The sequence below is a fragment of the Streptomyces sp. FIT100 genome, from assembly GCF_024584805.1.
Lineage (GTDB): Bacteria > Actinomycetota > Actinomycetes > Streptomycetales > Streptomycetaceae > Streptomyces.
Map to the genome: position 1 here is coordinate 6,208,034 of NZ_CP075715.1, position 230,686 is coordinate 6,438,719.

The following is a 230,686-nucleotide window of genomic DNA, read 5'->3' on the forward strand; positions in this document are numbered from 1 at the left end:
TCAAGGTCGACGCCGAGTCCGACGCCGAGTCCGACGCCGAGTCCGACGTCGGGACCGTCCGAGCCGTCGAGGCCCTCCACGTCGTCGACGCCGTGCGTGCCTTCGGCGTCGATCGTCTCCACCGCCTTCACGGCCTTCACCGCCTCCACCGGGGCGACCACGCGGGCGGCGGAACCCAGCTCGGCGCACGCCTCCGCGCGCTCCTCCGCGGAGCGGGCGGTGAGCAGGACCTCCGCACCGCCCTCGACGAGGCGCTTGGCGATGGCCAGGCCGATCCCGGTCGCCTGGCCGACGACCGCGGCCCTTCTGCCCGCGTACCTGGTCATGTGCCGCCCCCTTCTGGAGTCCTGCCTTGCCGCAGGCACGACTGTGCGCTCCGGCGCTTCGGAGAAGCTTCGGAGCCGCTGACGGTCGGCTGACGGCCCTCCGGCGCCCGCCCCGGGGCGGCGGGGCGGGGCCCGGGTGCGCAGGGCCAGGACATGTACGGTGGCCGGTATGCGGTTTGGGGTGCTCGGGCCACTCGTGGTGTGGGACGACGAGGGAGAGACGGTCAAGGTCCCCGAGGCCAAGGTCCGGGCGCTGCTCGCCGATCTGCTCGCGCACGACGGGGGTCCGGTCTCCGCGGACCGTCTCATCGACGACCTGTGGGGCGGCGAGCCGCCGGGCAAGCCGGCGGGCGCCCTCCAGGCCAAGGTCTCCCAGTTGCGCCGGGTACTCGGCCGCGACCGCGTGGTGCGCCAGGCGCCGGGCTACCGGCTGCGGCTCGACGGGGCCGCCGACGAGGTGGACGCCGACCGGTTCCGCGCCCTTGTCGCCGAGGCCCGCCCCGTACGGGACCCGCGGGCACGGGCGGCACTGCTCACCCAGGCCCTCGACTTGTGGCGGGGGCCCGCTTACGCGGACTTCGCGGACGAGGAGTTCGTACGGGGCGCTGCGCAGCGCCTCGCGGAGCAGCGGCTGTCCGTCGTGGAGGAGCAGGCCGACGCCCGCCTGGAGGCCGGGGACCATGTCCTCCTCGCCGGAGAACTGGCCGACCTCGTGGTCCGGCATCCGCTGAGGGAACGCCTGCGCGCCGCCCAGATGCGCGCGCTCTACCTGGCGGGCCGCCAGAGCGAGGCCCTCGCGTCGTACGAGGACCTCCGCGCGCGGCTCGCCGACGAGCTGGGCGTCGACCCCAGCCCCGCCCTCAGCGCCCTCCACCGGTCGGTCCTCCGCCAGGACCCGGGCCTCTGCCCCACCGGGGTCCCCCCGACGCCGCCGGAGTCGGCCTCGGCGCCGCCCGGGCAGACCTCCGTGATGGCGGGGCAGGACTCGACGGCGGGGCAGACCTCCGCGACGACGATGCAGCCCGCTACGGCGACGGTGCAGTCCGCCACGGCGACGGGCCAGGGCCCTGCTGCGGCCGGGGCCGGGGCCGGCTCTGCGTCCCCCGGGCCGGGACTCCGCGGCACCGAGGGCGCAGAACCGGCGGTGCCGCCGGCGGCCGGAGCCCACGCGAACCTTCCCGTGGCGCTCACGCCGCTCATCGGGCGCGATCAGGCGCTCGGGCGGCTTTCGGGGCTCCTGGGTGCCGCGCGGCTGGTGACGCTCACCGGGCCCGGCGGGGTCGGGAAGACCCGGCTGGCGGTGGCGGCGGCCGGTGTGGAGGCGGCCGGGGCGCCGGGCGGGGAGTTGTCGGACGGGGTGTGGCTCGTGGAGTTCGCCGGCGTGCGCGCCGGCAGCGCCGCAGACCTCGCACAGGTCGTCGCCGCCACCCTCGGCATCCGGGACGATGCCCCGTCCGCACTGCCGGGTGCCGGTGCCGGTGCCGGCGCCGGAGGGCCGTCCCCCGCCCACCGGCTCGCCGCCGCACTGCGGGACCGCCGCATCCTGCTCGTCCTGGACAACTGCGAGCACGTCGTCGACGCCGCCGCCGAGCTCGCTGAGCTGATGCTGCGCACCGCCCCCGGCCTGCGCGTGCTGACCACCAGCCAGGAGCCGCTCGGGCTGGCCGGCGAGGCCGTGTTCCTCGTCGAGCCGCTCCGGACCGCCGATGCCGTGCGGCTGTTCACCGAGCGCGCCGCCGCCTCCGCTCCCGGCTTCCCCCGGGACCTGGAGGCGTTCGCCCCGGCCGACCGCGAGGCCGTCGCCGAGATCTGCCGTCGCCTCGACGGCATCCCGCTCGCCCTCGAACTCGCCGCCACCCGCGTACGCGCCCTGGGCGTACGGGAGCTCGCGGTCCGACTCGGCGACCGGTTCCGGGTCCTGACCGCCCGACAGCGGGGCGCGCCCGCCCGCCAGCAGACCCTGCGGGCCATGATCGACTGGAGCTGGGAGCTGCTCAGCGCGCCCGAACGCATCGTCCTGCGCCGCCTGGCGGCGCACAGCGACGGCTGCGACCTGGACGCCGCGGAAGCGACCTGCGCGGGTGACGGCGTCGCCCGTGAGGAGGTGCTCGATCTGGTGACGCGGCTCGTCGACCGGTCCCTCGTGGTCGTCGTGGACGGGCCCACCGGGCCCCGCTACCGGCTCCTGGAGTCCGTCGCGGTGTACGCGACCGAGCGGCTGCACGAGATGGCGGACGTCACCGCCGTACGCGACCGCCATCTGCGCCACTACCTCGCGCTCGCCGAGCGCGCCGAGCCCCGGCTGCGCGGCGCCGACCAGCGGTCCTGGCTGGCCTGCCTGGACGCCGAGGCCGGCAATCTGCGCACGGCGCTCGACGAGGCGGTGCGCCGCGCCGCCCCGGGGCAGGCCGACGAGGCGGTACGGCTGGCCACCGCCCTGTCCTGGTGGTGGTTGCTGCGCGGGCGCCTGACCGAGGCCCGCCGCAGCCTGTCGGCCGTCCTCGTCGCCGCCAAGGACACTGCACCCGAACTCGCCCTGCTGCATGCCGCGTTCGCGCTGCTCACCGGTGACCACGCCGAGACGGACGCCACCGTCACCGTCACCGCGACCGTCACCGCGACCGTCACCGCGACCGTGGCCGCCGAAGCCGTCCCCGACCCCGTGCGCCGCGCCCGCGCCCTGTGGCTGTGCGCGTACGGCCTGTTCAGCGCGGGCGAGGCCGCCGCCGGTGAAGAGCTGAACACCCACGCCCTCGCCGTCTTCACCGCTGCCGGTGACCAGTGGGGCACCGCCGCCGCACTCGGCCTGCGGGCCACGCTCGCGCTGGTCCACGGCGACCTCGCCGGGCTCGGCAGGGACGGGCTGCGCAGCGCCGCGCTCTTCCGCGAGCTGGGCGACCGCTGGGGCGAGCTGCAGACCGTCTCGCCGCTCGCCGCGCTCGCCGAGATCAAGGGCGACTACGCCGACGCGGCGCGCCGTCAGCGCGAAGGTCTGGAAATAGCACGGGAGTTGGGCCTGGAGGCCGAGGTGTCGGCGCGGCTGTCCGGGCTCGGCCGACTGGCGCTACTGGCCCGCGACTGGGAGGGCGGCCGTGATCTGCACGAGCAGGCGCGCCGCATCGCCGTCGAACAGGGCTACAAATACGGCGAGATCCACTCGGAGATGGGCCTCGCGCTCGGGGCGCGCCGCTCCGGCGACCTCGATGCCGCGGAGGCCCACCTGCTGCATATCCGCGACGGCCATGCCGACGTGTCCTCGGAGGCCGGCGACCATCTGCTCCTCGCCGAACTCGGCTTCATCGCCGAACTGCGCGGCGACGCGGACCGGTCCGTCGCCCATCACCTGCGCGGCCTTGACGTCGCCCGTTCCCTCGGCGAGCCGCGCGCGCTCGCCCTGTCCCTGGAGGGCCTCGCGGGCGCGGCGGCCCTGCACCGTCACGGCGACAGTCACGGCCAAGGGCCCGGCCAAGGTCACGGCCAAGGACCCGGGCACGAGTCGGCCGCCGTGTGCGCGGCCCTGCTGCTCGGTGCGGCGGACGCGGCGCGCCGCGGTGTGGGCGCCCCGCTGCCGCCCGCCGAGCGCGGCGACGTCGACCGCATCACGGAGGCGGTGCGGGCCGCCCTGGGCGGGGGGCCCGCCTTCACGGAGGCGTTCGAGCGCGGCGCCCGACTGACTCCGGAGGAAGCGGTGCGGCAGGCCCGTACGGCGCTCGACCGGCCGACGGACGGGGCGGCTTGAGAGCACCCGGCTGATCCGGACGCGGCATCAGCGGCCCTGGGCCGAGGGACAGAGTTCGACCTCCTCCTCGGCCCACGGGATGATCGTCCGCACCACCGCGAGCGTGCGCTCCAGAAGGTCGGCACGGTTGTTGAGCACCCAGGAGATGTGCTGCGCACCGAAGAAGGCCGAGACCAGGACGGTGGCGAGCGTGGCGGGGGAGGGGATGTCGCCAGGGCCGCCCGCCTCGGCTCTCCGCGCCAGCCACGAGGTGATCAGGTTGGTGTACGCCTCGTACGGGAGCGGGAGTTGGGCGCCGATCAGCTGCCGTTCGAGCTGGAGCCGCGCTCCGGCCTGAAGGACCGTCTCGTCGCGGAACGCCACGGCAGTCCGGATCAGGAGTTCGGCGACGGAGCTGACCGGCGGGAGCCCCAACTCCTCCACGGAGTCGGCGATGACGGCGATCCGGCGGTAGAACAGGTCGGTCACCGCGACGGCGAGGGCGTCCTTGTTCTCGTAGTGGAAGTAGACCGCACCCTTGGTCATTCCGGCCGACTGGGCCACGTCCAGGATGGTGACGGCGGGATAGCCCTTGGCGGCGAACGCCTGGGCGGCGGCGGTGAGTACGCGCTCCCGTGTCCGAACCGCTCGCTCCTGCTTGAGTTCCTTGGTGCTCACCTGGAGCGGAGTGCCGAAGGTCTCACCGGACGTTGCCATGATCATCTACTTCCGCTCTTTTGAAGAAACCTGCTCGAAGGTATATTCGCCGTCGAGGGTCGGGCCTCGCACTGGCCGGCCCCGATCTCGAGGGGGAGAAGCCATGCAGCACCGCCGATCGCGGCGAGAAACTCCTGGTGATCTGGTGCGACAGGATCCGGAGCTCGCCTTCCAGCGCACGGTCTCCCGCAGGCTCGTGCACCGGGCCGCGGTGGCCGAAGTCTTCGTCACGGACGCCGTGGTGCTCGGGGAGGACCACTTCCTGGTCGGCAGTCAGTGGCCCCGGGACCATGCGCTCTACCATCCCGACGCCCATCGCAGAAGCGACCCGCTGCTGTTCGCCGAGACGATCAGGCAGGCCCTCGTCTATCTGGCCCACTGGCACTACGGAGTCCCGCTCACCCACCGCTTCGTGGGCTACGACACGGACTTCGAGATCACCGATCCTGGCGCTCTGCACGTGGGCGGCCGGCCGATGCCCGTGGAGCTCGAAGCGCGGTGGCGCTGGACCGACCACCGGCCGCCCCGCCGCTACGGCGCCCGGCTCGAGGTGCAGCTCTCGGTCGCCGGCCGCATCTGCGGCCGCGGCAGCCTGCGGGTCGTGGCGGTCGACGAGCGCAGCTATCGGATTCTGCGCCGTCGCGGCGACGCGACCGGACCGGCCGCCGCCGCGCCCGCCGGGCCGCCCCAGCGGCTGGAGCCGGGGCCGGTCGGCCGGCTGCGCGCCAAGGACAGTGTGCTGGCGCCCGGTTCGTCGCCGGACGAGTGGCAGCTGCGGGCCGATCCGGACCATGCGATCCTCTTCGACCACCCCACCGACCACCTGCCGCTGATGGTGCTGCTCGAGGGGTTCCGCCAGCTGGGGCACCTGCTGACCCACGACGCGGCGGCCCCGCAGGCCGGCCCTGCGTACGTGCTCGTGGCGGCGGCCGTCGACTGCCTCGCCTGGGGTGAACTCGACGTGCCCACCCGGCTCGTCGTGCGCGATGACGTCACCGCGCCGGGAACGCCGGCAGCGCCGGGAGCGCTGGGGGGACCGGGCGCACCGGGTGGGCCCGGAGCACCGGCCGACCGCCGGCTGCGCTTCGACGCGATCCAGGCGGACACGCTGATCGCGACCTGCGGCTCCGTGTGGGCCCCGGTGCAGCCGGAGGCGGCAGACGAACAGCCTTGCGGCCCGCAGGAAAAGAAGTCCGGCCTGGAGGAACGGCACTCCGGTGTGCCGGTGCCCTGCGCGTAGGTCCCCGGGATCCTTCGGGCGGGGACTTCCGTCGCTGCCGCCGGGTGAGGGAACGTAACAACCCATGCCCTGCCTCTCCTTGTGACGGGCATGGTCGGCGAGCCGAACCGATTACAAACCGTCGAGAACGAATCGTACTGGAGGATGGCCGGAATACGAAGGCTTGATTGCGAAGTGGTTTCCCCGGGCGAGTGTCTCCCCGGACGACCCGACCACGACCCGACCACGAGCCGTGTTCCTGGCCAACTCTGCGTCCACGAAGGGGAATCATGTCCGAGACCGCTGTCCGGCGCGCTGACACCGATCCGCGCGGACGACCGGCCGCCGGGCTGAGCCCGCAAGCGACGCGGCGGGCGGCCGATGCGGCCCTCCAGGACGCGCGTGATGCCCGGCGGCACCGGCGGATCACCGGCGGAACGGTCACCGCTCTGGAAGCCGCGGGCTTCGCGCGCCACTTCGTCCCGCGGCGCTGGGGCGGCAGCGAGGGCACCTTCGGCGAGGTGTTCCGGGCAGCCGTCACGGTGGGGGAGGGCTGCGCATCGGCGGCGTGGTGTGCCGTGCTGTGGGCGGCACACGGCCGGTTCGCGGCGATGCTGCCCGAGCAGGGGCAGAAGGAGATCTGGGGCGTGGGCCCCGATGCCCGGATCGCGGCAGCCATCGTCCCCCCGTCGGGCAGCGCCGCCAGGGTGGCCGGAGGGTGGCTGCTCCACGGCGAATGGTCCCTCGCCAGTGGGATCGACCACGCGGACTGGGTGCTGCTGGCCGCACCGGAGACCGACACTCCGGGCCGCCCGGCGCGTGTCTTCGCCGTCCCCAAGAGCGCCGTGGAGGTCCACGACACCTGGAACAGCACGGGTTTGCGCGCCACCGGCAGCAACACGGTGAGCCTGGCGGCGACCGTCGTGCCCGACGGCCGCAGCGCTCCGCTGGCCGCGCTGCTCAGGGGCGACGGCCTCGAAGGTGTCGCGCGCTGCCACGCGGCGCCCGCCCATCTCGCGGGCGGCCTGATGTTCTGCGCGCCCGCGCTCGGCGCCGCCCGCCGGTCCCTGGCCACCTGGAACGAGTGGGCTCGGACGCCTGCCCCCGACGGGGCCCGGCCCCTGGACCGCCCCTCGGTACAGGAGCGGATGGCCCGCTCGGCCGCCGAGATCGAGGCGGTCGAGCTGATGCTGTGCGAGGCCGCGAGGAGAGCGGACACCGAGCCGGTCACCGCCGAGGCCGTCGCCCGCAACCAGCGGGATGCCGCCGTCGCCGCCGAATGGCTGGCCGCGGCGGTCGACAGGCTCTTCCGCACCGGTGGGGCGCATCTCCGCGACGCCGACGGCGACCTGCACCGGTACTGGGCCGACGTGCTGACCGTCGCGTCCCACGGTGCGCTGCGCCTGGAGCCGGCCGCCGAAGCGTACGCACGATCCCTCGGCGGCAGCGGTGCGGACGATGCCTGACCGCCGCCGTACGGCTTCTGCGCCGCCAGTCGCCACGCCGCCGGCGCTCCGTGGCGGACGGCCCTCCCGCCCCCGCACCACACCTGCCGGACCATGAGGAGACCACCCGTGCCCCGCCCCTCCCGCTTGGCGTTCAGCGATGTGGACGAGACGCTGATCAGCGGCAAGAGCCTGTTCGACTTCCTGGACTTCTACTTCTCCGGGCGCCACGGAGCCGAGGGCGCCCGGCACGCGGCCGAGGCGCGGCGGCGTATCGCCGCGCTGATGGCCGGGGGTTCCCCGCGCGAGGCGGGCAACCGGCTGTACTACGAGGCGTGGCAGGGCGAGCCGCTCGCCACCGTCACCGACTGGGGTGCCAGGTGGTTCGCCCATCGGAGCGCCACGCCGGGCTTCTATGTGCCCGCCACCTTCGCCGCCCTGCGCGCGCACCAGGAGGACGGGGACCATGTCGTCCTGGTCTCGGGCTCCTTCGCCGCCGTACTCGATCCGATCGCCGCGGACATCGGCGCCCGCCATGTGCTGTGCACCCGTCCGGAAGCCAGGGACGGCGTGCTCACCGGAGCCGTGGCCGGGGAGCCGTGCATCGGCGAGGGGAAGCGAAGAGCGGTGCGGGACCTGGCCCGGCACTACCCCCACATCGACCTGGCCGACTGCCACGGTTACGGGGATCACCACTCCGACCTGCCGATGCTCACCGAGGTCGGCCACCCCGTCGTGGTCGGCGACGGCCGGGATCTCCTGGCGGAACTCCCCGGCGCCCGCGTCCTGCCCGTCGGCGGGTCGCCCGCACATGCCACGGCGCACGGCGACAGCACCTCAGGCCGCGGTGCCGGGTGAGAACAACTGCCATGCCTGACAGACCTGTTCGGTGACGTCGCCGAGCGGGTTCGACGGCGCGGTGTAGTACATGCCGAAGATCAACGACAGGATCAGCGAGCTGATCGCCTCAGGGCTGTGCGCGGTGGTCAGCTCCTCGCGCTCCTGTGCGTCACCGACGAGCCGCGTCAGGGCCTCCGACAGATCGTCCACGACTGCGGGGGCCTTCCCCCGCGTACACGCCTCCTCGTACGCGAGCCGGAGGCCGGCGCGGAACCGGAGGTCCGTGTGCAGCCGGTCTGCGAAACCGACCGTGACACGACGCAGGTTCGTCAGGGGCGGGTCGCCCTCGCCGATCTGCTGCAGCAGCTCGTGCCACACCTGGTCGAACGCGGAGGTGAACGCGGCGGCGAGGGCGTCCTTGGACGGGAAGTGGGCGTACAACGCCCCCTTGGTCATGCCGACATGGGCGGCGATGCGCTGAAGGTTGGCCCCCGCGTAGCCGTGTCGCGAGAACTCGTCGGCCGACGCGTCTAAGAACCGTTCATGAGTCCTCGCAGCTCTCTCTTGTTTCGCCATGGTGCCCCTCCGGCGTCGCTCGATCACTCAAGATAACAGTCACTGGAGAATCTTTTACCTGGACTGATCTCTTACAGGGCGTGGGAGGGAGGGCGCAACCACGCGATCCGGCCTGGCCGCAGGGCGGGGTCGGCCCGTGGGCGGGGCGGACCCGGAGGTCCGCCCCGCGCGGTCAGGCGCCGGGGCGGGAGAGCCGGTCGCGGACCCGGCGGGCCGCCGCGGTCATGTGGCCGAGGGCCGGGCGGACTTCGGGCCAAGTGCGGGTCTTCAGGCCGCAGTCGGGGTTGATCCACAGCCGTTCGGCCGGGACGGACCGCAGGGCGCGCTCGATGAGGGAGGCGGTCTCGGCCTCGTCGGGGACGCGCGGCGAGTGGATGTCGTACACGCCGGGGCCGGCCTCGCGCGGATAGCCGGCCGCGGCGAGTTCCGCGGCGATCCCCATGTGGGAACGGGCGGCCTCCAGGCTGATCACGTCGGCGTCGAGATCGTCGATGGCCTGGAGGACGTCACCGAACTCCGCGTAGCACATGTGGGTGTGGACCTGGGTGTCCGGGCGCACACCGCTCGTGGTGAGGCGGAACGCCTCCGTGGCCCACGCCAGATACGCCGCGTGGTCGGTGGCGCGCAGCGGCAGTGTCTCGCGCAGGGCGGGCTCGTCGACCTGGATCACCGAACTGCCCGCCGCTTCGAGGTCGTTCACCTCGTCGCGCAGCGCCAGGGCGACCTGGCGGGCGGTCTCGCCGAGCGGTTGGTCGTCGCGGACGAAGGACCAGGCGAGCATGGTGACGGGGCCGGTGAGCATGGCCTTGACCGGCCGGTCGGTGAGCGACTGGGCGTACGCCGTCCAGCGCACGGTCATCGGTTCGGGGCGTGAGATGTCACCGGCGAGGACCGGCGGGCGGACATAGCGGGTGCCGTAGGACTGGACCCAGCCGTGCTGTGTCGCCAGGTAGCCGGTGAGCTGTTCGGCGAAGTACTGCACCATGTCGTTGCGTTCGGGCTCGCCGTGCACGAGCACGTCGAGACCGGCCTTCTCCTGGAAGGCGACGACCTCGCGGATCTCTGCCTCGATGCGCCGCTCGTACGCGTCGGCGCCGACCGTTCCGGCGCGCAGACCGGCGCGGGCCGCGCGCAGCTCCGGGGTCTGGGGGAAGGAGCCGATCGTGGTCGTCGGCAGCAACGGCAGCCGCAGGTGCGCGCGCTGGGCGGCGGCCCGCTCCCGATACGGCTGCGAGCGGCGGGCGTCGGCCTCGGTGACCGCGGCCGCCCGGGCCCGTACCGACGGGTCGTGGGTGAGCGCGGATCCGGCCCGGGAGGCGAGACCGGCGCGGTTGGCGGCGAGTTCCGCCGCGATGGTGTCGGTGCCCTGCGCCAGTGCGCGGGCCAGGGTGACGACCTCGGCGGTCTTCTGGCGGGCGAAGGTGAGCCAGCGGGCGACCTGCGGGTCGATGTCCCGTTCGGCGGCGGCGTCCAGCGGGACGTGGAGCAGCGAGCAGGACGAGGACACATCGACACGGTCGGCGAGTCCGAGCAGGGTGCCCAGTGTGGACAGGGACTTCTCGTAGTCGTTGAGCCACACGTTGCGCCCGCTGACGACGCCGGCGACCAGCCGCTTGCCGGGCAGTCCGCCGACGGCGGCGAGGTCGTCGAGGTTGGCCGCGGCGGGCCCGGTGAAGTCGAGGGCGAGACCGTCGACCGGTGCCTTCGCGAGCACGGGAAGGGCCTCTCCCAGCCGGTCGAAGTAGGAGGCGACGAGCAGCCTGGGCCGGTCGCCCGTGCCGCCCAGCTCGCGGTAGGCGCGGGCCGCGGCGTTCAGTTCGGCCGGTGTGCGGTCCTGCACCAGGGCGGGCTCGTCGAGCTGCACCCACTCGGCGCCGGCGGCCCGTAGATCGGCGAGGACCGAGGCGTACACCGGCAGGAGCCGGTCGAGGAGGGTGAGCGGGTCGAAGCCCGGGTCGGCCGCGGGGGCGGGCTTGGCGAGCAGGAGGTAGGTGACGGGTCCGACGAGCACCGGGCGGGGGGCGAGGCCGAGCGCGAGGGCCTCCCGCACCTCGTCGAGCTGCTTGCCCGGGTCGGCGGTGAAGACGGTGTCGGGGCCGACTTCGGGGACCAGGTAGTGGTAGTTGGTGTCGAACCACTTGGTCATCTCCAGCGGCGCCGCGTCCTGGGTGCCGCGGGCCATCGCGAAGTAGCCGTCGAGCGCGTCCGCTTCGACGGCGGCCCGGTGCCGGGCCGGGATCGCGCCGACCATCACGCTGGTGTCGAGGACGTGGTCGTAGTACGAGAAGTCGCCGGTCGGCACCTCGTGGATGCCGGCGTCGGCCAACTGCCGCCAGGTGGACCGGCGGAGCTCCGCTGCGGTCTCCCGGAGGGCACCGGCCGTGACGCGGCCCTTCCAGTAGCCCTCGACGGCCTTCTTCAGTTCCCGGTTCGGGCCCTGGCGGGGGTAGCCGTGCACGGTGGCCCGTGCCGCGGCGGCGGCGGACTCGGTGGTCACGCCGGACGTGGTGGTCACAAGACTCTCCTTCGCGAGCATGTCTCCTGCGACCCCGGGACGGGTCGGGACGCGAAGGCGCGGCCGGGGCGGGGCATGCGCAGTCCTTGCGCGCAGCCCGCCCGCCGTGGTCGCCGACCCGCCCTCGAGGTCACCGGGATCTCCGCACACGATCGGCCGTGCGCGGGCAGTGGCAGGTCTTCGGACTCGCGGGCTCGTCCACCAGGGGCAGACACCTACTGGCCGTCGCTTCCCGGACCCTTCGGTCCAGTGCGTATGACGGCGGTCGTTCCCGCTCACCGCTGCGGGGCAGTCCCGGATTCCCACCGGGTTCCCTCTTGCGACGCGCCTGCCTGGCGGACAGGGCGAACCAGCTGCAACGGCCAGCTTAGAGGGCGGCGCGGACACAAGGACACACCCGGCGGACACAAGGACACACCTGTGCGCACGCACGGACGCACCTGGCGTACGCACCCTGCGCACGCACGGACGACACACCCGCCACCTGCCGGACGCTGCCGGCGGTGCGTCGGCCTGGCTCTTCGCCGGGGCCCACACGGTCGAGCCCGGTGTCCACTCGGGTGACGGGGGGACAGAGCCCTACGCCGGTGCGGCCAGCCGGTCGAGGCGGTCGCGGTGGGCCGGCCCCAGGGCGAGACCCTCCGCGGCGAGGTTCTCCTCCAGATGGTCCGTTCGGGCCGTGCCCGGGATCGGGAGGATGACCGGCGAGCGGCCGAGGAGCCAGGCGAGCGCGACCTGCGTGGGAGTGGCGCCGAGTTCGGCCGCCACGGCGGCGATCTCGGCCTGCGCCCCCGACTCTCCCCAGGTGACGGGGCGCCAGGGCAGGAACGCGATTCCCGCCGCCTCACAGGCCGCGAGCACGGGCTCGTGCTCGCGGTCGAGGAGGTTGTAGCGGTTCTGCACGCTCGCGACGTCGACGAACCCCCGTGCCTGGTCGAGTTCGGCCACGGTGACCTCGGAGAGTCCGATGCGGCCGATCTTGCCCTCGGCCCGGAGCTCCCCCAGCGTGCCGAGCTGATCGGCGAGCGGTGTCTCCGGATCGACACGGTGCAACTGGAGCAGCTCGATCCGCTGGACGCGCAGTCGGCGCAGCGCCTGATCGACCTGGTCGCGCAGGACTGCCGGCCGGCCGTCGACCTTCCACTCGCCCGCGGGCCCCGATCGCGCGACGCCGACCTTGGTGGTGATGAGCAGCCCCTCCGGGTAGGGATGCAGGGCCTCGGCAAGGAGTTCCTCGTTGGCGCCCGCGCCGTACAGGTGCGCGGTGTCGATCAGTGTGACGCCCAGTTCGACGGCTCGCCGGGCGACGCCGAGGGCCGCCTCGCGTGCGGGGCCGGGCTCGGTCGGCAGGCGCATCGCCCCGAACCCGAGCCTACGTACGCGCAGGTCCTTCCCGATGTGGAACGTGGTCGACGTCATGCGCTGTGTTCGCCCCCCTCGGTCAACAGGTCACGCTAACAGCACACTTGACGACGTCGGCCATATCTGCCGCCTCGTAGGCGCGCTAACGGCTGCCGTACGGCAGCAGGGCCATCTCCCGGGCGTTCTTGATCGCCGCGGCGAGCTGCCGCTGCTGCCGGGCCGTGACGTGGGTGACCCGGCGGCTGCGGATCTTGCCGCGGTCGGAGATGAACTTCCGCAGCAGATCGGTGTCCTTGTAGTCGACGTAGGTGATGCCCGCCGCGTCCAGCGGGTTGGGGCGGGCCTTCTGCGGCTTGCGGGAATCGGGACGGCGGGGCACGGGAACTCCTTGGCGGTGTCGGGGGTCAGAAGGGGTGTCAGGGGTGTCAGAGGTGTCGGGAATGTCGGGAGCGTCGGCGGTGTCGAGGCGCGTGGCGCCGGTGCCGGCGTACGGACGGGGGTTCAGGAGACGGGGTCGAGGAGGGAGTCGAAGGCGGCCGGGAGCCGTTGCCACGCCTCGCGCCCCGAGGCGTACTCCGCATCGGTCAGCAGGCACGAGTCGAGGAGCTGCGCCAGGCCGTCCCGGTCGAGTCCCGGCGAGGTGAAGACGAGGTGCTGGCAGCAGTCGCCGTGATCCGGATGCCAGTCGAGCGCCGCGGCGGCCCTGCGCATGGCCGGGACCATCTCCCAGGCGGCGTCGGGCAGTGAGGCGAGCCAGGGGCCGGCGTTCTCCACGCAGAGCGCGCCGCCCGCGGCGTCCCAGGCGAGAAGGGTGTCGGGGCGGTCGGCGAGCCAGAACCGGCCGCGGCTGCGCGCCGCGGCACAGGTCAGGTCCTCCAGCGCCTCGTACAGTCGCTCGGGGTGGAACGGCCGCCGCCGGTGCCATACGAGCGTGGCGACGCCGGCCTCGTCCGCCTCCTGGGGGAGGAGCGCGCACGACGGGTGCTGTGCGGCGGCCGCGGTCTCGACGTCGAAACCGGCGAAGGCCAGCCGCGCCAGCTCCGCCGCCCCCGTACCGACCTGGCGGGCGGTGGGATGGAGCTGCGCGAGCAGGGCCCGGTCCGCGTCGTCGGCGTCCGCGCTGTCGACGAGCGCGAGCACGGGCGCGTACTCCAACTGCCGGGCCCATGTGTCGCCGACCGTGCGCTGGTCGGTGGCCGCGGCGGCGAGCCCGGCATCGGCGAGGTCGTCCCCGTTGCCGAGGCAGGGCAGGACGAGGGCCGGATCGACCGCGGTGATCACATTGGTCAGCTCCAGCGCGTCCCCGCCGTGGGCGACGACGACCTCGGCCATCGCCTTGGGCTCCACGGAGTCCCACAGCTCGACGACGGCCAGGCGCGTGAGCCCGCTCGCCGCCAGCCGGGCGAGCTCGGGAACGAGGTCCTCCCGCAGCGCGCAGCAGGCGCAGTCGTTGACCAACGGCGTCTCGCCGGACGACATCTCACCCGCGGCGTCGCGCAGGGTGCGGCGCACCGTGCCGTCGGCGGCCGTCGACAGGTCGTGATGCAGGGCGATGCTGCCCGGCACGGTGCGCAGGAGCTGTTCGACGGCCTCCTTGCGGGCGTCGGAGTGGAGACCGGCGACGATGACGACGGGCAGTCCGGTCCGCTCGTGCCGCATCAGCGTGCTCCGCCGGAGCCGTAGCGGCGCTCGAACCGCTCGACGCGTCCGGCGGTGTCGAGGACGCGGGCCGTGCCGGTGTAGAAGGGGTGGCTCGCGTCGGAGATCTCGACGTCGACGACCGGGTAGGTGTTGCCGTCCTCCCATTCGACGGTCTTGTCGCTGGTGAGCGTGGAGCGGGTGAGGAAGGCGTGGTCGGCGGCCCTGTCGCGGAAGACGACGGGTCCGTACGCGGGGTGGATTCCGGGCTTCATAGGTGTCCTATCTATTGATGTGGGTCTGAACTGGTCATTCGTAAGATCGGTGAGGCCCAGGGGTCCGGGGTATGGCTGTCATGGGTGAGCCGCTGGATGGCTTGAAGGACATGGCCGCCTCGGGCCTCGCGACGACTCGACCGCCAATTGGGAGACGCGATTCGATCGCTGCATAGGACAACGTCGGCGAGGTCGTCTGCTGGGTTGACGTAACGACGAGCTGGCGGAGGTGACCGTGCCCGAGATCTGGGCCGGAGTGGACATCGGCAAGACGCACCACCATGCGATGGTGATCAACACGGACGGCGAACGGCTGCTGTCCCGCCGCGTCGAGAATGACGAGTCCGAACTGCTGGAGCTGATCGGGGATGTCCTTCGGGGCTCGGTGGTCGGTTGCCGTGGCCTGTTCGGGCCGGTCCAGGCCGGATGGGTCGGTTCGGGCCGGACGGGTCGGTCCAGGCGGTGGGGACGGTGCGGCCGGGGTCAGCGCTCTTCGCGGAAGTCGACGTGTCGGCCGGCGACGGGGTCGTACTTGCGCAGGGTCATCCGGTCGGGGTCGTTACGCCGGTTCTTGCGGGTGACGTACGTGTAGCCGGTGCCCGCGGTGGAGCGGAGCTTGATGACGGGGCGGAGTTCGTTGCGTGCCATGCGGCTAGTATACGGTAATGGAAATCATTTCCAAAAAGGGTTCCGTCCCAGGATCCGCCCCAGACGAGAGGCAGGGAACACCTTGTCCGCCCACTGTCAGCTGACCGGCGCCCGGCCGGGCTTCGGCAACTCCATCTCCCACTCGCACCGGCGCACCTCCCGCCGCTTCGACCCGAACATCCAGCGCAAGCGGTACTGGCTGCCGAGCGAGGGCCGGTACGTCCGGCTGACGCTCAGTGCGAAGGCGATCAAGACCGTCGACGCGATCGGCGTCGACGCTGCCGTGGCGCGCATCCGGGCCCGAGGGGTGAAGGTCTGATGGCGAAGAAGAGCAAGATCGCGCAGAACGAGAAGCGCAAGGCCACCGTCGAGCGGTACGCGGCCCGGCGGGCCGAGCTCAAGGAGATCCTGCGCAAGCCGACCGCCACCGAGGTGGAGCGGCTCGCGGCCCAGCGGGAACTGCGGCGCCAGCCGCGGGACGCCAGCGCGACCCGGGTGCGCAACCGCGACAGTGTGGACGGCCGCCCGCGGGGCCACCTGCGCAGGTTCGGGCTCTCCCGGGTGCGCGTACGACAGCAGGCGCACGCCGGGTTCCTGCCGGGGGTGACCAAGTCGTCCTGGTGACACCGGTGTCCGGCGTCCCGCCGGTCCGTACCGCGCGGTCCGTACCGCCCGGGGTGCACCGTCCGGCGGGTGCGGGCCGGTGCCTCGGGCCGGTGCGATGGACGCCGCCCGCGGCTGGTACGACTCCCCGGCCTACCGGGAGATCCTGCCGCTGCGGACCCGCCACATCGCGGGCGACCTGCTGCTGATCGACGGCGTCCCGGAGGGGTACGAGGCAGCCGCGACGGCGGCGCACCTGCGGGCTGCCCAGGCCGAGCAGGAGGCGTGAGCGCCGTCGGTGGACCCGGCCCCGTCCTGGTCTGCCGGGGCGGGCACCGGGTAGGTCCCCGGGGCGATGCCGGTGTCGTCGTCGGCGAGCGCCCGGCTCAGGGCCTTCGCCGCGGGTCCGAGTAACGGCCGGCCGCGCCGCTCCTGGTCACCGGGCTGTTCGCCGAGGCGCGGGACGCGCGCAGGGGTGTCGCCCTCGCCGAAGACCGTCTGCGGCCGGGTCCTGCGCGGCCCGGCCAGACCGGCGCGGCGGTCCGGGAGCAACGGCGTGGCGTCGTACGCCGCCCCCTCCCGCGCGCCGTGAGGAGCCGCCCATGCCCGGCCGCCCCTGCCCGGCCGCCCCTGCCCTACGGCCCGGGGCCGGGTGTACGCCAGGTGTGAGCCGGGTGTGCCGTCAGTGCCCGATTCCCTTGCGGACCCGCTCGGCCGCCTTCTCCGCCATCTCCTGCGCCTTGCCGCGCAGCTGATCGTTCTTGCCCGCCCGCTGCATATGCCGGTCGCCCATGGTCTTGCCGATGGTCTCCTTCAGCATGCCTTTGACCTGCTTCGCCTTGGCGTTGCCCTTCATCGGGATCTCCGTCCTCTCGGGTCCGGTGGCCTCTCGGGCCCGGTGGGGCACGCCGCCCCTGTTCACCTGCCCGTGTTCACCCTGCGCCCGGGTGCGGGGCGGCGCAAACGGGCGGTCGTGACCCGGTTGCGACGCGGTCGCGGGCGTATCGGCGCAGTTCTAAAGTTGTGTATGTCACAACAAATCGGCTGGAAATTCACCCGCCCGGGCGCTCTGGGAGGGCCCATGACCCGAATCTCGGTGACGGTGGACGGCACGCGCTACGAGGACGACGTGGAACCACGTCTGCTGCTCGTCCATTACCTGCGGGACAGCCTGGGGCTGACCGGCACGCCCATCGGCTGCGACACCGGCAACTGCGGCGCGTGCACGGTCGAACTCGACGGGCAGAGCGTGAAGAGCTGTTCGGTGCTCGCCGTGCAGGCGGACGGGAGCGAGGTCACCACCGTCCAGGGACTCGGCGCCGCGGACGGCACGCTCGATCCGCTGCAGACCGCGTTCCACGAGTACCACGCGCTCCAGTGCGGCTACTGCACCCCCGGAATGATCATGGCGGCGCGGGACCTGCTCAAGGAGAACCCGCATCCGACGCCCGACGAGGTCCGGCACGCCCTGGAGGGCAACCTCTGCCGGTGCACGGGCTACCAGAACATCGTCCGCGCCGTCCTCGCCGCGGCCGTCGGCGCCGCCCGCCCCGAGACCCGGCCGTCCGCGGGTGAGGAGCCCGCGACGGCGGCCCCGCCGGCGGCCGAGCGGCAGAAGGCCGGGCAGGCAGCAGCCGGCGGGCCCGGGGCCGGGCAGCCCGCAGTCGAGGAGGCCCCGGCATGACCGACCAGCTCGCCGCCCCCGGCCGCGAAGCCCGCGAGAAGGAAGTCGGCCGCCCGCGGCTCCGCAAGGAGGACGCCCGCCTCATCACCGGGCAGACCACCTGGACCGACAACATCACCGTGCCCGGAATGCTGCACCTGGCCATCCTCCGCAGCCCCATGGCCCACGCCCGCATCGACCGCGTCGACGTCGCCCCCGCCCTGGAGCGGCCCGGCGTCGTCGCCGCGTTCAGCGGTCGCGACCTCGCCGACGGCCTCGGCTCGCTGCCCTGCGCCTGGCCGGTGACCGAGGACATCGTGCTCCCCGACCACCCGCCGATCGCGGTCGACGAGGTCCGCTACGCCGGTGATCCGGTCGCCGTCGTCGCCGCCCGCGACCGGTACGCCGCCGCCGACGCCCTGGAGGCCGTCGAGGTCGACTACACCCCGCTGGAGCCCGTCCTCGACCTGGAGGCCGCGCTCGCCGCCGACGCCCCCCTCGTCCATACCGACAAGGGCACCAACCGCTGCTACGTCTGGCCGCTCGCCACCGGCGAGGACTGGGAATCGGTGCGCGCCCGCGCCGATGTCGTCGTCAAGCGCCGCTTCACCCACCAGCGGCTGATCCCCAACGCCCTGGAGCCACGGGCCGTCGTCGTCACGCCGACCGCCTCCTCCGGTGACTACACCCTGCACTCGGCCACTCAGATCCCGCACATCGTCCGCGTGATGATGGCCGTCGTCACCGGCATCCCCGAGAGCAAGCTCCGCGTCATCGCCCCCGACGTCGGCGGCGGTTTCGGCTCCAAGCTCCAGGTGTGCGGCGAGGAGGCGATGGCCCTCGCCGTCGCCCGCAAGCTCGGCCGGCCGGTGAAATGGACCGAGTCCCGCTCCGAGGGCTATCTCGCCACCCACCACGGCCGGGGCCAGGTCCAGGACGTCGAGATCGCGGCGACCCGCGAGGGCCGGCTGCTCGGCCTGAAGGTCGATCTGCTGGCCGACATGGGCGCGTACCTGATGATCGTCACCCCGGGCGTGCCGCTGCTGGGCGCGTTCATGTACCCGGCGATCTACAAGATGGACGCGTACTCCTTCACCTGCACCGGCGTCTTCACCACCAGGACCCCCACCGACGCCTACCGAGGCGCGGGCCGCCCCGAGGCGACGTACGCGATCGAGCGGATGATGGACGAGCTCGCCGTCGAGCTGGAGATGGACCCGCTGGAGCTGCGCCGGCTCAACTGGATCGGCCACGACGAGTTCCCGTACACGACGATCGCCGGACTGACCTACGACAGCGGCAACTACGAGGCCGCGACCGAATCGGCGCTGACGCTCTTCGGCTACGAGGCGCTGCGCGGCGAGCAGCGGCTGCGGGCGGGCCGCGGCGACCCGGTACGGCTCGGCATCGGCATCTCGACGTACACGGAGATGTGCGGGCTCGCGCCGAGCCGGATCCTGCGGGACCTGCGCTACGCGGCCGGCGGCTGGGAGGCGGCCGCCATCCGGATGCTGCCGACCGGCAAGGTCGAGGTGATCACCGGGACCAGCCCGCACGGGCAGGGCCATGTGACCTGCTGGAGCCAGATCGCCGCCGACGTGCTCGGGGTGCCCTTCGAGGACGTCGAAGTACGCCACGGAGACACGCTCACCGCACCGCAGGGCATGGACACCTACGGCTCGCGCTCGCTCGTCGTCGGCGGCGCGGCCGTGCACGAGGCGGCGCGGAAGGTCGTCGCGAAGGCGCGGAAGGTCGCCGCGCACCTGCTGGAGGCGAGCGAGGACGACCTGGAGTTCACGGACGGGGTCTTCTCGGTGAGGGGCTCACCCGAGGCGAAGCACACGATCCAGGAGGTCGCCTTCGAGACGTTCGTGTCGCACGACCTGCCCGACGGCATGGAACCCACCATCAACGCCGAGCACATCGTCGACCCCGACAACTTCTCCTATCCGCACGGCACCCACCTGTGCGCCGTCGAGGTCGACACCGAGACCGGGCAGACCCGCATCCGCTCGTACGTCTGCGTCGACGACGTCGGCCGGGTCGTCAACCCGCTGATCGTCGAGGGGCAGGTGCACGGCGGAGTGGCCCAGGGCATCGCCCAGGCGCTCTACGAGGAGGCCGTCTACGACGCCGACGGCAACCTCGTCTCCGGCACGATGGCCGACTACCTGGTGCCGTCCGCCGCCGATCTGCCCGACATCACGACCGACCGCACCGAGACCCCGGCGACCTCCAACCCGCTCGGCGTCAAGGGCGTCGGCGAGGCCGGGACGATCGCCGCGACCCCGGCCGTGGTGAACGCCGTCATGGACGCGCTGCGGCCGCTCGGCGTCACGGACATCGAGATGCCCTGCACACCCGAGCGCGTCTGGCAGGCCGTGAGACAGGCACGCACACCCGTTGAGGTTGAGGAGGAGGCGGCATGATCCCCGCGGCCTTCGACTACGCACGGCCCGAGACCGTGGACGACGCCGTACGGGCGCTCGCCGACGCCGGCGAGGAAGGCAAGGTCCTCGCCGGCGGGCAGAGCCTGCTGCTCATGCTGCGGCTGCGGCTCGCGTTCCCCGGACTGCTCGTGGACATCGGGCGCATCCCCGAACTGCGCGGAGTGCGCGAAGAGGACGGCACCCTCGTCATCGGAGCCATGACCACGCACCACGACGTGATCGCCGATCCGCTCGTACGGCGCCACGCCGGGCTGCTCGCCCAGGCGACGGCGACGGTCGCGGACCCCGCGATCCGGCACCGGGGCACCCTCGGCGGCTCCCTCGCCCACGCCGACCCCGGGGGCGACCTGCCCGCCGTCGTCCTCGCCCTCGACGGCGAGCTCGTCGCCGAGGGCCCCCAGGGGCGACGCACCATCCCCGCCCAGGACTTCTTCAGCGACTACCTCCAGACGGCCCTCAGCCCCGACGAACTGCTCGTGGAGGTCCGGGTGCCCAAGACGGACGGCTGGGGCTTCCACTACGAGAAGCTCCAACGGGTCGCGCAGGCGTGGGCCATCGTCGGCGTCGCCGCGCTCGTGCGCGGCGACGACGGACGGATCGCCGAGGCCCGGATCGGCCTGACCAACATGGGCGCGACACCCCTGCGGGCCACGGCCGCCGAGACCGCGCTCGCCGGCGCGGACGGGCCGGACGCGATCGCCCGCGCGACGGATGCCGCGGCCGAGGGCACCCACCCCGCGGCCGACCTGTCGGCCTCGCCCGAATACCGCGAGCACCTGGCGCGGGTGCTCACCCGGCGGGCGGTGCTCGCCGCGGCCGGGATGGAGTGACGGAGCCCCGTGGCATGGCCGGGACTGAGGCGTTCCGGGGGCCGGACGAGGTGCGCGGGCGGCTGGAGGACGTCGGATACCTCGTCGACGAAGGGCTGGCCATCGCGTGCTTTCTCGCGCTGAAGCTGCACCGGCCCGTCTTCTGCGAGGGCGACGCGGGCGTCGGCAAGACCTCCCTCGCGGGCGCGCTCGCGCAGGTGCTGGACGCACCGCTCATCCGGCTCCAGTGCCACGAGGGCATCGACGCCTCACAGGCCCTGTACGACTGGGACTTCCCGCGCCAGCTGCTCCATCTGCGGGCAGCCGAGGCCGCCGGGATCACCGACGCGGGCCGGCTGGAGGGCGAGCTGTACGACGAGCGGTTCCTGATCGAACGGCCGCTGCTCCAGGCGCTGCGGACCCAGCCTTCGGTGCTGCTCGTCGACGAAGTCGACAGGGCCGACGACGAGTTCGAGGCGTTCCTGCTGGAGCTGCTGTCCGAGTACACCGTCACCGTGCCCGAACTCGGCACCCTGCGAGCGGAGTCCCCACCGGTCGTCGTTCTCACCTCGAACCGCACCCGGGAGGTGCACGACGCGCTCAAACGGCGCTGCCTCTACCACTGGTTCGACCATCCCTCCTTCGCGCGGGAGCTCGCGATCGTGCGCCGGCGGCTGCCCGGTGTGACCGCGCGCCTCGCCGAACAGGTGACGGCGCTCGTCCAGGCCCTGCGCGCCGAGGAACTGCTCAAGCCCCCGGGGGTCGCCGAGACGATCGACTGGGCGGAGGCCCTCGACGCGCTCGGCGCCACCGAACTCGACGCCGAGCTGGCGGTGGCGACGCTGGGCTCGGTCCTGAAGTACCGGGAGGACACCGAACGGGCCCGCTCCCTCGACCTGTCGGCGGTCCTCGCCATGCGGGGGGTGTGAGCGCGATGACCCCTGTGGACGCGCCCGCCGTGCTGGTGGGGTTCGCGCGTGCGCTGCGCGCGGCAGGTCTGGACGCCGGGCCGGACCGGGTGCACACCTTCCTGCGGGCGCTCGACGCGCTCGGGCCGGGGCCGTGCACGGGTCTGTCGCCCACAGATGTGTCGTCCACGGGGGTGTCGTGTGCCGGTGTGTCGCGTACCGGCGTGTACTGGTCGGGACGGCTCACGCTGTGCGGCGGCCAGGACGACCTGGAACGCTACGACCGGGTGTTCACCGCGTACTTCGACGGCGGCGCGGCCGAAGCGGTGCCGCGCGCCGGTGCGCGGCGGACCGCGCCCCGGCTCGTCCTCCGCGCCACGGAACGCCCCCAGGGGCCCGGGGCCGCTCCGGACGAGGACGGGCGCACGGGGTCGGCAGCCGCGCTCGCCAGCTCCGCCGAAGTCCTCCGCCACCGGGACGTCTCCGAACTGACCGGCGCCGACCGCGAGGAACTGCGCCGCCTGCTCGCCGCGTTCGCGCTGCGCGGCGAACCCCGCCGCACCCCCCGGCTCCGCCCGGCCCGCCACGGCGCCGTCGACCCGCGCCGCACCGTCCGCGAATGGCTCCGCCGCGGCGGAGAGCCGGACCGGCTGCGCCGCCGCGCCCGCGCCGAACGCCCGCGGCGCGTCGTGCTGCTGCTGGACGTCAGCGGCTCGATGGCCCCGTACGCCGACGCCCTCCTCCGCTTCGCGCACGCCGCCGCCCACGGTCCGTCGCGCGGTCTGTCGCGCGGTCGGTCGGTCCGCTGCTCCACCGGCACTTCGGCTGGTCCTTCCCGCGGCCCTTCCCGCGGCTCTTTCCGCGACCCTTCCCGCGGTCCCTCGCGTACCGAGGTCTTCACGATCGGCACCAGGCTCACGCGCGTCACCGACGCGCTCTCCCACCGAGACCCGGACACGGCCATGGCGGCCGTCTCCGACGCGGTGCCCGACTGGCGCGGCGGCACCCGCCTCGGCGAGACGCTCCGTGCCTTCCTCGACCGCTGGGGCCGTCGCGGCCTGGCCCGCGGCGCGGTCGTCGTCATCCTCTCCGACGGCTGGGAACGCGACGACCCGGACCGGCTCGCCACCCAGATGCGCCGACTCCACCGCCTCGCCCACCGCGTCGTCTGGGCCAACCCCCGCAAGGCCCGACCCGGCTACGCCCCTCTCGCCGCCGGCATGGCAGCCGCCCTCCCGAGCGTCGACGCCTTCGTCGAGGGCCACAGCCTGGCGGCGCTGGAACGCCTCGCGGCGGTGGTGAGAGGGGTGGACGATGGTTGAGCCGGACGGGATCCTCCAGCCCGCCCGGAGACCGAGGACACGGCGAAGCCCGTACGGGGCCCGGGGCGAAGGCTCCGACGAGACCCGCCCCAGGCGCCGCCCCGCGCCACCGCCCCGCGCCACCGCCTCGTACGCGCACCAGAGCAGGAGCCGACCATGCGTGACATCCTCCCGGCGCTGAACCGCTGGTACACCGCCGGCCGGCCCTTCGGCCTCGCCACCGTCGTCGCCGTCAGCCGCAGCGCCCCCCGCGGCCCCGGCGCCGCCATGGCCGTCGGGCCGGACGACGAGGTCGTCGGCAGTGTGTCCGGCGGGTGCGTGGAGGGCGCCGTCTACGAGCTCGCCCAGGAGGTCGTCGAGGACGGCGAGGCACGGCTCCAGACCTTCGGCTACAGCGACGAGGACGCGTTCGCCGTCGGCCTCACCTGCGGCGGCGCGATCACCCTGCTCGTCCGCCGCGTCGCTCAGGACACCGACCCCGGCTTCGGCGCGGTCGCCGACACGGTCGCCGCGCACCGCCCCGTGACGGTGGCGACCGTGACGGAGGGCCCCGCCCCGCTCGGCGCCTCGCTGGCCGTCTGGCCGGAGACCGTCGCGGGCACGCTCGGCACGCCCGGCCTCGACGCGGCCGTGACCGCCGACGCCCGCGGCGAACTCGCCCAGGGCGCGACCGGGCTGCGGCACTACGGCCCGCAGGGGCAGCGACGCGAGGACGCCGTCACGGTCTTCCTCCAGTCGTTCGCACCGCCGCCCAGGATGCTCGTCTTCGGCGCGATCGACTACGCCGCCGCCGTCGCCCGGATCGGCGCCTTCCTCGGCTACCGGGTGACCGTCTGCGACGCCCGCCCGGTCTTCGCGACGCCCAAACGCTTCCCCGAGGGCGTGGAAGTCGTCGTCGAATGGCCGCACCGCTATCTCCAGGCCACCGAGACCGACCCCCGCACGGTGATCTGCGTCCTGACCCACGACCCGAAGTTCGACGTACCGCTGCTGGAGGAGGCGCTGCGCCGCCCGGCCGCGTACATCGGAGCGATGGGCAGCCGCCGTACCCACGACGACCGCACCAAGCGGCTGCGGGATGCCGGACTCGGCGACGCCGATCTGGCCCGGCTGCGCTCGCCCGTCGGCCTGGACCTCGGCGCCCGCACACCGGAGGAGGTCGCCGTCTCCGTCGCCGCCGAGATCGTCGCCCTGCGCTGGGGCGGCAGCGGCGCGCCGCTGACCGCGATGGACGGCGCGATCCACCCTGCCTGAGCCCCTCCACCCGACCTGCTGAAGGGAGGCGCCGACCATGGAGCTGAACCACTCGTTCACCGTTCCCGTCCCGGTCGACGACGCCTGGCGGGCGCTGCTCGACATCGAGCGCGTGGCGCCCTGCATGCCCGGCGCGACCGTGGAAGCTTTCGACGGCGAGACCATCACCGGTTCGGTGAAGGTCAAGGTCGGCCCGATCGCACTCACCTACCGCGGCACCGCGGTCTTCGCCGAGCAGGACGAGGCCGGGCACCGCATGGTGCTGACGGCCGGCGGCAAGGAGGCCCGCGGCCAGGGCACCGCGCGGGCCACCGTCACCGGCACCCTCACCGCAGCGCAGGACGGCGGCGGCACGGACGTGTCCGTGCGGACCGATCTCGCCGTCACCGGCCGGCCGGCCCAGTTCGGAAGGGGCGTGCTGGCGGACGTCGGTGACAAGCTCGTGGGGCAGTTCGCCGACTGCTTGTCCCGGAAGCTGTCCACGCCCACACCTACGCCCACGCCCACACCCACAGCCGAGTCCACGGCGGCGCTCAAGCCGACGGGCGCCGTGACGGGCACGGCCGGGGGTGCGGACGGCGCACCGTCCGCGGAACAGCCCGCCCGGGAGGCCGAGCCGATCGACCTCGTACGCACCGCCGGCCTCCCCGTCGCCGAACGCGCCGCCACGGCGGCACTGGTGGCAGGGGCCGCCGTGGCCGTGGCCGTCCTCCTGCGCAGGCGATGCCGGAGAGCCGGGAACTGAGCGTCCGAACGCCGTCTCCGAACGCCGTCTCCGAACGCCGTCTCCGAACGCCGTCTCCGTATGGCGCCTCCGTATGGCGCCTCCGTGTGTCGGTGTTGGGCCGAATGGGTGAGGACCGTCAGGATGGTCCCATGAGCAGGTATGAGAGGTACGACGTCACCGACGAGCAGTGGGAGGGCCTCGCCCAGGTCGTTCCGCTGCGCGGGCGCAACGAGTGGCCGTCGCGGGTCGACCACCGCACGATCCCCCGGGGTTACGAGGACCGGGGTTACGGGGACCGGGGCTACGAGGACGCTCCCGACCCGGCCGATCAGCGCCGCATGGTCGTCCTGCGGGTGCAGGTCTTCGCCGACGCGCGCGAGGTCGCCGAGTACCTCATGGCGCAGATCCCGGTGCTGCTGGACCTGACCGGTGCGGACACCGAAGTGGCCAAGCGCATCCTGGACTTCAGCAGCGGCGTGGTGTTCGGACTCGGCAGCGGCATGCACCGGGTCGAACGGAACGTCTTCCTGCTGGCACCCGTCGGTACGGAAGTCGAGGGCGCGGCCGCCGCGGCCGTACCGCATGGATGAGGGACCTCTTCATCCCTCGTTCGTAGGAAGGCCGTTCGGGCGGAACGGTTCGGCGCCGTGAGCGCTGCGTAACGTCCCCCGTATGGATTCGACCGTCCCCCACCTTGTGTCCCCCTGCCCCGCCGGCGCTCGCCCCGCCGTCACCCAACTGCGGCTCTCCGCCTTCGCGTCGCACCGGAGAGGTACGTACTCGCTGGGGCCCGTGACCCTGTTCGCCGGGCCGAGCGGCAGCGGCAAGTCGAGCGCACTGCGCGCGTACGAGGCGCTCGCGCGGCTGGCCGGCGGCGCGGAACTCGGCGAGGTGTTCCCGGACCCGGCGGGCTGTGTGCCCGAGCACGCGGAGCGGGACGCCGAGGGGCGGAGGGGGTTCCGGATCGGCTGCACGGTCGAGGGCCCCGCCGGTTCCGTACGGCTCGATCTCGCCGTCCAGGCCGAGCCCGAACTCCGCATCGTCGGCGAACGTTTGACGTGTGACGGACGCATTCTGCTGAGCACGGCACTGCGCGACCCCCGGAGCCCCCGGGTACAGGCGGCCTGGCACACCGGCGGTGCGGCCCCGGTCACCCGCGCCCCGCTGCCCGACGACCGGCTCGGCACGGCGCTGCTCCCGCTGCGCGTCGCCGGGAAGACCGATGGGCAGCGGCAGGTCCTGGCCGCCGCCGAACAGGTGGTCGTGGCACTGCGGTCGGTGTTCCCCTGCGACCCTCAGCCCCAGTCGATGCGCACGCCCGTGCCACCGGGGGAGGGGCGCCTCGGGCGCGGCTGCGGCAACCTCGCGGCCGTGCTGCACCGCACGCGCAGCGAGTGCGTCCGGCGGCACGCCCGGCTGACCGCCGCGGCCCGGGCCGGCTGCGCGGGACCGGTCTCGGAGCTGGGGGTCGAGGAGCTCGCCGACGGGACGTTACGCGCGGTCCTGGGCCGGGCCGCAGACGGCCGCGCCACCCCGCTCGGGAGGCTCGGCGACGGCGAACTGCGCTATCTGGCGCTCGCCCTGGTGCTGCTCACGGGGCCCGGTGTGCTCGCGGTGGACCAGGCGGCGGAGGTGCCGGGGGCGCTGCAGTCCCTCACGGTCCTCGCCGACGGTTTCGACCGCTGCCTGGACCGGGACCAGGCGGCGGGGCTGGCCTCGCTGGCCGCGTCGGTCTGCGCCGACGGGCATCTGCGGCTGGTCGGTGCGGTCAGCGGCGACGGCGCATTCGCGCGTGGGGCGGAGGGGGTGACGGTGGTAGACCTGGTGGCGTGACAGAACTGGATGTGAAGGCGTTGCAGCGCAGACTGGCCGAGTTCGCGGCCGCCCGGAACTGGGAGCAGTACCACACGCCGAAGAACCTCGCCGTGGCGCTGACGGTCGAGGCGGCCGAACTGGTCGAGATCTTCCAGTGGCTGACGCCGGAGGAGTCCGCCCGGGTGATGGACGATCCGCGCAAGGCCCACCGCGTGGCGGACGAGGTCGCGGACGTCCTCGCCTATCTGCTGCAGTTCTGCGAGGTGCTGGGGGTCGACGCACTGGCCGCGCTCTCCGACAAGATCGACCGGAATGAACTGCGCTTTCCGGCGCCCGAACGCCTGTCTGACGACTCGTCAGGAACGGATCGTCACTCTGTGGAGTGACCGATCTTTCCCCAGTCGGACGCCTGTCCACAGATTTCCGAATTCCCCTGGCTATTCGTCTGCGGTGCCTTCACTCTGGGTAGTGACTGAGTGAGCAGAAAGTCGTACGAACGGGGGCGGCGTTCATGGATGCGGAACGGCTCATCGCGGCCGGCCGGCGCGCACTGGCGGAGAGTCAGGACGCGCTCGATGTGGTGGCGGAGGCATGGCAGGCACAGGCCCTCGCCCAGGCGATCGGAAGTCAACTGGCCCTGTGCGGCCCGCAGGAGCTGCGGGGCGAGGCGCGGGGCCTCAGCGAGGCGGGCGGGCGCGCCGGGTCCGGGCCTGCGGACTCCCAGCTGCTCGGCATCGGCGGCCTGCGGGCCGCCCGGCTCGCTGAAGTCACGGACCCGCGGCGGGCCTTGACCCTGTTGAGCACGCTGCTCGGCGAGGTCGGCATAGCCCTCGTCGGGGTCGCCTGCGCCACCGACGAAGAGGGGCTGTACTGGCAGTGCATCGAGGCGATCGATGCCGCGGACGAGTCCAACGACCGGGTCCGCGCGATGCTGCGAAGACTCTCCTTACGCGAGCGGGAGCGTGAGCGCGACCGTGATCGGGACCGTGAGCGCGAGCGGGCGCGAGGGCCGTCACCGGGGTGAGGGGGATGGTGCCGTGGGTGCGGCGGGGCGCGTTCCCGAGGGCGAGGGGAGGGCACCGGCGCGGCGTCGGTAGGGCACCGGCAGTGCGCCATGCGTCGACGGTAGGGCACCGGCAGTGTGCCGTGCGCCGACGGTGGGGCACCGGCCCGCGCACCGGCAGGGCGCGGCGAGGTCGATGCGCGCGCCACGGTGCAGGATGGATGTATGGATCTGCGAATCTTCACCGAGCCCCAGCAAGGGGCCTCCTACGACACCCTGCTGACCATCGCCAAGGCCACCGAGGACCTCGGTTTCGACGCGTTCTTCCGCTCGGACCATTATCTGCGCATGGGGTCGGCCGACGGTCTGCCCGGACCGACCGACGCCTGGATCACCCTCGCCGGGCTGGCCCGTGAGACCAAGCGGATCAGGCTCGGCACCCTTATGACCGCCGGCACCTTCCGGCTCCCCGGCGTGCTGGCCATCCAGGTCGCCCAGGTCGACCAGATGTCGGGCGGCCGCGTCGAGCTCGGGCTCGGCGCCGGCTGGTTCGAGGAGGAGCACAAGGCGTACGGCATCCCGTTCCCGAAGGAGAAGTTCGCCCGGCTGGAGGAGCAGCTCGCCATCGTCACCGGGCTGTGGGCCACGGAGACCGGCAAGACGTTCAGCTATGAAGGCCGCCACTACCAGCTCCAGGACTCGCCCGCGCTGCCCAAGCCCGCCCAGGGCAAGGTCCCGGTGCTCATCGGCGGCCACGGCGCGACCCGCACCCCGCGGCTGGCCGCCCGTTTCGCGGACGAGTTCAACATCCCCTTCGCCTCGGTGGAGGACAGCGAGCGGCAGTTCGGCCGGGTCCGTGCCGCCGCGCAGGAGGCCGGCCGCAAGGCCGACGACCTCGTGTACTCGAATGCCCTCGTCGTCTGCGTCGGCAAGGACGACGGAGAGGTCGCACGCCGTGCCGCCGCCATCGGCCGCGAGGCCGACGAGCTGAGGGCCAACGGCCTCGCGGGCTCGCCCGCCGAGGTCGTCGACAAGCTCGGCCGGTATGCCGAGACCGGTTCCTCCCGTGCCTATCTGCAGATCCTCGACCTCCACGACCTCGACCACCTGGAGCTCATCTCCTCCCAGGTCCAGTCCCAGCTGGGCTGACCCACCCGTCCGAGCCCGTTCCGGAGTCACCCGTGCAGCCCGTCCGCAGCCTTGCCGCCGCTCTCGCCGAGGGAGCGCTCGTCCTCGACGGCGGGCTCTCCAACCAGTTGGAGGCACAGGGCTGCGACCTCTCCGACGACCTCTGGTCGGCGCGGCTGCTCGCCGACGGTCCCGAGCAGATCGAGGCCGCCCACACGGCCTATCTGCGGGCGGGCGCACGGGTGCTCATCACCTCCAGCTACCAGGCGACCTTCGAGGGCTTCGCCCGCCGGGGGGTGGGCCGTGCCGGGGCGGAGGCCCTGCTGGCCCGCAGCGTGGAGCTGGCCCGCGCCGCCGCCCGGAAGGCCGGGGCGGAGGTGTGGGTCGCGGCCTCGGTGGGACCGTACGGGGCGATGCTGGCGGACGGCAGCGAGTACCGCGGCCGGTACGGGCTCACGGTGCGCGAGCTGGAGGACTTCCACCGCCCCCGGATCGAGGCACTGGCGGCCGCGGGCTCCGATGTCCTCGCCCTGGAGACGGTGCCGGACACCGACGAGGCACGGGCGCTGCTCGCCGCCGTGCGCCACGTCGGCCTGCCGGTCTGGCTCTCGTACACCATCGAGGGGGAGCGCACCCGGGCCGGCCAGGACCTTGCGGCGGCCTTCGCACTCACCGCGGGCAACGACCAGGTGATCGCCGTCGGCGTCAACTGCTGCGATCCGGCCGACGCGGACCGCGCCGTCGCGCTCGCCGCACGGGAGACGGGCAAGCCCGTTGTCGTTTACCCCAACAGCGGGGAGCACTGGGACGCCGGCGCCCGCGCCTGGCGCGGCGGCACCACCTTCGCCCCCGCCCGGGCCAGGGCATGGCACACGGCCGGGGCGCGTCTCATCGGCGGCTGTTGCCGTGTGGGTCCGGACCGTATCGCGGCGCTGGCGGAGGCCCTCGCCGGGATCCGGGGACCGTGACGGGCTCGTACGGCCTGCCCTCCGCCCACCGGCGAAAATGCCTGGTCAGGAGGGGCCGATGAGGACAATACTCGGACGTGTGTTCCTGACGATCAGTACGACCGGCACCCCCGAGCGTCCCGCCACCGACCTGGGCTTTCTGCTGCACAAGCATCCCGGCAGGGCGCAGGCGTTCTCGACCTCCCACGGCACGGCGCACGTCCTCTACCCCGAGGCGAGCGCCGAGCGCTGCACCGCGGCGCTGCTGCTCGAGGTGGATCCCGTGGCGCTCGTGCGGCGCGGCAAGGGCAAGGGCCGGGGCGGCGCGCCCGATTCCGCCCTCGCGCAGTACGTCAACGACCGGCCGTACGCGGCGTCGTCACTGCTCTCCGTCGCGATGAGCACCGTCTTCAAGAGCGCCCTGCGCGGGGTGTGCACGGCCATGCCGGAGCGGGCGCAGAGTCCGCTGCCGCTGCGGATCGAGGTTCCCACGCTGCCCGCGCGCGGCGGGGCCGAGCTTGTGCGCAAGCTGTTCGGACCGCTCGGCTGGGCGTCGGTCGAGGCGGAGCCGGTCGCGCTGGACGTGCAGTTCCCGGAGTGGGGCGACTCGCGGTACGTGCGGCTCGTGCTGGAAGGCGAGCTGCGGCTGGCCGACGCGCTGCGCCAGCTGTACGTCCTGCTTCCCGTCCTCGACGACGCGAAGCACTACTGGGTCGCGCCCGACGAGGTCGACAAGCTGCTGCGGGCGGGCGACGGCTGGCTCGCCGAGCACCCCGAGCAGAAGCTGATCACCAGCCGCTATCTCTCGCGCCGCTGGGGGCTGACCCGGCAGGCGATGGAGCGGCTGGAGCTGGCGCGGCTCGCCGAGAGCGACGACCTCGACGTCGAGGACGTCGACAACGCCGTGGACGAGACCACCGACACCGAGGAGCGCCCGGTTCCGCTCGCCGAGCAGCGCCGCACCGCCATCCTGGAGGCGCTCCGCGCGGCCGGCGCGGCCACCGTGCTCGACCTCGGCTGCGGACAGGGCCAGCTGGTCCAGGCGCTCCTGAAGGACGTCCGGTTCACCGGCATCGTCGGCGTGGACGTGTCCGTGCGGGCGCTCGCCATCGCCGCCCGCCGGCTCAGGCTGGACCGCATGGGCGAGCGCCAGGCCGACCGGGTCACCCTGCTCCAGGGCTCGCTCACCTACACCGACAAGCGGCTCACGGGCTATGACGCGGCCGTCCTCAGCGAGGTCATCGAGCATCTCGACCTGCCGAGGCTGCCCGCCCTGGAGTACGCCGTCTTCGGCGCCGCCCGCCCGCGCACGGTGATCGTGACGACGCCGAACGTGGAGTACAACGTCCGCTGGGAGACCCTGCCCGCAGGGCATGTACGCCACGGTGACCACCGCTTCGAGTGGACCCGGGCGGAGTTCCGGGACTGGGCGGAGCAGGTCGCCGCCCGGCACGGCTACGGCGTCGCGTACGCCGGTGTCGGCGACGACGACCCCGAGGTGGGCCCGCCGACCCAGATGGCCGTGTTCACCCGGACGGAACCGAAGGACCGGAACGAGGCGAAGGCCGCATGACCACCAGCACCAGCACCAGCACCAGCACCAGCACCAGCACCAGCACCAGCACCAGCACCCGCACCCTGCCCGTCCCCGACCTCTCCCTCGTCGTCCTCGTCGGCGCCACCGGCTCCGGCAAGTCGACCTTCGCCCGCCGCCACTTCAGGCCCACCGAGGTCGTCTCGTCGGACTTCTGCCGCGGCCTGGTCGCCGACGACGAGAACGACCAGAGCGCGAGCAGCGACGCCTTCGACGTGCTGCACTACATCGTCGGCAAGCGTCTCGCCGCCGGCCGGCTCACCGTCGTCGACGCCACCAACGTCCAGCAGGAGAGCCGTCGTCAGCTCGTCCGGCTGGCCCGTGAGCACGACGTCCTGCCCGTCGCCATCGTCCTCGACATGCCCGAGGAGCTGTGCGCCGAGCGCAACGCCACCCGCCCCGACCGGGCCGGCATGCCCCGCCATGTCATCGCGCGCCACCGCCGCGAGCTCCGCCGCTCGCTGCGCGGACTGGAGCGCGAGGGCTTCCGCAAGGTCCACGTCCTGCGCGGCGCCGAGGAGGCCGACGCCGCCGAGGTCGTCCTGGAGAAGCGCTACAACGACCTGCGGCATGTCACCGGACCGTTCGACATCATCGGTGACGTCCATGGCTGCCGCTCCGAGCTGGAGACCCTGCTCACCAAACTCGGCTATGCGGACGGGGCGCACCCCGAGGGCCGCGTCGCCGTGTTCGTCGGCGACCTCGTCGACCGCGGACCCGACAGCCCCGGTGTGCTGCGCCGGGTGATGGCCATGGTCGCCTCCGGCAACGCGCTGTGCGTGCCGGGAAACCACGAGAACAAGTTGGGCCGCTGGCTGGCGGGCCGCAAGGTCCAGCACACCCACGGACTCGCCGAGACCATCGGGCAGTTGGAGCGCGAGGACGCCGCCGACCCGGACTTCCGCGGGCGGGTAGGGGAGTTCATCGACGGCCTCGTCAGCCACTACGTGCTCGACGAGGGCAGGCTGGTCGTCTGCCACGCGGGACTCCCCGAGAAGTACCACGGTCGCACCTCCGGCCGGGTGCGCTCGCACGCGCTGTACGGCGACACCACCGGCGAGACCGACGAGTTCGGGCTGCCCGTGCGCTACCCCTGGGCCGAGGACTACCGCGGCCGCGCTGCAGTGGTGTACGGCCATACACCCGTACCTTCGGCCTCCTGGCTCAACAACACCATCTGCCTCGACACCGGTGCGGTCTTCGGCGGCAAGCTGACCGCCCTGCGCTGGCCCGAGCGTGAACTCGTGGAGGTGCAGGCCGAGAAGGTGTGGTACGAGCCCACCAGGCCGCTCGCCACCGAGGCGCCCGGCGGACACCAGGGCCGCCCCCTCGACCTCGCCGATGTCCACGGCCGCCGCGTCGTGGAGACCCGCCACATGGGACGCATCGCCGTGCGCGAGGAGAACGCGGCCGCCGCGCTGGAGGTGATGAGCCGCTTCGCCGTCGACCCGCGTCTGCTCGCCTATCTGCCCCCGACGATGGCGCCGACCGCGACCTCGCAGGAGGACGGCTATCTGGAGCATCCGTCCGAGGCGTTCGTCCAGTACAGGGCCGACGGGGTCGCCCAGGTCGTGTGCGAGGAGAAGCACATGGGCTCCCGGGCCGTCGCGCTCGTCTGCCGCGACGCGGACGTGGCGCGGGAGCGCTTCGGTGCGGAGGGAGCCACCGGCTCGATCCACACCCGCACCGGCCGTCCCTTCTTCGACGACCCGTCCCTCACCGAGGAGATCCTCGGACGGCTGCGCGAGGCCGTCACCGGGGCCGGGCTGTGGGACGAACTCGCCGCGTCCGACAGCCCCTCCGGTACCGGCGACTGGCTGCTGCTCGACGGTGAGCTGATGCCCTGGTCGCTCAAGGCGTCCGGACTGCTGCGCAACCAGTACGCCGCCGTCGGCGCCGCGTCCCGCGCGGTCTTCCCCGGCGCCACGGCCGCACTGGAGGCGGCCGCCGCCCGCGGGATCGACGTGGGCGGTCTGCTGGAGCGGCAGCGCGAACGGGCCGCGGACGCCGCCGCGTTCACGGACGCCTACCGGCGGTACTGCTGGACGACCGACGGCCTGGAGGGCGTGCGCTTCGCGCCCTTCCAGATCCTCGCCGCGCAGGACCGCTCCCTCGCCGCCGTGCCGCACGACGAGCAACTGGCCTGGCTGGACCGGCTGGTGGAGGCCGACCCCTCCGGTGGGCCGGGGGTGCTCCAGCGCACCCGGCGCCTCGTCGTCGACACCGGCGACGAGGAGTCGGTGCGCGCCGGGGTCGACTGGTGGCTGGAGATGACGGAGGCGGGTGGTGAGGGCATGGTCGTCAAGCCGCTCCGCGCGCTCGTCCGCGACGCCAAGGGCCGGCTCGTCCAGCCCGGCGTCAAGGTCCGCGGCCGCGAGTACCTGCGCATCATCTACGGCCCCGAGTACACCCGCCCGGACAACCTGACCCGGCTGCGCAGCCGATTCCTCGGCCACAAGCGCTCGTTGGCGCTGCGCGAGTACGCACTCGGCCTGGAGGCGCTGGACCGGCTGGCCGACGGGGAGCCGCTGTGGCGGGTCCACGAGGCGGTCTTCGCTGTGCTCGCGCTGGAGTCGGAGCCGGTCGACCCCCGGCTGTGAGGCCCCCGGGCCGCCATCGGGCCGCCCCCGGGCCGCCATGCGCGGGCCCCGAAGCCGCCGCGGATTACTGCACTCGGGGGAATGAGCGCGCGGGTTCAGGCCCCGCGCTCGTTCTTCCGGACAAGTGGAGAGTGTCCACGAGCTCAGGGAGGACGGGAGCACCATGAAGATGATCGCGCGCGGGAGCCTCGGTGTGCTGATGACGTGTGTGGCCGGGGCGGTGGGAGCGGTGGGGGCGCCGGCCGCCGCGGCAGGCGAGCATGTGCCCGTCGCCCTGCCGCCGCTGGAAGGGCTGGAGCACGCCGTTCCGGTCGAGGTGCCCGCCCTGAGCACGGGGCTGCCGGTCCCGGTGCCCGGCGCACCCGCAGCGCCCCGGTACGAGGAGGGGCGGCTGCTGCCCGCCGGGATGCCGGCGCCTCTGCCGGTCAGCGGCGAGCTGGCGCCGACGCACGCCGCACTCCCGCTGCCGCATCCGCTGAGCGACCGGGAGGCGGGCACGGCCCACGTCACGACCCCCGTCTCGGAGCTGGTCGCGGCGACCCCGGGCGGGGACCTGGCACTGCCCCTGACGGCGCCCCGCGCGGACGGATTCGGGCTGCCCGACCTGGCCATGCCCGAGGCGGCACTGATCTCCCCGGAGCTGCGGGGCACCCCGGGAGCGACGCTCGGCCTGCACTGAGCAGGGCTGCCCCCACTGAGCCGGGCCGCCCCCACCGAGCCCGGCTTCGGAGGGGGCCACGACGGACGGAGGCCACGGCGCGTGGGCCGGGCTCCGGACGGGGTCCCACGTCAGGTCCACCGCCCCACCAGTCCTGCCGTTCGCCGCGTGAACGGACGTCCGGCCGGTGAGGATGGGGGACATGGGATTCCATGTCGACTCGGAGACCGGGCTGCTGCGCCGGGTCATACTGCACCGCCCCGATCTGGAGCTGAAGCGGCTCACCCCCTCCAACAAGGACGCGCTGCTCTTCGACGACCTCCTGTGGGTCAGGCGCGCCCGCCAGGAGCACGACGGCTTCGCCGACGTCCTGCGCGACCGCGGCATCGTGGTGCACCTCTTCGGCGATCTGCTGCGCGAGTCACTGGAGCTCCCGGCGGCCCAGAAGCTGGTGCTCGACCGGGTCTTCGACGAGAAGGAGTACGGCCCGCTCGCCACCGACCATCTGCGCGCCGCCTTCGACGCGATGGACACGGCCGAGCTGACGGAGGCGCTCGTCGGCGGGATGACCAAGCGGGAGTTCCTCGCCGGTCACTCCGAGCCCGCCTCCGTCCGCTTCCACGTCATGGAGCTGGACGACTTCCTGCTCGGCCCGCTGCCCAACCACATCTTCACGCGCGACACCTCCGCCTGGATCTACGACGGCGTCTCCATCAACGCCATGCGCTGGCCCGCCCGCCGGCGCGAGACCGTGCACTTCGAGGCGATCTACAAGCACCATCCGCTCTTCACGGGCCCGGAGGCCGGCGCCTTCCACTACTGGTCGGAAGGCCAGGCCGACTACCCCTCCACCATCGAGGGCGGCGACGTCCTGGTCATCGGCAACGGCGCGGTGCTGATCGGGATGAGCGAGCGCACCACCCCGCAGGCCGTGGAGATGCTCGCGCGGGGGATGTTCGAGGCGGGCTCGGCCCGCACCATCGTGGCCCTGGACATGCCCAAGCGCCGGGCGTTCATGCACCTGGACACGGTGATGACGATGGTGGATCACGACACCTTCACCCAGTACGCGGGCCTCGGCATGCTGCGCTCCTACACGATCGAACCGGCGGAGGGGGAGCGCGGTGTCGCCCTGCGCGTGACCGACCACCCGCCGGAGCAGATGCACAGCGCGATCGCCGCCGCGCTCGGGATGAAGGACATCAGGGTGCTCACGGCGAAGCAGGACGTGCACGCGGCCGAGCGCGAGCAGTGGGACGACGGCTGCAACGTCCTCGCCGTGGAGCCGGGCGTGGTCGTGGCCTACGAACGCAATGTCACGACCAACACCCATCTGCGCAAGCAGGGCATCGAGGTGATCGAGATCCCGGGCAGCGAGCTGGGCAGGGGCCGTGGTGGGCCGCGCTGTATGAGCTGTCCCATCGAGCGGGATGCCGTCACTGCGGCGGGACGGTGAAGGGACGGGGGAGCCATCGGACCTGAGGCGCTCGTACGGCCGCCCGAGCGTTCACCCGGCGTCTGTATATCAATACGAAGTCTCGTATAGACTTCCAAGGTCCGCGTCCGCGACCCAGGAGCAGCCACCATGGCGACACAACTCGAAGGCCGCCACTTCCTCAAGGAACTCGACTTCACGACCGAGGAGTTCCGAGGGCTGATCGCGCTGGCCGCCGAGCTCAAGGCCGCCAAGCGGGCCGGCGCGGAGATCCAGCGGCTGCGCGGCAAGAACATCGCGCTGATCTTCGAGAAGACCTCGACCCGTACGCGCTGTGCCTTCGAGGTCGCCGCAGCCGACCAGGGCGCCTCGACGACCTACCTCGACCCCACCGGCTCCCAGATGGGGCACAAGGAGTCGATCAAGGACACGGCCCGAGTGCTCGGCCGGATGTTCGACGGCATCGAGTACCGCGGCAACAGCCAGCAGACCGTCGAGGAGCTCGCCGCACACGCCGGGGTCCCCGTCTTCAACGGGCTCACCGACGACTGGCACCCCACCCAGATGCTGGCCGACGCCCTCACGATGACCGAGTACTGCGCCAAGCCGCTGACCGGTACCGCCCTCGCCTACCTCGGCGACGCCCGGTTCAACATGGGCAACTCCTACCTGGTCACCGGCGCGCTGCTCGGCATGGACGTACGGATCGTCGCGCCCAGGGCGTACTGGCCCGCGGACCCGGTCGTCGCCGCCGCCCGCGAGGCGGCCGCGGCGAGCGGGGCGCGGATCACCCTGACCGAGGACGTCGCCGAAGGGGTCGCGGGCGCGGACTTCGTCGCCACCGACGTCTGGGTCTCGATGGGTGAACCCAAAGAAGTCTGGGACGAGCGCATCAAGGCCCTCGTTCCGTACGCGGTGACCATGGAGGTGCTGCGCGCCACCGGCAACCCGGGCGTGAAGTTCCTGCACTGCCTGCCCGCCTTCCACGACCTGGGCACCAGGGTCGGCCGGGAGATGTACGAGCGCCACGGCCTCACCGAGCTGGAGGTCACGGACGAGGTCTTCGAGTCCGCGCACTCGGTCGTCTTCGACCAGGCCGAGAACCGGATGCACACGATCAAGGCGGTGCTGGTGGCGACCATGGGCGGGGGCCTCCTGCCGTCCGCGCCAGGTGAATAGCCGTACGGCAATCCGGGATTCATACGCCTTTGCGCTCGGCATCCCTCCGCACCGGCGGTCCGGGCCCTCGGTTCACTGTCACGGCCGGTCCTGAGGCGTCCGCTGCGCTGGCACACCCCCATCCGGAGCCGCAATCGGAGCCGCATTCGGAGCCGGGGAGGGACCCGGAGCGGGAGCGGCAGCTCCAGGGAGCGTGAACCAGACCGCCTTGCCGTGCTCGGTGGGGCGGTGGCCGCAGGCCGAGCTCAGCGCCCGGATGAGGAGCAGCCCGCGCCCGTGCTCCTGCCAGGGTTCGGGGGCGGGGCCCGGCTGCGGTGCGGACAGATTGCCCGGCGGTGCCGGGTCGTGATCGTGCACCTCGACCTGGCAGCCGGTCTCCAGCACCTCCACGACCAGGTGGATCGGTGCGTCGCCCGCGGTGTGCTCGACCGCGTTGGCGACGAGCTCCGCGGTGAGGAGTTCCGCCGTGTCGCAGTCGGCCACGGCGTCGAGGTCCGCGAGGGCGGTGCGTATCAGGGCACGCGCGAGCGGTACGGCGGCCGACGTGTGCGGCAGCGCCAGTCGCCAGGAGGCGGGTTTCGCGGTCGCCTCGGCGGCGGTGGCGGGGGCTTCACGCAAGGCAGGGGTCCGTTCGGTGCGCTCAGTACCTCTGGTACTGGTTTCAACCATACGGGCCGTATGTGGGCGATCGAGAGCCTCCCCGGCGTCCGGCCCAGGACCTGTGCCCCAGCTGATACGGGACCTTTGCCGGACCGCGACCGAGTGACGGGTCGTCGGGTGACCGATGCCGGTATCGCGTGCTCGTGACGACAGTCACGCACAGGTGATAGCTTCGAAGGGCAGGCAACAGCCCGAGGGAGGCCGTGCCCATGAGCCCCTTTCCCAGCTCCGCAGCGCGCACAGGCGAGTGGCGCCATCTGCGCCTGACCACGGACGACGGCGTCGCCACGGTCACGCTCGACCGTCCCGCCAAGCTGAACGCGCTCACCTTCGGTGCCTACGCCGACCTGCGCGACCTCCTCGCCGAGCTCTCCCGCGAGCGCTCCGTGCGCGCACTGGTACTCGGCGGCGAGGGCCGCGGCTTCTGCTCGGGCGGCGACGTCGACGAGATCATCGGCGCGACGCTCGCCATGGACACCGCCGAGCTCCTCGACTTCAACCGGATGACCGGGCAGGTCGTGCGGGCCCTGCGGGAATGCCCCTTCCCGGTCGTCGCCGCGGTGCACGGCGTCGCGGCGGGCGCGGGCGCGGTCCTCGCGCTCGCCGCGGACTTCCGGGTCGCGGACCCGAGTGCCCGCTTCTCCTTCCTCTTCACCAAGGTCGGACTCTCCGGCGGCGACATGGGCGCGGCGTATCTGCTGCCGCGGGTGGTCGGTCTCGGCCACGCGACCCGCCTGCTCATGCTCGGCGAGCCCGTCCGCGCCGTCGAGGCCGAGCGGATCGGCCTGATCAGCGAGCTCACCGCGGACGGCGAAGCGGACAAGGCCGCCGCCGCCCTCGCCCGCCGCCTCGCCGACGGCCCCTCCCTCGCCCTCGCCCAGACCAAGGCCCTGCTCACGGCCGAGCTCGACATGCCGCTCGCCGCGGCGGTCGAGATGGACGCGGCGACCCAGGCACTGCTGATGAACGGCGAGGACTACGCGGAGTTCCACGCCGCCTTCACCGAGAAGCGTGCGCCGAACTGGCGGGGGCGGTGACGATGCCCGCGGTGACGATGCCCGCTTCCGCGGGGGCTGCGCCCCCGAACCCCCGCTCCTCGATCGCCGCGGAGGCCGGAGAGCCGGCCTGTCCGGCGAACGAGGACACGGCCGGAGGCCGTACGAGCGCCGGGGCGGAGCCCCCGTCCGGGAAGGAGCGGGGTCGGGCCGCATCCGATGTGCGGCCCCACCGCGTGGAGCCCGCCCCGGACGCCCTGCGTCGCGACGCGAGCCGACCGGCGCTCCGCGTCGCCGTCATCGGCGGCGGGCCCGGCGGGCTGTACGCCGCCGCACTGCTGAAGCGGCTCGACCCCCGCCGTGAGGTCACCGTGTGGGAGCGGAACGCTCCGGAGGACACCTTCGGCTTCGGCGTCGTGCTCTCCGACGAGACCCTCGGCGGCATCGAGCACGCCGACCCGGCGGTCCACCGCGCCCTCCAGGAGGAGTTCGTCCGCTGGGACGACATCGACATCGTCCACCGCGGCCGCACCCTCACCTCCGGCGGCCACGGCTTCGCCGCGCTCGGCCGCCGCAGACTCCTGGAGATCCTCCACGAGCGCTGCGCGTCCCTCGGCGTACGGCTCCGGTTCCGCACCGAGGCCCCGCCCGCCGCCGAACTCGCCGGCTCGTACGACCTCGTCGTCGCCGCCGACGGCGTGCACAGCCTCACCCGCGCCGCCCACGCCGACGTCTTCGCGCCCCGCATCACCACCCACCGCTGCCGCTACATCTGGCTCGCCGCCGACTTCGCCTTCGACGCCTTCCGCTTCGAGATCGCCGAGACCGAGCACGGTGTGATGCAGCTCCACGGCTACCCCTTCGCGCCCGGCGCCAGCACCGTCATCGTCGAGATGCGCGAAGAGGTCTGGCGCGCCGCCGGCCTGGACGAGTGCGACGAGCAGCAGTCCGCCGAACGCTGCGCCAAGATCTTCGCCGACGCCCTCGACGGCCGCCCCCTCCGCGGCAACGCCTCCGCCTGGACCGCCTTCCGCACCGTCGTCAACGCCCGCTGGTCCCACGGCAACACCGTCCTCCTCGGCGATGCCGCGCACACCGCGCACTTCTCCATCGGCTCCGGCACCAAGCTCGCCGTCGAGGACGCGCTCGCCCTCGCCGCCTGCGTCGAGGAGCAGCCCGTCCTCGCCGACGCGCTCACGGCGTACGAGGCCGAGCGCCGGCCCGTCGTCGAGTCCACCCAGCGCGCGGCGGCCGCCAGCCTGCGCTGGTTCGAGGAGCTCGGCACGTATCTCGACCAGCCGCCACGGCAGTTCGCGTTCAACCTGCTCACCCGCAGCCGCCGCGTCACCCACGACAACCTGCGGCTGCGCGACCTCGGCTTCACCGAATCCGTCGAGGAGGACTTCGGCTGCCCGCCCGGCACCCCGCCGATGTTCACCCCCTTCCGGCTGCGCGGACTGACCCTGCGCAACCGCGTCGTCGTCTCACCCATGGACATGTACGTCGCCGAGGACGGCACGCCCGGCGACTTCCACCTCGTCCACCTCGGCGCCAGGGCCCTCGGCGGCGCCGGACTCGTCATGACCGAGATGGTCTGCGTCAGCGCCGAGGGCCGCATCACCCCCGGCTGCACCGGCCTCTGGACCGACGAGCAGGCCGACGCCTGGAGCCGTGTCACGGACTTCGTCCACCGCCGGGCACCCGGCACCGCCATCGGCGTCCAGCTCGGCCACTCCGGCCGCAAGGGTTCCACCCGGCTGATGTGGGACGGCATCGACCAGCCCCTGCCGGACGGCAACTGGCCGCTCGTCGCCGCCTCCCCGCTCCCGTACCGGCAGGGCGTCAACCAGGTGCCGCACCAGCTCGACCGGGCCGGACTCGACCGGATCCGCGACCAGTTCACCTCGGCCGCCGCCCGCGCCGCCCGCAGCGGCTTCGACCTGCTCGAACTCCACTGCGCCCACGGCTACCTGCTCTCCGGCTTCCTCTCGCCGCTCACCAACCACCGCACCGACGGATACGGAGGCTCGCTCGCCGCCCGGCTGCGCTATCCGCTCGAAGTCTTCGACGCCGTCCGGGAGGTCTGGCCCGACGACCGGCCGATGACCGTCCGCATCTCCGCCACCGACTGGGCACCGGGCGGCACCACCGGGCAGGACGCCGTGGAGATCGCCCGCGCCTTCGCCGCCCACGGCGCCGACGCCATCGACGTCTCCACCGGCCAGGTCGTTCCCGAGGAGCGCCCCGAGTACGGCCGCTCCTACCAGACCCCGTATGCCGACCGGATCCGCAACACCCTCCGCGTCCCCGTCATCGCCGTCGGCGCGATCTCCTCCTGGGACGACGTCAACTCCCTGCTCCTCGCCGGACGCGCGGACCTCTGCGCCCTGGCCCGCCCCCACCTCTACGACCCCCACTGGACCCTGCACGCCGCCGCCGAACAGGACTACACGGGCCCGGCCGCGCCCTGGCCCCCGCCCTACCGCGCAGGCAGCCGCACTCCCCCGACGGGCCGTACGGACGCGCCCAGACCGCGCCTCACGCTGCCGTCCGCGTGAACTCCGCCCCCGCGTCCCGCAGTCGCGCGTGCAGCCCCGTGAAGACCGCCGCCGCGCGGGCGCCCGGCCAGCCGTCGGGGAGCAGTTCCTCCGGGAGGCCCGGGTCCGCGTAGGGGAGGCGGCGCCAGGAGTCGAGCGCCAGGAGGTAGTCCCGGTAGGCGGCCTCGGGCGGGGTGTCGGTGCGGGCTTCCCAGGAGCGCAGGACGGGGCCGTGCACGTCCAGGAACTCCTCGTGCTGCTTGGCGATCCCCGCCAGGTCCCACCAGCGGGCGGCCGCCTCCGCGGTCGGGGCGAAGCCCAGGTGCTCGCCGCGGAACAGATCGACGTACGGATCGAGCTGCAGCCGGCGCAGCGTGTGCCGCGTCTCCTCGTGGAAACGGGCGGGCGCGATCCACACGCCGGGCGCCGCCGTGCCGAAGCCCAGCCGGCCCAGCCGGGAGCGCAGCAGATGGCGCTTGTGGCGTTCGGCCTCCGGCACCGAGAAGACCGCGAGGACCCAGCCGTCCGCCAGCTTCGCCGGGTGTTGCCCGTAGATCCGCCGGTCGCCGTCGTCGAGCAGCTGGCGGGCGTCGGCGGAGAGCGAGTAGCCGGCCGCGCCCTGCTCCGTACGCTCGGGCACGAGCAGCCCGCGCCGCTTGAGTCGTGAGACCGACGAGCGTACCGACGGCGCGTCCACGCCCACCGCCGCCAGCAGCCGGATCAGCTCCGCCACCGCGAGGGGCCCCGCGGTCTCGCGTCCGTACGCGCCGTACAGGGTGACGATCAGGGAACGGGGGGTGTGCTGCTCGGCCACGTGATCACTCTAGGCCGTGTCCGTCACGGAGCGCCGTCCGCCCGCGGGGCGTGGCCGTGCCCGAAGGGCCGCGGGGAGTGCGTGCCGGGCGTCGCGTGCCGGGCGTCGTGTGCCGGACACCCTCTACGCGCTTCCGTCCGGGTCCCTCAGCCGGAAGCGCTGCAGCTTGCCCGTGGCCGTACGGGGCAGTGCGTCGAGGAAGACCACCGAGCGGGGCGTCTTGTACGGCACCAGGCGGGTCTTCACGAAGTCGCGCAGCGCCGCGGCCGTCGTCTCGTCGCGGGCCACGCCGTCGCGGAGCACGACGTACGCCGCCACGATCCGGCCGCGCAGCTCGTCCGGGCGCCCGACCACCGCCGCCTCCACCACGTCCGGGTGGCCGAGCAGGGCGTCCTCGACCTCGGGCCCGGCGATGTTGTAGCCGGCCGAGATGATCATGTCGTCGGCGCGGGCCGCATAGCGGAACCACCCGTCCGGTTCGCGGACGTAGGTGTCGCCCGTGATGTTCCAGCCGTCGCGGACGTAGTCGCGCTGGCGCGGGTCCGCCAGATAGCGGCAGCCCACCGGGCCGCGCACCGCCAGCAGCCCCGGCTCGCCGTCCGGCACCGGCAGCCCGCTCGCGGCGTCTACGACCCGTGCCTCCCAGCCGGGCACCGGCACTCCGGTGGTGCCGGGCCGGATGTCCCCGTCCGCCGCCGAGATGAAGATGTGCAGCAGCTCCGTCGCGCCGATGCCGTTGATGATGCGCAGCCCGGTCCGCTCGTGCCAGGCGCGCCAGGTCGCGGCCGGCAGGTTCTCCCCGGCCGACACACAGCGGCGCAGCGAGGACACGTCGTGGCCGGCGAGGTCGTCGAGCATCAGGCGGTACGCGGTCGGCGCCGTGAAGAGGACCGACACCCGGTGTTTCGCGACCGCTCGCAGCAGCTGCCCGGGCCCCGCCTGCTCCAGCAGCAGCGCCGACGCACCCGCCCGCAGCGGGAACAGCACCAGACCGCCGAGGCCGAAGGTGAAGCCGAGCGGCGGGCTGCCCGCGAAGACGTCGTCCGGCTCCGGCCGCAGGACCCGCGCGGAGAAGGTGTCGGCCACGGCCAGCACATCGCGGTGGAAGTGCATGCACCCCTTCGGCCGCCCCGTCGTCCCGCTCGTGAACGCGATCAGCGCGACATCGTCCGCCGCCGTCTCCACCGCCCGGTACGAGGCCGGCCGCCCGGCCGCCAGACGGAGCAGGTCGTCGGGCGCGTCGCCGCCGTACGCGGTGATCCGCAGCCCCGGCACCTCGGCCTTCGCCAGGTCGTCGACCGAACGGATGTCGCAGAGGGCGTGCGTCACGCGCGCCATCTCGCACATGACGGCGAGCTCCTGGGCCCGCTGCTGCGCGAGCACGGTCACGGCGACCGCTCCGGCCTTCATCACCGCGAGCCAGCAGGCGGCCAGCCACGGTGTGGTCGGTCCGCGCAGCAGCACCCGGTTGCCGGGCACCACGCCCAGCTCGCCCGTCAGCACATGGGCGATCCGGTCCACATGGCCGCGCAGCTCGCCATAGGTCCAGACGGCGCCGGTGGTGCCGTCGCGGAACGCGGTCCGCTCGGCTCCGTACCGCTCGATCGTCGCGTCGAGCAGCTCCGCCCCGCAGTTCAGCCGCTCCGGATAGCGCAGCTCGGGCAGGTCGAGGAGCAGCCGCGGCCATTGCTCCGCGGGCGGCAGATGATCGCGCGGAAAGGTGTCTCGGTGGGCCGAGGGTGTCAGCTCCATGTTCGCCCCCAAGGGGGTGTCCGGCGGATCCTGCTGGGCACGCGACGCCCTGCGGCTCCGTCTCCTGCGTTGTCGTCGGTCACCGACGCTCCGCGTCGATTCCCTCCTCCGCCTTGGATCCGAAGCCGCATGACGCCGCTCGCTGATCCAGCCTGATCCACCGGACACCCCCTTGTCGTGGTGGGGTCGCGCCAAGAGCGTATCGTGATGGTGACGACAGTCAACAGTTCGCGATACGGTCCGTCCGGAGCGCGACCCGGACCGGCGGCCGCAGGAAGTGGGGGCTCGGATGCCCGTATTCTCACTCGATCCGGCACAGACCGCCTGGTGCGCCGAGCTGCGCACGCTGGCGGCCGAGCGGCTCCGCCCTCTCGCCGAGAAGGGCGAACCGGGCCGGGTCAACCGTCCGCTCGTCGCCGCGCTCGGCGAACTCGGCCTGCTGAAGCGGCTCTTCGCCGAGGAGGCCGGCGCCCTCGACCTGTGCCTGCTGCGCGAGTCCCTCGCGTACGGCTGCACGGAGGCGGAGACCGCGCTCGCGCTCCAGGGCCTCGGCACGTACCCCGTCGTCCAGGCCGGCACCCGCGCGCAGCGCGAGCGCTGGCTCCCCGAGGTGATCGCGGGCCGAGCCGTCGCCGCCTTCGCCCTCAGCGAGCCGGACGCCGGATCCGACGCGGCGGCGCTCGCCCTCACCGCCGTACCGGACCGGGACGGCTGGCGGCTCAGCGGCGAGAAGCGCTGGATCTCCAACGCCCCCGAGGCCGACTTCCTCACCGTCTTCGCCCGGACGGGTGAGGCGCCCGGCTCCCGGGGCGTCACCGCCTTCGTCGTCCCCGCCGACCGCCCCGGGCTCGGCGGCAGCGCGCTGGAGATGCTCTCCCCGCACCCGATCGGGGCCCTCGCCTTCGACGGCGTACCCGTCACACGTGACGACGTCGTCGGCGAACCGGGCGGCGGCTTCCGGGTCGCCATGAACACCCTCAACCTCTTCCGCCCCAGCGTCGGCGCCTTCGCCGTCGGCATGGCCCAGGCCGCCCTCGACGCGACGCTCGACCACACCGCGACGCGCCTCGCGTTCGGCGGACCGCTCAAGGACCTCCAGGCCGTCTCCCACCGGACCGCCGAAATGGCGACCCGGACCGAGGCGGCGCGACTGCTCGTGTACGCGGCGGCCTGCGCATACGACGCGGGGGCCGAGGACGTCCCGAAACGCTCGGCGATGGCGAAGCTGTACGCGACCGAGACCGCCCAGTACGTGGTCGACGCGGCGGTGCAGCTGCACGGGGCCCGCGCCCTCCAGCGCGGCCATCTGCTGGAGCACCTCTACCGGGAGGTCCGCGCGCCGCGCATCTACGAGGGCGCGAGCGAGGTGCAGCGCGGGATCATCGCCAAGGAGCTGTACGCCCGGGCCGGCCGGGACCGACCGTGAGGGGACGCGCATGAGCCCGGAACCCATGGACCCGCAACCCATGGACCCGCAACCTACGGGCCCGGAGCCTATGGACCCAAGACCGATGGGCCGGGAACCTGTGGGCCCGGAACCCATGGGCTTGGAACGCATCAACCCGCCGGGACTCTCCCCGGCCACCGGCTTCTCGCATGCCGTCGCCGCGACCGGCTCCCGGCTGGTCTTCCTCGCCGGGCAGACCGCGCTCGACGCCGACGGCAAGGTCACGGGGGAGGGGATCGTCGAGCAGTTCGAGACGGCGCTCGCCAACCTCCTCGCCGCCCTCGCGGCGGCCGGCGGCAGCCCGCACGACCTGGCACGCGTCACCGTCTACGCCACCGACGTCGCCGACTACCGCACCCACGCCAAGGAACTCGGGCGCGTCTGGCACCGGCTCGCCGGCCGCGACTACCCGGCCATGGCGGTCATCGGGGCCGTACGCCTCTGGGACGAACAGGCGCTCGTGGAACTGGACGGGATCGCCGTACTGCCGTAGCGCGCCGAGGCTCACGCCGTCGTGAGCCGGAACCACACCCACTTGCCACGGTCGCCGACGCCGGAGACACCCCAGGACCCGGCGAGCGTCTCCAGGAGGTCGAGACCGCGCCCGGTCTCCATCTCGGCCACGGGCCGGTCACCCGAGCGGGCACCGCCGCCCATCCCCGGCTCCCCGTCGAAGACGGCGCCGATGATGACGCCCGCGGTGGCGTCGCAGGCGACGGCGATCTCGATGGACGCGCCCCGCGCGTGGCGCACGGCGTTCGACACCATCTCGGAGAGCAGCAGCGCCGCGGTGTCGGCGGCCGCGCAGTCCACGGGGGCGACCTCGCGCAGCAGCCGACGCGCCTGCGCGGCCGCGCGGGGGTGGCGGGGCAGGACGGCCAGGGCGCCGCCGCCGGTCAGCGGCGTACTCCAGCGGGTCACGGCCGGGACGGCGGACACCTCGGCCTCAGGGCCGCCTGCGGCGGGCCGGCGCTGAAGGGGCAGGGAGTGTGCCGTGGCGCAGGTCTCCGGGATGCCGTACGTCATGTCCTCATGCACCTGTCGTCCAGCGGCGCCGCCTCGCACCTGCGCCGCAGCGTCGGCATGTTCAGGCCCCGGAAGATCGCGATCATCCGCAGGACGAAGACGACACCGGCGGCCGTCGCCGTCGCCACGCCGTCGCCGACGCCCGCGTGGTCCAGGAGCAGGTAGGCAACGGCACCGGCGAACGCGGCGGTCGCGTACACCTCTTCGCGCAACAGCAGCGGCGGGAACTGCCCGCACAGCACGTCGCGCACGACCTCGCCCGTGACACCCGTCAGCACCGCCAGGATGATCACCGCGAGCGGGGTGACGTGCGCGTCGACGGCGGCCCGTGCCCCGATGACGGTCACGACCGAGAGGCCGAGCGCGTCGACGATCATCAGCGTCCGGTGCGGCAGCTCCCACCTGTGCAGATACGCCATCGTCGAGACGGCGACGGTGCCGATGACCGCGAGGAGCACCCAGTCGTGCGTCCAGTACAGCGGGTGCCGGTCGAGGATCAGGTCGCGCAGCGTGCCGCCGGAGACGGAGCAGGCGAAGGCGAGGACGAGCCCGCCGAAGGGGTCCATACGGGCACGGTGCGCGGCCAGCACACCGCTGGCGGCGAAGGCGGAGATACCCACGAGGTAGAGCACGTGCAGCATGGGACGGTTCTCGTTCCGGGGGGAGGACGGACACGGTGGCCGGCGACTGGGCGGACGGGCGACTGGGCGGACTGGCGGACTGGCGGGCGGACGGGGCGGACGCCGTCGACGCCGTGACGCAAAGGTGCGACGCGGCACGTCCTTCGGGGGGTAGGCAGCACCGCGCCGCAATTCCAGTCTCGGTTCGGCGCCGGGCCCGATGACGTACCGATCGTCCACACCAGGAGCGACGAAAGTTATGTCCAGCCATAAAGTGGCCGCAAGACGCACAAAGCGCACCAAAGGTGGTGACGGTCCGGTGACGGAGCGAACGGGCTGGTCCGCACGCCGTCAGGACGCGCTGCTCACCGCTGCCGTCGTGGCCATCGGCGTCGCCGACACCTGGAGCAAGCCGTCGAACGGGCTGCTCACCGGTCAGCCGATCGCTCTCGTCGCCGCGGCATCGGGCGCCGTGGGCCTCGCGCTGTGGTGGCGACGGCGGCACCCGGGCGTGGTGGCCGCCGTCGTCATGGTGGGGTACGTGATCGCCTTCACTCCGGTGGCCCTGGCCGTGGCGATGTACACGGTGGGGGAGTGCTTCCGGAACATCCGCGCCCTCGTCCCTTTCGGCGTTGCGGGGTGCGCGGCCGGAATCCTCGCGCTGCTGGCCGGTCCGCCCAGCGACTGGGAGCTGCGGGACCTGGTGTTCGTCCTCTCGCTGATCCTCGGACCCCTCGTTCTGGGCTTCGCGGTCGGGATCCGCCGGGATCTGGCCGCCGAGTCGCAGACCACCATCGAGGCCCTGGAGCGCGAACGGCATCTGCTCGTCGAGCGGGCGAAGACGGGCGAGCGCTCCCGGATCGCCCGTGAACTCCACGACGTCGTCGCCCACCGGTGCGGCAACATCGTGCTCACCGCGGGCGCGCTGAAGGTCAGCCCGCACGCACAGGACCCGGCGGTCGGCAGGGCCGCCGAGCTGATCAGGGAGGAAGGGCACCAGGCGCTGGAGGAGCTCCGCGAGGTGCTCGGCGTCCTCACCCCCGGCCGCAAGGGCGACACGGACGGCACGGACGACACGGACCAGGGCACGGCGCCGCACCCCGACGTCTCCCAGCTGGACACGCTCGTCGAACGCGCAGGACAGCACGGCCGCCCGGTCGAGCTGCGGATCAGCGGCCACCCGGAGACGCTGCCCGCCCCCGTGCAGCGCGCGATCCACCGCATCGTCCAGGAGGGCCTCACCAACGCCGCCAAGCACGCCCCCGGCGCGCAGGTGGCGGTCCTGGTCGAATGCCGACTCGACGGCGTCGAGGTGCAGGTCACCAACGGCCCGCCGACCGGCTCCCACGGCGTGGAACCGCCACCGAGCGGCGGCAACGGCCTGATCGGCCTCGCGGAACGCGTCAGCCTGCTCGACGGCACCTTCTCCGCAGGCCCGTACGACGGCGGCTACCGCATCGACGCCTTCATCCCGCACCGCCGGCCGACCACGGACACGGACACGGACACGGACACGGACACGGACACGGGCGAGTGACCCCCCGGCGCTCCGACCCCGTCAGCGCTCCAGCCCCGCCCGGTACGCCAGCCGCGCCGCCTGCACCCTGTTGTCCGCGCCGATCTTGGCGAGGAGTCGGCTGACCTGGCCCTTGACGGTGCCCTCGCTGATGTGGAGGGCGGCACCGATGCCCGCGTTCGACAGCCCTCTGGCGATCAGCCGGAGCACCTCCCGGTCGCGCTCGGTGAGCGATTCCAGCACCCGCTTCTCCGCGTCGGTCAACTGCGTGGCCTGCCCGGCCAGCGTGTCCAGCACCCGGCCGGTCACCACCGGGTCGAGCGCCCCCTTGCCCTCGGCCACCTGACGCACCGCGCGCAGCAGTTCCTCCGGCGGCGTGTCCTTCAGCAGAAACCCGCTGACGCCCGCCCGCGCGGCCTCGTCGACGTACTCGTCCGAGCTGAACGTCGTCAGGATCAGCACCCGCGGCGGCCGCGGCAGCGCCCTCATCTCCCGCGTCGCGGCCAGCCCGTCCATGCCCGGCATCCGGATGTCGACCAGCGCGACGTCCGGACTGAACTGCCGCGCCGCATCCACGGCACTCCGTCCGTCCCATGCCTCGGCGACGACATGCAGACCCTCGCCGGCCTCGACGATCTCACTCAGTCCCCGGCGCACGATCTCGCTGTCGTCGGCGATCAGCACGTGGATCACGAGTCCACTATGCGTTCCCCGCCACCGGGCGGCGAGTCCTGCCGTTCGGTCCGTTCGGTCACTCCGCGATGTACGTGCGGTAGACCCAGCGGTAGACCGGCATGGTCTCACCGTGCAAGGTCCGGTATTCGTGTGCGAACTCAAAGTGCTCGTAGGCGTTGTAGCGCGGGATCTTGACCGGCTCTCCGCACCCCCCGGATGGCAGCGGCCAGACCTGGGGAAGATCGTCAGGCCCTCCCTGGAGGAGCACGAGATGCGACGGGTTCATGGTTCTTGCCTCCAGCGGCCTGGGATGCCTGGGAGTGGGAGCGGAAGTGAAAGGGGCGTTGCCGGGCCGCGACCCGCGGTCCGGCAACGGGCTCCACGTCCCCGCGCCGGCTCACAGCCGGGCGCGGTCCTCAAGGGCAAGGCCCATGTGGTCGGCGAGGCCCGTGGCCAGTGCCGCGAGCGTCGGGTGCTGGTAGACGAAGTTGGTGCTGATCTTGATCCCGAAGCCGGTTTCGAGGCGTGTGCGCAGTTCCAGCGACAGCAGTGAGTCGAACCCGAGGGATTTCAGGGGTGTTTGCGGATCGAGGCCGGTGTTCTCGCCGAGCCGGAGTACCGCACGTATGTGACCGGCTATGCAGGTCTCGAGGGCGGTGCGTCGGGCGAGTCCCGCCGGGAGGGCGGCCAGGTCGCGGCGGATGTCGCGGACCGCGTCCGGTTCGGCGGTCGTGGGCCGGTCGACGGTGAGGAGGCTGAACACCGGCAGGTGCCGGACCACGGGGAGGATCCAGGTCTCCGGTCGCCCGGGGATGACGCCGGATCGGGTTCGGCCGTGTACGAGCAGGGCGTTCAGCGCCCGGAGCCCCTTCTGCGTGGGGATCGTCTGATAGCCGCGGTCGGCGAAGCCGACGGCGGCTCCCGTTTCCCCCCATGCGCCCCAGTCGACGGAGAGCGTCGGCATGCCGCGGTCGGTACGCCAGGCGGCGAACCCATCGAGCCAGGCGTTCGCGGCCGCGTAGGCCCCCTGGCCCGGGTTGCCCAGCAGCGAAGCCATGGACGAGAACACGACGAACCAGTCGGGTGCCTGACCGGCAGTGGCTTCATGCAGCCTCCACGCACCCGTGGCCTTGGGGCGCCAGACCTTGGAGAGCTGACCGTCCGAAATATTGGTGATCGCGGCGTCGTCGAGCACCATGGCGGCATGCACGAGCCCTCGCAGCCGCAGGTCATCCTGGGTGGCGACGGCCACGAGGCGTTCAGCGGTGCCCGGCTCCGCGATGTCGCCGAGGACGACGGTGACCCGTGTGCCACCGGCACGCATGTCCTCAAGGACCCGCAAGGTGGACGGCGAACCGGGTGAGCGGCCGTTGAGGACGACGTGGCCCGCGCCGTGTCCCGCGAGCCAGCGGGCCGTTTCCAGCCCTACACCGCGCAACCCGCCGGTGACGATGTAGGCACCGCCCCGGCGGACGGCCGACGGCTCCTCGCCGATACGCACGGTGGCGTCGCCCCGGTCCGGGACCGTCAGCACGAGCTTGCCGATGTGGCCCGCGCCGGCCATGAGCCGGAACGCCTCCGTGGCCTCGTCCAAGGGAAAGGTCCGATGGGGCAGGGGCGCGAGCCGGCCCGAGGCGACGTCGGCGAGCACCTCGTGCAGCACGGCGGTGAACACTTCGGGCCTGTCGTGCTGGAGCTGGATGAGGTCGACGGTACTGAGGGTGATGTTGTTCCGGAACGGGGCCAGCCCGATGGACGCGTCGGCAAGGATGTCGCGCACACCGAGTTCGACGAACCGGCCGAAGGGCCGCAGGGTCTCCAGTCCGGCCCGAATCGCCGGCCCCGACAGTGAGTTGAGCACGACATCGACGCCTTCGCCCCCCGTGGCGGCGCGCGTCTGCTCGGTGAAGGTCAACGACCGGGAGTCCATCACGTGCTCGATCCCCATGCCGTGCAGATAGGCGCGCTTGTCCGCCGAACCGGCCGTGGCGAGCACCTGGGCTCCCAGCATCCGGGCGACCGCGACGGCGGCCAGTCCCGTACCGCCGGTCGCCGAGTGGATCAGGACCCGTTCGCCGGCGGTGAGGCCGGCCACATGGCACAGGGCGTACCAGGCGGTGACGTAAGCCGCGGGCAGGGCCGCCGCGGCGACCGGCCCGACCCCGGCCGGCAGGGGCGCGACGGCATGGCCGGGCACGGTCGTGAACGAGCCGAAGGCGCCGCCTCGCAGGTCGACCGCGAGCACCGGGTCGCCGACGCCGACACCCCGCACATCCGGCCCCACCGCGGCGACCGTTCCCGCACACTCGAACCCGATGCGGTCCCTCACCTCCGCGTCGCCGCCGAGCAGGCCCATGGCCGTGAGCACGTCCCGGAAGTTCATCGCCGAGGCGGCGACCCGTACCTCGACCTCCCCGGCGCGAGGAGCCCGCCTGGCGCCGGCGGTCAGCTCCAGGCTCCCCAGATCGCCGAAGCGGCCGACGCGCAGGCGGAAGCCGTCCGTGCCGTAGCGGGCGGTGCGTGTGGTGGCGGCGCCGCGCTCGGCGTCGGTGAGCGGCGCGTACTCCAGCCGGGCGACATGGCGGCGGCCGCCGCGCAGGGCGGTCTCGTCCTCGGGGCCCGTGTCCAGCAGTTCGGCCGCCACCTCGTGCAGTGCCGTGTCGGCCGGGTCTGCGTCGAGCAGAGTGGCGCGCAGCTCCGGGTGCTCGTAGGCGAGGACGCGCACCACTCCCCGCAGGGCGCTCTGAGCCGGGTCGGCCGCCTCACCGGGCCGCACCCGCTGGGCACCGCGGGTGACGACGAAGAGGCGCGGGGGCTCCGGGAAGACGGCGAGTACCGCCTGCACGGTGCCGAGGAGCTGCCGGGCGCACCGCAGCCCGTCCTCGGCTGGTTCGGGGTCTTCGGCGGGGAGGCAGAGCACCGCCACCGCGTCGGCGTTCGCCGGGGGGTCGGCCCAGCACTCGGCGAGCCTGTCCCTGAACGCTCCCAGCGAATCGTCGCCCGCAGGGATGTCGAGGACATCGGCGTGTGCCCCCGCCGTTTCCAGCAGCCCGGCCAGCTCCCCGGCGGAGCCGTCGCCCTCCCCGATGACGAGCCAGTTCCCCGGTGGGGGCGCCTTCGTGGCTTCCGGCGGGGGTGCGGGGTGCCACCGGGGTTCGAGGAACCAGCCGTCTACTTCTCCGGTACCGGCGCCCGGCGCGCCGTGCCGTACCAGCTCCAAGCCGTCGATGGCGAGGACCGGCACGCCCGCCTCGTTCAGCAGGCGGACGTCTCCGGTGACACCGCCGGCCCGCTCCCGCGTGATACGGCCGTGGCAGTAGACGGCCGTCGAGGGGTCGCCGAGGACGCATACGTCCTCGGCCCCGACCGGCAGGACGAGGCCGCTGCCCGGATCCCGGAGGAGACCCGCCACCAGAGCCTGGGCGCAGCAGTCGATGAGGACCGGATGGATGCACAGCTCGTGCGGCGCGGAGGCCGCCGCTTCGGGCAGAGTGACGCGGGCCCAGCTGCTCGTGCCGTCGCGCGAGACCCGGAGACTGGTCAGGCCGGTGAAGGCCGGGCCGTGTTCGATTCCTCGGGCTCGCATGGCCGCATAAAGCGTGGCCGGGTCGAGGACGACCGGGTGCTGCGCCGGCAGTGCCGTCAGCTTCTGAACCGGCGGCGGTGGTCCCGGTACGGAGTGGTGCAGCTCGGCGGTTGCCAGGCGCACCCAGCTTCCTTCGTCACCACGGGTGTGGATCTCGCAGCTTGCGCGGTCCGCCGCGGTCACGGTGACGGTGGTGACCAGATCGGTGTGCTCGGTCAGCCGCAGCAGTTCCACGAAGCGAAGGCCGGTCACCCGGATGTCCTGCGGGGGTGCGCCGAACACCTCGCAGCCCGCGGTCAGGGCGATGGCGCAGTGGCCGGCGCCCGGGAACACCGGCTCGCCGTGCACGCGGTGGTCGGCCAGCCACGGAATCCCCTCGGTGCCGGCGTCCGCCCGCCAGCAGTGGCCCGCCCGGTCCCCGGGGATCTCGGTATGGGTGCCGGGCAGGCCGGTCGCCGTCGGCCGGGGCGCGGCCGCGACCGGGGTGGCCGGGTTCGCCCAGTGGCGCTGCCGGTCGAAGGTGAGGCCCGGTACGTCGCAGAGCTCGCCGCCCGCGTGGAGCGCCGACCAGTCGACGGGGACACCGGCGCAGTGCAGGGCGGCGAGCTGGGTGCGGAAGGTGGCCAGTTCTTCGTCGTCACGGCGCAACGTGGGCAGGACGACCGGGTTTTCGATGACGCCCGGGAGGCTGTCGGTGACAGAGCGGGTGATGACCGGGTGCGGGGAGACTTCGACGTACACCTGGTGCCGGTCGGCGGCAGCGGCGGCGATCGCGGAGGCGAACCGGACGGTGCGGCGTAAGTTGGCGCACCAGTAGTCGGCACCGAAGGCGGGCGTCTCGCGCGGGTCGTCGAGAACGGTCGAATAGAACGGGACGCGGGGCCGCTGCGGTTCGAGCACCCGCAGGGCTTCCCGTAAGTCGGGAAGCAGCGGATCCACCTGGGGAGAGTGCGAGGCGACGTCCACGGCGACCAGATGCGCGGGTACGGCCCGGGCGTCCCAGGAGGCGACCAGCCGCTCCACCTCTTCGGCCCCGCCGGCGACGACCGTGGATCCGGGCGCGGCCAGCACGGCCACCGAGACCGATCCGCGTACCCCTGCTTCGTCGAGATCCCGCTCCACCGCGGCGCGGCTCAGGTTCACCGTCGCCATCGCACCGGTACCCGCGATCCGTGTCAGCAGCGAGGAGCGGCGGCAGATGACCTTGACGCCGTCGGCGAGGGTCAGCGCTCCGGACACCACCGCTGCCGCCACCTCGCCCATGGAGTGGCCGACGACGGCGGCCGGTTCGATTCCGTACGCTCGCCAGAGGGCGGCGAGCGCGGTCTGCACGGCGAACAGCAGCGGCTGCACCCGCGAGCAGGCGGTGACCGGCTCTTCACGGGAGAGCGTGTCGAGCACGGAGAAGCCGGCCTCGGCCGCGATCAACGCGTCGGCTTCGGCCAGCGCCCTGGCGAAGACCGGTTCCCGCTCCAGCAGAGCGCGACCCATGCCCGGCCACTGCGAGCCCTGTCCGGAGAACACCCACACCGGACGTCGGGAGACCCCGGCGGCCACAGCACCCGACACCACGCCGGGTTGGGCCTGTCCGGACGCGAACGACCGCAGGGCGCCGATCAGATCGGCGCGTGAGGTGGCCACCGCACCGAGGCGGCCACGCCCGGCCGCGCGCCTCAGGGCGAGCGTGTGGGCGACGTCGCGCAGCGGGACGTTCGCCCCGTCCTGCTCGAGCCAGTCGGCGAGCCGCTCGGCCGCCTCCGGCAGAGCCCTGGTGGATCCGGCCGGTACGAGGAAGACCTCCGGCGCCGGCTCGGACGCCGATGCGGATGCGGATGCCGATGCCGATGCCGACTCCGATTTCGATGCCGACTCCGGCAGCCGGTGCGGGCGGCGCGAGCGTCCGGACGCGCCGACCGGTGCCTGTTCGAGTACGACGTGGGCGTTGGTGCCGGAGTACCCGAAGGACGAGACCGCGGCGAGCCGGGAGCGGGAGTCCGTCGGCCACTCCGTCAGTTCGGTAGGCACGAAGAAGCGCGTGCCTGCCGCGGCGATGGCCGGATTCCACTGCCTGAAGTGGAGATTGGGCGGAACGAGTCCGCGCTGGAGGCACAGCACCGCCTTGATCAGGCCCGCGACGCCGGAGGCGGGTTCGAGGTGCCCCACATTGGTCTTCACCGACCCGAGCGCGCACCGCCCGCGGCCCACGCCGTAGACCCGGGCCAGGCTGGAGAACTCGATCGGGTCGCCGACCGGTGTGCCCGTCCCGTGCGTCTCGATCAGGCCCACGTCCCGGGGATCGGTGCCGGCACGTTCCAGGGTGCGGCGGAACAGCGCCTCCTGGGCGTCCGCAGAGGGCGCGGCAAGCCCGTCGGAAGTGCCGTCCTGGTTCACGGCCGAGCCACGTACCACCGCCAGCACCCGGTCACCGTCCCGCCGGGCGTCGGCCAGGCGTTTGAGGACGACGACACCGCAACCCTCGCCGCGTACGAAGCCGTCGGCGGCGGCGTCGAAGGTGTGGCAGCGGCCGGTCGGCGAGAGCATGCCCATCCGCGCGAAGGATCTCATCGTCCTCGATCCGAGAATGAGGGTCACGCCTCCGGCCAGGGCGAGGCGGCACTCACCGGCAGCCAGCGCCCGGCAGGCCAGGTGCAGGGCCACGAGCGAGGACGAGCAGGCGGTGTCCAGCGCGACGGAGGGACCGTGCAGTCCCAGCAGGTAGGAGATCCGGCCCGCCGCGACACAGTGGCCGTTGGTCAGGAGCGAGCCCTCGAGTTCCAGGGGCTGCCCGGCGAGCCCTTCGTAGAAGTCGTTGTAGCTGATGCCCACGTAGACGCCGGTCGAGCTCCCGGCGAGCTGGTCCGGTGGCATTCCGGCGTGCTCCAGTGCCTCGTGGCCCACCTCCAGGAGCAGGCGGTGCTGCGGGTCGAGCACGTCGGCCTCGCGGCCGGAGACTCCGAAGTACCCGGCGTCGAAGCCGGCCAGGTCACGCAGATAGCCGCCCGGCCGGGGCATCTGCCCTCCGGGGCCGGGGCTGCCCTGTATGCCGGCCGGCTCTGCGTGAAGGGCCCTCCCGGCGGGCGGGACGCCGACGGCATCCCGCCCGCCGGCGAGCAGCCGCCACAGCGCCGCCGGTGAATCGGCGTCGCCGGGGAGCCGGCAGCCTAATCCGACGACCGCGATGCGCTCGTTGCCTCCGTTGAGACGGTGCTCCTGGTGGGACATGAGAAACCTCCCCCTCCCGTCCAAGCGGACGGGTCCGGATCTGATGGTCTGTTGGTGGAGTGTGCTGCTGCCGGTGCACGGCTCGGTCGTCAGCGCGACCGGGAGACGTCCGGGCTTCCGAGCAGGAGAGCGCTCTTCACGCCGCCGATCTGGTACGTGAAGTTCAGGGCGAGGTGGAAATCGAGGGGACGCGTGCGCACGCCGGGTACGGGATCGAACACCAGGCCCTCTGCCGGCTCCTCGCAATTGGCCGTGGGGCAGACCTCGCCGTGTTCCATCATGAGAAGGGTCAACGCCGCGCCGAGGCAGCCGGCCGGGGCGCCGTTGTGGCCCCAGCAGCCTTCCTGCGACGTCATGAGCAGATCCGCCGCGGCCGCCCCGTACAGCTGCCTGACCGCATTCACCTCGAAAGCGGTGACGACGGCGTCGCCGTCACTGCCGCCGTGAATGTACGGGATCTGCTCAACGGACCACTTCTCGCCCAGGCAGTCGCGGACAGCTGCGACGAGACCAGCTCCGCTCTCGTCGCTCGACAGCGGATTGGCGAGCCCGTCCCGCGTCGTGGCCTGGGCGAGGATCTGGCCGTACGCGTGCGCTCCTCGGCGATCGGCGTGCTCGCGGCTTTCCACGATGAGCGTCACCGAACCCTCGCCGTAGTTCACACAGTCCGCACGCCGGTCGTAGGGGCGCATCAGGCGGTCGAACGACGGCAGGAGGGCAGGCTTGCCGGCCGAGCGCACGGACGCGTCGGCCTCCTGGGCGACACGCAACAGACGCTGGGCGTTGCGGACCAGAGCGACGTCGAAGACATCGACGCCGGTCACCACCGCCATGTCCACCACACCGTCGGCGATCAGGTGACGAGCGTGCCCGAGCTGGACGGCTGAGGAGGCACAGCCGCAGGACACGGTGTAGCACGGCCCCGTGGAGCGGGTCACCGCTCCCTGCACCAGGGCGACGTCGGAAGGGGAGACGGCCAGTTCGGTGCCGATGAACAGATCCATGGCCGCCAGGGGACCGATCGTCGCGGGGTCCGCCCGCATGACCGCCTGATAGCTGGTCACCTGGGCGTCCACGCCGCCCCGTCCGGCCAGGACCGCCGCGGTGGCCAGATCCCCCGCGTTCAGGTCCAGTCCGGCGTCCGCGCACGCCTCGGCGAGCGAGACCAGGCCGAATCGATGTGCGGAGGTGAAGTGCCGGGCGAAGACTCCGGGTAACTCGGGCAGACGCTCCTCGAACATGCCGTCCGAAAGGTGGACCGGACCGTGGTAGACCCCGTCACGCAGGAGACACGAGCGTCCGTGCGCGGCGATGTCCCATACGTCCCCCGCGGTGAAGACGGGGCGGTTCTCACCGGGCAGACAGAACCCCATCCCTGTGACCACGGCATCTCGCGCACTCGAGCCCGTGTGCTTTTCCGCTGCTGAAGTCCGACCGCTCACGTGACACCTCCGTGTGGGGGACGGCATGGCGCATCACCACACCGCTGCGAGGCTGAGTCGGGCCCGTCACCAGAACGGTCGGGCCCACGGGCGAGCGGCCGACCATCAGCGAGGGCCTGCTCGGGATAAATTCGGATCGATCTTGTCTGTGCGCCGGTGTCGGCCTGTCTGCCGACGACCCTGCGCCCCACGAACTGCAGAGACCAGTGCGGCCAGTAAGGGCCATCCTCACGTTAAGTCCTGACCGACAGTCACTACCAGCCCGGATGCACGGCGCTCGAAGCATTGGCCAGTGGCAAATGTGCGCCCATATTCCACCGGCGTATTCCAAACGCTCCATATCGCCGCGTCGGCAGTCGCAACATGACGCGTGCGATCTTCCGCGCCCGGCGGACGAGGTTCTCGCACCGTCCGGGCCCCTGCGCCTGCTCTTCGAGCGTGGCGGTCAACTACCTCTGCCGGATCCGTGCGATGGGGCGTTGAAGAGGAACCGCGTTCACCTCAGAACTCATCGTCAGCGAACTCGTCGGCAAGGCCGTCCGCTACGGCACCCCGCGGCCAGGCCGGACAGAGGCGGCCGTCGGCGCGGTGGTTCAGCGGCGGCGGCGGACCAGGGGCCGGACCGAGCCGCGGACCTTGATGTGCGTACCCAGCACGGCGCGCTGCGCGTTGCGGAACTCCGGCTCGTCACGGTGCAGGGCCAGCTGGATCGCTGTCCTGCCGATCTCCTCCAGCGGTACGTGCACGGTCGTCAGGGCCGGCACCGTGTCCAGTGCGACGGGGATGTCGTCGAAGCCCACGAGGGAGATGTCGTCCGGTACGGACAGCTCCCGCTCGCGCATGGCGGCGAGCGCGCCCGACGCGGCGAGGTCGTCGGATGCGAAGACGGCGGTGAAGTCCGGGCGGCCGGCGGTGAGGATGTCGCCCATCGCCTCGTAGCCGAAGTGGCGGGTGGAGGAGCCGTGCCTGACCAGGTCCGCGTCGGGGGTGATGCCGTACGCCTCCAGGGCGCGCCGGTACCCGCGCAGACGCGGAGTCGTCGTCGTGCTGCCGGCGCCGCCGCCGAGGAAGAGGATCCGCTCGTGGCCGGCCGACAGCAGATGGCTGGTGATCGCGAAGGCACCGTCCTCGCCGTCGTACTCGACCACCGTCACCGGCGCGTCCTTGGTGGGGGCGGGTCTTCCGCACAGGACGAGGCGTGAGCCCTCCGCGTCGAGGGAGTTGGCGAGTGCCGTGATCCGCTTGCGGTAGTCCGGGGACTCGTGGACGCCGCCGACGAGCACGATGGCCTCCGGGCTCTGCTGGCGGAGTGTGGCGATGGTCGCGAGCTCCCCGTCCAGGTCCCCCGACTGGGGGGTGCTGACGATGCACACACGCTTCTCGGCGGTCACCTGCTCGGTGAGCCCTCGGGCGATGCGGTTGTAGAACGGCGTCGTGATGTCCGTGAGCAGCACGGCCACCAGCCCGGACGAGCTGCCCACGAGCGAGCGTGCCTGGGCGTTGACCACGTAGTCGAGCTCTTCGGCCGCCCTGCGCACCCGGTCCCGGGTCTCCGGCGAGACCCGGTAGGCGCCGGTCAGTACGCGTGAGACCGTGGCGGCGGAGACGCCCGCCCGCGCCGCCACGTCGTGCAGTGTCACCCGCCGCCTCAACGGCCGCTCCTCCCGTTCGCGTCCCGGATCACGCGCCGCCACGTCCCACCCCACGCCCGCCCCTCCACCCGGTCGGGCAGGAGGATTCTAGACCTGCCGTGAGCAAGCGTTTTCGTCCCGTTCAGCACGTGATCCCCTTCGGTTCCGCCTACTTGTTCAGCACGGCGGTCCGTGTGGCACCGCCGGCCGTGCCCGTGTCGATCCGCAGTCTGATCTGGCCGGACAGGGACAGCACGGTCACCCCGGGCCCCGGAGTGGCGGAGACGTAGCCGGAGCGCGCGATGGTCACATCGACGGTGCTGTGGGCGCGGGTCGGGTCGGAGACGCCCACGGTCAGCGTTCCGCCCTGCTCGCGCATGACGACCGAGGCTGCGTTCTTGTCGACCGTGATGGGGCCGGCGCTGCCCGCGGCGAAGAAGTTCGCCATCGTGATGCCGAGGCCGGAATGGCTCACCGCCTGCACGTCGGCGGTGTTGGCCAGCACGCTCACGGTGGGCGCCGACGCCCGCGCCGCCGTCTGGGCGGCGGTGAAGCCCGGCAGCAGGACATAGGCGTAGCCGGCGCCCGCCGGATTGGTCCCGTGGTCGCGCTGCAACAGCACGTACTGGCGGGTGTCGGGAGTCGTGGGCCCGCTCGCGTTGACCGCGCTCCAGCTCCCGGTGAGATTGCTGCGGTATGCCCCGATCGTCATGCCGCCGGGGAAGACATAGCCTGCCACGCCGTCGATGTGCGCCCATTGCGCCGCGCTGAACGACCCGGACCAGCCCCCGGTGTTGGGCTGGACGGTGCCGTCGACGGTCAGCGCGGCCGTCGTCCTGCGGTTCTCGATGATCGTGTTGATGTACCGGCTGTCCGTGGAGGTGATCCCCGCACCGAGAGCCGCCACGCAGTCGTCGAAGCAGAACCATGACTTGCGCGCGTTGAGCGTGACCCTCAGTCCGTCCAGGTTGAGCCCGACCGCGCCGTACGCCCCCTGGACGACGGCCCCACCGGCCCAGGCGGCGGCCGAGCGGTCGGAGGCCCCCTCGCTGTCGGCGAAGTCCTTCAGATCGACCGTGGTGCCGGGCAGCTTCTTGGCGAAGACGGTGTTCCAGAAGGCGTCGTTGTACTGGGCGGGATCGTTGTCGAGGTAGAGCTGGGCCATGCCCTCGGCGGTGTGCCAGCCGTGCTTGTTCTCGCCGTTGATGGACTCGTAGTACGCGGTGCGCTTCGAGCACATGGAGATTGAGTACGACCAGCTCGGGCGGTGGTGCACGACCCGGTCCATCTCGGGGAACTGCCGGTGCCCGACGGCCTGCGCCGCCTCGGGGACACCGCTGTCGTCCAGTACGGACTTGGCGCGGCGGATCGAGGCGACGTCCCCCTTGGCCGTGATCGGCCAGGCCGTGTTCCGTCCCAGCCAGCGTTTTGCGATGCCGCGCAGTTCCGCCGCCCGGGCGGGGTCCGTGCCCGCGGTCGCCGTGGCGAGGTCGAGGAGGACGAGCGCGGCCGCGTTGCCGTCGGCGGCGTCGGGTTCGTCGGCGCGGGAGATCGCCCGGCCGCGTACGGAGTCGAACATCAGCCCGTTGCGGACGAACGGGGTGATCGCCGTCGTCGCGGAGTCGTAGACGTTCCGCACGCCCGGATCGGTCACCGTCCAGGGCGAGCCGGCGAGCAGGTTCAGCAGCGTCCCGATGCCGGCGAAGTGGACGATGCCGTAAGTGCCGTTGTAGGCCCTGCCGTTGTGGAAGACGTACGACCCGCTCGGGTACAGGCCGTCTCCCGAGGTCGCGTACGGGAACAGGGTGGTCAGCGCCGTGGCCGCCTCGCCGATCTTCGCGGAGTTGCCCTGGAGCGCGCCGCGGACGGTGTAGATGCGGCACATGTCGGCCAGATTGGCGCCGGTGGCGACGCCGCCGAGGGTGACGTCCGGGTCGAAGTGGTCGATCGAGGCGCAGTACGCGGAGATCTGGGCGGACGACAGCGACGGGTACACCAGGGTCGCCGCGTCGGCCAGATGGGACGGTGCGCCGATGTTCCAGTCCCAGCCGTTGCCGAAGACCGCCTGTCCGGGCCTGTAGATGCCGTTGGCCAGGAAGGAGAGGCCGTCGGCGATCTGGGTGGCGAGGACCGTGTCCCCGCTCTGGGACGTGCCGGGGGTGGCCTGGGCCAGGGCCATGGTCCTGAGCCGTCCGAAGCTGGCGGTCACGTTCGCGGACGGGTGGGACGGTCCCAGGGGCAGGTCGGGCCACAGCTCGGTGCGGCCCGTGTTCGTCTGCAGTGTCGAGCGGTGGCCCTGGGCCCTTGTACCGAGGCTGCCGAGCGCGGTGGCGTAGGCGGGGTCGGCAGGGTTTATCGCCCCGCCGGTCAGCCGCTCGGCCCAGCGGGTGCGCAGATCGGCGTAGGCGTCGGCCGCGTACGCCTGCTGGGCGGGGAGGAGTACGGCGCTCGCGCCGGCTCCGGCGAGGGCCATGAAGGCGCGGCGGGACATGTGGTGCTTCATGGTTGCTCCTTGTGGTGGACGGCGTTGTCCTCGGGAGGGCGAACGTGAAGCGATCGAGGGCTACTTGACCGCGCCGGTCGTCAGACCGGACTTCCAGTACTTCTGCAGCGAGAGGAAGAGGGCGACGACGGGGATCAGGGAGACCACCGAGCCGACCATGATCATCGGATAGAGCTCGGGATGGGCCGCGGCTTCCATGAACCAGCCGTAGATACCGAGGCTGAGCGGGTAGAGCTCGTGGTCGGACAGCATCAGCAGCGGGGTGTAGAAGTCGTTCCAGATGCCGTTGAACGACAGCAGCAGGAGCGTCATGAAGGGGGAACGCATCGTCGGCAGGGCGATACGCAGGAAGATCGCGAACTCGCCGGCTCCGTCCATCCGCGCCGCTTCGACGATCTCGTCCGGCACATGGCTGCTGCTGAACACCCGCGACATGTACAGCCCGAAGGGGAGGAAACCGAACATCGACGGAAGCAGCATCCCCCAGTACGTGTTGGTCGCCCCGATCTCCGAGCCCAGCAGATAGATGGGCATGGCGAGGACCGTCATCGGGACCATGGTGGCCATCAGCACGACGCCGAAGAATTTGCCCTTGGCGGGGAAGGTGAACTTGTCGAAGGCGTAGCCGCCCAGGAGGCAGACGAACGCGCAGATCATGCCGCCGCCCAGAGCGTAGACCAGGCTGTTGAGCATCCATCGCACGATGATCCCGTCGCCGTACGCGAAGGTGTACTCGATGTTCTCCCACAGCCGGAACGTGCCGAATTCGAAGCCTCCGGTACGGACCATGTCCTGGCGGTCCTTGGTTGCCGCGAACAGCAGCCAGGTGACCGGCAGAAATGTGTAGACGATCCCGAGCGCCAGGATCCCGTTGACCACCAGCCTGTTGAGGGCCAGGGGCACCGGGCGGGGCCGGCCGTGCGGCGGGACGGGCCCGGCCGGTGGCGAGGCGGGCGCGGTGGCAGGGGCGGTGACGGTGGCGCTCACGCCGTCCTCCTCTTCGTCAGGCGGTGCCCGGCGTAGCAGGCGAGACCGATGGCGGCGGCGAACACGAGCGAGGTGGCGGCGGCGTAGCCGTAGTCCTTGAGATTGAAGGCCCGGTTGTAGATGAACAGGACCGGGGTCCACTCGAAGGTGACCGTCCGGGTCTGCTGCCTCAGCAGCAGAGGGCCGGCGAACATCTGGAACGAGGCGATCACGTTGAAGACCGCGACCATGCCGATCGCGCCCCGGATCAGCGGCACCTTGACCGACAGGGCGGTGCGGACCGCTCCGGCCCCGTCGATGGTGGCGGCCTCGATCAGCTCGCGGGGGATCGCCTGGAGCGCGGCGAAGAAGATCACCGTGGCGTAGCCGGCGCCGAGCCACACGGTGATGTTGGCGATGGCGGCCACGACCGCGTAGTCGTTGCCGAGGCTCCAGGGCAGGCCAAGCCTGTCGAAGGCGTCGACGACCGGGCTGATCCCGGGTGTGTAGAGGTAGACCCAGATGATGGTGGCGATGACCCCGGGGATCACGTGCGGCGCGTACAGCGCGAGCTGGAAGAACTGCTTGGCCCGCGCGTAGACGGAGTCGAGCAGCAGGGCCATGAGCACGCCCGCGCCGATCATCACGGGCACGTAGATCAGGCAGTAGAGCAGGGGGATGCGGAAGCTCTTCCAGAACGCCGTGTCGACCAGTGCCTTCTGGAGGTTGTCCAGCCCCACGAACACGTTCGTGGTGCCGCCGAAGCCGAGTCCCGAGCTCTCCTCGTGGAAGAGGCTCAGCCAGGCCGTGTAGGCGAGCGGCGCGATCAGGCACAGCAGGAACATCACGTAGAAGGGGGCGAGGAACAGCGCGGCGGGGCGGTGTTGTCGCTGGGTCACACCGGCTCGGGAGCGGGGCACGGAGGGCACCTCCTGTCTTGGTCGATGCGTGGACTCGATGCGTGGACTCGATGCGCGGAGCGTGTGGAGCCCCGGGTGGCCGGTCCGATACGGAAGCCGGTCACCCGGGGAGACATGGGTGCTACTGCGCGACCTTCAGGCCGCGGTTCTTCAGGTCCGCCACCGTCGCGGTCTCGGCCGGCGCGAAGATCTCGCTGAGCCTGATGTCACCGGCCTTGACCTTGCCCATCGCGTCCGCGAGCCGGGTGTCGGTGGTGGCGGTGGGGGAGTACGCCCAGTCGGACGGCATGGTCTTGAGCGCCTCGCGTGCCACGGCGTGGATGTCCTGGCCACCGAAGTAGGCCGGATCGAAGGTGCTGGACGCGGCCTCGGCCAGCTCCGGGTTGGCGGGCAGCGTGCTGCTCGTGCCCTCGGCGAGGCGGGCCTTGACCGCCTCGGGCGTGGTGGTCGCCCAGGTGATGAACTCCACTGCGGCGTCGACGTTCTTGGCGCCCTCGGGTACGACGAACGAGGTGCCGCCGAACATGGCCGAGGCGGGTGTTCTGTCCCAGGTGGGCAGCGGCGCCACGGCCCACTTGCCGGACTGGTCGGGCTGACCGGTCTTCATGTAGCCGCCGGCCCAGATGCCGGAGACCTCGGTGAGGATCCTGCCGTCGACCTTCTGCTTGGTCAGGGCCTCGCCCTCGCTCGCGTCCAGGAGCTTCCTGTCGGCCAGGTCGTCCCAGTAGTCGGCGACCTTGTGGGAGATCTCGTTGTCGATGTCGACCTTCCACGTGCCGCCGTCGGCGGAGAACCACGTGGCGCCGGCCTGCCAGCACATTGCGGTGATCAGGTTGGCGTCGAGGTTCGCGGGGGCGAGACTGAGACTCTTGTCCGCCTTCTTGACCTTCTCGGCGGCGGCCTTGAAGTCGTCCCAGGTCTTCGGGACCTCGATGCCGTACTTCTCGAAGAGGTCCTTTCGGTAGAACATCACCATCACGCCGGCGTCGTTCGGCACGCCCCAGACCTTGTCGCCGAGCGTGACCAGCTGCCGGACGGATTCGGGGAACTTCGCCTTCACGGTCTCGCCCACCTGGGCACTGATGTCCTCCAACTCACCCTGTGCGGCGTGCTTGGGCAGCTGGTTGTACTGGAGGACGGCGATGTCGGGGGCGTTGCCCGCCTTCACGGCGTTGGGGATCTTGGTGTCGTTGTCGGGCACCTCCTCCAACTTCACCTGGATGTCCTTGTGCGACTTGTTGAAGGCTTCGACGATCTCGCGCGAGCCCTTGGTGCCGGCCCACAGGGTGAGGTGGGTGACCGCCGGCTTGTCCCCCGACGCGTCCTTCCCGGACGAGTCGGAACCGCCGCACGCCGTGGCGAGCAGGGAGAGCGAGGCGACGACCGCCGCACAGGCGGTTCTCCGAAGTGACGTGCGCATGGTGATGGCTCCTTGGTGAGTGGTGATGCCGATCCGGGGGATGTCAGGAGTCGTGGAGGACGAGTTCGACGACCGGGACGGCCACATCCGGTCGCTGGACGGGAAGTTCGAGAGTGAGCGTGCTACCGGCGCCGTCCGCCGGGGGCTCGTCGCGGCGCACCTCGGAGTGGTCGGCGAGGAACCGCGCGTACCGCACCTTGCCCGCGAGTCCGGGCAGCCGGACGTGCTTCATCGGCCAGGTGAAGAGGTGCAGGTAGAGGCGGTCGCCGCGCTGGGTGTAACGGCAGCCGTCCGGTGCCTCGTACGTGCTGGGCCCCGCGTCGTGGATCGCGGAGGAGTGCAGCCGCATCCACGCGCCGATCTCACGCAGGGTGCGCGCCGCCCGCTGATCGATCTCGCCGCGGGCGTTGGGGCCCACGTTGAGCAGCAGGTTGCCGTCCTTGGAGACGGCGTCGACGAGCATCCGGACCAGCAGCTCGGCCGGCTTGTCGTCGAGGTTGTCCCGGTCGTAGCCCCAGCTGCCGTTCAGGGTGTGGCATGCCTCCCACACGACGGGGTGCCCGTCGACCAGGACCGGACCGGCCGGCTGGTACTGCTCGGCGGTGGTGAAGTCCGCGCTGCCCGGCAGGTCGAGGCGGTCGTTGAGCAGGATGTCCGGCTGGAGGGAGCGAACGGTCTCCACGAGCCGCTCCGACCGCCACGCCGCCCGGCCCTTGCCGTCGGATATCGGCTGCTCGTAGATGTCGTGATCGGGGTAGGAGAAGTCGAACCACATGATGTCGATGCCGCCGTACCGCGTGAGCAGCTCCCGCACCTGGCCGTTCAGGTGGTCGGCGTACCGGCCCATGTCCCGGCCGGTGTCGGCGGACCTGGCCGCCGTGTCGTCGCGCTGCGGATGGTGGGAGTCGACGGTGAAGTCGGGGTGGTGCCAGTCGATGAGGGAGTGGTAGAGGCCGATGCCGAGCCCGGCCGTGCGGAACGCCTCGATGAACGGCCCGACCGCGTCCTTGCCGTGCGGGGTTCTGGTCACCTTGTAGTCGGTGAGGTCGCTGTCCCAGAGGCAGAAGCCCTCGTGGTGCTTGGTGGTGAGCACCGCGTACCGCATGCCCGCCTGCGTGGCGAGCTCCGCCCAGGCGCCCGGGTCGTACAGGTCGGCGTCGAAGTGGTCGAAGTAGGGCTGGTACTGCTGGTCGGTGAGGCGCTCGCGGTACTTGACCCACTCGTGGCGCGCGGCCGCCGAGTAGAGGCCCCAGTGGACGAAGAGGCCGAAGCGCCAGGACTGGAAGCGCCGCACCGATGCGGCGGGGGCACGTGGAGGCATGACCGGCTCCTTGCCGAGGGCCGCCATCAGGCGATCGAGGGAAGGTCGTCGACGGCGATCTCGCCGAGCAGTGGCTCGCCCAGCACGAAGCGGCCCACCTCGGCGACGGCGAACTCGCCCAGCAGCCTGAGCTCGCTGCCGAGCGCCCCGGCGATGTGCGGCGTGACGAAGACATTGGGCAGCGCGAAGAGGGAGTGGTCCGCGGGGAGCGGCTCGGGGTCGGTGACGTCCAGGACGGCGTCGATGCGCCCGGAGCGGCCCGGGTGCCCTGCGCAGTGGCGGCCCAGGGCCTCGGTGTCGACCAGGCCGCCGCGTGCGGTGTTGATCAGGACCGCCCCGTCGCGCATCAGGCCGAGCCGCCGGTCGTCGATCATGTGCCGGGTCTCGGGGAGCAGCGGGGCGTGCAGGGTGACGATGTCGGCGCGGGGCAGCAGGTCGTCGAGATCGGTGAGCTCGGCTCCCAGGGCCCGTGCGCCGGCCGGGTCCAGGTGCGGGTCGGCGACCAGCAGCCGGAAGCCGTGCGGCCGCAGCAGTTCCAGGACGAGCCGGCCGATCCTGGATGCGCCCACGACGCCGACGGTGCGTTCCGTGTTGCCGGTGTCGGAGCTGGTGGGGTAGGCCCGGAAGCCGTCGTCCGGGTAGCTGGCGGCCAGGGCGAAGGCGCGCTTCCCGGCGAGCAGTACGGCGGCCAGGGTGTACTGCGCGACCGGCAGGGCGTTGGCGTTGGCGGCGGAGGAGACCCGCAGAGTGCGCCCCCAGCGGTCCTCCGGGATCCCGAGCCCCTTCACGCTGCCCGCGGCGTGGATGACCGCCCGCAGCCGCGGCGCCATGGCGAGGGTCTTCTCGTCGAGCGGAGGACAGCCCCAGCTGGAGACGAGCACCTCCGCGCGGGCGAGAGCCGTCGCGGCGCGCGGATCGCTGAAGTCGTCGACGGCGCGCGTCGGGTCGAGCCGGAGGAGTGAGCCCAGCCGGGAACGGAGGTCCGCGGGCAGCACCTCCTCGACGAGATCGGGGTGCATCGCCAGGAGTCCTTGAGGGCGCCTCGGGGTCGGAGAAGACACGGCAGCATCCTTGCAACGGTCTGGAAAAGGTTTGCGCGCCGGAAAACTAAGAGCATCAGTGAGATCTGGTCAAGACCTCAGACGTGTCTCGCCGTTGACCAGATCCCGGCGGCTTCAACCTTGCGGTCCAGGCGGTTAAACGTTTGCGCAGATCAGGACTTGTGCAGTCATGCTGACGCCCAGCCGGGCCGGTTGTCGGCCCAGCGGGCCCAGCCGGACCAGCCGGACCCGCTCCAGGGCTCAGCCGCTCAGGCGTTCAGCCGCTCAGCCGTTCAGTCGGACCGCGGTGGAGGCCCGGACATGGAGCGCGGGTGAGAGCAGCACTTCCTGCGGGACGGCGGACACCTGATCCGCCGGCTCGCCGCGCAGCCGCCGTACGAGCAGGGTCACGGCGGTACGTCCGAGTGCGAGCCGCGGTGGTTCCACCGCCGTCAGAGGGATCTCGGCCAGCGCCGCGAGCTCGTCGTCGTAGTCCACGACGGCGAGCAGGTCCGGGACGAAGAGCCCACGGGCGCGGGCCCGTTGCACCAGAAGGGCCGTCTCTTCGTCGGGATGGGCGACAGCGGCGGTGGAGCCGGAGTCGACGACGGCGTCGAGAAACGCCTCCACGCCCTCCGTGCTGCCCGGCTGGTGGTCGACCACGCGGGGTGCGTCACAGGCGAGGCCGAAGAGGCCGGTCACGTTGTCGAAGCCCTGGCGGATCCCGTCACTTGTCGCGCTCCCCGTCGTCAGCAGGGCGATCCGCCGGTGGCCCAGCGCAACCAGATGGCGCAGCGCCTGGACCGTCCCCCGCACGTGGTCGGTCGCCACGAAGTCAAGGTGGTCCAGGGGGACGGCCGGATGAGGCCGGCGCTCCACGACGACGGCCGGGACGGGGAGCTCGCCCATCCAGTCCAGCGCCCTGCCGACGCGGGCGAAGGGATGACTGGGGGTCAGGAGCAGGCCGTCGACTCCACTGTCGAGCAGCCGCTCGACATGGGCGCGGTCGGCCTCCAGGTCGTAGCCGGACACGGCGACGACGAGTCGCGCGTCCAGGGACTCCGCCGCCGTACGCGCGCCGTGGATCACCTGGCGGAAGTAGTACGTGGCCGTCGGCACGACCATGCCCAGCGTCAGTGGCCCGGTGTCGTGGCAGCGGTCGGCGGCCGACTGCGGTCTCAGGGGTCTCAGGGCGGCGGCCCTGGGGCGGGGGAGCGCGGCGCCGCCGTGAGTGCGGGAGAGCATCCCCCGCTCGGCCAGGGCCGCGAGATCCCTGCGGATCGTCATCGGTGTGACGCCCAGCTCCTCGGCGAGGTCCCGGGCGCGCACCGAGCCGCGGCGGCGGAGTTCACGCAGGATGGCCTCCTGGCGCAGGTTCAGCTGCACGGGCCCTCCCGTTCGCGGTCCGGTGGGTTGGCGGGGAATTGCGCGTCGCCGCGCGTCGCCGCGCGTCGCCGCGCGTCGCCGCGCGAGGCCGGGCGACGTGTTCGGAACCCACCCCCCGGGATGATGTTCACTTCTGTTCGTTTGTGGGTCAACTCGTTGACCGCGGCTTGCGCTCGCCCGGAGCATCTGGAACCGCCGGGCACCACGCCGCGAGCGAACTACCCCGCCAACGGACGGAGTCCACCATGTCCACTTCCTGGGCGCGCCGCAGCTTCCTGCGCGCAACGGGCGGCACGGCGACGGCCGTCGCCCTCTCGGCCGGCGCATCGGGAAGCCTGCTGCCCGGAACCGCGCACGCCGCGGGCGGAGCAGCCGCCGTGGCGGCGGCGGACGAATTCGACACGCTGCGCGCGAAGTGGCTGGGCATCCTGCTGGGCTCCGGGATCGACGCGGCCGTCGAGCCGTTCGCGTCCAAGCTGGCCGCCCTCGGAACCACGGCGTCCGGCTTCCGCTCCACCATGGCCGCGACCGCCGGCTCGCTCTGGCCGGACCTGCCCTTCGCCCACGGGAACAACATCTCCAGCAACTACAACCGCCTGGGGACCATGGCCCAGGCGTACCTCCAGCCGGGCACCGGACTCACAGGCGACACAGCGCTGGCCGCCGACATCGTCGCAGGCGCCGAGCACATGCACACGGAGATCTACAACCCGTCGAAGGCGATGTTCGGCAACAGCTGGCAGTTCACCATCGGCACCCCCCTCAGCCTGGCCGACCTCTGCGCGCTCATGTACGACGTGCTGACGCCGGACCAGATCGCGAAGTACGCCGCCGCCATCGACCACTTCATGCCGGCGTCGGACATCCCCAAGTACGCGACCGGGGCCAACCTCACCGACCAGTGCCGTGCCCTCGCCGTTCGTGCCATCACGGAGAAGAACGCCGAACTGATCGGACTGGCAAGGGACTTCCTCAGCCCGCTCTTCCCGCTGGTCACCACCGGCGACGGCCTCTACGCCGACGGCTCGTTCATCCAGCACCTGTGGGTGCCCTACACCGGCTCCTACGGCGGCGTGATGATCAGCGGCCTGGCCCGGCTGCTCGGCCTCCTCGGCGGATCCAGCTGGGCGATCACCGACCCCGGCGTACGCAACATCCTCGACGGCATCGACCACGCCTTCGCCCCGGTCATCTACAACGGCCTGGTGCTGGACGCCGTCAACGGCCGCGCCGTCAGCCGCCGGTCAACGGCCGGCTACCAGGGGCGCGCCCACGGGATCATGAACTCCGTCCTCGTCATCGCCGAGGGCGCCCCCGCCGACGACGCCGCCCGCTGGCGCGGCATGGTCAAGGGCTGGCTCCAGCGGGACGCCGCCCACCCGTTCACCGACCACCCCGGCCTCGACGTCACCACGCTCGCCCGGTTCAAGAAGCTGTACGAGGACGACTCCGTCAAGGCACTGCCCGAGCCCGCCGGGCACCGGCTCCTCGCCTCCATGGACCGGGCCGTGCACCGCCGCGGGCGCTGGGCCGCCGCCCTGTCCCTGTACTCCAGCCGCATCCAGCCCTACGAATGCCTCAACGGCGAGCATCTGCACGGCTGGCACACCGGCTCCGGCATGCTCCAGTGGTACGCGGACGACGGCCGGAACGAACAGTACGCGGAGGCGTTCTGGCCCACGGTCGACCCGTACCGGCTGCCCGGCACCACCGTCACGAGGAAGCCGCTCGCCGACGGCGTCGGCGGCGGCTGGGGCACCGGCCGCTCGGACAAGGCGTGGGTGGGCGGCACGACCGACGGCGAGTTCGCCGCCGTCGGGCAGCACCTCAAGGGCGTGGACTCCACCCTCGTCGCCAAGAAGTCCTGGTTCTTCCTCGACGACTCGATCGTCTGCCTCGGCGCGGACATCACCGCCACCGACGGACATCCCGCGGAGACCGTCGTCGACAACCGCAACCTCGGCACCACCGGCACCAACGCCCTGACCGTGGACGGCCGTCGGCAGCCGGGCGACCAGGGCTGGAGCGGGACCTTCGACGACGCCCACTGGGCCCATATCGAGGGCCACGGCGGCTACCTCTTCCCCGGCGGAGCCCGTGTCACCGCCCTGCGCGAGGAGCGGACCGCCGCCTGGAAGGACATCAACACCGGCCAGCCCGACACCCCCCACACCCACCGCTACCTGACCCTGCTCGCCGGCCACGGCACCGACCCGACCGAGGCGGCGTACGCGTACGTCATGCTCCCCACCGCCCGTGCCACCGAGACCGCCCGGCGCGCCAGGGACGGACAGTGGCTGCGGATCCTCGCCAACGACGGCGACCAGCAGGGCATCCACGTACAGGAACCGCGGCTGACCGCGGTCAACTTCTGGAACCCCGGCACCCTCGGCGGGATCACCGCCGACGCCCCGGCCGCCGTCCTCGTCCGCGAGCACCGTGACCGCACGGCGACGATCTGCGTGTCAGACCCGACCCAGCTCGGCACCACCCTGGAGCTCGTCTGGGACCGCCCCGTCCGCAGGGTGCTCACCAAGCCCCCCACCGTGACCGGCGCCACCACCGGCCGCAGGCTCAGGGTCACTTTCGACGGGCTGGCGGCCACCGCGGGCAGTCCCCAGAAGCTCACCGTCCTGCTGGGCTGAGAGCGGAGGATCCCGGACCATGACCGACACCACCTGGTTCACCGAGGCCCGCCTCGGACTCTTCGTCCACTGGGGCCTGTACGCGCTGCCCGCCCGCCGGGGCGACAACACCGGCACCTCGGAATGGGTCCAGCGCCACGAGCACACCCACCCCGACGTGTACGCCCGCTACGCCCGCTGGTTCGACCCGGACCGCTACGACCCGGCGGCCTGGGCCGAGGAGGCGTGGCAGGCCGGCATGCGCTACGCCGTGCTCACCACCAAGCACCACGACGGCTTCTGCCTCTGGGACAGCGCGTTGACCGACTTCAAGGCCACGAACACCCCGGCCGGGCGCGACCTGGTGCGCCAGTTCACCGACGCCTTCCGGGCGCGCGGCTTCCGCATCGGCTTCTACCACTCGCTGCTCGACTGGCACCACCCCGACTTCCCCGTGGACGGCAAGCACCCCCTGGACGCGGACGCGTTGGCCCGGACGGACCCGCGCGACATCGCCGCGTACGCGGAGTACCTGCACGGCCAGGTCCGCGAACTCCTCACCGGCTACGGCCGTATCGACGTGATGTGGTTCGACTTCTCCTACGCGCACGAGCCGGGGGTGTGGGGCGGCAAGGGCAGTGACGACTGGCGCTCCTCGGAACTGCTCGCCCTCGTGAAGGGGCTGCAGCCGGTTGTTCACAAGGACTGAGAATTCAACGCGTTCACGTTGCACTGACGGCAAAGGGCTGGCAACTTCACTGCGTAGATGGTGCACTGGTCATGGTCGTTCCACTGCGACTACCAGTGATTTTGACTTCGTAGTACGGGGTTGCGGGAAACTCATCGGACCGCGTGCGGCCGGGGTAGGGGCGACGAGGCTGGGTGGGCTGACTTGCTTGGAGAAGTTATGCCTTTCATGTCTGCAAAAGCCCTGAGGTGTGTATATCCAAGCGCGATCAGCCCATTCACGCAGCAAGTTGAGGACCAGACACGCGATTGGTGTCTGACTTACGGCCTCATTGCTGCAGGCGAGACCGAAGACAGGTTCATGAATTGGCGTATGGGACATTTGGCGGGCCGCTCGTACTGGTATGCGAGCCGCAACGGATTGCTCCTGAACGCCTGCTGGATGGCCTGGTACTTCATCTTTGATGACCAGTTGGACTCGCCGCCATATGCGACGGACCCGGCTCGTGTGGCCGAAATTTGTAGGCGCCTGAGAGGGATTAGTGAGTCTGAGCGGCCTGGCCAGTCAACTACCCCGGCCGAAAATGCCCTTGCCGACCTCGTCGGCCAGAGCTGCTCAGGAATGTCGCCCATGTGGATACTTAGATTCCGTAGGCACATTGGTGAATACCTGCTGGGGAACGTGCGCGAAGTGCAGAACCGCAAGGATGTTCAGGTCCCTTCCCTCGATCGACTTTGGGAAACGCGCCGCGCCAGCGGGGCGATGGAAATCTGCATCGACATGATTGAGAAGACGCAGCACTTTGAGTTCAGCCCCTCGGAATGGGAACTCTCGCGTCTGCGTGAGGCGCGACACCTTACAAGCGATATTGTGCACTTCACTAATGACCTCTACTCGCTTGAGCGAGAAATTTCGCGGCGAGACGTTAATAACCTGGTCCTGAGCATCTCCCGTGAACGGAATTGCGGGATCAAGGAATCTTGCAGAATCGCAGTCATAATGGTGCGGGATATGATCCAGAGGCTTCAATCGTGCGAGGTGGAGCTCATGCAATCGACGCATGGTGAAGCGGCGCGAGGCAGGATGGAAAGATTCTTTCTCGGCCTCAACAGCTGGGTGCGAGGAAATGTTGATTGGGCTCAGGAAACTCTGCGATATGACGGTGAACACCAGTACATTTCTGAAGATGATCCATGGGGTAACCGTAACAATATAGTCGGGCCCAAGTGAACTCGGACGATATCCTGCCGGTGTCGGGGTGCTGCGGAGAGGGGTTTTCGTGAGAGGGAATTACAGTAGCGCACCTACTGAGATGCCCGTCCCGCAAACTGCCCAAGTGGTCTGCACTATCGCGGCAGGCATTGTTATCGCGGTTTCACTATTCTTTGCAATCAGAGATTGGCGGAAGACTCGCTCGCTGTTCTACTTGGCGCTACTGGCGGGCGCCGCCATCTGTACAACGATGGAACCGATCTGGGACGTTCTAGGTCACCTATGGTACGCCAATAGGGGAGGCCAGTGGGTTGGGATCCCAGGTGAAGGGCGATCTGTTCCATTGTGGCCCTACGGGGCGTACGTGGGCTACTTTGGGTCTCTGGCCTTTGTGGCCTTCCGAAATCTCCAAAAGGGAGTAACGAAGAAAACGATTTGGGCTGGCATCGCGGTCGGATTGGTTGCGGACTTTGCTTTTGAGGTGCCAATTTTGGCAACTGATTTCTATGTGTATTATGGAGAGCAGGGTCCCACAATTGGAGGGTTGCCGATATATTGGGCATTCCTCAACTCTGCCGGCGCTCTACTTCTGGCATTCCTTCTCCTGAGATTTCATTCATTTTTTGCAGGGCGCAGAGCTCTGCTCCTGCTCCTGCTGCCAGCGATGGCCCAGGGCGTCACGAATATCACTGCTGGCTGGCCCATGTTCTTTGTTCTTACCACTGGGCCTTCGCCGGCAGTTGCCTGGGGTGCCTCCATTGCATCCTGCATTCTTTCGCTGGCGCTCATACAGAAGTTGGCTAGTGCGTTAACGGCGCCATTGCCAATTTCCGACGTAGCGGCGTTCGCACACAGGACGCGATGCTGAACGCGGACGAGATCTGCCAGAGGTCCGCCGTGCATCTACGCAACGGCGTCCGTCTCATCCTCGACGCCGAACCCGACCTGGAAGTCGTCGCCGAAGCTGTCACCCGGGCACTCCAGGACCCCGCCATCGACCCGGTCCACTGCGCCGCGAACGTCGGCGCCCCGCTTGGCGTCGCCACCAACCTCGCCCTCGACCCCTGGTACTTCCGCTGGCTCGCCCGCACCGGCACGCCGCGCGCCGTCTACTACAGCTCCTCTGCCGCCTATCCCGTCGCCCTCCAACGCCGTGGTCCGATCCACCGGCTGCCCGAGACCGAAGTCGACCCGGCCCGGCCCGGGCAGCTCGATGCGACGTACGGGCTGGCCAAGCTGACCGGCGAACTCCTCGTCCCCTATGCCGAGGCCGAGGGCACCCGTGTGACGGTGCTGCGGCCAGCGGAGCGAGCGCGTCCGCGGCGAGGGCGTCGGCATCGCCGCGCAGCAGCGCGTGCTTCCCGGCCGAGACGGCAACCGTCCGCGGCCGCTCGGGCCGGTCCACCCAGCAGTGGCCGAGTCCGGTGGTGAGGACATGCTCGGCCAGTGCCCCGGGCCCCGGTGCTCCGGCGGGGAACCACCGGGCGAGCGAAGGCAGTTGGCGCGGTGCAAACGGGATCATGGGCGTCCGTCGCGGTCAGTGTGGGGAGGCTCGCCGGTCCTGGCCGGGCCGCCCCTCGGGTGATCAGCGCTGCCCGGCCTTGCGGCCGTGGGTCGCTTTCTTCTTGCGCGCGCTTCGACAAGCGCGGGGCAGGTCGTTCAGGCGGATTGGCCGACGAGGACGTCGGCGAGTTTGGTGAGGCGCTTGACGGTGCGTTCTTCGGTGGAGCCCGGCGCCGGTTCGACACGCTGGTCGCGGTCGTAATAGGCGCCGTTGACGATCTCGACCGAGGGGTCGCACAGCCGCACGATGTTGGCGGCGCCCGCGGCCGGCGTGGCGCCTTCGTGGGCGTAGAGGGGGAGCAGGTCGGTCGCGCAGATGCCGGGGTGGACGGAGACGGCCGTCACGCGCGGGTCGGCGGCGAAGACGGTCAGTGCCAGCTGTGACTGGGCGTAGGCAGCCAGGCGGGAGTAGCGGCGGGCCCGGTTGGGGTCGCTCCACTGGATGGAGCCGGTGCGGTGCAGGGAGGACGACACGTTGATGACACGGCCACCGGGGTCGCTGGTCAGGGCCTGCTCCAGGAGGTTGGTGAGCAGGTAGTGGGCGAGGAAGTTGACCTGGAAGGCGAGTTCGTTGCCGTCGGCGGTGACGGTGTGGCGCTCGGGCGCGGCGACGGCGGCGTTGTTGACGAGGACGTCCAGGTGCGGGTGCTCGGCGACCACCCGGGCCGCCATCGTTTCGACCTCTTCGAGGCGGGAGAAGTCCGCGGCGAAGGCACATACCCGCTCGGCGGGGATGCCGACCGTAGCGACGAGGCCGTCTGCCGCGGCCTGGGCCTCCTCGGCCGTCCGGCCGTGGACGAGGACGGTGGCGCCGCTCTGGGCGAGCAGCTTGGCGGTCTCGTAGCCGATGCCTGAGGTGGCTCCGGTGACGAGCGCGATACAGGAGGACAGGGGGGACAGGGGGGACAGGGGGGACAGGGAGGAGTCGGACATGATTCATCCATGAGGGTGTAGGTACGAAGAAGGGGCGCCGGACCAGGTCACGGCGCCCCGAGGACTACGGAAAACGCGTCAGCGCGAGTCGAGGCTCAGCGGGTCTTCAGGCGGGCGTTTCCGGGCAGCGGGGCACGCGACGGGGCGCCGGATTCGGCGGCCGGTCGAGAAGGAGCCACTCGCTGTTCACAACGCCCATCGAACCCGGACCGGATCGCCCGTCCAAGCTCTGGAGCCTTTCCCTGACGCCCTTCTGACGCCCTCTGACGCCCTTCTGACGGCCGTGCGGATCAGCCTCCCAGCCCTGGAATCGTCGAGATCACGAGGTCGATGAGCTTGATGCCGACGAAGGGCAGGACCAGGCCGCCCAGTCCGTACACCGCGAGATTGCGCCGCAGCAGGTCGTGGGCCGAGGCCGGGGTGTAGCGCACACCGCGCAGCGCCAGCGGAATCAGCGCCACGATGATCAGGGCGTTGAAGATGATGGCCGAAGTGATCGCCGAGGTCGGGCTGTGCAGGCCCATGACGTTGAGTGCCTCCAGCCCCGGGTAGGCGCCGGTGAACATCGCGGGGATGATCGCGAAGTACTTCGCCACGTCGTTCGTGATGGAGAAGGTGGTCAGCGCGCCTCGGGTGATGAGGAGCTGCTTGCCGATCTCGACGATCTCGATGAGCTTGGTCGGGTTGGAGTCGAGGTCCACCATGTTCCCGGCCTCCTTGGCGGCCGAGGTGCCGGTGTTCATCGCCACGCCGACATCCGCCTGGGCCAGCGCCGGGGCGTCGTTCGTACCGTCGCCCGTCATCGCGACGAGCTTGCCGCCGGCCTGCTCCCGCTTGATCAGGGCGAGTTTGTCCTCGGGTGTGGCCTCCGCGAGGAAGTCGTCGACGCCCGCCTCGATTGCGATGGCCCTGGCGGTCAGCGTGTTGTCGCCGGTGATCATCACCGTACGGATGCCCATGCGGCGCAACTGGGCGAAGCGCTCGTGGATGCCGTCCTTGACGACGTCCTTGAGGTGGATGATCCCGAGGACCCGGGGGCCGTCCCAGTCGTGCACGGCCACGAGCAGCGGCGTACCGCCTTCGGCGGAGATGCCGTCGGACCAGTCGCGGGCCTCGCCCGGTACGGCCCCGCCGTACCGCTCCACCCATGCGATCACCTGCGCGGCCGCGCCCTTGCGGATGTGGCAGGCGGCCCCGTTGCTCCAGCGCAGATCGATACCGCTCATCCGGGTCTGTGCGCTGAACTCCACGAACCGGGCGTTCGCCAGTTCCCCTTCGGCGGGAGCGCGCAGCCCGTACCCCTCCTTCGCGAGGACGACCACGGAGCGGCCCTCCGGTGTTTCGTCGGCGAGCGACGACAGCTGCGCGGCGTCCGCGAGCGTCAGCTCGTCGACCCCGGGCAGCGGTACGAAACCGGCTGCCTCGCGGTTGCCGAGGGTGATGGTGCCGGTCTTGTCGAGCAGCAGGGTGTCGATGTCGCCGGCGGCCTCGACGGCACGGCCCGACATGGCCAGCACATTGCGCTGGACGAGGCGGTCCATGCCCGCGATGCCGATCGCCGACAGCAGCGCGCCGATCGTCGTCGGGATCAGCGTGACGAGCAGCGCGACGAGTACGGTCGTGGACTGCGCGGCGCCCGCGTGACCGGCCATCGGCTGGAGCGTGACGACCACCAGCAGGAAGACGGCGGTGAGGGCGGCGAGGAGGATGCTGAGGGCGATCTCGTTGGGGGTCTTCCGGCGGGACGCTCCTTCGACGAGGGCGATCATCCGGTCCAGGAACGAGTGCCCGGGACGCGAGGTGACGCGTACGACGATCCGGTCGGACAGCACCGTCGTGCCGCCCGTCACCCCGGACCTGTCGCCGCCGGACTCCCTGATGACCGGGGCCGATTCACCGGTGACGGCGGATTCGTCGACGGCCGCGATGCCGTCGACGACGTCGCCGTCGACGGGGATCAGCTCGCCCGCCTCGACCAGGACGAAGTCGAAGAGGTTCAGATCGGTGGCGGCGACGGCCTCGGTCTCGGCCCGGTCCAGGTCGGTGCCGTACCGCCAGTGACGCAGCCGCAGCGCGACCGTGTCCGTACGCGCCCGGCGCAGCGACTCGGCCTGCGCCTTCCCTCGGCCCTCCGCGACCGCCTCCGCCAGATTCGCGAAGACCACCGTCAGCCACAGCCAGACGCTGACCACCCAGGTGAAGACCGACGGGTTGAGCAGCGCGGAAAGTGTCGTGAGCAGCGATCCGACGGCCACGACGAGCAGCACCGGATTCCTGACCAGGGCCCGTGGGTGCAGCTTGCGCAATGCCTCGGGGAACGACTTCAGCAGTTGTACGGGATCGAAGAGCCCGCCGTGGCCCGAACGCCTTCGGCTCGGGCGGCGACCGGGCGCCGGGCGGGCCGGGTCGGCCGGGGCGGCCAGGTCGGGAGTCCTCGGGATCGTGGGCGCCTGCCGGGGCGCATCGGGCAGCATCGCGGAGACCTTCTGGTGAGCCCGGCCGCTCGGGTGGCGGCGGTGGTGGGGGGAGTGCAGACAGGGGACCGCAGAGCCTTGGAGCCTTGCCGGTGCCGGGACGTCCCGGCACCGGCAAGGGGTACGTGGGTCGGGCAGCGGTGCTTGCGACGCGAGGGCACGGCGGCGCGAAGGGAACGGGCCACGCGTGCCCTCGCGGCCCGGGACGGTCATGCCACTGACGTCCACGGCCCTGAGCGGCCTTACGAAATGTAGCCGTGCTCCCGACGCCGCAGCGCCGCAAACCGACGTAATTGACGGACTTCTGACAGCGGTGCCGCACTCATCGTCAAGGCCCCGTCAAAGCGCCCTGAAGCAACGTCAGAGAAACATCAAGAGCCGTCCCTGGCAGCGGTTTCCAGCCACAGACTGATCGGCGCGAGGGGACGAACGACCCTCCCTGGCGTGACGCTGGAGGGCGCGTGACCATCACCGCCGCACATACGCACACCCCGGAAGCGGGGGCCCGGAACGGTGCAGTCGCGATACAGCCGGTCGTTCGACCCGAGGGCCCTCCCGGCCCACGGCCACGAGGGCGGCCGGGGCCGGGAAGGGCCCCTCGTGCCGGTCTCTGCGACACCCTGACGGCTCTCCGCAGCCGGGGCCCCAGGGCTTCTGATCGCGACGATGACCGCGCCCGTCGGGGTGTGTCACCGACCTGGCGAACCCATGCGGTCACAGCGCTACGCGTCGGTGAGCCGCGCGTCCTCCAGGTCCAGTGAGCGCTGGAGTCGTCTGCGCGTGGTGTCGCTGATGCGGTGCTCGTCATACAGGCGCTGTAGCTCGGCGGCCTCGACCAGGAGCAGATCGCGGCGCAGCTGGCGGTACACGTGGTCGGCCGACTCGGTGGGGTCCGCGTCACTGAGCCGGTCACGGGCGTGAGCGCGCCGCGCCTGGAGGGCGCGCCGCATCCGGTCCAGCACCACATCCGGTACGGCTTCGAGCTCGACGAGCTCGTCCACGCGTCGCAGTCCCGCTTCGGCCAGGCTGCACCGGGCCTCGGCTTCCTCCCGTTCGGTGTGGGCGGGTTCGAGGGCGATGCCGGAGCGGCGTACCAGTGGCGCGAGGGTGAAGCCCTGCGCGATCAGCGTGACGACCACGACCGATGTGGCGAGTACCAGCACCAGCGGACGCTCGTCGAGCACCGCGCCGTTGCCGGTGGCGACCGGGATGGACAGCGCGGCCGCCAGCGGGACGACACCGCGGGTCCCAGCCCAGGTCAGCACCACCGGCACCCGCCAGGAGGGCAACCGCCGGGAAGAGAGGCGCCCGTTGCCCTCGCGCTGGACGACGGCCGAGAGGGGAAACACCCACAGCATGCGTACGGCGACGAGGGTCGAGGCCACGGCCAGCGCATGCAGCGGCCACATCCCGTACCCCTCGGGCAGCTCGTCGATGAGCCCCGGCAGAGCGAGGCCGATCAGGCTGAAGACGACACTCTCGAGCAGGAACACCACAGTGCCGTAGACGGCATGCAGCTGAAGGCGTATCCGGGCGTTGGTGAGCCGGTTCCCGCGCCCGCCCAGGACGACACCGGCGACGACCACGGAGGTGACGCCCGAGGTGTGCGCCGACTCGGCCAGTACGTAGGCGGCGTACGGGGTCACCAGCGCGATCACCGTCTCCAGGACGGGGTCCTCGGTACGCCGCCGGATCGCTCCCACCGCCAGTGCCAGGGCCCCGCCGATGAACGTGCCGCCACCGGCCAGCACCGCGAACTTGCCGCCCGTCGAACCCCAGGACACGGCCGACGCGGTCACGGCCACGCCCACCGCGATCCGGAACAACACCAGTGACGTGGCGTCGTTGAACAGGCTCTCGGCCTGCACCAGGACCTGGACCCGCGGTGGCAGCGCGAGCCGGCGCCCGAGCGCGGTCACGGCCACGGGGTCGGTACTCGCCAGCACGGTGCCGAGGACGAGGGCCATCTGCCAGGACAGCGGTGTGAGCGCGGCGGCCACCGCGCCGACCGCCGCCGCCGACGCCAGCACCAAGCCCACCGCGAGGACGCCGACCGGCTTCCACACCGCCCGCAGCTCTCTCCACGACAATTCCTCGGCGCTCGCGTACAGCAGCGGTGGGAGGACGAGGAGACCGATGGCCTCCGGGCTGATCCGGATCTCCGGAACGCCCGGTACCAGGGCGACGGCGAGGCCGACGACGACCAGCAGCGAGGGGGCGGGTATGCGCCAGCGGCGGGCCCCTGCCGCCACTGCGGTGGCCAGAACCACAAGGAAAAGGACCGTGCCGACGCTTCGCATGCCGCCCCCCGGTTCACGAGTGAGGGCCGGACGACCCACCACGCCGACCAGACTTCCCGGCACGCCGTCGTCAGCCTATCCGTATGGGGCTCGTCAAGACAGCGTCAGCATCCGGGGAATCGGCGCCAGGGTGCCGTCAAGGTGGCTGTGCGCACGGCCCGCCAGGGGTTTTCGTGGTGCCACGAAGGCCAGCCAAGGGTGCGTTCGGGAAAGGGGAGTTGATCGCTGATGAGTGTGGAGAACGTGGTCGGACTCATCGTCGCCGTCTGTCTGCTCGGCTGTCTCGTGGCCGCCCTCATCAACCCGGAGAAGTTCTGAAGCTCGACGAACCGCCGGGCGGCGCATCGCGGCCGCCGACCCGCCCGGGACGGCTCAAGGTCTTCCTCGGTGCCGCCCCCGGCGTCGGCAAGACCTACCGGATGCTCGACGAGGGCAGGCGCAGGGCCGCGCGGGGCACCGACGTGGTGGCGGGATACGTGGAGTGTCACGGCCGTCCGCTGACCGAGGCGAAGCTCGACGGCCTGGAGGCCGTGGAGCGGGCCCGGATCGAGTACCGCGGCCGAACGTACCCCGAGCTCGACCTGGACGCCGTGCTCCGGCGGCGTCCCGAGGTGGCGCTCGTCGACGAACTCGCCCACTCGAACGTACCGGGCTGCCGCAACGCCAAACGCTGGCAGGACGTGGAGGAACTGCTCGCCGCAGGCATCGACGTGGTCACCGCCGTCAACGTCCAGCACCTGGAGTCCTTCAAGGACGTCGTCGAGAAGATCACGAGGGTCCCGCAGCACGAGACCGTCCCCGACGACGTCGTACGCCGCGCACACCAGATCGAGCTCGTGGACATGCCCCCCGAAGCCCTGCGGCGGCGGATGGCCCACGGCAACATCTACCCGCCCGAGAAGGTCGACGCCGCGCTCGCCAACTACTTCCGGGCGGGCAACCTCACCGCGTTGCGCGAACTCGCGCTCCTGTGGGTGGCCGACCGGGTCGACGAGGCGCTCCAGAAGTACCGTTCGGAGCACGGGATAGGCGGCGTCTGGGAAACCCGCGAACGCGTCGCCGTGGCACTGACCGGCGGTCCGGAGGGCGAGACGCTGATCCGCCGGGCCGCCCGGATCGCCGCGCGGTCCGCACGGGGCGAACTGCTCGCCGTGCATGTGGCGCGCAGCGACGGTCTGGCAGGGGGCAGCTCGGCCGCGGCCCTCGGCCGCCAGCGACGGCTCGTCGAGAGCCTGGGCGGCAGCTACCACTCGGTCATCGGCGACGACGTACCCACAGCGCTCGTGGAGTTCGCCCGCGCCGAGAACGCCACCCAGCTCGTCCTCGGCACCAGTCGGCGCGGCCGGCTGGAACGCTTCCTCACCGGTCGCGGCATCGGCGACACGACCGTCGCACTCTCCGACGACATCGACGTCCACATGGTCACGCACGAGCGGGCGGGCCGCGGCCGGCTGCTGCCCTCCCGGCGCCGCACCCTGCCGGCCTCCCGGCTCGTGGCGGGACCGGTGGCGGGCCTGCTCCTGCCCGTGCTGCTCACCCTGCTGCTGGACCGCGCCCGGGGCACCCTCAACCTGACCAGCGAGGCACTGCTGTTCCTGGTGACGGTCGTGGGCGTCGCATGCATCGGGGGAGTCGCCTCCGCGCTGGTCGCCGCGGTGACCGCATCCCTGATGCTCAACTACTGGTTCATCCCGCCCGCCGGGGCATTCACCTTCAGCGACCCGGACAACATGCTGGCGCTGGGGGTGTTCGTCCTCGTCGCGGGCGTCGTGGCCGGCGTCGTGGACCGCTCCCTGCGGCTGTCGAGACGCGCCGCACGCGCCACCGCGGAGGCCGAGACGCTGTCGTCGCTCGCCGGCTCCGTCGTCCGCGGCGACCACACGGTGGATGCGCTCCTGACCCGTACCCGGGAGACCTTCGCCGTCGACTCCGCGGAGCTCGTCGAGCAACCGGTGGACGACCCGGCCGCCACCCAGGTCACCGTGGGCGACGGCCTCCACCTCGTCCTGCGGGGACGTACGCTCCCCGCTTCCGAGCGCCGCGTGCTGGCGGCCTTCGCCGCCCACGTCACCGCCGCCGCCGAACGGGCCCGGCTCGCCGAGGCCGCCGCCGAGGTCGAGCCGGTCCGGGCGGCCGACCGGATGCGGACCGCGCTGCTCGCGGCGGTCAGCCACGACCTGCGCACCCCGCTCGCCGCCGGCTGGGCGGCCGTCGGCTCCCTGCGCAGCCCCGACGTGGACTTCACGACCGCCGAACGCGACGAACTGCTCGCCACCGCCGACGAGTCCATGGCACGGCTGAGCCGTCTGATCGACAACCTGCTGGACATGAGCAGGCTCCAGGCAGGCGCCCTGACCCTGGATCTGCGGGCCACCCCACTGGAGGAGGTCCTGCCCGCAGCCCTGGAATCGGTGCCCTCGCACGTGCCGCGGCCCGTGATCCGGGACCTGGAGGAGGTACCACCCGTGCTCGCGGACCCGCCGTTGCTGGAGCGGGTGATCGCGAACCTGGTGAGCAACGCCGTCCGGTACTCGCCCCCCGACCAGCCGGTGCTGATCACCGCGAGTGCGCTGGCCGGCCGGGTCGAACTGCGCGTCGTGGACCGCGGCCCCGGCCTTCCACCCACCGACCGGGACCGGATCTTCGAGCCGTTCCAGCGCTTCGGCGACACCGACAACACCACCGGCATCGGCCTCGGCCTCGCGCTGGCGCGCGGCCTGACCGAGGCCATGGCCGGAACACTCGCCCCGGAGGACACACCGGGAGGCGGCCTGACCATGGTCCTGTCCCTGCCCTTCGCCGAGACCGTCGGCGCGCACCTGCCGAGCGGCCGTGACACGCAGAGCGGAGAAGGCGTGTGATGGGCTGGTCGGACGCACTACCGGCCAGGCTGCGGGCCGCCGTGAGCACCGGGCGGAGAGTTCCGTGACCACGCCGGGCGACCCACGAGTCATGACCACGGACGAGTTCACGGCGGACCGCGTGGCGAAGAAGGTGCAGCGTCGCGACGGCACCGATGTTCGCCTCACACCGGCCCCATGGCATCTGCTGGAACTGCTGATCCGCAACCCCGGACGCCTCATCAGCCGGCGCCGGCCGTTGGAGGAAGTGCGGGGCCACTTCGCCGGCAACCGGACCGACTACCTGCGCGTCTGTATGGTGCAGCTGCGCCGTAATCCGGAGGCGGAACCGCCACGCCCCCGCCATCTCATCACCGAGCCGGGTATGGGCTACCGATTCGGGGAATGACGTACCGTCTCGGCGCACGAGACCGGCTCTCGGTGTTCTCCTGCCCACTCGAGCACCCGCTCGACGTACAGAATCGAAACCATGGGACGCGGCAAACTACGCATCTACCTCGGAGCAGCACCGGGCGTTGGCAAGACCTATGCCATGCTCTCCGAGGCTCATCGTCGGATCGAGCGGGGCACCGACTGTGCCGTGGCGTTCGTAGAGCACCACGAGCGCCCGCGCACCGAGGTGATGCTGCACGGTCTGGAGCAGGTCCCTTGTCGCGAGATGTCCTATCGGGACACGGTCTTCGCCGAGATGGACGTCGACGCCGTCCTGGCGCGCAGCCCGAAGGTCGCGCTGGTCGACGAGTTGGCGCACACGAACGTGCCCGGTTCACGCAACGCCAAGCGGTGGCAGGACGTCGAGGAGCTGCTGGCCGCAGGCATCGACGTCATCTCGACGGTCAACATCCAGCATCTCGAATCGCTCGGCGACATCGTCGAGTCGATAACGGGCGTACGGCAGCGGGAGACCGTTCCGGACGAGGTGATCCGCCGAGCCGACCAGATCGAGCTGGTCGACATGTCGCCCCAGGCGCTCCGGCGTCGTATGGCCCACGGCAACATCTACAAGGCGGACAAGGTCGACGCGGCCCTGTCGAACTACTTCCGTCCCGGCAACCTGACGGCGTTGCGCGAGCTGGCGCTGCTGTGGGTCGCCGACCGTGTCGACGCGTACCTCCAGGAGTATCGGACGGAGCATCAGGTCTCGAAGATCTGGGGTTCCCGCGAGCGCATCGTCGTCGGCCTCACCGGCGGTCCCGAGGGCCGTACCCTGATCCGCCGCGCGGCCCGGCTCGCCGAGAAGGGCGCGGGCGGTGAGGTGCTGGCCGTCTACATCTCGCGAAGCGACGGCCTCACCGCTGCCTCGCCCAAGGAACTCGCGGTCCAGCGCACGCTTGTCGAGGACGTCGGCGGCACCTTCCACCAAGTGATCGGTGACGACATCCCGCAGGCCCTGCTGGAGTTCGCGCGTGGTGTGAACGCCACCCAGATCATTCTCGGGGCGAGCCGGCGCAAGCCCTGGCAGTACATCTTCGGTCCAGGTGTCAGCGCCACCGTCGCCATCGAGTCCGGGCCGGACCTCGACGTGCACATCGTCACGCACGAGGAGGTCGCCAAGGGCCGAGGGCTGCCTGTCCCCCACGGCGCCCGCCTCGGGCGCTCCCGGATCATCTGGGGCTGGATCGCCGCAGTCCTTGGACCGGCACTGCTGACGCTGCTGCTCACGAACGTCGACGCTGACCTCGGCATCGCCAACGACATGCTGCTGTTCCTGGCGCTGACGGTGGCTGCGGCTCTCCTCGGCGGTCTGGTTCCGGCGCTCGCCTCCGCGGCCTTCGGTTCGCTGCTGCTGAACTACTACTTCACCCCGCCGCTGCACCAGTTCGCGGTCGCGGAACCGAAGAACATCGTCGCGATCGTCATTTTCGTCTCGGTCGCGGTCTCCGTCGCCTCTGTGGTCGACCAGGCCGCCCGCCGCACCCATCAGGCCGCCCGGCTGCGCGCCGAGTCGGAGATCCTGTCGTTCCTCGCGGGGAACGTGCTGCGTGGTGAGACGAGCCTGGAGGCTCTACTGGAGCGGGTGCGCGAGACGTTCGCGATGGAATCGGTGGCCGTGCTGGAGCGTGTGAGCGACGTCGATCCGTGGACGTGCGCGGCCAGCGTGGGGCCGGTCCCGGCGGAGCGTCCGGAGGACGCGGACGTCGACATGCCGGTCGGCGATCACCTCGCACTCGCCCTCTCGGGAAGGGTGCTGCCGGCGGAGGACCGGAGGGTGCTCGGCGCGTTCGCCGCGCAGGCCGCAGTGGTCCTGGACCGGCAGCGGCTCCTCGGCGAGGCCGAGGAGGCTCGCAAGCTCGCCGAGGGGAACCGGATTCGTACGGCGCTGCTGGCCGCCGTGAGCCATGATCTGCGCACACCACTGGCGGGCATCAAGGCGGCGGTCACGTCGCTGCGTTCGGACGACGTCGAATGGTCCGAGGAGGACCAGGCCGAACTCCTCGAAGGTATCGAGGAGGGCGCGGACCGACTCGACCAGCTCGTGGGCAACCTCCTCGACATGTCCCGGCTGGAGACCGGCACCGTCGTCCCCCTCATCCGCGTCACCGACCTCGACGAGGTCGTGCCGATGGCCCTTGTCGGCATCCCGGAGGCCGGCGTCAGCCTGGACATCCCCGAGATACTGCCGATGGTCGCCGTCGACCGCGGCTTGCTGGAACGGTCGGTCGCCAACGTTGTGGAGAACGCGGTCAAGTACAGCCCCGGCGGGGAGACCGTTCTGGTTTCGGCGAGTGCGCTCGGCGACCGCGTGGAGGTACGTGTCGTGGATCGCGGGCCGGGTGTCCCCGACGAGGCGAAGGAACGGATTTTCGAGCCCTTCCAGCGGTACGGGGACGCCCCGCGCGGCGCCGGGGTGGGACTTGGTCTCGCTGTCGCACGCGGCTTTGCCGAGGCGATGGGCGGCTCGCTCGCGGCCGAGGACACACCGGGCGGCGGACTGACGATGATCCTGACGTTGCCGACCGCCGCCGGCCCGGCGCTGCCCCGACCGGTGGCGCCGTCCCATGGCGCCGAGGACGAGGAGCTCAGTCGTCGAGTCCGGAGGCCCTGAAGACCGCTTGCGCCGTCTCGGCGTCGATCCGACCGGCCAGCCGGTGCAGTTCGGGGCAGCCGCGCCGCAGCGAACCGGCCGCCTCCGAGCGGCGGACACCCTCGGACAGCTCGTACCAGAGGCGGGGACTCGAGAGCAGAACCCGCGGCTCGACCGCGACCGCACCTCCGTCCGCGTCCTTGAGCACCAGACGCTGGGCCACACCGTCGGACCAGGCCACGTAGACCAGCCGGTCCGTCCGTACGCGCCGGGCGCGCAGCAGCCCGCGGGTCTCCAGCCAGCCCTGGCCGGCCGTCACCCGGGGCGGCAGAAGGACCAGGAAAAGCAGCGCCGCGAGGCCCGCCCACAGGAAGGCGCGCGTCCCGCTGAGTGTGCCGTTGCCCGAGTCGACGACGAGCAGCAGGCCGAACAGGAGCGCCGCGCAGGCGAGCGCGTGCCGACGGTCACCGGCCCACCGGGTGTCGTGCGCCACCGCGGAACCGGGAGCGGGCGAGTGGTGCCCTGACGGGCACGATGCGAGAGGCCGATCCATACGACGACGCTAAGTCCGCAGCATGCCGGGGAGAGCGATCCTGACGCACCGCTGGCGCCGCCCGACGCGGTATTGACGCACCCCTGATACAACGGGCGTCGCGCCTGGGACCGCGCGCCGTGTCCAAGCCAAACGAACCTGATCGGGACCGCGCCGAGGAGCGCCACAGGCTCACTGTCGCCACCTGCAACGGGGCGGCATAGGCGCCACGTTTGGACAACGGTCCGGGCGCGGTCGGGCTGATGGTGTGTGGCATGCGGCCGGCGACTCCGCCGATCTCGTCGCCGCGATCGGCCGCACGCCGCAGGCTGACTGGCAGCTGGACGGCCGCTTGCATACGGGCATGTCCCGCGGGCTCCGGACGGGCCCGCGGGACATGCCCGCGTTTCTCAGTGGGTCAGTTGCGGACGCCTCGCTTGAAGGCGGCCTTCGCCCAGACGTAGCCGAGCAGGGTGAGCCCCGCGCACCAGGCCAGCGAGATCCACGCGCTGTTGCCGATCTCGGTGCCCATCAGAAGGCCGCGGAGGGTCTCGTTGATCGGGGTGAAGGGCTGGTGGTCGGCGAACCAGCGCATCCAGGACGGCATGGTGTCGGTGGGGACGATGGCGCTGCCGAGGAAGGGGAGGAAGGTGATCGGCATGGGCATGTTGGAGGCGGATTCGACGGTCTTGGCGACCAGGCCCATGCCGGCGGAGAGCCAGGTCAGAGCGAGGGCGAGGAAGCCGAGCAGACCGGCGGCGGCCAGCCACTCCAGGGCGGTGGCGTCGGGGCGGAACCCGATGGCGATGGCGACGGCGGCGACCACGACCGTGCCGAAGGCGGTCAGGACGAGGTTGCTGAGGACATGGCCGGTGAGGAAGGAGGCGCGGGAGATGGCCATGGTGCGGAAGCGGTTGACGATGCCTTCCGTCTTGTCCATGCAGATGCCGAGCGCGGCGCCGATGGAGCCGGTGGCGACGGTCATCAGGATGATCCCCGGGGCGATGTAGTCGATGTAGTCGCCCTTGAGCTGGGGACCCTGGATTCCCGCTCCCAGTGCGCCGCCGAATGCGTAGTTGAAGAGGAGGAGGAAGATGACCGGCATCATGACGATGACCACGGCCACGGACGGGTAGCGCACGGCGCGCTTCATGTTCCGGCGGAACATGGTGACGGAGTCACGGGCGGCGTAGGTGATGGCGCTCATCGGGAGATCTCCTGCTGCTTGTCGGTGCCGGTCAGGGTGAGGAAGACGTCGTCGAGGTCCGGGGTGTGCTGGGAGAGGGCTTCGGGGGTGAGGCCGGCGTTGTCGAGGATGTCCAGGACGGCGCGGAGGGTGGGGACGGTGCCGTCCGAGGGGATCTGGAGGGTGAGTTCCTCGTCGTCGCGGCCGGTGGCGGCGAAGTGGGTGGCCGCCAGCTCCAGGGTGGCCGCGTCGGCGAACTTCAGGGAGATGTGGCCGCCGGGGATAAGGCGCTTGAGCTCCTCGGAGGTGCCTTCGGCGATCAGCTTTCCGCCGTCGAGCACGGCGATACGGTCGGCCAGCTGGTCGGCCTCCTCCAGGTACTGGGTGGTGAGGAAGATCGTCACACCGTCGTCGGCGACCAGGGAGCGGATGATGTCCCACATGGTGCGGCGGGAGCGAGGGTCCAGGCCGGTGGTGGGCTCGTCGAGGAAGATGATGCGCGGGTCGCCGACCAGGGTCATGGCGAGGTCGAGCTTGCGGCGCATGCCACCGGAGTAGGTGGTGACCGGCTGCTTCGCGGCCTCGGTGAGGTCGAAGCGGGTGAGGAGTTCGGCGGCGCGGCGCCGCCCCTCGCGCTTGGACAGGTGGTGCAGGTCGGCCATGAGCATCAGGTTCTCCTCGGCGTTGAGGAGGTTGTCGACGGCGGCGAACTGGCCCGTGACACCGATGATCTTCCGTACGGCGTCGGGCTCGCGGTCCAGGTCGCACCCGGCCAACTGGGCGGTCCCGGCATCGGCGGCGATCAGTGTCGAGAGGATCTCGACAGTGGTGGTCTTGCCGGCGCCGTTGGGGCCGAGCAGGGCGAAGACGCTGCCGGCCGGGATGTCCAGGTCGATGCCGCGCAGGACCTGCTTCTCGCCGTAGGACTTGGTGAGGTTGGTGGCGCGGATGGAGGCGGGGGCCAGGGCAGTGCCGGTGTTGCGCTTGAGTTGTGTTGTGGGCATGACAGAGAGCTCCTTGATGGAGTGGAAGGCGAAGGAGAAGGTGCGGAGAGTGCTGGCGTGGGGCGCAGGCCGCCCCGGACGGTCAGGGCTTGGCGCGGCGGATGTCGATGTTGCCGTACCGGGTGCGGGCGCGGACCTTGACGGTGTCCTCCGCCTGCTCCGGGGTCTCGGACGCGGTGAGCGTGTTGCGCACCTGGCCGGAGCCTGAACTGACGTCGAGCCAGGCGGCCGTGCCCTCACGGATGCCGACCTCGATGGCGCCGTAGGAGGTCTCCAGCTGGACGGCGCCGCGGGCCACTTCGCCCACGCGCAAGGTGCCGTGGGCGGTCGTGGCGGTGACCGAGTCCTCCGCGCGCCGGATCTCGATGTCACCGTTGGCGCCGCTCACCCGCAGCTCGCCGGTCACGGCGCCGACGGTCGTGGTGCCGTGCGAATTTTTCAGGACGGCGGGCCCGTCGACGAGGCCGACACGCAGGCTGCCGGAACTGGTGGTGATCTCGGCCATGCCCTCGACCCGGTCCACGGTGATCGATCCGTGCGACGCGGTCAGCTTCAGCGGGCCCGTCGCATCGAAGCGGACGTCGCCGGACGAGGTCTTCACGCTGACCTCGCCGAGCCGGCCCTCGCCGAGCACCTGGGCCCAGGCGCCGGTCACGTCGATCCGCGAGCCCGTGGGCAGTTCGACCGTCAGGTCGACGGTGCCGGTACGGCCGAGGCCGAAGAGATTGCCCTTGGGCGTCCGGACGGTCAGTACGCCGCCCGCGTACGTGGCCTCGGTCTGGTCGGCGGCCCGCACGTCCAGGTCCTTCTTCGGGTCGCGGGGCTGAACCTCGACGACGGTGTCGAGGCGGTCGCCCGCGGTGAACTGGATGGAACCGGCCTCCACGTGCGCGGTGACCGAGATCGGTTCGGGAGTGTCGAAAGAAGGCATGGCTGTCCCGTCCTCTTGAGTCCTTGGGGCGTCCCCGCTGATGGGACGTGGTGTGGGTGGTGACGTGGTACGGGCGGGGGGCGCGGCTAGCGCACCCAGCCCGTGAAGCTCTGTCCGATGGTCTGGGTCTTCTCCGTGGTGCGCGGCGGGGTGCCGCCGCCGACCGCGGCCGACACGGCCCGCACCAGCCACGCGTTGACCGAGAGACCCTCGCGGCTTGCGGCCTCCTCGGCGCGCGCCTTGAGGTGGGCCGGCAGACGCAGGTTGATACGGGCCGAGGTGCCGTCGTCGCCCTCCGGAACGGGGGGCGGGGCGAGCGGGGCGGCCGCCTCGACGAGCGGCGGGGCGTGGTGTTCCGGAGCCGGTGGCAGGGTGACCACGAACTCGGGGTCGGCCCCGCGCAGCCGTACGTCCACCGAGCCGGGAGCCAGCTCGCGCGTCACTTCGCTCATCGCCGCCGAGAGCGCGGTGAGGAGGGTGAGACGGGTGGCCGAGTCCAGGGGAGCGGTGAGCCTCTCGGCCAGCTCACGGGCCTCGTCACCGCCGGCTTCGGCGGCCACCGCGAGTTCGCGGCGGAGGCGGTCGACGTACGGGGTGAGTTCCATGGCGCCATCATGGCACATGATTGGCGCCATGGGTAGTCCAGGTTGTATGCGGCGAGCTGGTTGGTGGGTCGAGTGGGAGTGAATGGCGCCTGGTTCGGCAGTGATGACACCATGAATGTGCAGGTCACGAGCGATTGAGTGGGTGAACTGTGCCGTGGTTGAAAACTTTGGGACCGTGGCGCGCCAGGCGGCGCCAAGGTGGCGTCACGTGGCGTCGATGGCGCCACGCATGCTGTGCATGCCGTGCATCGATGTTGGCCATCGCCCTTCCGCGATGGGGTCCAGCCGGACGCAGGCCAGGTCCTCACGTCAGCGCGGCGCACAGCGCCCAGCGTCACACGGCGAGCAACTCCGGCATACCACTGGACGTACGAGGGGATCCACGTCTGTCTGCGATGCGAACGGGCGGGCCGGGTATGTCAGTCGACGTCTCCGCTGGTGGTGCCCATCCTGAGGGCGTTGATCCAGTTAGCCGAGTCGACGTTTGCGATCTCGCTGCCGTAGGTGCCCCATCGGGGCTTGTTGCCGCCGGGAGTGGACAGCGTCTGAGCTCCGGTCTTGTTCACGATCTGCTGTCCGTCCAGGCACGGTGCAGGCCACGACCGACGGGGAGATCGCCGAGGCGAAGGCTGCGAGTGCGCAGCGCTGCCCGAGTGCGAGGGAGGGCCGGCACCGGTGGGACGAGCGGCAGCGGCGTCAGGCTGCCGAGTCCGAACGGCTCGCGGAGGAGCGTCAGCAGCAGAAGGTGCGGGACCTTTCCGCGTGGGCGGCCGCAGCGCTCGCGGACCCCAAGGTGGTCCTCCTCGACTCCCATATCCGGGCTGTCGCCTGTCTCAACAGCACTTCCCCTCGCGGACGCGCTCCAGAGACTCACTCGATTGGGTGTGTACGGCTCAGGAGGGCAAGCCCCAGGAGGAGGGAGCAGAGCCTGGCTGATATCTGACGCCCATCGTGAGGAACTCCCTTAGGCTGCGTGCCCTTTAGGACCTCGCACGGGAGATCACCTATGTCGGGCAATGGATCAGGACAGCCTCCAACCCCAGGGAACTCGCACGGCTGGACTCCGCCATCAACCCCGAGTCAACAAGTTCCTGCAGCGCAGAGCCCCGCTCCGCAGGCTGCCGCCCCCTCGTCCACCCCGACTCCCTCGACCTCCGGTAGCTCCCCCCATCAGCCATCTGAGCAGCCGCAGGTACCGAAGGACCGGTGGACCAAGCCCCTAGGCATCACCACAGCAGTGATTGCGGTGATCGGTGCCGTCCTGGCTGGTCTCGCTTATTACGACAGTCACCGCACGACTGACATTGCTCTGGAAGACAAGAACGAAGAGGACAAGCTAGAGGCCGGAATCCCCCTTCTCGCCTCTCCTGGAGCGTCATGGTTCGGCGCTAATTGGCGCGCAAGCGAAAAGGTGTACTCAACCATCGGCGGCAAGCGGTTCCCTGGAAACGGCCCAGAGATCTGGGAATGGCTGGATGCGAACGTAGTCGACATGGGGAGGACAGGCACCTCCATCACCGTCGAGAGTCGGCACAAGACGACGGTCCTGATCCACGGGGCCGAAGTGACGGACGTGAAGTGCAGGAAACCGCTGACGGGTACTGTCGTCTCGCCGCCTGCCATTGGTGATGGAGGCGAAGAGGTACTGCCTGTGATGATGGGATTCAGCCTGGATGCGCCAAGGCCTGTGGCCCGCAGCTTCGACGACAGCGGAAGCCTCGGCGATCCCTTCAAGGGGCAAATTGCGCTCGACAAGGGAGACGCACGAGAGTTTGTCTTCACTTTTGAGAGCGCGCGAAAGTCGTGCACCTTCCGTGCCGGCCTCATTGTGAGCTCGCAAGGCAAGAAGCGATCCATTCCAATCCCTGCAACATGGAAGGACGGCAACAAGCCGGACAGTTACGTCTTTGAGGTCACAGCGCCGGCCGGTCGGTACTCGAAGGCGTATGTCACGGACGGATCCAGTGATACAGAGTGGCAGTTCCAAGAGGTTGACCCTCACAAACTTGTTGCCGACGGTCTGAGGCTGATCGAAACAAATGGGCAGTAATGGGACTGCACTGGGGTGCCTCGTCTGGCCGTAGCGTGTGCCTGAGCCTGCTCCACCGACTTGTCCGGTCACCGCGGCCCCGACAGCAGCTGTGTGGCCACTCCTGTTTTCAGTCAAGAATCGGATCACTCACGAGACGGTGCGAAAGTGGCGGGCAGGGTGGTGATGGTGATGCCTTGCCGGGTCAGCTCCGCCCTCAGCCACTCAATGTCGTGGGTGAGCGCCTGGACGAGCTGGGCGAGTGTGTCAATGGCCTGTCGGAGATCGGTGATCTCCTCGTGCCGGGCACGACGGGCCTCTCGGAGTTTCCCCCTGGAGCTCGCGGATGCGTTCGCGCAGGGTCGACGGGACGGCAGGGCCGCCAGAGCGCTCGTCGACGCGCTGCCGGAAGACGTTCAACGCCTCGTTGGCCCGGTAGGCAGTCGCCCGTGAAACACCTGCCTCGCGGTCGAGGGACGCGACCGTGCGGCTGCCGTCACTAGTTCCCTGCTGGAACGCGAGTCGGGTACTCGCGCACCTCCCGAGTGAGCCGAGGGACACGGCCCTATGAAGCTCCGGCAACCCCAAGAACGGCTCTGTCCGTTCGGTGAAGGTGCCCATTCGGTCTCGCGGCGCTGAAGCAAGCGCGTCAACTGTGACGGCCAGCGGCGGGCCCGAAGTCAGGCATGCCGAGGTGGACCGCCGTGCCGTTTGGTGAGGCGTTCATCGCGGCCGGCTCTCCGTTCGCTGAGGCGATGCTGACCTCCAGGCCCGCGATAAGGACTTGTTCTCTGGCCACCGGCGGTGACACCCCGGACCGATCGGGGCAAGCGGCCGCACGCGGTGGTCGAATTTCCTGCCCGGCCGGGGGCGAGACCTTCGCGTACTGCGGTGGTCGTTTCCGTGGTGGCCGAGGTGGTGCCCGTGTAGCGTTGTTGCCAGCTGTCGTGGTTCCGAAGTCCCTTCCGCCCGTGAGCACCTGCACGGGCGGTTCTGCTGTTCAGCGTCGCTGAGGACCCGGCGATCACCTCCGGTCCCCGCACGGTGCGGGGACCGAACCTTGAGTCCTTTGGAGGACGTGCATGGCCACCGGAACCGTGAAGTGGTTCAACTCGGAGAAGGGCTTCGGCTTCATCCAGCAGGACGGCGGAGGCCCCGACGTCTTCGCCCACTACTCCAACATCGCCAGCAGCGGCTTCCGTGAGCTGCAGGAAGGCCAGAAGGTGACCTTCGACGTCACCCAGGGCCAGAAGGGCCCCCAGGCGGAGAACATCACCCCCGCCTGAGCCGGACGCCCGTCTGCCTGTCCCCACTCAAACGGGCACGGGCAGACGGGCGCACGGCGCACTGCCTCACCCGTTGATGCCCCGGCCGCCATGTACCTCGGCCGCAGCCCTCGCCGCGGGCGTCGCGCGCTCTGCGGCAGGCAGAGGCATCGGTACTGTGCCGGTTCGATCCCGAGGTGTGGAGCTCCTGCCCGGTCCTCCGCATTCACCGGGAAGCGCGGTTCTGGTCGAGCCAGTAGGCGATGCTGTAGGGGAGCGTTTTCCAGGCCGCCGTCGAGGACCGCCGCCTTGGACGCAATCCATGTCGGTCCAGCACGGTCGGCCCTCCGGCCGCCACCCCCGGCAGGGTCGAGGCATGGCCGCCCGAACGAGTGCTGGCGGTACGGGAGGTACTGCCCGAGCGCTACCGGCTCCTCCTTGTGATCGGCGCGGGCCTTGGGCTCCGGCAAGGGGAGGCGCTCGGACTCGCCCTGGAAGACATCGACTTCGCGAAGGAAGTTGTCCACGTTCGGCGGCAGGTCAAAATGGTGCGGGCGAAGCTGTGTTTCGCGCTCCCCAAGCGCCGCAAGGTCCGCGACGTGCCACTGCCGTCCAGCGTGGCCCGGGCCATCCGGCAGCACACGGAGCAGTTCACGCCGGTGCCGGTCACGCTGCCCTGGGACGACCCGACTCCTGCCGAGACACCGGTGGAAGCCAAGCACCGGCGTCCGAGGACCTACAACCTCCTGGTGACGGGACGCGAACGGAAGGCCATCAACCGGAACTACTTCAACTCCTACGTGTGGAAGCCCGCTTTGGCCACGGCGGGCGTGATCGCACCGCTGGAGGAGGGCGATACTGACGGTGCCCGTGTGTGGGAACCGTCCCGGGAACACGGCTTCCACGCCCTGCGCCACTTCTACGCCTCCGAGGAACTGGAGGCTGGCGAATCGATCGTCTCCCTGGCACGCTGGCTGGGGCACTCCGACCCCGGGTTCACGCTGAGGAAGTACTCCCACTTCCTGCCCCGCGCCGGCGCACGAGGCAGCGCCGCCATCGACGCGATCTTCGCGTAGCTGAGACCGGTCGGCAGAGCCTGTGGAGCGTGGCTCGTAACCCGCCGTAGGCCCAAAGTCCCAGAGAAGTCCCAGAGATGCCGCCGCACCCCATCCTGACCCGCTAAACAGCAGGTCAGACGGGGTGCGGTGGCATTCGCGCATCAAATGTCGCGGAAGATCTCGATCTGCGCGCCCACCGAGTTCAGCCGCTCCGCCAGGTCCTCGTAGCCGCGGTTGATGACGTACACGTTGCGCAGCACCGACGTGCCCTCGGCCGCCATCATCGCCAGCAGGACGACCACGGCGGGCCGCAGCGCGGGCGGGCACATCATCTCGGCGGCGCGCCAGCGGGTGGGGCCCTCGACGAGGACGCGGTGCGGGTCGAGGAGCTGGAGGCGGCCGCCGAGGCGGTTGAGGTCGGTCAGGTAGATCGCGCGGTTGTCGTAGACCCAGTCGTGGATGAGGGTCTGGCCCTGGGCGACGGCCGCGATCGCCGCGAAGAAGGGGACGTTGTCGATGTTGAGGCCGGGGAACGGCATCGGGTGGATCTTGTCGATCGGCGCCTCCAGCTTGGAGGGGCGCACGGTCAGGTCGATCAGCCGGGTCCGTCCGTTGTCCGCCGGGTACTCGGCCGAGCGGTCGTGGTCCAGGCCCATCTCCTCCAGGACCGCCAGCTCGATCTCCAGGAACTCGATCGGCACCCGGCGGATGGTCAGCTGGGACTCGGTGACGACGGCCGCAGCGAGCAGGCTCATCGCCTCGACCGGGTCCTCGGAGGGGGCGTAGTCGACGTCCACGTCGATGGTGGCCACGCCGTGCACGGTCAGGGTGGTGGTGCCGATGCCCTCGACGCGTACGCCCAGCGCCTCCAGGAAGAAGCACAGGTCCTGGACCATGTAGTTGGAGGAGGCGTTGCGGATGACGGTGGTGCCGTCGTGGCGTGCGGCGGCGAGCAGCGCGTTCTCGGTCACCGTGTCGCCGCGCTCGGTGAGCACGATCGGGCGCTTGGGCGTGGTGGAGCGCTCGACGACCGCGTGGTAGAGCCCCTCGGTGGCGGTGATGTCGAGGCCGAAGCGGCGCAGGGCGATCATGTGCGGCTCGACCGTCCGCGTCCCGAGGTCGCAGCCGCCGGCGTAGGGGATCCGGAAGCGGTCCATCCGGTGCAGCAGCGGGCCGAGGAACATGATGATCGAGCGGGTGCGGCGCGCCGCGTCCGCGTCGATGGCGTCCATGTCGAGCGTGGCGGGCGGGACGATCTCCAGGTCGATGCCGTCGTTGATCCAGCGGGTACGGACGCCGATGGAGTTGAGGACCTCAAGGAGCCGGTAGACCTCTTCGATACGGGCGACCCGGCGCAGGACCGTGCGGCCCTTGTTGAGGAGGGATCCGCAGAGCAGAGCGACACAGGCGTTCTTGCTCGTCTTGACGTCGATGGAGCCGGAGAGTCGGCGTCCGCCGACCACGCGCAGATGCATCGGGCCGGCATAGCCGAGCGACACGATCTCGCTGTCCAGCGCCTCGCCGATGCGGGCGATCATCTCAAGGCTGATGTTCTGATTCCCGCGCTCGATCCGGTTGACGGCGCTCTGACTGGTGCTGAGTGCCTCGGCCAGCTGCGTCTGTGTCCAGCCGCGATGCTGACGGGCGTCACGGATGAGCTTGCCGATGCGTACGAGGTAGTCGTCTGCCATAGCGGCAGGCTATCTCAGATATGAGATGAGGAGTCCACTGGGGTGAACCATCCGGGTGATACCTCTGTGTTGATGGTCCATCATTAGGCCAACTAGGGCAAACCGGACAGTGGTGGCGCGGGGGGGGGGGGCTTGTGCGGGGAGGGGCGTCCGGGCATGACCGAACGGCGGTCATGTACTAGAGTTATCTCGACATCGAGATATCTGCTAGAAGGCGAACCGCACCGCCTTCCGCCGCACCCTCCACTAAGGGTGACCTAACTAAGCCTTACCTTAGCGGATCCCGGGAAAGGCGCGGGCGGCAGGATGCGGTCAGTACGCGCACATTGATGAAGGAGACTGTCGTGTCGGCGAACAGCTTCGACGCCCGCGCCACGCTGCGCGTGGGCGACGAGTCGTACGAGATCTTCCGGCTGGACAAGGTCGAGGGCGCCGCGCGCCTCCCTTACAGCCTCAAGGTCCTGCTGGAGAACCTGCTCCGCACCGAGGACGGCGCGAACATCACCGCCGACCACATCCGGGCCCTCGGCGGCTGGGACTCCCAGGCGCAGCCCAACCAGGAGATCCAGTTCACGCCGGCCCGCGTGATCATGCAGGACTTCACCGGCGTGCCCTGTGTCGTGGACCTCGCCACGATGCGCGAGGCCGTCAAGGAGCTCGGCGGCGACCCGGCCAAGATCAACCCGCTGGCCCCCGCCGAGCTGGTCATCGACCACTCCGTCATCGCGGACAAGTTCGGCACCCCGGACTCCTTCGCGCAGAACGTGGAGCTGGAGTACGGCCGCAACAAGGAGCGCTACCAGTTCCTGCGCTGGGGCCAGACCGCCTTCGACGAGTTCAAGGTCGTCCCGCCCGGCACCGGCATCGTCCACCAGGTGAACATCGAGCACCTGGCGCGCACGGTCATGGTCCGGGGCGGCCAGGCGTACCCGGACACCCTCGTCGGCACCGACTCGCACACCACCATGGTCAACGGCCTGGGCGTGCTCGGCTGGGGCGTCGGCGGCATCGAGGCCGAGGCCGCGATGCTCGGCCAGCCGGTCTCGATGCTCATCCCGCGCGTCGTCGGCTTCAAGCTCACCGGTGAGCTGCAGCCCGGCACCACCGCCACCGACCTGGTGCTCACGATCACCGAGATGCTGCGCAAGCACGGCGTCGTCGGCAAGTTCGTCGAGTTCTACGGCGAGGGCGTCGCCGCCACCTCGCTCGCCAACCGCGCCACCATCGGCAACATGTCGCCGGAGTTCGGCTCCACCGCCGCGATCTTCCCGATCGACGACGAGACCCTGAACTACCTCAAGCTCACCGGCCGCAGCGGGCAGCAGGTCGCGCTCGTCGAGGCGTACGCCAAGGAGCAGGGCCTCTGGCTCGACCCGGCCGCCGAGCCCGACTTCTCCGAGAAGCTGGAGCTCGACCTCTCCACGGTCGTCCCCTCCATCGCCGGCCCGAAGCGCCCGCAGGACCGCATCGTGCTCGCCAACGCCGCCCAGCAGTTCACCCAGGACGTGCGCAACTACGTCGAGGACGACGACGAGGCGGGCAAGGAGTCCTTCCCGGCCTCCGACGCCCCGGCCGCGTCCAACGGCGTGCCGACCCGCCCGACCACCGTCACGGCCCCCGACGGCACGTCGTACGAGATCGACCACGGCGCCGTCACCGTCGCCGCGATCACCTCCTGCACCAACACCTCGAACCCGTACGTCATGGTCGCCGCGGCGCTGGTGGCCAAGAAGGCCGTCGAGAAGGGCCTGACCCGCAAGCCGTGGGTCAAGACCACCCTCGCCCCGGGCTCCAAGGTCGTCACCGACTACTTCGACAAGGCGGGCCTGACCCCCTACCTCGACAAGGTCGGCTTCAACCTCGTCGGCTACGGCTGCACCACCTGCATCGGCAACTCCGGCCCGCTGCCGGAGGAGGTCTCCAAGGCCGTCAACGAGCACGACCTGGCCGTGACCTCGGTGCTCTCCGGCAACCGCAACTTCGAGGGCCGGATCAACCCCGACGTCAAGATGAACTACCTGGCGTCCCCGCCGCTGGTCGTCGCGTACGCCCTCGCGGGCTCCATGAAGGTGGACATCACCCGCGAGGCGCTCGGCACCGACCAGGACGGCAAGCCGGTCTTCCTGAAGGACATCTGGCCCTCCGAGGCCGAGGTCAACGACGTCGTCGCCAACGCCATCGGCGAGGACATGTTCAACAAGTCCTACCAGGACGTCTTCGCGGGCGACGCCCAGTGGCAGGCGCTGCCGATCCCGACCGGCAACACCTTCGAGTGGGACCCGCAGTCGACCTACGTCCGCAAGCCCCCGTACTTCGAGGGCATGACGATGGAGACCACCCCGGTCACCGACATCGCCGGTGCCCGGGTGCTGGCCAAGCTGGGCGACTCGGTCACCACCGACCACATCTCCCCGGCCGGTGCGATCAAGGCCGACACCCCGGCCGGCAAGTACCTCACCGAGCACGGTGTGGAGCGCCGCGACTTCAACTCCTACGGCTCGCGCCGAGGCAACCACGAGGTCATGATCCGCGGCACGTTCGCCAACATCCGCCTGCGCAACCAGATCGCGCCGGGCACCGAGGGCGGCTTCACCCGCGACTTCACGCAGGCGGACGCACCGGTCTCGTTCATCTACGACGCCTCGCGCAACTACATCGAGCAGGGCATCCCGCTGGTCGTCCTGGCCGGCAAGGAGTACGGCTCCGGCTCGTCCCGCGACTGGGCCGCCAAGGGCACCGCGCTGCTCGGCGTCAAGGCCGTCATCGCCGAGTCGTACGAGCGCATCCACCGCTCGAACCTCATCGGCATGGGCGTCCTGCCGCTCCAGTTCCCCGAGGGCGCCTCGGCCGAGTCCCTCGGTCTGACCGGCGAGGAGACCTTCTCCATCGCCGGCGTCACCGAGCTGAACGAGGGCACCACGCCGCGCACGGTCAAGGTCACCACCGACGGCGGTGTGGAGTTCGACGCGGTCGTCCGTATCGACACCCCCGGCGAGGCGGACTACTACCGCAACGGCGGCATCATGCAGTACGTGCTGCGGAGCCTGATCCGCAAGTAAGCACGCACCGGCACGCACCATCGATGGCCGCGTCCCCTCGGGGGCGCGGCCATCGCGCGTCCGGCGATGCTCAGCCGCAGCGCGCCTGCGACGGACGCGTCATCGGCGCGTAACGGCATCCGGATCGCCCCGACCACGCCGTGCCCCAGCCCGTGCCCCAGCCCGCGCCGCAGCACGCGCCGTGCCCCAGCCCGCGCGTGCCCCAGCCCGCGCCGTGCTCCGCAGCCCGCGCCGCTCGCGGTCAGACGGCCTCCGGCTCGGCAGCCGGTCGGGCGGTCTGCGCGCTGGTGGCCCGGCTCTCGGCCCCCGGCCGGGTGCCCGACGCAGCGGTCTCCGGCTCCCCGCGGTGGAGATGGCGCTCCAGGAAGCGCGTCATCGCCTCCCAGGTCTCGCGCTGCGCAAGGGCGTTGGCCTGCGGCGTGCCGCCCCCGACCAGGGCGCGGGTGCCCTCGGTCGTGGTCGGGATCAACGGCGGGCGCAGGAAGTGGCCGGCGCCCGGATGGATCAGGAGTACGTCGTCCACGGGCAGCGTCCGGCGCCGGCCGACGAGCGCGCGGGCCATGGCCCCGGCCGGCCACACGGCGTCCGCACCGCCCGCCACGGCCATCAGCGGTGCCTCGATCCGCTCCACCGGGATGAGCGCGTTCCGCACGGCGCCGGCGTCCCTCAGCCCGGCGGCGTACGCGGACCTCAGCCGCAGCGCCGCGGAACGGGTGTGGCCGCCGGGCAGCCGCCGCAGCAGGGCGCGCCCCGCCACCTGAGGCAGCAGCAGGCCGCCCCGTACCGGCACACAGGGCAGCGCGGCGCCGCCGTACGTCCACGCCGAGGTCTTCGGCGGCAGGCCGCCCGAGTCGAGCGCCTGCCACACGACATGCGTCGGCGAGAGAGCCACCACCGCCCGGACCGGGACCCGCGCGTGGGCGAGCGCCGCCAGTGCCCCGCCCGTCCCCGCCGAGTACGCGACGACGCCGACGCGCCGCTCCTGCGCCAGCGCGCCGACGACCCGTACGAAAGGCTCCAGCGGGACGTCCTTCAGCGTCCGGGGCTGCCCGTCGCCGCCCGCGTATCCGAGCACCACCGTGGTGAAGCCGCAGCGGGACGCCAACAGCGCGGCGGCCGGGGTGACCGCCTCGACACCGGTCGAGCCGGGCACCAGCACCACCACCGGCCGGGACCCGGAACGCAGCGCGGGCGGCGCGAACTCGACGACCCGCAGGCCCTCCTCGTACGTCTCCGTCCGCGCGATCCGCCGGGCCCTCCAGCGGCGCAGCACCGTCCGCCGCACCTGGCGGGCCGGATCGGCGGCGCAGCGCACGGTCCACGTCAGCTGGGAGTCCGGGGCCGAGAAGGCGACCGGCGGCCGGTCGCGCCGCACGCACGTCATCGACCACCACGGCCCCGACGGATCCACACCCGTGTACGAGCCCGCGAGCGGTGCGCATGTCGCGGTGCCGGCGACGCCGTCGGCGTCCGCACGATAGCGGTTGACGGACCGCCAGGCCGTCCCGGCGGCGTCGGTCACATCGATCCGCACCGTCACCTGCTCATGCGGCCCGAGCCCCTGGACGACGAGCTCCGGGACCTCGTCGACGAGCGCCTCGCCGGGCTTGATGATCAGCTCCACGCTTCGGAACGTATGCCGGGCGGCCTGGGCGGGCGACCGGGCGCTCGCGTTCGGGTGAGCCGCGGCCGGGCGCGCGTACGCCCTGCGCCGATGGCGTGCCGCCGGCCGACCCGGCCGATCCGGCGCATGCCCGCGGGGCCCCCGCCACCGTCTGCCTGGCCGTATCAGCTCCCACCCCGGAGGCGCGCTCTCTGCATCGACGCAAGCCGCCGCACCACGCCGATGCACAGCGCTCCTGCGGCGACATACAGCGCGGCCCCGGTCATCTCTGCCGACCCCGGGCCCTGGGAGGGGGAGGGATAGGCGACAAGCTGGGCCGCCACGAAGAGCAGCCACCACGACGTCAGCAGCCCACTGGTGCGCCGCGGGCGGTCGGGTGGAGAGCTGGCGGCCCAGATGTCATTGATGATCCGCTTGGGCAGGAAGAAGCAGACGATCGGAATCAGCCACGCGCCGGTGGTCCAGCCGCGTTTCATCCGGTGTCCGCCGGGCGCCAGCGCCTCCGCGTTGACCCGCATCTGCCAGAGCCAGCGCAGGAAGACGATTCCGGTCAGCAGGAAGGCGAGCAGCCTCAGGCCGGTGAGGTTGCCGACCCACATCCCACTCTCGAACGCGGCGTACGAGCCCTCGGTTGCGAGATGCAGGCGCACCTGAGCGACGAGCAACGCGGCGTTCGCCAGTACGCAGATCCCGAGCGCGGCCACGACCACGGTGGTCAGCGCCTTCGGTACGAAGAGCGGCTCGTGCCGGGTCGACGGCAGGGGCGAGGACCGGGCAAGGACGTCATCGTGGCTCACAGGGCCGAAAACTACTGCTGAGCTCGGCATTCAGTCCAGCTTGTGTTGCGGCGTCAGATCGGACCGCCGCCGAACCCGATCTCGTTTCCGTCCGGGTCGTGGTACGTCACCTTGCGCACGCCGTTCGCGTAGGTCTCGCGATTCGAGGGCGTGAGGCCCCGGTCGGTGATCCCGGCGACACGTGTGTCGAGGTCGTCGACGAAGACGGTGTGCAGGGCGTGGCCGCCGTGCCCGGGCCGGTGCTCGATGTACAGGTAGCGATGCTCCGCGAGCTGCCACACGGCCTCCCTGTCGTTCGGGGAGAACGCCGGGGGAGAACCGAGCAGTCGTTCGTACCAGGCCAGCGCCGCTGCGTAGTCGTTGACGGGGATGCCTGCGAAGAGGTCGACGGCCATGAGGCCATGGTAGGTCCGGCGACGACGGCGACGGGCCCTCGCGGCGACAGCCTGAAGCGGCCCACGACACCGGCATGACACCGGCACGACACCGGCACAAGCGCCCCCCCGCACGCCGAGGGCCGCACCCCCCCCCGCCGGGGAATGCGGCCCTCGGTTCGTCCGGTGCGGCGCTACGCGATCAGTTCGATCTCCGCGAGTGCCGTCTGCGCACCTCCGACCGGGACCAGCCGGTACTTCTCGTACGCGCCCGGCCGCGCGACCGTGAAGACGCGGGTCTGCTTGTCCCAGGCGAACGACTCACCCGAGCGCTTGTCCACGGCGGTCCAGGTCGCACCGTCCCGTGAACCCTGGAGGATCCAGCCCGCGGGGGCCTTGTCCTTCGTCGAGGACGTCAGCGTGTACTGGACCGCGCGGGTGCCCGGCGCGACGGGCAGTTCGACGGCCGCCGCCAGCGCCGCCTCCGTGCCGGAGGTGTTGTCGAAGAGCTCGCCGGCGCCGCTGATCACGTCCTGGCGGGGCGCCGGCACCTTGTCGTCCTCGGTGACGGAGACCGGCGCCGCGTCCTTGCCGGTGCCCCACGACGACGGCTCGGAGCCCATGGCGAACTCCAGCGTGCCGCCGCGGGCGAGGAGCGAGTGCGGCAGTGCGGTGGAGTTCCAGGACTTGCCGTTGACCTTCAGGCCCTGGACGTAGATGTTGCGCGTGCTGTTCTTCGGCGCCTTGACCACCAGCGTGCGGCCGTTCTCCAGATGCACCGTCGCCTTGGTGAAGAGCGGCGAACCGACCGCGTACTCCCCGCTTCCCATCACCAGCGGGTAGAAGCCGAGCGCCGAGAAGAGGAACCAGGCGGACTGCTCGCCGTTGTCCTCGTCGCCGTGGTAGCCCTGCCCGATCTCACTGCCCGTGTAGAGGCGGGAGAGCACTTCGCGCACCTTCTCCTGCGTCTTCCAGGGCTGCGAGGCCGCGTTGTACATGTATGTCACATGGTGGGCGACCTGGTTGGAGTGGCCGTACATGCCCATCCGGACGTCCCGGGCCTCGGTCATCTCGTGGATGACGCTGCCGTACGAGCCGACGAACTCGGGAGACGCCGTCTCCGGAGTGGAGAAGTAGGTGTCCAGCTTCTCGCCCAGGTCCGCCCGGCCGCCGTACAGGTTCGCCAGACCCCGGCTGTCCTGGGGCGCGGTGAAGGCGTAGCCCCAGCCGTTGGTCTCGGTGTAGTCGTACCCCCAGATCCTGGGGTCGTACTGGTCCGAGGGGACCCGCCAGTCGCCCTTCAGGTCCCGGCCCTGGAAGAAGCCGGCCTTGGAGTCGAAGAGCTTGACGTAGCCCTGCGCCCGGTTGAGGAAGTACGCCGACTCCTCCTTGTAGCGGTCCTTCTTCGTCTTGGCGTGGAGGGCGTCGGCCATCTTCGACAGGCCGTAGTCGTTGAGGTAGCCCTCCAGCGACCAGGACAGGCCCTCGTGGGTCTCCGTCGAGGCGTAGCCGAGGAACGGCGAGGTCTCCATGCCCTTGCGGCCCACGCCCTTGCTCGGCGGCGCGACGGTCGCGTTCTTGAGCGCCGCCTCGTAGGCGGCCTCGGCGTCGAAGCCCCGTACGCCCTTGACGTAGGCGTCGGCGAAGGCGACGTCGGACGAGGTGCCGGTCATCAGGTCGGCGTAGCCGGGCGACGACCAGCGGGAGATCCAGCCGCCGTCCTTGTACTGCTGGACGAAGCCGTCGACGAGCTCGCCCGCCTTCTTCGGGGTGAGGAAGGAGTACGCCGGCCAGGTCGTCCGATAGGTGTCCCAGAAGCCGTTGTTGACGTACACCCTGCCGTCGACGATCTTCGCGCCGGTGTGGGTGGGGGTGTCGGGGCCGGTCTGCGGGGAGAACGGGCTCGCGTACCTGTCCTTGCCGTCGACCTTCTCGAAGCCCGAGTTCGGGTAGAGGTACAGCCGGTAGAGCGAGGAGTAGAGGGTCACCAGCTGGTCGTGGGTGGCGCCCTCGACCTCGACCCGGCCGAGGACGTCGTCCCACGCGTCCTGCGCCCGGTCCCGCACCGTGCCGAAGCGCGCCGACTCCGGGATCTCGTCGGCCAGGTTCTTCTTCGCCTGGTCGACGCTGATCAGCGACGTCGCTATGCGCAGCGTGACGGCGCGGTCCGCACCCGCGTCGAAGCGCAGATGGCCCTTGACGCCCTCGGCGGCGGAGTCGGTGACGGGCGCGTCGAAGACGCCGTACACGAACAGGCGTGTGGCGCCCGTGGACAGCCCGCTCTTGACGTCGGAGTAGCCGGTGAAGGAGCTGGTGCCCGGGTCGAGGGTGAGCCCGGCCTGGTCGGTGACGTTGTCGAAGACCACCGAGGCGTTCTCGCCCGGATACGTGAACCGCATGATCGCGGCGTGGTCCGCCGGGGCGATTTCCGTCTTCAGCCCGTTCTCGAAGGTCACCCCGTAGTAGTGCGGGCGCGCCGTCTCGTTCTCGTGGCGGAAGGGCAGCGCCCGGGCGGTCCGCGCCGTGTCGGGTGTGCCCTCGGCGGCCGACGGCATCAGCTGGAAGGTCTGCCGGTCGCCCATCCAGGGGCTCGGCTCATGGCTGGCGCTGAACGCCTGCACGGTCGGCAGATTGTCCGCGTTGTTGGCGCGCGCGTACTCGTAGAGCCAGCTCAGGGAGCCCGCGTTGGTGACCGGCGTCCAGAAGTTGAAGCCGTGTGGGACGGCGGTCGCGGGGAAGGTGTTGCCGCGCGAGAACGAGCCGCTGGAGTTGGTGCCGCGCACGGTCGACGCGTAGTCGGACAGATGCGCGAGGCGCTTCTCCGGGGCCTTCGGGGCGATCCGGACGTCGTCGATCCAGCCCTGGAACTTGGCCGGGCCCTTGGGGGAGTCGTACGCCACGAGGATCCGGTCCACCGTCTTCCCGGCCGCGACCGAGCCGATCCGGGAGGCGACCTGGTTCCACTGGTTGACGTAGAGCCGCTTGGCGGCGCCCTGGCCCTGAGGCGTCAACAGGCCGCCGTGCGAGTCCTCCGCCCGGAGGTCGCTCAGATAGGTTCCGTCGGTGAACGCGAGGTCGACGGCCACGTTCGTGGCCGGGTAGTTCAGGTCCGTCTCGGGCAGCGAGGGGAAGACCCGGTACGAGAGCTCCGTGTCGGCCCGCACCGCCGTGTCGACGTCGAAGACCTTGTTGTACGAGTAGGCGCGGCCGTCCGGTTTGTGGGTGCCCGCGTACTTCAGGGCGCGGGTACCGGTGAAGCCGGCGTTGGACTTCGCGGTGGGGGAGCCGGCAGGTCCCCGGTCGACCTGGCTGCGCATGTCGTCCGGCGGCGGGGCACCGGTGTCGCCGTCGGAGAACTGCACATCGGCCAGCTGGGTGGCGTCACCGGCACCGTTGTTGGCGGTGATCTCCAGCCGGTAGTGGGCGTACGCGGCGGCGTTCGCGGCGTCGATGCCGTACGTCTTCGTCTGGAAGCGCTTGTCGAAGGTCTCGCCCGCGCGGGTGTCGAGGGTCTTCCAGTCCGTGCCGTCGGAGGAGCCCTCGAGCGTCCAGTCCCTGGGGTCGCGGATGTCGAAGTCGTTCGCCGACGTCAGGGCGTAGGTGACGACCTTGACCGGGGCGTCCATGTCGAATTCGAGCCAGGCCGTCTTCTCGAACGCCAGCCACTTCGTGGACGGCTGGAGGTCGACCAGGTTCTCCTTGACCTCACCCGCCCCCGCGTACTCGGAACTGGCGCGCAGTTCGATCACCTTGTCGGTGACATTTCCTGGTATTCCGGTGGCAAAACCACCGTCGACGCCGGATGATCGCTTTTCTCCGTCAAGGCCCGTTTCGACGGTGTTGCGCCAATCGGGCTGGACTTCGTCCGCTTCGAACGAGGTGGAGAACACCGATGCCGGGGCCGCGGGTTGGGCGGGATGCGCGACGGCGGCCGATTGTCCCGTCACCACCAACAGGGAAGCGGCCGCCACCAGGGCGGCCGTGCGGGTGTATCTGTTCCGAGGGTTGGGTCTGGGCTGCATGCCGAGCCTTTCCTCCCGCCGAAGCGATCAGGGACAACGTTGTCAGGTCAGAGGCAGGCTCCAGTAGGGATCCAAGCGGCTCATGGTGTCAAGGGTGTTGACGGGGTGGCAGGGGCGGATTCAGTCGTTTCGATCAGTTTTCATCCAGGAGAATCCGCCCGGACGTGATCTCATGCCCCGGAGGTCTCAACTCGGGAAAGACTGACACCTAAACTTGCTTTCGATCTTGCCCCCTTGGCCGCAAGTGGACTATACCTATCGCGTCCGACGGCGTACGGAGCGCTGGACGACCTCGGGGGCGGAAATCGGTCCGTGCGGCCGACGTCATCCCGGGTGAGCCACCCAGAAAGATTCAGTACCAACTGATCGCGGTAATCGGCACCTTCGCCGAAGGCGAGCGAAGACGGGGACCCGGTTCCGCCCGAGTCCTGTGGAGAGTGAGGACTTGAGTATGGAATCCACCCTCGACGTAGGCCGTCGCGATCTGATCAAGCGGAGCACGACTGTCGCTCTGGCCGCGGCCCCGGTGACCGCTTTTCCGAATTCGTGTGCATCGAGTGGCGGCGGTGAAGGGGCGCCGGCGCTGTCTCGTCGATCGCGGCGGGATGCGTCGCTCAGCTGATCGCCATCGGTGTCGCTGAGCGGCTCCGAAGCGACGGCGAAACGCCCCGATGGACATCTCCGCCAACATTCGAGGCGAAGACTCACACAAGGACGCGCTCAAAGAGAAGTGCGGCAAGCGCATGGCCAACCTGGCCTGACAGCCTGACAGCCTGACAGCCAGACACGCAGCAAACCCATGAAGATCCAAACGATCGGTAAGGATGCAGAGATGACCTCTCGTACCGGCTCTCTTGATAGGCGGACGCTCCTGCGCGGGGCGATCGCAACGGCAGCCATGGGTTCGCTTGCGGTTGCGTGTGGCTCTCCCTCTGGCAACGGTGGTGGCGGCGGCCCGAAGGGCAAGACGAGCTCCACCAACCCGTTCGGCGTCGCCGAAGGCTCCAAGGTCGAAGCGGCCATCTTCGACGGCGGCTACGGCGTCGACTATGTCGAATACGCCAACAAGGTCATGGGGAAGCAGGTCAAGGGTGTCACGGTCGCGGTCAAGCCGGTCGTCGACATCGCCCCGGAGCTCCAGCCCCGGTTCGTCGGCGGCAACCCGCCGGACCTCATCGACAACTCCGGTGAGGACCAGATCGGCTTCCTCGGCATCCTCAACCAGCTCGAGCCACTGGATGACGTCCTCGAGGCCAACAACTACGAAGGCACGAAGATCGCCGACACGATCTACGCCGGCGTGAGGGAGCCTGGGACGTTCAACGGCAAGTTCGTCGCGCTCAACTACGTGATGACGGTGTACGGCGTCTGGTACTCGAAGACGCTGTTCGAGGCGAACGGCTGGACCGCGCCGAAGACCTGGGCCGAAGCGTACGAGCTGGGCAAGAAGGCGAAGGCGAAGGGCAAGTACCTCTTCGTCCACGGCAAGGAGGCCGCGACCTACTACCAGACGCTGGCGATCGAGTCGGCGATCAAGGAGGGTGGCGACGAGGTTCGGCTCGCTCTCGAGAAGCTGGAGGCGGACTCCTGGTCGCACCCGGCCGTCCAGGGCGTCCTCACGATCATGGAGAAGATGGTCAAGGAGGGCATGTTCGTCCCCGGCGGCTCCGGCACCCAGTTCCAGAAGGCGCAGGCTGCCTGGAGCAACGACCAGAAGGCGCTCCTCTACCCGACCGGTGGCTGGATCGAGAACGAGATGAAGGACGCCACCAAGGCCGACTTCCAGATGACCGGCATCCCGTCCATGACGCTCACCGGCAGCTCGAAACTTCCCTACGAGGCGGTTCACGCTGCCGCGGGCGAGCCTTTCATCGTTCCCAAGCAGGGCAAGAACGCGGCCGGCGGCAAAGAGGTGCTGCGGGCGATGCTGTCCAAGGAGGCGGCTGCCAACTTCTCCAAGACGAAGCTGGCCCCGACGATCATCAAGGGCACCGTGCCCGCCGACGGCTACGGATCGTCGGCGCTGGTCTCGCAGTCGCAGATGCTCGAGGCCGCGGGCGAGAACATCTTCACCTGGAACTTCGTCGGCGCCTACGGGATGAACACCGACCAGCTGGTGCCGTGGAACTCGTTCCTTGCCGGTGACCTTGACGCCAAGGGCCTGACCTCGGCTCTGCAGAAGATCTCCGACAAGGTCAGGGAAGACGACTCCATCGAAAAGCTCGAGGTCAGCTAGCACCGCTATGAGTGACACGATCACCAAACCCGAAGCCGCGAGCCGCCGGCCGACGCCGGCCGCTCGCGGCGGGCGGCCCCGACGCCGCAAGCTCACCTTCGACCGGGTGACGTTCTTCCTCGCGTTCCTCGGTATCCCGTTGGCCGTCTTCGTGACCTTCGTCCTGATCCCGTTCGTCCAGGCGATCTACTGGGCGATGACCGACTGGCGCGGCTTCAGCCCGGACTACAACTTCGTCGGGCTGGACAACTTCACCAAGATGTTCCAGGACGACATCTTCCTGAAGGCGCTGCGCAATGTCGCATTGCTGGCGGCCGTCGTGCCGTTGGTGACGTTGACCCTCGCCCTCGGGGTCGCGGTGGCCATCACCCTGGGCGGGCCCAGCAAGGGCCCCGTCCGGGGGATCCGGGGCGCTTCGTTCTATCGAATCATCTCGTTCTTCCCCTACGTCGTGCCGGCGATCATCGTCGGCCTGATCTGGGCGCAGATGTTCGACCCGAACGCCGGCCTGGTCAACGGCTTCCTCACCAAGGTCGGGTTGGACCAGTTCGAGGCGTTCGCCTGGCTGGGCGAAAGCGCGACCGCGATGCCGTCCCTGATGTTCGTCTTCGTCTGGGGGCTCGTCGGCTTCTACGCGGTGCTCTTCATCGCCGCGATCAAGGGAGTTCCCGCCGAACTGTACGAGGCGGCCAGGATCGACGGGGCCGGTCGGTTCCGGACAACGATCTCGATCACCCTGCCGGCGATCCGTGACAGTGTGCAGACGGCGTACATCTACCTGGGCATCGCCGCGCTGGACGCGTTCGTCTTCGTACAGGCGCTGCTGCCGAACGGTGGGCCGGACAACTCGACCCTCACGATCAGCCAGCGGCTGTTCAATGTCGCCTTCCGGCAGCAGCAGTTCGGATACGCCACCGCGATGGGGGTCGTCCTCGCCGTTGTCACCCTGGTGTTCGCGGCGCTGGTCTTCACCGTCAGTCGCCTGACCGGCGGTGGCGAGGACAAAGAGAATGCGCGTGGGTTCAAGGCTCGGCGTGCTGGAGCCAAGGGAGGTGCTCAGTGAGCGCCGTAGCCGCCGACCGGAGGCTGGTGAGGGCCTCCGCAAGCAGCGACCGGAGGTTTGCGACGATCTCGCACGCCTTGCTGACTGTGTGGGCCGTGATCGTGATCGTGCCCATGCTGTGGGTGCTGATGTCGTCGTTCAAGTCGACCGGTGAAATCCTGTCGTCGCCGTTCTCGCTTCCGGATCACTGGAGGGTCGAGAACTACGCGAACGCGTGGACCGACGCGAACATCGGGAAGTACTTCCTGAATTCGGTGATCGTCGTTGTCTGTGCGCTGTTCCTGGTGATGTTGTTGGGCGCGATGTGCGCCTACATCCTCGCCCGGTTCGAGTTCCCCGGACGTCGGCTGATCTACTACGTGATGCTGGCCGGGTTGACCTTCCCCGTCTTCCTGGCGATCGTGCCGCTGTTCTTCCAGCTGCAGAACCTCGGGTTGCTGAACACGCGTCTGGGACTGATCCTCACCTACGTCGCGTTCGCGCTGCCGTTCACGATGTTCTTCCTCTATGCGTTCTTCCGGTCACTGCCGCATGACGTCTACGAGGCCGCGTTGATCGACGGTGCGGGTGACTGGCGGGCGTTCTTCCAGGTGATGTTGCCGATGGCGCGTCCGGGCATGGCCGCGGTGGCGATCTTCAACTTCCTGGGGTTGTGGAACCAGTTCCTGCTGCCCGTGGCGCTCAACACCGACCAGGACAAGTGGGTCCTGACCCAGGGGATGGCCGCCTACGCGTCCTCGCAGGTCTACGACATCGACTATGGCGCGCTGTTCGCGGCGATCGTGGTCACGGTCGTGCCGGTACTGATCGTGTACGTCGTGTTCCAACGCCGGATCGCCGGTTCGGTGTCGCAGGGCACCTTCCGCTGACCCTGCCGTCTGACTACCTGCCGAGGTCAACAATTGTTGACCTCGGCAGGTAGTCTCGCTTCATGGTGCGTGCGGGGGCCGCACCTCGGCGAATACCGCCGTCGCGTCGTCATGTGCCTTGCCCCGAGCGAAGGCCGCGCTCTCCGGATCCCTCGTCTCCGCCGCCCTCGCCTGGTGGATCAAGGCGGGTCTTCACAGTCGAGCGATGCGAACTCCTGGCGCTGCTGTGACCTGTGTCGATGAAGGCGGCGATCCCGGGCCACTACCGGTCGGCTGTGGTCGCGAGCTGCCGGACCTCGGGGGATGCCGGAGTCCGTGCACCAGGTGAGGAACTTCCAGCGGGCCTGTTCCGATGCGGTGGCGGTCTGCTCCCGTGCGGGCCAGGGCCAGGGCCAACGGGTTGCGCAGGTTCTCCTTGTCGATCCACGCGGTCAGCAGGGTCCGGCCGATCGTCCCCTCGCCCAGCAGGGCGTTCCACATGCGTGCGAACTGGTCGTCGGTGCGGCCCTCGACCTGGCCGAGCAGGCCGCGCCGGTGCCGATGGCGTCGACGAAGCCGGTCTGCCACCGCTCGCGCGTCAGCAGCCACGTGCCGGCGGCGCCGATGCCTTCGTCCTGTGCATACACGGCGGTACGCGGCAGGCGCCGCGTCGACCGGGCACGATCATCCCTGGCCGGGCCAACTTCGTGAGCACAGCGTGGACGAACCGCACAGTGCGAAACTCGAGACACCGAGTAGACATCACGTAAGCGAGGCGAAAATCGGGACGTATTGGTCACAGTCTCATCAAGGTCTTGACGCCGGTAACCGTGTCCACCGAGCCTAGACTTCACTAATTGTAGACAGTTCGGGGACACATCGCCGTGCCCCGGAAGACGGGCGCGGCCGTCGCGCCGTCCCGTCGAGGTGGGAGTGTGTGAGTCGATGGAGACTCCGGGGTCGCAGACATCTCTGCATCGGGCCAATCTCGAGCGGGTCGTACGTGCTGTGCGCATGGCCGGTTCGCTCACCCAGGCCGAGATCGCGAGGTCCACCGGGCTGTCCGCCGCCACCGTCTCCAATATCGTTCGCGAACTGAAGGACGGCGGGACCGTCGATGTCACGCCCACCTCGGCCGGTGGCCGCCGGGCCCGCAGCGTCTCGCTCAGCGGGGACGCCGGGATCGTCGTCGGCGTCGACTTCGGCCACACCCATCTGCGGGTCGCGATCGGCAACCTCGCCCACCAGGTGCTCGCCGAGGAGTCCGAGCCGCTCGACGTGGACGCGTCGGCGGCCGAGGGCTTCGGCCGGGCGGAGCAGCTGGTCAAGCGGCTGATCGAGACGACCGGGATCGGCCAGGACAAGGTGATCGGCGTCGGGCTCGGCGTACCGGGCCCGATCGATCTGGAGTCCGGCACGCTGGGCTCCACGGCGATCCTGCCGGGCTGGAGCGGGATCAACCCCGCCGACGAGCTCTCCCGCCGGCTCGGCGTGCCCGTGTACGTGGACAACGACGCCAACCTGGGCGCGCTGGGCGAGCTGGTCTGGGGGAGCGGGCGCGGGGTCCGGGACCTCGCGTACATCAAGGTCGCCGGCGGTGTCGGCGCCGGTCTGGTGATCCAGGGCCAGATCTACCGGGGCCCGGGCGGCACGGCCGGTGAGATCGGACACATCACGCTGGACGAGTCGGGGCCCGTCTGCCGCTGCGGAAACCGCGGCTGCCTGGAGACCTTCGCGGCCGCCCCGTACGTGCTGCCGCTGCTGAGGCCGAGCCACGGCCCGGATCTGACCATGGAGCGCGTCGTGCAGCTGGCGCGCGAGGGCGACCCGGGCTGCCGCCGGGTGGTCGCCGACGTCGGACGCCACATCGGCAGCGGTGTGGCCAACCTGTGCAATCTGCTCAATCCCAGCCGGGTGGTGCTGGGCGGAAATCTGGCCGAGGCGGGAGAATTGGTCCTCGCGCCGATCCGCGACTCGGTCTCCCGGTATGCGATTCCCAGCGCGGCACGCCAGCTCTCCGTCCTTCCGGGGGCGCTGGGCGGACGGGCCGAAGTGCTGGGCGCGCTGGCCCTCGTACTCAGCGAAATGGGCGATTCGACACTTCTGGACAGCTCGGTCCCGGCCGGGGCGCCTGCCTTCACTTAGATAACGAATGGCACCGTTGTCATCTCGTTAAGGATTTACTCCTTGACGCTGGCGTTGCGGCCGAGTTGACTTCCAGCCACCTCGGCCGCAACGACGCGGCCTCGTCAGGGAGGTTTCTGAATGAACACGCAGATGCGTCGTGCCGCCGTGGCCGTGGCCGCCACCGCGATGGCTGTGTCGCTCGCCGCCTGTGGCAGCGCCAAGGAGTCCGGCGAGAACGGGTCCGAGAGCGGCGCCGCCAAGGGCGACGACATCACCATCGGTCTCCTTCTTCCCGAGAACCAGACCGCGCGTTACGAGAAGTTCGACAAGCCGCTCATCGAGAAGAAGATCAGCGAGCTCACGAACGGCAAGGCCAAGGTCGTCTACGCCAACGCCAAGCAGGACGCGACCCTGCAGACGCAGCAGGTCGACACCATGATCACCAACAAGGTCGACGCGCTGATCGTGGACGCGGTCGACTCCAAGGCGATCGCGGGCGGCGTGAAGAAGGCCAAGGAGGCGGGCATCCCCGTCGTCGCCTTCGACCGCCTCGCCGAGGGCCCGATCGACGCCTACACCTCCTTCGACAACGAAGAGGTCGGCCGCGTCCAGGGCAAGTCGCTCCTGGAGGCCCTGGGCGCCAAGGCCAAGGACGGCCAGGTCGTGATGATGAACGGCTCGGTCACCGACCCGAACGCCAAGCTCTTCAAGAGCGGTGCCCACTCCGAGCTCGACGGCAAGGTGAACGTCGGCAAGGAGTACGACACCAAGGAGTGGAAGCCGGAGAACGCCAACGCCAACATGGAGGCGGCGATCTCGGCCCTGGGCAAGGACAAGATCATCGGCGTCTACTCCGCCAACGACGGCATGGCGGGCGGCATCATCACCGCCCTGAAGGCCGCCGGCTTCGCCAAGCTCCCGCCGGTCACCGGCCAGGACGCCGAGCTCGCGGGTGTGCAGCGGATCATCGCCGGTGAGCAGTACTCCAGCGTCTACAAGCCGTACGCGCCGGAGGCCGCCGCCGCCGCCGAGATGGCCGTCGCGCTCGCCAAGGGCGAGAAGCTCGGCTCCATCGAGACGTCCCGCGTCGACAGCCCGACCACCAAGGGCATCCCGTCCGTGCTCGTCCCGGTCGTCGCGCTGACCAAGGACAACATCCAGGACACCGTCATCAAGGACGGCGTCTACACGGCCGCCGAGATCTGCACCCCGAAGTACAAGGCCGCCTGCGACGCGCTCGGCCTGAAGTAGGCCCCGCGTCCCGCGAGGGACGGCGCCTCCCCTGAAGCCTGTCCGGTGCCCCCGCCCCATCCAGCCCCCGCTATCGGGGCGGGGCGCCGGACAGAAACGCTTCTCCCCTTTTTGTTCCACTTGTTCTTATGCTGTATCCCCGCCGGTCAGGCGGCGAAGGAGATGGTTCACGTGTCCGCTACGCCCGTGCTGGCGTTGCGCGGGGTCTCCAAGCGGTTCGGTGCCGTTCAGGCGCTCACCGACGTAGAGCTCGAGATCCACGCCGGTGAGGTGGTCGCCCTCGTCGGCGACAACGGCGCCGGAAAGTCCACGCTGGTCAAGACGATCGCCGGCGTGCACCCCATCGATGAAGGCGTCATCGAGTGGGAAGGCAAGGCCGTATCGATCAGCAGGCCGCACGACGCCCAGAACCTGGGCATCGCGACGGTCTACCAGGACCTCGCACTGTGCGACAACATCGACGTCGTCGGCAACCTCTACCTCGGTCGTGAGCTCCGCAAGCGCGGGATACTCGACGAGGTCGAGATGGAGCGCCGCTCCCGCGAGCTCCTGAGCACGCTGTCGATCCGCATCCCCAGCGTCCGTATCCCGATCGCCTCGCTCTCCGGCGGGCAGCGGCAGACCGTGGCCATCGCCCGTTCGATGCTCGGCGAGCCCAAGCTCGTCATCCTCGACGAGCCCACCGCCGCCCTCGGCGTCGAGCAGACCGCACAGGTGCTCGACCTCGTGGAGCGGCTGCGCGAGCGCGGCCACGCGGTCATCCTCATCAGCCACAACATGGCCGATGTGAAGGCCGTCGCCGACAAGGTGGCGGTGCTCCGGCTCGGCCGGAACAACGGCGTCTTCGACGTCAAGTCCACCTCTCAGGAAGAGATCATCTCCGCCATCACCGGCGCCACCGACAACGCGGTGACCCGGCGCGCGGCGCGCACCTCGGAGGCGCAGAAGTGAGCACCGAAAAGACCTCCGCCCCCGTGGGCGCGCACGAGGTGGTGAACCCGGAGGCCGCCCATGACGCGGTCACCGCGGTCGACCCCCGGCTGCTGGTGCGCGAGCAGGGCCTCGCCGGCTACGTGTCGGAGTTCAAGCGCAAGATGCACGCCGGTGACCTCGGCTCGATGCCGGTCGTCGTCGGCCTGATCCTGATCTGCGTGATCTTCCAGAGCCTGAACTCGAACTTCCTCTCCGCGGAGAACCTCAGCAACATCGCCGTCACGATGGTCGGCACCGGCATGATGGCCGTCGGCATCATCTTCGTGCTGCTGCTCGGCGAGATCGATCTGTCGGTCGGCGCGGTGAGCGGTGTCTCCGGCGCGATCGTCGCCGTGCTGAGCGTCACCCAAGGCATGAACGAGTGGCTCGCCCTCCTCGCCGCAGTCGCGGGTGGTGCGCTGATCGGTACCGTCCACGGCTTCTTCTTCGCCAGGATCGGTGCGCCGGCCTTCGCCGTCACCCTCGCGGGACTGCTCTTCTGGCAGGGCTTCATGCTCCAGCTCCTCGGTGACCAGGGCACCATCAACCTGGACAGCGAGGGCGTGGTCGCGAAGCTGACCACGTACTTCTTCGCGGACGTGGCGGCCGCCTACGGCCTCGCCGCGATCGCGGTGGCTGCCTTCTTCCTGTCGGCGTTCTTCGACAGCCGTCGCCGTGAGGCCGCTGGAATCCCGTCGCGGCCGCTCGCGGACATCCTGCTCCGTACGGCCCTGCTCGCCGTCGTCGCCTTCGGCGCCGCATACATGTTCAACCAGTACAAGGGCCTGCCGCTCGCGCTGGTGCTGTTCCTGGCGGTCCTGGTGATCACGGACTTCGTACTGCGGCGCACCGCGTACGGCCGGAAGATCTTCGCTCTCGGCGGCAGCGTCGAGGCCGCTCGGCGCGCCGGTATCAATGTCACCGCGGTCCGGATCTCGGTCTTCGCCATCGCCGGCACCTTCGCCGCCATCGGCGGTCTCTTCTGGGCCTCGAAGATCGCGGCGGCCAACCAGAGTGCCGGTGCAGGTGAGCTCCTGATGAACGTCATCGCGGCGGCCGTCATCGGCGGCACCAGCCTCTTCGGCGGCCGGGGCCGCACCTGGAACGCGCTGCTCGGCGTCATGGTGATCGTCTCGATCCAGTACGGACTCGCGCTGGAGGGCATCGCCACGCCGATCCAGTTCATGATCACGGGTGGTGTGCTCCTCGCCACCGTCGTGATCGACTCCGTCACCCGCAAGACGCAGAAGACCGCGGGCCGCGCCTGACCTCCCGCAGCTTCCCGCACGCAGTGCCCGGCGCCGGAACCGGCGCCGGGCACTGCTGTGTCCGACCGGCGGCCCGTCGTCGAAAGGCGTGACACTCAAGGCACCGCCCGATGACCGGCGCCGCGGGCGGAAGATTAGACTCGTCCAATCGATCGGCAAGCTCGACCAGCTCACACGCAAGGAGGCACGGGTGGCACTGCTTACCCGTATCAAGGGACCGCGCGATCTGGACCGGCTCAGCCCGGAGCAGCTCGACCAGCTGGCCGCAGAGATCCGGACCTTCCTGGTGGACGCCGTATCCAAGACCGGCGGGCACCTCGGCCCCAATCTCGGCGTGGTCGAGATGACCATCGCCCTCCACCGCGTCTTCGACTCGCCCAACGACAAGGTGCTCTTCGACACCGGGCACCAGAGCTACGTCCACAAGCTGCTCACCGGCCGCCAGGACTTCTCGAAGCTGCGTGCCAAGGGCGGCCTGTCCGGCTACCCCTCGCGCGCCGAGTCCGAGCACGACGTCATCGAGAACTCCCACGCCTCCACGGTCCTCGGCTGGGCGGACGGCCTCGCCAAGGCCAACCAGGTGCTGAAGAAGGACGACCACGTCGTCGCCGTCATCGGTGACGGGGCCCTCACCGGCGGCATGGCCTGGGAGGCGCTCAACAACATCGCCGACGCCAAGGACCGCCCGCTCGTCATCGTCGTCAACGACAACGAGCGCTCGTACGGCCCGACCATCGGCGGCCTCGCCAACCACCTCGCCACCCTGCGCACCACGGACGGCTACGAGCGCTTCCTCGCCCGCGGCAAGGACATCCTGGGGCGCACCCCCGTCGTCGGGAAGCCGCTCTACGAGACGCTGCACGGAGCGAAGAAGGGCCTGAAGGACTTCATCGCCCCGCAGGGCATGTTCGAGGACCTCGGCCTGAAGTACGTCGGCCCCATCGACGGCCATGACCTCGCCGCGCTGGAGTCCGCGCTCACCCGCGCGAAACGGTTCGGCGGTCCGGTGATCGTGCACTGCCTCACCGAGAAGGGCCGCGGCTACCAGCACGCCGAGCAGGACGAGGCCGACCGCTTCCACGGCATCGGCCCGATCCACCCCGACACCGGCCTGCCCATCAAGACCGCCGCGGCCAGCTGGACCTCCGTCTTCGCCGACGAGATGGTCAAGCTCGGCAAGGAGCGCGAGGACATCGTCGCGATCACCGCGGCCATGCTCCACCCCGTGGGCCTCAAGAAGTTCGCCGACGCCTTCCCCGACCGCGTCTACGACGTCGGTATCGCCGAGCAGCACGCCGCCACCTCCGCGGCCGGCCTCGCCACCGGTGGGCTCCACCCCGTCTTCGCCGTCTACGCGACCTTCCTCAACCGCGCCTTCGACCAGGTCCTGATGGACGTGGCCCTGCACAAGTGCGGTGTCACCTTCGTCCTCGACCGGGCCGGAGTCACCGGCGACGACGGCGCCTCCCACAACGGCATGTGGGACATGTCGATCCTCCAGGTCGTCCCGACGCTGCGGCTGGCCGCCCCGCGCGACGCCGAGCAGCTGCGCGCCCAGCTCCGCGAGGCCGTCGAGGTCAAGGACGCCCCGACCGTCGTGCGCTACTCCAAGGGCGTCGTCGGCCCCGCCGTCCCGGCCGTCCGCCGCGTCGGCGGCATGGACGTCCTGCGCGAGCCGGGCACCGCCGAGCCCGATGTGCTGCTGGTCTCCGTCGGCGCGCTTGCGCCCATGTGCCTGGAGATCGCCGGCCTCCTCGACAAGCAGGGCATCTCGACCACCGTCGTCGACCCCCGCTGGGTCAAGCCGGTCGACGAGCAGCTCGCGCCCCTCGCCGAGCAGCACCGCGTCGTCGTCACCGTCGAGGACAACAGCCGCGCCGGCGGCGTCGGCTCGGCCGTCTCGCAGGCGCTGCGCGACGCCGGTGTGGACGTACCGATGCGTGACTTCGGCATCCCGCCGCGCTTCCTCGACCACGCCTCCCGCAAGGAGGTCATGGCCGAGATCGGGCTGACCGCCCCGGACATCGCCCGCCAGGTCACCGGCCTGGTCTCCACCCTGGACGGACGGCTCGACGACGACCCGGCCGCGGCCCCGGAGCCCGCACGCGACTGACGAACCGATTCATCCGGCGTACGCATTGGGCCGGTCGGAGCACCCTGGGCGGCTCCGGCCGGTCCTTTCGTGTGAAAGGCATCCGGTGGACGGGCGGCTTCCCGTACCCATCTCGATCATGGGCTCATGGCCATGGGTACGGAGGTACACCGGTGAGCACAGATCAGCAGCCCCGCCACGACCCCGGGGTGTTCCGCACCAAGACGGTGGAGCAGTCGATCCGCGACACCGAGGAGCCCGAGCACGCGCTGAAGAAGTCCCTGTCCGCCTGGGACCTCACCGTCTTCGGCGTCGGCGTCATCATCGGCACGGGCATCTTCGTGCTCACCGGCATCGTGGCCAAGGAGAACGCCGGACCCGCGACCGCCCTGGCCTTCGTCGCCTCCGGCATCGTCTGCGCCCTCGCGGCGCTGTGCTACGCCGAGTTCGCCTCCACCGTGCCGGTGGCCGGTTCGGCGTACACCTTCGCGTACGCCTCGATCGGCGAGCTGCCCGCCTGGATCATCGGCTGGGACCTGGTCCTCGAATTCGCCCTCGGCACCGCCGTGGTGGCGGTCGGCTGGTCCGGGTACGTGCGCAGCCTCATGGGCAACGTCGGCTGGGACATGCCCCCCGCGCTGGCCGGGCCCGACGTACCGGGCGGCACCTTCGACCTGCTGGCCTTCCTGCTGGTCCTGCTGCTGACCGTCATCCTGGTCGTCGGGGTGAAGCTGTCGGCCAGGATCACCGCGGTCGTGGTCGCCATCAAGGTCACCGTCGTGCTGATGGTCATCATCGCGGGCCTGTTCTTCATCAAGGGCGCCAACTACCAGCCGTTCATCCCGAAGGCCCAGCCGCAGCCGACCGGTGCCGGCCTCGACTCCCCGCTGGTCCAGGTCCTCTTCGGCTACGCGCCCACCAACTTCGGTGTCATGGGCGTCTTCACCGCGGCCTCCATCGTCTTCTTCGCCTTCATCGGCTTCGACGTCGTGGCCACCGCCGCCGAGGAGACCAGGAACCCGCAGCGGGACATGCCGCGCGGCATCCTCGGCTCCCTGCTCGTCTGCACGCTGCTCTACGTGGCCGTGTCGCTCGTCGTCACCGGCATGCAGCACTACACGCAGATGTCGGCCAGCGCCCCGCTCGCCGACGCCTTCAAATCCGTCGGCCAGCCCTTCTTCGCCGGTGCCATCAGCTTCGGCGCGGCCGTCGGCCTCACCACCGTCTGCATGATCCTGCTGCTCGGCCAGACCCGGGTGTTCTTCGCGATGAGCCGTGACGGACTGCTGCCGCGCTTCTTCTCCGTCACCCACCCGAAGTTCCGCACCCCGTACCGGCCGACGATCCTGCTGGGCGTGATCATCGCCATCGTCGCCGGCTTCACCAGCCTCGAAGAGCTCGCGGCACTGGTGAACATCGGCACGCTCTTCGCCTTCGTCATCGTGGCGCTCGGCGTCATCGTGCTGCGCCGCACCCGGCCCGACCTGCACCGCGCCTTCCGCACCCCCTGGGTGCCGGTGATCCCCATCGTGTCCATCGCGGCCTCGTTCTGGCTGATGCTCAACCTCCCGGCCGAGACCTGGCTGCGGTTCGCCATCTGGATGGCCATCGGCATCGTCGTCTACTTCCTCTACGGCTACTGGCGCAGCCGCCTCGGCAAGCTGGGCGCGGACGCCAAGTACTGAACACACCGGAGTGCCTGACTCCATCCGGCCCTGTATGTCCTGCTTCAGTGGGACATACGGGGCCTCTACTGTGTGCGCATGCTCACCGCGCCGCTGCCGTCGCCACGGTACGCAGCCGCCGCCGTGCCCCTCGGCGGCCGGTCACCCGGCGGATACTGGCGGCGGCTCGTCCCCGTCCTCGCCGTCCTCGCGGCCATCACCCGGATCCCTTCCTTCCGGCACCCGCTGTGGAACCCCGACGAGGGCCATCTCGCCGTCCAGGCACGGATACTCGCCAGTGGGGGAGCGCTGTACGACACGGTCGTCGACCGCAAGCCGCCGCTGCTGCCCTGGCTGTACGAGGCCAGCTTCGCCCTCTTCGGCGACGACTCGCTGCGCCCGCTCAAGCTGCTCGCCGTCCTCGCCCAGCTGCTCACCGCCGTGCTGCTGGCCGCGACCGCACGCGACCGCTGGGGCGACCGGGCCGGACGCACCACGGGTGTGCTCTATCTGCTCGTCTCGGTCGGGCTCAACCCCGAGGACGCCCAGGCCGCCACCTTCGAGATCTTCATGCTGCCGTTCACGGCCGCGGCCGTGTGGTGCGCGGGCAGGGGCCGGTGGACCGGGGCCGGGCTTGCCGTCGCCGGGGCGTTCCTGATGAAGCAGACCGGCGGGGCCGTGCTCGCCCCCGTGCTGTGGCTGCTCTGGCGCAGCGCACCGCGCCCGTCGCCGTACCGGGCCCATCTGCTGCGGATCGCCCTCGCGTTCACGCTGCCCGTGCTCGGCGCCGCCCTGCTCACCGACCCGTCGGGGTTCCTGTTCTGGACGGTGACCGGCTCCGGCGCGTACGCCGCGTTCACCGGCTCCGAACTCCACGTCCTCTTCCGCGCCCTGGCGAACACCGCGCTGCTGTGCGCCGCCTGCGCCGGCCTGATCGCCCCCGTCGTCCGGGTGCTGCGGGTGGCCAGGACCGGCGCGGCCGACCTCTGGCTGTGGCTCGCCGCCTCCGTCGCCGCCGTGCTCCTCGGTTTCCACTTCTTCGGCCACTACTACCTCCAGCTCCTGCCGCCCCTCACGCTCCTGGCGGCCGCCGCCCTCCAGGTCCTGCCGCGCGACCGGCTCGCCTCGGCGCTGCTGACCTCCGCCGGGGCCTGCGGGCTGTTCCTGCTCTGGGGGATGCTCGCGCCGCGACCCGAGCTCGCCCATGCGCAGCGGATCGCCGCGGAGGTGCGCCACCGCACAGGCCCGCAGGAGCGGGTGCTGATGTGGGGCATGCACCCCGAGACGTACTGGCTCGCCGACCGCACGCCCGCCAGCCGTTATCTCACTGCCGGACTGCTCACCAACTACAGCGGCGGGCGCGACGGCCCCCACGTCGGCGAGAAGTTCGGGATGGCGGGCGCCTGGCCGGTCTTCCTCACCGAGTTGCGGGACCGCCCGCCGGTACTGATCGTCGACGACTCGCGCGGCAAGCCGTACGCCCCCGAGGAGCTGCCCACCCTGCGCCGTCTCCTCGCCGGACGGTACGAACCGCTGCCGGACCCCGTCGACGGCGCGGTCCTCTACGTCCGCTCGCCGGGCGGCTCGGGGGACCCGGAGGGACCGGGCCGCTCGGATGACCTGGCGGACCTGGCGGACCTGGCGGACCTGGCGGACCTGGCGGACCTGGCGGACCTGGCGGACCCGGCGGACCTGGGGGACCCGGGGGCCTCGGGGGGCTGACGCACCGCCCTCGGACCCATGCACTGCGCGCCCAGCGCCTCGACCCGCTCGCGCAGCCCCCGGTCCGCGGTCACCACGACCCGGGTGCGGTCAGGGGCGGCCCCGACCAGCTCGACGATGCGGTCGTCACCGCTGCCGGGCGCGGCCTCGACCCGTACCTCCGGCACGGACTCCACGCCCCGGGCCCGCCCCTCCACGACGAGCACCACCTCGGCGGGCCCGGGATGCCCGGGAATGCCCTCCCGGGCGACCGGGACGAGCCCGTCGCGCAGCCGCACGGTGGCGCCGAAGCGGTCCCGCCACCATCCGTCGGGGACCGAGCCGACCACGTTCGCGGCATCGACGATCAAGAGAATCCGCATGTCAGGAGGGTTGCACAGACCAGCGTGCGACCGCACTGATCGAAGTGTCCGACGAGTGTTATCGTCACGTCAATCAAGCGCTTGCACGGCGCTCAGGGAAGGTGGCTAGGGGCAATGGCACTGAGGCTGGTGCGGAGGGCGAAGCAGCGAACGGACAGGGCCCGGCGGCCCGGGAAGCAGCCCCGCCGCGCTCCCGACGCGACCCCCTCGCTCCCGGCCGACCCCGCCCTGCCGCCCACCACCGGCTGGCTGCTGCGCGGCAAGGACGGCCGGCTCACCGCCTACGCGCCGGGCGACCAGGGCATCCTGCGCTGGACCGAGACCCGGCCCGGCGGGCCCGAGTGGGACGGTCCGACGTTCTTCCCGGTGCCCGATCTGCTGCCGCATTTCGCCCTGGCGCAGGGTGCGGACGGCTATGTGCACCTCGCCGGGACCCTGCGCCGGCGCAACGCGAACGGTGAGAGCGTCACGGAGATGACGACGACCATGCAGTACCAGTCCGGCCGCCCCATGCGGCAGTGGCACAGCATGGGCACCCCCTATCCGACGGACCGGGAGCGGGCCGGGCGAATAGGGTTCCCCTCCTCCCTCATCGACCCCCGGGGCGCCCTGCACGTCTTCATCCGCAACGCCGAAGGCGGGGTGACCCACCGCCCGCAGTCGCTGAACGGCCGCTGGGGTTCCTGGGCCGATCTCAAGGGCGGCGATGTGCGGGGCGTGCCGGCCGTGGCGACGACCGACGCCGGCCTCACCGAGGTCGTCGCGGTGACGGAGACCAGCGTCCTGCGCTGGGTCCATGATGCGCTGGGAGCACCGTTCGAACGGGCCGACGACATCGTGGTGGCGGTCGTGCCGGGTTCGGTGAGCTCCGAGCGCACCGGCCGCGGACGACTGACCCACTTCTGGCGCGAGGCCGCCACCGGCACCGTCCAGGCGTGGCGCGAGGGCATGGACGAGCCGGCCGCACTGGGCGGCACCGGTGGCTGGGGACCGCTCGCGCTGCTCCGCACACCGGTCGACGGGCAGGACTGCACGATCATGGCGCAGAGGGGCCCGGACGGGCGTCCTGCGCTGGCCGCGTACCCGACGGAGAACGAGTCGGCGGGGGCCGAGTGGACGTCCTCGGGGGAGCCCTGCGTCGGCGTTCCCGCCCTGGCGGTCGACGGCAGCGGACGGGTGGTGCTGACCGCTCTCGGGGCCGACGGCACGCTGCGGGTGACGCGTCAGAAGGCCGAGTCGGGCCTGGCGATGGAGCCCTGGACCACGGTCTGAACCCCCGGCGCCCCGGACGGGGCGCCGGGACAAGAACGCGGGGACGGTGGGCCGGGACACAGGCGAGGGCCGTACGGGAAATCCCGTACGGCCCTCGCGCCGTTCACCGGCCGGTTACGCGGGAACGCTCGCGACGCCCTGCGCCAGGAACCTCTTGCCGTTCACGCGCTCGCTGACACCCTCGCGGTCCAGGTACGGCGTGATGCCGCCCAGGTGGAAGGGCCAGCCGGCGCCCGTGATCAGGCAGAGGTCGATGTCCTGCGCCTCGGCCACGACGCCCTCTTCCAGCATCAGGCCGATCTCCTGCGCGACCGCGTCCAGGACGCGCGCCCGGACCTGCTCCTCCGTCAGGACGCTGTCGCCCTGCTTCAGCAGCGCGGCGACCTCCGGGTCGAGCTCCGGCTTGCCGCTGTCGTAGACGTAGAAGCCGCGCTTGCCGGCCTCGACGACCGCCTTCAGGTTCGGGGAGACCGTGAAGCGGTCGGGGAAGGCGCGGTTCAGCGTCTCGGAGACGTGCAGACCGATGGCCGGGCCGACCAGTTCCAGCAGGACCAGCGGCGACATCGGCAGACCGAGCGGCTCGATCGCCTTCTCGGCGGTGGCGACCGGGGTGCCCTCGTCGATGACGTTCTGGATCTCGCCCATGAAGCGGGTCAGGATGCGGTTGACGACGAACGCCGGGGCGTCCTTCGTCAGCACCGCGGTCTTCTTCAGCTTCTTCGCCACACCGAAGGCGGTGGCCAGCGAGGCGTCGTCCGTCCGCTCGCCGCGGACGATCTCCAGGAGCGGCAGCACCGCGACCGGGTTGAAGAAGTGGAAGCCGACGACCCGCTCCGGGTGCCGGAGCTTGGAGGCCATCTCGGAGACCGACAGCGAGGAGGTGTTGGTGGCGAGGACGGCGTGCGCCGGGGCGACAGCCTCGATCTCCGCGAACACCTTCTGCTTGACGGACATCTCCTCGAAGACGGCCTCGATGATGAAGTCCGCGTCCGCGAAGCCCTCGGCCTTGTCGAGCACACCGGTGACCAGGGCCTTGAGGCGATTGGCCTTGTCCTGGTCGATCCGACCCTTGCCGAGCAGCTTCTCGATCTCGGCGTGGACGTAGCCCACACCCTTGTCGACGCGCTCCTGGTCGATGTCGGTGAGGACGACCGGCACCTCCAGGCGGCGCAGGAAGAGCAGCGCGAGCTGGGAGGCCATCAGACCGGCGCCGACGACGCCGACCTTGGTGACCGGGCGGGCCAGGTTCTTGTCCGGCGCGCCGGCCGGGCGCTTGCCGCGCTTCTGCACCAGGTTGAAGGCGTAGATGCCGGAGCGCAGTTCGCCGCCCATGATCAGGTCGGCGAGGGCGGTGTCCTCCGCGTCGAAGCCCTTCTGGAGGTCGCCGTCCTTGGACGCCTCGATGATGTCGAGGGCGCGGTACGCGGCCGGGGCCGCGCCGTGCACCTTGGAGTCGGCGATGAACCGGCCGCGGGCGACGGCCTGGTCCCAGCCCTCACCACGGTCGACCTCGGCGCGCTCGACGGCCGTCTCGCCCTTGAGGACGGACGCCGTCCAGATCAGCGACTGCTCCAGGAAGTCGGCGCCTTCGAAGATCGCGTCGGCGATGCCGAGCTCGAAGACCTGGCCGCCCTTGAGCTGCTTGTTCTGGTTCAGCGAGTTCTCGATGATGACCGAGACCGCGCGGTCCGCGCCGATCAGGTTCGGCAGGATCGTGCAGCCGCCCCAGCCCGGGACCAGGCCGAGGAAGACCTCGGGCAGCGAGAAAGCCGGGATGGCCTTGGAGACGGTCCGGTAGGTGCAGTGCAGACCGACCTCGACACCGCCGCCCATCGCCGCGCCGTTGTAGTACGCGAACGTCGGGACGGCCAGGCCGGACAGCCGCTTGAAGACGTCGTGGCCGCCCTTGCCGATGGCGAGCGCGTCCTCGTGGCGCCCCAGCAGCTCGACGCCCTTCAGGTCGGCGCCGACGGCGAAGATGAACGGCTTGCCGGTGATGCCGACGCCGACGACGGCGCCCTCGGACGCCTCCTTCTCCACCTGGTCGATGGCGGTGTCGAGGTTCGCCAGGGACTGCGGTCCGAAGGTGGTCGGCTTGGTGTGGTCCAGGCCGTTGTCCAGCGTGATCAGCGCGAACCGGCCCGCACCGGCGGGCAGTTCGAAGTGGCGCACATGGGCGCTGGTGACGACCTCGTCCGGGAACAGCTCGGCCGCGCCCTTCAGGAGCTCAGCGGTGGTGCTCACTTGTTGCCTCCGGCGTCCTTGTGGTGCGGGTTCTCCCAGATCACGGTGGCGCCCATGCCGAAGCCGACGCACATCGTGGTGAGGCCGTAACGGACCTCCGGCTGCTCCTCGAACTGGCGGGCCAGCTGCGTCATCAGACGGACGCCGGAGGAGGCGAGCGGGTGGCCGAAGGCGATGGCGCCGCCGTACTGGTTGACGCGGGCGTCGTCGTCGGCGATGCCGTAGTGGTCGAGGAAGGCCAGGACCTGGACGGCGAAGGCCTCGTTGACCTCGAACAGGCCGATGTCCTCGATGGACAGCCCCGCCTGGGCGAGTGCCTTCTCGGTCGCCGGGATCGGGCCGTAGCCCATGACCTCCGGCTCGACTCCGACGAAGGAGTACGAGACGAGGCGCATCTTCACCGGCAGGTTGTTCGCGCGGGCGAACTCCTCGGAGGCGATGATCGAGGCGGTGGCACCGTCGTTCAGGCCCGCGGCGTTGCCGGCGGTGACGCGGCCGTGGACACGGAACGGCGTCTTCAGACCGGCGAGGTTCTCCAGGGTCGTTCCCGGGCGCATCGGCTCGTCGGCGGTGACCAGGCCCCAGCCGGTCTCGCCGGCCTCCGGGGAGGTGCGGCGCACCGAGATCGGCACCAGGTCCTGCTGGATCCTGCCGTTGGCGTACGCCTTGGCGGCCTTCTCCTGCGAGCGCACGGCGTACTCGTCCGCGCGCTGCTTGGTGATGTGCGGGTAGCGGTCGTGCAGGTTCTCCGCGGTCATGCCCATGAAGAGGGCCGACTCGTCGACGAGCTTCTCCGACACGAAGCGCGGGTTCGGGTCGACGCCCTCGCCCATCGGGTGGCGGCCCATGTGCTCGACACCGCCGGCGATGGCGACGTCGTACGCACCGAAGGCCACGCTGCCCGCGACCGTGGTCACGGCGGTCAGCGCGCCGGCGCACATGCGGTCGATCGAGTACCCGGGCACGGACTGCGGCAGTCCCGCGAGGATGCCGGCGGTGCGGCCGATGGTCAGACCCTGGTCACCGATCTGCGTGGTCGCGGCGATGGCGACCTCGTCGATCTTCTTGGGGTCGAGGTCCGGGTTGCGGCGCAGCAGCTCCCGGATCGCCTTCACGACGAGGTCGTCGGCGCGGGTCTCGTGGTAGATGCCCTTCGGGCCCGCCTTGCCGAACGGGGTGCGGACGCCGTCGACGAAGACGACGTCCCTGACGGTACGAGGCACGATGGCTCTCCTCCAGGGTGCGGGATGGCACTGCTGCGGCGCGCATGCCTGAGCGTGCGCTTGCTTCCCTCATGCTACTTGTGGGTAACCATGCTGCCCAGCCCCCGGGGCGGGAGCGGCGAAGGTCACACGGGGCCGCCCGCGCCGACGGGGAGCCGCCGCTCCCCGTACGCCGGAGGGACTCCCTCGGGAGCCCCTCCGGCGATTCGGAAGCGGGTGTCAGGCCGTTGCGGTGAGAGCCCGGGTCAGTGCGGGCGTCACCTGCTCGATCTGCCACGGGCGGGCACCGTGCGCCGCCAGCGCCGCGCCCACCGCCTCCGGCGTCGCCTCCGCCGGTGGCTCCCAGCACAGGCGCCGCACGGTGTCCGGCGTGATCAGGTTCTCCTGCGGCAGGTTCAGCTGCTCCGCCAGCGTGGACACGGCCGCCCGCGCCGCCGAGAGCCGCGCCGCGGCCTCCGGGTCCTTGTCCGCCCAGGAGCGCGGGGGCGGAGGGCCCGCCACCGGCTGTCCGGGCTGCGGAAGCTCGGCGTCGGGGAGCGTCCGCGCCCGGTCCACCGCTGCCTGCCACTGCTCCAGCTGCCGCCGGCCCATGCGGTGCCCGAACCCGGGCAGCGCGGTCAGCGCGTGCACGCTCACGGGCAGCGCAAGGGCCGCCTCGACGATCGCCGCGTCACTGAGCACCTTGCCCGGCGACACGTCCCGCCGCTGGGCGACCTTGTCCCGCGCGGTCCACAGCTCCCGTACGACCGCCATCTGGCGCCGCCTGCGGACCTTGTGCATGCCCGACGTGCGCCGCCAGGGGTCCTTGCGCGGCGGCGGGGGCGGCGCGGACGCGATCGCGTCGAACTCCTGCTGCGCCCACTCCAGCTTCCCCTGGCGGTCCAGCTCCTTCTCCAGCGCGTCCCGGAGGTCGACGAGCAGCTCGACGTCCAGCGCCGCGTACCGCAGCCAGGGCTCCGGCAGCGGGCGGGTCGACCAGTCCACCGCGGAGTGGCCCTTCTCCAGCGCGTAGCCGAGGACGGACTCGACCATCGCGCCGAGCCCCACGCGCGGGAAGCCGGCAAGGCGGCCGGCCAGCTCGGTGTCGAAGAGGAGCGTGGGCACCATGCCTATTTCGCGCAGGCAGGGGAGGTCCTGCGTCGCGGCGTGCAGGATCCATTCCGCGCCGGCGAGCGCCTCGCCGAGCCCGGAGAGGTCGGGGCAGCCGACGGGGTCGATGAGCGCGGTGCCCGCGCCTGCGCGGCGCAGCTGGACGAGGTACGCGCGCTGGCCGTACCGGTAGCCGGAGGCGCGCTCGGCGTCCACGGCGACGGGGCCGCTGCCGGCCGCGAAGGCGGCGACGACGGATTCGAGGGCCTCGGGTGTGGAGATCACCGGGGGAATGCCCTCACGCGGCTCCAGCAGGGGGATCGGCGCCGGTTCGACGTCGTCCGGGGGGCCGCCCCCGGTGGTTCGCAGGTCTGGTTCTGCTGCGGTCTCTTGGGCGTCGGTCACCTGTCAAGGGTATCTGTGAACGGCAAGCGCCCGTCGACGGAACGTTCCGTCGACGGGCGTCGGCCCGGTGTAAAGCGGTCAGTGGATGATGCCGGTACGCAGCGCGACGGCGACCATCCCGGCCCGGTCGCCGGTGCCGAGCTTGCGGGCGATGCGGGCGAGGTGGCTCTTCACCGTCAGCGCGGACAGGCCCATCGAGACGCCGATCGCCTTGTTCGACTGGCCCTCGGCGACCAGCCGGAGCACCTCGACCTCGCGGCCGGACAGCTCGCGGTAGCCGCCCGGGTGGCTCGGGGCACCCGGGGGGCGGCGGTGCAGCCGGGCCGCGGCGGAGCCGATGGGGGCGGCGCCGGGGCGGGTCGGGTGGCCGAGGTTCGTACGCGTACCGGTGACGACATAGCCCTTGACCCCGCCCGCCAGCGCGTTGCGGACCGCGCCGATGTCGTCGGCGGCGGAGAGGGCGAGGCCGTTGGGCCAGCCCGCGGCGCGCGTCTCGGACAGCAGGGTCAGCCCGGAACCGTCGGGCAGGTGGACGTCGGCCACGCAGATGTCGCGCGGGTTGCCGACGCGGGGGCGGGCCTCCGCGATGGACGACGCCTCGATGACGTCACGTACTCCCAGGGCCCACAGGTGGCGGGTGACGGTGGAACGGACGCGCGGGTCGGCCACGACGACCATGGCCGTCGGTTTGTTCGGGCGGTAGGCGACCAGGCTTGCGGGCTGCTCGAGGAGAACGGACACCAGGCCTCCTGGAAAGGTGCGGGACGGGGCCGGCTCGGGGATGAAGCCGGGGCGAACCGTGCTTGAAGGGTCACCACCTCTTCGGCAGCAAACCCGCCCGCCTTTAGAGAAAGATCACGATTTGGTGAGTAACAATTCCGGCAATTCGGACGCGTGATCGATCATCTGATGAGTGCGTTCCAGGGGGAGCACATCGCCACCGCACCCGCACCGCACCCGCACCGCATCCGCCACCGCAGCGCGACCGCGCCCCGGGTGCACCCCGGGGCGCGGTCGCGGCGCGCGGTCGGCGCGAGCCGGGGCCCGTTCCGGACGACACATCTATCGCGGCTGCGGGCCCCTGCGCTGGGGGAGGGAGACGACCCCCGCGGCCGTCGGCGCCGAGGCGTCCGGCTGCTGCGGGCCTGCCGGGGGCAGGCCCGCGATCTGGCAGAGCAGGTCGCACCAGGCCGTGAGGTGCGCGGCCGTGTCCGGGACACCGTCGCGGCCCTCCCGCGGGGTCCACGAGGCGCGGATCTCGATCTGGGTCGCCGGGCGACGGTTCGCGAGTCCTCCGAAGTAGTGAGACCCCGCCCGGGTGACGGTCCCGCTCGCCTCCCCGTACGACAGCCCCCGCGCCTCCAGCGCGCCCGTCAGCCAGGACCAGCAGACCTCGGGCAGCAGCGGGTCGGCCGCCATCTCCGGCTCCAACTCAGCCCGTACCAGCGTCACCAGCCGGAAGGTGCCCTTCCATGCGTCGTGGCCCGACGGGTCGTGCAGCAGGACGAGCCGGCCGTCCGCGAGATCGTCGTCGTCCTCGACGACCGCCGCCTCCAGCGCGTACGCATGCGGTGCGAGGCGCTGTGGCGGCCGGGTCGGATCCACCTCGATCTCCGGACGCAGCCGCGCCGCCCCCAGTGCCTCGACCGCGAGCCTGAACGCACGCGGGACGGAGTTCCGCTCCGCGCGGTCCGTGTCCCCGGCGCCGCCGGAATGATCGGAAGGATCGGAAAACTGTCCCTGAGCCGCAGCCATGCGGGGAAGAGTAAGCGGAACGCGCGCTGCGCGCAGGGAGGGACACCCTGCCCCGGCCGAGCTCCTTGCGCGCACATGCGAAGATTCTGGGCGTGAGCGCCAACGACAGCCCCTCGGGCCAGCAGACTGAGACCCCGGCGACTTCCGCCGCCTACGACTCCGCCTTCCTGAAGGCGTGCAGGCGCGAGCCCGTACCGCACACGCCCGTCTGGTTCATGCGCCAGGCCGGCCGGTCGCTCCCCGAGTACCTGAAGGTGCGCGAAGGCATCCCGATGCTGGAGTCGTGCATGCGGCCGGAACTGGTCACCGAGATCACGCTGCAGCCCGTACGGCGCCACAACGTCGACGCCGCGATCTACTTCAGCGACATCGTCGTCCCGCTCAAGGCCATCGGCATCGACCTCGACATCAAGCCGGGCGTCGGCCCCGTCGTCGCCGAGCCGATCCGCCGCCGCGAGGACCTCGACCGGCTGCGCCCGCTGACCCCCGACGACGTCGCCTACGTCACCGAGGCGATCGGCATGCTCACCGGCGAGCTCGGCGCCACCCCGCTCATCGGCTTCGCCGGCGCCCCCTTCACCCTCGCCAGCTATCTCGTCGAGGGCGGCCCGTCCCGCAACCACGAGCACACCAAGGCCCTCATGTACGGCGACCCGCAGCTCTGGGCCGACCTGCTGGACCGGCTGGCGGACATCACGGCCGCCTTCCTGAAGGTGCAGATCGAGGCCGGTGCCTCCGCCGTCCAGCTCTTCGACTCCTGGGTGGGCGCCCTCGCCCCCGCCGACTACCGGCGCTCGGTCATGCCCGCGTCCGAGAAGGTCTTCCGCGCGGTCGAGGAGTACGGCGTCCCGCGCATCCACTTCGGCGTCGGCACGGGCGAACTGCTCGGCGCGATGGGCGAGGCCGGAGCCGATGTCGTCGGCGTCGACTGGCGCGTCCCCCTCGACGAGGCCGCCCGCCGGGTCGGCCCCGGCAAGGCGCTCCAGGGCAACCTGGACCCGGCGGTCCTCTTCTCGACCCCCGAGGCGGTCGAGGCGAAGACCCGCGAGGTCCTCGACGCCGCCGCCGGCCTGGAGGGCCATGTGTTCAACCTGGGCCACGGCGTCCTGCCGACGACCGACCCGGACGCACTGACGCGGCTCGTGGAGTACGTCCACACGCGCACCGCGCGCTGAACCGCACACGGAGCCGGGGCGGTCAGCGCTCTGCCGCCCTGACCGCCGACGCCGCCTTTCTCGCCGCCACCAGTACCGGGTCCCACACCGGCGAGAACGGCGGGGCGTAACCGAGGTCCAGGGCGGTCATCTGCTCGACCGTCATCCCGGCCGTGAGCGCGACCGCCGCGATGTCCACGCGCTTCCCTGCGCCCTCGCGGCCGACGATCTGGACGCCGAGGAGCCGGCCCGTGCGGCGCTCGGCGAGCATCTTGACCGTCATCGGGGCCGCGCCCGGGTAGTAGCCCGCGCGGCTGGTCGAGCCGACCGTCACCGCGACGAAGCGGAGCCCCACCTCGCGGGCGTCCTTCTCGCGCAGCCCGGTGCGGGCGATCTCCAGGTCGCACACCTTGCTCACCGCCGTGCCGACGACGCCGGGGAAGGTGGCGTAGCCGCCGCCGACGCCCGCGCCGATCACCTGGCCGTGCTTGTTCGCGTGGGTGCCGAGCGGGACATGGCGTTCGCGGCCGGACACCAGGTCCAGCACCTCGACGCAGTCGCCGCCGGCCCAGATGTTCTCGTACCCGCGCACGCGCATCGCGAGATCGGTGAGCAGGCCCCCGTACGACCCGAGGGGCAGCCCCGCAGCGCCCGCGAGCGCCGTTTCGGGCTCGACGCCGATGCCGAGCACGACGACGTCGGCCGGGTACTCGGCGTCCTGTGTGGCGACGGCGCGCACCCGGCCGTCCGGGCCCGTCAGGACCTTGCCGACCTCGGCGCCGTTGACGGTCGTGATGCCCATGCCGTCCATGGCCTCGTGCACGAGCCGGCCCATGTCGGGGTCGAGCGTCACCATGGGCTGCTCACCGCGGTTGACGACGGTGACCTCGAAGCCGTGGTTCAGCAGCGCCTCCGCCATCTCCACGCCGATGTAGCCCGCGCCGACGACGACCGCCCGGCGCCCCCGCGTCCCCGCGAGGGTGTCGAGCAGGGCCTGGCCGTCGTCGAGGGTCTGCACACCGTGGACGCCCGGGGCGTCGATCCCGGGCAGCGGCGGACGCACCGGCCGGGCGCCGGTGGCGATGACGAGCTTGTCGAAACCCGTCCACGACTCGGCGCCCGACTCCAGGTCGCGGAACCTGACCCGCTGTCCCGGGACGTCGAGTTCCGTCACCTCCGTGCGCATCCGCAGGTCGATGGCGCGCGCCCGGTGCTCCTCGGGCGTACGGGCGATCAGCCGGTCCCGCTCCGGCACGGCGCCGCCGACCCAGTACGGAATTCCGCACGCCGAGTACGAGGCGAAATGGGAGCGCTCGAACGCGACGATCTCCAGCTCTTCCGGACCCCTGAGGCGGCGGGCCTGTGATGCGGCGGACATGCCCGCCGCATCACCGCCGATGACGACAAGTCGTTCCATGCGCAACACGCTACGCGGAACGGCCGTTCACTCCTGGCCGGACCCCGTCTCCCCGGACCCCGTCTCCCCGGGGGCCGACGCCTGCGCGGGCACCGGAGCGGCCGCCGGGGCCGCGACCGGGGCCGGGACCGCCGTGGCCGCCGCGGACGAGGACTTCCGCCGCCACGGCAGGACGAGCCACCGCCACACCGCGTACACCACCGCGGCCGCGGCCGCGAAGGGCATCACGGCACCCAGGACCACCAGCAGCCAGCGCACGCCGGCGACGAGCGCCTCCCAGCCACCCTTCAGCGCGTCAAGGAACGTCGGGTCGTTGTCGGACTCGGCCGCCTCCTCAGCCTCCGGCTCGGACAGCTCCAGCGTGATCGTCGCCAGCGACGTACGGTCCTTCAGCGACGCCTGCTGGGCCAGCAGCGACTCCAGCTCCGCCTGACGCCTGCTCAGTTCGCCCTCCAGGGTGACCACATCGCTCAGCTGCGTCGCCCGGTCCATCAGCTCCCGCACCCGTGCGACGCTCGCCCGCTGCGTGGCGATCCGGCTCTGCACGTCCACCACCTGGTCGGTGACGTCCTGTGCGTTGGACTTGCGGGTGAGCAGCTTTCCGCTGCCCGCGATGGCGCCGAGGACCGAGGAGTACCGGTCCTGCGGGACGCGCACCACGATCCGCGACGTCACCCGCGAGTCGTCCACGCGCTCGGTCGTCTCCTCCGAGACGAAGCCGCCCGCGGACTCCACGGTCGTACGGACCCCCGCGAGAGCCTTCGTCGCGTCCTCGACCTCCACCCACAGCTCCGCGGTACGGATGACGTGCGCGGTGACGAGCGGCTTGCCGGCGGCCTCGCCCTGCTTTCCGTCGGCGGGCCTCGCGGCGGAGCCCGCGTCGGCCGCCGCGCCGTTGTTGCCCGCCGCCCCCTTTTCGGCGGCCTCCGGCGCCGCGTCGTTCCTGCCGGCGAAGGCCGGCTTCGAGTCGGCGGACGTGCCGCTTTCGGACGCGCCGCAGCCCGTCAGCGCCAGTGAGAGTGAGGCGGTCAGGAGCGCCGCCGCCAATGCGGATCGCCGTGCACGCATGTCGTCCCCCCAGGGATGGTGGTGGATGGTGCCGGTTCGACGTACCGGGTGGGGGAGCGGGTTGCCGTATTCCGGTTCCGAAGCGGTCACGGTCGGGACTCATTACGGCCCGGGGAAGGCGGTTTGAGAGAGTGGACGCATGAACGCGCAGACACGTACGGGGCATGTCGTCGTCATCGGCGGCGGCATCGCCGGGCTCGCCGCGGCGCACCGGCTGCTCGCCGCGGGGGTGCGTGTGACGCTGCTGGAGGCGACCGGGCAGCTCGGCGGCAAGCTCCGGACCGGCGAGATCGCGGGCGCGCCCGTCGACCTCGGCGCCGAGTCGATGCTCGCCCGCCGCCCCGAGGCCGTCGGCCTCGCCCGGGCGGTGGGCCTCGGCGACCGGCTCCAGCCCCCCGCCACGTCCACCGCGTCCGTGTGGACCCGGGACGCGCTGCACCCGATGCCCAAGGGCCATGTGATGGGCGTGCCGGCCGACGCCGGGGCGCTGTCCGGGCTCCTCTCGGCCGAGGGCATCGCCCGCGTCAGGCGGGAGGGCGAGCTGCCGCCGGCCGAGGTCGGCGACGACGTCGCCGTCGGCGCGTTCGTCGCGGAGCGCCTCGGCAGGGAGGTCGTCGACCGGCTCGTGGAGCCGCTTCTCGGCGGGGTGTACGCCGGGGACGCCTACCGGATCTCGATGCGGGCCGCCGTGCCGAACCTGTTCGAGGCCGCCCGCCGGCACCCCACCCTCACCGGCGCCGTCCGCGAGCTGCAGGCGGGCGCCGGGCAGCAGGCGCAGGCAGGCCCCGTCTTCATGGGCCTCGACGGCGGCGTCGGCACCCTCCCGCTCGCCGTCGCCGCCGCGGTGCGCGCCGCGGGCGGCGAGATCCGCACGCACGCACCGGTCATGGCGCTGCGCCGGGTGACGACGGACGCGTACGCCGCGGCGTCCGGCACGGCGCCGTCCGGTACCGCGGCGTTCCGCGCACCCGGCGAAGACACCGGCACCGGCACTGGCATCGGCACCGGCTCGTCCGGCTGGCAGGTCGTCGTGGCCGACGGCGAGGCGGTTCTCGCCGACGGCGTCGTGCTCGCCGTGCCCGCCTGGTCCGCGTCCGCGCTGCTCGCCGCCGAGTCGCCGGTGGCGGCCACCGAGCTCGGCGCCGTGGAGTACGCGTCGATGGCGCTGGTCACGCTCGCCTTCCGCCGCTCCGACCTGGCCGGACGGCTGCCGGAGGGCTCCGGTTTCCTCGTACCGCCCGTCGACGGCCGGGCGATCAAGGCGTCCACCTTCTCCGCCCAGAAGTGGAGCTGGGTCGCCGACCGGGCCCCCGGCCTGTTCCTGCTGCGCACCTCCGTCGGCCGCTACGGCGAGGAGGAGCAGCTGGACCGCGAGGACGCCGAGCTCGTCGACGTGTCGCTGAGTGACCTCGGCGAGGCCACGGGCCTCGCCGCGAGGCCCGTGGCGAGCGAGGTGACCCGCTGGATCGGCGGGCTGCCGCAGTACCCGGTCGGGCATCTGTCCCGGGTGGCCCGCGTCCGAGACGCCGTAGCCAAGCTGCCCGGACTGCGGGTGTGCGGGGCGGCGTACGACGGCGTGGGCATCCCCGCGTGCATCGGCAGCGGGCAGCGCGCGGCGGACGAGATCATCGCCACGGCCCCCCTGGTGCGGGGCACTGTCCGTGACGGGCGAGAATAGGCGTATGAGTGCGCCCGAAAAGATCCCGAACGCCGGTAAGAAGGCGAAGGACCTCAACGAGGTCATCCGCTACACCCTGTGGTCCGTCTTCAGGCTTCGAGACGTGCTCCCACAGGATGCGGACCGCGCCGGGTACGCCGACGAGGTCCAGGAGCTGTTCGACCAGCTCGCCGCCAAGGACGTCACCGTCCGCGGCACGTACGACCTGTCCGGCCTGCGCGCCGATGCCGACCTGATGATCTGGTGGCACGCGGAGACCGCGGACCAGCTCCAGGAGGCGTACAACCTCTTCCGCCGCACGAAGCTGGGCCGCGCCCTGGAGCCGGTCTGGTCGAACATGGCGCTGCACCGCCCCGCCGAGTTCAACAAGTCGCACATCCCGGCCTTCCTCGCCGACGAGACGCCGCGCGACTACGTCTCCGTGTACCCCTTCGTGCGCTCGTACGACTGGTACCTGCTTCCCGACGAGGACCGGCGCAGGATGCTCGCGGACCACGGCAAGATGGCCCGCGGCTACCCCGATGTGCGGGCGAACACGGTCGCCTCGTTCTCCCTCGGCGACTACGAGTGGCTCCTCGCCTTCGAGTCCGACGAGCTGTACCGCATCGTCGACCTGATGCGGCACCTGCGCGCCTCCGAGGCCCGCATGCACGTCCGCGAGGAGGTCCCGTTCTACACGGGGCGTCGTAAGAGTGTTGCCGATCTTGTGGCGGGCCTTGCGTAGAGCCGGCTCGCGGCCGGGGGTTCGGGGGTTGTCCCCCGGATAGTGCGGTACGGGGCGTCGTAAGAGTGTTGCTGATCTTGTGGCGGGGCTTGCGTAGAGTCGGCTCGCGGCCGGGGGTTCGGGGGTTGTCCCCCGGATAGTGCGGTACGGGGCGTCGTAAGAGTGTTGCTGATCTTGTGGCGGGGCTTGCGTAGAGTCGGTTCCCGGCCGGGGGTTCGGGGGTTGTCCCCCGGATAGTGCGGTACGGGGCGTCGTAAGAGTGTTGCCGATCTTGTGGCCGGTCTCGCCTGAGCCGCTGGTCGCACGACCTGGGACGGGCCGCGGAAGCGGCCCGTCCCCTTTGACCCGGAAGATCAGACGGCAGGCGGCAGCACCCGCTCGACCGCTCGCCGGTCCAGCGACACCGGGTCCGGCTGCGGGTGCGGCGCGCACGATGCGCGCCGCACCGGCATCCTCCCCGTCAGCAGATACGCCTCCATGTGGCCGTTGACGCAGGCGTTCTGCTCGCCCCCGATGCCGTGCGAGCCCGCGTCCCGCTCGGTCACGAGCACCGATCCCGCGAGCCGTCGCTCCAGTTCCACCGCGCCCGCGTACGGTGTCGCCCCGTCCCGCTCCGCCGCCAGCAGCAGGACGGGCGGCAGTTCACCGGGGCGTGTGCCCACGTCGAGCGGTTGCTGCCGGGGGCCCTGCCAGTAGGCGCACGGCAGGTTCATCCAGACGTTGGCCCAGGTCTCGAACGGCGCCCGGCGCGCCAGCGCGGTGTTGTCGCGGTCCCAGACCGCCCAGTCCGTCGGCCATGGCGCGTCGTTGCACTCGACGGCCGTGTAGACGGCGTTGCCGTTCTCCTCCTCCCGCGCCTCCTCCGGGTCCGGCGCCGCCTGCTTGACCAGCGGCCGTGGATCTCCCTTCAGATACCGCGAGAGCGCGTGCGCCCGGGCCTTCCAGTAGTCGTCGTAGTAGCCCGCCCGCAGAAACGCGGACTGGAGCTGGCCGGGGCCGACCTTGCCGCCCGCGGGCTTCAGCGCGAGCCGGGCCCTGGCCGTCTCGTAACTGCGCTGCACCGCCTGGGGGGTTGTCCCGAGGCCGTACGTCGCGTGGTGCCGGGCCACCCAGGTGAGGAAGTCCTGCCACCGGCTCTCGAAGGCGAGCGACTGGCTCAGGTTGCTCTGGTACCAGATCTTCTCCGGGGAGGGGTCCACCACCGAGTCGAGGACCATGCGGCGCACCCGCCCGGGGAACAGCGTGGCGTGCAGGGCGCCCAGATACGTGCCGTACGAGACGCCGTAGTAGCTGAGCCCGTCCTCGCGCAGCGCCGCCCGCAGCACCTCCAGGTCGCGGGCGTTGGCGACCGAGTGGTAGTGGCGCAGGTCCGGGCCGGCGGCGCGGGCGCAGCCGGCGGCGTACGCCTGTGCCCGGGCGATACGCTCCCGCTTCTCCGCGGGTGACGGGCTGGGCGCGTCCACGGTCGGGGCCTTGGTGAACTCCGCGGGGTCCTGGCAGGACAGCGGGGCCGAACGGCCCACTCCGCGCGGGGCGTAGCCGACGAGGTCGTAGGCGCGGGCGATCCGCTTCCACTCGGCCCGCTTGCGGACCTTGGGGAAGTACATGCCAGACCCGCCCGGGCCGCCGGGGTTGTAGACGAGCGCCCCCTGGCGCTCGGCGGGGGTCCCGGTGGCCTTCGCCCGGCTGACGGTGAGACGGATCTGGCGCCCGAACGGCTCGGCGTAGTCCAGTGGGACCTCGAACGTGCCGCACTTGACGTACTTCGGGAGCTCCTCGACCTCGGGGCAGCGGCCGAAGGAGATGCCGGCGGCCATGGCGCGGGCGGTGGCGACGAGCGTGCCGCGGCCCTCGGGCGTGAGCAGGTCCCCGATGTCGTCCGCGCGGACGACGCCGCCGGCCGGAGCGGCGGCGAGCGATGGTGCGGCAGCGAGCGACGGTGTGGCGGCGAGGGCCGACAGGACCAGGGAGCCGACGACTCCGTACAAGGTGGGTGCTTTCAACGGTGTTCCCCTTCGCACGTCGGTGCGTCGAAGATCACCGCAGCGTTGCGCCGTGTAAAGCACCGCCGTTCGGTGTCGGCGTCAATGACCCCCATGCGTGACGCCCGGCGGTTCCCCGGCCGCGTCTCGCGCGATGGCGTCGAAGTCGACCAGCCCCGTCGCCTCCAGCACCTTCATATGCTCCAGGGCGGCGGTGACGACGTCGTCGGCGAGCGCGCGGACCAGGCCGTTGCGCGTCGTGTGGCGGATGTGGGCGGCCACCTCGAGGTCCTGGCCCTGCGACCGGCGCAGCAGAGCGGCGAAGCTCGTCTCGTACGCACGGCCCTGGGCCGCCGTCAGGTCCCGCAGCCACGAGCGCTGCTCCTCGGCGGGCTGGCTGGGCAGTTCCACGCCCAGCGGCTCCGTGCCGAGGCGCGTCGCGACGTCCCGTACCCGCCCGTCGAGATAGGTGTGGCCGGAGACGAGGTGCTCGCCGGCCACGGCGACCGCGCGGCTCGGCGCCCGGGCGACGGCCTGCTGGCCGGCCGGGATCCGCCAAAGACCCGCGAGCCGGACGCGGACGAGGAAGTCCCGGTCGGCCGCCGACAGCGGACCCCACCGGGTGGCCACGGAACCGGCCCTGAGCTCGGCCGGTCCCGTACCCGAGCGGTCCGCGTACGACCAGACGGGGAACATGAGCGCGGCGATGGTCGCGGTCAGGGCGACGACGACCACGCCGGTGCTCAAGGCGGAGGGGGTGAGACGGTGTGCGGACATGGTGGGTCGGTCGAGGGAACGCATCGTGCCTCCTGCGTGCGGCCCGCACGCTACTGGGCCCGGCGCTGATCCCGTGAGCGGTTCCGGGAAGTCAGCTGGAACTGCCCCCACCGCAGCCCGATCCGCCCGCGCCCCCGCCGCAGCTGGAGCCGCCGCCCGAGCCGCCCCCGCACGAGGAGCCTCCTCCTCCGCCTCCGCCGCAGGAGGCACCACCGCAGCCACCGCCACCGCCGGAGCCACCGCCGCCGGGGTCCGACGACGCGCACCAGACCACGACGGCCGCGGCGGTCACGTCACCCGAGCCGTGATGCGCGGCGGGCCGCGCCTGGCTGTTCCGTGCCAGCCCGGCGGCCGCCATCAGATGTGCCCTGAGATCCCCGTCGACCAGCGCAGGCAGCCCGTGCAGGGCCACGACGCGGCCCGCGTCGCCGGCGTACGCAGGGGCCCGGGCGTAGTCGGCGGCGGCGCGCCTGCCCGCCGCCGTGACCTTGCCGCGCGCCTTGCCCATGCAGACGAGTCCGACGACGAGGCCCGCGAAGAAGGCGGGCAGGACCTTCACGACGAACGGGACGGGGGTGCCCCCGCCCCCGTCGAACGCCAGGAACTGCACGACGGTCAGCGCGATCGAGAACGGGAACAGCAGGAAGCAGCAGATCGTCTGCGTGAACGCCCAGATGTGCCAGGGGCGCAGGGAGCGGGGCACGACCATCAGCCCGCGCGCCGCGAGCCCGTCGCCTATCTCCTGCACGGCGGGGTTGCGCATCACGGCGACCCGCAGCGTGTGCAGGGCACCGCTCGGTGCGGCGGCCGCCTCCAGGAGCACCACGCGCTCGACCGGGTCGTTGGCCACGGGGCGCTGGACGGTGGCGATGCCGGGCCAGCCGACCGCGAGCCGTCCGTCCGAGGCCATGGCGGCGAGCGCGGTGTCCGCGACCCGGCCGGGGCCGCCGTTCAGGAAGGCGACCTCCATCAGGTCGTGCGCGGGTCCGCCGGGGCCGCTGCGGCGGGTGACCGCGAGCCCCCGGACCAGCAGCACCGAGGAGACGGTCACGGCGAGAGTCACCAGTACGGCAAGAACGTTGAACAGCACGGCGGTCACCTCCTGACGAGGGCGGCGCGGGCCGCCCGTACGAAACGGGTCGAGCGGCGCGGCGGCCGGGCGCCGGCGCGGTCCTGCCACCAGTGCGTGAGCCGGCGCCGCGCGGCGGGGTCCTCGGGCCGCCCGGCGAGCAGCAGATGTTCGGCGAAGTCGAGCGCGTCGCGGCGGTAACCGTCGCGCATGGGCCGGCCCTGGGCGTAGGCGAGGAACGCGGGCCGGTAGCCGCTTCCGAGGATCTCGGGCAGCTCCGGTGCCACCTTGGCCACCACGTCGGCCCGCTTCGCGGCCAGCGCCCTGCTCTGCACCCGCAGCCGCCGCGAATCGAAGCCCTCGGGGGCGGGGGTCCCCGCGACCAGCGCCGACAGCAGCGCGGCCTGCGCGAGCCCGACGCGCTCCCTTCGCCGCTCCTGCTCCTGCGCCTGCTCCTGCTCCTGCGCCTGCGTCTGGGCCTCGCCGGAGGCGGTCGGGGCGGTCGGCGCGGTGCGGGCGGCCGGTGCGGCCGTCCCCGTCGTGGTCAATGGTGTGGCCGGAGCGGCGGCGGCCAGATCCAAGGTGCGCCGGATCGCCGCCAGTTCGCCCGCCAGCTCCTCGGCGGGCGGGAAGTCGTCGTCCCGCTCCAGCAGCACGCCGGGCGGGTCCGTGCGCGAGCGCAGCTCCGACAGGATGGCGAGGACCGCGGGCGGCACCGGGTGGGCGTGGGTGTCGTGCCACACGCCGTCGCGCTCGACGCCGCCCGCGACATGGACGTACGCGATGGCCTCGACAGGGAGTTCGTCGAGGGCGGTCACCGGGTCCTCGCCGCGGTTGACGTGATTGGTGTGGAGGTTGGCGACGTCGATCAGCAGGCGTACGCCCGTACGCTCGACGAGCTCGGCCAGGAACTGCCCCTCCGTCAGCTCCTCACCGGGCCAGGAGATCAGCGCCGCGATGTTCTCCAGCGCGAGCGGCACGGGCAGGGCGTCCTGGGCGATACGGACGTTCTCGCAGAGGACGTCCAGGGCGTCCCGGGTGCGCGGGACGGGCAGCAGATGGCCCGCCTCCATGCGGGGCGAGGCGGTGAGCGCGCCGCCCGCGCGGACGAAGGCGATGTGCTCGGTGACCAGCGGGGCGCCCAGCGCCTGCGCCCGCTCGGCCAGGGCGGTCAGTCGCGCCGGATCGGGGCGCTCGGCGCCGCCCAGCCCCAGGGAGACACCGTGCGGGACGACCGTGACGCCGCGCTCCAGGAGGCGCCCGAGGGAGTCCGGCAGATGCCCGGGACACACGTTCTCGGCCACGACCTCGACCCAGTCGAGGCCCGGCAGGGCTTCGACGGCGCCCGCGATCTCCGGGCGCCAGCCGATGCCGCTGCCGAGCCTGTCGAGCTTCTTCATGGGTCCCCCCTCCTCCGCGTCCGCGGATCCCCTGCATGTGCAGGGGTGATGGCCCCGCAGAGCGGTGCCGAATCCAGGGGAGGGGACGTTGAGAGCTTGATTTGAGGTTCCTGCGGAATCCGCGCCGTCACGGGGACGATCCGGGCGCGGGCCGGTTGGTGTTGACCGCGGTGGGCGGGCCGGGCTGCGTCGAGGGGCGCGAGGTGAACGACTGGTCGCTGCCCGTCGGACCGGCCGGCGCCGGCGCCGGCGGCAGATTGCCGTCCGGCGGCGGCGGGCCCGTCGGGCTGGCCGTCGCCACACCGGCGGCGTCGTTGGCGAGCGCGTCGAAGTCCACCATGCCGGTCCCCTCCAGCATGGTGATGTGGTCCAGCACGGTCTGGTTGGCATCGCTCGCCAGCTGCCGTATGAGGGTGTTGCGGGTGGAGTGCCGGACCTGGGCTATCAGCGAGAAGACCTTGCCGTGCGCCATGCGCAGCAGGTTCGCGAACTTCCACTCGTACTCGCGGCCGCTCGCCGCCGACAGCTCCCGCAGCCAGCCCTGCTGCTGCTCGTTGGGTTGGTTCGGCAGCTCGACCCCGAGCTTCGCCGCCACGTCGCGGGCCCGCTGGTCGAGGTCGGTGTGGCCGACGACGAGGTGGTCACCCGCGTCCTTGATCGCCTGGCTCGGCGCACGTTCGATGGCCTGCTGGCCCGCGGGCAGCTCCCAGAGACCCGCGAGCCGCACCTTCACGAGGAAGTCCCGGTCGGTCGCCGACAGCGGTCCCCACTGCGTCGCCACGCTCGACGCGTTGAGGTTCGCCTGACCGGTGCCGGACCGGTCGGCGTAGGACCAGACGGGGAACGCGAGCGCGCCGACCGTGGCTACCAGGGCCGCGATGATGAGTGCTGTCCCGTTGATGCGCCGCAACAAGTGTTCCTCCCGAGCCGTTGTGCGTATCGCAGAATCAACCGGCAACCGAACCGGCGGTTCAACCTACTTGGCAGTACTGGAAGGTACGTAACGGGGCGGCGTTGTGTTCAGCCGAGCCGTGGATCAGGCGCGGATCAGGCGTGGATCAGGCGCGGATCAGGCGTGGATCAGGCGCGGACCCGGCGCGCATCCAGGCCGGGTCCCCTTGCGCTCTGAACCCGGCTCAGCTCAGTCGCCATCGTGCCGCGGCGCCTGGGTCGGTCGCCCCCTGTGCATGGTGGTGCCGAGCAGGTGGGCCACTTCGTGGCGGGTGAGTTTGGTGCGGCCTTGTCCTAGGGCGGCGAGTGTCGCCCAGGCGAGAGTGAGGGGGACTCTGCAGAAGTCGAGAACGGGGCCGGGAGGCAGGTGCGCTACATAGAGGTCACCTGCATTCAGGTTTCTCACGGCGTAGTCGCGTACCTGTGGCGTGCTCCAGCCGGTGGGGAAGAAGTCGATGTTTCTGGTCAGGTCCTCTTCCCTGTTCTGGAGGATGTTGATCGCCTGGAGTCCCCGGCCGAAGCCAACGGCCAGTGACCGGTCGGTAGCAGTGCCGTCGAACCAGGCCCACAAGTCGCTGAGGAGCAGTCCGACGATGCCGGCCACATCGAACGTGTACCGGTCGAGATCGGACTGGGTGTCGATGGTCCACTGCAGTCCCACCCATTCGGCCATGCGGTCGGCGATGGACGAGAGCGTCTCCCAGGTGCGGCAGGCGATCGTGGGGGGCGCCAAAGCGGCCCATTCGCCGATCCGTTGGGAGATCTCGGGCAGTTGGCCGGAATACGAGCGCAGCAAGGGCAGTGAGCCGGTGGTGCCGGTGGTGCCGGCGGTGCACTGTCCGGACCGCAGAGCGTGGCTGATCTGCCGGAGCAGGTGCTGCTTGGCGTCGTCTGCGATGCCGGGGTGGTCTTCGATTTCGTCGATCGCCCGCAGGCAGAGGAAGAAGGACATCACCGGCTCGCGTAGGCCCCCGGGCAGTGCGATGACAGGGATGTAGAAGGTGCGGCTGGTTTCCAGGAGGACTCTCTCCGCGTCCCGGCCGATGCTCACAGTTCGTCATTCGTGTGGGACATCTCTGGCTCGGATGTCGCGGTGCGCGTATGGCCGTCCGATCGACCGTGCTGCCACAGCACGGTGACGTAGAGCGCATTCAGGGCAAGGGTGACGGCCACGAGGGATTCCTGGAACGTCGATGCGACGATTCCCGGCGGCGGGTATGCGAGCCAGGCGGCGCCGGCGCAGAAGTTGCCCAGCAGCATGCAGACGGCGATCGGGACGGACTGACCCGCGGTGGACGCGCGTTCGTACCACATGAACAGGAACAGCCCCGCCATCATCAACGCGGCGGCGAACCCCCCGTAAAGCCCCCAGTGATCGTGGTAGTACGCGATGAAGACTTGGTTCAGCTGGAACGTCATCGCCAGCGCTGCCAGCAGGGTCAGGCCGAACAAGCCGTAGAAGACCTTGGCTGAGATGCGCGGAAATTGGCCGGGGCCGTATCTGAGCGCCTGCCAGGCTATGACGAGGTCGAGGACGAGCCAAGCGAAGGGGATCGGTCTGAGGAACCCAGGAGGAGGCTCGATGAATGAACTGATCGCCTCCCATGAGAGGTTGGCGCACAAGGCCACCACCGGCATGCCGTAGATCCCGTCCGCTCTCGCTCGCCGGATGATCAGCACGTAGGCGAGCGTCCAGAACACTCCGCACAACACAATGCCGACATTGAATGCCGCGCTGCCGAGCATCACGCCGGCCGACATGACCGGCCGTCTTTCGCCGGACCGCTGCGTTGGAGGGCGGATCTGAGACCGTGAAGCAGCGTGCGGCGGCCCGCTGGGAGGCCGGCCACGGTCCGCACGGCGATCTCGACCTTCTCCCCCCTCGGCACAGTGATCCGGCGATCCAGCAGCTGTGACGGTTCATCTGCTATCCGGGTGAGGAGCCTCAGGTACACCCCGGCCATGGTGCCCAGGCAGGCCGAACTGCGATGGTGGAGAAGCGGAAGCAGACGCAGGCCTTCGACGTAGAAGCGCAATGCCCGTTCCGCCTGGAAACGAACCAAGGCGTCAAAGCTCGGGCCGTGTCGGAATGAGACCGGTGGACCGTTCGGGACAGGGAGGAATGTGCGTAGATCCTCGGTCGGCAGGTATACGCGTCCCGCGTCCGCGTCCTCGGCGATGTCCCGGAGAATATTGGTCAGCTGCATACCGATCCACAGTGATGACGCCAGATTCGCGGCCTTCGGGTGGCCGCTTGGCGGGAACACTCCCAGGCAGAGCCTGCCTACCGATCCCGCGACCCGGTCGCAGTAGACGTAGAGATCGTCGAAAGTGCCGAACTCCGCACCGGCGACGTCCATCTCGACACCGTCGATCAGCTCATCGAACGCCTTCAGCGGGATGGGATAACGATGAGCAGTGTCCCCCAACGCCACACACACGGGGTCCGGGTACGCACGCAGGTTCGTGAGTTGCTGTCTCATCCGTGTCAGCTCGCGGTGCTTGACGTCCGTGTCCAGACCGCCATCGGCCAGGTCGTCGATCTCACGGGCGTAGGCGTAGACGGCACACAGCGCCAGACGGTCGGTCCTGGGGAGCAGCCGGATCCCGTAGCGGAAGTTGCCCGCGCGGTGGCTGGTCACCCGCTCGCAGTACGCATAGGCCGCGTCCACCTCGGTGACGTCCATCGCTGTCGACCTCCGTGAAATCGGACTTCGGCGGGCAGGTGGTAGCAGGTGGTGACGCGGCCTCACGGGTAAGGGAGTTGTCAAGGAAGTCGTCCAGGATGCCGTCCACCTGATCCCGGATCCGGGCCGTATCCATCGGATCGGCGGCAACGGTGCGGGCGGTACTCACGCCCTCTCCCGCGGCGGTGCGGCCATGCGGTCCGGTTCCCGGGTCAGGCTCAGAGCCTCGTCCACAAGTGCTTCGACGATCTGCGCTTCGGGGACGGTGCGCAGGACTTGGCCCTTGCGGAAGATCTGGCCTTTGCCGTTGCCGCACGAGACGCCCAGGTCGGCTTCGCGGGCTTCGCCCGGGCCGTTGACGACGCAGCCCATGACGGCGATGCGCAGCGGGTGGGGGAACCCGTCGAAGGCTGCCTCGACCTTGGCGGCAAGGGCGTGGATGTCGACCTGGAGGCGGCCGCAGCCCGGGCAGGAGACGATCTCCAGCTTGCGCGGGCGCAGTCCGAGCGAGGCGAGGATGTGGTTGCCGGCCTTGACCTGTTCGACGGGCGGTGCGGAGAGTGAGACGCGGATGGTGTCGCCGATGCCCTCCGCCAGGAGTACGGAGAAGGCCACCGCGGACTTGATGGAGCCCTGGAACGCGGGGCCTGCCTCGGTGACGCCGAGGTGGAGGGGGTAGTCGCAGCGTTCGGCGAGCATCCGGTTGGCGGCGATCACGGTGAGCGGGTCGTGGTGCTTGACCGCGATCTTGAGCTCGCGGAAACCGTGCTCCTCGAACAGCGAGCACTCCCACAGCGCGGACTCCACCAGCGCCTCGGGAACGGCTCCGCCGTGCTTGGCCAGCAGCCGCCTGTCGAGGGAGCCGGCGTTCACCCCGATGCGGATCGGGACGTCCGCCCTCCCGGCCGCCTTCGCGATCTGCCCCACCTTGTCATCGAACCGCCGGATGTTGCCGGGGTTGACGCGGACGGCCGCGCACCCGGCGTCGATCGCGGCGAAGACGTACTTGGACTGGAAGTGGATGTCTGCGATGACCGGGATCGGCGACCTGGCCACTATGGCGGGCAGTGCCAGCGCGTCGTCGGCGGAGGGGACGGCGACGCGGATGATGTCGCAGCCGGCGGCGGTCACCTCGGCGATCTGCTGCAAGGTGGCGTCGATGTCCGCGGTGTTGGTCGTGGTCATGGTCTGCACGGTGATCGGTGCGCCGCCGCCGACGGGGACGCCGCCGACGCGGATCCGGCGGGTGGGGCGGCGTGCCGGGGGTTTGACCGGCAGCGCGGGAAGGCCGAGATCGATCGAGGTCATGGTGACCTCTCGGTTTCCACAGGGACGTTGATCCGACCGGTGCGTTGGAGTACGGCTCGGGTGATGCCGGCCGCGTCAAGCCCCGCCTGCCCCAGCAGCGTGCCGCGGGAGCCGTGGGGGAGATAGGCGCGGGCCAGACCCAGTGTGTGCACCGGAGTCGTGACGCCCGCGTCGGCGCAGGCCAGGGCGAGGGCCGATCCGACACCGCCGGTGCGTATCCCGTCCTCGATGGAAACGGCGAGGGCGTGACGGGCCACGATTCCCGGCAGCGCGGGGTTGACGGGCAGCACCCAGCGTGGGTCGGCGACCGTGACGCCGATGCCGTGGCGCTCCAGCTCGGCGGCGGCCTCCAGCGCCGCCGCGGCGAGCGGGCCGACGGGCAGGAGCAGGACGTCGAGGGGGCGGGCGGCGCCGCGGTGCAGGATGTCGATGCCGTCCATGGTGACGAGGGCGGGGATGTCGCCGCCTACGGAGGCCTTGGGCAGCCGAAGCGCTGTGGCGCCGTGATCGCACTCGACGGCCTCGGTGAGAAGTTGGCGCAGGCGGGTGGCGTCGCGGGGTGCGGCGACCCGCAGCCCGGGGACCGCGGAGAGGATCGCCAGGTCCCACATGCCGTGGTGGGACGGACCGTCGGGGCCGGTGATCCCGGCCCGGTCGAGGACGAACGTCACCGGCAGCCGATGCAGTCCCACATCCATGAGCACCTGGTCGAAGGCACGGTTGAGGAAGGTGGCGTAGACGGCGACGACCGGATGGAGTCCGCCCATGGCGAGCCCGGCGGCAGAGGTGACGGCGTGCTGCTCGGCGATGCCGACGTCGAAGACCCGACCGGGGAAGGCGACGGCCATCGGGTTCAGACCGGTGGGGCGCAGCATGGAGGCGGTGATCGCGACCAGCTCGTCGTGTTTCTCGGCGAGTCGGAGCAGCTCCTGGCCGAAGACCGTCGTCCACGACGGCGGACCCGCCGACGCGGGTCTGCCCGTGGCCGGGTCCACGGTGCCGACGGCGTGCAGGCAGTCCGCCTCGTCCGCCTCGGCGGGCGGGTAGCCCTTGCCCTTGATGGTCCTGACGTGGACCACCACGGGCCGGTCCAGGGCACGGGCGCGGCACAACGCCCGTTCGATCTCGGGCGTGTCGTGGCCGTCGACCGGGCCGAGGTAGGCGAGTCCCAGCGCGGTGAAGGAGTTGACTTCACCCGGCCCGGCGGCGAGGTGCTCGGCAAGCCCCCCGCCCGTCGGGGCGTAGGAGCGGCCGTTGTCGTTGAGCACGACGATGACCGGCCGGTCCCGGGCGCTTCCGATGTTGTTGAGCGCCTCCCAGGCCATGCCGCCCGTGAGCGCGCCGTCGCCGATGACCGCCACAACGCGGCGGTCGCGCTGCCCGCGCAACGCGAACGCCTTGGCCAGCCCGTCGGCGTAGGAGAGGGACGTGGACGCGTGGGAGTTCTCCACCCAGTCGTGCTCGGACTCGGCCCGTGAGGGATAGCCGGACAGACCTCCCGGCCTGCGCAGCCGGTCGAAGCCCTTGACTCGGCCGGTCAGGACCTTGTGGACGTACGCCTGGTGGCCGGTGTCGAAGACGATCGCGTCCCGGGGCGAGTCGAAGACGCGGTGCAGAGCGATCGTCAGCTCCACGGCTCCCAGATTCGGCCCGAGGTGGCCGCCGGTGCGGGTGACCTTGTCGATGAGGAACGCGCGTATTTCCTCGGCGAGCACGAGGAGCCGATCCGGGTCGAGGGAGCGCAGAGCCTCCCGGGAGCCGATGGTGTCCAGGGTGGTCATGGTTTGCGCCTCACGTTCCTGGGGAGTGCGAAGTGGACGTCCTCGGTCGCGGCGGTGCGTTCGGCAATGGTGACGGGGCCGAGGGTGCGCAGATGGCCGATCACCTCGTCGACGAGGCGCTCAGGGGCTGACGCGCCGGCCGTGAGCCCGATGGTCGCGGCGCCCTCCAGCCACGCCGGGTCGATGTCGCGGGCGCCGTCGATCAGGTGGGCGACGGCGCCGAGGGAGCGGGCAAGCTCCACCAGCCGCAGGGAGTTGGAGGAGTTCACCGAGCCGACGACGAGCACGAGGTCGGCCTCACGGGCGATCCGGCGCAGCGCCTGCTGACGGTTGGTGGTGGCGTAGCAGATGTCGTCCGACGGCGGGGGCTTGAGGCCCGGGAAGCGCCCCTGAAGCGCCTCGACGATCGACGACGTCTCCTCGACGGAGAGCGTGGTCTGGGTCAGATAGGTGACGTGATCGGGGTCGTCGAGCTCCAGCGCGGCCGCCTCGTCCACGTTCTGTACGAGGACGGTGCGCTCGGGCGCCACACCCATCGTGCCCTCGACCTCCTCGTGCCCGGCGTGCCCGATGAGCACCACGGTGTCCCCGCGCCCGGCGAACCGCCTGGCCTCGCTGTGCACCTTGGTCACCAGCGGGCAGGTGGCATCGACAACGTCAAGACCGCGCCGCGCCGCCTCGTCCCGCACTGCGGGGGAGACCCCGTGCGCCGAGAAGACGACGACAGCGCCGTCGGGCACCTCGTCGAGCTCATCCACGAAGACGGCGCCCCGCCCGGCGAGATCGTTCACGACGTGCGCGTTGTGCACGATCTGCTTGCGTACGTAGACGGGGGCGCCGCGGCGTTCGAGCGTCCGCTCGACGGCCTCGATCGCCCGCTCCACCCCGGCGCAGAACGACCGCGGCGCGGCAAGCAGTACGGTGCGCTGCATCGCGGCCGCCTTCCCTTGCTCTGTCGTCCTGCCGGACTCTCTCCAGTGAGCCGCACCACGCACGCCGAAAGGAAGTGCCGGAGCGATGTGTGGTGTTGAAGGTGTTGATGCGCCACTGGCGCCCGAGGTCCTCACCGTTGCCGATATGGCGGGCATGGCGCACCAGCAGCACCCGGTGGGCGTGACAGGGAGGTCCTCGGGCGCGATCCGGCTGTGGTAGCAGCCGACGTGGAAGCTCTGCCCGCGTCCCGGCGGATCGCCCGCACCCGCACCAGCCCGAGGTGTGGCCACTCGGGGTCGGCGGCCTGGAAGACGGTGTGCACGCGATGGCCCGGCTCGCGCCGGGCCGAGCCGGGCGTCCAGGGTGAGCCGAGCCGGGCGTCCGGGGCCCCGTGCCCGCCATATCGGCAACGGTGAGGGCCTCGGCGGATGTGTTGAACCTGTTGAGCACCGGCTGTGGGCAACCCGCCGGTCGGGCTCTACTGAGGGAACGCCCCGGAAGGAGATGCACCATGTGGCAACAGCAGGTCGCCGCCTACCGCGAGAGCCTCGCGCTGATGCCGGACGGGCCGTTTCGGCGGTTCGCCGAGTGGGCCGCCGGGCGGCCCGGCTGCGCCGAGCGGTGGCTGCAGCTCAACGGTCTCGCGCAGAACGCCAAAATGGCGGAGCATCTCGTGTCGGGGCTCTTCGACGCGGCCGAACTGAACAGACTCGCCGGTCTCTTCGGCGGCATGAACGCTCATCTGGTCTGCGAAATGGCCTCCGACCATCTGGCCATCGGGCTGGCGGACCCACCGCCGCACGACCTCGGTGCCGCGGAGCGACGCGAACTGCTCGTCGGCTTCAACAACGCCACGATGCACCGGCTTGCGGGCGGTGGGAGTGGCGAGGCCCGCGAGGCCGTGCTGGCGCTGCGGCCGCTCGCGCACGGCGTATCGTTCTTCCGGCAGAGCCTCGGCGGCGGCGAATTCCAGACGCTCGCCGACGCGTTCGAGCGGCTGCACCCCGGGGAGCGTGCCGAGGAGGTGGCGGCCGACGTGCTGCCCGTGCTCACCGCCAACATCGAGTGCACCGTCGCCCAGGTGGAGAACGTGCGCGGGCTCGCCTCGGAGGAACTCGTCCGCTCCGGCCTCGTCCGCCGGTACGCAGGGGTGAACCGGCTGCTGACGAAGGAACTGACCGCGGAGGAACTGCTCTCGACCGGGCTGGACACGAGCCTCGCGATCTCCACACTCGGCTATGTTGCCGGCGTCATCGCTGAACTCGTCCGCCCGAACCCCGCCTTCGCCGAGGCGATCGACCGGATCGAGGCCACTCTGGAGAGCGCCGCGCTGATCCTGCGCCTCCTCAACGACTGCGGCACGCCCCTGATGGAACAGCAGGCCGTGCGGGACGCCCTCCTGGCCCGGCTCGCCGCCACGCTCAGCGACGCCGCCGTATCCGCAGACGCCGCGACGCTGAGGAACCTGCTGCTGGACGCCGGGCCGCGCGACGCCCTGGCGCGGCTTCGCAAGGACGTCGTCCACGGGGAGTCCAACGTCTGCCTCGACGGCCTCCGGAACCTCCCCGCCACCCCGGACGCACTCCGGCTGTTCGGCGAGCGCCTCGCTCTGGCGGCCACCCGTTACCGTACGGCCTCAACAGTCCTGAACACCCAATTGAGGTGTCTCTCCAGGCAGTTGGGCGATGCCACGATCTGCACCATGATCGCGCGATGCGTGTCGTTCCACCGGCGGATGTATGCGCGCGCCTACGAGGACGGCGTCGACGGCGAATACGCGGTGGCGCTTCCCGCCGTCGAGTGAGCGTCCTTGAGGGCGCTCTTCCGGGCTTCTTCTCCAGGCGCAGAGCAGCCGGGACCGAGGCGCGGACGTGGCCGGGGGCGCGTACAGGTACTCGTCAGGGCGCGCCGGCCCAGGGCCGCCGTGGCACAGATGCGGCCGGCTTCTTCGATCGCGCCGGCGTCGATCCGTCTCCTCACGCGGTCCGGTCGAGCAGGTAGCCGGCGAGCGCGGTCAGGTCGGCCGCCGGGCCGGGTCGGGGTGCGGCCGACTCCATGGCGTGCAGGGCGCGCCGGTGGTGGGTGCGGGCGTGGTTCTGCGCGTGTCGGAGGCCGCCTGCCTCTGCGACAAGGGCGGCGGCAGCATGCAGTTCGTCTCCGGTGAGGGGGCGCTCAACGAGCCGGGCGAGGCGGGTCGAGGCCGGGGTCACGGTGGCGAGAGCCGACAGCAGCGGGAGGGTCTTCTTGCCGCGGGCCAGGTCACCGCCGGCCGGTTTGCCGGTCCGGCGGGGATCGCCCCACATACCGAGGACGTCGTCGACGGCCTGGAAGGCCAGGCCCAGTTCGCTGCCGAACCGGCGGTAGGCCGCGACGGTGTCGCTGTCCGCCCCGGCGAAGGCGGCGCCCATGGCGGCGCCGGCGCCGAGCAGGGCACCGGTCTTGTCACGGGCCATGGCCAGGTACTCGTCCACGGTGACCGCTTCGGGCCCGGTGAAGGGGCGTGACTCAAAGGCGAGGTCATCCGCCTGGCCGCGCATCAGAGCTCCGAGGGAGTCCGCCAGTTCGGTGCAGGCGGTGCCGAGGCCCGTGCGGGCGACGGTGGACAGGGCCAGCGCCAGCATCGCGTCCCCGGCGAGCACGGCGGGCCCGGAGCCGAAGGTCTTCCACACGGTCGGGCGGCTCCGGCGGAGCTCGTCGCCGTCCATGATGTCGTCGTGCACCAGTGAGAAGCCGTGCACCAGTTCGACGGCGACGGCCGCGGGCACCGCCACCTGCGCGGTCCCGCCCGCGGCCTCCGCGGCGAGCAACGTGAGCGCGGACCGGACCCCCTTCCCGCCGGGGGCGGAGGCGGAGCTTCCGTCGGCGGCGCACCAGCCGAAGGCGTACCCGCCCATCCGGGCGAGGGCGGGGTGCAGCCGGCCCACGGCGGCCTTGAGCGCGGGCTCCACGAGGGGTTTGAACCGGAGGAGCGGGTCGGGGACGAGGACCGGTGCGCGGGTCATGCCTCCAGTGCAACCGCATCCCCCTGCCGTGTGGAACTGCCCCATGGTGCGAAGGTGTTGAAGACGTTGCACGGTCGGCACCGCACATCGCGGCCGGGTAGATGAGGGAGGCCCCGCTCCCGGCTGGTCACCCCTCGGGCGCCGTGGGCCGGTGGGCCGGTGGGCCACTGCAGGCCGCTGCTGATCGCTGCCGCCGGCTCTCCGTTGCCGGTGTCGCCCTGTGCCTGTTCTCCGCCGCCGCCCAGCTCGTGAACACCGACCGCCGCCACTGGCTGCGTCTGCCCGCCCGATGGCCCTGGACCGACATCATCACCACACGACCGGCAGGCTCCACATCCTCCCGAACCCCGGCTGACCAGACGCTTCAACCGTCCCGGCCTCCGCCTGAGCGGGGGAGCGGAACCTCTCAAGCCCCTTGAGACTGCTGCCAGTTCGCACTGCATCCTCGAATGCCGACCCTCGCGATCTCGGCAGATGACCGGCCGGCCTCGTCGAAGAAGGCGGCGCTCGGCCGACGTCCTGGGCCCCGGCCGCCTCTGTGGCGAAAGGCTCGTATCCACCCTTTTCCACAGCATCTTGCCAAAGATGGCATATAGGCACACAATAGATGGAATGTCATTTTTGGGCGAGATATTGCCCTCTGGTAGGTGACCAAGTTCTGCCCACCACCGGTTGCGGTGGCTCTGGATTGGCCTGCGCTTGCGGAAAGGGGCCTCAGTGGCGTCACGAAGTGTTCCTCCGCGGGCGCCTGGCGCCTGGCCGCTGCTAGGACACGCGCCCACCCTCATGCGCCGCCCGCTGGACTTCATGCGGTCCTTGGCCGACCTCGGCGACGTGGTGCGCGTACAGCTGGGCATGGTGAACGCCTACGTGGTTACGCATCCGGAGCTCGTCCACCAGATGCTGGTCACCGATGCTCGCGAATACTCGCGTGGACTCGCCCACAGCAGGTCGAGGACGCATTTCGGGAACGGGCTGGTGTTCAGCGACGGAGAGATCCATCGTCTGCGCCGCCGGATGATTCAACCTGAATTCCGCCACGCGTCCCTGGCCCGGCATACGTCGGTGATGAAGTCGGCCGTCGCCGACGTCACGGCCACGTGGCGCCATGGGAAGCCGCTGGAGATGACGGATGAGATGGCTGCGCTGGCGTTGGAAACAGTAACGCGGAGCTTATTCACCGACCTCACCGAGGACTCCGCCCGCGCCATCCAGCGCTCGGTGCCGATCCTGATGCGGGGCGGTATCCAGCGGGTCGTGGCTCCCCTTTGGACGGCTCGGTTGCCGCTGCCTGTCAACCGCCGCTTCCGGCGGGCCTTGTCCGACGTCGGCGTAGTGGTAGACAACGTGATCAGCGCCAGCCGGTCCGGCCGTGACAACTGCGGTGACCTCTTGTCCACGCTCCTCCATGCTCGGGGAGAGGACGGCAGGACGCTGAGCGATCAGGAGATCCAAGACGAGATCGTCGCCTTCTACATGGCCGGGGTGGAGACCTCCTCCTCGGCCCTTGCGTGGCTGTTCTACGAGATCGGGCGGAATCCGGGGATGGAAGACCGTCTCCACTCGGAGCTGGACAGCGTGCTCGATGGCAGGACTCCCGAGTACGGCGACCTTCCGCGGCTGGAGTACCTCGGCAGAATCGTCTCCGAGGTGCTGCGCGAATACTCGATCTGGTTCCAGATGCGGCGCACGCGTCGCCCGGTGCGGCTCGGCAGCGTCAGGCTGCCCGCCGGGGCCCAGATGATCTACAGCCCCTACCTTCTGCACCACGATCCGCGCTGGTTTCCCGAGCCCGACCGTTTCGACCCCGACCGGTGGTTACCCGAGAGGGTCCAGGACATTCCCAGGCACGCGTTCATGCCGTTCGGTGCCGGCTCGCACACATGTATAGGGGGCAACTTCGCGGTCGTCGAGTACATGACGGACCTCGCCGTCATCTGCTCGCAGTGGCGTCTGCGCCCGGCTCCGGGACACGCGGTCCACAAGGAGATTCACGCGACCGTACACCCCGGCAGGCTCGTGATGATCCCTGAACGGAGACACCGCTAGATGCACACGCTTGCGAGGGGACCACGCCTGGGCCACGCGGGGGCATGGAAACGGCATGCGTCCGCCGGTGGTTCACGCCTTCTCCTCGCGCGAAGGAACCTGTCTGCCGTGTGGAGCGCTGCTGTTCCGCACTCGGGGAACGACGAAAGAATGCGAGGAGGTCGGCCGTGAAAGGACCCCACAGCTCGCGTGCGCCTTCATTCCGCTGGGGAGAGGCGACTGCCTGGGTTCTCAACGGTTCGAGTTGGAGCAACCTGATCGGCCCCAGAGAGCACCCCGACTCCTACCCGGAAATCCATACGGCGATGCGCGACAGCCCGGATGAGTGGTGGGTCAATGAGCGAGTCGACCGTGAGGCCATTGAAGTCGGCTGCGTCATGCTGGAATTGCTCTCGCCATCAGGCCCCACGGATCGGGACCGGGAGTCCCTGGCCCTCCTGATGGGCCTGACCGCACTCAATGATTCCTACAGCGTCCAGGATCGATACGAAGACATCTTCGCGAAGCGTCTGTGCGGACACTCGGTCAATGACTGGATCTCGCGGGCATCGGCTGCCACTGATTCATGGACCGCGCAGCAGATCCGCGACTGCCTACGAGTGCAGGTGCGCGCGCTCACCGCCCAACGCAGGAAATCATCTTCCTCTACGCAATTCCCGGACGCAGTCGAGCAAGTGCGTCGCAATCGCACGGACTACCGCGAGTATCTACGGTGGCGGACGGCCGAGGGATGCTACTACGGCGTCATGTTGATGGCTGCTGTGGCCTCCGGAACAGAAATCCGAGACATACCGGAAAAGAGAATCTTCGACACCCTGGAAGCTGCCATCGTCAGCTTTGACGTCCATGGTTTCCTGCGGCATACGCACGAGGACGAGACAGGTAACATCCTCCCCTACCTTCCAGGCGATCACATGCAAAGGGTGAACGCCTGCCTGGAATTGTTCACCAGGCTGTACCGACTGACCGCACATGCGTCAGACATCACAGCGGGCCAGAAAAGCTTCCTGCTGCGCTACATGACCAGTGCCGCACTCGTCACCTACATGCCCCTGAGATGGTCGCGAACGACACCGCTCCACCTGGCGTCACCCATCCCCGTGCCCGACGGCTGGACCCACGTCACAAACGAACCGCACCAGGCATTCACCTACAGCGACACGCTCACCCTTGGAGACGATCATGGAATTGACTGACTACCTGCAACTTGTCGCCGACCGGCAGGCACGTACCAACCGGTACGCGGAGGCGGTGCCGGCCTTCTACGGCATCGTGACACCGGTCTACCGTCACATCTGGACCGACTCATTCCACTTCACCTGGTTCAACGGTGAGGAGAGTCTTCTCGAAGCTCAATTACACCAGCAGCAACGCCTGGCCGACGACTCAGGGTTTCGACCCGGAATGCGCGTCCTGGACGTCGGGTGCGGAATCGGCGGCCCTACGAAGGCGGTGGCCGTCATGACTGGTGCTCACCTCACAGGCCTCAACATCACACCGGCCCAGATCGACGTCGCCGCCCGGGAATGCGATTCGACGAACCGGCACCTCGTCGACTTCGCCGTCGGAGACATGATGAAAATCCCCTTCCCGGCCCAGCACTTCGACGGTGTCTGCACCTTTGAGGCCATCTGTCACGCGCCCGAGAAGAGAGGAGCGTATGCGGAAATCGCGCGTGTCCTACGAGACGGCGGCGTTTTCATCGGCATGGACTGGTTCGTCCCTGACGGTCTGGACCGCGAGCGCTACGACGAAGTCATCGAGCCGATGTGTCAGACCGTGGCCATCCCCGACCTCATCTCCGTCGCAGAATTCCGTCGGAATATGGCAGCCTTCGACTTCACTGTGGACTTCGTAACGCCGTACGACCAGATGGGAGATATCAAACCCAACTTCGAGCGCTTCGCCGATGCCAAGCAGGGGGTCTCATCGATGAAGTCGGGTGCTCAGATGGAGATGATGATCGACGCACTCGACCTGATCCGAAAGGCCATCGACCGGGGCGATCTCATCCTGTCCTACTTCAAGGCCCGCAAGACCGGTGCCGCGTGAACTGCGCACGGCCCCCTCGGCAGGCGAGAGGGCCTACGCCGGGGGCGGGGATCCCGCGGATGCCGGGCGGCCACCCGTTCCTCGGGCACGCGCTGCAGCTGCGCTCCCGGCCACTGGAGTTCGTCCAAGCGCTGAGGACATACGGGGACATCGTCGCGTTCCGGCTGGGTCCGAGGGATGCGTACGCGGTCAACCATCCGGACCTCATCCGCCGGATGCTGACCACCGAAGCCAAGAGCTTCGCGAAAGGAAGGATGTTCGAAAAAGGGCGGCTGGTGGCCAGGAACGGCTTGTTCACGTCGGAGGGCGACTTCCATCTGCGGCAGCGCCGGATCATCCAGCCGCTGCTGCGCCGGGCGCACATCCAGCAGTACACGGTCACGATGCGGGAGATCGCGCACGCTCGGGTGGAGACCTGGCGCGATGGCCAGGAAATCCGCATGGACCGGGAACTGTTCGACGTGGCGCTGGACACGGTCACGCGGGTGCTGTTCTCCACCCGGATCGGTGACCACGGGGCTGCGGCCGTGTACCGCTCGCTGCCCGTCCTCTTGGAAGGACTCGGTAGGCGCGCCGTGGCACCGATCGACCTCCTGGACAAGCTGCCCACCGTCATGAACTACCGCTTCGCCAGGGCGCTTTCCCAGATGCGCCGCGTGATCGAGCACATCATTTCCGAATACCGCTCCCGCGGCGCCGATGCCGATGCCGACGCCGGCACTGCGGACCTGCTGGCGGCGCTGCTGGCGGCGCGCGATGAGGAGACCGGCGAAGGCATGAGCGATGAGCAGGTGTACGACGAGGTCGTCACCATGCTCATCGCCGGAACCGAGACCACCGCCGGGGCACTGAGCTGGGCGTGCTACCTGCTGAGTCGGCACCCGCGCATCCAGCAGCGCCTCCAGGCCGAGCTGGAGGAGCAGCTGGGCGAGCGGGATGTCGTCTTCGAGGACTTGGGAAAGCTCCGGTTTCTGCAGCAGGTGATAGCCGAAACACTGCGCCTGCACCCGTCGACGTGGATGCTCATGCGCAGTCCTGTCGCGGATGTCGAACTGGGAGGGCATCTCCTGCCTGTCGGCTCGACCGTGCTGTTCTCGATCTACGCTCTGCAACGCGACCCGTCGCTGTACCCGCGCCCGGATGAGTTCGACCCGGACCGCTGGGCGCCCGAACGTGCAGCGCTGATCCACCGGGACGCGTACATCCCCTTCGGGGCCGGTATTCGCGGATGCGCGGGTGAACAGTTCGCCCGCGCCGAAATGGCCATCATCCTCGGCGTCATACTTCGCCAGTTCATCCTGTGTCCGGGATCCGGTCCACCCGCGCGGCCGATCGTTCGGCTCATCCCCATGCCCAGCGCCATGCCGCTGATCGTCCACCGCCGACCGCGAGGCCCCGGTTTTCAGGAGGCCCGGTGAACTCCCTCGACGACGCCGTCTCCCGGGCCATCGCCTACCTGGTCAGGCAGCACGATGCCGCATACCCGGACGCGGCACATGTCATGGGCGCGTACTCGGCGGCGAAGTTCGTGGAACTGTACGCCGCGCGCTTCGGCATGCCGGCCGCGTATCTCCACAAGTTCTCCCGGTTCCGGTGCGAGGGCAAGGCCTTCCAGATCGCTTTGATCACCGACGCGCTCCAGGACGCGGTCGAAGCCGGCCACGGGGACTGCGGGCCTCTGATCGAGGAGAACGCCGCCTACCTGCGCACGAGCAAAGACGGACGGTCCTGGCGCTACTTTCCCGGCTTCGCCCCGCTGCCCTACGACGGCGACAGCCTCGGTGCGATCGCGCAGGTACTCGTCCGGGCCGGACACGCCCTTCCCGAGGACTTCGACGACGCCTTCGCCCTGGCCGCCGCGAACGCCTGGGAAGACGGGTCGGTGAGCACCTTTTTCTGCGAGGACCCGGACCCGCACCGGCGCACCGCACTGAACAAGGTCTGGGGCCGAGGCAGGGACGACACCGGGCGCGATGCGGAAGTGGTCGCCAACCTCATGTTCGGGGCCCTGCTGTACGAGCGACATGTCGGGCCCTGCGCCCTGGGCTCCCTGATCGGCCCCGCAGTCACATGGCTGGTCCAGCGGCAGCAGCCGATGGGGTTCTGGCGCGCCTCCTGGTATGTGGGCGTGTACTACAGCACCTACACCGCGGTGCGGCTACTGCACGCATACGGCGGACACGGCCAGGCCGCCGGGCGGGCCGCCCGTTTCCTCGCGCAGGCCAGGGCGTCCGATCCGCTCAACCGGGCACTCGCCGTGCTCGCTCTGGGGCACTGCGGCCACCCGCCCGACCGCCACGAGCTCGCCCTGATCGTCGGCAGCCAGTTCCCCGACGGATCGTGGGAGGCGATCCCGCTGCTGGACAACCACGCCCGTGTGTGGGGCAGCCGCGCCGTCACCACAGGTTTCTGCCTCAAAGCGCTCCTGGCGGCACCATGACCCCCTCGCCCCAGGCGCCGCTACCGCTCGGGTCGTACGTGCTGTCCGGCGGCACCACCGATCCACGCCTCGCCATCAGCCAGGCCCACGCCGCCGAACGCATCGGACTCGCCACACTCTGGATCTCAGAACGCCTCGGCCACCGCGACCTCGGCGTGGTGGCGGGCGCCCTCGGCTGGACGACCACCCGCGTGCACATCGGATCGGCGATCACCCCTTTCCATATCCGCCACCCGGCTGTCCTCGCCTCCCTGGCCAGTACCCTGCAGACCCTCACACAGGGGCGGTTCCTCCTAGGGCTGGGGCGTGGCGGCCCCTGGCTTGCCGGCCTCGGCGTCACACCCACCACCCCCGCCCAGGCAGTCGTCGACATCGCGGTCATCCTGCGCCGCCTGTGGGCCGGCGACACCGTCACCTACCACGGGCCCGCCGGGCACTACCCCCGCCTCAAGCTCGCCGGACCGCCACAGACCGTACCCACCCCCCTCCTCATGGCAGCCCTGGGACCGCGTTCGCTCCGGCTTGCCGGACAGCACTTCGACGGAGTGATCCTCCCCGCCTTCCTCACCCCACAGGCCGTGGCACAGATGACCGCCACCGTCCGCAGCGCCGCCGCAGCATCCGGCCGGGATCCCGCGGCACTCCGCGTCTACGCCACGGTCATCACCATCGCCAACCCCGCCCCCCAAGACCGGGACATCATCGCCGGCCGCGCTGTCGGCTACCTGCACCCGTCCCCACACGGCGAACGCATCGCCCACCTCAACGGCTGGGACCCTGCCCCCCTGGCACGGCTGCGCGTCCACCCCCTGCTGGCCGACCTCGACCAGGCACTGGCCGACGAGAAGTACCGTCCCCAGGAACTTGCCGGGCCGGCCCGTCTCATCCCGGACAGCTGGCTCACCGCCTCCACCGCAACCGGTCCCCCCGCCGTCTGCGCCCGTCGGCTGGCCGAATACCTCGACGCCGGTGCCAACGAACTCATCCTGCACGGCAGCCCACCCGACCACCTCTCACCCGTCACCACCGCCTACCACCGCGCGACCGCACCGGGTCCCTTGCCGACCGCCGACGCAGACCACCCCCACCTGCCACGCTAGGTCGTGTCTTCAAAGTCCCGTCTGCCCGGCGACGCCTGGCACGCACTCCCCCGTAGCCCTTCGGGCACGGGAGGTGCCCCCCACGCTGCGTTGTCGTCGGTCGCCGATGTCCCCCGTGGCCCTTCGGGCATGGGAGGTGCCCCCACCGCATGGACTCCATCCTCCGCCTTGCGATCGCACGCACCAGACGCCTCCGGGCCCGCCCTTCGGGCGGACGACGCCACTTCGAAGACACTCCCTAGCGGCCCCACAGCCCTGCTCCGCGGTGCCTGCACAGGCGGCCGCGGCCTGGGCCGCCGGGAGAAGACCCGCCGACTGATGGAACCCTCAAGCCACGACGGGACCTTCGGACCGCCGCCTACGAGGCGACGCATGAGCAGCTGACTGACTGGGGCCGGTCTCGGTCATGCCACGCCTACCCGGCGGGGTGTTGTGGGCGGCTGGTGGACGCCGCTCGTGATGGGAGAAAGCCGTTTGACAGACCGGGCCCGGTTCGCGAATCGTCGGCGCATGATGAAGACCGCCCCGGCTGGTCGCCCGTTCCGGGTTGATGCGGCCCGCTGGCGCGCCTCGTATACCGACGACTGTTCTGTGCCGGTCGGCATCCCGTTTTCGGAGTTTCTGGACGAGTTGGCCGAGGCGCTGCGGGATCCCGATCCGCAGATCCGCGACGGTGAGCCGTACGTGGTGCTCCGCACCTGGATTGAGCGGGATGTGGTGGCGGGTGAGCCGCGGGCGCGGCTGGGCGCGTTGATGGCCGGTCGCTTCACCGATCCGGCGATCCAGGCCCGTGCCTTCGCCCCTCTGGTGCTGGACATGATCGTCGGCCGGGGCGACTACGATCCTGCCTGGCAGGCGGCCTTCACTCGCTGGTTTCCGGCAGAGGAGGACCTGCGTGGCTGGAAGCGCTTGACGTGTGCGCAAACCGACGTCGCGCCCAGGCAGGACTTCGCGGACGTGCTCGGACCTCGACGGCCCTGACTACGGCTCCAGGCATCCAATCGTGCCACTGCCGTGTTGCCATCGCGGGGCAGGGAGGCATGGGGGTGCCGTCCATCGAACTCGCTCGGAGACGGAACGGCTCGTCCACAGGCTCACGAGCGCCGATCACGCAGGTCGGTGCACAAAACGGCCGCCCCCTTCGACAACGACAGTGGTTTCCCCCGGCGCGATCTCCGTGAAGCCCGCGTCGCGGACCGTCGGCAGCCCGCTCGTCGTGAGCCGGGCCCACTCGGTGGCATCCGCGGTGTGTACGGAGAGCGGGAAGCCGGCCTCGCGCCACGCCTTGCGGGCGGTCTCGTCCATGTCCCACCACAGCACGTGGACGCCGTGGCCGACCTGTGCCATCTCCTTGCCGGTCGACATCCGCAGACCGGGGTTGAGCCAGACCCGCGCCTCCTCGGCCAAGCGCGACGGCGGCTCTTCGGGGTCCTGCTCGGGGTCCTCCAGCTCCGTTCCCGACACCTGGAGCTTCGCCAGTTCCTTGGGCCAGGCGTCGACCGGCACCGGCGGGAACACCCGTACCTCCGCCGACCCGTTCGCCACCGTGATCCCGGGAAGCGCCGACGCCTTGCGCCACTCCGCTCCGCGCGCCCGCCGCACCACCTTGCGGATCCGGGCGTCCTGCCAGTCCCGCATGGCCTGCGCCCACTCGCCGTCCCCGAGCGAGCGCTCGTCGGAGAGGAGCACGAGCACCGCGCGCGCCGCGGTCTCCAGCGCGTCGGTACGGGACGGCGGGGCGTCCTTCTCGATCCGGACGACGAGCGGGAGTGCGTACTGGGGGGCCTCGTCGCGCGAGGTCTCCTCGTGGTGGAAGGGGCTGTCGGTGGTGTTCACCCGTCCCAGTCTGCCAGCCGCCCGTCGGGGCCCGGCCCGGCAGGGATATTGGCGGAATGGGGAGCTCCGGGTGACCATGCTCCGCATGAAGAGCGATCTCTTTGCCAGTGAGCACATGGCGCAGCAGGCGACCGTCCCCGGTATGAGCCTGCAGAACTCCAAGTCGATCAAGTACGCCGTCCAGGGGGAGATGCTCGCACGGCAGGGCGCGATGGTCGCCTTCCGCGGGAATCTCCAGTTCGAGCGCAAGGGCCAGGGGATCGGCGGCATGCTCAAGCGTGCGGTCACCGGTGAGGGGCTGGCGCTGATGGCGGTGCGCGGCCAGGGCGAGGCGTGGTTCGCGCACGAGGCCGCGAGCTGCTTCATCGTCGACATCGAGCAGGGCGACGCGCTCACGATCAACGGCCGCAACGTGCTGTGCTTCGACTCGACCCTGTCGTACGAGATCAGGACCGTGAAGGGCGCCGGGATGACCGGCGGCGGCCTCTTCAACAGCGTCTTCACCGGTTACGGCAAGCTCGGCGTCATCTGCGAGGGCAGCCCCATCGTCATACCCGTCACGCCCGAGCAGCCGGTGTACGTCGACACGGACGCGGTCGTCGGCTGGAGCGCCCAGCTGAACACGTCGCTGCACCGTTCGCAGTCCATCGGCTCGATGCTGCGCGGCGGTTCGGGCGAGGCGGTGCAGCTGATGCTCCAGGGGCAGGGTTTCGTGATCGTCAGGCCCAGCGAGGCGACACCGCAGAGGGCGTCGGCCGGTTGAGGCCCAGTCCCGTGCAGATGCCGGTGCGAGTGGCATCCTGACGAGGCGTCAAGAAAATTTCTTTGCAGCGGCGATGAACAGAACACCTCCTGCCATCCGTATGAAGGGCCGGACGCGTCCCCCGGTCGTCCCTCTCGGCGACCGGAGTCCGTACCCCCGCAGGAGGCGAAGAGTTGAGTCACAGGCGAATACCCAAGCGGAAGGCGATACTCGCGGGAGCCGGGGCGGTGGGCATCGCCGCAGCGGCCATATTGCTGCCGCAAGCCAACGCTTCGCAGTCCGGGACGGAGGACGACCGGTCCGCCGCCCCGAGAAAGATGACCGCCGCGTCCGCTTCGGAGCTGCTCCGGCAACTGGGCGAACAGCTCGGTGACTCCTACGGCGGCGCGTACTACGACGCAGGAAAGCAGCAGCTCGTCGTGAACGTCGCCGGCGGCGACGACGCCCGCGACGACCTCGACGCGCGGGTCCGCGAGGCGGGCGCGGTGGTCAGGAGCGTGGAGAACAGCTCGGCCGAGCTGGCGTCCGCCACCGACTCGCTGTCCCGTCGGGCCGCCGTACCGGGGACGGCCTGGGCCGTCGACCCGCGCACCAACCGGATCCTCGTCACCGCGGACCGCACCGTCACCGGCGAGAAGTGGGACCGGGTCGAAGCGGCGGTCGCGGCGCTGGGCGACGGCATGGCCCGGATCCAGAAGTCCACGGGCGAGTTCAAGCCCTTCATCGAGGGCGGCGACGCCATCTTCGGCGGCGGCGCGCGCTGCTCGCTCGGCTTCAACGTCACGACGCAGGACGGACAGCCCGGCTTCCTCACCGCAGGCCACTGCGGTGTCGCGGCCGACCAGTGGTCGGAGCAGGCCGGCGGAGCGCCCATCGGCACCGTCCAGGACGCCGTGTTCCCGGGCGAGGGCGACTTCGCGCTCGTGACGTACGACGACCCGGCCACCGAGGCCCCGAGCGCCGTCGACGCCGGCGACGGGCAGCTGGTGGAGATCCGGCAGGCCGCCGAAGCGGCCGTCGGCCAGGAGGTCTTCCGCATGGGCAGCACCACCGGGCTGCGCGACGGCCAGGTCACCGGGCTCAACGCCACGGTGAACTACCCGGAGGGCACGGTCACCGGTCTCATCCAGACGAACGTCTGCGCGGAGCCCGGCGACAGCGGTGGCGCGCTGTTCACTCCGGACGGCGACGCGATCGGTCTCACCTCGGGCGGCAGCGGTAACTGCACCTCGGGCGGCGAGACGTTCTTCCAGCCGGTGACCACCGCACTCGCGGCGGTCGGCGCGGAGATCGGGGCGGGTGCCGGCGGACAGCCAGGCGAAGAGCCCGGTGGGGAGACCGGCGGACAGCCCGGCGAGGAACCCGGTGGGGAGACCGGCGGACAGCCCGGCGAGGAGCCGGGCGCGGGGATAGACGCCCCCGCCGGCAACTGACACGGCCCCGGGGCCCCGGTGCACAATCCGGGGCCCCGGGCAGTCGGTTGCCCGTGCACGGTGCCTTCCGCCCTCACGGTGCTTTCCGCCCTTACGGCGCCTTCCGCGTCACGGCGCCAGAAGCCGCTTCCTGCTCTCCTCCACGTCGAACCCGCCCGCCGGGTACCGCGGATCCAGCTCCTCCAGATGCTCCTGGAGCAGCCGGCTGACCGCCCAGTTCCGGTACCACTTGCGGTCGGCCGGCACGACGTACCAGGGCGCCTCGGGCGTCGAGCAGCGCGTGAGGGCCAGCTCGTACGCCTTCTGGTACGCGGGCCACAGCGCACGCTCCTCGATGTCGCCCACGTTGAACTTCCAGTGCTTGTCCGGGTTGTCGAGCCGCTGGAGCAGCCGCCGCCGCTGCTGCTCGTACGAGATGTGCAGGAACACCTTGATCAGCGTCACACCGTCCTCGGCGAGCGCTCTCTCGAACGCGTTGATCTCGTCGTAGCGGCGGCGGATCCGCTCCCGAGGGGCCAGGTCGCGCACCCGGGCGATGAGCACGTCCTCGTAGTGCGAGCGGTCGAAGATGCCGATCTCGCCGGAGCGCGGCAGCTCGCGGTTGATCCGCCAGAGGAAGTGGTGGTCCTGCTCCTCGGGGGTCGGGGCCTTGAACGCCCTGACCCGGCAGCCGGCCGGGTTGAAGTGCCCGATCACGTGCTTGACCGTGCCGCCCTTGCCGCAGGTGTCCATGCCCTGGAGCACCAGCAGCAGCCGGCGGCGGTCGCCGGCCGTGCCCGCCGCGTACAGGCGTTCCTGGAGCTCCGCGAGGCGCTCGGCCATGGCGGCCGTCGCCGCGACGCCCGCGGCCTTGTCCTCGGGGCCGGCCGGGACGGCCTCGGCGTCGTACGCGGCGAGGTCGGTCTCCGCGCCCGGCGGGACGCGCAGCAGATCACGGAGCCGGTCGGGCCTGTCGTCCTTCTTCTTCGTGTTCTTCGTCGCCACTGGCTCTTCCTTCCCGCGCGGGTCCGGCCTTCCGATCCTCCGCCGGATCGGGTGCCGCCGCGAGCGAGGTGTGGAGGAAGAGGAGGTTCACGAGGAACGACGCCACCGGGGCCGGGGCGGGAGCCGGGGCCGGGGCCGGGGCCGGGGCCGGGGCCGGCGTCGGGGCCGAGCTCGACGCGGCGCAGGTCCGGCACGCGGGCCGCGCACGATCCGGCACGCGAGCCCGGCACGCGAGCCCGGCACGGTGCGCACAGCACGGCCCCGCACGGTGCGCACACCGTGCGGGGCCGGAGAGCCGCCGGACGAGGGTTACGCCAGCTTGGCGCTGAGCGTGATCGTCGTACCCGTCAGCGCCTGGCTCACCGGGCAGTTCTTCTTGGCCTCCTCGGCGGCGACCTGGAAGCCCTCCTCGTCGAGGCCCGGTACCTCGCCCTCGACGGTCAGGTGGATACCGGTGATGCCCTCACCGGGCTGGAAGGTGACATCGGCCTTGGTCTCCAGCCGGGTGGGCGGGGTGCCCGCACCGGTGAGGCCGTGCGAGAGCGCCATCGAGAAGCAGCTGGAGTGGGCGGCGGCGATCAGCTCCTCGGGGCTGGTCTTGCCGTTCGCCTGCTCGGCGCGCGAGGGCCAGGAGACGGGCTGGCTCGGAATGCCGGAGGAGTCGAAGGTGACGACGCCCGAGCCCTTGAGCAGCTCGCCTTCCCAGACGGTGTGCGCCGTACGCGTGGTGGCCATGATGGATCCCTTCTCAATGACGTCCATGAATCGGTTCCAACCGGCCCCAACCTACTGGTCCACAAGCCCTTTCGCGTCCCGCGCCAGCGCCGTCAGCCGGGAGATCGCCCGGAAGTACTTCTTCCGGTAACCGCCGTTCAACATCTCGTCGCTGAACAGCCGGTCGAAGGGGAGGCCCGAGGCGAGGACCGGTATCTCGCGGTCGTACAGCCGGTCGGCGAGGACGACCAGCCGCAGCGCCGTCGACTGGTCCGGGACCGGCTGCACATCGGTGAGGCAGACCGCCCGCAGCCCGTCCGTCAGCGCCCCGTAGCGGCTCGGGTGGACCCGCGCGAGATGTTCGAGGAGCTGGGGGAAGCCGTCGAGCGAGGCGCCGGGGGCGGCGTACGCGGCCTTGGTGACCTGCTCGTCCGTGAACGGCGGCGGGGCCTCGGGCAGCCCGCGGTGGCGGTAGTCCTCGCCGTCGATCCGCAGCGGCCGGAAGTGCGCCGACAGGCCCTGGATCTCGCGGAGGAAGTCGGCGGCGGCGAACCGGCCCTCGCCGAGCTTGCCGGGCAGCGTGTTGGAGGTGGCCGCGAGCGCCACGCCCCCGTCCACGAGCCTGCCGAGCAGCGTCGAGACGAGCACCGTGTCGCCCGGGTCGTCCAGCTCGAATTCGTCGATGCAGAGCAGCCGGTGCCCACTGAGCGTCTGCACGGTCTGCTGGAAGCCGAGCGCGCCGACCAGGTTCGTCAGTTCCACGAACGTGCCGAACGCCTTCAGGGCGGGCTCGGCCGGGGTCGCGTGCCAGAGCGAGGCGAGCAGATGCGTCTTGCCGACGCCGTAGCCGCCGTCCAGATAGACACCGCGCGGCGCCGCAGGGGCCGCCGGCTTCTTCGCGAACCAGCGGCGCCTGCCGCTCCCGGTCGCGTGCGCACCGCCCAGGCCCGCCGCGAACGAGCTCAGCACGGTGACCGCCTCGGTCTGGCTGGGCTGCTTCGGGTCGGGGACGTACGTGTCGAAGCGTACGGAGTCGAAGCGCGGCGGCGGCACCATCTCGGCGACCAGACGGTCGGCCGGGACATGGGGCTCGCGGGCGCACAGAGACAGCGGGACGGCTTCGGTCAGGGGCGTGGTCGGCACAGTCCCCAACTCTACGGGCCGTGTCACACTGCGCGACATGCGACGTCTTTTCCCTGTGAGCGACCCGACAGCCGACGCCCATGACCGGGAGTGGGGCCTGGACGAGCTGGCCGACGCGTACGCGTATCCGGCCGGGGACGGATCGTGGCTGCGCGCCAACATGGTCACCTCGCTGGACGGGGCCGCCCAGCACGGGGGCCGCTCCCAGCCGCTCTCCTCCGACACGGACATGCGGATCTTCGGGACGCTGCGGGCGCTGGCGGACGCGGTGGTCGTGGGCGCCGAGACGGTACGCCAGGAGGGCTACCGCCCGGCCCGCGCCCGGGAGGTCTTCGCGGAGCGCCGGGAGGCCGCCGGGCAGGGCCCCGCCCCCGCGATCGCCGTGGTCAGCGCGAGCCTGGAGCTGGACTTCGGCCTTCCGCTCTTCAGCTCGCCCCTGGTGCCGACGCTGGTCCTGACCGGCGCGGCGGCCGCCCCGGAGCGGTTGGCCGCGGCCCGGAAGGCGGGGGTGGAGGTGGTGGTCGCCGGCGACGGGCCCGGCGTCGAGCCCGCCCGCGCCGTGCGGGCCCTGGCCGAGAGGGGCCTGCGGCGGCTGCTCACGGAGGGCGGGCCGAGGCTGCTCGGCCAGTTCATCGCGGCCGGGGTGCTGGACGAGATGTGTCTGACCGTGTCGCCGACGCTGACCGCGGGGGACGCCCAGCGGATCGCCGGGGGGCCGTCGGTGGCGGTGCCCGAGCGGTTCGCGCTGGCGTCGCTGCTGGAGGAGGCCGGGTTCCTCTTCGCCCGCTACCGTCGGATCTGACAAGCAGCGGAATTGTTCGTTCCGGTTGGCTCCGGGTGGGCACTAATACTCTCAGACCCCGTGCGGACACGGGGAAGGATGGTTTCCGCAGAAGGGTTCCCGACGTGTTCACAAGCGTTCTGATGATCGAGAAGCCGCTCACCTCCGTGGACGTGGAATTCGTCACGACCCTGCACGGCGCCGAGCCGATCTCGTTCATCGTGCTCATGCAGCCGCGCGGGGACCAGGCGGATCTCCTGTTGCGCGCGATCGACGACGTCGCCATGGGCGAGCTCAAGGACGCCGTCCGCGAGGGAGAGGTCCCCGAGGGCGAGGAGGCCAGGAAGATCGCGGAGCTCGCCCTCGAGAACTCCCTGGCCGAGCTGCGGGCGGCAGGCTGCGAGGCGGTGGGCCAGGTCGTCGAGGACCATCCGCTCGACAAGATGAAGTCCGTCGTCGAGGAATCCGGTGCCGACGAGGTGATCGTGCTCACCGCGCCCCACTACGTGGAGGAGTTCTTCCACCGCGACTGGGCCTCCCGGGCGCGGCACAAGGTCGGCGTACCGGTGCTCAAGCTCTTCGCGCACAGCGAATAGGCTGGGCCCTCGTACGACGCCATGACGCCTCGACGTCACGACGTCTCGACGTGATACCTCGCACCACCGCACACTCGCGCCGCACACCCTGGGAGACACACGCATGGCATCCGGCATCCCTCACGCCATGGAACGGCCGCACTTCATCGGCATCGGCGGCGCCGGGATGTCCGGGATCGCGAAGATCCTCGCCCAGCGGGGTGCCAAGGTCGCGGGCAGTGATGCCAGGGAGTCCGCCACCGCGGAGTCCCTGCGGGCGCTCGGCGCGACCGTCCACATCGGACACGCCGCCGAGCACCTCGCCGACGACGCCTCCTGCGTCGTCGTCTCCAGCGCGATCCGCCCCGACAACCCGGAGCTCGTCCGCGCCGCCGAGCTGGGCGTGCCCGTCGTGCACCGCTCCGACGCGCTGGCGGCCGTGATGCGGGGCGGCAGCACGATCGCCGTCGCCGGCACCCACGGGAAGACCACGACCACGTCGATGCTCGCCGTCGCCCTGAGCGAACTCGGCCTCGACCCGTCGTACGCGATCGGCGGCGACCTCGCGGGACCGGGCACGAACGCCCGCCACGGCGAGGGCGAGATCTTCGTCGCCGAGGCGGACGAGAGCGACCGCAGCTTCCAGAAGTACGACCCGGACGTGGCGATCGTCCTCAACGTCGAGCTCGACCACCACGCCAACTACGCGTCGATGGACGAGATCTACGAGTCCTTCGAGGCGTTCACGGCCAAGATCCCGGCCGGCGGCACCCTGGTCGTCGGCGAGCACGCGGGCGCCCGGGAGCTGGCGTCGCGGGTCTCCGCCCGGGACGACCTGACCGTCGTACGCGTCGGCGAGACCGCGGACTCCGACGTCCGCATCCTCGCGATCACCCCGCACGGCATGACCAGCGAGGTCACCGTCGCCCTCCCGGACCACGGCGAGCTCACCTTCACGGTCTCCGTCCCCGGCCGCCACTACGCCCACAACGCCGCCGCCGCCCTCGCCGCCGCCGCCCGTCTGGGCATCGACCCGGCCGCCCTGGCCGCCGCCCTCACCGCGTACACCGGCGTCGGCCGCCGCCTCCAGCTCAAGGGCGAGGCCGCGGGCGTCCAGGTCATCGACTCGTACGCCCACCACCCCACCGAGATGACCGCCGACCTGGAGGCCATGCGCGCGGCGGCCGGCGACCGCCGCCTGCTCGTCGTCTTCCAGCCCCACCTCTTCTCCCGCACCCAGGAGCTGGGCAAGGAGATGGGCCAGGCCCTCGCGCTCGCCGACGCCTCGGTCGTCCTCGACATCTACCCGGCCCGCGAGGACCCGATCCCGGGCGTCACCAGCACCCTGATCACCGACGCCGCCCTCGCCGCCGGTGCCACCGTCACCCCCGTCCACGACAAGTCCACCGTCCCGGACGTGGTCGCGGGAATGGCCGGACCCGGCGATCTGGTTCTCACCATGGGCGCGGGCGACGTGACGGACCTCGGTCCGCAGATCCTGGCCCGCCTGTCGAGCTGAGGAGCGTGTGATGGCGTACGACGTCGAGAAGCCGGACGAGCAGTGGCGCGCGGAGCTGACCCCCGCGGAATACCAGGTCCTGCGCCAGGCCGGCACCGAGCCCGCCTTCCGCGGTGAGTACACGGACACCAAGACCAAGGGCGTCTACTCCTGTCGCGCCTGCGGCGCGGACCTCTTCACCTCGGACACCAAGTTCGAGTCCCACTGCGGCTGGCCGTCCTTCTTCGACCCGAAGGACACGGACGCGGTGGAGCTGATCGAGGACCGCTCCCACGGCATGGTCCGCACGGAGGTCCGCTGCGCGAGGTGCGGCTCACACCTGGGCCATGTCTTCGAGGGCGAGGGGTATCCCACGCCGACCGACCAGCGGTACTGCATCAACTCGATCTCGCTGCGGTTGGCGCCGGACGAGGACCAGGGCTGACCGATCCTAGGTCCGGATGGGCCCTCGCCGATCTCGTGCTTGCGGGGAGGGCCTGTCCATGGTTTGGGTGTCAGCCGCCCATACCTTGTCCGCCCATAGCCCGGACGCAGGCGTCCTCGATACCCAGAGTCCTCGCGAATGAGTCACGCCGCAGGACACTGGCCGAGGTGCCTGTCGGGCGATCGGGGGCCGCTCCCAGCTGGGGCGCTGTACTCCCTCCAGGCGCTCGACTGCCTGCAGCGGCCAGCCCGTGTCGGTCTGCTTGCCGCAGGCGTACGACGCGCTTGCCGATGGCGCGCTGCTGCCCACGACCATACGTATCCCCTGCCGGCGGCCCACAGTCCAGGGCCGCACACTCGGACGTTGCTCATGCAACAGCGGGATGTCGGCGAAGGGCTTCCAGCCAGCGCCGATCTAGACGCCGGAGTCGATGGTTCCGGTTCTGGCGTAGCGGTAGAGGGCGCGACGGTGATGCGGCTGACGACGTCGTTCTTGCCGCCGCCGGTATCGGACAGACTCTGGCGCCGGGCCTTGCATGCGTGACGGCAGCGGATGGGGTGTGCCCCTGGCAGTTGGTTGCTGCCAGGGGCACGTGGGGTGGATCAGGTGGTGTAGCGGTTGACGAATTTGGTGCGGCTGTAGTCCCAGCTGTCGGTCCAGCTGGTCTTGATGGGCTGGAAGGTGGCGTCGGGGTTGGCGAGCCAGGTGAACATGCGTACGGTGCCGTCGTTCTTGTTGTACATGGCGCCGAGGTCGTCGAGTCCGTCGCCGTTGTAGTCACCGGGGACCATCTGCATGGACTGGTAGGTGATGGTGCCGGCGGGCACGCTCCAGGCTTGCTTGGGCGGGGCGAAGGTGCCGTTGCCGTTGCTCAGGCTGACGTAGGTGTGGATCTTGTCGGTGCCGTCGGGGTAGTCGAACCAGGTGGGGGTCTGTCAAACGAGCGGTGTAACTGGGGTTGATGGTTACTGACGGACCGCGGAGAGGCGGCCGTCGAAGGTGATGTCGAAGGCGTTCAGTGCGGTCTTCCAGCGCATGGTCCAGCGGGCCTGGCCCTTGCCTGTGGGGTCGAGCGACATGATCGCCATGTAGACGCACTTCAGGGCGGCTTGCTCGTTCGGGAAGTGTCCGCGGGCCTTGACCGCTCGGCGGATGCGGGCGTTGACCGATTCGATCGCGTTGGTGGTGCAGACGATGCGGCGGATCTCGGTGTCGAACCGCAGGAACGGGGTGAACTCCTCCCAGGCGTTCTCCCACAGTTTCACGATCGCCGGATATTTCCGGCCCCAGACCTCGGCGAACTCGGAAAACCTGTCCAGGGATGCCTCTTCGGTCGGGGCGGTGTGGACGGGCTTCAGGAGCTTGGCGATCTTGTCCCAGTCCTGGCGGGCGGTATAGCGGAAGGAGTTCCGCAGCAGGTGTACCACACAGGTCTGCACGATCGTTCGCGGCCAGACCGTCTCCACCGCCTCGGGCAGGCCCTTGAGCCCATCGCAGACCGGCATCAGCACATCGCTCACGCCGCGGTTCTTGATTTCGGTGAGGATGTGCAGCCAGTGCTTGGCGCCCTCGCCGCCGTCGCCGGCCCACAGCCCGAGGATCTCGCGCCGGCCCTCGGTGGTGACGGCCAGGGCCACGTAGATGGGCCGGTTGGCCACCGCACCGTCGCGGATCTTCACGTGGATGGCGTCGATGAAGACCACCGGATAGACGGGGCGGTTTCCATCAGTGGTTGCGAATCACCTGGTCAATAGGCCTGACAGGTATTCTCGCATGGCCTCGGCGGGGGTCCTGTCTCCGAGTGTGATGCGGGGGCGGTGGTTGAGCTGGCGGGCGACTTCGCGGAGGCCTTGGGCGGTGTGGACGGACAGGTCGGTGCCCTTCGGAAAGTACTGCCGCAGCAGGCCGTTCATGTTCTCGTTGGTGCCGCGCTGCCAGGGCGAGTGCGGGTCGCAGAAGTAGATCCGGAACCCCGTCAGCGCCTCGATGTCCTCGTGCAAGGTCAGCTCACGGCCCTGGTCCCAGGTGAGTGTCTTCTTCAGCCGTGCCGGGATGTGCGCGGTTTGCGTGATCAGCGCGTTCCGGACTTGCGGGGCCTTCCAGCCATGCGGCAAGTGGATCAGGTGGACATAGCGGGTGGTGCGCTCGACCAGGGTGCCGATCGCCGAGCCCTGGCCGCGGCCGATGATGAGGTCGCCCTCACAATGTCCGGGAACCGTGCGGTCGTTGACCTCGGTCGGACGGTCGTGGATGAGCGTCATGTTCTTGATCTTGTTCAGGGTGGGGACGCCTCGGCGCTGTCTTTTGCGGCGGGTGCGGCCGGTGCGGAGCTTGGCTTCGCACCGGCCGAGGATGCCGGCGAACAGGGCCCGGTAGATCGTCTCCGGACAGGCCCGCATCATCACGTCATTCGCGTACTCGCGGGCCAGGTAACGCGCGATCTGCTGCGGCGACCACTTCTCGGTGAGCTTCTCGCGCACGAGCGTACGCAGCGGCTCGCTGCCGCGGATCTTCTCCTCCTTGGGACGGCGACGCCGCAGTAGGGACTGGTTGTGGGCCCACCAGGGGTGGTAGCTGCCGTCCGGCTTCGCGTTGCGCTTGATCTCGCGGTAGACGGTCTGAAAGCTCTTCCCGATCGACGCGGCGATCTCCTTGAAGGTCTGCTTGGCCTGGAGCCCGTCGGCGATGGCGATGCGGTCGTTCTGGGTCAGGAAGCGCGGCGATATCAGGCCGGTGTCGGGGACGATCATGCTTCCAGCTTCGATGAACCAGTTCGAACCACAGCTGGCCGAGACCCCCACCACCCGGGCGGCAGCCGCACCCTTATAGCCCTCCCTGAGCAACTCGAAGTACCGCTTCTTCACCGAACTCGGCATCTTGTTGGGGGCGTACCTCGGCATCCGAACGCTCTCCTTCCGGAGCGTTCGCAAGCACCGATAGAACTCAAGCGGCGTCGAGAGGTCGGCTCTGCCATTCGGCCATGCCCTCCAGCACCTTGTCGGTGATGGTGGAGATGGTCTGCCGGGAGACCTCCGCGCCATAGACCTCTGCCAGGTGGGCCTGCACCTCGCCGGTGGTCAGGCCCTTCGCGGCCAGCGAGATGACCATCTCGTCGACGCCGGCCAGGCGCTTTTGGCGCTTCTTGACGATCTTCGGTTCGAAGGAGCCGTCGCGGTCGCGGGGGCACGATTATTTCCACCGGGCCGACGTCGGTCAGGACGGTCTTGGAGCGTTTGCCGTTACGGGAGTTGCCGCCGTTCTTGCCGACCGGGTCATGCTTGTCATAGCCGAGGTGGTCGGTGATCTCGCCTTCCAGGGCGGACTCCAGCAGCCGCTTGGTCAGCTGCTGCAGCAGCCCGCCCTCGCCAGTCAACTGCAGCCCCTCGGCCTGGGCCCGGCCCACCAGCTCCTCGATCAACTGGTCGTCCACGGCCTTCGCCGGCACAGCCTCCACGGGCTCGACAGCCTCGGAGCCGGACACGTTCTCAGTGGTCATCGATGCATCTTCCATGATCCGGAGTTACACCGAACGTCCTACAGTCCCCGGGAATTCGGTTCAGATATCCGGCGAGGCGTTCGAGGATCCGTCCGCGGTCTTCGTCCAGACGAAGGGTTTCGGGTCTTCGTTCCAGGTCTTGATCCAGGAGCGGATGTCCTTCTCCAGGGCCTGGACGTTCTTGTGGACGCCTCGTCGTATCTGCTTGTCGGTGAGCAGCCCGAACCACCGCTCGACCTGGTTGAGCCAGGAGCTGCTGGTGGGGGTGAAGTGCACGTTGAAGCGCGGGTGTGCGGCCAGCCACCGCTGGATGGCGGGCGTCTTGTGCGTGGAGGCGTTGTCGCAGATCAGGTGCACGTCCAGCTCGTCGGGCACTTCCTTGTCGATCCGGATCAGGAACTTTCTGAACTCCACGGCGCGATGCCGGCGGTGGATCTGGCCGATCACCTCGCCGGTGGCGGTGTTCAGCGCGGCGAACAGGGTGGTGACGCCGCCGCGCACGTAGTCGTGGGTGCGGCGCTCGGGCATGCCCGGCATCATCGGCAGCACGGGTGCCGACCGGTCCAGGGCCTGGATCTGTGTCTTCTCGTCCACGCACAGCACCAGTGCGTGCTCGGGCGGGGCGAGATACAACCCGACCACGTCACGGACCTTCTCGATGAACTGCGGATCCTTCGAGAGCTTGAAGGTGTCGACCAGGTGCGGCTTGAGGCCGAAGGTCCGCCAGATCCGCGCGATGGCCGACTGCGACAGGCCCATCTCCTTGGCCATCGACCGCGTCGACCAGTGCGTGGCGTCCCTCGGCGTGGTCTCCAGCGTCCTGACAACGACTTCCTCGACCTGGCCGTCGGTGATCTTCCGGGACCCGCCCGGACGCGGTTCGAGGCGGTCCCGCACGAACCGGGCCCGCCACCGGCTCACCGTGTGCGCCTCAACGCCCAGCCGGTCCGCAACATCCTTGTTCAAAGCGCCCGTTGCGCTTTCCAGTACGATCCGGCACGGCAGGGCCAGCGCCTGAGAGGACGTCCGACGCCTGGCCCAGCGGGCCAATGTCTCACGCTCGTCGTCGGTCAGCACCAGCTCGGCCTTCGGCCGTCCCGTCCTCGCCATCCGGACATCATGCCGAACCAGCACCGACTTACGCAGCAAATACCCGGCTCAGGACATTAGAGGTAGAACGCTCTGTCCGGGTTGGAGTGGCTGTTTGTCACCCGAGGGTTGCCGGAGCCTGACTCCTTTGGGTCGCCCGCCGGCACCAGCCTGCCACGCCACATACCGTCTCACCGCCATCGGGGGTATGCCCGGGCGCGACAGATCGTGTCTGTCGTCAGTGACGGCCGTTGCATGCACGAAAAGGTGCATGTTGACGATTTTCGCACATCGTGTCACTCTTCATATCGAGGCTCACATCTTGTGTGCGTGGGCCTGAGGTTTCGGCCACACTCTTGATCTTCAGTAGTCCGCGACGACCGCAGCTTCCGCCAGGGCCTGCGGCTGTCAAGGCTGCCTCATCACAAGACGTTGCACGAGTACGACTTCGCCTTCCAGCCCGACCTCGACCCGCGCAAGGTCAAGGACCTGGCGACTCTCTCGTTCGTCGAAACCAAGGCGAACGCTGGACTACCCGGTCCGCCTGGATTCGGCAGACGCACATCGCCGTGGCCCTCGCGGTCGCAGCCTGCCGGGCTGGCTACTCGATTTACTTCACCAGCTTTCGACGACATGGTCCGCAACCTCACAGCAGCCGAAGCCGCGGGGCATTTGGCCAGCAAGCTCGGCACCTACCTCCGCCCGAGCGTTCTGGTTGTGGATGAAGTCGGCTACCAGCCGCTCGAATGGGCGGAGGCGAACCTGGTCTTCCAGGTGATCTCCAAACGAAATGGGGCCAGGTCTTCGGTGACGAAGTCCTGGCCACCACCAACCTTGCCTGGCTTCTCCACCACTGCGACGCCGTCTCGATCAACGGCCCCAGCTACCGGCTCAAGAACTCGCTGCCATCGAGCGAGACACCAGGTTGCCTGACGACTGAGCGCGCTTACCTCTACTTGGCTGAGCACTTTCGCGAGTGCACCGACACTGCAAATACTTCCGCAACCTCACCATGTAGAACGCGGTCTTAAGACCAAATATGCCGTGCCCAGCCAGAGTGAGCCCAGCCTGTGGCGGTGTGGAAGGAAGCCGTGCCGAATCATGAGGAATTTCCCCGTACAGCGGAAAACTTGACGTCACCACATTCCCGACAGTAAGAACATTTTCGGCAGGCGTTGAAGTCGGATCCGTCAAGGGATACGTCGGCGAGACTTTCCATATGCGGAAAATAGATGACTTTATCGAAACACACGGAGCGCATACCGTCACAGGGCCGTGACCGCAAGACTTCGGCTCGCCCGAGGACCCGGCCGTCGTGTGGCAGTTGGCCAGGCCACCAGCGGCCTGACGGACGACTGCCTGCAGTGGCCCGCCAGCACCTTCCTTGGAAAAGGAGTTGAATATGCCACACCGTCAGACGCGTGGAATCGTGACGGATTATGGAACTTCCAATCCAGGCATTGAGGCCGATGCCATCATGACTGCCGCAGTGCTAGGTCTTGCGACCTGGCACATCAAGAATCAGGTCCCGATCCGGTTCGATATGGACCCTCGGGACAAGGACAAGGAATGGGAGCCCTTTAAGGAGGTCGTCCAACGACTCAATAGTGCTTCCGTAGGCTACCTTAGCCGGAACAATCTGCTACTGCCTGGCACCGTCGATGCGGGGTTTGCCCCATTATACACCAAAGGCGCGGTCATTGTCGGCGTTTATCACCTTGCCGGCCAGAAGACACCCGACTCGGTGAACGAACCGGTGCTGTCACCCCAGGGCAAGGTTTTATACGAGAAGATCCGAAACGAGCAACTTCCGCAGTATGTAGGGCGTGGAGCCTACACCGGCTTTGTCGACAACTGGAATTCCACTGGCGACACGGATCCGGTCGGCCCGCTGTCCACGGTCCGCTTCCTGGCTCCGAAACCGGACGTCCTGCACGAGACACCGATACTGTGCCCACGGTGGCTGCCTCCAATTTCAAGTGCCCTGTGGGGCCTGCGCCTGCGGCGAAACACACAGGATTCACATGTTCCCTGGGGAATGATCGGGGGCGACAAGGCGCAGAATCTGCCGAATACAGGGTTATCCAACCCGACGAACGCGCTGAACGAGGCCGACCAGGTCACCGGCCTGATGAAGGCACAGGGCATGGTCTTCGAGGGCGAACCGGCCCTGACGGACATCGTGGGCTACACGCATGGCATGATCCAGGCGATATACAAAGCGTATGCGCTTGGCCCTAGCACTACGCCATACGAGATCACGGTGGGGACCGAGACAACCAAGCTGGCCTCGTGCGTGCCGTGCAGCCTGTTCATGATCGCGCTGGGGTACCCCCCGACCTCGATCCACCTAGGCAGGGGCGAGTCGTGGGTGCCCTTGTTCGAGCCGTACACCCCGGGACGAAGCAGTGAGTCGGTCGAGCGAGCCGTGATCCGTGATCTCAACAACTCCTGGCAGGCCGCATGCGCCGAGTGGCTTTCGCTCGGGCTGAAGGTGCTGGATCAGGCGGCGGTGACCGACGACCACCAGGCGTCAGTTGCAGCGGTACGGACGTACCTCGATGCCAACTCGCGGGATAAGACAGTGGCCTCGCTACTCATCCTCGACGCGGTAACCATCCATGACAGTGAGATGAGCCGGATATCCCGCACACTGAAACCCGCCGATTCAGTGGAATTGATCGATCCGACACGCCAGTAGGAGGAAAGACACCTTTGAAGAAGCTGAGGGGGAAATCTCACCCTGACCCACGGGCGGACTCAGGTTGTCTGGCCCCCGGGCGGCGAACGCCTCACGTGTGGCCGTCCGCGATCGGCTGAAGGCCAACAGGAAGAGAGGAAATGCGAGATGAGTAAAATGGAGCCTGTGCGCGAAACTGAAGTGATCGTCACTGGTGACACGCTAAGAGTCTACGATACGACCACCCGGGACTGGAGGGGGAAAAACTTCGTCTGGGAGTGGAACCCCGGTTCTCGGTACAGGGGTTTCAATGGTGCCAATGATGCCAAGGTGCGACGCGATGCGTTCGGCAATGAGTACATGGTGCTCTGCGGCGGAACCTGGGTGATGGTGGTTCCTTACCGGAAGGACTCTGATGCCCTTGCCTGTTACGCCGTCGACACGGGGGCTAATGGCCTTCACGGTGTGGAGCTCCTGCCGGACGGCCTGATCGCGAGTTCCTCCCCGGGCACCGACCGGATTCAGCTGCACCGGATCGGCCAGGGGGTGGTGTGGAGCGAACAATTTTACGCCGCGCACAGTCTGTTGTGGGATGAAAGCCGGTCGGTCCTCTGGGCGGCCGGGCACAGCCAAAGCCCGCAGAAGCCGGGCGGACACGGGATGGTCCGTAAGTACCCTTTCGACCTAGAGACGGGCGTGCTCGGGGAGCCTGAAACCTACCCGGTCGACACCTATCCAGAATCTCTGCCCGAGGTCCCTGACAAATACCACCGACCCGAGTGGGCCGATTTGAGGCGGTACAGCAACTGGTGGGAAGGGCTGCACGACATCACACCCGTTCCGGGTGACGAGCACACTTTCCTCATGTCCACGGACGCCCGGTTGTTCCTATGCCGCCCAGGCGCCGATCCGCTGGACAGGTTTGAGGACGTGTCGGGACGCTTCGGGTACTTGTGTGGTGTGAAGGGTGTCAGTGTCCATCCGGACACAGGGCAGGTGTGCATGCTGCCCAACGACACCAAGAAGGACTTCGGCAGCACGGTCCGGTTCTTTGAGGCACGGCAGGACCGTCCGATCGAGTGGAACGAGTGCTACAAGGCACGCTGGGCCCAGAGCATGCCGGGATGGGAAGCGACTCTTATCTGGCCGGAAAAGTGAAGGCCGTTGAGCTCGGTCATGCGGCACGTATCGGGCGCGGGGTCGTGCTGAAATAGGAGAGCCTGGTAGGCATCATGGCCGAGCATCACGTGCTGTAGATGTGCCATTGAGCGGTATCGCGCAGGTCCTCGACCTCGGCGTCAACAGGTACTGCGTATCAGATTTCCACTGGTATCAGCGTGGCGGGACGCGGGCTGTGCGGTGGCTAGCCCGGGACGGCCGCCGCAGCGAGAGTCTTGCTCCGGTTGCTGCCAGGAAGCCGATTGACCGACGGCCGCTTTGGCGTATTCGCAGGAATCGGCAGGGAGTCGCCGTGGAGTACATATTTATATTAAATGCCGATGGGAATCGCATTCTTCCTCGTGGCCCGCCTTATGGGGTTGAGGAGGCAAACCAGACTCGCACTTGCCCGAGTTGCTACTACAGCAAGAGCCATGACGCAAGATCAGGAAGATTGGTTCGCGGCACTCGCAACGTTCACCTTTCGGGTAACCTCTTAATATGGAGCAAGAAAATGGCATACGATCTAAAGAAGATGGAACAGTGGGAAAAGGATCAAATCAAATTACACGGGGATGTGACAAAATCCGCATTTGAGCTTGCAAGGAAAGGCCTTAAGGTCAAATGGGATGACCCTTACCAGATCCTTGATTTCGGTCTCTCGGTTGTGTCCACCGCCATCGGCTTGATTCCCGTCCTCGGCCCCACATTTTCGTCCGTATTCAACTTCTTCACTGTGCTCTTTATGCCGTCCTCGGGCGCCTCGGACATTTGGCCTAAGATTGCCGAAAGAGTCAAGGCGATAGCTAAAGCCGAAGTGACGAGTTACCACCTGGAAACAATTGGGGCCTATCGAGCGAGTGTCCAGACGGCCCTGTCGGACCTTCAGGGAGCACTGGACACGAGGAATGCGAATAGTGCCAATATATACGTGGTGAACGCGAACCAGCAATTGGTCAATCTCATTAACAAGACGACGCAGGTGACGGGAGATGTTCAAGCCCTACCTGCTTTTGCCGCATTGGTTGATGTTCGGCTGTCCCTTCTGGTCTCTGCCATCAGGGGCGAAGACGAGTGGGGGATAATCGACAAGGATATCGTCAATAACTTTAGGCGCTCATATAATGCTGCTACCAAAGTAGGGAATGCTGTCGTTCGCGGCACGGAGGATGACGGTGCTTCGCAGCGAGCGCTCATCCATACGCTCCAGGGTATCGTCGAGAACGGCGATGCATCGCCCCATGCCCTTGCGGTGGCGGCGGATCTGATTGCCGATCTGCAGACTCCGAAACCAAATCTTGAAGACGTCGATGCGAATGGCGAGTATTCCTACGTTGAGCATGCAAGGAAGGTGTATTGGAAGGGATACAAGGGCGCGCTTGCTAACGGAACCGAGCAGGATGGTTGGTGGCGTGAGCCAGGGGGGAGCGGTGCAGACAAATCTCTGGATGACAACGGGTACCGGCGTACCGTTATTTCACAGTATGAATCCCTCATGAGAATCGCCGTTGTTCAAAAGGCTCTCATGTGGCCGTACATGCTGAGTGGGGAGATTCCCTCCGACGTCAGGAAGCAGCTTAATCAGCCCATCCGTTACCACTATGGACGCGGAGGGCCGGGCTCTTTCGAACTTAAATCGCCTACGGATGATCAGGTGGCCAATGGTTGGACGGTAGCGCCCCAATGGGACCGGGCTGCCCCAATTTCGTGGATCCAGGTTTGGTGGGGCGACGAGGTGGATGGGGTGAATTACTGGCGCATTAAAGGCGGCAATTGGGAAGGGGGAGACAAGGATAATTCTAAAGATGCGACAAATTCGAGAGTCCACACCGAAGCAGATAACGACTATTTCACGGCTGTAGGAGTCATCCGCAATACCTCTTATCCGAAACTTGGGAGCCTTTGTTTCCAGAGGGCATCGGACGAGTTGGATAAGGTGGCAAATAGCAAGGACAAGGCTGGGTGGGCTAAGGATGAAAGTAGCAGGGATGAGTTCGGGAGAAATCGCCTCGAAGGGGGATGGTCCTATGCGAGCCCTGGGACCGGGTGGCAGCTTTCCGACATTTCGGTTCCCGTTATGAGTAACACGGATCCGAAGGGGGCGGAAGGGATTGTGTTCTGGTTCCAGCCGGTTATCAATTATGAGAAGGATCCGGATTAGTGGATACAATCGGATACAGGCGCCCTCCTGAGCTTGCCGCTTGAGGTCCGTTGTGGATAGCGTCCGAATGTGTTCGGTGTTTCCCGAGTTCACCGAACGTCCAGGGAGCCGCCATCGATCCTGTGATCAGCCATGACCCGGCTGATGATAAATCGGGCGAGGAGTGGTGGGTAGAACAGGCGGAGCCCCAGGACTGTTGAGCGAGGCGTATAGCTCCGGCTCTTCGGCACTGGGGCTCCGTCCTCTCACCCGGCACTGTAGTGGCCTTCTTGCCGGCCGCGAACAACCAGCTGGCGGTGGGCTGCGGATGCGTTGCGCTTGCCAGCACTCCAGCAGCACACGCACCTCGGCATCGACTGTGAATCGGTCCCCTGACCTGGCACCGAGCCGATTGCCGTGAGGGGGTCAGCTTCGGCTTGTGAGAGTCACCGCCACGCCGTCCGCTCCAATGCCCCAAGGCACTCCCTCTGAAACCGTACGCCCCTCACACACGCGTGCCCATATTTCCCGCCTGAGGCGGGATGCTAATACCAGCGTGTCGAGAACGATGGGTTGGAAGCTGCGAGAATTTAGCAGAAAATGGAGATCGAAATATCGAGGAGCGAGAAGCGGAACCCTGCCTTTCTGTGCCTCCCTGTAATTACGGGTCGATACGGGATGGGCATCGAAATGTATGATGCCGCTACCGGGTAATTGATCTGGAATTGGACTGGTCGGGATGTATCCGATGCATTGCAGGGAGAGTCGCATGTACAGCTTCGCAACGCGATTTTAGACAAGAATGGGAACATTAAGGGAGAAGTCGCGAATGCCAAATTTGCAGACGCCTCTCGAAAAATGGGCTAGGCGTGCATACTCGGTCAAACTGGAGAGGCGTAGGCAGCTACCTGGACGAAGGAGGCCATACTCAGCAAGTGTACTTCTTCGGTGCAGATGCTCCGGATAATTTGGACTACGCAAATTTGGGGCTAATGGATGGATTTACAAGGCGCGATGGTTCGATGAAACACCCGGATGGCTATCTGCTGGTGTGAAGGAGTAGCGGGTCGGTTGCGTCGCCATTCTCTTCTTCCTTTTGCTGACACAAAGAGGGCATGGTGCATGACCGCCAGGGCCCGTGACACGTCTCCAGCGGTCAGAAGTGATAATTTTAAGGTTACGGAATTATTCCTCACCCATTTTTCATCCGTAGCCAGACGTTGGATTCTTTCCTGGGAAAGCCCACGCCGAGGTGCGATGCGCTCTCCCCTCCAGGCCCCGCTCGACGAGCGGGGCTTTTCTTTCGCCTGCGAAAGGTAGTGTTCTCTTATGTCCGAGTTCAGCAACGACCCCGAAGGAGCCGCCGTCTACGGCTATTTGCGGTCTGGGCGGCTTCCTGCGGCCGTGGGCGCGGCGGAGCCTGTTCTGTCGAGTGTGCCGGGTCGCCGTCGGCGGGGGCTGGCCAACGCGATGGAGGTCGCCCGTGCGGAAGGTCTTGATCTCGGTCTCGAATCGATGACCCGTGGCGAGCTGCTGTACTCGCGAGGCAACTGTCGCTTCAGGCCTCGCCCGACACCGCCGGGTGTGGAGGCGTTGGTCTTTGGCCTTGCCAGGACCACACTCGGGTGTCGGCGGGGGAAAGCCTGGGGGCTGGCTCGCGCCTGGGCAGAGGCCGGATGCGCCGGGCAGGCGGAGGTGCTTTGCTGGGTCGAGGTCGTGGGACTGCGTAACTCGCACGTGGTGCGGCAGTTGCGGGCACATGGCATCACACCTGACATGCTGGAGAATCGCATTGACGGGGTCATCGCCAGCCGCAGGCTGCGGAGCGGTGAGCGCGTCGGCAGCATCATCGGTGCCCTCCTGGCGCTCACGAGACAAGGCGACATGGCATCGCAGTGTGTGTTGCCCAGGCTGACGAGAGGCGCAAGCCGTCGTGAGCCCTCACTACCTCATGGATCCCCGGTTGCGAAAGGTGCTTGATCATTTCGCGATGGTGCCCGGCCTGCCGACCTGGGTGTGGATGACGGCGCCGTGTAGCCACAGCGTCGGACGGTCCCGGAAGACCTTTCGCCCAAGCCCTGTTGGACCTCGACGCCGTGCGCGCGGCCGGCGCCGCCACGGCCGCGCGTGAGGCGGTCGGCCGGCTCACGGCCGGCGGGAGCGCCGGATTCTGGGTCCATCTGGACGTCGACGTCCTGGACGACGCGGTCATGCCGGCCGTCGACTACCGCCAACCCGGCGGACTGAGCTGGTCGGAGCTGGAGAGCGTGCTGTGCACGGCGCTGGCCGACGAACGGGCCGTCGGCCTCGACGTCACGATCTTCAACCCCCGGCTCGACCCCGACGGCAGTATCGCGGCCCGGCTCACCGAGTGCCTGCACCGCGGCCTGTCCGCACGCAGCTGACCCCGTGGATGAACTGCGTGGACATCAGGGCTCCCCACCGCGTATCTTCCGCGAGCGACCGCTGACCTGCGCGGTCGTTCGTGTACCCGTGGGGGGTTGCTTGTCATGTCCGCCGACTCGATCTACGCCGCGCCGAACAGACCGGCGAAGGTGCGGTCGCTCAGGGGCCTCGGCGCCGCCGTGGTCGTGCTGCTCGGCCTCGTCATCGCGGCGGATGTCTTCGCCGTCGTCGTGGGAGCCAGGCTGTACGGCCTCTGGAGCGCGGAGGCGCTCGACCAGGAGACCTACAGCAGGTGGGAAGGGCTGTACAACTGGTCCGATGTCGCCACGATGGACACCTTCCTGCTCTGCGGCGTCGTGTTCCTGGTCTGGTTCCACCGCGCGCGGACCAATGCCGAGGCGTTCGCCCCGGGCGCCCACCGAATGACGCCCGCTTGGGCGGTGTGGAGCTGGATCGTGCCGGTCGTGAACCTGTGGATCCCGCGCCTGATCGCCCTCGACATCTGGTCGGCGAGCACCCCGGGAGACCGCCTCGGACCGGCGCCCCGGCGGTCGAACCGACTCGTCAACGCCTGGTGGACGCTCTGGATCGCGGGCATGGTCCCTACGTTCATGGCAACGATGACGTACGCCAGAGCAGTAGAGGCGGACGAGACCAGGGAGGCGATCGGCCTGACCCTGGTCTCCGCGCTGTTCGACATCGCCGCCGCGGTCCTGGCGATCGTCTTCGTACGGCGCCTCACCGCGATGCAGCATCGCAAGGCGCTGGAGCAGTAGCCGGGCGCGTTGGTGTGTGCAGCCGGTCAGGGCCCGGTGGCGTACGCGACGAAGGCCGACCACGCGGTGGGGGAGAGGGCGAGCCGGGGGCCCTGCTTGGCCTTGGAATCGCGGACGTGGACCGTGGTGGGGCAGGTGGCGACCTCGACGCAGTCGTCACCGGAGCTGCCGCTGTAGCTGGACTTGTGCCAGGAGAGGGCGATCTCGATGCAGTCGCCGGAGCCGCCACTGCTGTAGCTGCTCTTGAACCAGGCCAGGTCTGTGGTGCTCATACTTCTCCTCGCATCCGCTGCAACAGGCCCACGGAGTCTTCTGGGGTGAGAGCCTGTGAGCGCATCCTGGCATACCGCATCTGGAGCATGCTGACCACTTTGGGCTCGGCGATGAGCTGGCCGCTTTCCTGCCCCTCGCAGTACCCATACCACCTGTTCTCTGGGGTCTCCAGCAGCTGCATCGGACCATCGAGCCCTGCATGCGTTTCACGTACGAGTGGCATGACCTGGATCTCGATGTTTCGCCGTTCGGCGACCGTCACAACGTGGTCGACCAGCTCCCGGGTGACCTCCACCCCGCCCATCCGCCGAAGGAACAAATGCTCTTCGAGGATGAAGCTGAAGGCCATATTGGGCCGCTCGTGCAGTAGTTGTTGCCGCTCTGCCCGCGCCAGCCACTGGGCCTCGATCTGCTCGTCACCCAGGGGAGGCAGCTGGTTCGTGAACAGCGTTCGTGCGTACGCCTCCGTCTGCAACAAGCCCGGAATCAGGCGACATTCGTACGTGCACAGGCTGACCGCCAGCCCCTCCATCCGCGCCCACCGGCGGAACCACGCCGCCAGCCCCGGCTGCCGTGACAGATGCCGCGCCGCCTTCCGTAACGCCCCCGTGTTGCCCAGCACCTCCTCCGCACGCTCCACGAACGCGTCGTCCGGCATCCGCCGCCCCAGCTCGATCGACGCGACCGTGTGTTTGGAGAACTGCACCAGTGGGGCGAACTCGACCCGGCTGAGCCCCGCGTGCTCGCGCAGCGCCTGGACCACCGCGCCGAACGTCCTCAGGCTGTCCGAGGACTCCGGCTCCATCCCCTCAGTGCCGATCTCGGCCATCACCGGCCACCTCCCGCGCTCCCACCCCGCTGACCCACTCCCAACCGCACTATCGTCACGGACAGTTATGCGTACTGTCCACCGCGCGTGCGCGTACGCTGACGCAGCGTACGCGGCGCCTGCCTGGAGAAAGGGACTCCACGGGCGTCACATTGGGCTCATGATCCCCTCCGCCGGCAGCCGACAGGCCGTGACCGTACGTGTGTTCACCCAGCGTTTCAGCTCCACCCCGCGCGGCGCCCGCCTCGCCCGCCACCTCGCGCTCCACCAGCTCCACGCCTGGGGCATCCCGCACGGCAGCGACCCCTCCGACATCGCCGCCGTCCTCGTCGCCGAGCTCGCGGCCAACGCCGTCACCCACGGCCGCGTACCGGGACGGGACTTCGAACTGCGCCTCGTCCACGCCCCCGGCTCCCTCCGCGTCGAGGTCTCCGACACCCGCTCCGAGCGCCGCCCACCCGGACCCGGGGAGTTCGGGGCTCCGCCGCCCGGGGCGGAGTCCGGGCGTGGGCTCGTCCTCGTGGCCGCGCTCGCCGACCGGTGGGCGGTCGTGGACCGCGTACCCGTCGGGAAGACCGTGCGCGCGGAGCTGGACCTGCCGCGCGTCAGCGGGGCACCCTCGTCACTACACGGGCTGGAGCAGGTCCCAGCGGTTGCCGTACAGGTCCTCGAAGACGGCGACCGTGCCGTACGGTTCGCGGCGCGGCTCTTCGAGGAAGCGGACGCCCGCCGCGGTCATCCGGGCGTGGTCGCGGGCGAAGTCGTCGGTGTGGAGGAAGAAGCCGACGCGGCCGCCGGTCTGGGTGCCGACGCTCGCCAGTTGCCCGTCTCCCTTCGCGCGGGCGAGCAGCAGATCGGTGCCGCTGCCGCCGGCCGGGCGGACGACCACCCAGCGGGAGCCGTCGCCGCGGTCCGTGTCCTCGACGAGCGTGAAGCCGAGGGCGTCGCGGTAGAAGGCGATGGCCTCGTCGTAGTCGCGCACGACCAGCGCGACCAGGGCGATACGGGGCAGCGGGCCGGACGGGCCGGTCGGGGCGGACATCATGGTGCTCCTCGGTAGGGGGGATCAGTATCGCCCGGGCAGAATGCCTGCCATGGACCCGTCGATCGACCAGCTCGCCGACCGTGCCCGGCATCTCGCCCGCCCCGGCGGGCGCCGGATCCTCGGGATCGCCGGGCCGCCAGGGGCCGGCAAGTCGACGCTCGCGGAGGAGCTCGTGGAGCGCCTGGGCGCGGGGCTCGCCGTGCTCGTGCCCATGGACGGTTTCCACCTCGCCCAGGCCGAGCTGGAGCGGTTGGGGCGCGCGGGGCGGAAGGGCGCGCCGGACACCTTCGACGCGGCGGGGTACGCGGCGCTGCTGGCCCGGCTGCGGACGGCGGCCGGTGCGGGCGAGACGGTGTACGCGCCCGCCTTCGACCGGGGGCTGGAGGAGCCGGTCGCCGGGAGCGTTCCCGTCCCGGCCGGCGTCCCGCTCGTGGTCACCGAAGGCAACTACCTGCTCCACGACGAGGGGGCGTGGGCCGGGATCCGGGCACTGCTCGACGAGGTCTGGTACCTGGAGGTGGCGGACGGGGTGCGGGTGCCGCGGCTCGTGGACCGGCACGTCCGCTTCGGCAAGGAGCGGGCGTACGCGGAGCGGTGGGTCAGGGACTCGGACGAGGCCAACGCGAGGGTGGTGGCGCGGGGGCGGCACCGTGCGCATCTGACCGTGCGCATCTGACCGGGCACGACCGGCCGTGGGCATCCGACCGGGCATGACCGGCGGGGCACGACCGGCGGGGCGCGACCGACCGCGTGGATGGACGCGGCCCACTGCGCCGGTCACGGCGAGGCCGCGGCCCAGGGGCCGACGCCCCCGATGCGTTCGACGGAGTAGCGCACGATGTAGCCGGGACCCTTCGGCGCAGGGAACTCGGCGTCCGGGGCCATATAGACCTTCGCCAGGCGGTTGAGCAGATCCCAGGTGTCGTCGCTCGGCAGGTACTCGTTGAGAAGGACGCCGGGCATGCGCGGGGCGTCGAAGGACAGCACGACGCGGGGGTCTCGCTCGATGTTGCGCAGCTTGACGTGATGCGACATATGACCGCTGACGAGATCGTCGCCGTCCAGCGCGATCCAGATGACGGTCACCTGTGGGCTGCCGTCGGGGTTGATGGTGCTCAGGTGAGCCATGGGGCCGGACTCGATCAGATCGCGGAGTTCGGGTGGCAGGCCGGTCATGGTGTGGTCCTTTCCGGGGCGGGACGGTCTGGCTCGGGACGGTCTGGTGCGGTCGGTCCAGTGAGGGTCGGTCTGGTGCGGGATCGCTTCCGTGTTCCCTTCGATCCGCACCACAGCATCGGGGGACGCAGCGGCGGAGTGCCTCAGCCACGCTGCGGGGGTTTTCCCCAGCACCGATTCGGCGGGGCACACCATGGTCCGCAGGTGTCCGGTTTCCGTAGGTTCGAGGGGTCAGCAACGATCACCTGGAAAGGACGGAGCCCATGCGGCTGCGGAAGACGACGCAGGACCGGGACACCGGGCCCGCGGTGGAGCTGCGCGGGGTCGGCCGCCGGTACGGCAGGGGCAGCGGCGCCGTGCACGCGCTGCGGGGCATCGACCTCACCCTGGAGCGCGGCACGTTCACCGCGGTGATGGGGCCCTCCGGCTCCGGAAAGTCGACCTTTCTGCAGTGCGCCGCCGGGCTCGACCGTCCGACGTCCGGGTCGGTGCGCCTCGGCGGCACCGAGATCACGGGAATGAGCGAGGGCAGGCTCACCGCGCTGCGCCGCAGCCGGCTCGGCTTCGTCTTCCAGTCGTTCAACCTGCTGCCCTCGCTGACCGTCGAGCAGAACGTACTGCTCCCGATGCGACTCGCGGGGCGGCGCTCGGGACAGGCGGAGGCGGCCGGGATGCTGGCCCGGGTCGGGCTCGGCGAGCACGCAAGGCGCCGCCCCGGCCAGTTGTCGGGCGGCCAGCAGCAGCGGGTTGCCATCGCCCGGGCGCTGGTCACCCGGCCCGACGTCGTCTTCGCCGACGAACCCACCGGCGCGCTGGACACCGGCACCGCGGCCGAGGTGCTCGGCCTGCTGCGGCAGGCCGTGGACGGTATGGGCGCCACGATGGTGATGGTCACCCACGACCCGGCCGCCGCCGCGTGGGCGGACCGGGTGCTCTTCCTCGCCGACGGCGTCATCGCCGACAGCCTGCACGGCGCCCCCGCCGCCCGGATCGCGGACCGGATGACCGCGCTGACCGCGGGTGCCGCGGGTGCCGCGGGTGCCCGGGCGCCGCGCACCACCGCCACGGCGGGAGCGGTCGCGTGAGCCTCCTGCCCAACGGTCTCGCCCGCGCCGCCATCCGCTTCAGGCCCGCCGCATTCGCCGGCACCTTCGTGGCCCTGCTGCTGGCCGCGATGATCACCTCGGCCTGCGGCTTCCTCGCCGACACGGGGGTCCGCGCCTCCGTCGCCCCGCAGCGGTACGCGCACGTCCCCGTCCTGGCCGCCGCCGGTCAGCACGTCGGGGAGGGCGAGGCCGTCCCCGAGAAGGCGCGGCTCGACGCCGCGCTCGTACGCGAGGTGGCCGCCGCTCCCGGTGTCGCCGCCGCCGTCCCCGACGTCACCTTCGACGTGCGGCAGGACGGCTCGCCGCTCGTCGCGCAGGGGTGGGGCTCCACCTCCTTCACGGGGACGAAGCTGAGCTCCGGCGCGGCGCCGCGCGAGGGCGAGGTCGTGCTCACCGAGGGGAGGCCCGGCGACCGGATCACGCTGACCACCGCGGACGGTGAGCGCGACTTCCGCGTCTCGGGTGTCGCCGCCGGCGGACCGGCCCCCGCCGCCTGGTTCGCGGACGCCGAGGCCCCCGCCCTGGCCGGGCACCCGCGCACCGTCGACGCCATCGCCGTACTGCCCCGGCACGGGGTCGCCACCGGCGAGCTGGCCGCCGCCGTCGAGCGAGCCGTCGGCGACGCCGCCCGCGTGCACACCGGTGACGCGCGCGGAGCCGTCGAGGACCCCGGAGTCGGATACGCCAAGGAGGTCCTCGAAGCCCTCGGCTTCTCCTTCGGCGGCATCGCCGTCATGACCGCGGTCTTCACGGCCGCCGGAACCGTCGCCCTCTCCATCAACCAGCGCGGACGGGAGTTCGCGCTGCTGCGCGCCATCGGCGCCACGCCCTGGCAGATCCGCCGCTCCATCGCCACCGAGGCGCTGCTGGTCGCCCCGCTCGCGGGTGCGCTCGGCTGCCTGCCCGGAATGGCCCTGGCCCGCTGGTGGTTCGCGCAGCTGCAGCACAGGGGCGCCATCCCGGACGCCGTGCAGCTGCGCCTGTCCGCGGTACCGGTCTGGGTCGCCATCGGTACCGCCGTCGGCACCGCCCTGCTCGCGGGCTTCGCCGCCGCGCGCCGGGCGTCGAGGATCAAGCCGGGGCAGGCGCTGGCCGAATCCGCGGTCGAGCCCTTCCGGCCAGGCATCATCCGTTCGCTCCTGGGCCTCGGCTCCCTCGCGGGCGGCGTTTCCCTGGCGTATATCGCAGCCGAGGAAGGCGGGCAGGAGGCGGCCGAACTCGCCCTCGGCATCGTCATGTTGCTGATGCTCGGCATCGCGCTGCTCGGCCCCTTCGTCGCCAAGGCATGCGCCCTGCTGCTCGGCCTCCCGCTGCGCGCCGGCTCCGCGACGTCGTCGCTCGCCGCCGCCAACACGTGGGCCAACGCCCGCCGGCTGGCGTCCGCGATCACTCCCGTCGCGCTGGCCCTGGCGTTCTGCTCGGTGCTGGTCTTCTTCCACACCAGCGAGGACCGCGAGACGGCCCGGCAGCAGAGCGCCGGCCTCACCGCCGACGCGGTGGTCAGCGCCGAGGGCGGACTGCCCGCCACGGCCGTCGCCCGCGCCGCCGCGACACCGGGCGTGGACGAGGCGGTGGGCCTGCTGCGCGGCAAGGTGCTCGTCCGGGTCGGCAGCGGCGGCGACCGCTGGTACGAGTCCTTCGCCGCCCAGGGTGTGCACGGCGGCCGGCTCGACGCGGTGCAGGACCTCGACGTCCGCGAAGGCTCCCTCGGTTCCTTCGGCGCCCTCGGCTCGCCCGGCCTTCTCGGCGAGCCCGGCGAAAGCGGTGCGCCCGGCGAGAGCGGTGCGCACGGCGGACCCGGCGGACCCGGCAAGGACACCGTCGCCATCGACGCGGGGCTGGCGAAGGCCGCCCGCGTCGGCCTCGGGGACCGCCTCGACCTGCGGCTGCCCGACGGCACGAAGGCCGCGCCGAAGGTCGTCGCCACGTACGGCCGCGGACTGGGCCTCGCCGCGGTCACCCTGCCCCGCGCGGCACTTGAGGGCCACGTCGGCTCGGCGTACGACAGCGAGGTCCTGGTCCGCGCGGCCCAGGGCGCGGACCCCACCGCCGCCCTGTCCCGCCTGGGCACCGTCACCGGCCGGGACGGCTACGTCGCCGCGCAGGACAAGGACCGCGCCGTCAACGCGTGGGGCAACAAGACGATGGCCGTCGTGCTCGGCGGCTTCGCGGCCGTCGCCGCCGCCAACACCCTGGTGATGACCGTCCTCGACCGGCGCCGCGAGCTGCGCACCCTGCGGCTCGTCGGCTCGACGCGGCGGCAGGTGCTGCGGATGGTCGGCTGGGAGGCGGCGCTCGTCTCGGTCGCGGGCATCGTCCTGGGCGGAACGATCGCCGCGGTCACCCTGATACCCATGATCCAGGGCCTGTTCCACACGTATCCGTACGTCCCGCCCGTGCTCTTCGCCGCCTTCGCGGGCGGCACCCTGGCGCTGGGGCTGACGGCGACGACGCTCCCGGCGCGGCTGGCGCTGCGCGACCAGCCGGGATAGTTCCCGTCGCCGTCGCCGTCGCCGTCGCCGTCGCCGCCACCACCGGCGGCGGCGGACTGGCGGCAGGGGACCGTCCGGGCGACAATCCCCACCGTGGAGATGACCGCGCGTGAACTGAACCGGGCCACGCTCGGCCGTCAACTGCTGCTGCGCCGGGAGCCGCTGGGCGTCCTCGACATGGTCCGCCGCGTCGTCGCGCTCCAGGCCCAGCAGGCGGCCTCACCGTACGTCGCGCTGTGGAACCGGATCAGCGACTTCGCACCGGCCGCACTGGACGCCGCGTACACCCGCCGCGAGGTCGTCAAGGCGACGCTGATGCGGATCACGTTGCACGCGGTCCACTCCGACGACTACCAGGTCTTCCGCGAGGCGATGCGGCCGACGTTCCACGCCTCCAGGCTCGGCTACCGCTTCGCCGCGGCGGGGCTCACCCCGGCCGACGCCGAGGAGCTCGTCCCGGAGCTGGTGCGCTTCGCCGAGCAGCCGCGGACGGTCGCCGAGATGGAAGCCTGGCTCGAACAGCGCCTCGGCACCGACAAGAAGGCCGGGGCCTGGTGGGGGCTGCGGGCGTACGCACCGCTGCTGCACGCACCGACCGGCGGGCCCTGGTCGTTCGGCCACCGGCCGTCGTACGCCGCCGCGCCGACGCTTCCGGCGTCGGCGGCACCGGATCCCGAGGGCCGGGAGGAAGCCCTGCGGACCCTCGTCCTGCGCTATCTGCAAGGGTTCGGTCCGGCATCGGTGGCGGACGTGGCGCAGTTCGCCATGGTCCAGCGGGCACCCGTGCGCGCGGCACTGCACGCGCTCGACGGCACCGTCGAGCAGCTGAAGGGCCCCGGCGGCACGACGCTGTTCGACCTGCCCGGCGCCCCGCGCCCACCCGCCGACACCCCGGCGCCCCCGCGGCTGATGGCGATGTGGGATAGCGTCCTGCTGGCCTACGCCGACCGCAGCCGCGTCATCCCGCCGGAGCTTCGTCGGCTGGTGATCCGCAACAACGGCGACGTGCTGCCGACACTGCTGGTCGACGGCTACGTCGCCGGCGTCTGGCGCCAGGTCGACGGCGGCATCGAGGTGACGGCCTTCCACGACCTCCCGTCCGACGCATGGGACGGCCTCGCTGCGGAGGCCCGGTGCCTGATGACGCTGCTGGCTGAGCGGGACCCCCGGGTCTACGGCCGGTACGACCACTGGTGGGCCAAGCTCCCCGACGGGCAGGTCCGGGTGCTCCCGGGCTGAACCCGGAGGAACCGGAGCGCCGGGGGACGCCCTCGGGGTGGTCCTCGTCCCGCCCGACCACGCGGAGCACCTCGCATGGGACGGCCTCGCTGCGGAGGCCCGGTGCCTGATGACGCTGCTGGCCGAGCGGGACCCCCGGGTCTACGGCCGGTACGACCACTGGTGGGCCAAGCTCCCCGACGGGCAGGTCCGGGTGCTCCCGGGCTGAACCCGGAGGAACCGGAGCGCCGGGGACGTCCTCGGGGTGGTCCTCGTCCCGCCCGACCACGCGGAGCACCTCGCATGGGACGGCCTCGCTGCGGAGGCCCGGTGCCTGATGACGCTGCTGGCCGAGCGGGACCCCCGGGTCTACGGCCGGTACGACCACTGGTGGGCCAAGCTCCCCGACGGGCAGGTCCGGGTGCTCCCGGGCTGAACCCGGAGGAACCGGAGCGCCGGGGACGTCCTCGGGGTGGTCCTCGTCCCGCCCGACCACGCGGAGCACCTCGCATGGGACGGCCTCGCTGCGGAGGCCCGGTGCCTGATGACGCTGCTGGCCGAGCGGGACCCCCGGGTCTACGGCCGGTACGACCACTGGTGGGCCAAGCTCCCCGACGGGCAGGTCCGGGTGCTCCCGGGCTGAACCCGGAGGAACCGGAGCGCCGGGGGACGTCCTCGGGGTGGTCCTCGTCCCGCCCGACCACGCGGAGCACCTCGTCGGGTGCGGCACCGGCCCGGACCGGGTCGACCACGAGGTCACCGCCACGCCGCCACGCCGCCACGCCGCCACGCCGCTACGCCGCCGCGTCGCCGTAGCCGGTCCTGACAACCGGATCGTCGAGTGGTCGACGTCCTGACGGCCAGGACGTCGACTACTCGACGACCGCCATCTCACGCGCCGTGTTGTTGAAGCGCCGCCCGCCCGACTCCGTCACCGTCACGATGTCCTCGATCCGGACCCCGAAGCGGCCCCGCAGGTAGATGCCCGGCTCCACCGAGAAGCACATGCCCGCCACCAGCGGGCGGTCCTCGCCCTCGATCATGTACGGGGGTTCGTGCGTCGTGACGCCGATGCCGTGGCCCGTGCGGTGGATGAAGTGCTCGCCGTAGCCGGCCGCGGTGATGACCTGGCGGGCCGCGCGGTCGACGTCCTGGCAGGCGGCGCCGGGGCGGACCGCGTCGAAGCCGGCCTGCTGGGCGGCGCGTACGACATCGTGGACGTGCTGCTCCTCGGCGGTCGGCTCGCCGACGTGGACGGTGCGGGTGGTGTCGGAGCCGTAGCCGTCCTTCAGGCCGCCGAAGTCCAGGACGACCATGTCGCCCTGGACGATGGTGCGGTCGCCGGCCTCATGGTGCGGATCGGCGCCGTTCGGGCCGGAGCCGACGATGGTGAAGTCGACCTGGGAGTGGCCGAAGTGGCGCAACAGGTCCGCGAGTTCGGCCGCGATCTCGGTCTCCTCGCGGCCGGAGAAGCGGACCTTGAGGATCTCCTCGTACGCCGCGTCGGCAGCGGCGCCGGCCGCTTCCAGCCGGGCGAGCTCGGCCGCGTCCTTGACCGCGCGGAGCATCGGGAGCGCCTCGGTGAGCGCCACGTACGAGGTGTCGGGCAGCTGCTTGCGGAGACCGAGGAGGTGCATCGCCCAGGTGTTGTCGCTGACCCCGAAGCGGCCCCGGCCGTCGAGGAGCGGGGCGGTGACCGCGTAAGGGTCGTTGCCGTCCGTCCAGTCGCGGAAGGTGAGCGCGGGGGCGCCGGGCGCGTGCTCGGCGTCGGGGGCCTCCAGGGCGGGCACGACGAGGACCGGGTCGTGACCGTCGGCGAGGACGAGGAGGGTGAGCCGCTCGGTCGGCACCGGCCGGTAGCCGGTGAGGTGGACCAGGTCGGGGCCGGGGGCCACGAGGAGCCCGGCGAGCCCGGCGTCGGCGGCGGCCCGGGCGGCCCGGGCCATCCGGGCCCGGTAGTCGTCGGCGGTGAAGGGCTCGGCTGCGGCGGTCACGGCGCTTCCTCCCACATGGCTTCAGTCCTCGTCGTCGTGCCGCTGCTGCGTCACGAGCCGTTCCAGCAGGTCCTGGAAGTCGTCCCCGACGACGATCCGGAGCCCGTCGCCGTCCTCGTCGCGGTCGCTGAGCTGGGTGAGCGTCCCGTTGCGCCACCAGTACACGTACGGCGTGATCGCGCCCGGCGTGTCCGCGTACCCGGAGGCGGCGAACGCGGCCATGCCGTTCAGGGTGGGTATGACGCTCGCGTCGCGGATGACGTGGAAGGCGACCTGGTGCCGGAAGGGCAGCGCGACGAGCGCGCCGTCGGGCGTGATGTGCTGCCCGGTCACTTGCCGGACGAGCGCCTCCAGGACCAGCACCCTGCTCGCGGTGTAGAAGGAGTCGCCCACCACCACCTCGAAGCACATGCCCCCGGCGTCCTTGATGGTCTCGTGGCCCTCCACCGGCAGACCGCGCAGATTGTCCATCGCCCGCTGCCGCAGCCGCGGCACGTCGCCGAGCGGTTCCAGGGCGTCGTCGGTGAGCATCATGACGCTCTCGGGAAGGTCGAGGGCGAGGACCTCGCAGAGCCCCGGGGCGAGCGGCCGGGCGTAACCGAAGGTCTCCGGATCGAGACCCTCGGAGCCGATCACCCGGGGGTAGAGCTGGGCACGGATCTGGTCGGGCGGGAGCGTGTCGAGAGCGGACGGGGCGTCCATGGTGCGCAGCACCATGGCGACATGCCCGCGAATCACCTCGGGCCACACCCGGGGGCCGCGCTCGTCATTGTGGAGGACCGCGGCGAGGTTCCCGAGCCCGAACTGCCGCCCGGCGCTGTCGACGACGACGTCCGCGTAGACGCTTACCTCGAGCCCCTGCTCGGCGAACGCCTCCCGGACCTGCCCGCGGAAACGCGCGCCCTCGCCCTCGGAGAAGAAGGAGAACTCCGCGTCCCGGGGCACGTCGTCCCCGTCCCGCTTCGGTCCCCGCCTGAACAGCCCCACATCAGCCCCCGCTCCTCATGCGTGTCCTCTGCTTTCGAGCCTACCGACCTCCCCTCACGCCCCGCTTCCCAGGCCCGTCCCACCGCGACCGGGGCCGCCCGGCCCGGTCGCCCACCGCAGAAGCGCCGGTCACGGAGCGCGACCGGCGGCGGGCAGTCGGGTGAACCGCCCGCCCGGATCGTGCGGCCGGCCTGACCGCCATTTGGCGGTGGTGCTGTTGCAGGCCCGCCCGGGCCGAAGTGGTATCGGGGCGGATGCCTTGACGGCAGACGGACGTTCACATGTGGCCCGGCCGAAGGATGAGCATGCGCATACCCGGATCCATAGCCGGCCGCGGCGGCTACGCCGCGGCCGCGCTCGCTGCGGTGATCTGCACGACACTGACCGCCGGGCAGGGACGTGCGGCGCCCGGTGACGGGCCGGCTCCCTCCGACCACGCCGCGCCGCTCCAGTGGAGTCCGTGTCCCGAGGCCGGTGAGTACGACTGCGCGACCGCGCAGGTACCGCTGGACTACCGCAACCCCGGGGGGCGTTCCATCGAGCTGGCGCTCGTCCGGCGGAAGGCGACCGGGCCGGGACCGCGGATCGGGTCCCTCTTCTTCAACCCCGGCGGGCCCGGGGCCGCCGGCACGGAACTGCTGCCGGCGACGTACGAGGCGTTTCCCCCCGAGGTGCGCCGGCGCTTCGACATCGTCAGCTGGGATCCGCGCGGGGTGGGCGCGAGCACCGCCGTACGCTGCTTCGACACCACGGACGAGGTCATCGCATGGGCGGAGCCGGTCCCCGCCGGATTCCCCGTCACCGCGCAGGAGCGGACCACCTGGGTCGACGCGTACGCCGACCTCGGCCGGCGCTGCGAGAAGAGCGACGCCGAACTGCTGCGGTACGTCTCCACCGCCGACACCGCCCGCGACCTGGAGCGGCTCCGCGAGGCGGTCGGCGACCGGCAGCTGAGCTACTTCGGGGTGTCGTACGGCACGCTGATCGGCGCCACGTACGCCAACCTCTTCCCCGGCAACGTCCGCGCCATGGTCCTCGACGGCAACATAGATCCCCACACCTGGCTGTACGGCGGCTCGAAGAGCGAGCCCCTGCTGGGGACGTTCCAGCGCGACAGCACGGACCTGGGGGCCTTCGCGACGCTCGAACAGTTCCTCGAACTGTGCGGGCGCGCCACCGCCGACCGCTGCGCCTTCTCCGCCGGCAGCCCGGAGGCGACCCGCGCCAGGTTCACCCGGCTGATGCAGCGCCTCCAGGACGCCCCGCAGGACGACTGGACCTACGCCGTGGCCGTCGCCACCGTGCACAGCAGCCTCTACACCGTCGATCCCGAGTGGGGCGAACTGGCCGACGCCCTCCAGGCCCTGTGGGAACGCCGCAAGCCGGAGGAACCTCCCGCACCCGAAGGCCCGTTGCCGTACCCGGGCCTCGAACAGATCCACGCCATCCGCTGCTCCGAGAGCCCCAATCCCCGGGACCCGCTGCGCTATCCCTCGCTGGAGCAGTTCGGTCGGGAGCGCGCGGGTGACCTCGGCCGGCTCATCGCCTGGGCGGCCGAGCCGTGCGCCACCTGGCCGGCCACGGCGGCGCAGCCCTACACAGGCCCCTGGAACCGCCCCATGGCGCACCCGGCCCTCGTGGTGAACACGACGTACGACCCGGTCACCCCGTACGTGCAGGCGAAGGCCCTGGCCGGCCGCCTCGCGGGCGCCCGGCTGCTGACGCTCAAGGGCTACGGGCACGCCGCTTTCAGCAACCCCAGCGTCTGCGTCGAGGACCACGAGACCCGCTACCTCGTCGACGGCGTCCTTCCGCCCCGAGGAGCGGTCTGCACCCAGGACGAGCAGCCCTTCGCCACCGCCCGGCCGCGCGGAGGCGTCCACACGGGCGGCGGCGGCACGGCCGGCGTCACCACAGGGGGTGGCGGTACGTCAGGCGCCGGGTGACGGCGCGTCCGCCGACCGCGGCCCCGTCGCCCCCGGCGGACCCGCGGGTCATTCGTCCCCTGTACGGCGGGTCACTCGTCCCCCAGCACCACGCATGACTCCCCGGGCACCCTCAGCACCCCGTCCCCATCCGGGGTCCGGCCCTCCGTCGGGTCCCACGAGGCGAGGACCCGGGCGGCGCGGGCGCCGAGTCCGCCGCCCAGCGGTACGGCGGCGGGGGTTTTGCCGAGGTTGACCGCGACCCGCACCTCGCCGCGGCGGAAGAGGAACCAGCGGCCCGCCTCGTCGTAGGCGACCCGCACCGCCGCCAGGTCCGGGTCGGAGAGGTCCGGGTGCTCGTGGCGCAGGGCGATCAGCGTGCGGTGCCAGGCCAGCAGGCGGGCGTGGGGGTCACGGTCGCGTTCGGCGCGGTCAAGGCAGGAGCGGAGCCGGGTGGCGGGGTCCTGCGGGTCGGGGATGTCGTCCGCCGCCCAGCCGTACGCCGCGAACTCCCGCCGCCGGCCCTTGCGTACGGCCTCCGCCAGCTCCGGGTCGGTGTGGTTGGTGAAGAACTGCCACGGTGTGCTCGCACCCCACTCCTCGCCCATGAACAGCATCGGCGTGAACGGTCCCGTCAGCACCAGCGCCGCCGCACAGGCGAGCAGCCCGGGGGAGAGCCGGGCGGAGAGCCGGTCGCCGAGGGCGCGGTTGCCGATCTGGTCGTGGGTCTGGGCGTAGCCGAGGAAGCGGTGGGCGGGGGTGCGGTCGAGGTCGACGGGGCGTCCGTGCGTACGGCCGCGGAAGGTCGAGTACGTGCCGTCGTAGAAGAAGACGTGCCCCAGCGTCTTGGCGAGCGCGGCCAGCGGGGCGCGCGCGAAGTCCGCGTAGTAGCCCCGGGACTCACCGGTCAGCGCCGTGTGCAGGGCGTGGTGGAAGTCGTCGTTCCACTGGGCGTGCAGCCCGAGCCCGCCCTCCTCGCGCGGGGTCGTGGTCCGCGGATCGCACAGGTCCGACTCGGCGATCAGGAACAGCGGCCGCCCCAGGTCCGCCGCGAGGCCGTCCACCGCCGCCGACAGCTCCTCCAGGAACGTCAGCGCGCGGCTGTCGGCGAGCGCGTGGATGGCGTCGAGCCGCAGCCCGTCCATGCGGTAGTCGCGCAGCCAGGCCAGGGCGCTGCCCAGCAGATACGCGCGCACCTCGTCCGAGCCGGGCGCGTCCAGGTTGACCGCCGAGCCCCAGGGCGTGTGGTGGGTGTCGGTGAAGTACGGCCCGAAGGACGGCAGATGGTTGCCCGAGGGGCCGAGATGGTTGTGGACGACGTCGAGCACCACCCCGAGGCCGAGACCGTGCGCCGTGTCGACAAAGCGCTTGAGCGCCTCGGGCCCGCCGTACGGCTCGTGCACCGCCCACGGCGCCACGCCCTCGTACCCCCATCCGTGTGTCCCGGGAAAGGGGCACACGGGCATCAGCTCCACATGGGTGATGCCCAGCTCCACCAGCTCGCCCAGCCGCGCCGCCGCCGCGTCCAGGGTGCCCTCGCGGGTGTACGTGCCGATGTGCAGCTCGTACAGGACCGCGCCGCGCAGCCCGCGCCCCGGCCAGTCGTCACTCCGCCAGACGTATGTGTCCGGGGCGACCACCGCGCTCGGCCCGTCCGGGCCCTCCGGCTGGCGGCGGGAGCGCGGATCGGGCAGCAGCGGGCCGCCGTCGAGCAGAAAGCCGTAGCGCGACCCGTCCCGCGCCTCCGCCTCGACCGCCCACCACTCCTCCAGCACGGGGTGGCGGTCCATCGGGAGCCGCGTACCCTCCAGCCACAGCTCGACCCGGTCCCGGGCGTACGGCGCCCACACCTCGAACAGCACGGCATCCCCTGTTGTGTGTTGTGTCGACAGCACTCGGTGCCAGCACTCGGTGCCGCTCGCACCCATCCTGGCAAGTCCGGGGTCTGGAGGCGGCCTACTCGCCGGTACTAAGGTCCCGGCCATGACGCCGCCCCCGCCCCCTGTACCCTCCCCCGACCGGCTCCCCGTATTCCCCTCCGGCTTCCTCTGGGGCGCGTCCGCGTCCGCCTTCCAGACCGAGGGCGCCGCGCAGCGCTTCGGCCTCGTGCGCATCGACGACGACACGCTGGAGCGGACCCCGAAGGCGTCGTACGCCTGGTACCGGGACGCCGTACGGGCGCAGCGGGCCGCCGCCGCCCGGTCACGGGACTGAGCGGATCCTCCGGACCAGGATCCCGCGGTCGAGGTCGGATCCGTGGCTCCGTGCGGGGATCGTCCAGCACCATGGGCCGCTCACCATCAGCTCGGGGGTGCCCGGTCCTTAGGGACACCCCCGGCCCGATCAATACACAGGACCGCACGGGCCGGACCCGTGCGAGCCTGGCTCACACGAGGTGGATCCGCTCCTGCGTGACCGGGTGCCCGGCCTTCGTGAAGTGCGCCGCCATCGGGTGGTTGGTCTGGTCGGTCGCGCCCGCGATGAACTCCGCGCCCCGCTCGGCCAGGAAGTGCGTGCACTCGACGAGCAGGTCGTACGCGTAGCCGTGGCCGCGCTGCTCCGGTAGCACGCCGATGAAGCCGACGCACGGCCCCGACGGGTTGTGCGCCGGGATGTGCATCCCCACGAGCTCGCCCTCGCGCGTGTACGCCAACTGCCACCACTCGCGCGGCGACGGGCACCAGTGGAAGAAGTCCAGCTCCTCCTGGGCCGCCCGGTCGATGCCGCCCTCGGCGATGGCGCGCAGCGCGTGCGCGTCCAGCGTCGCGGAGTGGATGCGGCGCAGCAGGTCCAGGATGACGCCGTCGTCGGGCTCGGCCCTGAACTCCAGCCGCCCGGGCCGCTCCGGCAGCCCGCACACGGGCGTCCACCGGTACTGGAAGCGCTCCACGAGCACCTTCATCCCGGCTGCGCGCGCGGCCCGCAGCCGCGCCTCACCTGCGGCCCGGGTCACCGGGTCGTCGCGCCAGCCCGCGGGCAGGATCAGCTCGTACTCGACCTGGAACGGGGAGGTGCGCAGCAGTTCGGCGCCCGCCTCCTCCTCGCCCTCGGCCACATCGAACCAGTTGAGATTGACAGGTGCCGTGTCCTCGGGCCCGCCCCACCAGGCGGCCCGTGCGACGACCCTGCCGTCGCGCAGGGCGACGCGCTGCCACTCGGGGCGGTGCGGCGTCGCCCTGGCCAGTGCCCGGCCCACGCCGAGCGGGTCGGGAAGGGTGTCGAAGAGATGTGCGTCGCTCGGGGAGAGCGCGCGTGTGACCAGATCGGTCATGAGGAAGTCCTCCGGGAAGTGGCGTGCGCGTACGGTGTGTACGCACCACGTGTACGGACGCGCTCCCGGTCAGACAGCGAACGCCGGGCGGACGGGGCGGGAGCGCGGGAATCGTGTGGTCTGCACTGCGCTCGCCTCCTTCCGTCGGTCACGGGCGTCGCGGCCACGCTAGACGGCGCCGACCGGCACGTCCAGTGGTTTCCCGCGGCTCTCCGGAAGCGAACGCATCGGTCCTTCTGGACACCCCGGGCTTCCCGGCCCGACAATCACGACTGTGACGTCCTCTTTCGAGTTCCAGACGTATCCCGCTCCCGCGCGGCTCTCCGACGCCGAGCGGGACCGTGTGCTCGGGGTGCTCAGGGAGGGCGCGGCGCAGGGCAAGCTGTCCCACGACACGTTCATGCGGCGCATGGAGCTCGCGCTCGCCGCGCGCCGCCCGGACGAACTGCGCGCCCTCACCGCCGACTTGCGGCCCGAGGGCCGGCTGTCGCAGAAACTGTTCGGCGCCGTCGGCAAGGTGTCGGCCTTCTCCGTGCGGCTCAGCCGCGCCTGGCAGGCCGAGCGGCTCCCCCCGCTGCTGCTGCCCGAGCCCGGCCCGTACCCGCTGCGTATCGGCCGTGACCCGTCCAACGGCCTGCGGCTCAGCCACGAGACCGTCTCGCGCCTGCACGCCGAACTGTCCCTGCGGGGCGGGCTCTGGGTCCTGCGCGACCTCGGCTCGACCAACGGCACGACGGTCAACGGCCACCGGGTGACCGGCTCGGTCGTGGTCCAGGTCGGCGACATGGTGAGCTTCGGCCATATGAGCTTCCGCCTCGCGGCACGCTGAGCCGACCCCGGTCCGACCTCGGCGCGAGCTCGATGCGGACCTCGGTCCGACCTCGGCGCGAGCTCGATGCGGACCTCGGTCCGACCCCGGTCCGACCCCGGTGCGAGCTCGATGCGGACCTCGGTCCGACCCCGGTCCGGGCCCGCCTCGGCCGGGCGGTACCAGCCATAACCGCCGGTAACCCTCTGGGGCCGGGCCCGGTTCACCCCTGGCGGGTGAGGCCGGGCGGCGGCCGGCCAGGCACGCTGGGCAGCAGGTTCGCCCTGCCCAACGGGCGCCGTGCCGGACGGGGAGGTCAGCCATGACCACGGACACACCCATGCAGCTGGGGATGATCGGGCTCGGCCGGATGGGCGCCAATCTGGTGCGCCGGCTGATGCGCGACGGCCACCGGTGCGTCGTCTACGACCTCGACCGTGACGCCGTGCAGGAGCTGGAGAAGGAAGGCGCGACCGCGGCCTCGTCGCTCCACGACTTCACCGACAAGCTGGAGCGGCCGCGCAGCCTCTGGCTGATGCTGCCCGCGGGCGTGGTGCAGCCCACGCTCGACCAGCTGATCCCGCTGCTGGACGGCGACGACGTCGTCGTCGACGGCGGCAACTCGTACTACCGCGACGACATGACCCGCGCGCGGCAGCTCGCCCCGCACGGCATCCACTACCTGGACTGCGGGACCTCGGGCGGCGTCTGGGGTCTCGAACGCGGCTACTGCCTGATGATCGGCGGCGAGGAAGAGCCCGTGGCCCGCCTGGGGCCGCTCTTCCGCACGATCGCTCCCGGCACCGGGGACGCCGAGCCGACGCCCGGCAGGACCAGGGCCGACGGGACGGCGCCCGAGGGCTATCTGCACTGCGGGCCCAACGGCGCCGGGCACTTCGTGAAGATGGTCCACAACGGTGTCGAGTACGGGATGATGGCCGCGATCGCCGAGGGGCTCAGCATCATCAAGCACGCCGACGCGGGGCTGCGCTCGCGGACCGTCGACGCCGAGACCGCGCCGCTGCGCGAGCCCGAGGCGTATCCGTACGAGATCGACGTGGCCGAGGTCGCCGAGGTGTGGCGGCGCGGCTCTGTCGTTGGCTCCTGGCTCGTCGACCTCGTCGCCGACGCACTGGCCCGCTCGCCGGAGCTCGACACGTACACCGGCCGGGTCTCGGACTCCGGGGAGGGCCGCTGGACGGTCCTCGCCGCCGTCGACGAGAGCGTGCCCGCGCCGGTCATCAGCGCGGCGCTGGCGCAGCGCTACGAGTCGCGCGGGCTGGGCGAGTTCACCGACAAGGTGCTCTCCGCGATGCGCGGTGAGTTCGGCGGCCACGCCGAGAAGGCCGGGTGACGCGCCGTGACGAACAGCACTGACACCACGAACAGCACCGACACCACGAACATCACGAACAGCACCGACACTCCGAACAACACCGTCCGGCAGGCGGCGGACCGGCCGGCGGAGCAGGACGCCCCGAACCCCGTCCCCGACGACCACGTCATCGTCATCTTCGGCGCCACCGGGGACCTCGCACAGCGCAAGCTGCTGCCGGGACTCTTCCACCTCGCCAAGGCAGGGCTGCTTCCGGCCCGTTGGCGGATCGTCGGGTCGGCGCCCGCCGACGGGGCGCCCACCGACGAGGAGTTCCGGGCGCACGCGCGGGACGCGGTGGCACAGTTCGGGACGTCGAAGCCCGAGGGGCCGGTCTGGGAGGAGTTCGAGCGGTCGCTGTCCTTCGGTGCGGCCGACCCCGGCGCCCCGGAGCCGCTCCTCACCGCCGTACGGGAGGCGGAGCGCGCGGTCGGAGGGGACCCGCGGCGGCTGTTCCATCTCGCCGTGCCACCCTCGGCGTTCGCGTCCGTCGTCGAGATGCTCGGCACGACCGGGCTCGCGGACGGCGCCCGGCTGATCGTGGAGAAGCCGTTCGGTACGGACCTCGCCTCGGCCCGCGCCCTCAACGCGACGGTCCACGCCGTCTTCGACGAGTCGCGGATCTTCCGCATCGACCACTTCCTCGGCAAGGAGTCGGTCGACAATATCCTCGCCCTCCGCTTCGCCAACGGCTTCATCGAGCCGGTCTGGAACCGCGACCACATCAGCCATGTGCAGATCGACGTGCCGGAGAGCATCGGGATCGAGGGCCGCGCCCACTTCTTCGAAGGGACCGGCACCTTCCGCGACATGATCGTGACCCATCTCTTCCAGCTCCTCGGCTTCGTGGCGATGGAACCCCCCACCAGCCTCGCGGCGCAGCCCCTGCGCGACGAGAAGGAGAAGGTCTTCCAGTCCATGCGGCGGCTGGACCCGGCGCACGTCGTCCGCGGCCAGTACGAGGGCTATCGCGACGAGCCGGGCGTCGACCCCCGCTCGGACACTGAGACGTTCGTCGCGCTGCGCGTCGAACTGGACAACTGGCGCTGGGCCGGCGTGCCGTTCTTCCTGCGCTCGGGCAAATCGCTCGGGCAGGGCCGGCATGTCGTGACGCTCGGCTTCCGGGAGCCGCCGCTGCGCATGTTCCCGATGTCCGTGCGCTCCGGTCAGTGCATCCGCAACAACGAGCTGGTGATCGACTTCGACGACCCCGGCAGCATCGGGACCCGCTTCCTGGTGAAGGAGCCCGGCCCCGCCATGCGCCTGTGCGAGGCGGAGATGGTCTTCAGCTACGCCGAGTCCTTCAACACGATGTACGCGCTGGAGGGGTACGAGCGCCTTCTCCTCGACGCGATGCTGGGCGACCAGTCCCTGTTCACCCGCTCCGACGGGATCGAACGGCTCTGGGAGGTGTCGACACCGCTGCTGGAGAACCCGCCGCCGGTCGAGCCGTACGCCCCCGGGTCCTGGGGACCCGACGCGATCGACCGGCTCATCGCGCCGTACCGCTGGAGCCTGCCGGACCGCCACTGACCGTGCCGGACCGCCACCGACCGACCCGGTCACCGACCCGGCCACCGACCCACGACGCGAGGAGGGAGCATGCTGGGGCTTCCGGATCACGTCCGCACGTGCCTGTTCGACCTCGACGGCGTTCTCACGCGTACCGCCAAGGTCCACGCGGCCGCGTGGAAGCAGATGTTCGACGGCTGTCTGCGGCAGTGGGCCGATCGCGAGGGCACGCTCTTCGTGCCCTTCGACGCCGTGCACGACTACGACGAGTACGTGGACGGCCGCCCGCGCGAGGACGGGGTCCGCACCTTCCTCGCCTCCCGCGGCATCGAACTGCCCGAAGGCACGCCCGACGACCCGCCGGACGCGGAGACCGTCAACGGCCTCGGCACCCGCAAGAACGAGCTCGTCCTGCGCAAGATCCGCGACGAGGGCGTGGAGGCGTACGAGGGCTCGGTGGCCTTTGTGCGAGCGGCCAGGGACGCCGGTCTGCGCCGCGCCGTCGTCTCGTCCAGCGCCAACTGCCGCGATGTGCTGATCGCCGCCGGGATCGAGGACCTGTTCGAGGAGCGCATCGACGGCATCGTCGCCCGCGAACAGCGGCTGCGGGGCAAACCCGAGCCCGACACCTACCTCGCCGCCGCCCGCGCCCTGGACACCGACCCCGGTCACGCCGCCGTGTTCGAGGACGCCCTGGCCGGAGTCGCGGCGGGCCGGGCGGGCCGCTTCGGCATCGTGGTCGGCGTCGACCGGACCGGGCAGGCCGACGAGCTGCGCCGGCACGGCGCGGACGTCGTCGTGAGCGACCTCGCCGAACTCCTGGAGCCCCGATGATCACCCACTCCAGCTATGTGGTCGAACCGTGGTGCCTGCGCGAGACCGAGCTCAGCCTCGACCTCCTCTCCCAGAGCGAGTCCGTCTTCGCCCTCTCCAACGGCCACATCGGCTGGCGCGGCAACCTCGACGAGGGTGAGCCGCACGGACTGCCCGGCGCCTACCTCAACGGCGTCCACGAGCTCCACCCACTGCCGTACGCAGAGGCCGGCTACGGCTATCCCGAGTCCGGCCAGACGCTGATCAACGTCACCGACGGCAAGATCATCCGACTGCTCGTCGACGACCACCCCTACGACCTGCGCTACGGCGAACTGACGGCCCACGAGCGCGTACTCGACTTCCGCACCGGCGTGCTGCGCCGCACCGCCGAGTGGACCTCCCCGGCGGGCCTCGCCGTGCGCATCACCTCCGAGCGGCTGGTGTCGTTCACCCAGCGGGCCATCGCCGCGATCGCGTACGAGGTGGAGCCGCTGAGCGGCGGCGCCACCGTGGCCGTCCAGTCCGAGCTCGTCGCCAACGAGCAGATGCCGCACGACATCGGCGACCCGCGGGTGGCGGCGGCGATCGACTGCCCGCTGCTGCCGGAGGAGGACTTCGCCCGGGACACCCGGCTGCGGCTCGTGCACTGCACCAGACAGAGCGCCCAGCGGGTGGGGGCCGCGGCCGACCACCTCGTCGAGGGCCCCGAGGGCACGACCTGGTCGGCCGAGAGCGAGCCGGACGTCAGCAGGCTCACGATCACCTCCACCCTCAGGCCCGGCCAGAAGCTGCGGCTGGTGAAGTTCGTCGGGTACGGGTGGTCCGCCGAGAGGTCGATGTCCGCCCTGCGCGACCAGGTCGAGGGCGCGGTCGCCGCCGCCCGGAGCACCGGCTGGGACGGACTGCTCGCCGAACAGCGGGAGTTCCTCGACACCTTCTGGGACGGCGCGGACGTCGAGGTCGAGGGCGACGCGCAGATCCAGCAGGCCGTGCGCTTCTCCCTCTTCCACGTGCTCCAGGCGGCGGCCCGCGGCGAGGAGCGGGCGATCCCCGCCAAGGGCCTGACCGGGACGGGCTACGACGGCCACTCGTTCTGGGACGTCGAGTCCTATGTGCTGCCCATGCTCACCTTCACCGCGCCGCAGGCCGTCGGCCCGGTGCTGCGCTGGCGCCACGCGACCCTGCCCGCCGCGCGCGACCGCGCGCACCAGCTCGGCCTCGCCGGGGCCGCGTTCCCCTGGCGGACCATCACCGGCGCGGAGTGCTCGGCGTACTGGCCGGCGGGCACGGCCGCCTTCCACGTCAACGCCGACCTCGCGCACGCCGTGGTCCGGTACGTGGCGGCCACCGGGGACGAGACGTTCGAAAGGGGTCCCGGCCTGGAACTGCTGGTGCACACCGCCCGGCTGTGGCGCTCGCTCGGCCACCACGACGCGGAGGGCGTCTTCCACATCGACGGGGTCACCGGCCCCGACGAGTACAGCGCCATCGCCCGCGACAACCTCTACACGAACCTCATGGCGCGGCGGAATCTCGTGGCCGCAGCGGAGGTGGCGACCCGCTACGCCGACCGGGCGGAGGAGCTGGGGGTCGACGACGAGGAGACCGCGGCCTGGCGCGACGCCGCCGCCCGGATGGCCGTGCCGTACAACGAGGCGCTCGGTGTGCACGAGCAGTCGGCCGGGTTCACCCATTTCCAGCACTGGGACTTCGAGGGGACCTCGCCCGAGCAGTACCCGCTGCTGCTGCACTTCCCCTACTTCGACCTCTACCGCAAGCAGGTCGTCAAACAGGCGGATCTGGTCCTCGCGATGCTGACCTGCGGGGAGATGTTCACGGCCGAGGAGAAGGCGCGGAACTTCGCCTACTACGAGCCGCTGACCGTACGGGACTCCTCGCTCTCGGCGTGCGTCCAGGCCATCATGGCCGCCGAGACCGGGCACCTCCGGCTCGCCTACGCCTACCTCGGCGAGGCGGCGCTGATGGACCTGGAGAACCTGGAGCACAACACCCGCGACGGGCTGCACATCGCCTCCCTCGCGGGCACCTGGATGGCCCTCGTCGTCGGGCTCGGCGGGATGCGCCAACACCCCGGGGCGGACGGCGGGCCCGACCGCCTCGGCTTCGCGCCCCGGCTGCCCGAGCGGCTCTCCCGCCTCAAGTTCACCGTGCTGGTGCAGGGGCGCAGGCTGCGGGTGGACATCCGGGCGTCGGCCGCCCGTTACACCCTGGCGGAGGGCGACCCGATGCACCTGGTGCACCACGGCGAAGACGTGACCGTGGCGGCGGCCGAGCCCGTGCAGCGGCCCATCCCGCCACTGCCCGCACAGCCCGAACCCCAGCAGCCCAAGGGCCGCGACCCGGCCGACCGAGCGGTGTCCGGCCTGCCGGACACCGGAGACGGCACGGGGACGAGCTGACCGCCCTCCAACTGCGCCGCGGCCCCGCTGTCCGGGTGCCGACCGTGCTCCCGCGGTCCCCGTTGCCCGGGTGTCCCGGTGCCGGGGTGCTGGGGCGGCGGGTCCCGCCGTCCCTTCCTGCTGTCCCCTCCCGTGGCCCCGCGTGCCCGGGGGTGCCCCGCGTGTCCGGGTGCCGGGGTGTCGGCGTCCCGCTGTCCGGGTGCCGGCCGCGGTCCCGCGCTCCCGCGCTCCGGGTGCCGGCCGTGCTCCCGCGGTCCCCGTTGCCCGGGTGCCCCGGTGCCCGGGGGGTACCGGGGTGCTGGGGCGGAGGGTCCCGCCGTCCCCTCCTGCTGTCCCCTTCCGTGGTCCCGTGGTCCGGCGTGCCGGGGTTGCCGTGCTCCCGCGCTCCCCGTTGCCCGGGTGTCCCGGTGCCGGGGGTGCCGGGGCGGCGGGTCCCGCCGTCCCTTCCTGCTGTCCCTCCCGCGGTCCCGTGGTCCAGCGTGCCGGGGGTGTGTGTCCGGGTGCCCGTTCCGGGTCCCGGGGCTCCGCTGTCCGGGTGCCGGCCGTGCTGCCGCGGTCCCCGTTGTCCGGGTGTCCCGATGCCGGGGTTACCGGAGTACGGGGGTGGCGGGGTCCCGTCCGCCGGGGGGTGCCCGCGTGTCCGAATGCCGAAGTCCGGCTGTCCGGGTGCCGGGGTTGCAGGGTCCCGCTGTCCCCTCCTGCTGTCCTTCCCGTGGTCCCGTGGTCCCGTGGTCCCGTGGTCCCGTGGTCCCGTGGTCCCGTGGTCCCGTGGTCCCGTGGTCCCGTGGTCCGGCGTGCCGGGGGTGCCGCGTGTCCGGGTGCCGCGGTCCCGCTGTCCGGGTGCCGGGGTGCCGGGGTGCCGGGGTGCCGCCGTCCCCTCCTGCTGTCCCTCCCGTGGTCCGGCGTGCCGGGGTTACCGGGGTGCCCGGGCCACGCCGGGGTGCCCGGGTGCCCCGGCGTGGCTCGCACCGGCTTACCTCCCCGCGTTTGCCGCCCGGCCTTCAGGTCCGTCCTCCGGCTTTCGCTCCAGCAGCGCCACCGGCCGGTCGGCGAACAGCGCCGTGAGCGGCACCGGCACCGGGCCCCCGCCCTCGAACTCCCGGGTGGGGTCGAGCAGATCGGTCCACCAGCCCTCCGGCAGCGCCAGCGACGTGTCCGCCCAGCCGCCCGCCTCCTCCAGCCGCAGCGACAGCCGGGTCACCGCCGTCACCACCTCACCGGAGCGGCGGAACGCCAGACAGTGCTCAGCCGCCGGCCCCGACGCCTCCAGCGGCGCATACGTCCCCGGTTCGCCGAACACCTCGGGCCGCCGCCTGCGCAGCAGCAGCGCCGCCCGCGTCAGGGCCGTCTTCTCGTCCGGCGGCCCCTGCCGGAACGGCTGCCGGTTGTCCGGGTCGACGAGCGCCAGATACTCGCGCTCCGTGCCCTGGTACAGCTCCGGCACCCCCGGCATCGTCAGCTGCACCAGCGCCGCGCCGAGCGCGTTGGCCCGTACGTGCTCGTCGAGTTCGCCGACGAACAGCGCCAGCGTGTGCATCGGCGGCCCGGCAGGACCGGCGTCCACGAAGTCGCACACCGCCCGCTCGTAGTCCGGGTCCGGCTCGGTCCAGCTCGTGTGCAGGCCCGCCTCGCGCACGGACTTGAGCAGCGCGGGCCCGAGCCGGTCGGGGCGCGGGCTGCCGAGGCCGAAGGCCGCCTGCCACGCCACCCAGGCCAGATGGTGATCCGGCGCGGGCACCCAGGCGAGCCCGGTCAGCACCCGCTCCCAGCGCTCCGGGCACTGCGACAGGACCGAGATCCGGGCCCGGACGTCGGCGCTGCGCTTCGTGTCGTGCGTGGACAGCACCGTGCCCGAGGCCGGCCAGTCCCGGGAGACACGGGCGCAGTACGCGTGGAACTCCGCCGGGCTCACCGCCGGGAAGCCGGGGTCGCCGCCCACCTCGTTCGCCGACAGCAGCGGCGCGTAGCGGTAGAAGGCCGTGTCCTCGACGGACTTGGCGCGCAGCGCCGATGACGTCTGGGCGAAGCGGGCCCGGAACGCCGTCCGGTCCGGTCCCTCGCCGCTCCGGCCGAGCCCGAGCGCCAGATCGCGGATCACGTCGACGGCCGCCGCCTCCTCCGGGACGGCGAAGGCCGCCTTCGCCCGCAGCGCCGCGTCCGCCGTGAGGACCGCCTCGCCGCCGGTGCGGTACGGCCGGTAGACGGGGACCCGCACCAGCAGCTCCCGGATCGCGGTGCGCAGCGCCCACGGCGCGTGGTCGTGCAGCATGGGGTCGGCCGCGCAGACCCGTTCGGCGATCCGGGCGAGCGCCTCGGTCTCCGCGACCAGCTCGTGCGTCACCACCTTGTACGCGGCGCGCCGCACGGTCGCCCCCCACCAGCCGCCGCGGTCCCCGCCGGGCGAGGCGAAGTCCTGGTAGGAGCGGAGCAGTTCCTCGGCGCCCACCGGGTCGGTGAAGAGCCCGTCGATCCGGTGGAGCGCGTCGTAACCGGTCGTTCCGGCCACGGGCCATTCCCGGGGCAGGTGCTCGTCCCGGGTGAGGATCTTCTCCACCACCGTCCAGCAGCCGCCCGTGGCCTCGTGCAGCCGGCGCAGATACCCCTCCGGGTCGGCCAGCCCGTCCGGATGGTCGATCCGCAGCCCGTCGACGACGCCGTCCCGCACCAGCTCCAGGATCTTGGTGTGGGTGGCGTCGAAGACCTCCGGGTCCTCCACGCGCACCCCGATCAGCTCCGAAATGGTGAAGAAGCGACGGTAGTTGAGCTCGGTGCGGGCCAGCCGCCACCAGGCGAGGCGGTACCACTGCGCCTCCAGCAGCTCCGGCAGGGGCAGGCCCTCGGTGCCCTCGCGCAGCGGGAACGTGTGTTCCCCGTAGTGCAGGAGCCGCCCCTGCACGGACAGCTCGTCCAGCTCCTCCCCGAGCCGCCCGCCCAGCACCGGCATCAGCACCCGCCCGCCGCCCGCGTCCCAGTCGATGTCGAACCAGTGTGCGTACGGCGACTGCGGGCCCTCGCGCAGCACCTCCCACAGCGCATGGTTGCAGCGGGGCACCGCGGCCATGTGGTTGGGGACGATGTCGAGCACCAGTCCGAGGCCGTGCTCCCGCGCCGTGCGGGCGAGCGCGCGCAGCCCTTCCTCGCCGCCGAGCTCCTCCCGTACGCGGGCGTGCTCGGTGACGTCGTACCCGTGTCCCGAACCGGGCACGGCCTCCAGCACGGGGGACAGGTGCAGATGGGAGATCCCGAGGCCGGCGAGGTACGGCACCGCCTCCTCGGCGGCCGCGAAGGGGAACGCCGGCTGGAGCTGGAGCCGGTACGTGGCGGTGGGCGTCATGCGAACGTACGTACCCGCATCGCGGGCATCTGTGTCATCGGCTGCTGCACCGGTACGGACGGAGTGCTCCACGTTCACCTGAACTGGCGAACCGATCCGCGACGCAGCGAGCGGTCGGACCTACGCCGGCCTGCGCAGCACGACCAGACTCCGCCCGACCATCCGCACCCGCTCACCCGCCGCCACCTTCGGCCCCTGCCCCGGAGGCACGCCCTCGGGCCGTGCGGTGTCCACCACCACCTCCCACTGCCGGCCGTGGTTGACCGGCACCGCGAAGTCGAGCTCCTCCGCGCTCGCGTTGAACATCATCAGGAACGAGTCGTCCGAGATCCGCTCGCCGCGCGGCCCCGGCTCCGAGATGGCGTGCCCGTTCAGGAACACCGTCAGAGCCCTGGCATGGGCCGCCTGCCAGTCCCGCTGGGTCATCTCGACCCCTTCCGGGGTGAACCACGCGATGTCCGACAGCTCGTCGTGGGTGCCCTCCACCGGTCTGCCGTGGAAGAAGCGCCTGCGCCGGAAGACCTGGTGGTCGCGGCGCAGCCACACCATCGCCCGGGTGAACGCCAGCAGCGAACCCGGCTCCTCCTCGGTCGACGCCGGCCACTGCACCCAGGACAGCTCGCTGTCCTGGCAGTAGGCGTTGTTGTTGCCCCCCTGGGTGCGCCCGAACTCGTCGCCGTGGCTCAGCATCGGCACACCCTGGGACAGCATCAGCGTCGCGATGAAGTTGCGCATCTGGCGGCCCCGCAGCTCCAGCACCTCCCCGTCGTCGGAGTCGCCCTCGGCGCCGCAGTTCCACGACCGGTTGTGGCTCTCGCCGTCCCGGTTGCCCTCGCCGTTCGCGTCGTTGTGCTTCTCGTTGTACGAGACGAGGTCGCGCAGCGTGAAGCCGTCGTGGCAGGTCACGAAGTTGACCGAGGCGAGCGGACGGCGCCCGTCGTCCTGGTAGAGGTCCGAGGAGCCGGTCAGCCGCGAGGCGAACTCGGCGAGCGTGCGCGGCTCGCCGCGCCACAAGTCCCGTACGGTGTCGCGGTACTTGCCGTTCCACTCGGTCCACAGCGGGGGGAAGTTCCCCACCTGGTAGCCGCCCTCGCCGACGTCCCACGGCTCGGCGATCAGCTTCACCTGGCTGACCACCGGATCCTGCTGCACCAGGTCGAAGAACGACGACAGCCGGTCGACCTCGTGGAACTGCCGGGCCAGCGTCGCCGCCAGGTCGAAGCGGAAGCCGTCGACATGCATCTCCGTCACCCAGTACCGCAGCGAGTCCATGATCAGCTGGAGCACGTGCGGGGAGCGCATCAGGAGCGAGTTGCCGGTGCCCGTGGTGTCCGTGTGGTAGCGGCGGTCCTCGGAGAGCCGGTAGTACGAACGGTTGTCCAGGCCCCGGAAGGAGAGGGTCGGGCCGAGGTGGTTGCCCTCGGCCGTGTGGTTGTAGACGACGTCGAGGATGACCTCGATGCCCGCCTGGTGCAGCGCGCGCACGGCCGACTTGAACTCCAGCACCTGCTGGCCGCGGTCGCCCCAGGAGGCGTAGCGGTTGTGCGGGGCGAAGAATCCGATGGTGTTGTAACCCCAGTAGTTGTTGAGGCCCGCGTCGACCAGCCGGTGGTCGTTGACGAACTGGTGCACCGGCATCAACTCCAGCGCGGTGACGCCCAGTTCCGTGAGGTGGGAGATGACGGCCGGATGCGCGAGCCCCGCGTACGTCCCGCGCAGCTCCGGCGGCAGCGCCGGATGCAGCATCGTCAGGCCCTTCACATGGGCCTCGTAGATCACCGTGCGGTGGTAGTCGGTCCGGGGCGGACGGTCGTCGCCCCAGTCGAAGTACGGATTGACGACCACGGACGCCATCGTGTGCGGCGCCGAGTCCAGGTCGTTGCGCGAGTCCGGCCGGCCGAAGTGATAGCCGTACACCGCCTCGCCCCAGTCGATACGGCCGCTCATCGCCCGGGCGTACGGATCGAGGAGCAGCTTCGCCGAGTTGCACCGCTGCCCGCGCTCCGGCGCGTACGGGCCGTGCACCCGGAATCCGTACCGCTGACCGGGCATCACCCCCGGCAGATAGGCATGGCGGACGAACGCGTCGGTCTCGCGGAGCTCCACCGCCGTTTCCGAGCCGTCGTCGTGCAGCAGACACAGCTCGATCCTGTGTGCGGCCTCCGAAAAGACCGCGAAGTTGGTGCCGGCGCCGTCGTACGTGGCGCCGAGGGGATACGCGTGTCCCGGCCAGACCTGCATAGATAAGACTCTTCCACTTCTGATCCGGGTACTGGGGACTTCTTCGGCCAGATCCTCCCCGAAAGATGGGCAACCTCCTAGGACTTACCACCGTCCTACCGGGTGACCGCAGGGCAAGAGGGGGAAAAGAGGGCGAAAAGGGCCCAAATTGATACACCGCCACCTCGGCAAGGTGGCGGCGGGCACGGCCATTGCGGTGACGGGGACCGCCGCGACGATCGGGGTCACGCTGCCCGGCACGGCGGAGGCGGAGGGTGAACCGGGGGACCGCTCCGCGTCCGCGCGGACCCAGGCGCAGCCGCTGGGCGCGTCCGCCCCGGAGCCCGGCGTCGTCGTCCGGGCCGCCGACGAGGGCGAGAAGCTTCGACCGCGGACCGCAGCGGCTCAGCTCACCATCGATCTGGCCGAATCCGAACCATCCGAGGCCGGATCGTCATCCCGACGGACAACCTCACCACCGGAACGGTGGAACGGGCCGGCGCCCAGCAGGGCGTACAGCCGTCGCTGCACCGCGAGGGGCTGCGGGAGGCGGTCGAGCCGATCCCGGCGAGCCCGCTCGGCGCCGGGCTGAAGGCGGACTTCAAGGGCGCCACCCGCAGCGTGCTGAGCTCTGCCGAACCGCTCACGCCGAGCGGTCACGTCCACCGCGAGGACCGGGAAGCGCGGATAGCGCAGCAGCTCGCCGACTGCGGGGTGCCCCGCTGCGTACGCGTCATCATCAAGATCACGAACGGGCCGTGGATCGACACGCGGGACCTGGCCCTCGATCTGAGCGCTCGCACGGTCGTCCGTGCGCACGCACGAGGGAGTGCCCGCCTCGCCGCGATGCACGCCCGGGTGCGCCACCTCGACTGCGGGCGCGGTGCCCCGGACAGGTCGATCCCGTGGTGTGGGTCAACATCGGGTTCCACCACGTCGCCCGTGACGAGGACCAGCAGCCGATGCCGGTCCACCGGCAGGGTTTCCGGCTCGCCCCAGGGACGCAACCGCTATGAATCCGCTCACTCCGGCAGATCTCGCCAACCAGAACGGCGCTTCCCCGTCCGGGAGTTGAGCGAGGAGCCTGTCGATCCGGCTGCACCGGCTCCCGCTCGCGGAGTACCCTTCCTTGATCGTCGGAGACGGGTGTCCGGAAGCTGGAGGCGGTGCGCGGGTGAGCTCGGGAGGGCTGGAGCTACCCCCCGGTGACGCGAGTCACGAGGGGGACTCCGGCGACGTCCCGCCCGGGGCGGTGTCGCTCGCCCGGCCGGTCGAGATCGGGGCGGAACTGGACTGGAGCGCGGACGCCTGGAGCGAGGTGCGTACGCGCGCGCAGCGGGCCGGACGGGCCTACATCTGGCTCAACCTCGTCGAGCAGCGCCTGCGCGCCGTCGTGGCCGCCGTGCTCAGGCCCATCTACGAACCGGTCCACGGCGAGGACTGGGTGGTCGCGGCGGCCGGACCCGCGGGCCACGAGTGGGTGCAGCGGGCCGTCGCCGTACGGGAGGTCTCGCGCCGCAAGGGCTATCTGCTGGACCCCGCCGACGACAACGTCCTCAGCTTCCTCACCCTCCCGCAGCTGCGGGAGCTGTTGGTCCAGCACTGGCCCTGCTTCGAGCCGTACTTCGACGACCGCCGCGATGTCGAACTGGCACTGGACGAGCTGGAGGTCGCGCGCAACGTGGTCTCCCGCAACCGTGCGCTGAACGAGGCCGTCCTCGCCCAGGCCGAACGGGCGTCGTCGCGGCTGCTGGAGATCCTCGGCAGCGGGACGTCGGTCCCGTCGGCGGACCGGCTGCCGGTCGACGCGGTCGAGGACCTGGTGGGGGACCGGTACGCGGACGTGGTCTCCGTGCACCCGGACCGCGTCCGGCTCCAGCGGCAGCTGCCGGCCGAGGACCTCTTCGGCGGCGCGCGGCGGCTCGACGCGATCGGCATAGGACTGAACCTGCTCGTGCAGAATTTCTCGGGCCGGCGCCTCATCCGGCTCGCCGAGAGCGGCTGCCGCGTACGGCTGCTCTTCCTCAACCCGGCGAGCAGCGCGGTCAAGCGACGCGAGCGCGAACTGGGCCTCAGGAAGGGTGAACTGAGCCGCTCGGTGGAGATGAACATCCTTCACATGCGCCGCGTCCGGTCGAAGCTGCGCGACCCCGGCGCGTTCGAGATCCACGTCTTCGACGAGACCCCGCGCTTCACGGCCTATCTGGTGGACGGCGACGGGCCCGACGGACTGGCGGTCGTGCAGTCGTACCTGCGGCGGGCGCGGGGCATGGAGGCGCCGGTGCTGGTGCTGCGCGGCGCGGGCCGTTCGGTGGTGCGATCGGGCCTGGGGACGGGCCAGGACGTGGAGCACGGGCTGTTCCAGACGTACCGGGAGGAGTTCGAGTCGGTGTGGACCGACTCGCGCCCGGTGTCCTGACTGTCAGTGGTACGTGCGAGAGTTTCGTCGAGTACCACTGACACAGGGGGAGCACCGCCTATGACCTGGCATCACGAACCGCTGGCCGGCTTCGATCTGGAGACGACGGGGACGGACCCGCTGGACGCCCGCATCGTGACGGCGGCGGTCGTCGTCGTGCGGGCCGGCGAGCCGGCCGAGCGGCGGACCTGGCTCGCGGACCCGGGGATCCGCATCCCCGCGCAGGCGTCCGCGATCCACGGCATCAGCACCGAACGGGCGGCGGCGGAGGGCCGCCCGGCGCGCGAGGTGGTCGCGGAGGTCGCCGAGACCCTGGCGGACCACTGGGCCCGGGGAATCCCCGTCGTCGCCTACAACGCCGCCTTCGACCTCACCCTCCTCACGGCCGAACTGCACCGCCACGGGCTGCCGCCGCTCGCCCAAGCGGGCCCCGTCATCGACCCGTACACCATCGACCGCGCCGTCGACCGCTACCGGCGCGGCAAGCGCACCCTCGAAGCGGTCTGCACCGAATACGGCGTCGCCCTCGACACCGCCCACGACGCCGCGTCCGACGCCCTCGCCGCAGCCCGCGTCGCCATCGCCATAGCCGACCGCCACGCCCAGGTGGCCTCACTCGCCCCCGCGGAGCTGCACGACCGTCAGATCCACTGGTACGCGGAGTGGGCGGCCGACTTCCAGTCCTTCCTCCGGCGCAAGGGCGACCCGTCCGCGACGGTCGACGGCACCTGGCCCTTCCGCCGTCCCGCGACGGTCTCGGGCTGACCGCCAAGGGCGCACAGCGGGCGCCGGAAGGGAAAGGCAGGGACTCCACCCACTCCTGCCACTCTCAACGCGGGGCACCGGAGGCTTGTGCCACGACCCGGCTCATGCACCGCCCCGATGCGGTGACGCCACCCCGGCAGGCCGAGGCGCCGCGGCCGTCGGCCGGGCGGCCACCCGACGGCGGTGGGGAGAAAGCCCCGCCGCAGCGGACCTGCCCCTTGGGACGACACCCCCTAGAACGGGTACCAGCGCACTGCCGCGTCGCCCTCGCGCAGCGAGGCCACGCGGCGGCGGAACTCCGTCAGCGCGACCGGGTTGGACGGTGCATGCTGCGCCACCCACGCGCAGCTCGCCGTCTCCCGCGCGCCCCGCAGCACCCCGCAGCCCTCCCAGTCCCGTACATCCCACCCGTAGGCCGCGGTGAACGCGTCGTACGCCGCCCCGCCCACCCCGTACCGGTCCCGCGCCAGCGCCAGCACCACCAGGTCGTGTTCGCGCAGGTCCGCGGAGAACGTCTCCAGGTCGACCAGGACCGGCCCGTCCATACCCACGTGGACATTCCGCGGAAGCGCGTCCCCGTGGATCGGCCCCGGCGGCAGATGCGGACTCAGCGCGGCCGCCGCCGCGGCGAACCCGTCCCGCCGCGACCGCAGATACGCCGCGTCCGCCGGATCGATCGCGTCGCCCGCCAGCCGCAGCCAGCGCTCGACACCCCCGAGCAGCTCCCGCCGCGGCAGCGCGAACGGCGCCGCCGGCAGCGCGTGCACCTGCCGCAGCAGCGGTGCCAGATCCCGGGGCTCCGCGGGCCGGACCGGCTCCGGCAGCCGGTGCCACACGGTCACCGGATGTCCCTCGACCAGCCGCGCCGTGGGCGCCGCGGCCCGCACCGCCGGTACGCCCGCCGCCTCCAGCCAGCCGGCCACCGCCAGTTCGCGCTCGGCCCGCTCCAGCAGCTCCGCGCTGCGGCCGACCTTGACGACGAGCTCGCCGGCGCCGAAGACCGCGTTCTCCCCGAGGGCGAGCAGCTGAGCGTCCCGCACCGCGCCCGGCACCGGCAGTCCCGCAGCGTCCAGTACCGACCGCGCCCGTGTCTCGTCCATGGCCCGGATTCTCGCATCCTCGCAGGTGGGGTTGACGAACCGACGGACCGTCAGCACGATGACGGGGGCCGGTCCGACGTCGCAAAGGGGTCGAATCCGTGGCATTGGCGGCGACCGCGACGGCGCGGTCAGGCAGAGCGGTGCGGCACCGGGACCACGGAGCCCACGGCGCCTGGTTCCTCGTGCTCCCCGCCCTCATCCCGATCCTCGTGCTGAGCGTCGGCCCGCTCCTCTACGGCATCGCGCTCTCGTTCACCGACGCCCAGTCCGGCAGGACCCAGGCCACCCAGTGGACGGGCACGCTCAACTTCCAGGACCTGCTTCACGACACGTTGTTCTGGGACTCGTTCCGGATCGGGCTGCTGTGGGCGGTCGGGGTCACCGTCCCGCAGTTCGTCCTCGCCCTCGGCCTGGCCCTCCTGCTCAACCAGAACCTCCGCTTCCGATGGCTGGCGCGGGCTCTCGCGATCATCCCCTGGGCGATGCCCGAGGTCGTCGTCGGCATCATGTGGCGCCTCGTCTACCACCCCGACGCGGGCGTCCTCAACGAGACCATCCGCGACCTCGGCCTCGGCGACGGGCGCGACTGGCTGACCGGACTCGCCACCGCCCTGCCCGCCGTGATCGTCGTCGGCATCTGGTCCGGAATGCCCCAGACCACGGTCGCCCTCCTCGCGGGCCTCCAGAACACCCCGCAGGAGCTGCACGAGGCCGCCGCCCTCGACGGCGCGGGCGCCTGGCGCCGGTTCCGCACCGTCACCTGGCCCGCTCTGCGGCCCGTGGCCCTCGCCATCACGGCGCTCAACTTGATCTGGAACTTCAATTCCTTCGCCCTGATCTACGTCCTGACCAGCGGCGGCCCCGGCGGGCGCACCCGGCTGCCGATGCTGTTCGCCTACGAAGAGGCGTTCCGCTACGGCCAGTTCGGCTATGCGGCGGCGATGGGCTGCGTCATGGTGGCGGTGGTCTCGGTGATGCTCGCGCTCTATCTGGTGAGCCGGCTGAGGGGCGGTGAACCGACATGACCACGCGCACCGGCAGTACCGGCAGTACCGGCAGTACCGGCAGCACCGGCAGCACCGGCAGCACCGGCAGTACCGGCAGTACCGGCAGCACCGGCAGTACCGGCAGCACCAGCGGCACCGGTGTCAGCAGTGGGACCGGCGGCAGCGGCGGCACCCCAGGGGTCGACCGGGTCCGCCAGGTTCGCCAGGTCCGCCAGGTCCGCCAGGTCCGCCGGGTCCGCAGGGCCCGCCGGGCCGCACGCGCCGGCCAGTACGCGGCGCTCCTCGCCTATCTCGCCTTCCTCTGCTTCCCCTTCCTCTGGCTGGTCTCCACCGCCTTCAAGCCGCCCCGAGAGCTCGGCTCCCTCCATCCGACCTGGATACCCGAGGACCCGACCCTCGCCAACTTCCGCCAGGCGTTCGACGAACAGCCCTTGCTCCAGGCCGCCGCCAACAGCCTGCTCATCGCCGTGAGCGCGGCGGTCGTCGCGGTGGTCATCGCGACCCCGATGGCGTACGTCATGGCCCGCCACCGCACCCGGCTCGCGAAGGCCGCCACCGGCTGGGTCGTGGTCAGCCAGGCGTTCCCGTTCGTCCTGCTGATCATTCCGCTGTTCCTGATCCTGAAGAACCTCCATCTGATCAACACCCTCACCGGACTGGTCATGGTGTACGTCGTGTGGTCGCTGCCGTTCGCGCTCTGGATGTTGACCGGATACGTGAGGGCCGTGCCGGCCGAGCTGGAGGAGGCCGCCGCGGTCGACGGCGCGGGAAAGGCCCGTACGCTCGTCTCGGTCACCGCCCCGCTGCTCGCGCCCGGGATCGTCGCCACGGCGATGTTCGCGTTCATCACCGCGTGGAACGAGTTCTTCTTCGCGCTCGTGCTCCTCAAGACACCCGAGAAACAGACCCTTCCGGTCGTTCTCACCCACTTCATCGGTGCGGAGGGCGTCGCCGACCTCGGGCCGCTCGCCGCGGCGGCGTTCCTCGCGACGCTGCCCTCACTCGTGATCTTCGCGGTGATCCAGAAACGGATCACCGGCGGGATGCTGGCCGGGGCGGTGAAGCACTGATGAAACCACGCGCCTGGGCCGCGGCCGGCGTCGCACTCGCCCTCCTGCTGCCGACCGGCTGCTCCGGTGACCGCACCGACGGCCGTACCACCGGGCGGGTCACACTCCGCTTCCAGTCCCTCGCCTGGCAGGACGAATCCGTCGCCGCCAACAAGGAGCTGGTGAAGGAGTGGAACGCCGCCCACCCCGACATCCGCGTCGAATACGTCCAGGGCAGCTGGGACAGCGTCCACGACCAGCTGCTCACCTCCTTCGAGGGCGGCGAGGCGCCCGACATCATCCATGACGCCTCCGACGACCTCGCCGACTTCGCCTACGGCGGCTATCTCGCCGATCTGCGCGAGCTGCTGCCGGAGCGGCTCGCCGCGGACATCCCCGCGCGGAGCTGGGAGACGACGACCTTCGGCGAGGGCGTCTACGGCGTCCCGTTCCTCCAGGAGCCGCGGGTACTCATCGCCGACAAGAAGCTCCTCGACGCCTCCGGGGTCCGCATCCCGACGCCCGGGGAGCCTTGGAGCTGGGAGGAGTTCCGCGGCATCGCCAAGGAGCTGACGGCGCGGCTCGGCGAGGGGAAGTACGCCGTCGCCTGGCCCTTCAAGGATCCGGTGTCGGCCACGCTCAACCTCGGGCTCTCGACGGGCGGGCAGTTGTTCCGGCGCGGTGCGGACGGGCGGGTGCGCATCGAGTTCACGGACGCCGACGCGATCGTCCCGGACACCGTCCACGACCAGGTCAACGTGGACCGGAGCGCGTCACGGACCGCGCTCGGCGGAGGCGGTTCCGACGCGCTGCCCGGCTTCTTCGGCGGAAAGTACGCGATGGTCCCGCTCGGCTTCTCGTACCGGCAGCAGATCGTGCAGCAGGCGCCCGAGGATTTCGAGTGGACGGTACTGCCCGCACCGGCCGGTGGCGAAGGGCTCGCGCAGGGCGTCAGCCCCCAGACCCTGTCGGTCGCCGAGGACAGCCCGTACAAGAAGGAGGCGGTCGCCTTCATCGACTTCCTCCTCCAGCCGCGGAACATGGTGCGGCTCGCCAAGGGCGACTGGATGCTCCCGACCGGCACGCAGGCGCTCGCCGACCCCGTCCTGCACACGCCCGAGAACGGATGGGCGACGGGTGCGGCGCTGGCGGAGCATCTGCGCTCGGCGCCCGCGCAGTCGGTGCGGGGCTATCCGGAGTGGAAGGACAAGGTGGCGACGCCCGCGCTCCAGGAGTACTACTCCGGCGGCATCGACCGCGCCGAGCTGGAGCAACGCCTGGTCGACGACGGGAATCTGGTGCTTGCCCGCTACCAGAGGCAGTGACGCGCCGGGTCGCCCGACCCCTATGGTGTTGCACGAGACGTCTCGTCTCGTTTACGGTGAGCGCATGACCGAACCGAAGCGTGCCCACATCGCCATGTTCTCCATCGCCGCCCACGGGCACGTGAACCCGAGCCTGGAAGTCATCCGGGAGCTCGTCGCCCGTGGTCACCGTGTCAGCTACGCGATCCCGCCGGCCTTCGCCGGGAAGATCGCCGTCACCGGCGCCGAGCCGGTGCTCTACACCTCCACGCTCCCGACCGACGAGGACGACCCGGAAGCCTGGGGCACGGAGCTCATCGACAACATCGAGCCATTCCTGAACGATGCGATCCAGGCGCTGCCGCAGCTGGCCGAGGCGTTCGCCGGGGACGAGCCGGACCTCGTCCTGCACGACATCACGTCGTACCCGGCTCCCGTGCTCGCCCACCGCTGGGGCGTGCCCGCCGTCTCGCTCTCACCCAACCTCGTCGCCTGGGAGGGCTACGAGGAGGAGGTCGCCGAGCCGATGACCGCCGAGCTCAAGGCGTCCGAGCGGGGCAGGGCCTACTACGCCCGCTTCACGGAATGGCTCACCGGGAACGGGATCGACACCCACCCCGACCGGTTCGCCGGCCGGCCGCGCCGGTCCATCGTGCTGATCCCCCGGGCCCTCCAGCCGAACGCCGACCGCGTCGACGAGTCGGTGTACTCCTTCGTCGGCGCCTGCCAGGGCGAGCGCGCGGACCAGGGGGAGTGGGTGCGCCCGGCGGGCGCCGAAAAGGTGCTGCTCGTATCGCTGGGATCGGCTTTCACCAAGCAGCCGGACTTCTACCGGGAATGCGTGAAGGCATTCGGTGATCTGCCCGGATGGCATGTGGTGCTGCAGATCGGCAAGTTCGTGGACGCGGCCGACATCGGTCCCGTTCCCGCGAACGTCGAAGTCCACAACTGGGTGCCGCAACTGGCGATCCTGAAGCAGGCGGACGCCTTCATCACCCATGCGGGTGCCGGCGGCAGCCAGGAGGGCCTCGCCACCGCCACGCCGATGGTCGCGGTCCCGCAGGCCGTCGACCAGTTCGGCAACGCCGACATGCTCGCGTCGCTCGGCGTGGCCCGGCACGTCCCGATGGAGGAGGCCACCGCGGAGACGCTGCGCGAGGCCGTGCTCGCCCTGGCCGGTGACCCCGAAGTGGCCCGCCGCCTGGACGCGATCAGGAGCTCCATGGCGGGCGAGGGCGGCACTCGGCGCGCGGCGGACCTGATCGAGGCCGAACTTCCCGCCGCGCGCCACTGATCCCGGACGGTCAGCCGGCCGGCCGGGACGCCTGCTTTCCGTCCGGCTGGAGCGGGATGCGCTGTTCGGAGACGGAGTCCGCGCCGCGCTGACCGCTCACCGGGTACTGCCTGGTGTTCACATTGACGGAGATGCCCTGACCGCCCGAGAAGGTGCCGCGGGCGCGGGCGTTCACACCGTCGCCGACGATGTCGTAGCCGGTGGTGTCGATCAGGCCCTGGGTGTGCGCGTCGCTGAGCACCCACTCGATCGGCACGAACCACAGCCAGTGCATGTCGCCGTCGTGGTTGAGGTCGACCTTGTTGTTGAACCAGATCGCGACATTGCCGTTCAGCGCGGCCGTGGCGGTCCAGTCGATGTCGTACTCCTGCGTCCCCACCACCAGTGTCGCCTCCACGCGCGAGCGGGCCGGGACCCGCAGCGGCAGGTCCACCGACCAGCTCTGGGACTTGTTGAGGGCGAACTCCTGGGTGGACGACAGGGTCGTCGTGATCGAGGTGGTCTCGCCGATCGAGGCCACGGCGGGAATGGTCGCCTCAACCGTCATCGAGACGCCGATCTGCAGCGACTCGGTCACCGATATCCGCAGGTTCCGCTCGGTCGTCAGGCTCTGCCGGTACGAGACGTTCTGCTCCAGCTCGGTGTCATTCCGGTAGTTGGTCACCACGGAAGTCACTTCACCGGGCACGGGGGAGGGCGCGCTCGCGTCGTACACGATGCCGGTGTACTTCGCGGCGACCTGGTGCTGGTGGTAGGCGTTCAGTTCGCCGCGCCGCCCGTAATCCGTGGACTCCGTGAACCGGTAGCCGTCGGAACCCGGGAACCGGGTCCGAGCCATCCAGTCGCCCCAGGCGTCGGTGATCTGCTGGAGGGAACGAGGAGCCTGACCGGCCGTCGCTCTGGGTGCGGAGGCGGCCGGCCGGCGGGTGGCGGCAGAGGCCGGCGCGGCGGCGCGGAGGGCCGTCGCCGATAAGGCGGCCGCTCCGGCGGTAGCGCTGAGCGCGAGGGCCTTGCGCCGGGAGATCCGGGAGATGGGGGACATGGTGTTCCTCTTTCCTGTCGCGCGTTGCGCTGGAGAAGGCGGTCGGGGTGGAGCCACGCGCCGAGCGCGTGTCCGGTGAGGCGCAGCCCCGACGAAAGCCTGCGGCGAAGATCGGGCCGATCTCAAGCGATCTTCGGGGACACAGGAGGAAAGTCCCTTCGAGGAAGGGCCAATGGCCTCCCATGACAGGCAAAAGGACCTGGTTCGCAGATGCCGGGCCGCAGGTATGCGCTCCGATCCGTGAGTGATCCATCGTCAGTAGCCGTCTCCATAAGGGAGTTGGCGCGGCGTGAAATCCACTTCCGACGACGGACGTTCAGGACACCCAGGGGCACAACGACTTGGGGCAGTCTGACCGGTTTGTTATTACGAAGGCTTGTTGACTAAGTCACAGGTGTATGAAGGTCTTGATCTGAGCTCGTCAATCGGTCAGGGTTTCGAGTCAACCTCCGGAGATTTTCCTTCCGGAGGGCAATCCCCCCACAAATGATGACGAGGAGACCCCTCTTCATGGCAACTCACAAGCGCGCGAGCAGGATCAAGCTCGCCACGGCGATAACCGCCGTGGCCGCCGCCGCAGGAGTGACCGTCCTCAGCACCTCGTTCGCCGGAGCCGCGCCCGCGCCCGCTCCCGCCGAGGGCACCGTCTACGGCGCGAACGCCGAAGGCGCCGTCGCCGGAAGCTACATCGTGCTGCTCGACGAGAAGGCGAACAAGCCCGAGCTGGCGAAGGAGTACGGCGGCAAGCTCCAGCGCAGCTACGACTCCGCCCTCAACGGCTTCTCCGCCAACGGACTCACGGAGACCGAGGCCAAGCGCCTCGCCGCCGACCCGGCCGTCGCCAAGGTCGTCCAGAACAAGAAGTTCACGATCAACGCCACCCAGGAGAACCCGCCGTCCTGGGGCCTCGACCGCATCGACCAGACCGACACCGCGGGCGACAGCAAGTACACCTACCCCGACGCGGCCGGCGAGGGCGTGACGGCGTACGTCATCGACACCGGAGTGCGCGTCTCCCACAAGGACTTCGAGGGCCGCGCCACCCACGGCTTCGACGCCGTCGACAACGACGACTCCGCCGACGACGGCAACGGCCACGGCACCCACGTGGCGGGCACCATCGCCGGCGCCGCGCACGGCGTCGCCAAGAAGGCGAAGATCGTCGCGGTCCGCGTCCTTGACGACAGCGGCTCCGGCACCACGGAGCAGGTCGTCGCCGGAATCGACTGGGTCACCAAGAACCACCAGGGCCCGTCCGTCGCCAACATGAGCCTCGGCGGCAGCGCCGACCCGGCGCTCGACGAGGCGGTCCGCAAGGCCATCGCCTCCGGCGTCACCTTCGGCGTCGCCGCGGGCAACGAGTCCAGCGACGCGAGCCAGGGCTCCCCGGCCCGCGTCGAGGAGGCCATCACCGTCGCCTCCTCCACCAAGGACGACGCCCAGTCGGACTTCTCCAACTTCGGCTCGGTCGTGGACATCTACGCCCCCGGCTCGGACATCACCTCCTCCTGGAACGACAGCGACGAGGGCACCAAGACCATCTCCGGTACCTCGATGGCGACCCCGCACGTCGTCGGCGCCGCCGCGGTCTACCTCGCCGCCCACCAGGACGCCACTCCGGAGCAGGTCGCCAAGGCCCTGACGGACGGCGCCACACCCGACAAGATCAGCAACCCGAGCGAGGGCACGCCCAACAAGCTCCTGAAGGTCGTCGAGTAGCACCTAGGTCGTGTCTTCAAAGTCCCGTCTGCCCGGCGGCGTCTGGCACGCACTCCCCCTTAGCCCTTCGGGCACGGGAGGTGCCCCCCACGCTGCGTTGTCGTCGGTCGCCGATGTCCCCCGTGGCCCTTCGGGCATGGGAGGTGCCCCCACCGCATGGACTCCATCCTCCGCCTTGCGATCGCACGCACCAGACGCCGCCGGGCCCGCCCTTCGGGCGGACGACGCCACTTTGAAGACACTCCCTAGGCTCACGGCCCGCACCACATGACCGGCGGCCGCCGCGCTCTCCCCCACGGGGCGCGGCGGCCGTCACCTATCGTGGGCCCATGACGAGGACGTCCCCGTACCCGTATGCGCTGCTCCTGCGCGGTGTCAACGTCGGCGGCCACCGCAAGGTCCCGATGGCGGACCTCCGGGCGCTGCTGGCGGAGCTCGGCCACGGCGACGTCCGTACGTACCTCCAGAGCGGCAACGCCGTCTTCACGAGCGCGGAGCGGGACGAGGAGGCGCTCGCGTCCGGCATCGGGCGGGCCGTCGAGCGGCACTTCGGCTTCACCGTCGACTGCATCGTCCGCGGCGGCCCGTACCTGCGCGCCGTCAAGGACGACTGCCCCTTCCCGGCCGCCGAGCTGGAGGGCAGGCAACTGCACGTCACCTACTTCTCGGAGCGGATCGATCCCGTGCGGCTCGCCCCGGTCGACGCGGCGGCCTTCCTGCCGGAGGAGTTCCGGCTCGGCGAGCGCGCGCTGTACCTCTACGCTCCCGACGGGCTCGGCCGCTCCAAGCTCGCCGAGGCCCTCGCCCGGCCGAGCCTCTTCAAGGGGATCGTCGCCACGACCCGCAACTGGAACACCGTCGCCAAACTGGCCGAGCTGACCGCGGAGACGCCCGATGCCTGACACCCCCACCGTCGTCCCCACCGTCGCCGCTGCCGTCGAGGCCGCGGTCGAGGCCGCCGTCGAGGGGGAACTCCGCCTCCTCGACCCCGCCGTACGCGCCGAGCCCGCGCTCATCGGCGAGCTGCTGCACCCGGAGTTCCTGGAGTTCGGCGCGTCGGGGCGGCGCTGGACGCGGGAGGCGATCATCGATGCGCTCACGACGGAGGACGACGGCCTGCCGATCACCGCGTCGGAGATGAAGGGCACCCTGCTCGCCCCGGAGCTCGTGCATCTGACCTTCGACACCGAGTGCAACGGCCGCCGCGCCCACCGCAGTTCGTTGTGGCGGCGGACCGGCGACGGCTGGCGGCTCTGGTTCCACCAGGGCACTCCGTTCAGCGCCGACGAGAGCGCCGGTCCAGACTCCGGCTCCAGCTGACGCCGCCGGGCAGCCGCACCGACGCGCGCCGGCGGCCCGAGCTGTCCTGGGTGACATGGGCACGGCGCGTACCGAGGCTCATGGACCAGCCGTGCGTACCGATGTTCAGATGCAGCAGCTTCGGGATGATCGTGATTCGCTTGTGGTAATAGATCGACATATCGGCCTCCTTGCTGCCATGGTGCGCGAAGAGCCCGGCACCCTCGTCACGACAGCGCCACGGGCGTGTCGCCGCTCCTCCTGATGGGCGAGCGGTCGTGATCGGTGAGCGGTCGTGATCGGTGAGCGGTCGTGAGGGGTGAGCGGTCGTGAGGGGTGAGCGGTCGTGAGCGGTGAGGGGTGATCGGTGAGCGGTCGTGAGGCGGCAAGGTGACGGGCGAGCGGGCCGCGCTGTCAGTACCGCGGCCTATCGTCGGTTCCATGTACGACGACGGGGACGGCCCGCCGCGGCCCGGCGGGCCGAAGGCGGCCGAGGCGCGCGTGGCCGAGGTGCGGGTCGCCTTCGAGGGCATGCTCCAGATCCGCCGCCTGACGAACACCGACGCCCCCGACCCCGAGGCGATACCGGCGCCATGGGAGCGCGGCCGCATGGTGCGGGCCGTCGCACTCGCCCTTGAGGCGGCGGGGATCGCCCCCTCCGCGGTCGACGCCTCCTCCGGCCGCCGGGTGGCGACGGGCTACCGCGTTCGGGAAGTGGCGGACGAGCCGGCCACGGCCGCGGTCGAATGGCTCGGCCCACCCGGCAGCGGCGCCCCCACCCAGGAGGAGAGCGCCCTGGCCGAGTGCGCCCGCGCGCTGGAGCGGCTCGGCTGGGACGCCCTGCTCTACCGGGGCCGTGGCCGCCACCGGTTCGTGGAAGTCAGGCCCCCGCACCGCGGCCGCTGAACGGCCCGCGAAGCCGGGGCGGTGAGTGGCCCGGCCCGTCCCCCTGCCACCGCGCCGTTCGCCGCAGGAAGCGCGCGCACCAGCCACGCCGGAGGCGCCGCTACACCGTTACGTCGTTACGTCGTTGGGGCGCTGGGGCGGAACGACGGCGCGGCTCCCACGGCGGCCGGAGCGGACGGGGCCGGGCGCGAACGGGCCCGAACGGGCGCGGTGTTCCGGGCCCGTCGTGGTGCCTGGGGTGACGGTCGCCGGGCGGCACCGTCGAGTCGGCGCCTGGAACGTTCCAATGATCGATGCACGGGGCTTGTCCTGGCATTCCGGCGGCACCTAGGGTCCCCAATGGCAAGCGCTTTCTCCGCGCGTGTGAGGAGCCCTCATGTCCGTCGTGTCACCTCGACCCTCCCGCCCGCGTGCCGCCGTCGTCGGCACGGGTTCCATCGTCGGCGGGAGTCACCTCCCCGCCCTGCGGGCCCACGCCGACCGTGTCGAACTCGTCGCCGCCGTCGACGTGGACCCGGCGAGACTCGCCGCCTTCCGGGACCGCGCCGGCCAGGAGGTGGCCGCGTACACCGAACTCGACGCGATGCTCGACGCCGCCCGCCCCGACCTCGTCATCATCGGCACCCCGCCGTCCCTCCACCGCGAGCAGACCGTGGCCGCGCTGAAGGCGGGCGCGTGGGTGCTGTGCGAGAAGCCGCTGTGCCTCTCGCTCGCCGAGTACGACGAGATCGCCGCCGCCGAACAGGCCGCGGGGACGTACGCGTCGGTCGTCTTCCAGCACCGCTACGGCTCCGGCGCCGTCCACGCCCGCGAGCTGCTCGCGCGGGGCGAGCTCGGCACCCCGCGCGTCGCGCACTGCCAGACCACCTGGTACCGCGACAGTGGCTACTACGCGGTGCCGTGGCGCGGCCGCTGGGAGAGCGAGGGCGGCGGTCCCACCATGGGGCACGGCATCCACCAGTACGACCTGCTGCTGCACCTCCTCGGCGACTGGACGGAGGTGCGCGCCATGGCGGGCCGGCTGGCGCACGACATCGAGGGCGAGGACGTCTCGACCGCCCTGGTGCGCTTCGCGAACGGCACGCTCGCCACCGTCGTCAACAGCGTCCTGTCCCCGCACCAGGTCAGCCGCATCCGCATCGACTGCGACGACGCCACCGTCGAACTCACCCACCTCTACGGGCACTCCAACGACGACTGGATCTACACCTCTGCGCCGCACGTCGCCTCCGAACGGCCGGACACCTGGCGCACCCCGGCGGCCGACGTCCCCAGCTCGCACACCGCCCAGCTCGGCGCGCTGCTCGACGCGTACGAGAAGGGCGAACGGCCGCCCGGCGGCGGCCCCGACGCCCGCCGCACCCTCGAATTCGCCGCCGCCCTCTACAAGTCGGCCTTCACCGGACTGCCGGTCCTCGCGGGCGAGATCACCCCCGACGACCCCTTCCACCTCGCCATGCACGGCAACCATCCCGAGTGGAGCCCGAAGCGATGACGATCAAGGTCACCCACGCCCACGGCGAGCGGATCGCCGTCCACGCCGCCGGGTCCGAGCTGCTGAGCTACGTCTACCGGCCGGACCCGGACCCCTTCGAGGCCCGCAAGCCGTACATCCACCCGCTGCGCACCCTCGCCGGGCGCCAGGTCAGCGGCTACCGCCCCAACGACCACCGCTGGCACAAGGGCCTCCAGATGACGGCGAGCCATCTGTCCGGGCAGAACTTCTGGGGCGGCAACTGCTACGTCCACGGAGAGGGGTACCTGCGCCGGCCCGAGCGGGTCGGCTCCATGCGGCACGACGGCTTCTCCGACCTGCGAGCCGAGGACGACCGCTTCAGCCTCGCCGAGGAACTCACCTGGATCGAGAACGGCGGCCGGGAGTGGGCCCGCGAACAGCGCGGCATCACCGTCCACTCGGTGGACGAGGACGCCGGCTCCTGGGCCCTCGACTGGTCGATCCGGCTCACCAACATCCGGGACGAACCCCTGCACTTCGGCTCCCCGACCACCGCGGGGCGCGAGATGGCCGGATACACCGGCCTGCAGTGGCGCGGTCCGCGCGACTTCACCGGCGGCACGGTCTTCGGCCCCGAAGGCACGCAGGACGCCGAGAAGCTGATGGGCACCCAGGGACCGTGGCTGGCGTTCACCGCCGAGCACGACGATGTCGACGCCCACTCCACGCTTGTCTTCGCGCACGCCCCCGAGAACCTCGACGCGGCGTCGGCGATCCACGACTCGCACTGGTTCGTCCGCTCCCGGCCGATCCCGACCGTCGCGTTCTCCTGGGCGTTCTTCGAGGAGTTCGGGCTGGCGCCCGGCGCGTCCTTCGCGTACCGCTACCGGGTGGTGGTCGCGGACGGCGCCTGGGACCGCGACGGTGTCGCCGCACACCTGGAGGGACTGCCGTGGTGAGCCTCCCGCATCCGCTGCCCGGGGCCGTGGGCCTCTCCCACCTCAGCGCCTACCCGTGGGAGGCCGCCGACGGAGTGTGCGGCGGCAGCCCGCATCTGCATCTGGTGTGCACCGAGGCGTACGTCGTCACCGGCGGCCGGGGCGCCGTCCAGACGCTCAGCCCCGACGGCTACCGCGACACCCCCCTGGAGGCGGGTTCCCTGGCGTGGTTCGCGCCGGGCACCGTCCACCGCATGGTGCAGGGCGGCGATCTGAGCATCACCGTACTGATGCAGAACAGCGGACTGCCCGAGGCGGGGGACGCCGTCTTCACCTTCCCGCCCGACGTGCTCGCCGACCCCGAGCGGTACGCGGCCGCCGCCGTCCTCCCCGCGAAGAGCGGACCCGAGGCGGAGGCCGCCGCCCGCAAGCGGCGGGACCTCGCCGTCGAGGGGTATCTGCCGCTGCGCGAAGCCCTCATGGCCGGTGACAACGGCCCGTACCTGGAGTTCCAGCAGGCCGCCGCCCGCCTCGTCAAGGACAAGGTCCCCGCCTGGCGAGCGCTGTGGAAGGCGGGCGCGCTCGCCGCGGCGGAGCGCACCGGCGCCCAGCTCACGGCCCTCGAATCCGGCGACCCGGCCTACCTCGCCGACTCGCGCGCCCACGACGCCACGCCGTCCCGGTACGGCGGCTACGGCATGTGCGGCCGCCGCGACGAGTACGAACTGCCCGGCACCACGCTCCCGTACTACGGCGAGTAGGGCCGGCGGAACCCGGCGACCGGAACCCAGCGAGCCGAACCCCGTCCCCTCAACCCATCCCCCCATCCCCCCGCATTCCCGCATTCTCAGAAAGGAGGGGTGTACTCGCCATGCCCGCGAACCGGACAACGATGTCCTGTGTGTCGGCCACGGTGCTCGCCCTCTGCGCGGTGCTGACCGGCTGCGGTGGCCCGTCCGACACCGGCGGCAGCGGAAAGACCGTCCTGCGCTACACCTGGTGGGGCAACCCCGACCGCGCCGCCCGCACCGAGCAGGCCGTCGCGCTCTTCGAGGAGCGGCACCCCGGGATCGAGGTGCAGACCTCCTTCGCCGGCTACGAGGCGTACAAGCAGAAACTCGCCACCCAGGCCGCCGGCGGCGACGCCCCGGACGTGATGCAGCTCGACTACCGGCAGATCGACCAGTACGCCTCAGGCGGCGTCCTTCTCGACCTCGGCACCCGCAGGCAGACCCTGCGCACCGGCGAGATCGACACCGGGCTGCTGGCCACCGGAGTCGTGGACGGCAAGCAGTACGCGATCCCGCAGGGCCGCGGCACCGAGACCGTGGCGTACGACGCCGGGCAGTGGAAGGCCGCCGCGGTGGACCTCCCGCGCGCGGGCTGGACCTGGGACGACTGGGCGGCGGCCATGCGCGCGCTCGCGAAGCGGACCGGCAAGCCCGGCTCCGTCGACCCCGGGCAGAGCGAGGACTGCTTCGAGGCGTGGCTGCGCGGCCAGGGCAAGTCCCTCTACACCGAGGACGGCGGGCTGGGCTTCACCGTCGGCGACCTGACCCGGTGGTGGACCTTCACCGACGGGTTGCGCCGCGAGGGCGCCGTGTCCCCCGCCGAGGAGACGACACAGCTCGACGGATCCGTCGAGAACACCCCGCTGGCGCGCGGCAGGGCGATCGCCGACTTCAACTGGGACGCGCCGACCAGCGCGCTCACGGCGATCGTGGGGGAGGCCCTGACCCTCGCGCCGCTGCCGTCGGGCGCGGACGGCACACCCGGGCAGTACTTCAAGCCGTCG

At 70.8% G+C, this 230,686-nt stretch carries 184 protein-coding genes, 8 pseudogenes and 1 riboswitch (2 of these 193 cut by a window edge); of the genes and pseudogenes, 108 read left to right on the plus strand and 84 right to left on the minus strand.

Features of this window, described 5'->3' with window-relative positions; translation table 11 throughout:
- Positions 1 to 326, minus strand: the 5' portion of a protein-coding gene (locus KK483_RS27960) for an SDR family NAD(P)-dependent oxidoreductase (protein ID WP_262007980.1). Its footprint begins 406 nt before the window's first position; the window shows 326 of its 732 coding nt (coding positions 1-326); it begins with the start codon at positions 324 to 326; its stop codon lies beyond the left edge, outside the window.
- Between the two features lie 169 nt (positions 327 to 495).
- Between KK483_RS27960 and KK483_RS27965 the strand changes: the two genes are divergently transcribed.
- Entirely contained in the window at positions 496 to 4,065 is a 3,570-nt protein-coding gene (locus KK483_RS27965; protein ID WP_262007981.1) for a BTAD domain-containing putative transcriptional regulator, read from the plus strand.
- A 27-nt stretch (positions 4,066 to 4,092) separates the two neighbouring features.
- On the opposite strand, the gene KK483_RS27970 is transcribed toward KK483_RS27965, so the two are convergent.
- Complete coding sequence (locus KK483_RS27970) at positions 4,093 to 4,761, minus strand: ScbR family autoregulator-binding transcription factor (protein WP_242330435.1); 669 nt, start codon at positions 4,759 to 4,761, stop codon at positions 4,093 to 4,095.
- A 145-nt stretch (positions 4,762 to 4,906) separates the two neighbouring features.
- Here KK483_RS27970 and KK483_RS27975 point away from each other — a divergent pair, with 145 nt between their 5' ends.
- The 3 genes from KK483_RS27975 (at position 4,907) to KK483_RS27985 (ending at position 8,283) form a co-directional block, all read left to right on the plus strand.
- Positions 4,907 to 6,001, plus strand: coding sequence for a ScbA/BarX family gamma-butyrolactone biosynthesis protein (locus KK483_RS27975; RefSeq protein WP_262007982.1), 1,095 nt, complete (start codon positions 4,907 to 4,909; stop codon positions 5,999 to 6,001).
- A 269-nt stretch (positions 6,002 to 6,270) separates the two neighbouring features.
- Complete coding sequence (locus KK483_RS27980; protein ID WP_262007983.1) at positions 6,271 to 7,446, plus strand: acyl-CoA dehydrogenase family protein; 1,176 nt, start codon at positions 6,271 to 6,273, stop codon at positions 7,444 to 7,446.
- Between the two features lie 108 nt (positions 7,447 to 7,554).
- Entirely contained in the window at positions 7,555 to 8,283 is a 729-nt protein-coding gene (locus tag KK483_RS27985) for an HAD family phosphatase (RefSeq protein ID WP_262007984.1), read from the plus strand.
- Here KK483_RS27985 and KK483_RS27990 read toward each other — a convergent pair.
- The 6 genes from KK483_RS27990 to KK483_RS28015 form a co-directional block, all read right to left on the minus strand.
- Positions 8,263 to 8,841, minus strand: a complete 579-nt coding sequence (locus KK483_RS27990; protein WP_262007985.1) for a TetR/AcrR family transcriptional regulator — start codon at positions 8,839 to 8,841, stop codon at positions 8,263 to 8,265. The two genes, KK483_RS27985 and KK483_RS27990, sit on opposite strands and share 21 nt — an antisense overlap.
- Positions 8,842 to 9,013: 172 nt before the next feature.
- Positions 9,014 to 11,338, minus strand: a complete 2,325-nt coding sequence (metE, locus tag KK483_RS27995) for a 5-methyltetrahydropteroyltriglutamate--homocysteine S-methyltransferase (RefSeq protein ID WP_262009714.1) — start codon at positions 11,336 to 11,338, stop codon at positions 9,014 to 9,016.
- 188 nt (positions 11,339 to 11,526) lie between these two features.
- A riboswitch (cobalamin riboswitch) is annotated at positions 11,527 to 11,708 on the minus strand.
- Between the two features lie 227 nt (positions 11,709 to 11,935).
- Positions 11,936 to 12,775, minus strand: coding sequence for an aldo/keto reductase (locus tag KK483_RS28000; protein ID WP_262007986.1), 840 nt, complete (start codon positions 12,773 to 12,775; stop codon positions 11,936 to 11,938).
- Positions 12,776 to 12,860: 85 nt separating this feature from the next.
- On the minus strand, positions 12,861 to 13,097 hold the full coding sequence (rpsR, locus tag KK483_RS28005) for a 30S ribosomal protein S18 (RefSeq protein WP_262007987.1): 237 nt from the start codon (positions 13,095 to 13,097) through the stop codon (positions 12,861 to 12,863).
- 122 nt (positions 13,098 to 13,219) lie between these two features.
- Positions 13,220 to 14,377: a GTP-binding protein gene (locus tag KK483_RS28010; RefSeq protein WP_262007988.1), complete on the minus strand. Its 1,158-nt coding sequence runs from the start codon at positions 14,375 to 14,377 to the stop codon at positions 13,220 to 13,222.
- Entirely contained in the window at positions 14,377 to 14,631 is a 255-nt protein-coding gene (locus KK483_RS28015; protein WP_262007989.1) for a type B 50S ribosomal protein L31, read from the minus strand. The genes KK483_RS28010 and KK483_RS28015 overlap by 1 nt, the downstream gene beginning before the upstream one ends.
- Positions 14,632 to 14,866: 235 nt before the next feature.
- On the opposite strand from KK483_RS28015, the pseudogene KK483_RS28020 reads away from it, so the two are divergent.
- Positions 14,867 to 15,007: pseudogene (locus tag KK483_RS28020) on the plus strand (transposase); the annotation flags it as partial.
- A 107-nt stretch (positions 15,008 to 15,114) separates the two neighbouring features.
- Here KK483_RS28020 and rpmG read toward each other — a convergent pair.
- Positions 15,115 to 15,279, minus strand: coding sequence for a 50S ribosomal protein L33 (gene rpmG / locus KK483_RS28025; protein ID WP_030573688.1), 165 nt, complete (start codon positions 15,277 to 15,279; stop codon positions 15,115 to 15,117).
- An 82-nt stretch (positions 15,280 to 15,361) separates the two neighbouring features.
- Here rpmG and rpmB point away from each other — a divergent pair, with 82 nt between their 5' ends.
- The 3 genes from rpmB to KK483_RS28040 all read left to right on the plus strand — a co-directional run bounded on the left by rpmB (position 15,362) and on the right by KK483_RS28040 (position 16,171).
- Entirely contained in the window at positions 15,362 to 15,598 is a 237-nt protein-coding gene (gene rpmB / locus KK483_RS28030; protein ID WP_262007990.1) for a 50S ribosomal protein L28, read from the plus strand.
- On the plus strand, positions 15,598 to 15,903 hold the full coding sequence (gene rpsN, locus KK483_RS28035; protein WP_262007991.1) for a 30S ribosomal protein S14: 306 nt from the start codon (positions 15,598 to 15,600) through the stop codon (positions 15,901 to 15,903). Before rpmB ends, rpsN begins: the two co-directional genes overlap by 1 nt.
- A 79-nt stretch (positions 15,904 to 15,982) precedes the next feature.
- Positions 15,983 to 16,171, plus strand: coding sequence for a DUF1330 domain-containing protein (locus KK483_RS28040; RefSeq protein ID WP_399015132.1), 189 nt, complete (start codon positions 15,983 to 15,985; stop codon positions 16,169 to 16,171).
- Between the two features lie 393 nt (positions 16,172 to 16,564).
- Here the strand turns inward: KK483_RS28040 and KK483_RS28050 are convergent, their stop codons facing one another.
- The gene (locus KK483_RS28050; RefSeq protein WP_262007992.1) at positions 16,565 to 16,738 is read right to left on the minus strand and encodes a CsbD family protein; all 174 of its coding nucleotides are present in this window, start codon (positions 16,736 to 16,738) and stop codon (positions 16,565 to 16,567) included.
- Positions 16,739 to 16,963: 225 nt separating this feature from the next.
- Between KK483_RS28050 and KK483_RS28055 the strand changes: the two genes are divergently transcribed.
- The 18 genes from KK483_RS28055 to argF all read left to right on the plus strand — a co-directional run bounded on the left by KK483_RS28055 (position 16,964) and on the right by argF (position 37,374).
- A complete protein-coding gene (locus tag KK483_RS28055) occupies positions 16,964 to 17,566 on the plus strand; it encodes a (2Fe-2S)-binding protein (protein WP_262007993.1) in 603 nt (200 codons plus the stop codon).
- Entirely contained in the window at positions 17,563 to 19,974 is a 2,412-nt protein-coding gene (locus tag KK483_RS28060) for a xanthine dehydrogenase family protein molybdopterin-binding subunit (protein WP_262007994.1), read from the plus strand. Before KK483_RS28055 ends, KK483_RS28060 begins: the two co-directional genes overlap by 4 nt.
- Positions 19,971 to 20,825, plus strand: a complete 855-nt coding sequence (locus KK483_RS28065; RefSeq protein WP_262007995.1) for a xanthine dehydrogenase family protein subunit M — start codon at positions 19,971 to 19,973, stop codon at positions 20,823 to 20,825. The genes KK483_RS28060 and KK483_RS28065 overlap by 4 nt, the downstream gene beginning before the upstream one ends.
- Positions 20,826 to 20,839: 14 nt before the next feature.
- A complete protein-coding gene (locus KK483_RS28070; RefSeq protein WP_262007996.1) occupies positions 20,840 to 21,733 on the plus strand; it encodes a MoxR family ATPase in 894 nt (297 codons plus the stop codon).
- Between the two features lie 5 nt (positions 21,734 to 21,738).
- Positions 21,739 to 23,034 carry a VWA domain-containing protein gene (locus tag KK483_RS28075; protein ID WP_262007997.1) on the plus strand — a complete coding sequence of 432 codons (1,296 nt, stop codon included), beginning with the start codon at positions 21,739 to 21,741 and terminating at the stop codon, positions 23,032 to 23,034.
- A gap of 156 nt (positions 23,035 to 23,190) precedes the next feature.
- Positions 23,191 to 24,288, plus strand: coding sequence for an XdhC/CoxI family protein (locus tag KK483_RS28080; protein WP_262007998.1), 1,098 nt, complete (start codon positions 23,191 to 23,193; stop codon positions 24,286 to 24,288).
- A gap of 37 nt (positions 24,289 to 24,325) precedes the next feature.
- Positions 24,326 to 25,033, plus strand: coding sequence for an SRPBCC family protein (locus KK483_RS28085; RefSeq protein WP_262007999.1), 708 nt, complete (start codon positions 24,326 to 24,328; stop codon positions 25,031 to 25,033).
- A 131-nt stretch (positions 25,034 to 25,164) separates the two neighbouring features.
- Positions 25,165 to 25,605: a cell division protein SepF gene (locus tag KK483_RS28090; protein WP_262008000.1), complete on the plus strand. Its 441-nt coding sequence runs from the start codon at positions 25,165 to 25,167 to the stop codon at positions 25,603 to 25,605.
- 82 nt (positions 25,606 to 25,687) lie between these two features.
- Positions 25,688 to 26,848 (plus strand): AAA family ATPase, encoded by a 1,161-nt coding sequence (locus KK483_RS28095; RefSeq protein ID WP_262008001.1) that lies wholly within the window; start codon positions 25,688 to 25,690, stop codon positions 26,846 to 26,848.
- Positions 26,845 to 27,216 (plus strand): nucleotide pyrophosphohydrolase, encoded by a 372-nt coding sequence (locus KK483_RS28100; protein ID WP_262008002.1) that lies wholly within the window; start codon positions 26,845 to 26,847, stop codon positions 27,214 to 27,216. Before KK483_RS28095 ends, KK483_RS28100 begins: the two co-directional genes overlap by 4 nt.
- Positions 27,217 to 27,341: 125 nt before the next feature.
- Positions 27,342 to 27,854, plus strand: coding sequence for a DUF6099 family protein (locus KK483_RS28105; RefSeq protein ID WP_262008003.1), 513 nt, complete (start codon positions 27,342 to 27,344; stop codon positions 27,852 to 27,854).
- Positions 27,855 to 28,058: 204 nt separating this feature from the next.
- A complete protein-coding gene (locus KK483_RS28110) occupies positions 28,059 to 28,982 on the plus strand; it encodes an LLM class F420-dependent oxidoreductase (RefSeq protein WP_262008004.1) in 924 nt (307 codons plus the stop codon).
- Positions 28,983 to 29,014: 32 nt separating this feature from the next.
- Positions 29,015 to 29,929 carry a homocysteine S-methyltransferase gene (mmuM, locus tag KK483_RS28115; RefSeq protein ID WP_262008005.1) on the plus strand — a complete coding sequence of 305 codons (915 nt, stop codon included), beginning with the start codon at positions 29,015 to 29,017 and terminating at the stop codon, positions 29,927 to 29,929.
- A gap of 58 nt (positions 29,930 to 29,987) precedes the next feature.
- Positions 29,988 to 31,481, plus strand: a complete 1,494-nt coding sequence (locus tag KK483_RS28120; RefSeq protein ID WP_262008006.1) for a 3' terminal RNA ribose 2'-O-methyltransferase Hen1 — start codon at positions 29,988 to 29,990, stop codon at positions 31,479 to 31,481.
- The gene (locus KK483_RS28125) at positions 31,478 to 34,102 is read left to right on the plus strand and encodes a polynucleotide kinase-phosphatase (RefSeq protein WP_262008007.1); all 2,625 of its coding nucleotides are present in this window, start codon (positions 31,478 to 31,480) and stop codon (positions 34,100 to 34,102) included. Before KK483_RS28120 ends, KK483_RS28125 begins: the two co-directional genes overlap by 4 nt.
- Before the next feature lie 163 nt (positions 34,103 to 34,265).
- On the plus strand, positions 34,266 to 34,781 hold the full coding sequence (locus tag KK483_RS28130) for a hypothetical protein (RefSeq protein ID WP_262008008.1): 516 nt from the start codon (positions 34,266 to 34,268) through the stop codon (positions 34,779 to 34,781).
- Positions 34,782 to 34,962: 181 nt separating this feature from the next.
- On the plus strand, positions 34,963 to 36,216 hold the full coding sequence (locus KK483_RS28135) for an arginine deiminase (protein WP_262008009.1): 1,254 nt from the start codon (positions 34,963 to 34,965) through the stop codon (positions 36,214 to 36,216).
- Positions 36,217 to 36,345: 129 nt separating this feature from the next.
- Positions 36,346 to 37,374, plus strand: a complete 1,029-nt coding sequence (argF, locus tag KK483_RS28140) for an ornithine carbamoyltransferase (protein WP_262008010.1) — start codon at positions 36,346 to 36,348, stop codon at positions 37,372 to 37,374.
- A 78-nt stretch (positions 37,375 to 37,452) separates the two neighbouring features.
- Here the strand turns inward: argF and KK483_RS28145 are convergent, their stop codons facing one another.
- Positions 37,453 to 37,992 carry an ATP-binding protein gene (locus KK483_RS28145; protein WP_262008011.1) on the minus strand — a complete coding sequence of 180 codons (540 nt, stop codon included), beginning with the start codon at positions 37,990 to 37,992 and terminating at the stop codon, positions 37,453 to 37,455.
- Positions 37,993 to 38,243: 251 nt separating this feature from the next.
- On the opposite strand from KK483_RS28145, the gene KK483_RS28150 reads away from it, so the two are divergent.
- Positions 38,244 to 39,071 carry an enoyl-CoA hydratase family protein gene (locus KK483_RS28150; protein ID WP_262008012.1) on the plus strand — a complete coding sequence of 276 codons (828 nt, stop codon included), beginning with the start codon at positions 38,244 to 38,246 and terminating at the stop codon, positions 39,069 to 39,071.
- A gap of 17 nt (positions 39,072 to 39,088) precedes the next feature.
- Positions 39,089 to 41,587 carry a bifunctional salicylyl-CoA 5-hydroxylase/oxidoreductase gene (locus KK483_RS28155; protein WP_262009715.1) on the plus strand — a complete coding sequence of 833 codons (2,499 nt, stop codon included), beginning with the start codon at positions 39,089 to 39,091 and terminating at the stop codon, positions 41,585 to 41,587.
- Here the strand turns inward: KK483_RS28155 and KK483_RS28160 are convergent.
- Positions 41,568 to 42,380: a PaaX family transcriptional regulator C-terminal domain-containing protein gene (locus KK483_RS28160; RefSeq protein ID WP_262008013.1), complete on the minus strand. Its 813-nt coding sequence runs from the start codon at positions 42,378 to 42,380 to the stop codon at positions 41,568 to 41,570. The two genes, KK483_RS28155 and KK483_RS28160, sit on opposite strands and share 20 nt — an antisense overlap.
- Positions 42,381 to 42,503: 123 nt before the next feature.
- The gene (locus KK483_RS28165; protein ID WP_262008014.1) at positions 42,504 to 44,132 is read right to left on the minus strand and encodes an AMP-binding protein; all 1,629 of its coding nucleotides are present in this window, start codon (positions 44,130 to 44,132) and stop codon (positions 42,504 to 42,506) included.
- A gap of 289 nt (positions 44,133 to 44,421) precedes the next feature.
- Between KK483_RS28165 and KK483_RS28170 the strand changes: the two genes are divergently transcribed.
- Entirely contained in the window at positions 44,422 to 45,558 is a 1,137-nt protein-coding gene (locus tag KK483_RS28170) for an acyl-CoA dehydrogenase family protein (RefSeq protein ID WP_262008015.1), read from the plus strand.
- Positions 45,559 to 45,673: 115 nt separating this feature from the next.
- Entirely contained in the window at positions 45,674 to 46,072 is a 399-nt protein-coding gene (locus KK483_RS28175) for a RidA family protein (RefSeq protein ID WP_262008016.1), read from the plus strand.
- A gap of 11 nt (positions 46,073 to 46,083) precedes the next feature.
- Here KK483_RS28175 and KK483_RS28180 read toward each other — a convergent pair whose 3' ends face one another.
- Positions 46,084 to 46,605 carry an ATP-binding protein gene (locus tag KK483_RS28180; protein WP_262008017.1) on the minus strand — a complete coding sequence of 174 codons (522 nt, stop codon included), beginning with the start codon at positions 46,603 to 46,605 and terminating at the stop codon, positions 46,084 to 46,086.
- Positions 46,602 to 47,246 carry a trimeric intracellular cation channel family protein gene (locus KK483_RS28185; RefSeq protein WP_262008018.1) on the minus strand — a complete coding sequence of 215 codons (645 nt, stop codon included), beginning with the start codon at positions 47,244 to 47,246 and terminating at the stop codon, positions 46,602 to 46,604. The genes KK483_RS28180 and KK483_RS28185 overlap by 4 nt, the downstream gene beginning before the upstream one ends.
- 298 nt (positions 47,247 to 47,544) lie before the next feature.
- On the opposite strand from KK483_RS28185, the gene KK483_RS28190 reads away from it, so the two are divergent.
- The gene (locus KK483_RS28190) at positions 47,545 to 48,762 is read left to right on the plus strand and encodes a sensor histidine kinase (RefSeq protein WP_262008019.1); all 1,218 of its coding nucleotides are present in this window, start codon (positions 47,545 to 47,547) and stop codon (positions 48,760 to 48,762) included.
- 21 nt (positions 48,763 to 48,783) lie between these two features.
- Here the strand turns inward: KK483_RS28190 and KK483_RS28195 are convergent, their stop codons facing one another.
- From KK483_RS28195 to KK483_RS28250, 12 genes are all read right to left on the minus strand, one after another.
- Positions 48,784 to 49,434, minus strand: coding sequence for a response regulator transcription factor (locus KK483_RS28195; protein ID WP_262008020.1), 651 nt, complete (start codon positions 49,432 to 49,434; stop codon positions 48,784 to 48,786).
- 58 nt (positions 49,435 to 49,492) lie between these two features.
- Positions 49,493 to 49,702 (minus strand): DUF5988 family protein, encoded by a 210-nt coding sequence (locus KK483_RS28200; RefSeq protein ID WP_262008021.1) that lies wholly within the window; start codon positions 49,700 to 49,702, stop codon positions 49,493 to 49,495.
- A 111-nt stretch (positions 49,703 to 49,813) separates the two neighbouring features.
- Entirely contained in the window at positions 49,814 to 56,224 is a 6,411-nt protein-coding gene (locus KK483_RS28205) for a type I polyketide synthase (RefSeq protein WP_262008022.1), read from the minus strand.
- Between the two features lie 89 nt (positions 56,225 to 56,313).
- Positions 56,314 to 57,597, minus strand: coding sequence for a beta-ketoacyl synthase N-terminal-like domain-containing protein (locus KK483_RS28210; RefSeq protein ID WP_262008023.1), 1,284 nt, complete (start codon positions 57,595 to 57,597; stop codon positions 56,314 to 56,316).
- A gap of 662 nt (positions 57,598 to 58,259) precedes the next feature.
- A complete protein-coding gene (locus KK483_RS28215) occupies positions 58,260 to 59,306 on the minus strand; it encodes a LacI family DNA-binding transcriptional regulator (RefSeq protein ID WP_262008024.1) in 1,047 nt (348 codons plus the stop codon).
- 160 nt (positions 59,307 to 59,466) lie between these two features.
- On the minus strand, positions 59,467 to 61,800 hold the full coding sequence (locus tag KK483_RS28220) for a polysaccharide lyase 8 family protein (RefSeq protein ID WP_262008025.1): 2,334 nt from the start codon (positions 61,798 to 61,800) through the stop codon (positions 59,467 to 59,469).
- Positions 61,801 to 61,860: 60 nt separating this feature from the next.
- Complete coding sequence (locus KK483_RS28225) at positions 61,861 to 62,787, minus strand: carbohydrate ABC transporter permease (RefSeq protein WP_262008026.1); 927 nt, start codon at positions 62,785 to 62,787, stop codon at positions 61,861 to 61,863.
- A complete protein-coding gene (locus tag KK483_RS28230; protein WP_262008027.1) occupies positions 62,784 to 63,686 on the minus strand; it encodes a carbohydrate ABC transporter permease in 903 nt (300 codons plus the stop codon). Before KK483_RS28230 ends, KK483_RS28225 begins: the two co-directional genes overlap by 4 nt.
- A 121-nt stretch (positions 63,687 to 63,807) precedes the next feature.
- On the minus strand, positions 63,808 to 65,106 hold the full coding sequence (locus KK483_RS28235) for an ABC transporter substrate-binding protein (protein ID WP_262008028.1): 1,299 nt from the start codon (positions 65,104 to 65,106) through the stop codon (positions 63,808 to 63,810).
- 43 nt (positions 65,107 to 65,149) lie between these two features.
- Positions 65,150 to 66,427: an alpha-L-fucosidase gene (locus KK483_RS28240; RefSeq protein WP_262008029.1), complete on the minus strand. Its 1,278-nt coding sequence runs from the start codon at positions 66,425 to 66,427 to the stop codon at positions 65,150 to 65,152.
- Between the two features lie 26 nt (positions 66,428 to 66,453).
- On the minus strand, positions 66,454 to 67,446 hold the full coding sequence (locus KK483_RS28245; RefSeq protein WP_262008030.1) for a hydroxyacid dehydrogenase: 993 nt from the start codon (positions 67,444 to 67,446) through the stop codon (positions 66,454 to 66,456).
- Positions 67,447 to 67,752: 306 nt separating this feature from the next.
- The gene (locus KK483_RS28250; protein ID WP_262008031.1) at positions 67,753 to 68,853 is read right to left on the minus strand and encodes a substrate-binding domain-containing protein; all 1,101 of its coding nucleotides are present in this window, start codon (positions 68,851 to 68,853) and stop codon (positions 67,753 to 67,755) included.
- A gap of 245 nt (positions 68,854 to 69,098) precedes the next feature.
- Here KK483_RS28250 and KK483_RS28255 point away from each other — a divergent pair, with 245 nt between their 5' ends.
- The 4 genes from KK483_RS28255 to KK483_RS28270 all read left to right on the plus strand — a co-directional run bounded on the left by KK483_RS28255 (position 69,099) and on the right by KK483_RS28270 (position 74,808).
- The gene (locus tag KK483_RS28255) at positions 69,099 to 71,498 is read left to right on the plus strand and encodes a polysaccharide lyase 8 family protein (protein WP_262008032.1); all 2,400 of its coding nucleotides are present in this window, start codon (positions 69,099 to 69,101) and stop codon (positions 71,496 to 71,498) included.
- Between the two features lie 19 nt (positions 71,499 to 71,517).
- Positions 71,518 to 72,186, plus strand: a complete 669-nt coding sequence (locus KK483_RS28260; RefSeq protein WP_262008033.1) for an alpha-L-fucosidase — start codon at positions 71,518 to 71,520, stop codon at positions 72,184 to 72,186.
- A 207-nt stretch (positions 72,187 to 72,393) separates the two neighbouring features.
- A complete protein-coding gene (locus tag KK483_RS28265) occupies positions 72,394 to 73,395 on the plus strand; it encodes a terpene synthase family protein (protein WP_262008034.1) in 1,002 nt (333 codons plus the stop codon).
- Positions 73,396 to 74,238: 843 nt separating this feature from the next.
- Positions 74,239 to 74,808: an NAD-dependent epimerase/dehydratase family protein gene (locus KK483_RS28270; RefSeq protein ID WP_262008035.1), complete on the plus strand. Its 570-nt coding sequence runs from the start codon at positions 74,239 to 74,241 to the stop codon at positions 74,806 to 74,808.
- Positions 74,809 to 75,036: 228 nt separating this feature from the next.
- Here KK483_RS28270 and KK483_RS28275 read toward each other — a convergent pair whose 3' ends face one another.
- From KK483_RS28275 to KK483_RS28285, 3 genes are all read right to left on the minus strand, one after another.
- Complete coding sequence (locus tag KK483_RS28275) at positions 75,037 to 75,873, minus strand: SDR family NAD(P)-dependent oxidoreductase (RefSeq protein ID WP_262008036.1); 837 nt, start codon at positions 75,871 to 75,873, stop codon at positions 75,037 to 75,039.
- A 290-nt stretch (positions 75,874 to 76,163) separates the two neighbouring features.
- Positions 76,164 to 78,347 (minus strand): potassium-transporting ATPase subunit KdpB, encoded by a 2,184-nt coding sequence (kdpB, locus tag KK483_RS28280; protein ID WP_262008037.1) that lies wholly within the window; start codon positions 78,345 to 78,347, stop codon positions 76,164 to 76,166.
- A gap of 722 nt (positions 78,348 to 79,069) precedes the next feature.
- On the minus strand, positions 79,070 to 80,647 hold the full coding sequence (locus KK483_RS28285) for a Na+/H+ antiporter (RefSeq protein WP_262008038.1): 1,578 nt from the start codon (positions 80,645 to 80,647) through the stop codon (positions 79,070 to 79,072).
- A 228-nt stretch (positions 80,648 to 80,875) separates the two neighbouring features.
- Between KK483_RS28285 and kdpF the strand changes: the two genes are divergently transcribed.
- From kdpF to KK483_RS28305, 4 genes are all read left to right on the plus strand, one after another.
- Complete coding sequence (gene kdpF / locus KK483_RS28290) at positions 80,876 to 80,965, plus strand: K(+)-transporting ATPase subunit F (protein ID WP_262009716.1); 90 nt, start codon at positions 80,876 to 80,878, stop codon at positions 80,963 to 80,965.
- On the plus strand, positions 80,962 to 83,508 hold the full coding sequence (locus KK483_RS28295) for an ATP-binding protein (protein WP_262009717.1): 2,547 nt from the start codon (positions 80,962 to 80,964) through the stop codon (positions 83,506 to 83,508). Before kdpF ends, KK483_RS28295 begins: the two co-directional genes overlap by 4 nt.
- 91 nt (positions 83,509 to 83,599) lie before the next feature.
- Positions 83,600 to 83,896 (plus strand): winged helix-turn-helix domain-containing protein, encoded by a 297-nt coding sequence (locus KK483_RS28300; protein ID WP_399015161.1) that lies wholly within the window; start codon positions 83,600 to 83,602, stop codon positions 83,894 to 83,896.
- Between the two features lie 81 nt (positions 83,897 to 83,977).
- Entirely contained in the window at positions 83,978 to 86,554 is a 2,577-nt protein-coding gene (locus tag KK483_RS28305; protein ID WP_262008039.1) for a sensor histidine kinase KdpD, read from the plus strand.
- Here KK483_RS28305 and KK483_RS28310 read toward each other — a convergent pair.
- From KK483_RS28310 to KK483_RS28335, 6 genes are all read right to left on the minus strand, one after another.
- Positions 86,529 to 87,086: a hypothetical protein gene (locus tag KK483_RS28310; RefSeq protein ID WP_262008040.1), complete on the minus strand. Its 558-nt coding sequence runs from the start codon at positions 87,084 to 87,086 to the stop codon at positions 86,529 to 86,531. The genes KK483_RS28305 and KK483_RS28310 overlap by 26 nt on opposite strands.
- A 397-nt stretch (positions 87,087 to 87,483) precedes the next feature.
- Positions 87,484 to 88,272 carry an ABC transporter permease gene (locus tag KK483_RS28315; protein ID WP_262008041.1) on the minus strand — a complete coding sequence of 263 codons (789 nt, stop codon included), beginning with the start codon at positions 88,270 to 88,272 and terminating at the stop codon, positions 87,484 to 87,486.
- On the minus strand, positions 88,269 to 89,255 hold the full coding sequence (locus tag KK483_RS28320; RefSeq protein WP_262008042.1) for an ATP-binding cassette domain-containing protein: 987 nt from the start codon (positions 89,253 to 89,255) through the stop codon (positions 88,269 to 88,271). The genes KK483_RS28315 and KK483_RS28320 overlap by 4 nt, the downstream gene beginning before the upstream one ends.
- An 82-nt stretch (positions 89,256 to 89,337) precedes the next feature.
- Complete coding sequence (locus KK483_RS28325; RefSeq protein WP_262008043.1) at positions 89,338 to 90,186, minus strand: DUF4097 domain-containing protein; 849 nt, start codon at positions 90,184 to 90,186, stop codon at positions 89,338 to 89,340.
- Between the two features lie 86 nt (positions 90,187 to 90,272).
- Positions 90,273 to 90,791, minus strand: a complete 519-nt coding sequence (locus KK483_RS28330; protein ID WP_262008044.1) for a toxin-antitoxin system HicB family antitoxin — start codon at positions 90,789 to 90,791, stop codon at positions 90,273 to 90,275.
- A gap of 419 nt (positions 90,792 to 91,210) precedes the next feature.
- Positions 91,211 to 91,357: a hypothetical protein gene (locus KK483_RS28335; RefSeq protein WP_262008045.1), complete on the minus strand. Its 147-nt coding sequence runs from the start codon at positions 91,355 to 91,357 to the stop codon at positions 91,211 to 91,213.
- A 671-nt stretch (positions 91,358 to 92,028) separates the two neighbouring features.
- Between KK483_RS28335 and KK483_RS28340 the strand changes: the two genes are divergently transcribed.
- The 3 genes from KK483_RS28340 (at position 92,029) to KK483_RS28350 (ending at position 95,161) form a co-directional block, all read left to right on the plus strand.
- Positions 92,029 to 92,841, plus strand: a complete 813-nt coding sequence (locus KK483_RS28340) for a hypothetical protein (protein ID WP_262008046.1) — start codon at positions 92,029 to 92,031, stop codon at positions 92,839 to 92,841.
- A 1,061-nt stretch (positions 92,842 to 93,902) separates the two neighbouring features.
- Positions 93,903 to 94,106, plus strand: coding sequence for a cold-shock protein (locus KK483_RS28345; protein WP_262008047.1), 204 nt, complete (start codon positions 93,903 to 93,905; stop codon positions 94,104 to 94,106).
- Positions 94,107 to 94,477: 371 nt separating this feature from the next.
- Complete coding sequence (locus KK483_RS28350; RefSeq protein ID WP_262008048.1) at positions 94,478 to 95,161, plus strand: site-specific integrase; 684 nt, start codon at positions 94,478 to 94,480, stop codon at positions 95,159 to 95,161.
- Between the two features lie 143 nt (positions 95,162 to 95,304).
- Here KK483_RS28350 and KK483_RS28355 read toward each other — a convergent pair whose 3' ends face one another.
- A complete protein-coding gene (locus KK483_RS28355; RefSeq protein ID WP_262008049.1) occupies positions 95,305 to 96,834 on the minus strand; it encodes a UDP-N-acetylglucosamine 1-carboxyvinyltransferase in 1,530 nt (509 codons plus the stop codon).
- 344 nt (positions 96,835 to 97,178) lie between these two features.
- Between KK483_RS28355 and acnA the strand changes: the two genes are divergently transcribed.
- Complete coding sequence (gene acnA / locus KK483_RS28360) at positions 97,179 to 99,893, plus strand: aconitate hydratase AcnA (RefSeq protein ID WP_313879487.1); 2,715 nt, start codon at positions 97,179 to 97,181, stop codon at positions 99,891 to 99,893.
- A 241-nt stretch (positions 99,894 to 100,134) separates the two neighbouring features.
- Here the strand turns inward: acnA and KK483_RS28365 are convergent, their stop codons facing one another.
- The 4 genes from KK483_RS28365 to KK483_RS28380 all read right to left on the minus strand — a co-directional run bounded on the left by KK483_RS28365 (position 100,135) and on the right by KK483_RS28380 (position 106,710).
- Positions 100,135 to 101,517 (minus strand): acyl-CoA thioester hydrolase/BAAT C-terminal domain-containing protein, encoded by a 1,383-nt coding sequence (locus tag KK483_RS28365; RefSeq protein ID WP_262008051.1) that lies wholly within the window; start codon positions 101,515 to 101,517, stop codon positions 100,135 to 100,137.
- 164 nt (positions 101,518 to 101,681) lie between these two features.
- Positions 101,682 to 102,314: a DUF4328 domain-containing protein gene (locus KK483_RS28370; protein ID WP_262008052.1), complete on the minus strand. Its 633-nt coding sequence runs from the start codon at positions 102,312 to 102,314 to the stop codon at positions 101,682 to 101,684.
- Positions 102,315 to 102,367: 53 nt separating this feature from the next.
- The gene (locus KK483_RS28375; protein WP_262008053.1) at positions 102,368 to 102,709 is read right to left on the minus strand and encodes a VOC family protein; all 342 of its coding nucleotides are present in this window, start codon (positions 102,707 to 102,709) and stop codon (positions 102,368 to 102,370) included.
- 173 nt (positions 102,710 to 102,882) lie between these two features.
- Positions 102,883 to 106,710, minus strand: coding sequence for a GH92 family glycosyl hydrolase (locus KK483_RS28380; RefSeq protein WP_262008054.1), 3,828 nt, complete (start codon positions 106,708 to 106,710; stop codon positions 102,883 to 102,885).
- An 832-nt stretch (positions 106,711 to 107,542) separates the two neighbouring features.
- On the opposite strand from KK483_RS28380, the gene ngcE reads away from it, so the two are divergent.
- From ngcE to KK483_RS28430, 10 genes are all read left to right on the plus strand, one after another.
- Positions 107,543 to 108,946, plus strand: a complete 1,404-nt coding sequence (ngcE, locus tag KK483_RS28385; RefSeq protein ID WP_262008055.1) for an N-acetylglucosamine/diacetylchitobiose ABC transporter substrate-binding protein — start codon at positions 107,543 to 107,545, stop codon at positions 108,944 to 108,946.
- A 7-nt stretch (positions 108,947 to 108,953) separates the two neighbouring features.
- Positions 108,954 to 110,009, plus strand: a complete 1,056-nt coding sequence (locus KK483_RS28390) for a carbohydrate ABC transporter permease (protein ID WP_262008056.1) — start codon at positions 108,954 to 108,956, stop codon at positions 110,007 to 110,009.
- Positions 110,006 to 110,878 carry a carbohydrate ABC transporter permease gene (locus KK483_RS28395; RefSeq protein ID WP_262008057.1) on the plus strand — a complete coding sequence of 291 codons (873 nt, stop codon included), beginning with the start codon at positions 110,006 to 110,008 and terminating at the stop codon, positions 110,876 to 110,878. The genes KK483_RS28390 and KK483_RS28395 overlap by 4 nt, the downstream gene beginning before the upstream one ends.
- A gap of 924 nt (positions 110,879 to 111,802) precedes the next feature.
- A complete protein-coding gene (locus tag KK483_RS28400) occupies positions 111,803 to 113,002 on the plus strand; it encodes an ROK family transcriptional regulator (protein ID WP_262008058.1) in 1,200 nt (399 codons plus the stop codon).
- 120 nt (positions 113,003 to 113,122) lie between these two features.
- On the plus strand, positions 113,123 to 114,235 hold the full coding sequence (locus tag KK483_RS28405) for a sugar ABC transporter substrate-binding protein (RefSeq protein WP_262008059.1): 1,113 nt from the start codon (positions 113,123 to 113,125) through the stop codon (positions 114,233 to 114,235).
- Between the two features lie 162 nt (positions 114,236 to 114,397).
- Positions 114,398 to 115,186, plus strand: coding sequence for an ATP-binding cassette domain-containing protein (locus tag KK483_RS28410; protein WP_262008060.1), 789 nt, complete (start codon positions 114,398 to 114,400; stop codon positions 115,184 to 115,186).
- A complete protein-coding gene (locus KK483_RS28415; RefSeq protein ID WP_262008061.1) occupies positions 115,183 to 116,475 on the plus strand; it encodes a sugar ABC transporter permease in 1,293 nt (430 codons plus the stop codon). The genes KK483_RS28410 and KK483_RS28415 overlap by 4 nt, the downstream gene beginning before the upstream one ends.
- Before the next feature lie 190 nt (positions 116,476 to 116,665).
- Positions 116,666 to 118,588, plus strand: coding sequence for a 1-deoxy-D-xylulose-5-phosphate synthase (gene dxs / locus KK483_RS28420; RefSeq protein ID WP_262008062.1), 1,923 nt, complete (start codon positions 116,666 to 116,668; stop codon positions 118,586 to 118,588).
- A gap of 152 nt (positions 118,589 to 118,740) precedes the next feature.
- Positions 118,741 to 120,252, plus strand: a complete 1,512-nt coding sequence (locus KK483_RS28425) for an amino acid permease (protein ID WP_262008063.1) — start codon at positions 118,741 to 118,743, stop codon at positions 120,250 to 120,252.
- Between the two features lie 78 nt (positions 120,253 to 120,330).
- Entirely contained in the window at positions 120,331 to 121,953 is a 1,623-nt protein-coding gene (locus KK483_RS28430; RefSeq protein WP_262008064.1) for a glycosyltransferase family 39 protein, read from the plus strand.
- Here KK483_RS28430 and KK483_RS28435 read toward each other — a convergent pair.
- Positions 121,938 to 122,315 (minus strand): annotated as a pseudogene (locus tag KK483_RS28435) (NTP pyrophosphohydrolase); the annotation flags it as partial. The gene KK483_RS28430 and the pseudogene KK483_RS28435 overlap by 16 nt on opposite strands.
- Positions 122,316 to 122,429: 114 nt before the next feature.
- On the opposite strand from KK483_RS28435, the gene KK483_RS28440 reads away from it, so the two are divergent.
- Positions 122,430 to 123,587 (plus strand): hypothetical protein, encoded by a 1,158-nt coding sequence (locus tag KK483_RS28440; RefSeq protein ID WP_262008065.1) that lies wholly within the window; start codon positions 122,430 to 122,432, stop codon positions 123,585 to 123,587.
- Between the two features lie 114 nt (positions 123,588 to 123,701).
- Here the strand turns inward: KK483_RS28440 and KK483_RS28445 are convergent, their stop codons facing one another.
- From KK483_RS28445 to KK483_RS28465, 5 genes are all read right to left on the minus strand, one after another.
- Complete coding sequence (locus tag KK483_RS28445; protein ID WP_262008066.1) at positions 123,702 to 125,831, minus strand: 3-hydroxyacyl-CoA dehydrogenase NAD-binding domain-containing protein; 2,130 nt, start codon at positions 125,829 to 125,831, stop codon at positions 123,702 to 123,704.
- Positions 125,828 to 127,054, minus strand: coding sequence for an acetyl-CoA C-acyltransferase (locus KK483_RS28450; RefSeq protein WP_262008067.1), 1,227 nt, complete (start codon positions 127,052 to 127,054; stop codon positions 125,828 to 125,830). The genes KK483_RS28445 and KK483_RS28450 overlap by 4 nt, the downstream gene beginning before the upstream one ends.
- A 219-nt stretch (positions 127,055 to 127,273) precedes the next feature.
- Positions 127,274 to 128,548 carry a ribonuclease D gene (locus KK483_RS28455; protein WP_262008068.1) on the minus strand — a complete coding sequence of 425 codons (1,275 nt, stop codon included), beginning with the start codon at positions 128,546 to 128,548 and terminating at the stop codon, positions 127,274 to 127,276.
- A 78-nt stretch (positions 128,549 to 128,626) separates the two neighbouring features.
- Positions 128,627 to 129,289 (minus strand): response regulator transcription factor, encoded by a 663-nt coding sequence (locus tag KK483_RS28460; RefSeq protein ID WP_242330499.1) that lies wholly within the window; start codon positions 129,287 to 129,289, stop codon positions 128,627 to 128,629.
- Positions 129,290 to 129,610: 321 nt separating this feature from the next.
- Positions 129,611 to 130,303 (minus strand): DUF3000 domain-containing protein, encoded by a 693-nt coding sequence (locus KK483_RS28465; protein WP_262008069.1) that lies wholly within the window; start codon positions 130,301 to 130,303, stop codon positions 129,611 to 129,613.
- A gap of 92 nt (positions 130,304 to 130,395) precedes the next feature.
- Here KK483_RS28465 and hemE point away from each other — a divergent pair, with 92 nt between their 5' ends.
- Positions 130,396 to 131,478, plus strand: coding sequence for a uroporphyrinogen decarboxylase (gene hemE / locus KK483_RS28470; protein ID WP_262008070.1), 1,083 nt, complete (start codon positions 130,396 to 130,398; stop codon positions 131,476 to 131,478).
- Between the two features lie 22 nt (positions 131,479 to 131,500).
- Here hemE and KK483_RS28475 read toward each other — a convergent pair whose 3' ends face one another.
- Together KK483_RS28475 and KK483_RS28480 are read right to left on the minus strand one after the other, a co-directional pair.
- A complete protein-coding gene (locus KK483_RS28475) occupies positions 131,501 to 132,874 on the minus strand; it encodes an FAD-dependent oxidoreductase (protein WP_262008071.1) in 1,374 nt (457 codons plus the stop codon).
- 27 nt (positions 132,875 to 132,901) lie between these two features.
- Complete coding sequence (locus KK483_RS28480; protein WP_262008072.1) at positions 132,902 to 133,942, minus strand: DUF4349 domain-containing protein; 1,041 nt, start codon at positions 133,940 to 133,942, stop codon at positions 132,902 to 132,904.
- Between the two features lie 139 nt (positions 133,943 to 134,081).
- Here KK483_RS28480 and hemG point away from each other — a divergent pair, with 139 nt between their 5' ends.
- Together hemG and hemQ are read left to right on the plus strand one after the other, a co-directional pair.
- A complete protein-coding gene (hemG, locus tag KK483_RS28485; protein ID WP_262008073.1) occupies positions 134,082 to 135,620 on the plus strand; it encodes a protoporphyrinogen oxidase in 1,539 nt (512 codons plus the stop codon).
- Between the two features lie 4 nt (positions 135,621 to 135,624).
- Complete coding sequence (gene hemQ, locus KK483_RS28490) at positions 135,625 to 136,344, plus strand: hydrogen peroxide-dependent heme synthase (RefSeq protein ID WP_262008074.1); 720 nt, start codon at positions 135,625 to 135,627, stop codon at positions 136,342 to 136,344.
- Between the two features lie 353 nt (positions 136,345 to 136,697).
- On the opposite strand, the gene KK483_RS28495 is transcribed toward hemQ, so the two are convergent.
- The 11 genes from KK483_RS28495 to KK483_RS28545 form a co-directional block, all read right to left on the minus strand.
- On the minus strand, positions 136,698 to 138,347 hold the full coding sequence (locus tag KK483_RS28495) for an alpha/beta hydrolase (RefSeq protein ID WP_262008075.1): 1,650 nt from the start codon (positions 138,345 to 138,347) through the stop codon (positions 136,698 to 136,700).
- A gap of 81 nt (positions 138,348 to 138,428) precedes the next feature.
- On the minus strand, positions 138,429 to 139,103 hold the full coding sequence (locus tag KK483_RS28500; RefSeq protein WP_262008076.1) for a DUF4142 domain-containing protein: 675 nt from the start codon (positions 139,101 to 139,103) through the stop codon (positions 138,429 to 138,431).
- Positions 139,104 to 139,194: 91 nt separating this feature from the next.
- On the minus strand, positions 139,195 to 140,193 hold the full coding sequence (locus KK483_RS28505; protein WP_262008077.1) for a TIGR04222 domain-containing membrane protein: 999 nt from the start codon (positions 140,191 to 140,193) through the stop codon (positions 139,195 to 139,197).
- Positions 140,194 to 140,198: 5 nt separating this feature from the next.
- A complete protein-coding gene (locus tag KK483_RS28510; RefSeq protein ID WP_262008078.1) occupies positions 140,199 to 141,572 on the minus strand; it encodes a DUF692 domain-containing protein in 1,374 nt (457 codons plus the stop codon).
- Positions 141,573 to 141,699: 127 nt separating this feature from the next.
- Complete coding sequence (locus KK483_RS28515) at positions 141,700 to 142,482, minus strand: DUF4142 domain-containing protein (RefSeq protein WP_262008079.1); 783 nt, start codon at positions 142,480 to 142,482, stop codon at positions 141,700 to 141,702.
- A gap of 231 nt (positions 142,483 to 142,713) precedes the next feature.
- Positions 142,714 to 143,574, minus strand: a complete 861-nt coding sequence (locus tag KK483_RS28520) for a squalene/phytoene synthase family protein (RefSeq protein ID WP_262008080.1) — start codon at positions 143,572 to 143,574, stop codon at positions 142,714 to 142,716.
- A complete protein-coding gene (locus KK483_RS28525) occupies positions 143,571 to 144,284 on the minus strand; it encodes a hypothetical protein (RefSeq protein ID WP_262008081.1) in 714 nt (237 codons plus the stop codon). The genes KK483_RS28520 and KK483_RS28525 overlap by 4 nt, the downstream gene beginning before the upstream one ends.
- The gene (locus KK483_RS28530) at positions 144,269 to 145,210 is read right to left on the minus strand and encodes a squalene/phytoene synthase family protein (RefSeq protein ID WP_262008082.1); all 942 of its coding nucleotides are present in this window, start codon (positions 145,208 to 145,210) and stop codon (positions 144,269 to 144,271) included. The genes KK483_RS28525 and KK483_RS28530 overlap by 16 nt, the downstream gene beginning before the upstream one ends.
- 165 nt (positions 145,211 to 145,375) lie before the next feature.
- Entirely contained in the window at positions 145,376 to 146,518 is a 1,143-nt protein-coding gene (gene ispG / locus KK483_RS28535) for a flavodoxin-dependent (E)-4-hydroxy-3-methylbut-2-enyl-diphosphate synthase (protein WP_262008083.1), read from the minus strand.
- A complete protein-coding gene (locus KK483_RS28540) occupies positions 146,515 to 148,299 on the minus strand; it encodes a 1-deoxy-D-xylulose-5-phosphate synthase (RefSeq protein WP_262008084.1) in 1,785 nt (594 codons plus the stop codon). The genes ispG and KK483_RS28540 overlap by 4 nt, the downstream gene beginning before the upstream one ends.
- On the minus strand, positions 148,296 to 149,231 hold the full coding sequence (locus KK483_RS28545) for a 4-hydroxy-3-methylbut-2-enyl diphosphate reductase (RefSeq protein ID WP_399015188.1): 936 nt from the start codon (positions 149,229 to 149,231) through the stop codon (positions 148,296 to 148,298). Before KK483_RS28545 ends, KK483_RS28540 begins: the two co-directional genes overlap by 4 nt.
- 512 nt (positions 149,232 to 149,743) lie before the next feature.
- Between KK483_RS28545 and KK483_RS28550 the strand changes: the two genes are divergently transcribed.
- Positions 149,744 to 151,036, plus strand: coding sequence for a hypothetical protein (locus KK483_RS28550; protein ID WP_262008086.1), 1,293 nt, complete (start codon positions 149,744 to 149,746; stop codon positions 151,034 to 151,036).
- Positions 151,037 to 151,208: 172 nt separating this feature from the next.
- On the opposite strand, the gene KK483_RS28555 is transcribed toward KK483_RS28550, so the two are convergent.
- On the minus strand, positions 151,209 to 152,234 hold the full coding sequence (locus KK483_RS28555) for a polyprenyl synthetase family protein (protein ID WP_262008087.1): 1,026 nt from the start codon (positions 152,232 to 152,234) through the stop codon (positions 151,209 to 151,211).
- Between the two features lie 717 nt (positions 152,235 to 152,951).
- On the opposite strand from KK483_RS28555, the gene KK483_RS28560 reads away from it, so the two are divergent.
- The 7 genes from KK483_RS28560 (at position 152,952) to KK483_RS28590 (ending at position 160,856) form a co-directional block, all read left to right on the plus strand.
- A complete protein-coding gene (locus KK483_RS28560; protein ID WP_262008088.1) occupies positions 152,952 to 154,283 on the plus strand; it encodes a cytochrome P450 in 1,332 nt (443 codons plus the stop codon).
- A 167-nt stretch (positions 154,284 to 154,450) separates the two neighbouring features.
- Positions 154,451 to 155,479 carry a hypothetical protein gene (locus KK483_RS28565; protein ID WP_262008089.1) on the plus strand — a complete coding sequence of 343 codons (1,029 nt, stop codon included), beginning with the start codon at positions 154,451 to 154,453 and terminating at the stop codon, positions 155,477 to 155,479.
- A complete protein-coding gene (locus tag KK483_RS28570) occupies positions 155,466 to 156,335 on the plus strand; it encodes a class I SAM-dependent methyltransferase (RefSeq protein WP_262008090.1) in 870 nt (289 codons plus the stop codon). Before KK483_RS28565 ends, KK483_RS28570 begins: the two co-directional genes overlap by 14 nt.
- A gap of 59 nt (positions 156,336 to 156,394) precedes the next feature.
- A complete protein-coding gene (locus KK483_RS28575; RefSeq protein WP_262008091.1) occupies positions 156,395 to 157,753 on the plus strand; it encodes a cytochrome P450 in 1,359 nt (452 codons plus the stop codon).
- Entirely contained in the window at positions 157,750 to 158,775 is a 1,026-nt protein-coding gene (locus KK483_RS28580) for a hypothetical protein (protein ID WP_262008092.1), read from the plus strand. Before KK483_RS28575 ends, KK483_RS28580 begins: the two co-directional genes overlap by 4 nt.
- On the plus strand, positions 158,772 to 159,875 hold the full coding sequence (locus KK483_RS28585; RefSeq protein WP_262008093.1) for a TIGR03857 family LLM class F420-dependent oxidoreductase: 1,104 nt from the start codon (positions 158,772 to 158,774) through the stop codon (positions 159,873 to 159,875). The genes KK483_RS28580 and KK483_RS28585 overlap by 4 nt, the downstream gene beginning before the upstream one ends.
- Before the next feature lie 510 nt (positions 159,876 to 160,385).
- Positions 160,386 to 160,856 carry a hypothetical protein gene (locus KK483_RS28590; protein WP_262008094.1) on the plus strand — a complete coding sequence of 157 codons (471 nt, stop codon included), beginning with the start codon at positions 160,386 to 160,388 and terminating at the stop codon, positions 160,854 to 160,856.
- Between the two features lie 126 nt (positions 160,857 to 160,982).
- On the opposite strand, the gene KK483_RS28595 is transcribed toward KK483_RS28590, so the two are convergent.
- A complete protein-coding gene (locus KK483_RS28595; RefSeq protein WP_262009718.1) occupies positions 160,983 to 161,720 on the minus strand; it encodes a peptidyl-tRNA hydrolase in 738 nt (245 codons plus the stop codon).
- Between the two features lie 76 nt (positions 161,721 to 161,796).
- Here KK483_RS28595 and KK483_RS28600 point away from each other — a divergent pair, with 76 nt between their 5' ends.
- Together KK483_RS28600 and KK483_RS28605 are read left to right on the plus strand one after the other, a co-directional pair.
- On the plus strand, positions 161,797 to 162,474 hold the full coding sequence (locus tag KK483_RS28600; protein WP_262008095.1) for an AIM24 family protein: 678 nt from the start codon (positions 161,797 to 161,799) through the stop codon (positions 162,472 to 162,474).
- Between the two features lie 173 nt (positions 162,475 to 162,647).
- Positions 162,648 to 163,907: a S1 family peptidase gene (locus KK483_RS28605; protein WP_262008096.1), complete on the plus strand. Its 1,260-nt coding sequence runs from the start codon at positions 162,648 to 162,650 to the stop codon at positions 163,905 to 163,907.
- Between the two features lie 108 nt (positions 163,908 to 164,015).
- Here the strand turns inward: KK483_RS28605 and KK483_RS28610 are convergent, their stop codons facing one another.
- The 3 genes from KK483_RS28610 to zapE all read right to left on the minus strand — a co-directional run bounded on the left by KK483_RS28610 (position 164,016) and on the right by zapE (position 166,787).
- Entirely contained in the window at positions 164,016 to 164,891 is an 876-nt protein-coding gene (locus KK483_RS28610; RefSeq protein WP_262008097.1) for a PPK2 family polyphosphate kinase, read from the minus strand.
- A gap of 309 nt (positions 164,892 to 165,200) precedes the next feature.
- The gene (locus KK483_RS28615; RefSeq protein ID WP_262008098.1) at positions 165,201 to 165,626 is read right to left on the minus strand and encodes an OsmC family protein; all 426 of its coding nucleotides are present in this window, start codon (positions 165,624 to 165,626) and stop codon (positions 165,201 to 165,203) included.
- A gap of 51 nt (positions 165,627 to 165,677) precedes the next feature.
- Complete coding sequence (zapE, locus tag KK483_RS28620; protein WP_262008099.1) at positions 165,678 to 166,787, minus strand: cell division protein ZapE; 1,110 nt, start codon at positions 166,785 to 166,787, stop codon at positions 165,678 to 165,680.
- Between zapE and KK483_RS28625 the strand changes: the two genes are divergently transcribed.
- The 4 genes from KK483_RS28625 (at position 166,786) to msrB (ending at position 170,047) form a co-directional block, all read left to right on the plus strand.
- A complete protein-coding gene (locus KK483_RS28625) occupies positions 166,786 to 167,550 on the plus strand; it encodes a pyrimidine reductase family protein (RefSeq protein ID WP_262008100.1) in 765 nt (254 codons plus the stop codon). The genes zapE and KK483_RS28625 overlap by 2 nt on opposite strands.
- A gap of 104 nt (positions 167,551 to 167,654) precedes the next feature.
- Entirely contained in the window at positions 167,655 to 168,125 is a 471-nt protein-coding gene (locus tag KK483_RS28630) for an indole-3-glycerol phosphate synthase (RefSeq protein ID WP_262008101.1), read from the plus strand.
- Positions 168,126 to 168,228: 103 nt separating this feature from the next.
- Positions 168,229 to 169,623 carry a UDP-N-acetylmuramate--L-alanine ligase gene (gene murC / locus KK483_RS28635; protein WP_262008102.1) on the plus strand — a complete coding sequence of 465 codons (1,395 nt, stop codon included), beginning with the start codon at positions 168,229 to 168,231 and terminating at the stop codon, positions 169,621 to 169,623.
- Positions 169,624 to 169,633: 10 nt separating this feature from the next.
- Positions 169,634 to 170,047, plus strand: coding sequence for a peptide-methionine (R)-S-oxide reductase MsrB (gene msrB, locus KK483_RS28640; protein ID WP_262008103.1), 414 nt, complete (start codon positions 169,634 to 169,636; stop codon positions 170,045 to 170,047).
- Between the two features lie 602 nt (positions 170,048 to 170,649).
- Here msrB and KK483_RS28645 read toward each other — a convergent pair.
- The 5 genes and pseudogenes from KK483_RS28645 to KK483_RS28665 all read right to left on the minus strand — a co-directional run bounded on the left by KK483_RS28645 (position 170,650) and on the right by KK483_RS28665 (position 174,653).
- Complete coding sequence (locus tag KK483_RS28645; RefSeq protein ID WP_313879518.1) at positions 170,650 to 170,940, minus strand: VCBS repeat-containing protein; 291 nt, start codon at positions 170,938 to 170,940, stop codon at positions 170,650 to 170,652.
- A gap of 72 nt (positions 170,941 to 171,012) precedes the next feature.
- A pseudogene (locus KK483_RS28650) lies at positions 171,013 to 171,768 on the minus strand (IS256 family transposase); the annotation flags it as partial.
- Positions 171,769 to 171,786: 18 nt separating this feature from the next.
- Complete coding sequence (locus tag KK483_RS28655) at positions 171,787 to 172,947, minus strand: IS30 family transposase (protein ID WP_262008104.1); 1,161 nt, start codon at positions 172,945 to 172,947, stop codon at positions 171,787 to 171,789.
- A gap of 52 nt (positions 172,948 to 172,999) precedes the next feature.
- Positions 173,000 to 173,543, minus strand: a pseudogene (locus tag KK483_RS28660) (transposase); the annotation flags it as partial.
- Positions 173,533 to 174,653, minus strand: a pseudogene (locus KK483_RS28665) (IS630 family transposase). The pseudogenes KK483_RS28665 and KK483_RS28660, both read right to left, overlap by 11 nt.
- A 548-nt stretch (positions 174,654 to 175,201) precedes the next feature.
- On the opposite strand from KK483_RS28665, the gene KK483_RS35555 reads away from it, so the two are divergent.
- The 6 genes from KK483_RS35555 to KK483_RS28695 all read left to right on the plus strand — a co-directional run bounded on the left by KK483_RS35555 (position 175,202) and on the right by KK483_RS28695 (position 183,792).
- Positions 175,202 to 175,357 carry a hypothetical protein gene (locus tag KK483_RS35555; protein WP_399015201.1) on the plus strand — a complete coding sequence of 52 codons (156 nt, stop codon included), beginning with the start codon at positions 175,202 to 175,204 and terminating at the stop codon, positions 175,355 to 175,357.
- 677 nt (positions 175,358 to 176,034) lie between these two features.
- Complete coding sequence (locus KK483_RS28675; protein WP_262008106.1) at positions 176,035 to 177,333, plus strand: hypothetical protein; 1,299 nt, start codon at positions 176,035 to 176,037, stop codon at positions 177,331 to 177,333.
- A gap of 147 nt (positions 177,334 to 177,480) precedes the next feature.
- A complete protein-coding gene (locus tag KK483_RS28680; protein WP_262008107.1) occupies positions 177,481 to 178,470 on the plus strand; it encodes a hypothetical protein in 990 nt (329 codons plus the stop codon).
- Between the two features lie 514 nt (positions 178,471 to 178,984).
- Positions 178,985 to 180,631 carry an insecticidal delta-endotoxin Cry8Ea1 family protein gene (locus KK483_RS28685; RefSeq protein WP_262008108.1) on the plus strand — a complete coding sequence of 549 codons (1,647 nt, stop codon included), beginning with the start codon at positions 178,985 to 178,987 and terminating at the stop codon, positions 180,629 to 180,631.
- Between the two features lie 2,060 nt (positions 180,632 to 182,691).
- Positions 182,692 to 183,015 (plus strand): arginase family protein, encoded by a 324-nt coding sequence (locus KK483_RS28690; protein WP_262008109.1) that lies wholly within the window; start codon positions 182,692 to 182,694, stop codon positions 183,013 to 183,015.
- A 105-nt stretch (positions 183,016 to 183,120) separates the two neighbouring features.
- Entirely contained in the window at positions 183,121 to 183,792 is a 672-nt protein-coding gene (locus KK483_RS28695; RefSeq protein ID WP_262008110.1) for a DUF4328 domain-containing protein, read from the plus strand.
- Positions 183,793 to 183,818: 26 nt separating this feature from the next.
- On the opposite strand, the gene KK483_RS28700 is transcribed toward KK483_RS28695, so the two are convergent.
- Both KK483_RS28700 and KK483_RS28705 read right to left on the minus strand, forming a co-directional pair.
- Positions 183,819 to 184,064 (minus strand): DUF397 domain-containing protein, encoded by a 246-nt coding sequence (locus tag KK483_RS28700; protein ID WP_262008111.1) that lies wholly within the window; start codon positions 184,062 to 184,064, stop codon positions 183,819 to 183,821.
- Positions 184,061 to 184,894, minus strand: coding sequence for a helix-turn-helix transcriptional regulator (locus tag KK483_RS28705; protein ID WP_262008112.1), 834 nt, complete (start codon positions 184,892 to 184,894; stop codon positions 184,061 to 184,063). Before KK483_RS28705 ends, KK483_RS28700 begins: the two co-directional genes overlap by 4 nt.
- Positions 184,895 to 185,054: 160 nt before the next feature.
- On the opposite strand from KK483_RS28705, the pseudogene KK483_RS28710 reads away from it, so the two are divergent.
- Positions 185,055 to 185,495: pseudogene (locus tag KK483_RS28710) on the plus strand (ATP-binding protein); the annotation flags it as partial.
- Between the two features lie 24 nt (positions 185,496 to 185,519).
- Here KK483_RS28710 and KK483_RS28715 read toward each other — a convergent pair.
- Complete coding sequence (locus KK483_RS28715; RefSeq protein ID WP_262009720.1) at positions 185,520 to 185,906, minus strand: VOC family protein; 387 nt, start codon at positions 185,904 to 185,906, stop codon at positions 185,520 to 185,522.
- Between the two features lie 82 nt (positions 185,907 to 185,988).
- On the opposite strand from KK483_RS28715, the gene KK483_RS28720 reads away from it, so the two are divergent.
- Positions 185,989 to 186,615 (plus strand): nucleoside/nucleotide kinase family protein, encoded by a 627-nt coding sequence (locus KK483_RS28720; RefSeq protein ID WP_262008113.1) that lies wholly within the window; start codon positions 185,989 to 185,991, stop codon positions 186,613 to 186,615.
- Positions 186,616 to 186,716: 101 nt separating this feature from the next.
- On the opposite strand, the gene KK483_RS28725 is transcribed toward KK483_RS28720, so the two are convergent.
- Entirely contained in the window at positions 186,717 to 187,115 is a 399-nt protein-coding gene (locus KK483_RS28725; protein ID WP_262008114.1) for a PPOX class F420-dependent oxidoreductase, read from the minus strand.
- A gap of 263 nt (positions 187,116 to 187,378) precedes the next feature.
- Here KK483_RS28725 and KK483_RS28730 point away from each other — a divergent pair, with 263 nt between their 5' ends.
- From KK483_RS28730 to KK483_RS28760, 7 genes are all read left to right on the plus strand, one after another.
- Positions 187,379 to 188,200, plus strand: a complete 822-nt coding sequence (locus tag KK483_RS28730) for an ABC transporter ATP-binding protein (RefSeq protein ID WP_262008116.1) — start codon at positions 187,379 to 187,381, stop codon at positions 188,198 to 188,200.
- On the plus strand, positions 188,197 to 190,713 hold the full coding sequence (locus KK483_RS28735; RefSeq protein WP_262008117.1) for an ABC transporter permease: 2,517 nt from the start codon (positions 188,197 to 188,199) through the stop codon (positions 190,711 to 190,713). Before KK483_RS28730 ends, KK483_RS28735 begins: the two co-directional genes overlap by 4 nt.
- 93 nt (positions 190,714 to 190,806) lie before the next feature.
- Complete coding sequence (locus KK483_RS28740; RefSeq protein ID WP_262008118.1) at positions 190,807 to 191,952, plus strand: winged helix DNA-binding domain-containing protein; 1,146 nt, start codon at positions 190,807 to 190,809, stop codon at positions 191,950 to 191,952.
- 37 nt (positions 191,953 to 191,989) lie between these two features.
- On the plus strand, positions 191,990 to 192,160 hold the full coding sequence (locus KK483_RS28745; RefSeq protein WP_399015210.1) for a hypothetical protein: 171 nt from the start codon (positions 191,990 to 191,992) through the stop codon (positions 192,158 to 192,160).
- Between the two features lie 36 nt (positions 192,161 to 192,196).
- A complete protein-coding gene (locus KK483_RS28750) occupies positions 192,197 to 192,367 on the plus strand; it encodes a hypothetical protein (protein WP_399015210.1) in 171 nt (56 codons plus the stop codon).
- 36 nt (positions 192,368 to 192,403) lie between these two features.
- Positions 192,404 to 192,574: a hypothetical protein gene (locus KK483_RS28755; RefSeq protein WP_399015210.1), complete on the plus strand. Its 171-nt coding sequence runs from the start codon at positions 192,404 to 192,406 to the stop codon at positions 192,572 to 192,574.
- Positions 192,575 to 192,611: 37 nt separating this feature from the next.
- Positions 192,612 to 192,788 (plus strand): hypothetical protein, encoded by a 177-nt coding sequence (locus KK483_RS28760; protein WP_262008119.1) that lies wholly within the window; start codon positions 192,612 to 192,614, stop codon positions 192,786 to 192,788.
- A gap of 15 nt (positions 192,789 to 192,803) precedes the next feature.
- Here the strand turns inward: KK483_RS28760 and KK483_RS28765 are convergent, their stop codons facing one another.
- Positions 192,804 to 193,877, minus strand: a complete 1,074-nt coding sequence (locus KK483_RS28765) for an aminopeptidase P family protein (RefSeq protein WP_262009721.1) — start codon at positions 193,875 to 193,877, stop codon at positions 192,804 to 192,806.
- Between the two features lie 69 nt (positions 193,878 to 193,946).
- Entirely contained in the window at positions 193,947 to 194,912 is a 966-nt protein-coding gene (locus tag KK483_RS28770) for a hypothetical protein (protein WP_262008120.1), read from the minus strand.
- Positions 194,913 to 195,217: 305 nt separating this feature from the next.
- On the opposite strand from KK483_RS28770, the gene KK483_RS28775 reads away from it, so the two are divergent.
- Complete coding sequence (locus KK483_RS28775) at positions 195,218 to 196,858, plus strand: alpha/beta hydrolase (RefSeq protein WP_262008121.1); 1,641 nt, start codon at positions 195,218 to 195,220, stop codon at positions 196,856 to 196,858.
- Between the two features lie 71 nt (positions 196,859 to 196,929).
- Here KK483_RS28775 and treZ read toward each other — a convergent pair whose 3' ends face one another.
- On the minus strand, positions 196,930 to 198,699 hold the full coding sequence (gene treZ / locus KK483_RS28780; RefSeq protein ID WP_262008123.1) for a malto-oligosyltrehalose trehalohydrolase: 1,770 nt from the start codon (positions 198,697 to 198,699) through the stop codon (positions 196,930 to 196,932).
- Between the two features lie 211 nt (positions 198,700 to 198,910).
- On the opposite strand from treZ, the pseudogene KK483_RS28785 reads away from it, so the two are divergent.
- A pseudogene (locus KK483_RS28785) lies at positions 198,911 to 199,051 on the plus strand (family 1 glycosylhydrolase); the annotation flags it as partial.
- A gap of 172 nt (positions 199,052 to 199,223) precedes the next feature.
- Here KK483_RS28785 and KK483_RS28790 read toward each other — a convergent pair.
- A complete protein-coding gene (locus KK483_RS28790) occupies positions 199,224 to 200,108 on the minus strand; it encodes a GNAT family N-acetyltransferase (RefSeq protein ID WP_262008124.1) in 885 nt (294 codons plus the stop codon).
- 274 nt (positions 200,109 to 200,382) lie between these two features.
- Between KK483_RS28790 and KK483_RS28795 the strand changes: the two genes are divergently transcribed.
- From KK483_RS28795 to KK483_RS28815, 5 genes are all read left to right on the plus strand, one after another.
- Complete coding sequence (locus KK483_RS28795) at positions 200,383 to 200,937, plus strand: DUF1707 and FHA domain-containing protein (RefSeq protein ID WP_262008125.1); 555 nt, start codon at positions 200,383 to 200,385, stop codon at positions 200,935 to 200,937.
- Between the two features lie 301 nt (positions 200,938 to 201,238).
- The gene (gnd, locus tag KK483_RS28800) at positions 201,239 to 202,270 is read left to right on the plus strand and encodes a phosphogluconate dehydrogenase (NAD(+)-dependent, decarboxylating) (RefSeq protein ID WP_262008126.1); all 1,032 of its coding nucleotides are present in this window, start codon (positions 201,239 to 201,241) and stop codon (positions 202,268 to 202,270) included.
- Positions 202,271 to 202,420: 150 nt separating this feature from the next.
- A complete protein-coding gene (zwf, locus tag KK483_RS28805) occupies positions 202,421 to 203,824 on the plus strand; it encodes a glucose-6-phosphate dehydrogenase (protein WP_262009722.1) in 1,404 nt (467 codons plus the stop codon).
- A 69-nt stretch (positions 203,825 to 203,893) separates the two neighbouring features.
- Positions 203,894 to 204,637, plus strand: a complete 744-nt coding sequence (locus tag KK483_RS28810) for an HAD family phosphatase (protein ID WP_262008127.1) — start codon at positions 203,894 to 203,896, stop codon at positions 204,635 to 204,637.
- Entirely contained in the window at positions 204,634 to 207,039 is a 2,406-nt protein-coding gene (locus KK483_RS28815; protein WP_262008128.1) for a glycoside hydrolase family 65 protein, read from the plus strand. The genes KK483_RS28810 and KK483_RS28815 overlap by 4 nt, the downstream gene beginning before the upstream one ends.
- Positions 207,040 to 208,012: 973 nt before the next feature.
- Here KK483_RS28815 and treY read toward each other — a convergent pair.
- The 3 genes from treY to KK483_RS28830 all read right to left on the minus strand — a co-directional run bounded on the left by treY (position 208,013) and on the right by KK483_RS28830 (position 213,412).
- Positions 208,013 to 210,373, minus strand: a complete 2,361-nt coding sequence (gene treY, locus KK483_RS28820; RefSeq protein WP_262008130.1) for a malto-oligosyltrehalose synthase — start codon at positions 210,371 to 210,373, stop codon at positions 208,013 to 208,015.
- Positions 210,374 to 210,493: 120 nt separating this feature from the next.
- Positions 210,494 to 212,614: a glycogen debranching protein GlgX gene (glgX, locus tag KK483_RS28825; protein ID WP_262008131.1), complete on the minus strand. Its 2,121-nt coding sequence runs from the start codon at positions 212,612 to 212,614 to the stop codon at positions 210,494 to 210,496.
- 384 nt (positions 212,615 to 212,998) lie between these two features.
- Positions 212,999 to 213,412 (minus strand): hypothetical protein, encoded by a 414-nt coding sequence (locus tag KK483_RS28830; RefSeq protein WP_262009827.1) that lies wholly within the window; start codon positions 213,410 to 213,412, stop codon positions 212,999 to 213,001.
- A gap of 83 nt (positions 213,413 to 213,495) precedes the next feature.
- Here KK483_RS28830 and KK483_RS28835 point away from each other — a divergent pair.
- From KK483_RS28835 to KK483_RS28845, 3 genes and pseudogenes are all read left to right on the plus strand, one after another.
- Positions 213,496 to 213,668: pseudogene (locus KK483_RS28835) on the plus strand (copper amine oxidase); the annotation flags it as partial.
- Positions 213,669 to 213,767: 99 nt separating this feature from the next.
- Positions 213,768 to 215,012, plus strand: coding sequence for an SAV2148 family HEPN domain-containing protein (locus KK483_RS28840; RefSeq protein ID WP_262008132.1), 1,245 nt, complete (start codon positions 213,768 to 213,770; stop codon positions 215,010 to 215,012).
- Positions 215,013 to 215,072: 60 nt separating this feature from the next.
- Positions 215,073 to 215,777 (plus strand): exonuclease domain-containing protein, encoded by a 705-nt coding sequence (locus KK483_RS28845; RefSeq protein ID WP_262008133.1) that lies wholly within the window; start codon positions 215,073 to 215,075, stop codon positions 215,775 to 215,777.
- Positions 215,778 to 216,010: 233 nt separating this feature from the next.
- On the opposite strand, the gene KK483_RS28850 is transcribed toward KK483_RS28845, so the two are convergent.
- Complete coding sequence (locus tag KK483_RS28850) at positions 216,011 to 216,877, minus strand: phosphotransferase enzyme family protein (protein WP_262008134.1); 867 nt, start codon at positions 216,875 to 216,877, stop codon at positions 216,011 to 216,013.
- A gap of 104 nt (positions 216,878 to 216,981) precedes the next feature.
- On the opposite strand from KK483_RS28850, the gene KK483_RS28855 reads away from it, so the two are divergent.
- From KK483_RS28855 to mgt, 4 genes are all read left to right on the plus strand, one after another.
- Complete coding sequence (locus KK483_RS28855) at positions 216,982 to 217,902, plus strand: carbohydrate ABC transporter permease (protein WP_399016199.1); 921 nt, start codon at positions 216,982 to 216,984, stop codon at positions 217,900 to 217,902.
- Positions 217,899 to 218,954 (plus strand): carbohydrate ABC transporter permease, encoded by a 1,056-nt coding sequence (locus KK483_RS28860; RefSeq protein ID WP_262008135.1) that lies wholly within the window; start codon positions 217,899 to 217,901, stop codon positions 218,952 to 218,954. The genes KK483_RS28855 and KK483_RS28860 overlap by 4 nt, the downstream gene beginning before the upstream one ends.
- Entirely contained in the window at positions 218,954 to 220,258 is a 1,305-nt protein-coding gene (locus tag KK483_RS28865; protein WP_262008137.1) for an ABC transporter substrate-binding protein, read from the plus strand. The genes KK483_RS28860 and KK483_RS28865 overlap by 1 nt, the downstream gene beginning before the upstream one ends.
- Positions 220,259 to 220,322: 64 nt before the next feature.
- Positions 220,323 to 221,531, plus strand: coding sequence for a macrolide-inactivating glycosyltransferase (gene mgt / locus KK483_RS28870; protein WP_262008138.1), 1,209 nt, complete (start codon positions 220,323 to 220,325; stop codon positions 221,529 to 221,531).
- Positions 221,532 to 221,541: 10 nt separating this feature from the next.
- Here mgt and KK483_RS28875 read toward each other — a convergent pair whose 3' ends face one another.
- On the minus strand, positions 221,542 to 222,573 hold the full coding sequence (locus tag KK483_RS28875) for an ETX/MTX2 family pore-forming toxin (protein ID WP_262008139.1): 1,032 nt from the start codon (positions 222,571 to 222,573) through the stop codon (positions 221,542 to 221,544).
- Positions 222,574 to 223,083: 510 nt separating this feature from the next.
- On the opposite strand from KK483_RS28875, the gene KK483_RS28880 reads away from it, so the two are divergent.
- From KK483_RS28880 to KK483_RS28890, 3 genes are all read left to right on the plus strand, one after another.
- Complete coding sequence (locus tag KK483_RS28880; protein ID WP_262008140.1) at positions 223,084 to 224,292, plus strand: S8 family peptidase; 1,209 nt, start codon at positions 223,084 to 223,086, stop codon at positions 224,290 to 224,292.
- 329 nt (positions 224,293 to 224,621) lie between these two features.
- A complete protein-coding gene (locus tag KK483_RS28885) occupies positions 224,622 to 225,194 on the plus strand; it encodes a DUF1697 domain-containing protein (protein ID WP_262008141.1) in 573 nt (190 codons plus the stop codon).
- Positions 225,187 to 225,612, plus strand: a complete 426-nt coding sequence (locus tag KK483_RS28890) for a nuclear transport factor 2 family protein (RefSeq protein ID WP_262008142.1) — start codon at positions 225,187 to 225,189, stop codon at positions 225,610 to 225,612. Before KK483_RS28885 ends, KK483_RS28890 begins: the two co-directional genes overlap by 8 nt.
- Here KK483_RS28890 and KK483_RS28895 read toward each other — a convergent pair.
- The gene (locus KK483_RS28895) at positions 225,569 to 225,772 is read right to left on the minus strand and encodes a DUF4236 domain-containing protein (protein WP_262008143.1); all 204 of its coding nucleotides are present in this window, start codon (positions 225,770 to 225,772) and stop codon (positions 225,569 to 225,571) included. The two genes, KK483_RS28890 and KK483_RS28895, sit on opposite strands and share 44 nt — an antisense overlap.
- A gap of 260 nt (positions 225,773 to 226,032) precedes the next feature.
- Here KK483_RS28895 and KK483_RS28900 point away from each other — a divergent pair, with 260 nt between their 5' ends.
- The 5 genes from KK483_RS28900 to KK483_RS28920 form a co-directional block, all read left to right on the plus strand.
- Positions 226,033 to 226,497: a hypothetical protein gene (locus KK483_RS28900; protein WP_262008144.1), complete on the plus strand. Its 465-nt coding sequence runs from the start codon at positions 226,033 to 226,035 to the stop codon at positions 226,495 to 226,497.
- Positions 226,498 to 226,882: 385 nt separating this feature from the next.
- Entirely contained in the window at positions 226,883 to 227,992 is a 1,110-nt protein-coding gene (locus tag KK483_RS28905; protein ID WP_262009724.1) for a Gfo/Idh/MocA family protein, read from the plus strand.
- Positions 227,989 to 228,912, plus strand: a complete 924-nt coding sequence (locus KK483_RS28910; protein ID WP_262008145.1) for a PmoA family protein — start codon at positions 227,989 to 227,991, stop codon at positions 228,910 to 228,912. Before KK483_RS28905 ends, KK483_RS28910 begins: the two co-directional genes overlap by 4 nt.
- The gene (locus KK483_RS28915; RefSeq protein ID WP_262008146.1) at positions 228,906 to 229,652 is read left to right on the plus strand and encodes a cupin; all 747 of its coding nucleotides are present in this window, start codon (positions 228,906 to 228,908) and stop codon (positions 229,650 to 229,652) included. Before KK483_RS28910 ends, KK483_RS28915 begins: the two co-directional genes overlap by 7 nt.
- A gap of 110 nt (positions 229,653 to 229,762) precedes the next feature.
- Positions 229,763 to 230,686, plus strand: partial view of an ABC transporter substrate-binding protein gene (locus KK483_RS28920; RefSeq protein ID WP_262008147.1) — the 5' portion only. The gene runs 360 nt beyond the window's last position; only the first 924 of its 1,284 coding nucleotides appear in the window; it begins with the start codon at positions 229,763 to 229,765; its stop codon lies beyond the right edge, outside the window.

What these genes read in the sequence shown, in the direction of transcription:
- KK483_RS28540 (WP_262008084.1), bottom strand. Translation starts at nt 148,299, where the DNA reads ATGACCACCCTGGACACCATCGGCTCCCGGGAGGCTCTGCGCTCCCTC.
- KK483_RS28895 (WP_262008143.1), bottom strand. Translation starts at nt 225,772, where the DNA reads ATGTCGATCTATTACCACAAGCGAATCACGATCATCCCGAAGCTGCTG.
- KK483_RS28010 (WP_262007988.1), bottom strand. Translation starts at nt 14,377, where the DNA reads ATGCGGCACGAGCGGACCGGACTGCCCGTCGTCATCGTCGCCGGTCTC.
- KK483_RS28180 (WP_262008017.1), bottom strand. Translation starts at nt 46,605, where the DNA reads ATGACGTACGGCATCCCGGAGACCTGCGCCACGGCACACTCCCTGCCC.
- KK483_RS28705 (WP_262008112.1), bottom strand. Translation starts at nt 184,894, where the DNA reads ATGGCCGAGATCGGCACTGAGGGGATGGAGCCGGAGTCCTCGGACAGC.
- KK483_RS28465 (WP_262008069.1), bottom strand. Translation starts at nt 130,303, where the DNA reads ATGGCTGCGGCTCAGGGACAGTTTTCCGATCCTTCCGATCATTCCGGC.
- KK483_RS28845 (WP_262008133.1), top strand. Translation starts at nt 215,073, where the DNA reads ATGACCTGGCATCACGAACCGCTGGCCGGCTTCGATCTGGAGACGACG.
- KK483_RS28810 (WP_262008127.1), top strand. Translation starts at nt 203,894, where the DNA reads ATGCTGGGGCTTCCGGATCACGTCCGCACGTGCCTGTTCGACCTCGAC.
- KK483_RS28695 (WP_262008110.1), top strand. Translation starts at nt 183,121, where the DNA reads ATGTCCGCCGACTCGATCTACGCCGCGCCGAACAGACCGGCGAAGGTG.
- KK483_RS28850 (WP_262008134.1), bottom strand. Translation starts at nt 216,877, where the DNA reads ATGGACGAGACACGGGCGCGGTCGGTACTGGACGCTGCGGGACTGCCG.
- KK483_RS28545 (WP_399015188.1), bottom strand. Translation starts at nt 149,231, where the DNA reads ATGCAGCGCACCGTACTGCTTGCCGCGCCGCGGTCGTTCTGCGCCGGG.
- KK483_RS28165 (WP_262008014.1), bottom strand. Translation starts at nt 44,132, where the DNA reads ATGGAGCTGACACCCTCGGCCCACCGAGACACCTTTCCGCGCGATCAT.
- KK483_RS28275 (WP_262008036.1), bottom strand. Translation starts at nt 75,873, where the DNA reads ATGTCCGACTCCTCCCTGTCCCCCCTGTCCCCCCTGTCCCCCCTGTCC.
- KK483_RS28110 (WP_262008004.1), top strand. Translation starts at nt 28,059, where the DNA reads ATGGATCTGCGAATCTTCACCGAGCCCCAGCAAGGGGCCTCCTACGAC.
- KK483_RS28910 (WP_262008145.1), top strand. Translation starts at nt 227,989, where the DNA reads ATGACGATCAAGGTCACCCACGCCCACGGCGAGCGGATCGCCGTCCAC.
- KK483_RS28885 (WP_262008141.1), top strand. Translation starts at nt 224,622, where the DNA reads ATGACGAGGACGTCCCCGTACCCGTATGCGCTGCTCCTGCGCGGTGTC.
- KK483_RS28300 (WP_399015161.1), top strand. Translation starts at nt 83,600, where the DNA reads ATGACCACGGACGAGTTCACGGCGGACCGCGTGGCGAAGAAGGTGCAG.
- KK483_RS28240 (WP_262008029.1), bottom strand. Translation starts at nt 66,427, where the DNA reads ATGCCTCCACGTGCCCCCGCCGCATCGGTGCGGCGCTTCCAGTCCTGG.
- KK483_RS28875 (WP_262008139.1), bottom strand. Translation starts at nt 222,573, where the DNA reads ATGTCCCCCATCTCCCGGATCTCCCGGCGCAAGGCCCTCGCGCTCAGC.
- KK483_RS28815 (WP_262008128.1), top strand. Translation starts at nt 204,634, where the DNA reads ATGATCACCCACTCCAGCTATGTGGTCGAACCGTGGTGCCTGCGCGAG.
- KK483_RS28245 (WP_262008030.1), bottom strand. Translation starts at nt 67,446, where the DNA reads ATGCACCCCGATCTCGTCGAGGAGGTGCTGCCCGCGGACCTCCGTTCC.
- KK483_RS28265 (WP_262008034.1), top strand. Translation starts at nt 72,394, where the DNA reads ATGTCTGCAAAAGCCCTGAGGTGTGTATATCCAAGCGCGATCAGCCCA.
- KK483_RS28090 (WP_262008000.1), top strand. Translation starts at nt 25,165, where the DNA reads ATGAGCAGGTATGAGAGGTACGACGTCACCGACGAGCAGTGGGAGGGC.
- KK483_RS28255 (WP_262008032.1), top strand. Translation starts at nt 69,099, where the DNA reads ATGTCCACTTCCTGGGCGCGCCGCAGCTTCCTGCGCGCAACGGGCGGC.
- ngcE (WP_262008055.1), top strand. Translation starts at nt 107,543, where the DNA reads ATGACCTCTCGTACCGGCTCTCTTGATAGGCGGACGCTCCTGCGCGGG.
- KK483_RS28570 (WP_262008090.1), top strand. Translation starts at nt 155,466, where the DNA reads ATGGAATTGACTGACTACCTGCAACTTGTCGCCGACCGGCAGGCACGT.
- KK483_RS28120 (WP_262008006.1), top strand. Translation starts at nt 29,988, where the DNA reads ATGAGGACAATACTCGGACGTGTGTTCCTGACGATCAGTACGACCGGC.
- KK483_RS28585 (WP_262008093.1), top strand. Translation starts at nt 158,772, where the DNA reads ATGACCCCCTCGCCCCAGGCGCCGCTACCGCTCGGGTCGTACGTGCTG.
- KK483_RS28270 (WP_262008035.1), top strand. Translation starts at nt 74,239, where the DNA reads ATGCTGAACGCGGACGAGATCTGCCAGAGGTCCGCCGTGCATCTACGC.
- KK483_RS28530 (WP_262008082.1), bottom strand. Translation starts at nt 145,210, where the DNA reads ATGGACGTCACCGAGGTGGACGCGGCCTATGCGTACTGCGAGCGGGTG.
- KK483_RS28680 (WP_262008107.1), top strand. Translation starts at nt 177,481, where the DNA reads ATGAGTAAAATGGAGCCTGTGCGCGAAACTGAAGTGATCGTCACTGGT.
- glgX (WP_262008131.1), bottom strand. Translation starts at nt 212,614, where the DNA reads ATGCAGGTCTGGCCGGGACACGCGTATCCCCTCGGCGCCACGTACGAC.
- gnd (WP_262008126.1), top strand. Translation starts at nt 201,239, where the DNA reads ATGACCACGGACACACCCATGCAGCTGGGGATGATCGGGCTCGGCCGG.
- KK483_RS28235 (WP_262008028.1), bottom strand. Translation starts at nt 65,106, where the DNA reads ATGCGCACGTCACTTCGGAGAACCGCCTGTGCGGCGGTCGTCGCCTCG.
- KK483_RS28655 (WP_262008104.1), bottom strand. Translation starts at nt 172,947, where the DNA reads ATGCCGAGGTACGCCCCCAACAAGATGCCGAGTTCGGTGAAGAAGCGG.
- KK483_RS28590 (WP_262008094.1), top strand. Translation starts at nt 160,386, where the DNA reads ATGATGAAGACCGCCCCGGCTGGTCGCCCGTTCCGGGTTGATGCGGCC.
- KK483_RS28380 (WP_262008054.1), bottom strand. Translation starts at nt 106,710, where the DNA reads ATGCAGCCCAGACCCAACCCTCGGAACAGATACACCCGCACGGCCGCC.
- KK483_RS28860 (WP_262008135.1), top strand. Translation starts at nt 217,899, where the DNA reads ATGACCACGCGCACCGGCAGTACCGGCAGTACCGGCAGTACCGGCAGC.
- KK483_RS28170 (WP_262008015.1), top strand. Translation starts at nt 44,422, where the DNA reads ATGCCCGTATTCTCACTCGATCCGGCACAGACCGCCTGGTGCGCCGAG.
- KK483_RS28260 (WP_262008033.1), top strand. Translation starts at nt 71,518, where the DNA reads ATGACCGACACCACCTGGTTCACCGAGGCCCGCCTCGGACTCTTCGTC.
- KK483_RS28555 (WP_262008087.1), bottom strand. Translation starts at nt 152,234, where the DNA reads ATGACCCGCGCACCGGTCCTCGTCCCCGACCCGCTCCTCCGGTTCAAA.
- KK483_RS28430 (WP_262008064.1), top strand. Translation starts at nt 120,331, where the DNA reads ATGCTCACCGCGCCGCTGCCGTCGCCACGGTACGCAGCCGCCGCCGTG.
- KK483_RS28310 (WP_262008040.1), bottom strand. Translation starts at nt 87,086, where the DNA reads ATGGATCGGCCTCTCGCATCGTGCCCGTCAGGGCACCACTCGCCCGCT.
- KK483_RS28175 (WP_262008016.1), top strand. Translation starts at nt 45,674, where the DNA reads ATGGGCTTGGAACGCATCAACCCGCCGGGACTCTCCCCGGCCACCGGC.
- KK483_RS27965 (WP_262007981.1), top strand. Translation starts at nt 496, where the DNA reads ATGCGGTTTGGGGTGCTCGGGCCACTCGTGGTGTGGGACGACGAGGGA.
- KK483_RS28765 (WP_262009721.1), bottom strand. Translation starts at nt 193,877, where the DNA reads ATGGCCCGGGCCGCCCGGGCCGCCGCCGACGCCGGGCTCGCCGGGCTC.
- KK483_RS28730 (WP_262008116.1), top strand. Translation starts at nt 187,379, where the DNA reads ATGCGGCTGCGGAAGACGACGCAGGACCGGGACACCGGGCCCGCGGTG.
- KK483_RS28055 (WP_262007993.1), top strand. Translation starts at nt 16,964, where the DNA reads ATGACCCGAATCTCGGTGACGGTGGACGGCACGCGCTACGAGGACGAC.
- KK483_RS28345 (WP_262008047.1), top strand. Translation starts at nt 93,903, where the DNA reads ATGGCCACCGGAACCGTGAAGTGGTTCAACTCGGAGAAGGGCTTCGGC.
- KK483_RS28775 (WP_262008121.1), top strand. Translation starts at nt 195,218, where the DNA reads ATGCGCATACCCGGATCCATAGCCGGCCGCGGCGGCTACGCCGCGGCC.
- KK483_RS28060 (WP_262007994.1), top strand. Translation starts at nt 17,563, where the DNA reads ATGACCGACCAGCTCGCCGCCCCCGGCCGCGAAGCCCGCGAGAAGGAA.
- KK483_RS28220 (WP_262008025.1), bottom strand. Translation starts at nt 61,800, where the DNA reads ATGAAGCACCACATGTCCCGCCGCGCCTTCATGGCCCTCGCCGGAGCC.
- KK483_RS28790 (WP_262008124.1), bottom strand. Translation starts at nt 200,108, where the DNA reads ATGACCGATCTGGTCACACGCGCGCTCTCCCCGAGCGACGCACATCTC.
- murC (WP_262008102.1), top strand. Translation starts at nt 168,229, where the DNA reads ATGGCATCCGGCATCCCTCACGCCATGGAACGGCCGCACTTCATCGGC.
- KK483_RS28865 (WP_262008137.1), top strand. Translation starts at nt 218,954, where the DNA reads ATGAAACCACGCGCCTGGGCCGCGGCCGGCGTCGCACTCGCCCTCCTG.
- KK483_RS28125 (WP_262008007.1), top strand. Translation starts at nt 31,478, where the DNA reads ATGACCACCAGCACCAGCACCAGCACCAGCACCAGCACCAGCACCAGC.
- KK483_RS28685 (WP_262008108.1), top strand. Translation starts at nt 178,985, where the DNA reads ATGGCATACGATCTAAAGAAGATGGAACAGTGGGAAAAGGATCAAATC.
- KK483_RS28625 (WP_262008100.1), top strand. Translation starts at nt 166,786, where the DNA reads ATGCGACGTCTTTTCCCTGTGAGCGACCCGACAGCCGACGCCCATGAC.
- KK483_RS28410 (WP_262008060.1), top strand. Translation starts at nt 114,398, where the DNA reads ATGGTTCACGTGTCCGCTACGCCCGTGCTGGCGTTGCGCGGGGTCTCC.
- KK483_RS28615 (WP_262008098.1), bottom strand. Translation starts at nt 165,626, where the DNA reads ATGGCCACCACGCGTACGGCGCACACCGTCTGGGAAGGCGAGCTGCTC.
- KK483_RS28105 (WP_262008003.1), top strand. Translation starts at nt 27,342, where the DNA reads ATGGATGCGGAACGGCTCATCGCGGCCGGCCGGCGCGCACTGGCGGAG.
- KK483_RS27990 (WP_262007985.1), bottom strand. Translation starts at nt 8,841, where the DNA reads ATGGCGAAACAAGAGAGAGCTGCGAGGACTCATGAACGGTTCTTAGAC.
- KK483_RS28355 (WP_262008049.1), bottom strand. Translation starts at nt 96,834, where the DNA reads ATGGCAGACGACTACCTCGTACGCATCGGCAAGCTCATCCGTGACGCC.
- KK483_RS27980 (WP_262007983.1), top strand. Translation starts at nt 6,271, where the DNA reads ATGTCCGAGACCGCTGTCCGGCGCGCTGACACCGATCCGCGCGGACGA.
- KK483_RS28675 (WP_262008106.1), top strand. Translation starts at nt 176,035, where the DNA reads ATGCCACACCGTCAGACGCGTGGAATCGTGACGGATTATGGAACTTCC.
- KK483_RS28725 (WP_262008114.1), bottom strand. Translation starts at nt 187,115, where the DNA reads ATGACCGGCCTGCCACCCGAACTCCGCGATCTGATCGAGTCCGGCCCC.
- KK483_RS28600 (WP_262008095.1), top strand. Translation starts at nt 161,797, where the DNA reads ATGAAGAGCGATCTCTTTGCCAGTGAGCACATGGCGCAGCAGGCGACC.
- KK483_RS28015 (WP_262007989.1), bottom strand. Translation starts at nt 14,631, where the DNA reads ATGAAGCCCGGAATCCACCCCGCGTACGGACCCGTCGTCTTCCGCGAC.
- kdpB (WP_262008037.1), bottom strand. Translation starts at nt 78,347, where the DNA reads ATGCTGCCCGATGCGCCCCGGCAGGCGCCCACGATCCCGAGGACTCCC.
- hemG (WP_262008073.1), top strand. Translation starts at nt 134,082, where the DNA reads ATGAACGCGCAGACACGTACGGGGCATGTCGTCGTCATCGGCGGCGGC.
- KK483_RS28510 (WP_262008078.1), bottom strand. Translation starts at nt 141,572, where the DNA reads ATGAAGAAGCTCGACAGGCTCGGCAGCGGCATCGGCTGGCGCCCGGAG.
- rpsN (WP_262007991.1), top strand. Translation starts at nt 15,598, where the DNA reads ATGGCGAAGAAGAGCAAGATCGCGCAGAACGAGAAGCGCAAGGCCACC.
- KK483_RS28070 (WP_262007996.1), top strand. Translation starts at nt 20,840, where the DNA reads ATGGCCGGGACTGAGGCGTTCCGGGGGCCGGACGAGGTGCGCGGGCGG.
- KK483_RS28155 (WP_262009715.1), top strand. Translation starts at nt 39,089, where the DNA reads ATGCCCGCTTCCGCGGGGGCTGCGCCCCCGAACCCCCGCTCCTCGATC.
- KK483_RS28390 (WP_262008056.1), top strand. Translation starts at nt 108,954, where the DNA reads ATGAGTGACACGATCACCAAACCCGAAGCCGCGAGCCGCCGGCCGACG.
- rpmG (WP_030573688.1), bottom strand. Translation starts at nt 15,279, where the DNA reads ATGGCACGCAACGAACTCCGCCCCGTCATCAAGCTCCGCTCCACCGCG.
- ispG (WP_262008083.1), bottom strand. Translation starts at nt 146,518, where the DNA reads ATGACCTCGATCGATCTCGGCCTTCCCGCGCTGCCGGTCAAACCCCCG.
- KK483_RS28080 (WP_262007998.1), top strand. Translation starts at nt 23,191, where the DNA reads ATGCGTGACATCCTCCCGGCGCTGAACCGCTGGTACACCGCCGGCCGG.
- KK483_RS27970 (WP_242330435.1), bottom strand. Translation starts at nt 4,761, where the DNA reads ATGGCAACGTCCGGTGAGACCTTCGGCACTCCGCTCCAGGTGAGCACC.
- KK483_RS28405 (WP_262008059.1), top strand. Translation starts at nt 113,123, where the DNA reads ATGAACACGCAGATGCGTCGTGCCGCCGTGGCCGTGGCCGCCACCGCG.
- msrB (WP_262008103.1), top strand. Translation starts at nt 169,634, where the DNA reads ATGGCGTACGACGTCGAGAAGCCGGACGAGCAGTGGCGCGCGGAGCTG.
- KK483_RS28900 (WP_262008144.1), top strand. Translation starts at nt 226,033, where the DNA reads ATGTACGACGACGGGGACGGCCCGCCGCGGCCCGGCGGGCCGAAGGCG.
- zapE (WP_262008099.1), bottom strand. Translation starts at nt 166,787, where the DNA reads ATGTCGCGCAGTGTGACACGGCCCGTAGAGTTGGGGACTGTGCCGACC.
- KK483_RS28200 (WP_262008021.1), bottom strand. Translation starts at nt 49,702, where the DNA reads ATGAACCCGTCGCATCTCGTGCTCCTCCAGGGAGGGCCTGACGATCTT.
- KK483_RS28320 (WP_262008042.1), bottom strand. Translation starts at nt 89,255, where the DNA reads ATGCCCACAACACAACTCAAGCGCAACACCGGCACTGCCCTGGCCCCC.
- KK483_RS28325 (WP_262008043.1), bottom strand. Translation starts at nt 90,186, where the DNA reads ATGCCTTCTTTCGACACTCCCGAACCGATCTCGGTCACCGCGCACGTG.
- KK483_RS28315 (WP_262008041.1), bottom strand. Translation starts at nt 88,272, where the DNA reads ATGAGCGCCATCACCTACGCCGCCCGTGACTCCGTCACCATGTTCCGC.
- KK483_RS28700 (WP_262008111.1), bottom strand. Translation starts at nt 184,064, where the DNA reads ATGAGCACCACAGACCTGGCCTGGTTCAAGAGCAGCTACAGCAGTGGC.
- KK483_RS28720 (WP_262008113.1), top strand. Translation starts at nt 185,989, where the DNA reads ATGGACCCGTCGATCGACCAGCTCGCCGACCGTGCCCGGCATCTCGCC.
- KK483_RS28550 (WP_262008086.1), top strand. Translation starts at nt 149,744, where the DNA reads ATGTGGCAACAGCAGGTCGCCGCCTACCGCGAGAGCCTCGCGCTGATG.
- KK483_RS28000 (WP_262007986.1), bottom strand. Translation starts at nt 12,775, where the DNA reads ATGACGTCGACCACGTTCCACATCGGGAAGGACCTGCGCGTACGTAGG.
- KK483_RS28050 (WP_262007992.1), bottom strand. Translation starts at nt 16,738, where the DNA reads ATGAAGGGCAACGCCAAGGCGAAGCAGGTCAAAGGCATGCTGAAGGAG.
- KK483_RS28130 (WP_262008008.1), top strand. Translation starts at nt 34,266, where the DNA reads ATGAAGATGATCGCGCGCGGGAGCCTCGGTGTGCTGATGACGTGTGTG.
- KK483_RS28330 (WP_262008044.1), bottom strand. Translation starts at nt 90,791, where the DNA reads ATGGAACTCACCCCGTACGTCGACCGCCTCCGCCGCGAACTCGCGGTG.
- KK483_RS28075 (WP_262007997.1), top strand. Translation starts at nt 21,739, where the DNA reads ATGACCCCTGTGGACGCGCCCGCCGTGCTGGTGGGGTTCGCGCGTGCG.
- kdpF (WP_262009716.1), top strand. Translation starts at nt 80,876, where the DNA reads ATGAGTGTGGAGAACGTGGTCGGACTCATCGTCGCCGTCTGTCTGCTC.
- KK483_RS28205 (WP_262008022.1), bottom strand. Translation starts at nt 56,224, where the DNA reads ATGTCCCACCAGGAGCACCGTCTCAACGGAGGCAACGAGCGCATCGCG.
- KK483_RS28480 (WP_262008072.1), bottom strand. Translation starts at nt 133,942, where the DNA reads ATGCGTGCACGGCGATCCGCATTGGCGGCGGCGCTCCTGACCGCCTCA.
- mgt (WP_262008138.1), top strand. Translation starts at nt 220,323, where the DNA reads ATGACCGAACCGAAGCGTGCCCACATCGCCATGTTCTCCATCGCCGCC.
- KK483_RS28150 (WP_262008012.1), top strand. Translation starts at nt 38,244, where the DNA reads ATGAGCCCCTTTCCCAGCTCCGCAGCGCGCACAGGCGAGTGGCGCCAT.
- treY (WP_262008130.1), bottom strand. Translation starts at nt 210,373, where the DNA reads ATGACGCCCACCGCCACGTACCGGCTCCAGCTCCAGCCGGCGTTCCCC.
- KK483_RS28400 (WP_262008058.1), top strand. Translation starts at nt 111,803, where the DNA reads ATGGAGACTCCGGGGTCGCAGACATCTCTGCATCGGGCCAATCTCGAG.
- KK483_RS28135 (WP_262008009.1), top strand. Translation starts at nt 34,963, where the DNA reads ATGGGATTCCATGTCGACTCGGAGACCGGGCTGCTGCGCCGGGTCATA.
- KK483_RS28065 (WP_262007995.1), top strand. Translation starts at nt 19,971, where the DNA reads ATGATCCCCGCGGCCTTCGACTACGCACGGCCCGAGACCGTGGACGAC.
- KK483_RS28305 (WP_262008039.1), top strand. Translation starts at nt 83,978, where the DNA reads ATGGGACGCGGCAAACTACGCATCTACCTCGGAGCAGCACCGGGCGTT.
- KK483_RS28475 (WP_262008071.1), bottom strand. Translation starts at nt 132,874, where the DNA reads ATGGAACGACTTGTCGTCATCGGCGGTGATGCGGCGGGCATGTCCGCC.
- KK483_RS28890 (WP_262008142.1), top strand. Translation starts at nt 225,187, where the DNA reads ATGCCTGACACCCCCACCGTCGTCCCCACCGTCGCCGCTGCCGTCGAG.
- hemQ (WP_262008074.1), top strand. Translation starts at nt 135,625, where the DNA reads ATGAGTGCGCCCGAAAAGATCCCGAACGCCGGTAAGAAGGCGAAGGAC.
- KK483_RS28500 (WP_262008076.1), bottom strand. Translation starts at nt 139,103, where the DNA reads ATGTCCGCACACCGTCTCACCCCCTCCGCCTTGAGCACCGGCGTGGTC.
- KK483_RS28210 (WP_262008023.1), bottom strand. Translation starts at nt 57,597, where the DNA reads ATGGGGTTCTGTCTGCCCGGTGAGAACCGCCCCGTCTTCACCGCGGGG.
- KK483_RS28880 (WP_262008140.1), top strand. Translation starts at nt 223,084, where the DNA reads ATGGCAACTCACAAGCGCGCGAGCAGGATCAAGCTCGCCACGGCGATA.
- KK483_RS28525 (WP_262008081.1), bottom strand. Translation starts at nt 144,284, where the DNA reads ATGTCGGCCGGCGTGATGCTCGGCAGCGCGGCATTCAATGTCGGCATT.
- KK483_RS28095 (WP_262008001.1), top strand. Translation starts at nt 25,688, where the DNA reads ATGGATTCGACCGTCCCCCACCTTGTGTCCCCCTGCCCCGCCGGCGCT.
- KK483_RS28440 (WP_262008065.1), top strand. Translation starts at nt 122,430, where the DNA reads ATGGCACTGAGGCTGGTGCGGAGGGCGAAGCAGCGAACGGACAGGGCC.
- argF (WP_262008010.1), top strand. Translation starts at nt 36,346, where the DNA reads ATGGCGACACAACTCGAAGGCCGCCACTTCCTCAAGGAACTCGACTTC.
- KK483_RS28575 (WP_262008091.1), top strand. Translation starts at nt 156,395, where the DNA reads ATGCCGGGCGGCCACCCGTTCCTCGGGCACGCGCTGCAGCTGCGCTCC.
- KK483_RS28375 (WP_262008053.1), bottom strand. Translation starts at nt 102,709, where the DNA reads ATGGCCGTCGACCTCTTCGCAGGCATCCCCGTCAACGACTACGCAGCG.
- KK483_RS28085 (WP_262007999.1), top strand. Translation starts at nt 24,326, where the DNA reads ATGGAGCTGAACCACTCGTTCACCGTTCCCGTCCCGGTCGACGACGCC.
- KK483_RS28285 (WP_262008038.1), bottom strand. Translation starts at nt 80,647, where the DNA reads ATGCGAAGCGTCGGCACGGTCCTTTTCCTTGTGGTTCTGGCCACCGCA.
- KK483_RS28185 (WP_262008018.1), bottom strand. Translation starts at nt 47,246, where the DNA reads ATGCTGCACGTGCTCTACCTCGTGGGTATCTCCGCCTTCGCCGCCAGC.